Raw genomic sequence first — 167,998 nt, forward strand, 5'->3', positions numbered from 1 at the left:
CTGCGGGTGGCGCACCGCACCTACCCCGCCGCCGAGTGGGCGATGGCGCTGAACGCCACCTCCGACGAGGGGCCGGGCTGGCGCGACTACCTGGAGGACATGTATCGCCACGTCTGGGCCAAGGACTTCTGGACCAAGGAGGTCTATCTCGGCGTGCGGCTCGGCACGCGCGGGCGGCAGCTGGGCACCGGGGTCCTCGCGCAGCTCTTCGGTTTCTACCAGCGCAGTGAGAAGGCCCTGGGCATCGAGGACGACCACGTCCCCAAGGCGGAGATCGCCAAGTGGTCCGAGCAGGCGGAGCGGCTGGGCAGGGCGCTGTCCGCGAGCGCGCTGTACGCCAGGCACGCCACCTCCGTCGAGCTCGCCTGGCTGTTCCAGCACGCCACGACCGGTTCCCTCGGCGACCCCCCGGCCTCGGCGAGTCCCAAGCGCCGCTGGGGACAGGGGGAGATCGAGTCCCTCGTCGAGGGGCAGATCCACAACGGCAGGGCGCTGCTGCGGATCGAGCAGCCGCAGGGCGACTCCTACGTCGCGCACATGTCCTTCGCCCGCTTCCCCGACCTCATGCCCTTCCCCGACGGCGAGCCCTGGATGCACTTCGCCGACCAGCTGCCCTTCCCGGTGGAGATCAGTTCGAGGATGCGGCTGATCCCGCCGGTCAAGGCGAGCAAGGACGTCGCGCGCAAGCTCGCCCATGCCCGCGACATGGACATCCACATCCGTGAGGCGGGCGCCGAGGCGCCGCTCGCGCTCGCCGAGCAGATCGACGCGGCCAGGATGCTGGAGCACGGCATCACCAAGGAGCGTCTGCCGTTCGTGTACGGCTGGCACCGCCTGATCGTGTCGGCCCCGACCGAGGAGATCTGCGTGCAGCGGGTCGAGGCGGTCGTGGAGCACTACCGCGACATGGGCATCGACATCGTCAACTCCACCGGCGACCAGTTCTCGCTGTTCTGCGAGACGCTGCCGGGAGAGCGGGTCCGGGTGAACGCCTACGCGCAGCGGCAGCCGCTGCGCACCATCGCGGGCGGCATGGCCACCGCCACCGTCGACCTGGGCGACCGGACGGACGAGGGCGGCTCCGGCTGGATGGGCCCGTACGTCGGGGAGACCCTGGGCAGGGCGCGCAGCATCGTGCACTTCGACCCGCTGGTCGCGGCGACGCGCAACCGGCCGACGGCGATCGCCATCACCGGCGAGCCCGGTGGAGGCAAGACCACGCTCGCGCTGCTGATGATCTACCAGATGGCGTTGCGCGGGGTGACGGTCGCGGTGATCGACCCCAAGGGCGACGCCGAGTCGCTGGTGCAGCTGCTGCAGAAGCGGGGCAGGAAGGCGCGGATCATCCCGCTCGGCTCGGCGGCTCCCGGCCTGCTCGACCCGTTCTCGTTCGGTGACGACCTGGCGGCCAAGAAGACGATGGCCACCGAGACCCTGCGTCTGCTGCTGCCTCGCATGTCGGAGGAACGCGAGTCGGCGATGATCCAGGCGGTGGCCGCGGTCTCCAACGGCCAGGACCCGTCGCTGGGCAAGGTCGTCGACTTCCTTGAGCAGACCGAGGACGCCGCCTCCAAGAACCTGGGCGCGGTGCTCCGCTCCATGTCGGACATGCATCTGGCCAGGCTCTGCTTCGACCCCTCGGGCGGCGACCAGATCGACACCGAGGGCTGGACCACGGTCTTCACCCTGGGCGGCCTGACGCTGCCCGACGCCTCCACCGGCCGCGACGACTACTCCTACGAGCAGAGGCTGTCGGTGGCGCTGCTCTATCTCGTCGCGCAGTTCGCGCGGGGTCTGATGAACGGCCTGGACCGGCGGACGCCCAAGGCGATCTTCCTGGACGAGGCGTGGGCGATCACCTCCACGCCCGAGGGGGCCAAGCTGGTGCCCGAGGTCAGCCGGATGGGCCGCTCCCGCAACACGGCGCTGGTCCTGGTCTCGCAGAACGCCGGTGACCTGCTGAGCGAGCAGGTGACGAACTGCCTGTCGTCGGTCTTCGCCTTCCGCTCCACGGAACGGGTCGAGGTGGAGCACGTGATGGCGCTGCTCGGGGTCGAGCCCTCCGAGGAGCACAAGGCGGTGCTGCGCTCACTCGGTAACGGCGAATGCGTCTTCCGGGATCTGGACGGTCGCGCGGGCCGTATCGGGGTGGACCTGATCTCGGACGAGCTGCTGCGTTGGCTCGACACGAATCCGACCCACGACAAACCCGACGAGAAAGTGCATGATCTTCCTGGGGGCGACAGAGTCGGTAGGCCGGGGGCTGCGGCGCTGGAGGTGCGGTCATGAAAGGCTCCCTTAAGGGATTCGAGGGCTTTCGCGGGAGACGGCCACTCGGAGGGCCGAAGGGTCTCCGCGGGCTCCGTGAGTTCCGTGGCTTCCGCGGTCTTCGTGGGCTCCGCGGGATTCGCGGGCTCCGTGAGGTCCGAGGCACAGCGGGCTCTCGCCCGGGTTCCCGCAGGGGACGGCTGGGCAGGCGGATCGCGATCGGGCTGGTCGTGCTCGCCGCCTTCCTCGCGCTGCCGCTGGCGTTCCCCGGCGACACGTCCACGGCCGTCGCCGCGGCGCCCTGCGACATGTCTCCCGACCTGTCACCCGACATCGTCGCGGGAGGCGTGGACGGCCTGATCCAGCCGCCGCTTCCCGACCCGCCCGCGACGGGCGCCCCCGCGGCACAGGCCCCGGCGGCGGCCCAGGGCAACTACGCGACGTACGGCATGAGCGGCCAGTTCTGGCACACCCACCTGCTCGGCTGCGACGACATCGCGGCCGTGATGGGCAACGCGATGGCGAACACGGTCTTCCTGTGGGCGAAGGCGCTGGACCGGTTGACCATCACGACCTACCAGGCGGCGGCCACCGAGGGCCCGCTGGAATCGATCAAGAACGTCGTCGACGACATCGTGGTCCGTCTGGCCGACGCCATGTACTGGCCGTACCTGCGGCCGCTGGTGATCCTCGGCGCCATCTGGCTCGCCTGGTACGGGCTGATCCGCAAACGCGCCACCACCACCGCCGAGGGCGTCATATGGATGGTCCTCGCGGTCACGGTGGCCGTCTGGTTCTTCAGCCGCCCCGGCGACCTCACGGGTATGGGCAAGATCGTCACCGACAAGACCGGCGAGGTGGTCAACTCCGCCTTCGCCGGGCTGCCGGGCGCGGGCGGGACCTCCTGCCTGCCCGCACCGGGTGAGGCGAACCCGCAGGTTCAGGGCGGCGGATACGGGCAGAGCGGCGTGCCCGGCGTCGAGCAGAACGCCGACGCGCTCTGGTCCACGCTGGTCTGCAAGCCGTGGCTGATGGGCCAGTTCGGCACGGCCGACCCCGAGGCCCCCATCATCAAGATATTCGGCGCCAAGCTGCTGGAGATCCAGACGATCGACGCGGCCGAGCTGAAGGCCCAGCAGGTGCCTGAAGCGGGCTCCCACCAGGCGCGATACGAGACGGAGATCGCCGACAAGCTGCAGAACACACCGTACTTCCCCCTCTTCCAGGGCAAGGACTGGACGAACCGCCTGGGGGTCGCGATCGGCGCCTTCATGGCCGCGGTGGTCGCGGGACTGCTGATCTTCCTGGTGGCGGTCTCCCTGCTGGTGCTCAAGGTCGGGTTCCTGCTGTTGCTCATCCTCGCGCCGGTCTTCCTGCTGATCGGCGTCCATCCGGGATCCGGGCGGATCATCGCCATGCGCTGGGTGGAGATGCTGATCGGCACCCTGCTCAGACAGGCGGTGCTCGCCCTCGTCCTCGGCGTGCTCGTCTACGGTTACGCCCTGATCATCTCCACCGCGATGCCGTGGGGCATGCAGGTCATGTTCATGGCGATCCTGACGATCGCGGTGTTCTTCTACCGGAGGCCGTTCCAGCACCTGTTCTCGTCCATGGACGGGCACACGCTCACCACCCGGATGCTCGGCGACGCGGCGTCCGCGCCGACCCTGCAGCGGGCGGCGTCCGCGCTGCCGCCGGTCGCGGCGGTCAGGGCGGGCCGGTGGGGGATGCGCAAGGCCGAGCCGGTGCTGCAGGCGGCCGCGATGGTCGGCGGAGCCTCGGTCGGCGCGGCCGCGGCGGCAGCGGTCGCCCAGGGCAGGGTCCGTGGCGAGGAGGGCGGTGCCACGCCGAACACGCCGTCGGGCACCCGGGTGCCGACCGGTGCCCAACCGGCGCCGCTCGACACCGACGCCCAGGCCGCGGGCAGGCGCAAGGGCACCGGCAGGCCGGTCACCGCGGCCCGCGCCGGTGCGGCGCCGCCGCTCAACCTCTCCGGAGCCGGTACGGGAGGCAGCGCGCCTCCGACCAGGTCCGGAGGCTCCTCGGGCCGCGGCTCGGGAGGGACGGGCTCCTCGGGAGGGACGGGCTCCTCGGGAGGCTGGTTCGGCGGTCGTTCCGGCGGCTGGGCTCCGCAGGGAGGCTCGGCCGGCCGATCCTCTTCGGCGGGCAGGTCGTCGGGTTCCTCCGCCCCCGCGCTGCGGCCCTCGGCGCCCGCGCCCGGCAGGTCGTCCGGTTCCTCGGGCTCCTCAGGCGGCGGCGGTCGTTCCGGCGGGAGCATCTTCGGCGGCGGCGGTTCGTCCCGGGGGTCCTCGGGATCCGGCTCCTCGCGGGGCGGCTCGGGCTCGGGATCGCGTAACGGCGGAGGTTCCTCCCGCGGCTCCTCGGGGTCGGGAGGCTCGGGGTCGGGCGGGAGCATCTTCGGCGGCTCCCGGGGCTCCGGTGGCTCACGAAACCGCGACTCCGGAGGCAGGTCGTCCGAGGCGCCCCCGCTCTGGATCACCCGGCGGGTGGAGCGCGGCGGGGAGGCCGGTGAGCCGCCGCCGTTCTGGCTGCGTTCGTCCAACCGCGACAAGGACTGACCGTGGTCGAGGGAGGCAGTCGGCGGGGAGCCGTCTTCGCGGTGCTGGTCGTGATACTCGCCGTTGTCGGCGTCTACCTGACCATGTGGCCGGACACCAATGAGGGGCCGGGGCAGCCGGCCGGTGTCACCCGTACGGTGGCCGCTGGGCAGGAGACGGCGGAGGAGCCGGCCCGTCCGGCGGCGACGGCGAGTAACGCGCCCTTCGACGTCTACTCCTACCTGCCGATGACCAAGCAGGAGCTGGCCGCGGCGGCCGACTACGCGCAGCGTTTCACCGCCGAGTACGGCACGTTCAGCTACGACGAGGACCCGGCGGTCTACGGCGACCGCCTCAAGGGGTACGTCACGGCGGAGTTCTCGGGGACGCTGCTGCGGACCGTCACCTCACCGGGCACCGTCGAGGCGAACAAGGCCGACGAGATCGTGTCGATCGGTACGGCGCGGGTCAAGGGGATCCGGCAGATCGACAGTGCCTCGGTGACCTTCGTGGTCGTCGGCACCCAGAACGTCACGGCGAGAAGCGGGGCGAACGAGCGGACCGCGGAGTACGCCGTCACGCTTATCCAGGCCGGCGCGGAATGGCGGGTCCACGATCTCCAGCCCGCGGACTCCGGCCAGGAGGGGGACGACCAGCCCGTCGAGAGCGGCGCCACCGGCGAGGCCGGATGAGCGGCGGGGTCGCGTACGGACGGGAGCGAGCGGGCGGGGCTGTGTACCGGCGGGATGAGATGGGCGGCGGGGTCGCGTACCGGCGGGATGAGATGGGCGGCAGGGTGGCATGAGGAACAACAAGCCCGTCCGCCTCGCGCTGATCCTCGGAGTCGCCGCGCTCTGCCTGATCACGCTGATCATGGCGCCGATGATGATGATCAGCGGGTTCCCCTCCTTCCCGTCGATCACCGGCGGGGCGGCGCAGCAGCCCGAGTGCGGAGACACCGGCGGGGCGGCGGAGGACCAGTCGGAGACCGCGACGTCCGACATCCCCGAGGAGTATCTGAAGCTGTATCGCGAGCACGGCAAGAAGGTCGGCGTGCAGTGGAACGTGCTCGCCGGGGTCGGCAAGCGCGAGACCAACCACGGACGCTCCACGCTCCCCGGGGTGCGCAGCGGCACCAACTACGCGGGCGCGGCCGGGCCGATGCAGTTTCTCATCAGCACGTGGGGCGGCAAGGCCAAGATCAAGATCCCGTCCACGTTCAACGGCTACGCCTCCGACGGCGACGGAGACGGCTGGGCCGACGTGTACAACCCGGCGGACGCCATCCTAGGCGCGGCGAAGATGCTGAAGCGGAACGGCGCGCCGGAGGACGTGCGACGTTCGCTGTTCGTCTACAACCGCGCCTGGTGGTACGTCGACCAGGTGATGGAGATCGCCAAAAAGTACGCCAAGGACGGAGAGGTCACCGTACCGCCGGAAGCGGACGAAGACTGTGACGAGCCCATGCTGGAGGCGGCGCCGACGAGCACGGTGGCCGCGATCCTGGAGTACGCGCTCGCCCAGCGCGGCAAGCCCTACATCTGGGGCGGTACGGGGCCCGCGGGCTACGACTGCTCGGGAATCATCTACATGGCCTACCGGAGCGTCGGCCTGACCATCCCGCGCACCACGTTCGGCCAGTGGCCGTTCGGGGTGGAGGTTCCCGCGGGGGAGGAGCAGGCCGGAGACCTCGTCTTCTTCAACTCCGGTCCGGGAACGGGCCCGGACCGTCCCGGCCACGTGGGGCTGGTGGTCTCCCCGGGCAAGATGGTCGAGGCGAGGTGCCGGTTGTGCGGGCCGATCAAGGTCACCACCTACCGGGAGCGCACCGGGATCGTGGGCTTCACCCGGCCGCTGCGACACCCCCAGGTTCTCGCGCAACTCAAGACACGGGAGCAGGGCTGACAGAATCGAGAACCATGGAAAAGGTCGTTGTGGGCGCCGCCATCGTCGACGGCGACGGGAGACTGCTCGCCGCCCAGCGTGCCGATCCGCCGGAGTTGGCCGGAGGGTGGGAGCTGCCGGGGGGAAAGGTCGATCCGGGCGAGGACGAGCACACGGCACTGGTCAGGGAGTGCCAGGAGGAGCTCGGCGTGCTGATCGAGGTGGGCGAGCGCGTCGGGGGCGACTGGGCGCTCGCCGGCGGCTACGTCCTGCGGGTCTGGCTCGCGGTGGTCGCCGAGGGCAGGCCCGAGGCGAAGGAGCATCTGGACCTGCGCTGGCTGGCCGAGAGCGAGCTCTACGACGTGGCGTGGCTCCCCGCGGACCTGCCAATCGTCCGGGCGGTACAAGGTCGCCTCAACGATGGGCAAGGTCGGTTCAATAAGGATTGATCAACTCCGCAGCGTGACATAACTGCTACTGGACGTGGCGATGTCGCGTGTCCGTACCCGGGGAACGGAGATATGCGGTGACCTTAAGGTGGCGTGGTGCTGGGTTCGTGTCAGCGGTCGGAGCGGGAGTGCTCGTCCTCGGAGCCTCGGGGGTGTACGCCGTTCAGCTGGACGAGTCGGCCCCGTCGCCCCTCGACCTGACGACCGTGGCCGATTCGGGCGCATGGGCACGGGGGAGCGGCGCCGAGCGGGTGATCCGCTACCGGATCCGGCTGCGGGGGCCGGGCACCGACGCCCGGCTCGCGGTCCTGACGACCCCCGCCGAGGCGCTCAGGGGCATCGAGTGCCCGGAGGAGACCAGGTCGTCGGCACCCCTCCCGAAGGGAGCGGGGGTGTGCGTGGTCGGAGCCCTGCCCGCCGAGGGCGGCTCCGTCGACGTGCTGCTCGCCCTGCCGGAGCGCCCGCGTGATCTCACGGTGTCCGCCCTGGCCCGGATGAGCGGCCCCGACGGCAAGACGGTGAGCCAGCGGGCCCAGAACACGATCAAGAGCACGGACGCGGTGATGCGGCGAGGCGGGGGTGCCGCCGAGGTGCCGGAGACGCTGGAGCACGCCCGCGTCGCGCGGGAGGCGAGGCCCGCCGAGCCCCGCGGCGGTGTGGGAGCTCCAGGTGCCGCCAGCATGGTCCTCAAGGTGCCCCAGACGGCCGAGGAGTCGGGGGAGGCACCATTGGGCGCACCCGGTGTCTCGGAGGCGCAGAGGGCCGAACAGCGCATGTCGGCGTTCCTTCTCGATCTCGCCGGGAAGGCGTTCGTCGCGCCGCCCGCTTCGGGTCCTGACGCGGGGGCGAACGCCGCCGGGGTCCCCGCCGATCAGGGAACGTCGCGGGGAGCCGGGGTGCCCGTGAACCCGCGGACGCGCGCGCTTCCCGGCGCTCCGGGGGCGACGGGAGGTCCGGCGGCCTCCCACGAGACGCGGGACACGGTGCCGGGCGGGCGTGGGGAGGCCGGGTCTCCGATGGCCCCCGCCCGGGTTCCTGACGGGGCGGCTCCCGGTCGCCCCGCGGCCCCGCTTCCTCCCGGTCGTCCGCAGGAGGGAACACGGCTTCCGGACGGCGCCGCGGTTCCGGGCGCCGCGGCTCAGGGGTCCGCGGCTCAGGGTGCCGCGCCGGAGGCCGGTACGGCGGTGCCGGGGCAGGGAACGGCACCGGGACAAGGAGCGATCGCCATACCGCCGGCGGGAGCGCCCGAGCCCCCCGCCCTCCAAGGGCAGAACGGCAGGAACCACTCGGCCACGGGTGTCCGGACGGGCCGCAAGGCGGCCGGGCGGAAGGCGCGCGGGCAGCGGCACGCGGCCGGTCGGCCCGGTGCGCGCGAGCAGGGAGTGAACCCGCGGGCTCTCCTACGGCAGGCGGGTCCCGGCGGGCAGACGGCCGGGCTGCCCGGGGGGCCGCAGATGGGACCCGGTCAGCCGGTTCTCCCGCAGATGGGACCGGGCCTGGAGCAGATGGGCCCCCTCTATCCCGGTTACCCGGGAAACGGGAAGAAGGCCGCCGGCCCGGGAGCGGGCCGGCCGATGGTCGGGCCGATGCCTCCCGGCTACCCGGGCATCGGACAGCCCGCCGTGCCCGGACAGGGCATGGGGCAGCCGATGCCTCCCGGCTACCCGGGGATCGGGCAACCGGGGCCGGCGGGACAGCCCGGCGTGCCGCAACAGGGTCCCGGTGGGCCGGTGGGCGGCCCGATGGTTCCCGGCCAGCAGGGAGCGGGGCAGCCTGGCGGGCCGCAGGCGCCGGGCGTCCAGCCCGGCGTACCGGGGGCCATGACGCCGCCGATCTCGATGGGCATGGCGGGAGCGGGCCAGATGCCGGGGCTCGCGAACGGTCTCCAGCTGCCGCAGGCGGGTCCTTTCCCCGCCGCGCAGGTCCCCGTCTCACAGGATTCGCGTCCGCAGGGGGCGCCCCTGCCGCAGGATCTCGACGGTCCGAGCGGTCAGGTCCAGCCGGTCGCCGAGTCAAGCCCGATACTGACAGGGGCGACGGGTCTCCCGGCGGTAGGTGCGGGGGTGGGGACGTTGCTCGGCCTTCTGTGGCTGCAGCGGAGGATCCAGCGGCGTCGTCGGTCGCGACACGTTTTGTAAAACGCGGATTACTGTTATTTTTGCCCGACTAGTATTTCTTTGGCGTGTTCATGGTTGATTGCACGGAGGACACCGGTGACGCGAGCACGGCGCAGGGCAGCGTTCTCCGCCGTCGCGATGTCCGTCGGACTCAGCGGCGTCGTTCTGTTCGCCGTGGCGCCGTTCGCCGGATCCTCCGCGGCCGGCGCGACCGTCAGGACGATGGTCATCGAACCCTCGCAGGTCGAGGGGTGTGACGTCGATCCCGCGGGTCCCTGTGAGGAGCCGACGCCGGTCGTCACCGTCACGGTCACCGAGGATCCCGAGGTGCCGCAGGAGACGGTGACGACCACGATAACCGTCCCGGCGTCGCCGAAGCCCAAGCCCACGAAGACCACGCCAGCCCCTCCGCCTCCGCCGGAGACGGCGGTCGCACCGCCGCCGGTCCAGGAGCCGCCCCCGGTGGTTCCGACCGCCGGGGCCAACACGCCGGAGAACACGGAGAACACGGAGAACAGCGAACCCCAGTTCCCGCAGACCACCCCTGATCCCAACCAGCAGCTTCCCGCCGCCGATCCCACGCCGTCCGACACGGCCACGCTCGACCAGAGTTCCTCGGGCACCTCCGTGTACGAGATCCGCAACGCGGGTTCCGAGTTCGACGGGGCCACGCTGAGCCGTCAGCTCGGCATCCCGGCGCTCATCCTGGTGCTGCTGGTGCTGTTCGCCGTGCTGATCTTCGAGGGCAGGCTGCGCCGCATGGCCCACGCGGCGGCGATCCGCAGGGCCGGTCCGCGCGGCATGGACCCGATGGCCTACCCCGGCGGTCCCGGTTACGCCGCTGCCGGCCCCTACCAGGGCGGTACGGCCTACGCGCCGATCATCAGCTTCGTGCCCATGCAGATGTACGCCCCGGTCTACCCGGAGGGCTACACCCCCGAGCAGTATCCCCACGGATACGACCAGACGACGGCGTACATGCCCGCGCCCGGTCACGAGCAGCCCCCGGCCGTCGGCCACGGTGCCCCGTACGACCCGCGGACCGGCCAGGTGTATCCCGTGCCCCCCGGTCAGTCGCCTTACGGCCCGACGCTCCAGGAAGGCCCGACGCTCCAGGACGGTCCGGCGCCTCAGGGCGGCGCGGCGGCCTTCCAGGGCACCCCGCACCCCGGCCACGACTCCCGTGAGGGACGCCTCCCGCAGGGGGCGCCGGAGTTCCCCGGTGCGCCGTTCCCGCAGGAGCCCGCCAGGAGCAGGCCGGGCGACGACCCGCTGGACGACTTGCGGCCGGCCGTCACCGATGACGCTCCCGGCCAGGTTCTCTCGCAGGACCGGCCCCTCAAGGACGGCATCCCGCCGTCGGGGCGGGAGCCGCAGGGCGAGGTCATGACCTTCGGACCCCAGCCTCAGGACGGTCCCGGTCAGGGGCCGGGCGAGGGCGGTCCCGGTGAGGCACGTCCTGGCGGTGACCAGCCGACCGGGGGCGAGCGGCCTCCCGCGGGTCCCGGCTCGACGGCTGTCTATCCGATTCCCGGCAGGGAGACCGGCAAGTCCTCGGACAAGGACTCCGGCAAGGGCTCCGGCAAGAAGAAGCGCGGTCTCTTCCGCCGCTCCACCTGACCCGCCCCACCCTTCCGAGCGCGGCGACGACGGCCTGTGCCGTCCGCCGCTCGGTCGTGGACGCGGCGGGCAGTAGTGGGCAGCCGTGGGCAGGGCGGCGCGGCCGGGGCGCGGAGAGCGGCGCGTTGTCCGGGAAGGCCGCCCTCGGGACGATGCCGAAAGTGATTCGGTTTCCATGTGATAGGGGCGAGCCGGTTTGGGCAGGAGGAGCGGGCATCCTCCCGCGCGGGAGGGTCGGCCACTCTTTGTCGCACGAGAGAGACTCTCTGATTTGGAGTCTCTCTGATTTGGAGAGAACGGAAAGAGGGGGCGCCGTGTCAACGGAGCCGGAAGCCCGCAAAGAGATGATCATGGCCGTGTCCGATCAGGGACGTCTGACGGCGATGCGTTCGGTGCTGTTCCACGTCGGTGTGGCAGGCCGGGCCGGAATCAACGTGACCGACTTCAACTGCCTGGCCCTCCTCGACAAGGAGGGCCCTCTCACCCCCCACGACCTGGCCGTACGGCTGGGGCTGACACGCGGTGGCGCGATCACCGCGGTGGTGGACCGCCTGCAGAGAGCGGGGTACGTGCGTCGCGGCCGGGATGCCGTCGACCGGCGCCGCGTGCTCGTCGAGCTGGTGCGCGAGGGCCCCTACCGCGCGCTGCAGGAGATCCTGGGGGACCTCAACCGGGCCTACGCCGATCTCGCCGCGGACTACAGCGACGCGGAGCTGACGGTCATTCACGACTTCGCCGTTCGCGCCGACGACGTCATGCGGAAGCAGACTCGGCGACTGTGGCGGGACTGAGGCCTCCGGGAGCCCGTACGAAGCTCCCGGAGACGGCGGCAGGGAGGGTTCGTACGAAGGCTCTGAAGCTTAGGCCGGGAGAGCCCGTACGAAGGCCCGTGACAAAGCGCGAACGGCGCCGTCCCCGGGAGAGCCCGTGGACGACGCCGTGAGACGCGGGAAGGTCAGGTCTTCGAGCTGGAACGCTTGAAGATCTTGTTGCCGAGCCAGACCAGCGGGTCGTACTTCCGGTCGACGACGCGCTCCTTCATGGGGATCAGCGCGTTGTCAGTGATCTTGATGTGCTCGGGGCAGACCTCGGTGCAGCACTTGGTGATGTTGCAGTAGCCGAGGCCGTGCTCCTCCTGGGCGGAGTCCTTGCGGTCGGCCACGTCGTACGGGTGCATGTCCAGCTCGGCGATCCGCATCAGGAAGCGCGGACCGGCGAAGTTGGTCTTGTTCTCCTCGTGGTCGCGGATGACGTGACAGACGTTGTTGCACATGAAGCACTCGATGCACTTGCGGAACTCCTGGGACCGCTCGACGTCGATCTGCTGCATGCGGTACTCGCCCGGCTTCACGTCGGCCGGAGGGGTGAAGGACGGGATCTCCCTGGCCTTCTGGTAGTTGAACGACACGTCCGTGACGAGGTCCTTGATCACCGGGAACGTCCGCATGGGCGTCACGGTGATCGTCTCCTCCTCGGTGAAGGTTGACATCCGGGTCATGCAGCCCAGCTTCGGCTTGCCGTTGATCTCCATCGAGCACGAGCCGCACTTGCCGGCCTTGCAGTTCCAGCGGACGGCGAGGTCGGGAGCCTGGGTGGCCTGCAGCCTGTGGATGATGTCGAGGACGACCTCGCCCTCGTTCACCTCGACCGTGAAGTCCTCAAGCTTGCCCTCGCCGCCCTCGCCCCGCCACACGCGGAACTTCGCCTTGTAACTCATGGTTACTCCTCGGCCAGCGCGTCAAAGGCGGCCAGCTCTTCCTCGGTGATGTACTTCTTCAGCTCGTCCCGGTCGAACAGCGTGATGAGGTCGTCCCGCATCGGAGGCTGCACCTTCTCCTCCACCGTGATGCCGGAGGCGTCCGGGGTGAGGGAGCAGCGCAGGATCTTGGCCCGCCACTCGGGCGACATGCCGGGGAAGTCGTCGCGGGTGTGACCGCCGCGGCTCTCCTGGCGCAGCAGCGCCGCCTTCGCGACGCACTCCGAGACCAGGAGCATGTTGCGCAGGTCGAGGGCGAGGTGCCAGCCCGGGTTGTAGATGCGGTTACCGGCCGCGCCGACGCCCTGGGCCCGCTCCTTGAGCTTCTCCACCGCCTCCAGCGCCTCGGAGACCTCCTCGGCCTTGCGGATGATGCCGACCAGCTCGTTCATCGTCCGCTGCAGCTCGTGGTGGACCTCGTACGGGTTCTCGCCGGTGCGCTCCAGCGGGGCGAGCGCCTCCGCGCTCGCCTCGGCCACGGACTCCTCGGAGATCGTCGGCCGGGCCGCGAGACCGTCCACGTACGAGGCCGCTCCGGCGCCCGCGCGGCGGCCGAACACCAGCAGGTCCGACAGCGAGTTGCCGCCCAGCCGGTTGGAGCCGTGCATGCCGCCGGAGACCTCACCGGCCGCGAACAGGCCGGGCACGTCCGCCGCACCGGTGTCGGCGTCGACCTCGACGCCGCCCATGATGTAGTGGCACGTCGGGCCGACCTGCATGGCCTCCTTGGTGATGTCGACGTCCGCCAGCTCCTTGAACTGGTGGTGCATCGACGGCAGCCGCTTGACGATCTCGGCGGCCGGGAGACGGGTGGAGACGTCGAGATAGACGCCGCCCTGGGGTGACCCGCGGCCCGCCTTCACCTCGGAGTTGATGGCCCGCGCGACCTCGTCGCGGGGGAGCAGCTCCGGAGGGCGGCGGTTGTTCGCCTGGTCGGTGTACCAGCGGTCGCCCTCCTCCTCGGTGGTGGCGTACTTGTCCTTGAACACGTCCGGGATGTAGTCGAACATGAAGCGCTTGCCCTCGGAGTTTCTCAGCACCCCGCCGTCACCGCGGACGGACTCGGTGACGAGGATGCCCCGCACCGAGGGCGGCCAGACCATCCCGGTGGGATGGAACTGGATGAACTCCATGTTGATCAGCTTCGCGCCGGCGAGCAGGGCGAGCGCGTGGCCGTCGCCGGTGTACTCCCACGAGTTGGACGTGACCACGTACGACTTGCCGATGCCGCCGGTGGCGAGCACGATCGCGGGGGCGTCGAACAGGATGAGCTTGCCGTTCTCCCGCCAGTAGCCGAAGGCCCCGGAGATCGCGCCGCTCCCGCCGGGACCCGTCTCCTTGAGCAGGCGGGTGACCGTGCACTCCTGGAAGACCTTGATGTACGCCTCGGCGTCGCCGTGGGTCTTCTCGTCCTCCTGCTGCAGCGCGACCACCCGCTGCTGCAGGGTGCGGATCAGCTCCAGGCCCGTGCGGTCGCCGACGTGCGCGAGCCGCGGGTACTCGTGCCCGCCGAAGTTGCGCTGGCTGATCTTGCCGTCCTTGGTGCGGTCGAACAGCGCACCCCACGCCTCCAGCTCCCAGACCCGGTCGGGGGACTCCTTGGCGTGCAGCTCGGCCATCCTCCAGTTGTTGAGGAACTTGCCGCCGCGCATGGTGTCGCGGAAGTGCACCATCCAGCTGTCGTCGCTGTTGACGTTGCCCATCGCGGCGGCCGCGCCGCCCTCGGCCATGACCGTGTGCGCCTTGCCGAACAGGGACTTGCAGACGATCGCCGTCCGCTTGCCCTGCTGGCGGGCCTCGATGGCCGCCCGCAGCCCCGCACCGCCGGCGCCGATGACGACGACGTCGTATTCGTGACGCTCGATTTCCACAGGTGATCCTTATGCGAACGGGAAGGCGATGATGCCCTTGGCGACCAGGCGCACGTACAGGTCGGCGCCCATGACGGAGAACATGGAGATCAGCGCGAGCTGCGAGTGCTTGGCGTTGAGCTTGGAGACGAACCCCCAGGCCCGGTAACGGATCGGGTGCTTGGAGAAGTGGTTCAGGCGCCCGGCCGTGATGTGCCGGCAGGAGTGGCACGACAGGGTGTACAGGTTGATCAGCACCGCGTTGACGACCAGGATCCAGGTGCCCAGACCGCCGGGCCTCTCGATCAGCGACTTCACCGCGTCGTGCGCGAGGACGAGGCCGATGACGATGGCCGCGTAGAAGAAGTAGCGGTGGACGTTCTGCAGGATGAGCGGGAAGCGCGACTCACCGGTGTACTTGCTGTGCGGCTCGTTCACCCCGCAGGCCGGGGGCGAGAGCCAGAAGCCCCGGTAGTAGGCCTTGCGGTAGTAGTAGCAGGTGAAGCGGAAGCCCGCGGGAAGGCCGAGGATGAGCAGGCCGGGAGGCAGGGTGTACCAGTCGCCGAAGGGCGCGAGGCCGAACAGGCGTGCGCCCGGCGGACAGCTCGTCGCCAGACAGGGCGACGCGAACGGCGCGTGGTACGGCGACACGAAGTAGCTTGTATCGAAGATCGCCCACGTGGCGTAGACGAGAAATGCCGTGAAGATGATGAAAGTGACCAGCGGATAGCGCCACCACTGGTCCGTTCGCAGAGTGCGCTCCTTGATCTGCGCACGTTGCCTTCTGGCCGGGCTCTCGGCCGTTGTCTGGGTCATCGAGACCTCTCCACCTCCCGCGGACCCCGCTCGCCCAGGTGTCCGGGTTGTATCAGTCGTGCCGCGCGTCCGGGCCATCGTCGCGCCGGGCTCACACGTGCGCGCGCTTATTGGTGGGGGATACGTTACGACGGACCCCAGGGGTTGTGTGCAAGGGGTCTCTCACAATTTCACTACCCCGGTGTGATTCCTGTCACGTTCGTCTGCCAAGGGTACCTCGCCTGCGACGTCTCACGAGGTGGACGATCACAGGGAGGTCTCGGCGGGCCGGAGGCACAGGTGTGGCGAAAGGACAACCCCTGACTTCGTCCATCCCCGCGCCCTCGCGGGCCGTCGGACGAGTGCGCGGCACCGGCGACCGATGCGGTCCCCACGCCCGCGCCCTCACGGGCCGTCAGTAGTGCTGGTTGGAGCTGGGCAGTTTGACGACGGTCACGAAGAAGTCGTCGATCCGCCGGACAACGCTGATGAACTGGTCGAAGTCGACCGGCTTGGAGACGTAGGCGTTGGCGTGCAGGTTGTAGCTGCGCAGGATGTCCTCCTCGGACTCCGACGTGGTGAGCACGACCACCGGGATCCCGCGGAGCTTCTCGTCGGCCTTGATGTCCTGGAGCACCTCCCTGCCGTCCTTCCTGGGCAGGTTGAGGTCGAGGAGGATCAGGTCGGGCCTAGGGGCGTCGGCGTACTGGCCCTCCTTGCGCAGGAAGGCCATGGCCTGCTCGCCGTCGTTCACCACGTGCAGCTTGTTGCGGACCTTGTTGAGCTCGAACGCCTCCCGCGTCAGCAGGACGTCGCCCGGGTCGTCCTCGACCAGGAGCACGTCGATCCAGCGCAGGTCATTCATCCAAATCTCCTGTGGGAAGGGTCCAGCGGAAGGTCGTACCCCGTCTCGGGGCCTTCTCGACGTTCTCGCCGGGCTCGGTGACTTCGGTGGTTCCGGCGCTCTGGGTGCTTCCCCCGTTTTCCGAGTCGACCCAGATCCGGCCACCGTGATATTCGACGATCTTCTTGCAGAGTGCCAGCCCGATGCCCGTGCCCGCGTACACGTCCCGTCCGTGCAGGCGCTGGAAGATCAGGAAGATGCGGTCAGTGTACTTACTGTCGATGCCGATGCCGTTGTCGGTGCAGGAGAACTCCCACATGTCCCCGTCGCGCCGCACCCCGATGTGGATCACCGGTGGGTCCTGCGAATGGAACTTGATCGCGTTGCCGATGAGGTTCTGGAAGAGCTGGGTCAGCTGAGGGCGGTTGCCGAGCACCTCGGGCAGCTCGTCGTGGGTCACCGTCGCGTCGCTGTCCTCGATGGTCGCGCCGAGGTTGTTCAGCGCGGCCCTGAGCGGCACGGTGGCGTCGATCCTGGTGCGCTCGCCGCCCATCCTGCCGACCCTGGAGAAGTCGAGCAGGTCGTTGATGAGCATCTGCATACGCTTGGCGCCGTCGACGGCGAAGGCGATGTACTGCTTGGCGCGCTCGTCGAGTTGGTCGCTGTAGCGCTGGTCCAGCATCTGGGTGAAGCTGGCGACCTTGCGCAGCGGCTCCTGCAGGTCGTGGCTGGCCACGTAGGCGAACTGTTCGAGCTCGCCGTTGGAGCGCTTCAGCTCCGCGGTCTGGTCCTCCAGCTTGCGCTGCGTCTCCGAGGACAGGCGCCACTCGGCGAGGATGCGGCGGCGCATCGCGTCGACGTGGCCCGACAGCTCCGACAGCTCGGCGGGGCGCTCGACCTTGAGCCGGTGGTCGAAGTCTCCCTGGGCGACCGCGCGGACCTGCTGGTTCAGCTCCGCCAGCGGGCGGAGCACCGCGTACCGCACGATGAGCACCGCGGCGATCCCGGCCACGACGAGTGCCGCGGCCACCCCGACGAGCGCGACGTAGAGGGCCTGCCAGCCGGCGTCGAGCCGTACGACACCGGCGTCGTGCAGCCGGTTCAGGTGTCTCTGGAGCACCTCGAGGGACTGGCGGACCTCGTTGAAGCGGGTGGCGTTGACGGGGGCGTTCTGCCGGGCCGCGTCGGTCTTGAGGGTCGGCACGGCGGCGATGACCCTCTCGGCGTAGTCGCGCCGCCAGGCGTCTCCCGCGGCCTTCAGCCCGGCCACCTCGGCGCCGACCGCCTGCCCCTCCGGCATCCGGGGGAGCAGCGCGGTGAGGGTACCCAGCGCGCTCTCCTCCGCGATGATCGCCTTGCGGTATTCCTGGAGGGAGATCTCCTCGTTGGTCCTGCCGTAGGCCCGTACCGAGCTCTCCTGCGAGGTCAGTGTGTTGGAGATCTCCAGCAGGCGCAGCGCCGCCGGGTCGACGACGTCGACCAGCGCCTCCTTCGCCTCCCGTGTCTCCTCGATCGCGTTGACCGTGACGGCGGCCGAGATCATGAAGACCAGCGCGACGCCCACCCCGGCGAACGCGAACCAGCGTCCGACCGGCAGGTTCGCGAACCCGCGGCCGGGGGTGAACGCGGGCAGAGGACGCGGACTCGAACGGTCGGAGCGGTCGGCCATCACTTCCCGTTCCTGGAGATGAGCACGGTCGCCAGGTCGTCGCTGAGCGCGTCGCGGTTCAGCTCGACGACGCGCTCGATGAGGCGGTCGAGCTCGATCCCGCCCTGCTCCTGGACGAGGCTGAGCAGGCCCTCGGTGCCGAGCAGGTCGGGTCCGCCGCCCACGGTGGCCTCGATCAGGCCGTCGGTGTAGAGCAGCAGCGACCAGTCGTCGCCGAGTTCGACGTCGATCTCCGACCACTCGATGCCCTGGAAGATCCCCAGCGGAGGTCCCGAGGGGGTGCCCGGCACCACGCCGATCTCGCCGTCGCGGATGAGCAGCGGCGGCGGATGGCCGACCACGTGCATCCGCGCGGTGCTGAGCGTGGGATCGATCGTGGCGATGCACAGGGTGGTGAAGATCTCCGCGGACTTGCGTTCCAGGCGGAGCACCGACTCCAGGGTGGTGAGCAACTCGTTGCCGGTGTGCCCGGCCAGGACCAGGGTCCGCCAGGCGATCCTGAGCGCGACCCCCAGTGCGGCCTCGTCGGGGCCGTGCCCGCACACGTCGCCGACCACCACGTGGACGGCGCCGTCGGGGCTCTGCACGGTGTCCCAGAAGTCACCGGCGAGAAGGGCGCGCCTGCGTCCTGGCAGGTAGCGGGCGTGGTGGTCCAGGACCGTGGTGGTGAGCAGCGGGACCGGCAGCAGTCCGCGTTCGAGGCGGGAGTTCTCCTTGGTGAGCAGCTCGGCCTGCACCAGCTTGCGCTGGGCGAGGTCGGCGCGCTTGCGCTCTATCGAGTAGCGGATCGCCCGCGCCAGCAGGCGGGCCTCCACATCCTGCTTGACCAGGAAGTCCTGCGCGCCGGCGGCGACGGCCTCCACGCCGACGTGGGTGTCGTTCAGACCGGTCAGCACGAGCACGGCGGCGTGCGGCGCCATCGACAGCACCTGCTCCAGCGCCTCAAGGCCGGTCGCGTCGGGCAGGGAGAGGTCGACGAGTACGCATCGCACGTCCTCGGTGAGGCGCTCCCGGCTCTCGGCCAGGCTGCGCACCCAAATGATCTTGGGTGGGTTGTCCGCCTCGCTGAGCAGCTCCTCCACGAGGAAGGCGTCGCCCGCGTCGTCCTCGATGAGGAGGAGCGTGAGCGTTTCATTGGCGGGGGCGGTCACTGACGCCTCTTCGTTGATCGGGAGAACCTGTCGACGCTACGTAGAATAGTGCGACACCGGCACTTGGAGGGTGTTGATCAGTCACCTTGATCCACCGGCCGCCGTCGTGCCTGCTCCGCACAGGGGAACGCGGCAAAGCGCCTGCCTCCTCCTCCCGCACCGTCAGCTCTCGGTGATCAGGTCGACCCCCTGCGGAAGGCTGCCGTCGCGGGCGGCCTCGGTGAGGAAGCGGAGCAGGGTCGCGCGGAAGGCCTGGGCGGCCCGGGTGGGCTCGACGTCCTTGCGGTGCGCGATCGCTATGGTGCGGCGCAGTCCGGGGGGCGCCAGGGGGGTGCCCGCCAGTCCGGGACGGCCGTCCAGCACCATCGAGGGGACCAGGGCGACGCCCAGCCCGGCCTCGACGAAGCGCAGCACGGCGTCCATCTCGCCGCCCTCCACCGCGAACATGGGCTCGAACCCGGCCTGTCTGCAGGCGCTGAGCGTGGCCTCCCGCAGGTCGTACCCGCGCCTGAACATCACCATCGGCCGCCGCCGCAGCTCCTCGATGCGCGCGTACGGCTTGCGGGGGTGGTCGTTGGAGGGGGAGGCGACGACGAGGTTCTCCCGCAGGATCTCCTCGGTGACGAGGGCGGGATCGTCGTTGTGCAGCGGCATGATGATCAGCGCCAGGTCGAGCTGGCCCCGGGCGAGGGTGCGGACCAGGTCGCGGGAGCCGCCCTCCTCCACGAACAGCTCGATGCCGGGGTAGGCGTGGTGGAACCTGGCCAGCGCGTCGGCGAGCAGCCCGGCGCAGAGCGAGGGGGTCGCGCCCAGCCGGACCCGGCCGCGGCGCAGTCCCACCAGCTCGCCGACCTCGCTTCTCGCGGTCTCGGCGTCGGCCAGCATCCTGCGGGCCAGCGGGAGCAGGGCCTCGCCCGCAGGGGTGAGCGTGACGTTCCCCCGGGCGCGGCTGAACAGCGACGCGCCGAGTTCGGCCTCCAGGGCCTTGATCTGCTTGCTCAGCGAGGGCTGGGCGACGCGCATCCTCTCGGCCGCCTGGGTGAAGTGGCGGGCCTCGGCGACCGCCACGAAGTAGGCGAGTTGCTGGAGCTGCACGTTTCCCAAGCGTAGGGGGTCGCCGGGGGCGGATGCCTGCCGGGACATATCGGACGCGCGGGTATTTATAGCGCATGGATCCTCCGGCCTTGGATCCGGGGCCGACGGCGACACGGGAGAAAATGGGAGATTGCCCCATAAGGAAGTTGTGAGATTGCTCGCACAGCGGGGCGGTCGCGCCTCCGGAAGCGGCAGAAGCGCAGAGGTGATAGCCGCAGGCTATGGAAACCACATCCTCGATGACTTGGACGGTGGTAAACCCTCCTACCTAGCGTGATGAACGTGACTGCCACGATTGAGCGCGGATCCGCCACCGCGCCGGTGAAACCTTCGGCGGACGCCCCCGCGAAGTCGACGCGACCCAGGCGGCGGGGCGGTTTCCTGGGTTCCACCAACGGCAAGAAGGCCGTGATGGCCGTCACGGGTGCCGTGATGGTGCTCTTCCTCGTCGGGCACATGGCCGGAAACCTCAAGAGTTTCTTCGGCGCGGAGTCCTTCAACTCCTACGCGGCCTTCCTGCGGACCATGGGCGAGCCGATCCTCCCGCACCGCACCCTGCTGACCGTCGTCGAGATCGGACTGGTCGTCGCGGTCGGCCTGCACATGTGGGCGGCGATCTCGCTGGCCAGGCGGGCGCGCAAGGCCCGCCCGGTCAGGTACGCGGCGAGGCGCAAGTCCCGGGCGAACGGCTACGCGGTCCACACGATGCGCTACGGCGGCGTCGTCATCGTGCTGTTCGTGGTCTACCACCTGCTCGACCTGACGTTCGGCGCGGCGAACCCGGCCGGTGCCGGCTCCACCCCGTACGAGCGCCTCGTCGAGGGCTTCGCGCCGTCCCGCTGGTGGGTCACCCTGTTCTACGTGTTCGCGGTCGTCATGGTCGGCCTGCACCTACGCCACGGCCTGTGGAGCGCCTTCCAGACGCTCGGCCTGGCGAGCCGCCGAGGCTACCGCTCGCTGAGGGCCGCCGCCACGGGGCTGTCCGCCCTGCTGGTCGTCGGCTTCCTCGCGGTCCCGGTCGCGGTCGCGGTCGGAGTGATCAAGTGAGCGGAGCCGGGAGTGGCGGCGTACGGGGAGCCGATCTCCGGTGCGACGAACGAGAGGCGGGTCCTTCGCGAGGCGTGCGGGGAGCCGGCGTACGAGGAGCGGATCTTCCGCGTGGTGAGCGAGGAGCGGTGAGCGGGGCATGAGCACGGGACACGCGGGATATCCGGGATATACGGAGGGCGCGCCGATCCGCGACACCAAGGCTCCCGAAGGCCCGATCGAGGACCGCTGGGAGAAGCGCAAGTTCGGCGCCAAGCTGGTCAACCCGGCCAACAAGCGCAAGCTCAACGTCATCGTCGTGGGCACGGGGCTCGCGGGCGGTTCGGCCGCCGCGACCCTCGGCGAGCTGGGCTACAACGTCAAGTCCTTCTGCTACCAGGACACGCCCCGCCGCGCGCACTCCATCGCGGCCCAGGGCGGCATCAACGCGGCGAAGAACTACCGGGGCGACGGCGACTCGATCTACCGGCTGTTCTACGACACGGTCAAGGGCGGCGACTTCCGCGCCCGCGAGTCCAACGTCTACCGGCTCGCCCAGGTCAGTGTGAACATCATCGACCAGGCCGTGGCCCAGGGCGTGCCGTTCGCCCGCGAGTACGGCGGCCTGCTCGACACCCGCTCCTTCGGTGGCGCGCAGGTCTCCCGCACCTTCTACGCGCGCGGCCAGACGGGTCAGCAGCTCCTGCTCGGCGCGTACCAGGCGCTGGAGCGGCAGATCGCGGCGGGAACCGTCGAGATGCACACCCGCCACGAGATGCTCGACCTGATCGTCTCCGACGGCCGGGCGCGCGGCGTCATCGTCCGCGACATGGTCACCGGCGAGATCGAGCGGCACCTGGCCGACGCGGTCGTGCTGGCGAGCGGCGGGTACGGCAACGTGTTCTTCCTCTCGACCAACGCCAAGGGCTGCAACACCACGGCGATCTGGCGGGCGCACCGGCGCGGCGCGATGTTCGCCAACCCCTGCTACACCCAGATCCACCCGACCTGCATCCCGGTCAGCGGCGACTACCAGTCGAAGCTGACGCTGATGTCGGAGTCGCTGCGCAACGACGGTCGCGTGTGGGTGCCGCTGGAGCGGGGCGACAGCCGTCCGGCCTCGGAGATCCCCGAGGAGGAGCGCGACTACTACCTGGAGCGCATCTACCCGGCGTTCGGCAACCTGGTCCCGCGCGACATCGCCTCCCGCGCCGCCAAGAACGTCTGCGACGAGGGCCGCGGCGTCGGACCCGGCGGCCTGGGCGTCTACCTCGACTTCGCCGACGCGATCCGCCGCCTGGGCCGCGACGCGGTGGAGAAGAAGTACGGCAACCTCTTCGAGATGTACGAGCGCATCACCGGCGAGGACCCCTACGCCCAGCCGATGCGCATCTACCCGGCCGTCCACTACACGATGGGCGGCCTGTGGGTGGACTACGACCTGCAGTCCACGATCCCCGGCCTGTTCGTGATCGGCGAGGCCAACTTCTCCGACCACGGCGCCAACCGCCTCGGCGCGTCCGCGCTGATGCAGGGCCTGGCCGACGGCTACTTCGTGCTGCCGACCACGATCGGCGACTACCTCGCGAACGGTCCGTACGGCGAGGTCGACGAGGAGGCCGTGGCGGAGGCCGAGGTCGCGGTGCGCGAGAAGATCGCCAGGCTGCTGTCGAACGACGGCGACCGCACCGCCGACTCCTACCACCGCGAGCTGGGCAGGCTCATGTGGGACCACTGCGGCATGGAGCGCACCGAGGAGTCGCTGCGCAAGGCCCTGGAGCGGATCCCCGAGCTGCGCGAGGAGTTCTGGAAGAACGTGAAGGTCTCCGGCGAGGCCGGGGAGCTCAACCAGGTGCTTGAGCGGGCCGGGCGGGTGGCCGACTTCTTCGACCTGGCCGAGCTGATGTGCATCGACGCGCTGCACCGCACCGAGTCCTGCGGCGGCCACTTCCGCGCCGAGTCGCAGGACGCCGACGGCGAGGCCCTGCGCGACGACGAGCACTTCGCCTACGTCGCCGCCTGGGAGTACGGGGAGCAGGGCCCGATCCTGCACAAGGAAGATCTCGACTACGAGTACGTCAAGATGAGCCAGCGGAGTTACAAGTGAACCTCACTCTCAAGATCTGGCGGCAGAAGGGGCCCGAGGACAAGGGCCGTATGGTCAACTACCGGGTCGAGGACGTGTCACCGGACATGTCCTTCCTGGAGATGCTCGACGTCCTCAACGAGCGGCTCATTCTGGAGGGCGACGACCCGATCGCCTTCGACCACGACTGCCGCGAGGGCATCTGCGGCATGTGCGGCATGGTCATCAACGGGGTCGCGCACGGCGAGCAGGTGGCCACCACCACCTGCCAGCTGCACATGCGGCACTTCGAGGACAACGCGGTCATCACCATCGAGCCGTGGCGCGCGGCGCCCTTCCCGGTGGTGAAGGACCTGGTCGTGGACCGCTCGGCGTTCGACCGGATCATCCAGGCGGGCGGCTTCGTCTCGGTCCCCGCGGGATCGGCCCCCGACGCGCACAGCGTCCCGGTGAAGAAGGACGACGCCGACTCGGCGTTCGACGCGGCCACCTGCATCGGCTGCGGCGCCTGCGTCGCCGCCTGCCCGAACGGCTCGGCCTCCCTCTTCACGGCTGCCAAGATCACCCACCTCGCCCTGCTGCCGCAGGGCCAGCCCGAGCGCGACTCCCGCGCCAAGGCGATGGTCGAGCAGATGGACGCGGAGGGCTTCGGCGGCTGCACCAACACCGGGGAGTGCACGGCGGTCTGCCCCAAGGGCATCCCGCTGGACACCATCGCCCAGATGAACCGCGACTACCTGCGAGCCGCGAAGTAGATCTCCTGGAAGCGGGAGCCGCCCCACACCGGGCGCGGCTCCCGCTTTCCCGTTTTCCCTGACCGGTGTGGTTTCCGCCTTCACCGTTCCAGGCCGCCGGTGTCCGGGCGTGGCCGCCTTCACCGTCCCGAGCCGGTGACGTGCCGGGTGTGGTTTCCGCCCCCCGTCAGGGCCGGTGTCCTCCGGGTGGCCGGCCGAGTTCGCTCACGATCTCCCGTCGCAGGGTCGCGGCGTCGATGCCCGCGTCGGCCAGCACCTCGCCGCCCCGCCCTCCGCCGTCGCGCAGGATGCCCAGCAGGATGTGGCCGTCGCCGATGTAGTTGTGCTTGAGGTTCACGGCCTCGCGCAGGGACAGCTCCAGGGTCTTCTTCGCCCGGGGACTGAAGGGGACGTGGAAGCCGAACAGCCGGCCCCGCCGCTGGATGTCGGGTTTGCGGTCCAGCGCGCCGGGTCCGAAGGTCGCCTCGACCTTCTCCCGCACGGCGGACAGGTCGATGCCGATCGACTCCAGCGCCTCGGCGTCGAGCGCGTCGCCGGGCTTCTGGGGGGTGAGGCGGGTGACCGACCGGTAGGCGCGGGCGTGGTCGAGGCCGTGGCGGCCGAGCAGCCGCGCCGAGACGCTTTCCGGCTGGGCGAGGAGGCCGAGCAGGATGTGCTCGGTGCCGATGACGTCGTGCCGCAGTTTGCGGGCGTTCTCTTGGGCGAGGACCACCGCCTGGCGGGCATCGTGATGGAACCGTTCGAACATCGCTATCTCTCCCGTCTCAGTAAACCTCGGCCACCCGCGTACTTCTTGTGCACCGCCTGCCGGGTGACCTCCAGGCAGTGCGCGATCTCCTGCCAGGACCAGCCCTGCTCGCGTGCGTTCTCCACCTGGAGTGCCTCCAGCCGGTCGACCAGTGTCCGCAGCGCTCGCACGGCCCGCAGGCCGACGGCCGGATCGCGGCTGCCGGCGTCGGAGGCCAGTTGTGCCGTATCGCTCATGTCTGTCAATTTAGGTTGACGTGATGTGCTTGTCAACCCCAATTGACGGCGACACGCCGGGAAGGCCGAAAATGGTTTGCCGGGCCTGGTCGAAGTTTGTGACCCTTGCTGTGAGATGCGCTCCCTACCTGTCGCCGACCCCGGCGTTCCCGATGCCCGCAGCCCTTTCGGATACCTGTGGTGGGTGGCCCGCGCGCAGATGGGCCCGCTGCTCCTCGGCATCGCCTACGCCATCCTGTGGTGGCTCGCGATGGCCCTCGTGCCGTACGCCATGGGCAAGGGGATCGACGCCATCACGGCGAAGGACGTGCCTTCCCTGACCACCTGGGGCGGGGTGGTGCTCGCCCTGGGCATCACCCAGGCCGTCGCCGGCATCCTGCGCCACCGGATGGCCGTCTACAACTGGCTCGCCGCCGCCTACCGGACCGTCCAGGTCACCGCGAGGCAGGCGACCAGGCTGGGCGCGACCCTGCCCAAGCGCATGTCCACCGGCGAGGTCGTCAGCGTCGGCAACTCCGACATCGCCCACATCGGCAACACGATCGACATCCTCATCCGGGGAGGTGGCGCGGCCGTCGCCGTCGTCGTCGTGACCGTCATCCTGCTGAGCAGCTCGGCGCCGCTCGGCCTGATGGTGCTGGCGGGCCTGCCCGTGATGGCGGTCGCCGTCGCCCCCCTGCTCAGGCCGCTGCACCACCGCCAGAACGCCCACCGCGACCTGCAGGGCGACCTCTCCACCCGCGCCGCGGACATCGTCTCCGGCCTGCGGGTGCTGCGCGGCATCGGCGGCGAGCGGGTCTTCGCCGACCGCTACGGCGCCGAGTCCCAGCGAGTGCGGCGGGCGGGGGTGCGGGTGGCCTCGGTGGAGTCGATGCTGGAGGGCGCGCAGGTCCTGCTGCCCGGGCTGCTGGTCACCGCGGTGACCTGGCTCGGCGCGACCTTCGCGACGCGCGGCGAGATCAGCGCCGGCCAGCTCGTCGCCTTCTACGGCTACGCGGCCTTCCTCATCGCCCCCGTACGCACCCTCACCGAGGCCGCGGACAAGCTGACCAAGGGGCACGTCGCCGCCCGCAGGGTGGTGCGCATCCTCTCGCTGAGGCCGGAGGTGGAGGGCGGCACCGGCCGCTCGGAGGGCGGCCTGCTGCGCGACGTCGCCTCCGGGGTCGCCGTGCGTCCCGGCATGCTCACCGCCGTCGCGGCGGCCGTCCCCGAGGAGGCCGAGGCCATCGCCGACCGGCTCGGCCGCTACGGCGAGGGCGACGTCGACTTCGGCGACGTGTCGCTCGCGACCCTGCCGGTCTCCGAGGTGCGCCGCCGGATCCTCGTCGCCGACAACGACGCGAGACTGTTCGCCGGAGTGCTCAGGGACGAGCTCGACGTCACCGGCCGCGCCACGGACGAGGAGCTGGGCCGGGCGCTGCGGGTCGCGTGCGCCGAGGACATCGTCGAGGCGCTGCCCGGCGGCCTCGGCGGGCGCGTCGCCGAGGCGGGCAGGGAGTTCTCCGGCGGCCAGCAGCAGCGGCTCCGGCTCGCCAGGGCGCTCACCCTCGACCCGGAGGTGCTCATCCTCATCGAGCCCACCAGCGCGGTCGACGCCCACAGCGAGGCGCGCATCGCCGACCGGCTGGCCAAGGCACGCGCGGGCAGGACCACGCTGGTCTGCACGACGAGCCCGCTGGTGCTCGACCGCACCGACCACGTCGTCTACGTCGAAGGAGGCGTCGTGCGCGCCCAGGGCACGCACCGGGAGCTGCTCGCCGCCCACCCCGGTTACGCCGCCGTCGTCACCCGGGGAGAAGCGTGATGAGCAGGCAGATCCTGCCCGTCGCCGACCAGTCGCAGGTCCGCGCGTACGCCCGCAGGCTCACCCTGAAGTACCCCCGCGACCTGACCGTGGCGCTGCTCCTGCACGCCCTCGCCGCCGTCGCGGGCCTGACGGCGCCGTGGCTGCTCGGTGGCCTCGTCCAGGGCGTCCACGACGACTCGGGGATCGACGTCACCGGGGTGTCGCTCGCCATCGGCGGCTTCGTGGTCGCCCAGGCGGTGCTGGTCAGGTTCGCCGTCTACTTCTCCTCCAGGCTCGGGGAGAAGGTCCTCGCCGAGCTGCGCGAGGAGTTCGTCGGGCGGGTGCTCGGCCTGCCGCTGTCCACGGTCGAGCGCGCCGGATCCGGCGACCTGATCTCCAGGACCTCCCGCGACGTCGACTCGCTGTCGCGCACCGTGCGGCACGCCGTGCCGGAGACCCTGATCGCGCTCGTCACCTGCGTGATCACCGTCGGCGCGCTGCTGCTGGTCGGGCCGCTGCTCGCGCTGCCCTCGCTGCTCGCCGTCCCCGTCCTGTGGATCTCCACCCGCTGGTATCTCAAGCGGGCCAGAGACGGATACCTGCGAGAGAGCGCGGCGTACGCCGACATGACCGACGGCCTCGCCGAGACGGTGAACGGCGCCCGCGCCGTGGAGGCCCTGGGCCTGCAGGACCGGCGCCACCGCCGCACCGACGCCGACATCGCCGAGTCGTGGGCGGCCGAGAGATACACGATGGGGCTGCGCACGGTCTGGTTCCCCACGGTCGAGCTCGGCTACGTGATCCCGATCGTGGCGACGCTGGTCATCGGCGGCCTCTTCTACACCCGGGGCTGGGTATCGCTGGGGCAGGTCACCGCCGCCACACTGTACGTCCAGCAGCTCATCGACCCGCTCGACCGGCTGCTCATGTGGATCGACGAGCTCCAGGTCGGCGGTGCCTCCATGGCCCGCCTGCTGGGCGTCGCCGAGGTGCCCGACGACCGCGAGGCCACCTCCGCCGCTCCCGAGGGCAGCGAGCTGAGGGCCGACGACGTCCGCTACGCCTACCGTGAGGGCCACGACGTGCTGCACGGCATCGACCTCACGATCAGGCCGGGGGAGCGGCTCGCCATGGTCGGCCCCTCGGGGGCGGGCAAGTCCACGCTGGGACGCCTGCTCGCGGGCATCCACGGTCCCCGCACCGGCTCGGTCGCGGTCGGCGGCGTCCCGCTCGTCGAACTCCCCCTGGACGACCTGCGCGGCCACGTCGCCCTGGTGACCCAGGAACACCACGTCTTCCGCGGCACCGTACGCGAGAACGTGCTGATCGCCAGGCCCGACGCCGACGACGCACGGGTCCGCGAGGTGCTGGAGGCCGTCGACGCCTGGGAGTGGGTCGAGGCCCTGCCCGAAGGGCTCGACACGGTCGTCGGCTCCGGCGGCGAGGCCGTCCCCGCCGCCCAGGCGCAGCAGCTCGCCCTGGCCCGGTTGGTCCTCGCCGATCCGCACACCCTCGTCCTGGACGAGGCCACCTCGCTGATCGACCCCCGCGCCGCTCGCCACCTGGAGCGCTCGCTCGCCGCCGTCCTCGAAGGACGTACGGTCATCGCGATCGCCCACCGCCTCTACACGGCCCACGACGCCGACCGGGTCGCGGTGGTGGAGGACGGCCGCGTCAGCGAGCTCGGCTCCCACGACGAGCTGGTCGCGGCCGGAGGCTCGTACGCGGCGCTGTGGAGCAGCTGGCACGGCACCTCCCGATGAGAGCGGGGCTCCCGCCGGGAGGTCGCGGTACGGATCCTGAGCGGTGAAACGCGACCGTCGGACCGCGTCCGCCGCGCCGGTCCGCCCAGATGACCTCTACCGGCCGCGACGGTGCCCCCACCTCGAAGAAAGGCGGGGGCACCGTCCGTCACCGCGGGAAAAGCCCACGGCGAGACTCACGGAACACCGCCTCCGCGCCTCTCAGCGAGGAGCCGAGGGGGTGAGCCGGGCCAGGGCGCCGGTTTCGAGTGCCGCCCACAGGGTGCCGTCAGGCCCGGCCGCGATACCGTGCGGCTCCGATGCCGGGGTCGGCAACCCGTGCTCGTCGATCCGGCCGTCGGGGGTGATCCGCCCGATGCGGTTGGCCCCCCATTCGGTGAACCAGCAGTCGCCGTGCGGGTCGGCGACGATGGCGTGAGGGCGCGCCGAGCGATCGGGGAGCGGGAACTCGTCGATCCGCCCGCCCGGTTCGATCCGCCCGATCTGGCCGGCGCCGATCTCGACGAACCACATCGCGCCGTCCGAGCCGCGGGTGATGCCCACGGGGGCCGCGTCGGCGGTCGGCAGCGGATGAACCACGACGTCGCCGTCCACGCCGATCCGGCCGATCGCGTTCGCCTGGTTCATCGTGAACCACAGCCCGCCGTCGGGGCCGGCGGCGATCGCGGACGGGAACGCCCCGGTGACCGGGAGGGAGAACTCGGTGACCGCCCCTTCGACGGTGATCCGGCCGATCCGGTCGGCGCCGGACTCGGTGAACCACAGGGCGCCGTCGGCTCCCGCCGCGATTCCGAACGGCCCGGCCCCCGGCGTCGGCAGCGGGAACGAACCGATCTCCCCGGTCGTGGTGATCCGGCCGATCCGGTGGCTCCGGTATTCGGTGAACCACAGGGCGCCGTCGGGGCCGACGGTGATGATCGTCGGCCCGCACGACGCCGGGGCGAGCCGGTAGGAGCCGAGTTCACCGTCGGAGGTCATCCGGCCGATCCGGCCGTGATGGACCATCGTGAACCACAGGGCGTCGTCGGGGCCGACGGTGATCCCGTACGGCCCGGCGTCGGGACCGGACACGGGAAACTCCTCGATCGATACGGTCAGGTCGGGTGGCATGAGAGGAGGTCTCCTTTGTCAGACGAGATGGCCGTCGCGCATCTCGATCTCGGTGCCGGGTGAGAGGTCCACCTCTGCTGTGCCCCTTGGGTTCGGCTTAACGCTACTGAGTTGTATTAAGTTGGAGTATGCCTGATGTGTCGTAGCACTCGCAACCGGAGGTGATCGTGACGCGAAGCGGGACCGTACGGCCCGGTGGGCGCACCGCGCGGGTGCGCGAGGCCGTGCGTGAGGCCACCCTCGCCGAGCTGGCGGAGAAGGGATACGACCAGATGACCGTGGAGGGCGTCGCCCTGCGCGCCGGGGTGCACAAGACCACGGTCTACCGGCGCTGGGGCAGCGTGGAAGGGCTCGCCGCCGACGCGCTCGACCTGGCCGGGACCGAACCGTGGCCGGTTCCCGACACCGGCACGATCGAGGGGGATCTGCGCGAGCTCACCCGCCTGGTGCTGGACGGCTTCGCCGACCCCGAGACGGGACCGGTGTCGACCGCGTTCATCAGGGCCTCCGCACGCGATCCGGTCGTCGCGAGGGCGCTGCGCGCGTTCTTCGCCGCCCGCCACGAGCAGTCGGCGCTCCTCGTCACCCGGGCGGTCGAACGCGGTGAACTGCCCGAGGACGTCGACGCGGCCGACCTGATCCGCACCGCCGTCGCGCCGCTGTACTACCGGTTGTTCGTCAGCGGTGAGCCGGTGGACGAGCGGGTCGCCGACCGTGCCGCCGCGGCGGCCCTGGCGGCGGCCCGTGCCGGAGTGTTCCGTCCCCGGTGAACCACCGCCCCCACGGACCACGGGTTTTCTGAGACGAGAACCGGCCGGGTGGACGTCCCCGGCCGGGAGAGGGCTTCGAGGGTCGGCTATTCGTAAATGGTTTAGGACAGAGCTTTTTTCAGGAAGTCGACCTGGAGGAGCAGGAGGTTCTCCGCCACGGTCTCCTGCGGGGTCATGTGGGTCACCCCCGACAACGGCAGCACGTTGTGCGGGCGGCCCGCGGCCAGCAGGGCGGAGGACAGGCGCAGGGTGTGCGCGGCGACCACGTTGTCGTCGGCGAGGCCGTGGATCAGCAGCAGGGGGCGGTCCAGCTTCTCGGCGTCGGCGAACAGCGACGAGGAGTCGTAGTGGCCCTCGTCGGGGTGGCCGAGGTAGCGCTCGGTGTAGCAGGTGTCGTACAGGCGCCAGTCGGTCACCGGGGCCCCGGCGACGGCCGCGTGGAACACGTCGGGGCGGCGGAGCACGGCGAGGGCGGCCAGATAACCGCCGAACGACCACCCCCTGATGCCGACCCGCGACAGGTCCAGGTCGTCGGGGAACCGCGCGGCGGCGCCGTGCAGGGCGTCGATCTGGTCCTCCAGGATCGGGGTGGCCAGATCGTGCAGGACGGCCCGCTCGAACTCCGGGCCGCGCCCCGGGGTGCCACGGCCGTCGGCGACGACCACCGCGAAGCCCTGGTCGGCGAACCACTGGCTGGTCAGGTGCGCTCCGCTCGCGGCCAGCACGCGCTGGGCGTGCGGTCCGCCGTACGGGTCCATGAGGACCGGCAGCCTCGCCGAGCCCGGTACGTGCCCGGCGGGCAGGAGCACGGCGGTGGCGAGGTCGCGCTCGCCCGCCTTGATCAGGGAGACCCGCAGGTCCAGGGTGGGACGTTCGGCGTGGGAGGTGATGTGGCCGCGGGGCGTGCCGTTGTGCAGGACGCGGGTGACCGAACCCTCACTGCCGAGGGTCTGGCCGGTGATCACCAGGGTGCCGCCCGCGGTGTGGCCGCTGTAGACGCCGCCCTCGGTCGGGCTGACCAGGGTGATCTGGCCCCGCCGGTAGGCCCAGACGGCGATCTCGGTGGGCTCACCGCTCGCGCGGAAGAGCACGGTCTCGCCGTCGATGTCGAGGATCTGGCGGACCTGGAGGGTGGGCGGCGTGACGGGGGAGTCGCCGACGATCAGGCGGTGGCCGCCCTCGGCGGTGGCGGCCCAGACGAGGCTGCCGTCGGACAGGTGGCCCGGAACGCCGGTGACGACGTCGACCCAGGCGGGGTCGGTGTCCTCGCGGACGAGCGTGGAGGTGCCGGTGGCGGGGTCGACGTCGAACAGCCGCATGGTCCGCTGGTCGCGCGTCATGGTGACGATCGAGAGGCCGTGGGCGTCCCAGCCGGCGTTGACGAGGTATTCGTCGTCGAAGGGCACCGGGACGCGGGCCCCGTCGAGGGTGAGGACGAAGAGCTCGACCCCGGCGTTGGGCGTCCCCGCGGCGGGGTAGCGCTGCTCGGTGGCGGGGCGGGCCGGGTTGGCGGGGTCGGCGATGTGCCAGTGCTGCACCGGCGACTCGTCGGCCCGCTCGACCAGGATCGCCTCACCCGACGGCGACCACCAGTAACCCCGCATGCGGTCCATCTCCTCGGCGGCGATGAACTCGGCGAGGCCGTACGTCACCTCGGGAGACTCGGGACGGGCCAGCGCGTGGTCGACCTCGTCCTCCAGGTCCTGGATGTGGAACGCGCCGCCGGTCACATAGCCGACGTGGACGCCGGTGGGGGACATCCGGGGGTCGATCACCGGCCCGGAGGTCGTCAGCCGCCGTACGTGCCTGGTCTTCAGATCGACGACGTAGAGGCCGCCGGAGAGAGCGAACGCGGCGACGGTCACCGCCGAGTCGGTGCTGTATCCGACGATGCCCCCGGCCTGCTCCCTGCTCCGCTCGCGGCGCGCCCGCTCCTCGGGCGGCAGGTCCTCCTCGTCGGCCGCCAGCGCGCGAGGGTCGGCGATGAGCCGTTCCGTGCCGCTGAGGACGTCGTACTCCCACAGGCAGGTCACCGGGTCGAAGCCGCTCCTGGTCCGGAGGAAGACGACGCGGTCACCGCCCGGGGCGATCGTGAAGCCGCGCGGCACCCCGAGGGTGAATCGACGGGTTCTGGCGTGCAGGCGAGGGAAGCTCTCACTCATATGAGCCATCTTGCCAGTTCCGCATCGAGTGTCTTGTTTTCCAGGGGCCGCCGGGAAGGGAATTAGGAGGTTCTGGGCGATGCCCGGCATCGATACCCTCGGACGCATGACTGATCGGCGCCTCATGCTCGTACACGCCCACCCGGACGACGAGACGATCGGCAGCGGAGCCACCATGGCCAGGTACGCCGCCGAAGGCGCGCACGTCACGCTGGTGACCTGCACGCTGGGGGAGGAGGGCGAGGTCATCCCCCCGGAGCTGGCCCACCTGACCGCCGACCGCGACGACACCCTGGGCGAGCATCGTGTCGGGGAGCTCGCCGCGGCCTGCGCGGCGCTCGGCGTCACCGACCACCGCTTCCTGGGCGGCCCCGGCCGCTGGAGGGACTCGGGCATGATGGGCGCCGCCTCCAACCACAGGGAGAACGCCTTCTGGGGAGCCGACCTGGACGAGGCGGCGGGCGAGCTCGCGAGGATCATCCGCGAGGTGCGGCCCCAGGTGCTCGTCACCTACGACGAGAACGGCTTCTACGGCCACCCCGACCACATCCAGGCCCACCGCGTCGCCTGGCGGGCCGTCGAGCTGGCCGCCGACCCGGGTTTCACGCCGGTGCCGGGGGTGCTCTCGGGTTCCGTGACCCGCTCGGGAGTCGCTTCCGCATCCGGAGAAGCGCCCGGTGGAGGGGGCGGCGAGGTGCCTGGCGAGGGAGCCGGTGGGACGTCCGGAGAGGTACCCGGCGGGGACGGGCCGTGGCGGGTCGCGAAGTTCTACCACACCGCCGTCCCCAGATCCGTGCTGTACAGGAGCGAGGAGGCGATGCGCGAGAGCGGCACCCCCTTTCTCGTCGAGCCGGTCGACGACCTGCCGTTCGGCTGCGCGGACGGGGACGTCACCACCGAGATCGACGCCCGCGCCCACATCGGCAGGAAGACCGAGGCGTTGCGGGCGCACGCCACCCAGATCAGCGTGAGCCCGCCCTGGTTCGCCCTGTCCAACGACGTCGGCCAGGAACTCCTCGGGGTCGAGCACTTCATCCTCCGCGCCGGTGTACGGGGTCCCGCGGGCCCGGGAGCGCCGATCGAAATGGGCGGGCTCGGCGAGCCGTACGACCGTGAGGACGATCTCTTCGCCGGGATCCACTAGCCTCGATGCTTGTGATGGAGCAGGTCCCGGCTGTGCGCGCGCCCTCGGAGACGGTTGTCGCCGTGGCGACGAACGCCGTGCTCTTCGTGCTCGGGCTGCTGCTGGGCGTTCTGGGCGGGTTCCAGCACTCCTGGTACATCAGGCCCGTCCCGGTCTCCGCCGTCGTCTGCCTCGCCCTGCTGTTCGCGATCCCCTACGGGGCCGGCCGGATGACGCACGGCAAGTCCGCGGCCGTGGCGTTCGTGGCGGGCTGGGCGTTGATCACCATGATCTGGATCTCCGGACGGCCGGAGGGCGACCTGGTCATCGCCAACGACCTGTCCGGTTACCTTTACCTCTACGGAGGGCTCGCGGCGGTCACGGTGGGGATCATGCTCTCGCCGTCGGCCATCCTGGGCGGGACGTGGCCGCCCACCTCGGACGGCTACCGTTCGGGTCCCGAGTCCGCGCCGATACCGTCGGATTCCCCGCCTCCGTCCGGTTTCCCGCCCGGTTCTCCGCCCTCGCCCGCGACGTCCGACCCGGGGATTCCGCCGGGCTCGGCTCAGTCCGGCTCGGTCGCGTCCGGTTCGGCCCGGTCCGGTGCGGTGCCGCCCGACTCGGTCGTGCCCGGTTCCGTGCAGCCCGACCGGACCGGGCCGGATCGGACCCCGCCCGGTCAGGTCCCTCCCGGCTCCCAGACCCCACCCGCACCACCGGGCACGTCCGCTCCCTGACGCGGCCCCCGCTCGGCGTCCCGGGGCGTCTGTCGCTCGCCGCCCCGATGGCGGACAATCCGGGTATGCGGCGGTTACATCGAGTACGGCGAACCCTCAACTACATCAACCTGTCCACACCGCTGGGGCTGCTCCTGGCGCGCGTCGGCCGCGCCCGGGTGACGCCCGGGCCCGACGGGCTGCTCCTGGCGTACGGCTACCGCTTCGGGTTCCCGATCGCCTCGGCGTTCACCGTGGGGAACGTGGTGCTGACCAAGCACCCGGAGGGCTTCCTCACCGGTGCCCTGCTCAAGCATGAGGACCGGCACGCCTCCCAGTACATGTGCTGCGTGGGCCTGCCGATGCTCCCGCTCTACGTCGTCGCGGTGGTCGTCTCCATGATGATCTGCGGAAACCAGGCTTCGTGGAACCTTTTCGAGCGGCTGGCGAACCTGGAGGACGGCAACTACGTCCGAAGGTCGCCCTGGTGGCGTAACACCAGATCCCCACAAAAGGAATGAATCCCGCTGTGGGGGGATCTACAAGGGGTGAGCTGTCGATGACCGAAGGGGGCCGCCCATGTCACAGACGTCCCACCCAGCAACCGCCTCCCACCTGCCCGCGGAATTCGACGGCCTCGTCGCGGTGCCTCCATGGCGCCCTGGATGGTCGGCCCGCTTCACCGCGCGACCGGCGCGGGCCCTCAGGAAACTGGGCCGCACCGCCGGCCGGGCGGTGCGGGATCGCCCCTCAGGACCGCGTACGGCCATCGCCGAGGCGGCATCCCGTTCCTCCGTGCTCTCCGCTCCCTCGACGGCCCCCTCGTTGGCTCTCTCGCCGGCTTTCTCGACGGGAACCTCGACGAGGGCGGAGTTCCCCGTACGGTCCGGGACCTCCGTGCGGCCCGCGCCTCCCGTACCGCCCGCGCCGCCGAGGCGGCCGGAGCCCCTGCCGAGACGGTCGTGGCCGGATGGCTTCAGGGACCGGCTGACCTCACCGATCCCGACGTTCCAGGAGTTGCTGGCGGTCGCCTGGCACGGCACGCTCCGGCCCGATGTCGGGGACGCGGACCGCATCCCGGTCCACAGGAACGGGCTCCCACGGCCGACGGGGACCGAGGCGGTCGTCACCTGGGTGGGGCACGCGACGTACGTGGTGCAGATCGGCGGGCTCACCATCCTCACGGATCCGGTCTGGGCGAGGAAGATCGTCGGTGTCCACCGACCCCGCCTCACCCCGCCCGGCGTCGCGTGGGCGGACCTGCCCAGGATCGACGCCGTGGTGATCAGCCACAACCACTACGACCACCTGGACGCGTGGACGGTGCGGCGGTTGCCGCGCAGCACGCCCGTCCTCGTACCGGCCGGGCTCAGGTCCTGGTTCACCCGGCGCGGATTCCGTGACGTCACCGAGCTCGACTGGTGGGAGAGCACCCGGGTGGGTGACGTCCGCTTCGACTTCGTCCCCGCCCACCACTGGAGCCGCCGGTCGATCTGGGACACCTGCAAGACCCTCTGGGGCGGCTGGGTGATCGCCTCCGACGACCAGACGATCTACTTCGCCGGGGACAGCGCGTACGGTGAGCGCTTCGCGCAGATCGGCGCCCGCTACCCGGACGGTATCGACCTGGCCCTGATGCCGGTGGGGGCGTTCGAGCCCCGCTGGTTCATGCAGGCCGCGCACGTCGATCCCGAGCAGGCCGTGCGGGCGTGCCAGGACGTGGGGGCGCGCCGGATGGCGACCATGCACTGGGGCACGTTCGTCCTGTCGGGGGAGTCGCTTCTCGCGCCGGTGGAGGAGGCGAGGGTGGCCTGGGCACAGGCCGGACGGGACCGCGCCGACCTGTGGGACCTCGCCGTCGGTGAGTCCCGCGTCCTGACGCCCTGACAGCGCCTCGGGGAGGCGGGAGGAACGGGGATCCGGGCCGCGAGGGCTCGCCCCGCGCCCGGAAGCGGTCCGGAAGCGGTCCGGAAGCGGTCCGGAAGCGGCCGTCAGGGGTCCCGGAGGCGCAGCCCTCGCCTCTCGGGGGCCGCGCCTCGGGGACCGAGCGTCAGGGGATGAGCGTCAGGGTGTGGGTGGCCGCCTTCTTGACGGCCTCCTGGCCGGCGAGCATGGGGGTGGTCTCCCCGCGTGCCCACAGTGGCGCCTGGTCCCAGTAGTTGTCGTGGAACGCGTGGCCGGAGGCGCCGGTCAGGTTGATCCATCGGGACTTGTCCGGGTTCGCCAGGTCCACCACCATCCGCATGGACGGCAGCCAGTTCACCGCGTAACCGTCCCGTACGTCCCATCCTGCGGCGTTGACGGCGTCGTCGCTGCCCGCGACCGGGAACGGACCCCGGTTGAACAGCCACTCGATCGGGCCGATCCCCGAGGTGCCGAAGGTCTGGTGGACGAGCTCCAGGGAGTGCAGGTCGCCCCAGCGCCAGTCCTTGACGTCCGGGCCGAGCAGGCCGTTCAGCTCGTCGTAGGCCCTCGCCATCGCCCGTCGCAGCATGTCGTCGCGGGTCTCGGCGCGTGGGGTGGTCGTGTCGTCCCAGAACGCCTCGTCCGGCTTGTCGAGCATGACCCGTACGACCTCGAACCAGCGGTCGCCGCCCTGGGGCCACGCGCCCTCGGGGAGATCGTCGTTGAAGGTCTCGATGAGCAGGTGCCGCCAGACGGCGTTGAAGTACATCGCGGGAGCCGAGTCCGCGCCCTGCCCGTGGTCCCACTCGCGCAGCAGCTCGCGGGCGTCCTTGGCGGGCCCGGCCATCTCGACGTCGAGCAGCCTGGGCACCAGGGAGCGGGCGAAGCCGTTGTCGCTGTCCTGCTGCAGCGTGCTCATCGCCGCCACGTCCACCTTGCCGCCGTCCTTCAGCGCCTCGCGGAGGCGCTGAAGGATGCGCTGGGAGCGGTATCCGTACGCCCAGTCCTTGGTGAGGTTGTACGGGTAGCGGGCGGGGTCGATGACCGCGTTGTTGGCGGTCACGATGTAACCCTCCGGCGGGTTGTAGAGGCTGGGCAGCTCGTTGAAGGGGATCGTCGACTGCCAGGCGTACTCACCGGTCCAGCCGGGCACCGGCCAGGTGCCGTCGCCGCGGGTCCGCACCGGGATCCGTCCTGGGGCCTGGTAGCCGATGTTGCCCTCGGTGTCGGCGTAGATCAGGTTCTGCGCGGGCACCTCGAACCTGCTCGCCGCCGCCCTGAACTCCTGCCAGTCCTGCGCGACGTTCAGCGAGAAGATCGCGTCGGCGGTCCTGCCGGGCTCCAGGGCGGTCCACTTGAGCGCGACCGCGTCGCCTTTCTCCTCGAAGACCGCGTCCATGCCGGGCAGCGTGTTCTTCGCGCTCTCCAGGACGTCGGAGATGATCGGCCCGTGCATGGTGTCGCGCACCGTGAGCCGTACGTCGTCGCCCCCGGCCACCTTGATCGTCTCGGTCCTGGTGGTCATCGGCTTCCACTCGCCCATGAGCAGGTACGAATCGTCCTTGATCCGCTCCAGGTAGAGGTCGGCGACGTCGGGGCCGAGGTTGGTGAAGCCCCATGCGATCTTGTCGTTGCGGCCGATGACCACGCCGGGCACGCCGGAGAAGGTGAATCCGGTGACGTCGAACGGGCACTCGGGGCTCTTGACGCGGCAGTGCAGCCCGGCCTGGTACCAGACCGAGGGCATGCCCGGCCCCAGGTGGGGGTCGTTGGCGAGGATCGGTTTGCCCGACTCGGTGTGCTCGCCGCCGACCACCCAGGAGTTCGAGCCGATGCCCCTGCCGCCTGCCGGATCGCCCATCAGGCTCGGCACCGCGCGGATGGCCTCGGCGGCCCGGGTGAGCGCCCCGGTGGCGGGCGCCACCCCTGACGGCTCGGGCTCGGCCGTCTTCGGCTCCTCGTCCTGGCGGAACCCGCGCTCGCCGACCGAGCCCCGGGTGACGATCGGCTGGTTGGTCTCGTACGGGTAGTCGGGCCAGAGCTGCTCCACCCGGCCGCGCGGCAGCTTGCTCGCCGCGAGTGCCCGGCCGATCTCGTCGGTCATGTTGGAGCGCAGGTCCCAGGCCATCGCCTTGAGCCAGGCGAGCGAGTCGGCCGGGGTCCACGGCTCGGGCCGGTAGTCCGGGCTGGTCGCCCGCAACAGCACGTACTCCAGGCTCTTGTCGGCGAAGCCGTCGTTCCGCTTCATCCAGGCGTTCACCCCGCCCGCGTAGGCGTCCAGGTAGCGCCGGGTCCGCTCGTCGAGCAGGGGGAGTTCCTTCTCGGCCACCTTCCGCCAGCCCATGGTCCTGATGACCCTGTCCTCGGTGAGCGTCGCCGAGCCGAACATCTCCGAGAGCCGTCCCGCGGTGACGTGGCGGCGGAAGTCCATCTCGAAGAAGCGGTCCTGGGCGTGGACGTAGCCCTGGGAAAGAAAGAGATCTTCTGGGGAGTCTGCGTATATGTGCGGGATACCCGTCTTATCGCGATATACGGTGACTTTCCCCTTCAAGCCGTCCACCTTGAGCTCGCCTTCGAGCTGCGGGAAGGACGCTCGCACGCTCCATACGCCCGCTCCGGCGAGCAGCAGCCCGAGCACCAGAAGGACGGTGAGCACCCGCGCCAGCCACGTGAGTGGGCGGGGCATCCAGGCGTACGGGCGGAACCTCACAAAAACCTCCTAGGCGACATGCTTCCGCAAAGTGTGGCACCACCCCCATGGGGTCGGCACCGAGGTCAGGGCGAAGATGCGCGTATGAGACTTTTGCTACCGACCTGGTCAACGCCCACGGCACGGTGGCCGCGAGCCGTCTGACCCGGTTCCGCTCGTACGACCCGAGCCCTCAGAAGCGGGCCGGGACGCCGGTCAGATCGGGCCGATCCCCCAGTGGTGGACGGCGCGGTCGCCGGGGGCGAGCCTGATGACGTCCTCACCGCTGCGGAAGGCGTTCGGCGGGCAGGTCATCGGCTCCACCGCGAGCCCCAGACGGCGGTGACCCTCCGGCAGGGTGTCGCCGGTGTAGAGCTGGAGCCACTCGATCCCCTCGCCCGCCCACAGCTCGACCCCGGCCCCGTCGGGGGCCGCCAGCGTGACCCGCACCCGGCCGTCGGCGCCGCGCTCCAGACCGGTGAACGCGGTGTCGAGCTCCGTCCCGCCGATCGCGCGGGGGACCCTGAAGTCGTACTCGGTGCCCTCGACGTCGTGGCGGCCGGTGGGGATCTTCCGGTCGTTCACCGCGATCCATTGAGCCGCGGGAAGCTCCAGGAGGGCATCGTCAAGGGCGCAGAGGGTGCCGAGGGACAGGTAGGGATGGGCTCCGAAGCCGTACGGCGCGTCGGTGGCGCCGACGTTCTCCACGCTCACCTCGACCTCCAGGCCGGCCGAGCCCAGCGCGTACCGGACGGAGAAGTCAAGGACGTGCGGGTAGCCGAGCTGGGGGAACAGCCGCATCCCCAGTCGGATCGAGCTGTCGTCGTGGAAGAGGACCGTCCAGGGGAACGACCGGGAGAAGCCGTGGATCGCGTTGCCGGTCTTGGGCTCGCTCAGCGCGAGCTGCCGCTCCTCGCCGTCGAACGTGTAGCGGCCGTCCTCGACCCTGTTCGGCCAGGGAAGCAGCGGCAGCCCCGCCCCGCCGAGCGGAGGCTCGTCCTCGGGAAAATCGACGACGAGCGGGCGGTCGTCCAGGGTCAGACTCCGTAGTCCGGCTCCGAGTTCGGTGACGACGGCCCGGAAACCGCCGTCCGCGATGGTGTGTTGGGCCCCTGTGGGCGCGATGTTTTTCACCCGGTAATTCAACACCTCCTGCCCCCTACCCCCGCGCCACCTGAAGAAGGAGAACGACCAAAAACGGGGCCGGATCGGCACTCCACGATCGCTGCTCCATCCGCCTGCCGCGATAGCCCGCGCGCTCGGCTACGACCGGCCGCCACGACGAGAGGACAGCATGGGCATCCGTCTCAACGGGATCGTCATCGACGCTACAGATCTCGACCTACTCGCCCGGTTCTGGAGCGGGCTGCTCGAACTGGAGATCACCCGCCGCGAGAATGACTGGATCAGTCTTGGCCCCGATCTCGCTCTCCAACTGGTCCCAGAGCCCAAGACCGTGAAAAATCGGATTCACTTTGATTTGGTCGCCGACGACTTCGCCAAGGCCGTCGCTCGCGCCGCCGCACTCGGGGCCACTCCAATGAATGAGCTGCAGGAGAACCTCTGGCAGGTATGGCAGGACCCGGAAGGCAACGAGTTCTGCATCTGCGTGTCCTGACCACCGGCCAAACCTACACAGCAACAACACACCGACCGCTACCATCCTTTCTCCAACATGCTCTGAGGGCTACCCCTTCGTATCGTGGGGATCTAGCCTGAACAGGTATGTCGTGAGGAAGGTGGACGGATGAGTGTTACGCCATCGCCTTATGGTGCGCTCCATTCCTAGGTGCCAACCGGGGGCAGCGATGAAAGATGTGTTTGAGACGGCAATAATTCATGTCATCGGAGGCGTCAACCGGATCGTCTTCCGGCTTACCGGGGGGCGTGTTGTGCTGTACCGTTTCAGGGGAATTCCCGGCCTGTCTCTTATGGTGCCTGGACGTCAAACAGCGGATCCTTTCACCTCCCCAATTCCTTATCTGCTTGACGGTGAAGATCTGATAGTCCTTGCGGACAATGAGACTGAAAGTTATCCGGAACGGGCTGTCGATCCGTTCAATGCGGGGTTGACCGGAATTCTTACCGTTGAGGTTTGTGGTCAGCCTTTTGATGTTGCTGTGTCAAAGATCAGCGAGGAACATCGTGTTGAAACTCTCGGGCGGATTCTCGCGGAGGCTTCTCTTGCCCAGCGTCATGAGATGAGGCGTAGGCGTCGGTTTCCCGTGGCCCGTCTGGCGAAAATTCCCTCTTGAGGCAAATGGGGAATGATCGAAAACGGTGATCCCCGTACACGTATGTGGAATTAATGTCTGATCAAAGTGTATCGCGCCACTGTAGGGCGGACAGCCTGGAAGCTGCTGACGAACAGCGAGTACGCCAAGCCGTAGGAAGTGGACATGTAAGCGACTCGGGTAGTGCTGGTGTCGGATCTACGCGAGTAGGACATGAACGGTCCACTCTCGCCGGGGACACCGTCGCTGCTCTCGAGTCGGATAACACGTTATGCAAACGCAAGAATGTGGGATTTTCCTCCTCGTGTCGTGTAGAGTGCTTAATGATGGCAGAGGGGTGGAAAGAGATTATGGTCGAGCAGGCAAAGGCTCCATATATTGCCATCATGGTTTATGTGACTCGTGTCGAAGGAGGCTATGCACACCCTAGATATAGCGAAGATGTGGTTTTGATATACGGAAATTCCCTTGAGGAGGCTCGCGCCACAGCGGAGGCAAGGGGTCGCAATGATGAGATTACTTATCTTAATGAATACAATGAGTCGGTTAGTTGGTCATTTGTAGGTATAGCCGATGTTCGTAGTGCCCTGTATGATTCATTGAGTGAAGATATAACTCTGTACTCGCGAGGTATTCGTGATCTAGCTCAATACAAGGACGTCTTTTCGTTGCCTTCGCTTGAGGGTGGGCAGGGTTGATATCTCTGAGAATATTGGTGTTGATGAACTACTCGTAGACACGCTCAGGATTTTCTGTAATGCGCACGTGAACGCGGCGAACATCGGCGGTGGAGATGGGGTCGCAGTGCTACTGGCCGGTCTCGATGGCTCCTTTTTGTGCCTGGTCTACCGGGATGAAGGCTGGGCGTTATGGCAGGGCTCCGGGTTGATTCGCGTCGCAGAACCATACGAGGGTCACCATCGCCCTGCACGCCCGGACGGACCCGGAACAGGGCGCACAACAGGCATTGAGACTCGTGGAGGCGCTCCCGATCGCACGGCGGGACGCACGGGTCAAGGCGACGGCTCGCATCGTGCTGGCCGTTGCTCCTGAGAAGGCTCGTGAGCTGCCCGCAGCCCGGGAACTGCGTGTCCTGACGACGGGTGACCGGCCGGCCTGAGCCGGATTCACCTGATCGTCAGGACCAGGTCTGGCCCTCGGGGGTGTCGACGACCTTCACGCCGAGGGCGGCGAGCTCGTCGCGGAGGAGGTCGGAGGCGGCCCAGTCCTTGGCGTCGCGGGCTCGTGAGCGCCGATCGAGCAGTTCGGCGGCGCCTTCGGGCAGGGTCTTCGGCCTGATGGCTTTGCCGATGTCGAGGGAGAGGTCCAGGGCGAGGATCTGGTCGAGGTGCAGGAACGCCTCGAAGCGCGAACCGGGGGCGATCGAGTCGTCGCGCTCCAGTTCGCGCATGAGCCGCAGCGCGAGCGGGGTGTCGAGGTCGTCGTCGAAGGCGGCCTCGATCCGGGCGACCCGGTCGGCGGGCATCGGGCCGCTCGGCGACTCCGACCACTCGGCCACCTGGCCGCGCCAGCGGCGCAGGGTCTTGTCTGCGGCCCGCAGGGTGTCCCAGGTGAGGTTCATCTGCTGGCGGTGGCGGTGCTCAAGCAGCGCGAGCCGTACGGCCAGCGGGTCGAGACCGGCGTCCGCCACGTCCTTGAGCAGGACGACGTTGCCGGTGGACTTCGACATCTTGCGCCCGTCGAAGAGCAGGTGCTCGCCGTGCACCCAGTGCCGTACCACCTCGTGCCCGGCGGTGGCGTCGGACTGGGCGCGCTCGTCGTCGTGGTGCGGGAAACGCAGGTCGATGCCGCCGGTGTGCAGGTCGATGTTCTCGCCGAGGAAGCGCAGTGACATGGCCGAGCACTCGATGTGCCAGCCGGGGAAGCCGCGGCCCCACGGGGTCTCCCAGGTCAGCCCCTGCTCGGAGGGCTTCCACAGCGCCCAGTCGGCGTGGAAGCGCTTGCGCGGGTCGACGGCCTCGATCCGGTGGCCCGGCCTCAGCTGGTCGAGCCGGTTGCCGGAGATCTCCCCGTACGTCGGGAAGGAGGCGGCGTCGAAGAAGACCGATCCGTCGGGGGTCGCGTACGCGTGTCCCTTCTCGATCAGCTTGGCGATCATCTCGATCATCAGGTCGATCGACTCGCTCGCCCGGGGCGAGTGCTCGGGCGGGCGGATGTTCAGCGCGGTCGTGTCCGCCACGAAGGCGTCCTCGTAGAAGCGCGCGACCTCGAGGATGCCCCGCCCTTCGGCCCTGGCCTGGGCGAGCACCTTGTCCTCGCCGGAGGGGTCGATCTCGGTGTCGTCCACCAGGTGCCCGACGTCGGTGATGTTGCGGCAGGCCACCACCCGGACCCTCTGCCGCTCGCTGACCCGCCTGATCAGGTCCGCGAGCAGGTACGAGCGGAGGTTGCCCACGTGGGCCGACCTGTAGACGGTCGGGCCGCAGGTGTACATCCGCAGGGAACGGCTCCCCTCGGGGACGATCCGCTCGACCCGGCGATTCCGTGTGTCATACAGGCGCAGCATGTGTCGAGCCTACGCAATCGACCGCACCCCCACACGGAACGGGCTTCACACGCATGCGACAGGGACCCGGCTCGGCCGCAGCCGTACCTGGACTACGGGCTTCACCCACATGCCATGGGGACACGGCTCGGTCGCGGCCGTACCTGGACTGAGGAGAGAGGGGTCGTGAGGAACGAGCGACCCCGAACGACGAGGGAAGGCACGGCCTGAAGGCGGCCGAGCCCGCGCGAGCGGAGCGAGCGCAATGAACACAGCGAGCGCATTAAACACTGCCTTCGAGGAAGGCGAGGATCTCGCGGTCGCCCCGGTCGCGCAGGCGGGTGATCACCTCTTCGCGGGTGCAGCCCTCCGACAGGCCGATGCGGGCGCCGATCAGGCGGATGCCCTCCGCCTCTGAGGCCACCGGCGCCGTGTAGCCGATCAGGTGCAGTGCCCGGTTCAGGGCGGGCAGGGTCGGCGAGGCGGCGGGCAGGTAGCGGGTGAGCAGCTCGCCGCCGTCGGAGACCGTGAGGAAGACGTGGTCGCCCTCGGAGGCGTTGGCGGCGATCAGGACGGGACGGATGGAGCCCATCGTCGGCTGGTTGTGCCAGCTGATCACCACGTCGCCCGAGGGGGTGGCGGCGGTGAGCTGGCCGCCGGGGGCCATGCCCAGGTGCGCGGCGAAACCGGTCGGCAGCGGCGAGCCCGAGCCGCGCAGGTGCTCGGCGTTCACGTCCACCCGGTGCCACCAGCGCCCGTCGCGGCTGCGGAAGCAGCGCCGGGTCTCGGAGACGTCTCTGCGCGGCTGGTAGTCGGCCTGCTCGGCTCCGGCGACCCTGATCCACCCGCGCTGCGTACGCTCGAAGCCGGGCCCGCCCGCGTACGCGCGGACCGAGCTCTCGCTCACGTCGTAGCGTTCGGTGAGGTTGGTGACGATCGTGTTGACCGACGCCTCGCCGTTGGCCCGCTCGATCTCCCGGACGATCATCTCCCGGATGCCCAGATACTGCTCGCCGCCCCAGCGCGCGAGCCCGTACTTGTTCCGGTCGACCCGCAGGAAACGGTCGTCGGCGGTGAGCTGGTTGCGGATGCCGACGAGGCTGTAGTCCTCGCCGATGCGTTCCTGGATCTCCTCGGGGGTGAGCGGGCCGCCCGCCACCGCGAGCACGGCCTCGGCCTTGTCGTTGACGCTGCGCGGCCAGGGCACCACGTGGTTCTCCAGCACGCGCAGCTGGGGCACCGCGATGAGCCAGCGCTCCGCGACGTCCTCGCGGATGCCGAGCTGGCTGGCGAGCGTCACGGCCTCGTCCATCGGGCGGGGCCCGTCGGTGAACAGCTGCCGGGTCTTCTCCCTGAGCTCGTCGGCGCCTCCGGCGACCAGCCAGCCGTCCACCTGCTCGTAGCCGGTGAGCAGGGTCCGTACGAACCGCCAGGAGGGGATGCCCAGTGTGGCGAGTTCGGTGCGGTGCCAGGGGACGGCGGCGGCGAGGTCGTCGGCGGGTACGGCGGAGCCCAGTCGGCCCCGCAGCCACGACACGTGGGCGATGAGCGGCGCCGCGTCCTCCTTGGCGAGCCAGGCCTCGACGTGGTCGCGCAGGTCGCGTTCGATCTGCCGGATGCGCTCCCTGGTGACCGAGAACCGCTGGGCCAGGTCGTCGAGGGTGGCCCGCTGGGAGGCGTACAGCCGGTCCCTCGCGATGGCCCGCTGCCGCTCGTCCAGAGTGGCGAAGACCTCGTCGATCAGCTCGGGCAGCGGCCGGTCGGGCCGGGAGGGGCGCATCCTGGTGACGCTCTCCTCGGTGACCGGTTCGAGGAGCCGCTCCAGCACCCCGGTGAACAGCTTGTGCACCACCTCGCGGCCGAGTCCTTCCGGCGTGCGGGCGCTCGCGGCGGGGTCGGCGAACCTGAGCAGGGGGAGGACGTCACCGAGCATCAGGTGGCCCCAGCACGCCAGGGCGAGGTCGGCCAGGCGGCCGGCCACCTCGGACGTCCCGATGGTCGAGCAGGCGGTGTCGAGCGGGAGCGCCTGCCACCACGCCTCGGGGAGGCGGGGGTCGGTCGCGATCGGCGCCACCTGGCCGGGAGAGGTCCAGCGCAGAGGTGGCGCGATGTCGCTCAAACTGAGGTTCATTGAGGTCCAACCGGCAAAGGGGAATATATCCGCAGTTCAGACTATGTGGTCAGGTAGGAAGGAATGGACTTGCCCGTCCGTAATGAGAAACGTAAAGAAGTTCCCTGGCCCGGGTGCAGGCCACATACAGCAGGCCACGTTCCCGCTGGAGGTCGTGTGCCCTTGCGGCGGGGTCCTCGCCGATCGGGGTGAGGGAGTCGAGGTCGGGGACGATCCCCTCGGTCACGCCGATCACCGCGACCCGGCGGAACTCCAGTCCCTTCATGCCGTGCAGCGTCGTCACCCGTACCCCCAGATCACGCAGAGCGGCCCGCGCGTCACGCACGAGGCCGGCGGTCCTGGCGGCCACCGCTATCTCCTCGGGCGTCACACCCTCATTCACCCACTGTCCCACCTGTGCCACCAGACCCGTCAGTTCGTCCTGCGGTGAATCGTAGGCGCGGACCATCGGCCGGAGCCCGTGCCGGGTGCCCCTGAAGCCGTAAAGCTCCTGCACACCCTTGACGAGCCCGTCGGCGGGACCACCCCCGCGTAATCGGACTCCCCAGGACAGGATCTCCCGTGGGAGCCGGTACGACACCCGCAGCCGCTGCTGGATCGCGTCGATTCCCACGGCGCCGAGCGTCACCCGCGTGTCGAAGATGCGCTGGTGCGGGTCGCCCACGATGAACAGGTCGTCGCGGGCGTGCGGCACCGCCGCCCGCAGCAGCCGCCACTGCGCCGGGTGAAGATCCTGCGCCTCGTCCACGATGATGTGCCGGTACGGCTCCCGCGCGGGCTCCGCCTCCTCCAGCAGGTCCCCCGTCGTCTGGCCGAGCAGCACCGACGCCTCGGAGGCGAGCTGCAGCAGGGTCCGCTTGCCGCGTACCCGCAACTGCTCGGTGACGTGCTCGACGGCCCTCCACACGGAGGCGCGCTCCTCACCGGACAGCTCGACGCTGCGGCCGGGGCGGGGGGCCGCCAGATACTCGTCCAGAGTCCGCAGGTTCTGCGCCAGGACCACCTGCTCCCACTCGCGCAGCAGGAACGCCGGGCTGTGACCGGTCTCGGTCTCCTCCCAGAGCGCGGTCAGCTCGGCGGCGCCGATCAGCGAGGGCGGGCGCCCCTCGGCCTCGGCGACGACGCGGTGGGCGAGCCGGTCCACGTTGCCGACCTCGATCCGCTTGCGGACCACCTCGTCCTCGATCAGCAGGTCGAGCCTGGTCGCGAGCTCGGCGCTCAACCCCTGGGAGAAGGTGACGAGCAGGATCTGCCCGCTCGCGCGCCTGGCCAGGTAGGCGGCCCTGTGCAGGGCGACGAGCGTCTTGCCGGTGCCCGCGCCTCCGGTGACCAGCGTCGGCTGCTGGTAGGACTCCCAGTACGCGAGCCGGTGCTGCGGCGGGTGCAGGAACACGCACCAGCCGGGCGCGTCGAGCACGCGGTTCAGCTCGCGCGGATCTTCGACGAAGACGGCGCGGTCGGGGCTGCGCACGAGCGCGGCGCCGAAGTCCTCGGGATTGATCGGCTCGGGGCCCGCGGCGACGGCGCGGCAGTTCTCCAGCTCCCGCCACGCCCCGGCCATCGACTCGCCCCTGGCGAGCGCCGCCAGCGGCTCGTACTGCGTCGGGGGCAGCAGCGGCTCCAGCGCCTCCAGGGTGAGCTGGTCGGTGATCTGCCTGACCAGCGGCAGGAAACGGCCGTCGACTCCCAGTTCGGCCAGGTCGCTGTCGCAGATGTCGACGAACAGCCGCGTCGCGGACGCCTCGGCCGCCCGGCGCACCGCGGGCCGCACCCGGTCCAGGGCCTCGGCGTCCCACATCTCGACCACGCCCAGCGCCGTGTTCACGCCGAACCGGTAGCGCTGCGCGTACGCCCACGCCTCCGCGTCCGGCAGCACGGTGAGCAGCCAGTACACGTCCCGCTGCTTGACCACGACGCCCCGGTACCGCTCGGCCAGCCACAGGGTGGCCACCCGGGGGTCCCTCGCCCCCCTGACCCGCTCGGGGTGCGGGGCGCCCGCCACGTTCTGAAGGAACCTGCGCGTCGAGACCACGACGTCCCTGCGCACCGGCTGGGCCAGGGCGCCGAGTTCGACGGGGAAGTCGGGGGAGATGGCGAGGCGGGGCATGGGTCAGGCCAACAGGGACAGGAGATCGCGGTCCCCGCGTTCTCGAAGCCTGGTGAGGAGTTCCGGGAAGCCCACGGGGCCCGTCATGCCGACCCGGGTGGCGATGACCCGCCTCGCCTGCTCGGGAGTGCCGCCGGCCGCGGTGTAGCCGACCAGCCGCAGCGCCCGCGCCGTCGTCTCCACCTCCTCGCCCGCGAGCGGCAGGTGCCTGGCCCGCAGGACCCCCTCGTCGGACAGGGTGAGAAACAGGTGACTGCCCTCCTTGGCGCCCACGTCCTCCAGGAGCGTCCTGAGCGACTCCAGCACGGGCCTGTCGTGCCAGCTGAGTACCAGTTCGCCGACCGCGCTGCTGACCGTGCGGCCCTCGCCCGGCGACATCCCGAGGTAGGCGGCGAACCCGCTGGGCAGCGGGCACTCGGCGCCCCCGAGGTGTTCTTCGGTGACGTCGATCCTGAGCCACCAGCGGCCGTCCGGCTGCCGGAAACAGCGCCTGGTGAGCGAGACGTCCTTCAGCGGGCGGAACGGGGCCTTCCTCGGCTCCCCGCCGCCCGGCGGCTCGCCGGTCCCGTCACCGGGCTTCTCCACGGTGAGGGCCGGGGCGCCGCCGGAACGCTGGGGAGGCCGCTCGCCCGCGCCGAGGATGCGGAGCTGCGGGACGTTCTCCAGCCACTCCTTGGACACCTCGGGGTGGATGCCCAGCGAGGAGACCATGTCGAGGGCCTTGTTGATCGTGAGCGGCGGCTTGGCGCCGCTGATCATGTCGCGGGTACGGTGGCGCAGCTCGGTGATGTCGCCCTCCACCAGCCACTCGTCGACCAGGTGGTAGCCGGGGAGGGTGGCCAGCACGAACTGCCAGGCCGGTACGTCCAGGGAGTGCAGTTCCCCGGTGTGCCACTCGGCCGCGTTGATCAGACGCTCCCTCGGCGCGGCCTTGCCGAGGATCCTCTTCAGCCCCTCCAGGTGCTCCCGGTACGGGGCGGCCTCGTCGGAGGCGACCCACTCGGCGAGTTCCCGGCGCAGATCGGCCTCGATCTCGCTGATGACTTCGGGAGACACCGCGAAGAGCTTGGCCAGCGCCTCCACGGTCGCCGGGGCGTCGCTGAACAACCTGTTCTGCGCCACCGCCCAGCGCTTGTCCTCCACGTTGGCGAAGACGCCGTCCAGCAGCGCGTGCAGGTTCTTCCGCACCGGCCGGGCCTCGTCGCCGTCGCCGCGGCCCTCGTCGCCACCCTCGTCACGCCTGTCGGCCTCGTCGCTCTCCGCGACCGGCTCGGGGACGTCGGGGAGTGCGCGGGCGTCCTCGGAGTCGTCCTCGTGGGCGTCTTCCGCGCCGGTCTCAGCTGTCTCGGCGGCGGGCTCCACGTCCGGCTCGGAGGTTTCCGCAGCTCCGGCTTCCGTAGATCCGGCTTCTGCGGCTCCGGCTTCCACGGCCTCGACTTCCGAGGGTTCGGCCTCGGTTTCCACGGCTCCGACTCCGGTTTCCGCAGGTCCGTCCCCGGTTTCCGCGGCCTCGACTTCCGAGGGTTCAGCCTCCGTTTCCGCAGGTCTGTCCCCGGTCTCCACGGCTTCGACGTCCGCGGGTTCGGCCCCGGTTTCCACTGGACCGGCCCCCGCGGGTTCGGCCCCGGTTTCCAGGAACCCGGCTCCGGTTTTCGCAGGTCCGGCTCCGGAGGCGGGCTCCGCCTCCCCGGGAGCGGGCGCGAACCGGTCCTCCGGTACGAACGCGCTCGCCCCCTCCCACGGGAAGGCGTCCTCCCGCTGGAAGGTGCTCGCCGACGGGCTCTTCCTCGTCGAGGCGGGCTGGAAAAGCGATCCTGGGGCCTCGTCGGGGCGGCGGACGTCGGTTATCGGTGGCTCCCGGCGGGCCTTGCGCTTCGGCAACGCCATCGGCTGCACGGGGGCCTCGGGCTCCTGAGCGGGAACGTTCTCGGCGTCTTCCGGCACGGTCTGCGCGCGGAGGTCCGCCACGACGGGCGGGCCGTCCGGCGCCCGGAGCCCTCCGGCGACGGATCCACTCGCGACGGACCCGCTCTCGGCTCCCTCGCCCGCGAGGGCTCCACGCGTGGCGCCACCGTCCGCGACGGGCCCGTGAGCGGCCCCGGCCGCCCTGGAGGACGCGGCCCCGGAGGACGCGGCCGCGTGCGCCGGCGGGATCGCGTGGGCGGGGACCGCCAGGCGCGTGAAGACCGCCGTGAACAGGACGTGCAGCAGGGGGACCGGCTGGATGAACGGCTGGTCGCGCAGGTCGTGGCCGGTCAGCGCGAGAAGGCCTGACCAGGACCCGGCGCGGTCGAGGGCGATGGCCGTGGAGGGCTCGTCGGCCTCGTCCGGGTCCAGGACGTGCAGGGCGGGGAGCACGTCACCCAGGGCGGCGGCGGGCCAGTGGTTCAGGACGATCGAGGCGAGGATGTCGGCGAGCCTCTCCGGGCCCAGCACGGCGAGCACGCGGGCCATCGGCAGGCTCCGCCACCAAGCGTCCGGTAGGTCGGGCTGTTCGCGCAGAAGTGGGATCGTGGCCGCGTCGCTCCAGCGCAGCGGCGGCACGAGGTCACTCAGACAGAAGTTCATCCGTTCCCTTCACCAGCCCCTCAAGCCGCCCGAGTCACCCCATGTGGCCGGGGAACGAGACTCATGGAACAGACCATAGTCTGGCAAATTACCTCGGCGCATTGGGTGGGTTCAGCGGCGTACGGCCGCGAACCGCAGTCTCACGTAGTCGGCCATCCAGCCGCTCTCCCGCCGCAGGGCGGGGGCGGCCAGCTCGTTCACCCGCCGGAGCAGCGGGTCGACCATCTCCGCGGGCACCTCCTTGAGCAGCGAGCCGGCGAACATCCGCACCCAGTCGGCCGCCCCGCCGGGGCACTCGTCGAGCGGGGTCGGCCGGTCGAAGTATTCCAGCAGGCGGACGGTGAAGCCGCCCTTCTCCAGCCGCGTGGCGTATTCGGCGGGGGTGGGGAAGTACCAGGGCAGGCCGGGCTCGGGCAGCCCGTACTCCCGCCAGGCGGTGGACAGTGCCGCCGTCAGCGCGGCGCAGTTGCCCGCGCCGCCCATCTCGGCCACGAACCGCCCGCCGGGCGTGAGGGCCTCGCGGACCCTGCTGATCACCGCGTCCGGTTCCCGGCCCATCCAGTGCAGGGCGGCGTTGGAGAAGATCGCGTCGTAGGGCTTGGCCACCGTGAAGCTTCGGCCGTCGCCGACGACGAAGTCCAGCCCGGGATGCTGCGCCTGGGCCTTCTCGATCATCGCCTGCGATCCGTCGATCCCCAGGACGTAGGCGCCCCGGGAGGTGATCTCGGCCGCGAGCATTCCCGTGCCGCAGCCGAGATCCACGATGCGCTCCCCGGGCTGCGGGTCGAGGAGGTCGACCAGGGGGGCGCCGTGCGCCGAGACGTACCCGAAGCTGTTGTCGTAGGCGCGAGCGTTCCACCTCATCAAGCTCGGGGTGTCGTATCGCAAGACGATCAGCTCACATTCTGAGACGCGAAGCCTCTTATCGGTACTCTCCAGACACTTTAGAGCCTCTGGGAAGTCACGACATATCAGTCTCGCCAGCCTCAGCAGCCTCAGGGCTATCTCACCTTGTCGGCCCACTCGCGCTGGAGATAGGCCCTCGCCGTGTCGATCTCCGGGATGGTGAGGATCACCGGCCTCGCGTGGGTGGCGGGGAGTTTCGCGGCCAACTCCTGGTCGAGGGTGCCTCGCATCTGGAGGGCCTCCATCCTCGCGGGCCTGGCGTAACCCTTCAGGAACAGGTTCTGCCCCTTGTCGGAGAACAGGAACTCTTGCCAGAGCCTGGCCGCGGCCGGGTGCGGGGCCCGCTTGTTGATGGCCTGCACGTAGTACGCGCCGAGCACGGCGTCGCCGGGAATCATCACCTTCCACGTCTTGTCGGCGGCGGCCCGCTCGGTGTTGTTGTAGTCCCAGTCGACGAGGACCGAGGCCGCCTTGGGTGTGGCCGCGAGGTTGCCCGCCTTCTTGAGGCGGTGGAAGAACTCCACGCCCCGCTCCGCCCGCGCCTCGCCGCCCCGCAGGGAGGTCGCCATCACCCCGTTGAAGGCCGCGGAGACCTCTCGGGGGTCGCCGGGCAGCGCGACGCTGTGGCGCGGCTTGAGCAGGTCGGAGAAGGACGCGGGGGCCGTGACCCTGGTCGGGTCGTAGCCGATGGACATGTAGCCGCCGTACCCGGCGTACCAGAAGCCCCTGTGGTCCTTCAGGCGGTCGGGGATGTCCTGCCAGCCCTGGACCCGGTACGGGGCGAAACGGGCGGCGTTGGCCGCGGCGACGTCCATGCTCAGGTCGAACACGTCCGGTTTGAGGTCGTCCGCGGCCGCGATCTCCCGTGCGCTTCCGGCGTCGGGCTCCAACTGGTGCACCTTGATCCCGTACTCCTCGGAGAAGGTGTCGATGATCTCGCCGTAGTTCACCCAGTCGCGCGGCAGCGCGATCACCGTGAGCGCCCCCTCCTGCCTGGCGGCCTCCACGAGGCGCTCCATCGTCGAGAAGCCCTCCTTGAGGGAGGCGGCCTGCACGTTGAGAGGCGGGAATTGGACGTTCTGAGGAGCCGGGGCGCCACATCCGGCGATCGTGGCCGTGAGGATCACGGCGGCTGCGGCGCTGGTACGTACGGTCACGAGCGGAATGCTCTCCGCTGTCATTCCCCTGGTCGAGCAGGCGCGACGCTTCTTAGCGAACGGCTTACACGTGTCTTGGCGAGCGGCTTACCCACCGGGCGCCCATCCTGACCGGTCAAGGGTTCCGAGAGTCCCGGCGAGACTCCGGCGAGGTCTGTGGCTTACCCACGGGGCCCGTCCTGACGGTCAGAGGCTCCGAGCGTCCCGGCGAGGCTCCGATGGAATCCCCTGAGGTCCCCGGAAGTCCCCTGGAGTCCTTCGGAGTCTCTGTGCCGCCGTTCACGCGCCGGTGCGAGGCCCCCGGGGCCGTGGAGACTCGGGAACGACCTTCGCCGCGGCGAGCGTCTCCTCGGCGATCTCCACCAGGACGCCGTTCCGCCTGCGCACACCGAGCACGCCGTCCCGCCAGAACTCCAACTCGCCGACCGCGTCGCGAAATCCCTCGGCGACCCGTCTCCGAGTGGTGACTCTTTTGCCCACGTCGGAAGGGGTTATGGTGATGCTCAGGCGAGCGCTGCCATGAAAGGCCACCGGCTTTTGCCCCCTCCCGTTTCAGAGACGCGGCGGGCACGGCAATACTAGGGCTTAGCAACTCGCGGTCGAAGTCGTGCCTAGGTGCGTAAAGAAGAAGGAGCCCGAGGTGACCTACGTCATCGCGCAGCCTTGCGTGGACGTCCTGGACAAGGCGTGCATCGAGGAGTGCCCTGTCGATTGCATCTACGAGGGTGAGCGGATGCTCTACATCCACCCCGACGAATGCGTCGACTGCGGCGCGTGCGAACCGGTGTGTCCGGTGGAGGCCATCTTCTACGAGGACGACCTTCCCGAGCAGTGGAAGGACTTCTACAAGGCGAACGTGGACTTCTTCGAGGACCTGGGGTCGCCCGGCGGCGCCTCCAAGGTCGGCAAGATCGAGAAGGACCACCCGGTCGTCGCGGCCCTGCCCCCGCAGGCCGAGAGCCACTAGGGGCCGGTGTCCGAGGGGGCGGCCGCGACGGCCGTCCCCTCGCACCGCCGTTCCCGGACCCCGTTCCGGCGGATCACACCGCCATCGCCGGACGCCGTTCCGGCGAAATCCCTCGCCACGTCATCGGCAGGCCCAGTTCCAGTGAAAGACGACGGCTGATCACCATGAACGCCACTCCCGACCGGTCAGCGGCTTCGAGCGTCCCGGCGAGGCTCCGATGAACGGCCTGCCGGACTTCCCGTGGGACCGGCTCACGCCGCTGAAGGAGCTCGCGGCGTCGCACCCGGACGGGATCGTCGACCTGTCGGTGGGCACGCCCGTCGACCCGGTGCCCGCCATCGTGCGGCAGGCTCTCGCGGACGCCTCCGACAGTCCCGGATACCCGCTGACGTACGGCACCGAGCGCCTCCGCTCGGCCGCCGCCGGGTGGCTGCGACGCAGGCACGGCGTGATCCTCGACCAGGCGAACGTGCTGCCGCTGATCGGTTCCAAGGAGTTCGTGGCCTGGCTGCCGACGCTGCTCGGTGTCGGCCCGGGGCAGCGGGTGATCCTGCCCGAGCTCGCCTACCCCACCTACGACGTGGGAGCGCGGCTCGCGGGCGCCGAGCCGTACGCCACCGACGGGCTGCTCGCGCTCGGTCCCGAGCGGGTGCCGCTGGTCTGGGTGAACTCCCCGTCCAACCCGACCGGCAGGGTGCTGCCCGCCGAGCACCTGCGCAAGGTCGTCTCGTGGGCGCGTGAGCACGGCGCGGTCGTGGCCTCCGACGAGTGCTACATCGAGCTGGGCTGGGAGGAGCGGCCGGTCTCGATCCTGCACCCGGACGTCTGCGGCGGCTCGCACGAGGGCCTGCTCGCGGTGCACTCGCTGTCCAAGCGCTCCAACCTGGCCGGTTACCGGGCCGGGTTCGTCGCGGGAGACCCCGCGCTGGTCAAGCGGCTGCTGGAGATACGCAAGCACGCCGGCATGATCATGCCGGCGCCGGTCCAGGCGGCGATGGCCGTGGCCCTGGACGACGACGAGCACGCCGAGGAGCAACGGGCCCGCTACGCCGCCCGCCGCGCGGCGCTCCGCCCCGCGCTGGAGGCGGCCGGCTGGAAGATCGAGCACTCCACCGCGGGCCTGTACCTGTGGGCGTCCAACGGAGCCGGCTGCTGGGACCAGGTCCGCGCGCTGGCCGGGAAGGGAATCCTGGTCGCGCCCGGCGACTTCTACGGGACCGCGGGCGAGAGGCACATCAGGATCGCCGTGACGGCCGACGACGAACGCGTCGCTGCGGCGGTGCGGCGCCTCCAGTAGGATCGCGCGGCATGACCCCCGAGGTCGTCGTGATACTCGGACTGAGTGTGGCCACGCTCGTCCTGCTGTTCGTCGCGTTCCTCACGACGACGCGTCAGGACGGGGAGGCCGACGAGTCCGAGCGCTCCGGCGAGACGCCCCTGCCCTCGGTTGAGGCCGCGCAGACGTCGGCCCAACCGTCCGCGGGCCATGTCGGCATCGACTACCCCGACCCCCGCACGATCAGGGTCGGCGACACGATCGAGTGTCAGGGGATCCGCAGCAGGGTCCTCGGCGCCCTGTACCTGTCGTGGCAGGGCACCCAGTGGACCGAGTACCGCCTCGACGACGGCACCCGCCGTCCCCAGTGGCTCTCGATCCAGATGCGCCCCGGGCTGGCCGCCGATGATCCGCCGCACCTTGAGGTGCTGCTGTGGACGCAGGTGCCCACGGAGGGCATGATCCCCGCCAAGGCCACGCTGAGCGTCGAGGGAGTCGACTTCTTCCCCGTCGACCGGGGCACCGCGGCCTTTCGGGGCGAGGGGGTCACCTCGATGCCCGAGCGGGGCCTGCTCGACTTCGCCGACTACCGGGCCGCCGACGGCCGCCTGCTCAGCTTCGAACGCCTCCAGGGCAAGCGCTGGAGTGCCTCCCACGCCCAGCCCCTCGCCCCCGGCTCGATCAAGATCGAGAAGAAGAAGGGCAGCTAGGCCACACGCCCCCGATCACTCCGACGTCCTGTACGTCGACCCGAACCCGACCTGTCCGGTCGCGATGTGGACGCACTCGTCGCGTAGCGAGTCGCGGTGAGGCCCGCCGGGCTCCTCACTCACGGTGTACGAAGTGCGGGGTGTGCGGGGCCGCCGTCCCTGACCGGTCGCGGACGATCAGGACAGATCGACTTTCCTGGCGGAGGCTTTCGGGTCGGCCCGCCAGCCGTCGTGGCTTTTCGCGGCCGTCCATGCCTGGCCGTCGTAGCGGATCCCTCCCAGCCCGAACTCCTTGGCGTGGGCGATCGACCAGGCGGCCACCAGCCAGCCGCGCTTGCGCGAGGAGGGCTCGAAGGCGCTGCCCGCTCCGAGCGCCCTGGCGAGCTCGCGCGCGGCCCTCCGCTCGTCGGGGAGCGGGGTCTTGCCCGTCGGGGCGGGGAACCAGCAGTGCACCGCCTTGGGCACGCGCCCGGTGAACGCCGCCGCGAGAACCTTCCCGTCCTCCTCGTGCTGGGCGTACGCCGACCCGTCCGCCGAGCGCTGCACGGCCTGGGCCGCCTCGTGGAGCGGCAGCTTGCGGTAGTTTCGCACCTTCACCAGCGCGGAGAAGAACCTTCCCGAGGCGTAGACGGGGTCGACGAGCTGCTCGGGCCTGCCCCACCCCTGGGAGGGGCGCTGCTGGAACACGCCGACCGAGTCGCGGTCGCCGCCCGTCAAATTCTCCAGCTTGGACTCCTGGATGCCGGTGGCGTAGGCGATCACCACGGCCCGCTCGGGCAGCTTTCTGCGGGCCGCGACGGCCGCGATGACCGCGGCCACCTTGGCCTGTTCGAGGTCCAGCTCCAGAGAGCCCTCGGGCGTAGTGATCTTGCATCCCTCACCGAGGTCGACGAGCGGTGTCACCTTTCTGAGAAGGCTGAGAAGACCCACGGTGATGGCCACCGCGAGCACGGTCACGATCGCGATGATCGCGATGACCCCTTTTGAGAAGCGCCGTCGCACGGTCAAGAACCTACAGGTCCCCAGCGATTGCGCGGTCTGGTAGAACGCCGCGAACGTAGGCTCCGGCCATGACCCAGAGCGATGCCGGCCCGCTGCCCGCGGCCGTCGACGAGCTGTGGCGGCGCAGGGCCGAGTTGAGTCCCGCCGACACCGAGGCCCGCGCCGTCGTCGTGAGCGCGGTGGACATGCTCGACAGCGGCAAGGTCCGGGTCGCCGGGGTCTCCCGCGCCGGCGAGATGGTCGTGGACGAGCGCGCCCGGCGGGCCGTCATGCTCGCGTTCCTGGTGCTCGGCACGTCCAGGTCCCAGGTGGGCGACTTTCACCACCACGACCGCGTCCCGCTGAAGGCCTCCGTCGAGGGGGTGCGCGTCGTGCCGGGGGCGATCGCCCGCTGGGGCTCCTACCTGGCGCCGGGCGTCGTGCTGATGCCCTCGTTCGTCGACATCGGCGCCCACGTGGACGAGGGCAGCACGGTGGGCACGTGGGCCTCGATCGGCTCGTGCGCCCAGATCGGCAGGAACGTCCACCTGTCCGGGGGAGTCGGCGTCGGGGAGAGCGGCGACCTCGCCGACGGGGAGGCCTTCCTCGCCGCCGAGGAACGGACGGTGCCCGCGATCGTCGAGGACGGTGCGATGATCGGCGGCCGGGCGGTGATCGCCGATGGAGCCCGGGTGGGACGGGGTGCCGTGGTCGGCGCCGGGACGATCCTGTCGGGCTCGACCCCGGTGATCGACGTGCGGACGGGCGAGGAACTGGAGCCCGGGCGCGTCCCCGACTGGTGCGTGGCGACCGGAGGCACCCGTCGGCGCGAGTTTCCCGGCGGCGCCTTCGACCTGGGCTGTGTCCTGGTGCTCGAACGCCTGAAGGACGGCCACAGACCAGGCAGGGCCGAACTCGACCGCGTCCTGCGCGGATAGGGTCGTCGGCGCCCGGACCGGTGAGGGCGCGGGTGGGACGGAAGGACCGTTCGGATCCGGCACGGGCACGGCGGGTTTCCCACGGGGCGGGACCTCGTGCGGGCTCCCGGGGCGTGGGATCTCGTGCGGGCACCCGGGCGTGGGCGTGAGACTCGCGCGGGCACTAGGGTCGCGGGCATGAGTACGCGTCTGGACCTCACGCAGGATGTCGGGGAGCTCACCGCCAGGATCGTGGACGTCGAGTCGGTCAGCGGCGGCGAGAAGGCCCTGGCCGACGCCGTGGAGGAGTCCCTGAGGCCGCTACGGCACCTCACCGTCGAACGCGACGGCGAGTCGATCGTGGCCCGCACTCATCTGGGCCGCGGCGAGCGGGTGGTGATCGCCGGGCACCTCGACACCGTTCCCGTCGCGGGCAACCTGCCCAGCCGGGTCGAGGGAGACCGGCTGTACGGCTGCGGCACCTCGGACATGAAGGCCGGTGTCGCGGTCGCGCTGAAACTCGCGGCCGCCCTTCCCGAGCCCAGCAGGGACGTGACCTACGTCTTCTACGACTGCGAGGAGATCGAGGCCGAGCGTAACGGGCTGCTCCGCCTCAGCCGCACCCGTCCCGACTGGCTCGCGGGTGACTTCGCCGTGCTCATGGAGCCCACCGACGGCGTGATCGAGGGCGGCTGCCAGGGCACGCTCCGAGCCCAGATCGTCATCCGGGGCAAGCGCTCGCACAGCGCCAGGTCCTGGTTCGGGATCAACGCGATCCACGCCGCCCAGCCGGTGCTCGCGATCCTGAACGCCTACGAGGCGAGACTTCCCGTCGTGGACGGCCTGGAGTATCACGAGGGACTGAACGCGGTGGGCATCGGCGGCGGCATCGCGGGCAACGTGATCCCGGACGAGTGCGTGGTGACCGTGAACTACCGCTTCGCTCCCGACCTGTCGCTGGACGAGGCGCGCGCCCACGTACGCGAGGTCTTCGACGGGTACGAGGTCCGCTTCACCGACGGCGCCGCCGCCGCGCGGCCCGGCCTGACCCATCCGACGGCGTCGGCCTTCGTCGAGGCCGTGGGCGGCACGCCGCGGGCCAAGCTCGGCTGGACCGACGTCTCGCTCTTTTCCGGCCTGGGCGTGCCCGCGGTCAACTACGGTCCCGGGGATCCGAACCTGGCGCACCAGAAGGAGGAGTTCGTCTCGTTGGCGAAGATCGCCGACTGCGAGCGCGGAATGCTCGGCTGGCTGTCGTGAGGGCTTGTTCGCGGAGTGCGCGGGCCTCGACGTGCGAGAGCCTGGAGGGGCGTGCAAATGAAAGTGGCTTTCCTCGCCGGCCATTTGGCGGGGAAAGCCACTTTCAGTCCCGAGCAGCACCCTCGTTCGGTTAGACGTGCGCTGTTCAAAGTCCGGTTCCATGTTTTCATGGAGATTTTTCAAGATTTTTCTGAGACGACGCTACGGTGGCCCGCATGAAGAAAACACGTCCGGAGCGTCGCCAGGGGGCCGCCGTGGTCCGTGGTGACCTCGTCTCCGAGTCCACCCACGACCAGCGGCTTCTTGATCGGAGGGGTCCCGCCGACTGGCTGCACATGGATCCGTGGCGGGTGATGCGCATCCAGGCCGAGTTCGTGGAGGGCTTCGGTCACCTCGCCGAGCTGCCCCAGGCGGTCACCGTCTTCGGGTCCGCGCGCACCCCCGAGGGCACCCCCGAGTACGAGATGGGGGTTCAGCTGGGCAGGAAGCTGTCCGAGGCGGGCTACGCCGTGATCACCGGTGGCGGCCCCGGCTGCATGGAGGCCGCCAACCGGGGAGCCGTGGAGGCGGACGGCGTCTCGGTCGGCCTGGGCATCGAGTTGCCCTTCGAGCAGAGCATGAACGAGTACGTCGATCTCGGCATCGAGTTCCGCTACTTCTTCGTCCGCAAGACCATGTTCGTGAAGTACTCCTGCGGATTCGTCACGCTGCCCGGCGGTTTCGGCACCATGGACGAGCTCTTCGAGGCGCTCACCCTGGTCCAGACCCGGAAGGTCACCTCCTTCCCCGTGGTGCTGATGGGGACGGAGTTCTGGGGCGGCCTGATCGACTGGATCAAGAACACCCTCGTGGCGACGGGCAAGATCTCTCCGGTGGACGTGAATCTCATCCACGTCACCGACGACGTCGACGAGGCGGTCCGGATCATCGTGGACGCCGACAGCAAGAGGGGCCGCCTACTGGAGGACGAACGGAAGGCGGCCATCTCCACGGTCGGTGACGCCGAATAGTTGGCGCGTGTTCGGCCACGCCGAATAGGGTCGGCGCGTGTTCATTTGCATATTCCTCGCGTCGAGTCAGAAGATCGACAAGAAGTATCTGGAGCTGGCGGAGCAGGTCGGCACCGAGCTAGCCAGGCGCGGCCACTCCCTGGTGAGTGGCGGGGCCAGGGTGTCCTGCATGGGAGCCGTGGCCCGTGCGGCCCGTGCGGGCGGCGCCCGGACCATCGGAGTGATCCCTCAGTCGCTGGTCGACATCGAGCTCGCGGACGAGAGCGCCGACGAGCTGGTGGTCACCACCGACATGCGTGAGCGCAAGGGCGTGATGGACGCCCGCTCCGACGCCTTCCTGGTCCTGCCCGGCGGCATCGGGACCCTGGAGGAGCTGTTCGAGATCTGGACGTCCCGCACCCTGGGTCTGCACGACAAGCCGCTGGTGGTCCTCGATCCCTGGGGGATCTTCAAGCCGCTGCGGGAGCTGGTCGAGGGCATGGAGGAGGCGGGCTTCACCCGCCCGAACGTCTTCGACGCCATCTCCTGGGCCACCACGGTCGACGAGGCGTTCCGGCTGCTGGAGAAGTCGACCAGGCACCTGGAGCCGAGTGCGGAGGAGCTAGGCGAGGCCACGGCGGGTTAGCACGGGCGGTCGCCGCCCGGCGAGGGCGTCGGTCATCTCGACCGCGAGCCGCACCTGCTCGACGCGGTCCGTACGGAAGACGCGGGCACCGGCCCACGCGCAGATCGAGGCCGCGGTGAGCTCGGCGGCCTCGGCGTCCCGCTCCCTCGCGGCGTCTCCGGCGGTGTTTCCGACGGTGTCCGTCCAGGTCGCTGGGTTTCCGGTGGCGTTCGTCCCGGTCCTGGCGTTTTCTGCGCCCTTTTCCGAGGCTGCTGCGGCGTCCGGCCCGCCTCCGGTGTTGCCCGCGGCCGCTGTTGCGGCCCTCGTGTCCGCCCTTCCGGCGTTTCCGGCCGTGTCCGCCCCGCCCTCGGCCTCGTCGGACTCCCCGAGGTCGCCGGACGGTACGGGTGGTGCGGAGGTGACGCCGGCGAGCCTGGCCGGGGTGACGACCACGGTGCGCCCGGCACGGGCGAGCTCCTCGACCTCCCCGATCGAGGCGGCCTCGACCCAGCCGGGCTCGCCCGGGTCGCCGGGACGGAGCACGACGAAGGCTGCCAAGCCGGGGGCGGACGTCATGATCCGATCCTAGGCCAGCGCAGATGTGGCACGATTCGTATGTGCTGGTCGTATTAGCTCTCGCTGCCGTAGCCGTTATCGCCGGTGTCACGGTCGTCGCCATGGGCCGGGGAGGGGAGCTGAGTGAGTTCGCCCCCGACGTGCCCCCGCTGAACCTGCCCCAGGCAGGTCAGCTCGGCGCGGTCGACTTCATGGCCCTCCAACTCCCGGTGAGCCTCGTCGGATACAACACGCAGAGCGTGGACGAGACGCTGAGCCGGGTCGCCGGGGCACTGAGCGAGCGTGACACCAGGATCGCCGTGCTGGAGCAGCGGGTGTCGGAGTTGCTCGCCGGCCGGCTCCAGGCTCGTCACGAGCTCAACCCCGGCTCCCGGACCTCGCCGCGCGGCCCCGAGGCGCCGTACGAGCTTTCCGGCGGGGACGGTTTCGGGCCGTCCGAGGAGTTGTCCAGCGGTTCGCGGGCGGTTGCGGGTGCCGGGGATGAGACGTCCGGGCCCTTCGGCGGGGACGGCTTCGGGCCGTCCGAGGAGTTGTCCAGCGGTTCGCGCGTGGTTTCGGGTGCCGGGGATGAGACGTCCGGGTCCTCCGGCGGGGACGGTTTCGAGGCGTCCGAGAAGCTCTCTGACGGGGCGAAGGCCGAGGATGAGCCCGAGGAGGCTGCGCCTTCCAAGGATTCCGAGTCGGAGGAGCCTCTCGGGTCCGAGGAGGCCGAGCCCTCCAAGAGCTCCGAGCCGGAGAAGGCTCCCAGCTCTGAGGAGGCTGTGCCTTCCAAGGATTCCGAACCGGAGGAGACTGCCAGGCCCGACGAGGCGTCTGAGTCATCCGGGTCATCCGGGTCATCCGGTGTGTCACCTTTCGCCAGGCCGTCCGAGCCGCCCCAGGTGCCGGATTCGTCTTCCTCGTCCGAGACTTCGGATTCGAAGAAATCGTCTCCCGGATCCGCCGGCCTCCGTACGGGGGAGCGGGAGACGGAGGACACCCGGTGACCGAGACCTCGCGGGCAGTGGCTCCAGGCGCCCCGGTTCACGGTGAGCCTGTGATATCCGAGACTCTCGCGCAGCCCATGGAATCGGCGGATTCCCCAGGGCTCGTGCGCTGCGGCTGGGCGACCTCGGCCCCCGACTACATCGCCTACCACGACGAGGAGTGGGGGCGTCCCGTCACCGGTGACGACCAGGTGTTCGAGCGGATCTCGCTGGAGTCCTTCCAGTCCGGCCTGTCGTGGATCACCATCCTGCGCAAGCGGGAGAACTTCCGGGCGGCCTTCGCGGGATTCTCCATCCCGGCCGTGGCCGCGTTCGGCGAGGAGGACGTCGATCGTCTGCTCGGCGACGCGGGCATCGTCCGCAACCGGGCCAAGATCGAGGCGACGATCGCGAACGCGCGGGCCGCGCTCGACGTCGACCTGTCCGACCTCGTCTGGAAGCACGCGGACCCCGGCGCTCCCGTACCGAAGACCCCCGCGGACGTGCCCGCCCAGACCCCCGGTTCCAAGGCACTGGCCAAGGAGCTCAAGGCGCACGGCTTCCGTTTCTTCGGCCCGACCACCGCCTACGCGCTGATGCAGGCCATCGGCCTGGTCAACGATCACCTGGCCGACTGCTGGATACGCCGGGCCTGACGTTTTCCCTCAGGGCTTGTGGCGCGGGGTCACCTTCTCACGCGGGGGGACGACGGTGCCCGGCGGTTTTTTCCTCGAGCCCCGTGCAGCGGGCGGGCTCGGTGAACTCCGTGTGCGGTTTCAGACCTCGTTGAGCTGGCGGTCGACGAAGGCGGCGGCGGCGGGGAGCAGCCGCCCGGCCTCGTGCTCGAAGTAGATCCTCGCCTTCTCTCCCGGCCAGCCTCGCGGCAGGAGTTCCGCGGGGAGCCCGGGGTCGCGGAACAGGAAGTTGCGCCAGCCGTGCAGCAGCCTGCTCCGGGTGGCGAACACCTGGTCGCCGCTCGCGTTGTCGGGCAGCCCGCCGACCAGCTCCGTCGCCTGGGTCATCCACTCCTCGTAGGCGGCCCCGATGGCGTCCAGGTCCCATGTCCTGGCGACGAGCGCGGCGGGGTCACCGTCGAACACCGCCTCGAACCGGTCGGCGGCGAGATCCGCGCCTTCGAGGATCGCGTCGAGTTCCGGGGAGGGACGCGGTCCGATCCAGGTCGTCTCCGACAGGGAGGCGTATCCGATGAAGGAGAGATCCGAGCGCAGGCGCTCCCGTCTGGGACGCTCGCGCACGGGTTCCACCACGAGGATGTGCCATCGGCCGTTCCACGTGATCGTTCCGACTCGGTAAATTCTTAGCGCGGTTTCGTCGAGGCGGCGTACGCACTTGGGAGTGACCTCGTAGCCGGGTCCCCTGGGCAGCCGGGCCGGTGTGAGCCAGCCCTGCCGGACCATCCGTGAGACGGCGGTGCGGACGGCGGGAGCCGCGATGTCCAGCGGGGCGAGCAGACGAACGAGGGCGGCCACGGACGCGCGACCGCCTCGGGACCTGAGGTGGTCCCCGTACAGATCGAAGAGAGCGGCGCGGGCGTTCACGAGGACAAGTTTGGCCGTCTGAAGGGGGCTTGGACAACGGTCTTGATCGCCGGATGAGCCGACGCTGAGATTGATCGTTCCCATTCTCCCTGCGGAGGCGGGATAATAGGACATCACAGAAGACGTGAATGCGTCGGCCACCCTCGGGTCAGTCGGAGATCCGGAGCCCGAAGCAGGAAGGGATACACGCATGGCGGCTATGAAGCCGAGGACCGGTGATGGTCCGCTGGAGGTCGTCAAGGAAGGCAGGGGCATCGTCATGCGGGTTCCCCTGGAGGGTGGCGGCCGCCTTGTCGTCGAACTCTCGGCGGACGAGGCAAGTGCCCTCGGTGAGGAACTGAAGAAAATCGTCGGTTGATCCCGATCTAAACCAGAAGTGGTGGAGCCGGGCCCTATTTGAGCTTGCTCGGGGAGCATGACACCTGCGACGGCCCGCGAGACCGACGATGACACGGCCCTGGCCGTCGGACCGCCTCACGGCGGCTCGCGCCAGGGCCGTGGTGTTCTCCCCGGTGCCTCTCCCCACGCCGGGCCTGATGACTGGAGTTACCGCTATGCCCATCTCCCCCCATCTGCTCCTGCCGCGCGTTCCCTACGCGCAGGGGCTGTTCGTCGCGTCCTCGGAGGGCGCGGAGCCGGCCGCAGGGGAGGGGGCCGGGACCACGCTCCCCGGTGACGCCGAGTTGCTGGCCGTCCCCTTCGCCGAGGACCTCGCGCCCGATATCGAGCTGCCGGTTCCGGTGGCGGCGCTGCTCGCCCATCACAAGGTCAAGGGCGAGGCGGGCGAGATCGTCGAGGTTCCGGTCGCGAACGGCGACGCCGTCGGCCGGGTGCTTCTCTACGGGGTCGGCGACGGTTCGCCGGCCACCCTGCGCAAGGCGGGCGCGGCGGTGGCGCGGCGCGGCAAGGGCAGGGACGCCATCAGGATCGTGCTCCCGAGCGGGCCGGTGTCCGCGTTCGTGGAGGGCGCGCTCTTGGCCACGTACACCTTCAGGGTCGGTGAGGTGAAGTCCTCCCCGGTCACGCTCGAGTTCGTCGGCGACGGGGTCGAGACGGAGGTCGCCGCCGCCGAGGTGGTGGCCGAGGCCGTGGCGCTCGCCAGAGACCTGACCAACACCCCCTCCTCGGTGAAGTCACCCGCCTGGCTCGCCGAGCGCGCCGCCGAGCGGGGTGTCGCGGTGCGGGTGTGGGACGAGCGTGAGCTGCGCTCCGGCGGGTTCGGCGGCATCCTCGCCGTCGGCCAGGGATCGGTGAGCCCGCCCCGGCTGATCCAGCTCTCCTACGAGCCCGAGGACGCGACCGGTCACGTGGTCCTGGTCGGCAAGGGCATCACGTACGACACCGGCGGCATCTCGCTCAAGCCGACGAGCAACATGGTGTTCATGAAGACCGACATGGCCGGCGGAGCCGTCGTCATCGCGGTCCTGGGCGCGCTGGCCGCGCTCGGCGTGCGGGTTCGGGTCACCGGCCTCGTCGCCGCCGCCGAGAACTCCTTCTCCGGCACGGCCCAGCGCCCCTCCGACGTGATCACGCAGTACGGGGGCCGGACGGTCGAGGTGCTCAACACCGACGCCGAGGGCCGTCTGGTCCTGGCCGACGCGCTGGCGTACGCCGACGCGGAGCTGAAGCCGGACGTCATGATCGACATCGCCACGCTGACCGGGGCGATCGGCATCGCCCTGGGCAAGGATCTCGGCGCGGTCTTCGCCTCCGACGACGAGCTGGCCGACGCCCTGATCGGGGCGGGGGAGACGAGTGGGGAGCGGCTCTGGCGGATGCCCCTGATCGACGACTACGTTCCCGCGCTCGACTCGTCCGTGGCGGACCTGACCAACATCGAGGCGGGATCGACCTACGGCGCGGGTTCCGTCACCGCGGCGCTGTTCCTGCGCGAGTTCACCGGCGGACGGCCGTGGGCGCACCTGGACATCGCGAATGTCGGCCGCAGCGGCGCCGACGACGGCGTTCTCAGCAAGGGGGCCACCGGGTACGGCGTGCGTCTGCTGCTCGGATGGCTGTCGGAGCTCCAGGGAGCGCCGATCGGGGAGCGGTGACAGCCGCGCCGACCATGTCGACCATGTCGGCGATGCCGACCACGTGGCGCTGAGCGAGCAGCGGTGGCTAGCAGGCTGACCACGTGGCGCTGAGCGGCTGGCGGTGACCAGGCCGGGAGCCAGGCCCGTGGGCCTGGCTCCCGGTCGGCCTGCGGTCGCGGGACCGGATCCCCCGAAGGGTCCGGTGCGGGCCGCCGCTCCCGCCCGGCCACTCCTACCTGCTCGCCTCCGCGAGGCTGACGATGGCCTCGGCGGCCCGGAAGTGCTTGTTGCGGCCGAGGTCGCCGATGGTCCTGATACCGAACGCCTTGGCCAGGTCCTGGGCGTCGCTCTCGCTCACCCCGGAGAGCGCGCTGACCGGCGCGTTGGCGAGCGAGTGAAGATCGGACCCCTCGTACTCCTTGTCGAGCAGTTTGTCGAGCTTGGCGGCAACCGTCATGGCGCACCCCTGTGTATCGGTGATCGTAGGAAAGGCCCGCGTTGTGGCGACATGGCCTTATCGGCATCGTTTCCGGCCGATAGAGGATTGACGCGCGTCTCCCAGGATCTTGGTGATCGCTTGCCGGACCCGTGTGAACGGTATTGCCAGGTTTCGGGGTGTGTCGCGGGCGGTGACGGTCGAGACGCCGGCCGGTGGGCGGGGCGGACCCGCCCCGACGACACCGTGGACATCGTCAGGGCCGCCCGAGAACCGGCTCTCTCCATGACGAGGCGACCGCTCGGGCGCGCCGGGAGCCGGCTTGAGCGTCTCGGCGCACGGGACGCCCGTAGCCGGCTCAGTCGGCGAGCTTGACGGCCGCCAGGATGCCGTCTCCCAGGGGCATCATCAGCGGGCGGAGCCGCTCGTCGGAGCGGACCAGCTTGCCCAGCTCCCTGATGACGACCGTTTCCGGGTCCCGCTGCGAGGGGTCGGCCACCCTGTTGCCCCAGAGGGCGTTGTCGAAGACGACGATGCCGCCGACCCGCAACAGGCGGACGGACTCGGCCAGGTAGTCGGCGTACTCGTGCATGGCGCCGTCGCAGAAGACCAGGTCGTAGCCGCCGTCGGAGAGACGGGGGAGCACGTCGAGGGCGCGGCCGGTGATCAGGCGGATCCGGCCGCCGGAGAATCCGGCCTGGGCGAAGCTCTGCCTGGCCAGCCGCTGGTGCTCGGGTTCCACGTCCACGCTGGTGAGCGTGCCGTCCTGGCGCATGCCGCGGAGCAGCCACAGCCCCGACACGCCGCAACCGGTGCCGATCTCCACGACGGCACGGGCGTTGATGGCGGTGGCGAGGAAGCAGAGAGCGGCGCCGCCGCCGGGCAGGATCGGGGGTGCCCCCACCTCCGCGCCGCGCATGCGCGCGGCCCGCAGGATGTCGTCCTCCCTGTGGAACTCGTCGGCATAGGCCAGAGTGGCCTCCAACGGACTTGTCGGCGTCTCTGCCATCGGCCTCTCCTCCCGCTTTCTCCGTACACAGTCATATAGGCGCTGGGTCGCAGCCTAAGGGAGGCAGGCCCGATCGGGAACTCATGTCACCCCCGGTGCGTTGCACGGTTTAAGCGGCCTTTGCCGGTCCTGAAGGTAGTGAGTGCGCACGAAGGGACGAAACCAGGCACTATGGCGATAGCGGTGGCCCCTGAGAGAGGAGTGCCGGTGGAGGGTTCCGACCACCAGGCGGAAGCTCCCATGTCCGACTGGACGCCTCCCACCTGGGAGGAGGTGGTCCGGACGCACTCTGCGCGCGTCTACCGGCTGGCCTATCGGCTGACCGGGAACGTGCACGATGCGGAGGATCTCACCCAGGAGGTCTTCGTCCGGGTCTTCAGGTCGTTGTCCAACTACACGCCGGGCACTTTCGAGGGCTGGCTGCACCGCATCACCACCAACCTGTTCCTCGACATGGCGCGGCGCAAGCAGCGCATCAGGTTCGAGGGGCTCGCCGACGACGCCGCCGAGCGGTTGCGCGGACGCGAGCCTTCTCCCGCCCAGGTGTACGACGACACCCATCTGGAGCCCGACATCCAGGCGGCACTCGACGCGCTCGCGCCCGAGTTCCGCGCGGCCGTCGTCCTGTGTGACATCGAGGGGCTGTCCTACGAGGAGATCGCGGCGACGCTGGGCGTGAAGCTCGGCACCGTCCGCAGCAGGATCCACCGTGGGCGGTCGCAGTTGCGTGAGGCGCTGGACCACCGTGCGCCGCGGAACGATCAATTCCCCCCGAACGTTACTCACGGGGAGGAATTCGCATGAGAAACCACAGTCATGACGAATGTCACGACGAGCCACTTGGCAAGGAGTGCGCATGAGTCACCTCGGAGAACGCGTTTCCGCGCTGGTCGACGGTGAGCTGAATCACCACGAGCGCGACCGTGCCCTCTCGCACCTGACCTTCTGTGCCCCCTGCAGGGCCGAGGTCGACGCCGTGCGGGCCCTGAAGAGCCGGTTGCGCTCCCTTGACGGTCCGGCGATGCCGACCGACCTGACGATGTCCCTGCTGCGAATGGCCGAGCCCGGCGGCCCGTTGCCGCCGCGTGAGCGCCCCTTTCGGGCCGCACGCACCTTCGGTGGCGCGCCCATTCCGAGCATGCACGGCATCGCACCCCCCGACAACCGGCCCAGGGGCCGTGCCGGAGGACCCCGCCGCGCGCGCAGGGCGGGTTACGTCGCGGTGGGCGTCGCCTCGGCGGCCGTGGCCATCGGGACCCTGTTCGTGGTAGGCGGGGCCGATCCCAACCCGCGCATCGTGCCGCCGGTCGACATGTTCGCCAACCAGCACAGGAACACCGCGCCCTATGGCGGGTCGGCGACGCCGACTCTCTCCCCCTCTCCGTGATCCGGCTGCCCGCCACGGTCATCCTGGCCGCTCTCATGCTGCTGGGGCTGGTGACGGGCGGTACGGCACACGCCGTCCGGTCCCCGCACGTCGCGCCGCCGGACGACGTCGAGAGCGAGGACACCGGCCTGCACCTGCTCCGCGAGGCGGCGGCCGCGGGCCGCTCCCGCGGATACTCCGGCACCCAGTACGTCACCTCCTGGGGCACCTCGGGTGCCGTCTCCGAGGTGTTGGAGGTGCGCAACGTCCCGGGAAAGGGGTTGACGGTACGCACCGCGTCTTCGGGGTCCTCGGGGTCCTCGGGGGCCGTGGGAGATGCCGCCCCTTCGGGTTCGGTGCGGAACGCCGATCCCGGCACCCCGGCCGGGGGCATGTCCAGCCCGTCCGAGGTGATGCTCGAGGTCATGGCCCGCAACTACCGGGTCGTGGACGCGGGGGAGGGCTTCGCCTGCGGGCGCCCGGCCCGCCTGGTGAACGTCCTGCGGGCCGACGGCACGGTCGCCGCCCGCTACTGGCTCGACCGGGACGGAGGCCCGGTGCTGCGCCGTGAGCTCATGGACACGAAGGGGCGGGTCGTCAGGGCCGGAGCCTTCGTCGACCTGACCCTCGATCCGGTGGTGAGGAGCGCGGCGCCCGCGATGGCGGCCGGTGGCCTTGACCTGGCCGAGCTGCCGCGGCTGGAGGCCGAGGGGCTGCGTCTTCCCCGCACCCTGCCGGGACGGCTGGAGCTCTTCGCCGCTCGCACCGTCCCTTCCGGATACGTGTATCTCGGGTATTCAGATGGCTTGTCGGTTGTGTCGGTTTTTATCCAGTCTGGGATGCTTGACGAAGAACGCCTCCAGGGTTGGCATGCGGAACGGCGTAAGGGGCATACGATCTGGATTCGAGACCCTGCTGTGCAGGAGACGATCTGGGCGAGTGGGGGTCATGTCTACACTGTCTTTGCCGACGCGCCGGCCGACATGGTCGACGCCGCTGTCACGGCGCTGCCGCACGAGGCCGTTCCCGATCTCTGGACGCGGCTCGGCCGCGGTGCCAGCCGTCTGCTCTCCTGGGTCAATCCCTTCGGATAGCGCGTGCTTTACACATCGCGTATGCCACTCGGGGGAAGATTGCCGGGTTGACCCGGTGAGCGGCCGTCCGCGAGTCAAGGAGTAGTGAGTATTCGATGACCGACGACGCCCGTACTGCCCGCGAGGCGAACGATGCTGAGGGCCGTACGCCGTCGGAATTCGCCGACGGCGGACACGAGACCCAGGAGTCCCGCCGCCCCGACTTATCCGGCCCCGAGTTCTCCCGTCCCGAGTTCCTGCCCGCCGGAGAGGGGGCTCCCTTCCAGGCCGAGCAGCCCCGCGACGACGACTGGAGCCGGCCGGGCGCCCAGTCCGACCACGCCCGGTGGGGCAGGCCGCAGGACCAGCCCGAGTCGCTCCACCACGACAGGCACCTGCCGCCCGATGAGGGCGACCAGGGCCCCGGTCCCGTGGGTCACAGCTGGGGCGACCCCTCGGGCAGGCCGCCCAGGCAGGACACGATGGTCTTCGCCTCCCAGTCCGCTCAGCCCCCTCCGCCCGCCCAGGCGTTCGGCATGGGACCCGGGTGGGCGCCGCCGCCCGGGGCCCCCGTGGGCCCCGGAGGTTTCGGCGGCTTCGGCGGTTCGCCGCCCAGGCCCGTCAGGAGTGGGCCTCGCACCACCACGCTGGTGATCCTCGGTCTGGTGATCGCGCTGCTCGCCTCCACGCTCGGCAGCGTCGGCACCTATCTCCTCACCAAGCCCGCGGGCTCGGGGCGCGACCCCTCCTTCAGCCTGGGCGGGGCGCCGACGGGCTCCAACGTCCGGCCTCCGGAGTCGGTCGCGGGCGTGGCCTCGAAGGTCCTGCCCAGCGTGGTGTCACTCGCCGTCGAGGGCGGGGCGAGTTCCAGCACCGGTTCGGGCTTCCTGATCAAGGGCGGCTACGTGGTGACCAACAACCACGTGGTGGCCAACGCCGACTCGCGCGCCCAGATCCAGATCCAGTTCAACAACCGCAAGTCCACCTCGGCCGTCGTCGTGGGCCGTGACCCCGAGTCCGACCTGGCCGTGGTCAAGCCCGCGGAGACCTTCGGCGCCCCCGAGATCGTTCTCGGCAACTCGGACAACGTGGTCGTGGGAGACCCGGTCATCGCGATCGGATCCCCGCTGGGCCTGACCGGCACCGTGACCTCCGGCATCGTCAGCTCGCTCAACCGGCCCGTCCAGGCGGGTGAGGAGAACAGCTCCGACACCACCTGGCTCAGCGCCGTGCAGACCGACGCGGCCATCAACCCCGGGAACTCGGGGGGACCGCTGGTCAACGTGAACGGTGAGGTGATCGGCGTCAACTCGGCGATCGCCACGCTCGGCAGGTCGGTCGGCGGCCAGAGCGGCAGCATCGGTCTCGGCTTCGCCATCCCGGTGAACCACGCCAGGCGGGTCGCCGAGGAGCTGATCACCACGGGCAAGGCGAAGAAGTCGCGCATCGGCGTCGCGATCGACCCGACCTACCAGGGCGTCGGGGTGCGCATCGCCACCGAGTCCAGGCAGGGCACCCAGCCGGTCGAGCCGAACGGCCCCGCGGCACAGGCGGGCCTCAAGCCCGGAGACGTCATCCTGGAGATCGACGGTGTCGTGCTCCAGGACGGCAACGAGCTGATCGCCATGATCCGTAACAGGGCTCCCGGTGAGAAGCTCGCGGTCAAGTACCAGCGGGGCGGTGAGGAGAAGACCGCGACCGTCACCGTCGGTACCGCCCCCGAGCAGCCCTCACCCCAACCCTCCTGAGCGGCCCTTTTGAGAGGCGGGGTGAGGCGCGTGCTCACCGGTGGGGGCGTTAGTGTGGAACCTCTCCGGCGTGTGGCCGGAGAGGTGCCTCTGGCACCTTCCTCCCGGTAGGAGATCACCGTGTTCGGACTCGGCTGGCCTGAGATCGTGGCGCTGGTGGTGATCGCCCTTCTCGTCTTCGGCCCGGAGAAACTGCCCCAGGCCGCCTCGCAGGCGGGTAAGACGCTACGCAACCTGCGCCGGATGGCCAACAACGCGAGAGACGACCTGCGGTCGGGGCTCGGTCCCGAGTTCGCCGACTTCGACCCGGCCGACCTCAACCCGAAGAACTTCGTCAGAAAGCACCTCATCGCCGATCTTGAGGACGATCTGAACGGCACTTCGAAGGCCACCGCCACCGCGGAACCGGCGGCCGACCACCACGCGATGAGCGGCGGCGGGGAGCTGGGGTACGGCGAGATCCCCCCGTACGACTCCGACGCGACCTAGCGGCCCGTCTCCGAACGTTGGCCGGGCATCCCGACCGGGTGACCGATTCCTTTCAGGTCTGGTTTCCCCGGCAAGGTCGCGTGTCGGCACACCAGTCATTTGAACTTTGCGTAGTTTTTCCGTTTCGCGCGGCTGAGGTATGCCTCACACGGCCGACGGCGACGCCCCCGGTTCGGGGGACGCCGCCGTCGTCGCGTCGCGCCAGAGGCCGCTTCAGGTCCCGCGGGACCGGCCCGTCGGCCTCTGGCTCAGCCGACCCGGTCGCCTCAGCCGCGCCGGGTGGGCGAGATGCCGAGCTGGAGCCCCTTGAGGCTGGTCGACTTCTTGCTGAGGGACGCGGCGATGCGGCTCAACTCGGCCGCGGCCGGGGCGTCCGGGTCGGTCAGCACGAGCGGCTTGCCCTCGTCGCCGCCCTCGCGCAGCCGCGTGTCGATGGGCACCTGGCCCAGCAGCGGCACGCGGGAGCCCAGGGTGCGGGTGAGCGCGTCGGCCACGGTCTGGCCGCCGCCCTCGCCGAAGACCGAGATCCGCTCGTCGCAGTGCGGGCAGGGCAGCCACGACATGTTCTCGATGACACCGGCGATCTGCTGGTGGGTCTGGACGGCGATCGACCCCGCGCGCTCGGCGACCTCGGCGGCGGCCTGTTGCGGGGTGGTCACCACCAGGAGTTCGGCGGACGGCATCCGCTGCGCCACGGAGATCGCGATGTCACCGGTGCCCGGGGGCAGGTCCATCAGCAACACGTCCAGGTCGCCCCAGTAGACGTCGGCGAGGAACTGGTGCAGGGCACGGTCGAGCATCGGGCCACGCCACACGACCGGGGTGTTGCCCTCCGGCTTGAACATGCCGACCGAGATGACCTTGATGTCATGCGCCACCGGCGGCATGATCATGTCCTCGACCTTGGTGGGGCGCTCGGAGACGCCGAGCATGCGCGGCACACTGTGGCCGTAGATGTCGGCGTCGACGACGCCGACCTTCAGGCCGCTCGCGGCCATCGCGGCGGCCAGGTTGACGGTGACGGACGACTTGCCGACGCCGCCCTTGCCCGAGGCGACCGCGAAGACACGGGTCAGCGAGCCGGGCTGGGCGAAGGGGATCTCCTTCTCCGGCCCCTTCGCGCCCCGCAACTTGGTCTGCAGCGTCTTGCGCTGCTCGGTGCTCATCACGTCCATCTCGACGGAGACACCGGTCACCCCGTCGACCTTGGAGACGGCGCCGGTGACGTCTCGGGTGATGGTGTCCTTCATGGGACAACCCGAGACCGTCAGGTAGATCGCGACACGTACGGCTCCCTCGGGGGAGATGTCGACGCTCTTGACCATGTCGAGTTCGGTGATCGGCCGACGGATCTCAGGGTCGTTGACGGTCGCGAGGGCGGCCATCACCAGTTCCGTGGTAGGTGCCATCGAAGTGTCGGCAATCACGTCACCCCGGGGGCGACGAGGATGCCGTCCCTCCTTGTCTGTTATCGATGAGGCGTCTCACAGGCGGGCCCTGCCCGTCGTGGCGCCCGTATGGCTTGGCAGGAGGCCGATCCCGTCAGGGAGCGGTCGGCGTCGTAAGTCCATGGTATGAACCCGAGAACACCGGAAGGAATTCCGAAACCGGTGATGGTCGCTGGATTCGGACAATCCGCTGTGTAGGTGCACGTGCAACGTTCTAAGGTTACTCCGTGACCCTCACAGCGGGCGAGTCAAGAGGGAGCACCGGCTCGGAGGAGCTGGTGGTCTGGCGCATGCTCCAGCGGGCCCAGGTCCGCATCACCCGGGTGCTGGAGGCCGACCTGCTGGTCGAGCACGACCTGGCCCTGGCCTCGTACGAGGTCCTGTCGCAGCTGTCGGAGGCGCCCGAGCGGCGGCTGAGGATGAACGACCTGGCGGACAGGGTGCTGTTGTCGCGCAGCGGCCTGACCCGGCTCATCGACCGTCTCCAGCGCGACGGCCTGGTCGAGCGCGAGGCGTGCCCCAGCGACGCGCGCGGCCTGTTCGCCGTCCTCACCGACGAGGGGGCCGCGCGGCTGGCCGAGGCCGGCCCCACCTACCTGCGCGGGATCCGCGGCCAGTTCCTGGACATGCTCGACCCCGACGAGCTGCGGCAGTGCGCGGCCATGCTGAACAAGCTCTTCCCCGGCTCCGGCACCGACCCTTACTGAGCCCTCGCCTCCCAGGCCCGGCCGGAGGTCGCGCGGGCTCACGGCTCCCCGGACCTCTGGGGTTCGGAGAGGTCCTCCTGCAGGCGTTGCAGCTCCGAACGGATGTAGTCGCGGGTGGCCACCTCGCCGAGCGCCATGCGCAGGGCGGCGATCTCCCGGGTGAGGTAGTCCAGGTCGGCCTGGTTGCGCTCCGCCGCCCTGCGGTCGTTCTCGTTCTGGACCCGGTCGCGGTCGTCCTGCCGGTTCTGGGCGAGCAGGATCAGCGGCGCCGCGTACGAGGCCTGGAGCGACAGCATCAGCGTCAGGAAGATGAACGGGTAGGGGTCGAACGTCAGTGACCGGGGGGCGACGACGTTCCACAGCACCCAGACGGCGACGAAAACCGTCATGTAAACCAGGAACCTGGCGGTGCCGAGGAAGCGGGCGATCCGCTCCGACAGCCGCCCGAACGCCTCGGGGTCGTAGTGGGGGCGCAACCGAAGGCCGGGCTGCCTGGGCTGGTCGAGACGGTCAGCCATTCCCGCCCTCTCTCGGTCGGTCGTCCCGCTCGCGCCAGTCGTCCGGCAGCAGGTGGTCGAGCACGTCGTCGACGGTGACCGCGCCGACCAGGCGTCCCGCCTCGTTCACCACGGGAGCCGCCACGAGATTGTAGTTGGCCAGGTAGGAGGTGACCTGGTGCAGGGTGAACTCGGGTCTGATCGGGTCGAGGGAGGTGTCCAGGATGCCGCCGAGCAGGGTCGAGGGCGGTTCGCGCAGCAGCCGCTGGAAGTGGGCCAGGCCGAGGAAGCGGCCGGTGGGCGTCTCGACGGGCGGCCGGGTCACGTAGACCTGCGCGGCCACGGCCGGGGTGAGTTCGCGCTGGCGGACGTTGGCGAGTGCGTCGGCGACCGTCGCGCTCGGGGGCAGGATCACCGGCTCGCTCGTCATCATGCCGCCCGCGGTGTTCTCCGGGTAGATCAGCAGCCGCCTGATCGGCGCGGCCTCCTCGGGCTCCATCAGCGCCATCAGCGCCTCGGCCTGCTCGGCGGGGAGGTCCTGGAGCAGGTCGGCCGCGTCGTCGGGGTTCATCTCCTCCAGCACGTCCGCGGCCCGCTCGGGGGCGAGCCTGCTCAGGATGCCGATCTGGTCCCGCTCGGGAAGTTCCTCGAGCACGTCCGCGAGCCGTACGTCGTCGAGGGCGGCGGCCACCTCGACCCGCCGCTTGGCGGGCAGCTCGTGCAGGGCGCCGGCCAGGTCGGCGGCGCGCATCGACTCGAAGGCGACCAGCAGGTTGGCCGCGCCCTGGTCCTTCTGGACGGCGCCGAAGCCGTGGACCTCGCGCCAGTCGACGATCCTGGTCGCGCCGCGCCGGCGCAGCCCCAGTCCGGGAGGGCTCTCGATCACCGCCACCTTGGTGATCAGCCACTCCGAGCGCCTGGTCTCCTCCATGGCCAGGTCCAGGACCGTCATCCGCTCGCCGTCGACCTCCACGCCGAGGTCGAGCAGCTCGGTGATGGCGAGGGTCTCGGTCGCCCGCTGCTCGAACCTGCGCATGTTGAGCTGGCCGCTGAAGACGACGGCGCCGGCCTTGGCGGAGCGTATCCGGGTGATCGGCAGGAAGACCCTCCGCCGGGGCTGCACCTCGACGACCAGCCCGTGCACGTGCGGCGGATCGCTTCCGGCGATGGCCACCACCACGTCGCGGACCCGGCCGATCTGGTCCCCCGCGGGGTCGAAGACCGGGGTTCCGGCGAGACGTGCGATGAAGATCCTCACATCTGAAGCGTAGGCCGCATCCCGGACCGATCGGCCCCCGCCATGCTCCCCTGCTCACATCGCGGAACTCACTTGCTGCCCGACGCCCCACCATGACAGCATCAAAGCTGCTTAACGGTAATTACAGAAATGGTGGGTCATGAGACGTGCAGGACTCCTGATCGCGCTCGCGTCGTCCCTGGCCTTCGCCTTCTCGGGTCCCATGGCCAGATATCTGGGCGCGGCGGGACTCGCCCCGCTGGAGGCGGTCTGGATCCGGATGGCGGGCGCCGGGCTGCTGCTCGTCGGCATCCTCGCGGTCGCCCGGCCCGCGGCCCTGCGCATCCCCCGCTCGCGGCTGCCGTTCCTCCTGGTGTACGCGGTGGTCGCGGTCGCCGGTGTGCAGGCGCTGTTCTTCGCGGCGATCACCCGGCTGCCGGTCGGCGTCACCCTGCTCATCGAGTACACCTCGCCGGTGCTGGTGGTGCTCTGGGTACGGTTCGTCCGGCGGGTACGGCTGCCGCGGGCGGCCTTCGTCGGTGCCGTCGTCGCCGTGGTCGGTCTCGGCATCGTGGTGGAGGTCTGGTCCGGTCTCGCCCTCGACCCGGTGGGCCTGCTGCTGGCCTTCGTCGCGATGACGTGCTGCGCCGGATACTTCCTGCTCAGTGACAGTTTCGGCGACGACATCGACCCGCTCGGCCTGATCGCCTGGGGCCTGCTCGGCGCCGCCGTGGTGCTCCTGCCGTTCTCCCAGCCGTGGAACATCCCCTGGGAGGCGATCAGCGGGACGGCCACCCCCGAGGGCGGCCACACGCTGCCGGTCGTCGGGGCGCTGATCTGGCTGATCGTGGTCGCCACGGCCGCCGCCTACATCCTCGGCGTCCTCGCGATCCGCCGCCTGTCGGCCGCGATCGGCTCCACCGTCGCCTCTCTGGAGGTCATCGCCGGGGCGGTGGTCGCCTGGATCCTGCTGGGCGAGGCGCTCGGCCCCTTCCAGATCGCGGGTGGCCTGATCGTCCTGGTCGGCGCCTACCTGGCGCAGCGGGCCACGGCCGCGCTGCCCTCGCCCGTCGAAGAGGTCAGGGAACCGGCTCGCGTGGGGTGAGCCGTATCACCTTGGAAACCGCGGCCCAGCGCTCCAGAAGCCTCGCCCCGTCGGGGGCGTTGAGCCGCTCCTTGGCGAGCGCGGCCACCGCGTCCGGGGCCTTCGCCTGATCCACCACCTCCACGGAGGCGTCGAAGGCGACCAGGCGCCCGCCGTTGTCCTTGCTGCGCAGCGTCACCCGCACCTCCCCGGCCTCCGCCAGCCCCGGCAGCGGCTGCTCGCCCCCGCCGGTGACCAGGTAGATCGCGCCGTCGTGCCAGGTGTGCCAGGCCAGCCGGGGCCGGTCCAGCGACAGCCACAGGACGCTCGACTTCTTCGCGCCCTCCTCGATCACACCCATGAGACGAATGTACGGCCTGTGCCTCCCCGAATGGCGGTGCAGGCCGTACACGTCGCCGGGTCAGCGCCGGGAGAGCTTCCAGGCGGCCGGGAGCAGTCCCGCCGCGATGACGATCTTGACGGCGTCGCCGAGCAGGAAGGGCACCACGCCCAGGGCGAGGCCGGTGGCGAGATCCAGCTGGGCGACGGAGATGAGGACCGGCAGGCCGAAGGCGTAGATGACCAGGTTGCCGAGGATCATCGTGCCGATCGTGCGCGGCACGGTGCGGTCGCCTCCGCGTTCGGCGAGCTTGCCGACGATGGCCGCCGCGGGGATGAAGCCGATGATGTATCCGAAGGACGCCCCGCCGAAGCCGGAGGCGCCGGCGGCGAACCACGGCACGCCCGCGACACCGACCAGCATGTAGAGCGCCATGCTCAGCGTCGCGCGGTTCATGCCGAGGGCGGCGCCGACCAGCAGGACCGCGAAGGGCTGGCCGCTGACCGGAACCGGTGAGCCGGGCAGCGGGAAGCTCAGCTGCGCGGCCAGGCCCGTCAGGACGGCGCCGCCGACCACGAGCGCGACGTCGCGGACGCGCGACGCGGGGATGAGGTCGGACAGTACGGCGGGCCTTGCCACCGAAGAAGCGTTTGCCATCGTGCGTGTCTCCCTTGGCAGATTCCTGATGTCCATTCTTCTGACATCTCAGGCAAGGGTCCTACGAGATCATCACCAAGAACAGGGCGGGGTCTTTGTGTGGAGGCCACAGGGGTGTCCTCGCCCTCACCCGGCGTGTTCCGGCCGAGGTCACGGCGTCGCCCGGCTCGTCCCGGCGCGAAGGCCGTGGCGCCGCCCGGTCTGCCGTCCGCCTCCCCGAGGGCGTTAGCGTGTTCCCCATGCGTTCTCGACGTTCGTGTCTCGCGGTGCCCGGCAGCAACCCCAGATTCCTGGAGAAGGCCCAGGGGCTCCCCGCCGACGAGGTCTTCCTCGACCTGGAGGACTCCGTCGCGCCGCTCGCCAAGGAGGGCGCGCGCAAGAACGTCGTGGCCGCCCTGCGCGAGGGTGACTGGTCGGGCAGGACGAGGGTCGTCAGGGTCAACGACCTCGGCACCCAGTGGACCTACCGGGACGTCATCGAGGTCGTGGAGGGCGCGGGGGAGTTCCTCGACTGCCTGATGCTGCCCAAGGTGGAGGACGCGGCCCAGGTGATGTGGCTCGACACGCTGCTCACCCAGATCGAGAGGGCGAACGGCCTGCCGGTCGGCGGGATCGGCATCGAGGCCCAGATCGAGAACGCGAGGGGCCTGGTCAACGTGGACGCCATCGGCGGCGCGTCCCCACGCCTGGAGACGCTCGTGTTCGGCCCGGCCGACTTCATGGCCTCGATCAACATGCGGACCCTGGTGGTCGGTGAGCAGCCGCCCGGCTACACCGAGGGCGACGCCTACCACTACATCCTGATGCGCATCCTGATGGCCGCGAGGACACACGACCTGCAGGCCATCGACGGCCCGTACCTCGCGATCAGGGATCTCGACGGGTTCCGCCGGGTGGCGGGACGGGCCGCGGCGCTCGGGTTCGACGGGAAGTGGGTGCTCCACCCCTCCCAGATCGAGGCCGCGAACGAGGTGTTCTCGCCGCCGCAGGAGGACTACGACCACGCCGAGCTGATCCTCGACGCGTACGAGTACTACACGACGGTCGAGAGGCGCGGCGCGGTCATGCTCGGCGACGAGATGATCGACGAGGCGTCCAGGAAGATGGCGCTGGTGGTCGCGGCGAAGGGCAGGGCCGCCGGTCTGCGGCGCACCACGGCCTTCACCCCGCCTACAACCTGACCCCGATCGTGGTGAAGAACCAGAACGACGAGGTGAGCCAGAGGCCGGTGAGGGCGACGAAGGTGAGCCCGCCGAGGACAGGGAGGGTCCAGCCGGGCAGACCCCGCCTGGGCAACGACAGCATCTTCGCGGTGAAGACGCCGTAGAAGAAGCAGCCGAGCAGTGAGTGGATCATCACGCGCGGCACGTCGAACTGGGCGCCCAGCGCGTACAGGCAGTGCAGTGCCACCGGGATCGTGAGCAGGAACGCCGCCCGCCCCGACCAGCGGTGCAGGGCACCGATCCACGGCACGTCCAGCTTGATCCGGCCCCACATGACCAGGGCGGAGAAGAGCTGGACGAACGCCAGCAGGAACGCGCCGGTGGTGAGCCAGGACTTCATCGCCAACGCCCCGGAGAATCCGGCCGGCCCGATCGCGTACCCGGTGGGCGTGTGGACCCGCCCGTAGACGCCGAGCCCGACCGCCACCAGCCCGCCGACGACGAGCGGGACGAGGAGCGGGGCGACGTTGTCGGCCCGCCGCTGCGGGACCGGTGTGATCTGCGTGTCACTCATCAGAACTCCTCGATGAACTCGTCGACGTCCCGGGGATCGACCTCCACGCCGTCCACGACGGCGTTCTCGCCGGGCTCGGGGATCGGCACGTCGGCGACCTCGTCGCCCACGAGGGTGAGGCCGACCCTGGTGCCGTCGTCGAGATAGATCCATCCGGCGCGGACGTCGGCACCGCGGACGAGCGCGGTCGCCCGGTAGAGGCCGGAGGGCTTCTTCACGGTCGGAGCCTTGAAGCTCCACTTCCTGCCGCCGAAACCGAGGGTTCCCGCGGCGACGCCGCCGCTGAGACGGGCGGTGAGCGAGGCGTCGCCGCGGCCGGACAGGGTGACCTTGCCGTCGGCGGCCCTGCCCTTCATCCAGGCCTCGACCCTGCCGTCGCAGAAGTAGCCGACCGCCTTGCCGTTCCTGACGGAGACGGCGATCAGGCCGCCGTTGCCGGTGACCCGCCCGGCGTAGTCGGCCTTGGCGGGGGTGGGCCTGGCCGTCTTGGCGACCTCCGGCGTGGGCGACGCCTCCGTGACGGCCCGGGCGGGCGTGGCGGGTGCGTCGTCCTGGGCGTTGACGGTCCGGGTGGCGGGTGAGGTGGTGGCGCTGGCCACGCCGAGGGCGACGGCCATCACCGCTCCTGCCGCCAGTGTGTATACGGGCCCCAGCCGTGTCATATCCGCTCCCTGGGGTGGTGGATGGTGACATCAGGTGTACCGGCCGTGGTTCCGGGCGTCTGTGAACTAATCCGCACTCGGAAGGACGACCTTGGATCCTCACCGAACTACGAGAAAGCCGGATAATTCAGGTACTGGATTGAAAAATCTGACTAGAGAGGTCTCGTCATCGCGGCCCGGACGTGTTGCTCTTGACTGTGTACGGCCGGGGACCGGGTATCCGGTCGCGGGAGGTGATCGTTTCCGGAGAACGGGGTACTAGTAGGAACGCTGCGATTTGCCGCATCCATAGGGGTTGCGGCCTGCTGTTACGGAGACGACTGGAACGGTCCGGGGCGAGTTGTCCCGGTCTGAATGGGCTTCCTGCAAGGAGGTGCTGAGCGTGGCCTCGGGCCCCCACGACCCGCGCTCGCAAGAGTGGCCGGCGGACGACGACGGCGTGCACGACGACGCTATACACGAAGGCAGGTCCCAGGAGCCCCAGACGTCACCGCCGACGATCCAGCACTCCCCGCCAGGCCCCTCGGACGACGGCACGCGAGGGCGTCCGATGGCCTCCCCGTGGATGCTCCCGCCGTTCGCCGCGCCGACCCCGGACGACGGCGAGCCGCAGCAGGCCCGCCCCGAAGGACTCGGGAGCGAGCGCCGCCGACCGTACGCCCGCCCCTACGGCCCCTCCTCCCAGTCCTCGGGCCCCTCGCCCGCGCCGGAGACCTCCGCCGACCCCTCGGGCGAGGAGGGGCGGTCAGCGGGGCAGGGACGCCACGCCACGCCCGATCAGGGGCGGCCGCGGCTGGCGGACCGTCCCGACCTCCTCGTCGCCTCAGGACCGGCTCCAGAGCGCGGGAGGAGGAGAAGGGCGGATCGCCCCGACCTCCTCGTCGCCTCGGGGCCGCCCCGCGAACCGGGAGGGAGCGGGAGAAAGGAGTCCTCGCAGCCCTCCGCCGAGGAGCGGATCAGGGTCGAGCCGAGCATCGCGGCGACACCGGAACCGGCGCCGGAGCCCGGACCCGAGCGTGGAGCGCCGTCCGGGCCGGCGTCCGAACCCGAACCCGAGCCCGAGTGGCCCTCCGCGACGGCCGAGGACGACTTCGAGCCCGTACGAAGAGTGGGGCGCCCACCGGGCGGCAGGCCCGCCAGGCCCGACATGCTCGTCGCGCAGGGCCCGCCGGGCAGGCGGGGGACGAACGGCGGGCGGCACCACCGCCCGGCCACCGCCCCCTCCGCCGTGCGCCGCTCCAGCCCGACCAGGCGCAGGCGTGGCCGTGGTCTGGTGATCCCGTTCCTGATGGTTCTGGTCCTCACCGTCGCGGTCGGCGGCGGCCTGGTCCTGTGGGGCTGGGTGAGCAGCCCGTTCGCCACCGGACTCCGGCTGGTCGGTGACGAGGTGACGTCGGGCGACGACAACTTCGTGCCGCAGGCCGGTGTCGGCGGCAACGGATCCAACCAGGTGCTCAACGCGGTGGCCTCGGTGGGTTCCGTCATGGTCGCGGTCGGCAGCGACACCACCAGCCCGGTCCCCAGGCCGCTGTTCCTCGTCTCCCCCGACGGTGGCACGACCTGGCAGCTGGGCAAGGTGACCGGTCCGGAGGGGTACGAGACGGGGCCGACCACGGTGGGCCGGGTGGCGGGCGGCGACGGCCTCTGGCTGGCGGCCGGAAACGACCCCCTCGGCGGCGGGCACGGCCTGTGGACCAGCTCCGACGGCTACGCCTGGACCGCGGCCGACCCCGGCGGGCTGGACGCCTTCGCCCGCGGGGACAAGATCATGGATCTGGCGAGGACCGATTCCGGGTTCGTCGCGGTCGGCGCCGCCGTACTGGACGACGGCACCACCGGGGCCGTCGCCTGGGTCTCCTCGGACGGGCGCGCCTGGGACCGGGTGGAGACCCGGGAGATCGGCATGCCGGACAAGGTGCGCGGCATGAAGGCGGTGGTCGCCAGGGGCGGCGCCGTCGTCGCGCTGGCGGACCCGGCCCAGGGGCAGTCCACCTCGGTCATCCTGCGCTCGTCCGACGGCGGCAGGAACTGGCAGCGCACCGGCGCCGCGCTCAACGACGTCATCCCCGAGCCGGGCGCGCTGGCCGTGGCCGGCGACGGGTTCGTCCTCGTACCGACCCAGCAGCGCAGCGACAGGGGAGAGGTCCGCGTCTACTGCTCCGGTGACGGCGCCGACTGGAAGGCGTGCGGAGCCATCACCGGCCTGGGGCAGGAGGGCACGGGTGTCAAGCGCCTCGCCTCCTCCTCGGCGGGGGTGGCCGCGGTCGTCGAGTCCGGCTTCGAGCGCTACACCGTCCACACCAGCGAGGACGGCCGCGACTGGAGCAAGACCACCGATCTCGGCGAGGTGCCCGGCTCGCTGCGCGCGCTCGCGCTGTCCGACACCGGCACGCTCGTCGTCGGCGGCGACGAACGCGCCGCCGACGTGGACAACCGGGTGGTCCTCATCACCGCGCCCAAGGGGGGCGAGGCGAGGCCGGTACCGCTGAGCGGCATCCAGGGCCTCGCCAGAGCCGCCCGCGAGACGGCCAGGGTGGCCTCGGGGGACGGCAGGTTCGTGGCGGTGGGCACCGTCTCCGGCGACGCCGGGATCTGGAGCAGCGCCGCCGGAGACGCCTGGAAGGCGGGCGGCCCGGCGCGGCTCTTCGGCGGTCCGAGGCGACAGGCGCTCGCCGACGTCGCGCACGGCAGGCGGGGCTGGCTGGCGGCGGGCAGCACGATGACCGACGCCTCCTCCACCGAGCCCCTGCTGTTCACCTCCGCGGACGGCGAGAGCTGGCGCAGGGTGCCGGTGCTCGGCCCTCTCGCGCCGGCGGGCGACCACGACTTCCTCGCCCCGCACGCGGTGGCGGCGGGGCCGTCCGGCTACGTCATGGCGGGCGAGGACCGCGGCCCCGCCGCCACCGTGCCCGTCCTGTGGTTCTCCGCCGACCTCAAGCGCTTCTCCAGGGCGTCCAAGCTTCCCGCGGGCGGTACGGGGGTGCGGCTGTACGACGTCTCGGCGACCTCGTCCGGGTACGTCGCCGTCGGCGGCACCGGTACGGCCGAGCGCGAGACCGGCGTGGTGTGGGTGTCGGCCGACGGGGTCAACTGGACCGCGCGCAAGCCGGTCCTGCCGCCGGGGGCGACGTCCGCGGGCCTGCGGCACGTGGTCCTGTACGGCGGGTACGTCGTCGCGGCGGGCACGGCACAGACCGAGGAGGGCAGGAAGGCGTTCGGCGCGGTCTCCGACGACAACGGGGCGAGCTGGGAGTTCTCCTGGTTCCCCACGGACCGGGCGTCCGCCGTCCAGGATCTCGCCGCGACACCCGAGGGCGTGGTGGCCGTCGGCTGGCACGGGGTGGCGGGGGCCGGCGACAGCGCGGCCTGGACCTCGGAGGACGGCCTCAACTGGCAGCGCCACACCCCCAGCCAGGGCAGCCTGGACGGCGAGGGCGCCCAGTGGCTCGGCGCGGTGGCGGTCTCCGGCACCCAGGTCGTCGCCCTGGGCCGCTCCACCACCTACAGTGCGGACCACCTCACCCTGTGGCGTTCCACGCTCACCTCGTCACGATGACAGGAGGCTCCACCACGCACAGTGCGGAACGCCTCACCCTTTGGCGCTCCGCGCTCACCTCGTCACGAGGACGGGAAACCGCGGCGCCACGCGCTCACCCGCGTCGCCCGGCGCTCCCGGGCCGCGTGGCGCTCGCGGCGATCCCGTGGCGCTTCACCCTGGCGCGATGACCGCCCACTCGGTCAGCGCGTCCAGCAGGCCGGGGGTGAGGGGGAGGCGCGCGAGCTCCTCGCGGGTGAACCAGCGGGCGTCCGCGGCGTCGTCCCCCGCGGCGAGCGTGCCGCCGGAGACCTCGGCGAGGTAGTCGCGGATCTCGTAGACGGTGTCACCGGGACCGGGGCGGTCGACGGTCCCGGCCAGACGTCCGGGAACGACCGTGAGCCCGGTCTCCTCAAGGACCTCCCGCACGACCGCCTCGGAGTCGGACTCCCCGGATTCGACCCGCCCTCCGGGGACGGACCACAGGCCTTCGCCCGGCGGGTGGCCACGACGCACCAGAAGCATCCGCCCCGACCCGTCGAGGACGATCGCTCCAACACAATTTACGCGCACGTGAACAAGATTACGTTGTGATAACGCCCCAACCTCTTGACGGATGACCCGTACAAGAAGCAGCGTGGGTAGGCGTGAAAGCCGCCCCTGTCTGTCCACGGTGTTTCGGCCCGCTTCGTCCGCCGAGTGCTTGGTCAAGCTCCTGGAGATGCGGTCCGCACGGCGATGTCCTGCCGTTCCAGCCACCCAGACCTCCGTCGTCCGCCGCGGTGGAGGCCGTCACCCGAGACTCCCGCGTCCCCGCCTGGGTTCCCTGGCCGCTGCCCACGGGGTGGCTGGTCACGGGATTCGCCGAGGCGGGCGACGAGCGCAGCGGTACGCGGGCCACCGTGGTCGCGGTCTCCGGTCCCTCGCTGACCTACGGTCCCGCCGACCTGCTGATCATCGCGGAGGAGCCCGGGGTGGGACTCGGCGCGGCGTTCGCGGGGCTGGAGGGCACCGACCCCGGCACCGGGTTCGACCAGGGCCCGCCGCACGCCAAGATCGACGTCAGGGGCCATCCGTGCTCCCTGTGGTGCGTCACCGCCGCCCCCGACCGGGCCGTCTACGCCGGTGAGGCCATGGGAAACTGGCTCTGGGTGGTCGTGTGGCCCCCGGAGGCCGGTTACCTCATCACCCTCGCCGAGCTCTCCCTGCGCGATCTGCGCGACCAGGACCAGGCCCTTGACCTGCCCTTCGGGGCGTTCTCCCCGCGTCTGGACGTCCCGGCGTCCTGACACTCGCCCGCTCGCGTCCCCTTTGTTCGGAGCCTTGACCGTTCCGTCCGAACCGGAGGGCGGGTGTAGGCAGTAAAGTTCGGAAGCGTGACAGCGCGTATCGAGCGAGTGGTGACCGAGGGCGTCGTCGATGTCGACGGCGTCGAGCACAAGGTCGAGAACAACACGTGGATCCTGGGTGACGACGAGGATGTCATCGTCATCGACGCCGCGCGCGACGCGGAGAAGATCCTGGAGAAGGTCGGCGAGCGGGAGGTGCTGGCGATCATCTGCACCCACGGCCTGCCCGACCACGTGGGCGCGGCCATCGAGGTCGCGGCCAGAGACGAGGCGGTGGTCGCCCTTCACCCGAAGGACCGGCCGCTGTGGCGGCTGACCTGGCCCGACACCTGGCCCGACATCGACATGGAGGACGAGGGCCTGTTCGAGGTCGGCGGCGTCCAGTTGGAGGTCATGTCCACCCCCGGCATCTCCCAGGGTGGTGTCTCGCTGTACTGCGAGGCCCTGGACGCGGTCTTCACCGGCAAGACCCTCCAGGCCGACGGCCCCGGCAGGATCGGCGGTGAGTATCCCGCCCTGGCCGACCAGCTGACGGCGATCGGCGGGCGGCTGTTCACCCTGCCGCACAGCACCCGGGTGCTGCCCGCGCACGGGGAGGAGACGACCATCGGCGACCTGGAGCCCCAGTTCGACGCCTGGCTCTCCGGATCGCTGACCCGCGGCGCCGAGGCGCCGGAAGAGGAGGGCCCGCTCACCGACGGCACGCGCGCGGCGGGAATCCGGCTGAACCTCCGGGACGAACAGCTCTAAATGGATCAGCTTCCCCTGGAGGGCATGCCGCGGCGGCTCTACGCCTGTACGCCGTCGCGGCTGAACAACTGGCTCGACTGCCCCCGCCGCTACCGGTTCACCTACCTGGACCGGCCCGCGCCGCGGAAGGGCCCGGCGTGGGCGCACAACAGCGTGGGCGCCAGCGTCCACAACGCCCTCGCCGCCTGGTGGCGTGAGCCGCCCGAGCGGCGTACGCCCGAGGTCGCGGGAAGCCTGCTCATCAGGGGATGGATCAACGAGGGGTTCCGCGACGCGGAGCAGTCGCGGACCTGGCGGGATCGGGCCAGGGAGATGGTCAGCGGATACGTGGCGAGCCTCGACCCCTCCGCCGAGCCGGTCGGCGTCGAGCGTACGGTCGCCACACGCACCTCCGTCGTCGCGCTCTCCGGCCGGGTGGACCGGCTCGACCGGCGCGGCGAGGAGCTGGTCGTGGTCGACTACAAGACCGGCAGACGCCCGCTCACCACCGACGACGCCCGCTCCTCGCTCGCGCTGGCGGTCTACGCCATCGCCTCCTCCCGGATGATGCGCCGCCCCTGCCACCGGGTCGAGCTCCACCACCTGCCGACCGCCTCGATCGTGGAGTGGGAGCACACCGACGAGTCGCTCGCCCGCCACCTGGGCCACGCCGAGGAGATCGCCGTCGAGGCGTCCGGCGCCGACGAGCGCTACAAGGAGTGGTCGGCCACGGCCCGGCCCAAGGGAGCCGCCCCGACGAAGGCACGCGGCGGCGACCAGGCCCCGCCCGTCGTGCCCCCCGAGATCGACGCGGCCTTCCCACCCCGTACGGGACCCCTGTGCTCCTGGTGCGACTTCCGCCGCCACTGCCCCGAGGGGCAGGCCGCGGGCACCGAGCGCGAGCCCTGGGCGGCCCTCTCCGACTGATGGCGAGGACTTGGCGACGGCATCCCCCGCGCTGAAGCCGAGGGATCGCCCGCGCTGAAGCCGAGGACCGTCTCACCGGCCCCGCGCCCGAACAACAGGGCTCGACGTCGCGCGCCTTCGTCGGGGCGGCACCCGCTCACCCGGGACGCCGTTCGAAGGCGGTCACGCGACGACCCGATGCCACCCGCCGGGACCTGGCGGGGTCAGCTCCTGAGACGGCTCTCGGCGGCGTTCCAGAAGCGGATGAGGGCGGCGGCCGTGGTCTCCGGTGCCTCCACCGCGGGAGAGTGGGCCGCGCCGGGGACGACCACGCACTCGGCGTCCAGGCGGCGGGCCATCTCCGCCTGCATGCGCGGCGGCCAGCCGTCGTCGTGCTCGCCGTACAGGACCAGGGTGTCGACCTCGACCTGGGTGAGCTCGTCGCACCGGTCGGGCGCGGTGAGCACCTCGTTGGTCATCGTGAGCATGCCGACGGTCGAGTTGGCGAACAGCCGCTTGCGCAGGAAGGCGATGATCTCGTCGGACACCCCGGAGGCGAGGGCATCGGGCTCCAGCCGGGTGTGCCACAGGTGTTCGAGACCGACTTCGGGCAGCTCCGAGATCATGAAGCGGCCCGCGCGCTCGCGGGGCCCGACGATCGCGGCCGGCCCGGAGCTCATGAGCGTGTAGGACACGAACCGGGTGCGGCCGTCGATGACCGCCTCCCGGGTGACCAGGCCGCCGAACGAGTGGCCCACCAGGTGGATCGGACCCCCGTGGCCGATCACCTGGGCCAGGACGTCGACGTCGTTGCCGAGCGCGGCGCGGGTGTAGGCGCTCCTGTCGTCAGGGCCGTTCGTCTCGAACTGGCCGCGCATGTCGATCGCGACGACCTGGCGACCCGACTGCGCGAGAGTCTGCAGGACCGCGATGAAGTCTTCCTTGCTGCCGGTCAGGCCGGGCACCAGCAGGGCGGGCCATCGCTCCGGGATGCCGCTGACGGGCAGGGCCTCCAGTACGGCGAAGGAGCCCACCGCCGTCTCGATCTGGCGAGAGCGGACGCCAGGAGGCAGGGTCAGAAAACGCGGCGTACTCACGTGGCCCCACGATACCTCTCTTGGTGACTGCGCTCCGTGCGTCCGCGAGGGGCCGGGAGCGTGAAAAGGGGCGCTACCGATATGGTCGCGCCCCTTTTCATGGTGGTACTTGCTAGTTGGGGCGACGCGATCCTCGCTGTTGACCGTTGCGTACCGGCGGTCGGCGGCGGCTCTGCACGCGTTCCGAGGCCGCCGAGGGGGCGATCTCGTCATCGTCCGACGCCAGGTCCGGGGACTTGAAGATCACCGAGAACGGGCTCGGAGGAATGATCTTCTCGGGCTGAGGCCGGGGCGCGGGAGCCTCGACCACGGGCTCGTCGTCCCAGCGTTCCGCCACGATGTCGTCCTCTCTGGGCTCCGCGAACGCCGCGACCCGCTCGTCGGCCCGCGGCGGGGCCGAAGGGGTCTGCGGAGCCGCGGGGACGTCCGCCACCTGCTCGCGGCGGGCGCGGCGCTGCCGGCGAACCGGCTCCTCCGCGACGGGCTCGGGGTGAACCGGAGCCTCGGACGTGCCGGTGAGGCTCACCTCGGGGTTCAGCCCCGCCTTGCGGGCCCTGCCCCTGCGGGGCGCGGCCTCGGGCTGCTCGTCACGGATGTCCCTGCGGGCTGCCACATCCGCCTCCACCTCGGCGATCTCGACGACAGGGGACTGGAGTCCTTCGTCCGCGACCGGCGCGGAAACCTCCCCGCCGCTACGGCCGCCACGGGTGCGACGGCGTTCGCGGGACGTGCGCGCGGGACGCTCGCGACGCTCCTCGCGATCGTCCTCGCGTCCCTTGCGGGATGGACGGGAGCGGATGCGCCCCGTCTCGCCGAGGTCCTCGACCTCCTCGGCGGCCAGACCCGCCCGGGAGCGGTTGGCGCGCGGCAGCACGCCCTTGGTGCCCTCGGGGATGCCCAGGTCGCTGAAGACGTGCGGGGAGGTCGAGTAGGTCTCGACCGGCTCGGGGAAGGGGAGCGAGAGCGCGTTGTTGATGACCTTCCAGCGAGTGAGGTCCTCCCACTCGACGAAGGTCACCGCGACGCCCGTCTTGCCGGCCCGGCCGGTGCGGCCGATCCGGTGGACGTACGCCTTCTCGTCCTGCGGGCAGTCGTAGTTGACGACGTGGGTGACGTCGTCGACGTCGATGCCGCGCGCCGCGACGTCGGTCGCGACCAGCACGTCGATCTTGCCGTTGCGGAAGGCCCGCAGGGCCTGCTCACGCTGGCCCTGGCCGAGGTCGCCGTGGACGGCCGCGGCGGCGAAGCCACGCTCCTTGAGCTGCTCGACGACCATGTCGCAGGCGCGCTTGGTCTCGCAGAAGATCATGGTGAGACCGCGGCCCTCGCACTGCAGCAGGCGGCCGACAATCTCGATCTTGTCCATCCGGTGCGTCCGCCAGACGAACTGGGTCGTCTGCGGGGTCGCCTCGGCCTCGGCGTCGTTGTTCTCCGCCCGCACGTGGGTGGGGCGGGTGAGGTAACGCCTGGACAGGGCGACGATCTCGCCCGGCAGGGTCGCGGAGAACAGCATCGTCTGCCGCTCCGCCGGGATGAGCTTGATGATGCGCTCGATGTCGGGCAGGAAGCCCAGGTCGAGCATCCGGTCGGCCTCGTCCAGGACGAGGGTCCCGATCTGGCTGAGGTCGAGGTGCTTCTGCTTGACCAGGTCGAGCAGGCGGCCCGGGGTGCCGACGATGACGTCGACACCCTGCTTGAGCGCCTCGATCTGGGGTTCGTAGGCGCGCCCGCCGTACACGGTGAGGATCCGCGAGCCGAGCTTGCCGGCCGCCGTCACGAGGTCCTCGGTGACCTGGACGGCGAGCTCGCGGGTCGGTACGACGACCAGCCCGCGGGGCTTCTTGCGGTTCTTCCTCGGCTTGCCGACCCGCTGCAGCATCGCCACGCCGAAGGCGTAGGTCTTGCCGGTGCCGGTGCGCGCCTGGCCGATGATGTCCTGGCCGTTGAGGGCCAGGGGGAGTGCCATTTCCTGGATCGGGAACGGCGCGATGATGCCCTCGGTCTCAAGGGCATCGGCGATCTCTGGGGTGACTCCGAGGTCTCGGAACGTCGTCAGCTTGGCCTGCCTAAATCTCCGTTGAAGGCAGGCCTGCCGGGACCACGGGCAGAAAACGTGTCCCCGTGCCGGGTCCTCGCGGAAGGTCCAGCCCTCTCATGTCATCAGCGACCGCTGCGGCGTCACGCCGACGTATGGGGGCGTCCGGGCGTGGATATCCCGGATTAACACGGTGCGGTCGCACTTTCACAGAGCAGTGTACTCGATACCACAACGGAGAACCGATTTCTTCGTATTCCCGGTGAATCGTGAGGCCGCCGAACTCGTAGGCTGCCTCCATGAGCGATTCCCCCCCCGGCGTCTCCGACCTGCTCGGCGTCCTCGCCTACGCCGAGCTGACCGCGTTCCTCAGGCTCGCCGAGGACGCCACCAGGTACGCCCCCTCGCTGACCGATCAGGCCGCCCTCGGCGGCCTCGCGGCGGCGGAGTACGCGCACTTCGAGTTGCTCCGCGACCGGCTCACCTCCCTGGGCGTGGACCCCGAGGAGGCGATGGCGCCGTTCACCGGGCCGCTGGACGACTGGCACGCCCGGACCTTCCCGGGAGACTGGCTGGAGGCTCTGGTCAAGGCGTACGTCGGCACCGGGATCGCGCTCGACTTCTACCGCGAGGCGGCCGTCGGTGTGGACGACGAGACGCGGGAACTCGTCGACGAGGTCCTCACGGACGAGGGACGGTCGCAGTTCGCCGTCGAGCGGGTCCGCGCGGCGCTCTCCGAGGATCCCAAGCAGGCGGGACGGCTCGCGCTGTGGGCGAGGCGGATGGTGGGAGAGGCACTGAGCCAGGGGCAGCACGTGGCCGCGGCCAGACCGGAGCTCGCGGCCCTGCTGGTGGAGGCGGTGGGAGAGGACATCAGCCGGATGTTCTCCCGGCTGAGCGAGAAGCACGGCCGGCGGATGGCCGCCCTGGGGCTCACCCCGGGTCCCTGACGGGCTTCCCGCACGTGCCGGGCCCGGGGCCTTCGATCGCCTTCGAGCCTGTTCGCCGGTGGCGGAGAGGGGAAGCCGGTCGGCGGATCACGACACGTGAGGCGGCGAACAGCTGTAGCGTGCGAGACATGAGGGCCTCGCGCCGCTATGGCAGTTCCTTGACGAGATGTGGGCCGAACCGCTGGACTTCGCGTCCCGTGCTGCGCAGGGGAGGTGCGGGCTGCCCGGCGGTGAGCCGGGGGCGGGAGCATCTGCGCCGCGTCAGACGTCCGCGCTGCTGCGGGTTCGGCGAGCGGGACGAGTGCTCAGGCACCTGAGGCTTCGGCGGCTGTGGTTTCGGCATCCGGGAGCGGGATGTTCTCAGGGCGACCGTCCTGCCACCGGATGTGCCTGAGCCGGGCGCCCCTCCCTGCGGCTCCGGCGGCGCGCTCGCACCGGATCCGCGGACCGCGCCATGCCGACGAGGGACGACGACCTGGCGCGAGCCCGGAATCCGTCAGAGCGTGCCGCCGAAGCCGACGGGACGCGCCTGCTCCTCGCCGATCTCGATGAAGCCGAGTGAGGCGACCGGGACGATGATCTTTCGGCCGTTGACGTCGGTGATGGTGAGGACACCGCTGCTGGACGAGAGGGCGGCGCTGACCTCGCCCTCAAGCTGCTCGGCCGTGAGGTCGGTCTCCACTACGAGTTCACGGTGCACGGAACGTACGCCGATCTTGATTTCCATCGTGCTCCCTTTTCGATGAGGGTTGCTCGCCCCATGGTCTCCCCAACGAAGGCCCGACGCGCGGGTTGATCGCGCGAAGCGAACAGCTGATCGCGGCGAGCGAACAACCGGATCGCAGGCGGGAGCGCGATCGGCCCCGGGACCTCAGTGGTCGGCGACGGTGCGCGGGAAACCGGAGATGCCGCGCCACGACAGGCGGGCGATGAGCTGGGTGGCCGCGTCCTTGGGAATGGAGCCGTTGCTGCTGATCCAGTAACGGGCGCTGACCTCGGCCATGCCGACGAGCCCGACGCCGAGCAGGCGCGCCTCGTCGCTGGAGCAGCCGGTGTCCTCCTGGATGACCTGACTGATCATCTCGGCGCTCTCACGGAGGTTGCGTTCCATGCGCTGGCGGACCGGGGCGACGTTGCGCAGGTCCGACTCGAAGACCAGCCGGAACGCCTCCCCCTGGGTGGAGACGAAGTCGAAGAAGGCGCCGATCGCGGCCTGGACGCGCTGTTTGTTGTCCGTGGTGGAGGCGAGGGCGTCGCGACAGCGGGCGATCATGTCGTCCACGTGCAGGTCGAGCAGCGCCAGATAGAGCTCCTGCTTGCCGGGGAAGTGCTGGTAGAGAACCGGCTTGCTCACCCCTGCCCGCTCGGCGATCTCGTCCATCGCGGCCGCGTGGTAGCCGTTCTCCACGAACACCTCCTGTGCCGCGCTGAGCAGCTGGCGGCGGCGAGCTGTTCGGGGCAGCCGGGTGCCCCGGGGCTTGGCGTCCGGGGTAGCGGTCACGTGGTCTCCTCGTGTCAAGCTCCTGGCGTCTGGGGCCATCCTACGCGTGGGTAACCCGGGTCAGCGATAGTCGTCCTCGTCGAGCTCGACGGTGCGTCGCTGCTCGAAGGCGTCCGCCGGATCGGCCTCCAGGGGGACGGAGTCGGGCCACCGCGGCTCTTCCTCGCGCGTCGCGCGGCTCTGCTCGGCGGCGTCGGCGGGATCCACCTCCAGCGGGAGGTCGGTGGGAGTCTCCGAGCCGTTCTCGCGCACCGGCCTGTGCTGCTCGGCGGCGTCGGCCGCGGGCGTCTCGACGGAGAGCTCCTCGGGAAGGTCGTCGGCCGTTTCCCCGTGTGATCTGTCGTCCCACGCGTTCATTTTCAGACATCCCCTGTCGTCATCCGGGCTTCGGCAAGCTCCCTCTCCTCGCCCGGTTCCGGTAAACGTCGGACATCGCCCAGCGTACGACCTCGGGTGCCGCGCGCAGAGAAAGACGCGGCATCGGGCCGCTCATGGCGTCATCCATGGCGTCGACGGGGCTTGGCGAACGTGTGCGCGACATCCGGGCCGGGGTGAGGTGTCGGCGGAGAGGGCCGCGCTCGGTCGTTCGAGAGAGTGCCGTGCCGGCTGAGACGTGAGGGAGGGCCGTGGCCTTCGGGGATACAGGGGGCAGGGGATGTGAGGGGACGAGGAGTAAGGGGCGCGGAGGCGGTGCGGAGGGCCATGTGGTGGGCTTCGGATAACACGTCGGACAACGCAGGACGGGGGCCCCGCGGCCGGAAAACCGCGGAGCCCCCGCCTGTGTTTCGTGAGAAATGAGAATTCGCACTGTGTTGAGAGTCGAAATCCCGAGGATGTCATCCCCGGCTTTCTATGCTCACCGTCCGGACCGGCGTTCCCGAGTGGGCGAACGCGACCCTGGTGAACATGGGATTCCTACTTCTCGGTAACGGTTTCCGAGCCGCTGTGAAACGCGGTTCCAGCCGTTGTCGGCCTCGTGTTCCGCCCCCGTGTCAAGCGGGGATCAGGACGCGGCGACCGGAGGCGCCGTGGGCTCCGGGTAAGGCCTGTGCTCGTGCTCGTGCTCGTGCTCCTTGAGAGGCACGAGGCGGTCGGAGCGGGTCTTGTTGTGCAGCCGGTTCCGGTTGCAGCTGTCGTTGTTGAGCGTCAGACGGAAGCGGTGGTGAGTGCGACGGAACTCACGGTCACGACGGCAGCAGCCGCCGCCGCCCCAGGTCGTGAAGGTGCCGGCGGTGACCGCGGTGGTCATCGCGTTGGCGCTGGTGACGGTGGTCGCCGCACCCATGGCGACGACTCCGCCGGCCAGTGCCGTGCTGATCGCGAGCCCTGCGAGAACACTCTTGAACTCGGGCATTGCGTTTCCCCCTTGAAAGGATCGATTTACCAATTTTTGGCATTTACCGTGCGAGTCGGGAATTGCCAGAGATGGTTAGAGATAGCCGGTGATGAGCCATCCCTGCTTGTCATGGTTTCCTCACATGTCTGATGACAAACGAAGATCGAAGGCTTTTACCCTACTCTTAGCTATTTATCGTCGATGTTGGATGCTTATTGGTCGCTTTAAAGCGAAATGTATTTAATGTCGGATTTGTTCTTCGGGGAGGAAAGAGGGCCGGATGTCGCCGAGAGGGGGACGGTGCGGTTCGCGCCCGCCGAGAGTGTCGTGCGGCCTCGGCTTCCGGCGTCTCGATCGCGCGTTTCCCGGAGGGGACGGTTCTTCCCGTGGCGATCCGCCGATGGTCCGAACGGACGCCGGTGCCGCGGGGGGCGGCCGGGTGGAGGGGAGAGGCGGTATGCCGTGAATAGGCATGAACGACGAAGGCCCCGCGGTGTGGAAACCGCGGGGCCTCGCTGTCACTTCGTGAGATGAGAATTCGCACTGTGGTGAGGATCAGGCACCCGCGGATCTCTCCTCGGGGTCCCACTGTCGTCGTTCGGCCGGTTCCCCTGGGTGAGGAGCACGGTCGCGGCGAGCGCGGGGTCCTGTCTCTCCGTTGTCACGGCCTGGAAACCGCGGGAAATCGTGGATCCCGCCGTGAGTGATTTTGTTCTCCGAACGTGCCGCGCCCCGGTCGGGGGATGCGGCCTCGCTCCGAGGACTAACCGACGGCGCCCGTGCCGATCAGCGGCACGATGCGGTCGTTGCGGTTGTCGTTGAACAGCTCGTTGTCGTTGTTGTTGTGGTTGTTGATGATCAGCCTGAAGCGCTTGCGGCTGTGGTGACGGCGCCAGTGGCCGCCACCGCAGCAGCAGCGACGCTCGCAGCCGCCGCCGCAGGTCGGGAAGGCGGCGGCGGTGACCGTGGTGGTCATCGCGTTGGCGCTCATGACAGTGGTCGCCGCGCCCATGGTGACGATCCCGCCGGCCAGCGCGGTGCTGATCGCGAGCCCTGCCATGACACTCTTGAACTTGGGCATTGCGTTTCCCCCTTGTAAGGACTAAGTATCCCCGTTTTTGACTTTTCCCGTATAAGCCGGAAATTGTCAGGGATGGCCGGTGATGAGCCATCCCTGGTTGTCATAGTTTCCTCGCATGTCTGCTGACAAACGGAGATCGAAGGCTTTTGCGATCCTCTTAGCTATTTATCGTCGATGTTGGATGCTTATTGGTCGCTTTGAAATGAAATGCATTTAATGTCCGATTTGTTCTTTGGGGGGCGAGGTGAGGGGGCGGGACGCCGTCGAGGGGCGGGCCTTTGCCGCTTCATGCGCGGGCGCCGAGATGGCGGGAGGAGTTCACGGTTCGGGGGAGATGCCGGGCGCCGGCGGGAAAGGCGGAGGGCGGGAGGTCGCGGAGGACGCGCGAAGGCCCCGCGGTCCGGAAACCGCGGGGCCTCGCCGTTACTTCGTGAGATGAGAACTCGCACTGTGGTGAGAGTCAGGTGCCTGTAGATCTCTCCTCAGGTTTCCGCTGTCGTCGTTTGACCCGTTCCCCTGGATGAGGAGCACGGTCGCGGCGAGCGCGGGATCCTGTCTCTCCGTCACGGTCGCGAGGCCGCGGAAAATCGCGGACCGGGCCGTGAGTGATCCTGTCCTCCGATGGTGCCGCGCCCCTGTGTGGTACGCGATCCCGGGCCGGTGACTTACTCGTCGTCGTCGTCACCGAAGGCCAGAGGCCGGAGGAGACCGTTGCGGTTCTCGTTGCGCAGCTCGTTGTGGTTGTTGTTGTGGTTGTTGATGATCACCTTGATGCGGTGGTGGCTGCGACGGTGGTGGCGCCAGCCGCCACCACAGCAGCGGCCGCAGCCGCGACGCCAGCCGCAGCCGCCGCCACAGGTCGGGAAGGCGGCGGCGGTGATCGTGGTGGTCATCGCACCGGCGCTCGTGGCGGTGGTCGCCGCCCCCAAACCGACGACTCCGCCGGTCAGCGCCGTGCTGATCGCGACTCCTGCGAGGACACTCTTGTACTTGGGCATGCGTTTCCCCCTTGAAAGGATCGATTACCCCGATTTCTGACATTTTCCACATAAATCGGAATTGTCAAAGGTGGCTGACTGTGAGCCATCCCTGCTTGTCGTGATTTCCGCCCATGTGGGGCTAGAAACAGGAATCGAAGGGCTTTGCGCTGCTCTTATCTATTTATGACATGTGTTGGACTCTTATTAGTAGTTTTGAAATGAAATGTCTCTAATGTCGCCTTTGTTCTTTGATGGTGAGGCGTGGAGAGGGGGTCGGGTCGTCGACGTGCCCCTCGACGGTCGCGGTGCGGATGGAACGCCGTCGAATTAATGATGATAAATCGTGCAATAAAAGACATCTGGTGAAAAATGCGTTATGCGTCTTTCGTGGTAACCGGAGGCTGTCTCCCGGCATCTCGGGGGCCGAACTATCGTGGAAGGGCAGTGGGACGACAGGAGGCGAGTGGTGAACAACCCGATCCCCATCTGGCCGGGTGAGATGATCGATCTCGGCGAACAGCGGGTCCACGTGCGGTCGACACCCCGTGGGCCCTCCGAGACCGCCGTCTACGTGCACGGTCTCGCAGGCTCGGCGACCAACTGGACCGACCTGATGGACGAGCTGTCCGAGACGGTGACAGGCCACGCCCTCGACCTGCCCGGCGCCGGATACTCGCCCGCGCCGCCGGGCGCCGACTACTCCGTCGACGCCCACGCCCGGACCGTCGCGGCCCTGATCGAGCGGCTCTCCAACGCTCCCGTACACCTGTTCGGAAACTCCCTGGGTGGTGCCGTCTCGGTGCGGGTCGCGGCCACCCGCCCCGACCTGGTCCGGTCGCTCACCCTGATCTCGCCGGCCCTGCCCGACCTTCTGCCCAGGTACGCTCCGGCTCGGGTCGCGCTGTCCACCGTGCCCCGCATCGGCGAGTGGGCCGCGAGCAGGCTCACCCTCTTGCCCGCCGAGCGCAGGCTCGGCGCGACGCTCGCCCTGTGTTACGCCGACACCGGGCGGATCCACCCTGATCGGCTCAGGGAGGCGGCCGAGGAGCTGCGCCGCAGGGACGGCCTCCCGTACGCGGTGGAGGCGATGATCAACTCGGCCCGGGGCATCGTCGCCGAGTACTTCAGGCGCGGGGAGACGAACCTGTGGCGGCAGGCGGCCCAGGTGAGCGCGCCCACGCTGGTCGTCCACGGCCGCCACGACCGCCTCGTCAACCCCCGCATGGCCGCCCGTGCGGTCCGGACGTTCCCGCGCGTGCGGCTGGTGCTGCTGCCCGACGCCGGGCACGTGGCCCAGATGGAGTTCCCCGAGCGGGTGGCCCGGGAGGCGAGGCTCCTCATCGCCGAGACGCGTCTCACACCGGTTGGGGAATGACGGGGGCACCGGGTTAGGTTGTGAGTGGAGCGTGCTGCGCCAGCCGCATCAAGGACCCCTGAAACGGGAGCAGAACTGTGTCGTTGCCACCGCTGGTAGAGCCGGCAGCCGAGCTGACCGTCGACGAGGTGCGCCGTTACTCGCGCCACCTGATCATCCCGGACGTGGGCATGGCCGGGCAGAAGCGTCTGAAGAACGCCAAGGTGCTCTGCGTGGGCGCCGGAGGCCTGGGTTCTCCGGCGCTGCTCTATCTCGCGGCGGCGGGAGTGGGCACGCTCGGCGTCATCGACTTCGACGTGGTCGATGAGTCCAACCTGCAGCGGCAGGTCATCCACGGCCAGGCCGACGTCGGCCGCCCCAAGGCGGAGAGCGCCGCCGACAGCGTCAGGGAGATCAACCCGCTGGTCAACGTGGTCGTCCACAACGAGGTGCTCACCACGGACAACGTGATGGAGATCTTCGCCGCCTACGACCTCATCGTGGACGGCACCGACAACTTCGCCACCCGTTACATGGTCAACGACGCGGCCGTTCTCCTCGGCAAGCCGTACGTCTGGGGTTCGATCTACCGCTTCGACGGCCAGGCCAGCGTCTTCTGGGCCGAGCACGGCCCCTGCTACCGCTGCCTCTACCCCGAGCCCCCGCCGCCCGGCATGGTCCCCTCGTGCGCCGAGGGCGGCGTGCTCGGCGTGCTGTGCGCGTCGATCGGCTCCATCCAGGTCAACGAGGCGATCAAGCTCCTCGCGGGCATCGGGGAGCCGCTGGTCGGCCGTCTGATGATCTACGACGCCCTGGAGATGAACTACCGCTCGGTCAAGGTCCGCAAGGACCCCGAGTGCGTGCTCTGCGGCAAGAACCCGACGGTCACCCAGCTCCTCGACGACTACGAGGCGTTCTGCGGCGCGGTCTCCGAGGAGGCGCAGGAGGCCGCCTCCGGCTCCACGATCACCGCCGCCGAGCTCAAGTCCTGGCAGGACCAGGGCGAGAGCATCTACGTGATCGACGTCCGCGAGCCGAACGAGTACGAGATCGTGTCCATCCCCGGCGCCGTGCTCATCCCCAAGGGAGAGTTCCTCAACGGCTCCGCGCTGGAGCGGCTCCCGCAGGACAAGAAGATCGTCCTGCACTGCAAGTCCGGTGCCCGCTCCGCCGAGGTCCTCGCGGTCGTCAAGAGCGCCGGCTTCTCCGACGCCGTCCACGTGGGCGGCGGCGTGCTCAGCTGGATCAAGACGGTCGACCCGAGCCTGCCCACCTACTGAGGCCCCGTGTCCGGTATGTCCGGCGTCCCGTGGAGCACGCGCTCCGCGGGGCGCTCGCCGTTCAGGCGGTCCGCAGTGGTTCCAGTGGTTCCGTCGGGGTCACCAAGTGCTCTCCACACTGACGGATCTGGACGGAACGGCGGATGACACCCGCCTCGCCGCATTAAGGTCGGGGGCGTGCATGAAGTCCCACGTCAGCGGCGGCGTTCATGGCCGACGCTGGTCGTGGCCTCGGCCCTCACGATGTTCTGCGCGATCGTGGCCGGGGTGGCGAGCAGTGCCGCGGCGACGGAGCTCACCCGGGGGCCGACCCAGGCGGAGCTCGACCGGGCCGCCCTCGACGAGGTGGCCAGGCGCTGGCAGGCATGGCCGGCCGGGCGCGTCTTTCCCGAGACCGTCACCTACGCCCCCGAGCAGGGCGGCGAGGAGAAGGCCCGCCGGGTGGGCATCTCGCCGGAGACCCGCTGTGACAGGGCGGTCGACGCCCCGCTGCGCAAGGTGCTGCGACGGACCGGTTGCCTGGGCATCCTGCGGGCCACCTACATCGACGCGCTCCAGGGGATCGTCGTCACCGTCGGCGTCGCGGCCTTCGCGGACGAGATCGGCGCCACCACGGCGAGGACGGCACTGCCCAAGAGTGGCAGGCCCTCGCCGGGGTTGAGGGCGCTCGCCTTCCCCGGCACCGTCACCGACAGGTTCGTCTCCGCGGGGCGCCAGGCGGGCCTCGCCCGGCAGGCGGGCCCGTACCTGGTGATGGCCACCGTCGGGCAGACCGACGGCCGACCGGCGAGGGCGGTCGGCGAGCAGCGGCCGACCCTGTTCGCGTTCACCGGGGACATCGCCGACCGCATTCTCGCCAAGCTGTCCATGCCCGCCCACCCCGACTGCGCCTCCACGGAATGGCGATGCTGACCACGCCGAGGCGTCCGCCCGCCGCCGGGCCGTCCGTGGGGGTGCCTCCGGTGCTCACCGTGCTGGTGGCGCTGAGACTTCTGGTGTCACCGAGGGCACCGAGGGCGCTGAGAGCGCTGAGAAGCGCGGTGACGCGGGCGACGCCGGTGGTGCTGGCGGCCCTGGCGGTGCCGGTGGTCCTGGTTCCGGCACCGGTCGCGCGGGCCGACGACGTCAGGGACAGCCAGCGGGAGGTGCTGCGAACCCTTGACCTGCCCGCGGCCTGGCAGATCTCCGAGGGCAGGGGGGTGATCGTGGCCGTCCTCGACTCGGGGGTGGACCGCGACCACCGGGATCTCGCCGGCTCGGTGATCGAGGGCAAGGACTTCACGACCGGGGCCAACCCTCCGGGGGTGGAACCCCTGAGGCTGCACGGCACGTACATGGCGTCGCTGATCGCCGGACACGGGCACGGTCCCGGCGGCGGCGACGGGGTGATCGGCGTCGCGCCACGCGCGAAGGTGCTCTCCGTACGGGTCATCCTGGAGGACGAGGAGCCCGGTTTCCGGGAGTTCAACACCGCCGAGCGCTACGAGAACGTGGTGGCGAGGGGCATCAGGCACGCGGTGGACCGCGGCGCCGACGTGATCAACATGTCGATCTCCAAGGAGCTGGCGACCAGGGAGGAGCGGTCGGCGATCCGGTACGCGATCTCCAAGGGGGTCGTGCTCGTCGCGGCGGCGGGCAACGAGGGCGCGGAGAAGCCGGACGCGAGAGGTCACGCCCCCTACTCCTACCCGGCGGCCTTCCCCGGGGTGGTCTCGGTCGCCGCGACGGACCGCGGGCTGCGCCGGGCCTCGTTCTCCAACCGGAACCCCTCGGTCCTGGTGGCCGCGCCGGGGGTGGACATCCTCGGCGCCGGGCCGGGGGACGAGTACTGGGTCGGCCGGGGCACCTCGCAGGCGACCGCCCTGGTGTCGGGCGTCGCCGCCCTCATCAAGGCCAAATATCCAGATATGTCGCCCGCGCTGGTCGTGCAGGCGATCACCGCGGGAGCCACCCGGCGGCCCACCGGCGGCTACGACACCGATACGGGCTTCGGCGTCGTCAACGCCACCCGGGCACTCGCCGCCGCCGCCAGGATCTCCCGGCACACCCTCACCGCCGAGGGGGCCGGGGGCGCCGGCGGGCACGACCCCGCCCGCCCGCTGGGCAGGGCGGTCGAGCCCGTGCGGATCGTCCACCGCGACCGGGACCGGATCACCCTGTACGGCGGGGTGGCCGTGGCCGCCGGGCTCGGTGCGGTCGTCTCCCTGATCGTGCTCGCCGTGTGCATCGGCCGTACGCGCTCGTCGGAGATCGTCGAGGAACCCGTGCGGGACCCGTTCACGGCCCCCTGGCCGTGAGCCTCCGGCCTGACCGTGGACGTCCGGGCGGGAGAGCGCCGCGAAAATACACTCCACCGATAGGGCGGAGAGGTCCTTCGACGTAGCATCGGAAGTATGTCGCAGCAAGGGCGGTCCCGGGAGCCGGAGCGGCCCCTGGGGACTCCCGCCCCCCGCGCGCGCGGCGGCTGGCCGCCGTCCGGTTCACGGGTGGGTGGCACCGGCGGCGCCGGAGGCGGCCGGGGTCGGCGAGCGCCCGCGCCCGGTGCGTCCGCCCGGCGGGCCCGGGTGCGGTCCTGGCCCGCGGCGGGCCGCGACCGCGAGGCGGTCAGGCGGGCCGAGCTGGCGACCCTGGAGCAGGGCATCCACTTCCGTACGATCTTCCTGATCCTGGTGGGCACGATCCTCGCCATCGCCGCCACCAACGTGCTGACCGGCACGGTCGGGCTGGTGCGCGAGACGAGCTCACGCCCGCTGACCGCCGCCGAGCAGGCCCGCTACATCCAGGACGACATCGCCAGGCGCTGGTACACCTGGACCGCCGACCTGGTCTTCCCCGTCGAGTTGCAGTACATCGGCCTCGGCAGGGTCCAGCAGTACGCTCGCAGGGTCGGTCTCGCCCCCGAGGTGGCCTGCGCGGCGGGAACGGACGCGCCGGTGGGATCGGTGCTCTCCGAATACGGCTGCCGCACCCTGCTGCGGGCCACCTACGTCGACCAGACGTCCTCGTTCGTCTTCACCGTGGGCATCGCCGTGCTCGACAACGAGGAGCGGAGGCTCGCCGCGGCCGCGCAGCTGGGCGTGGACGACCGGGTGGGGGTGCGTCCCGTGGCCTTCCCCGGCACGGCGACCGAGCTCTTCGGGGCCGCGCAACGCCAGCGCAACGCCTGGGTGGGCGTCGGCCCCTACATCGTCTTCTCCACCGCCGGTTACACCGACGGGCGCACCCGGGCTGCGGTCGCCCCCGAGGAGATCCTGCACAGCGAGCTGTGGCCCGCGGCCCAGGCGGTCGCCGGGCGCATCGCCCGTGCCCTTGGCGACGAGCCGAGCGCCGTGCCCCAGTGCACCCAGGGGAACGTGTGCTGAGGCGGCGCCGGTTCTGGGCGGCGGGAGTGCTGGCCGCGCTCTGCGTGGCGGGTCCGGCGCTCGCCGGGCCGGTGTCGGCCGCCTCGCCGGTGTCGGCACCGTCTGTTTCCGTACAGCCCGGGGGGGCTGCGGACGTCCGAGAGGACCAGCGCTGGGTGCTGGAGATGCTCAACGCCGGGGAGGCGTGGAAGGTCACCAGGGGCGCGGGCGTCATCGTGGCCCTGGTCGACAGCGGGGTGGACGACCAGGTCGCCGAGCTGCGGGGGCGGGTGATCTCCGGGCCGGACATGGGGCCGGTCCAATTCGACAGGGACGCACCGGACGCCGGGCGGCACGGCACCGCGATGGCCTCGCTCATCGCCGGGGCGGGGAAGGGGGAGGAGGGCCTGCTCGGCGTCGCGCCCGAGGCGAGCATCCTCTCGCTGCCGCTGATCGTCGAGGAGCGGCCGGAGGACGGCTCCTCCGCGCCGCCCGAGGACCTGCGCTCGCGCGCAGACAGCCCTCTCGCCCGCGCGATCCGCTACGCCGCCGACCACGGGGCCAAGGTCGTGAGCATGTCGCTGGGCGCCTACGGGCCGCACAGGAGCGAGCGGGAGGCGGTCTCCTACGCGCTGTCCAGGGGGGTGGTGCTCGTCGCGGCCGTGGGCAACGACGGGGATTCCCAGTACGCCATGGACAAGGCCACCTCCTTCTGGAACTTCCCCGCCGGATACTCCGGGGTGATCGGGGTGGGCGCGGTGGACGATCTGGGCAGGCCGGCGACGTTCAGCAGTGACAACCTCTCGGTCCTGGTCTCGGCGCCGGGCGTCAACGTTCCGGTGGTCGTTCCCGGTGGGGAGTACGGGTCTTCTGAGGGGACCAGTTCGGCGACCGCGCTGGTGGCAGGCGTCGCCGCCCTAATAAAAGCAAAATATCCGGATATATCGCCGCAAATGGTGTCGCAGGCCCTCACCTCCACGGCCACGTCCCGACCCCGTAACGGCTACGACGACCACGTCGGGTTCGGCGTCGTCGACGCCGCGGCCGCCCTGGAGGCGGCGGGCCGCCTCGTGGCCGGCGCGAAGGAGGTTCCGGTTCCCGAGGGCAAGCACTTCGGTGACGGCACCCTGCCCACCGAGCCCAGCAGGCCGGGTCCGGAGCCCGTGCGCCTCTGGCTGTACGGCACGGGCCTCGTGGCCGGCCTGCTCGCGTTCGCGGGGGCCGTGGTGATGCTCAACCGGCACTCCGGCAGGGAAGGGCAGGCGATGGCGGCCCCCGAGCCGATCCGGCGCGGGAGATCGCGGAGGTAACCGTGTTCGACGCCGATTCGACTGCGATTCGAACGCGTTTTGGACACCGTTCGGATGCGGCAGCCCAGATGTCGGGATTCATACCCGGAATACCTGGAAGGTTCGATAGTCTCGCGCCTTATGGGGTACGAGTTGCGCGTGGAGCGCCCTGCGCCTCTCGCCTTCGCGGAACTCGCGACTGTGCTGGGGCAGGCGGGGTTCGAATTCAGAGGTTCACAGGAGTCGGGAGAGATCCTGGCCCGTCACAATGGCGCGATCCATGCCATAGCGGTATGGGACGGTCGGCTTTCTGGTACGCCCGGATCCGACTGGCAGGTGGCCCAGCTGGCGCGGGTGTCCGCCCTCCTGGGGGCGCGGCTCGTCGGTGAGGACGGCGAGTCCTACGCGATCCGCGGTGGTCTGGTGGAGCAGTTGAACGGCTCCGCGGCCTACGAGTTCGGCAAGCTCGACGAGATCCTCTCCGCCGGACCGACCGTATGGAGCCAGTAGGCCACCCCACCCCGTACGCCGAGCGGGTGCTCGACCTGGTCGAGCGCATCCCGCCGGGGATGGTGATGTCCTACGGCGACATCGCCGAGTATCTCGGCGAGGGAGGTCCGCGCCAGGTCGGCAGGGTGATGTCCACGTGGGGCGGGGGCGTGCCCTGGTGGCGCGTCGTGCACGCCGACGGCACCCCGCCGCCCGGTCACGAGCAGCGGTGCCTGGTGAGCTGGCGCGAGGAGCGGACCCCGCTGAGGGGTACGCGCGCCGACATGCGGGCGGCCAGATGGGACGGGAAACCGTAGACGGTACGAAGGGACCGAGCGGGAAACCGGCTAGATTACAAATGCCTGTAAATCCTTCAAGCCCGTAAATTACGGCGTAACCGGCCCTGCTGTGGCGCACTAACATGGCCTAGGACAGCGCTCTGTCCGAAAGGCGGTGCCTTCTCCATGGCGACCGGTGCCACTCCCGCACGAGCCGGCGGCGACCCCGTCGCCGATCGCCTGCGGGCTGTCCAGGATCTCTGCGACCGGGGAGAACCACTCGACTCGATCATGGAAGCGGTGCTGGCAGACGGACTGAAACCGGTCGAGCGACGCCGTTTCGACGCCGACGCGCTGGCCGGCCCCCTGGGGTCCAGGCTGGAGATCGCGGCCAAACGAGGAGCCGCCAAGCGCCGCGAGTTCGTCACGCTCCTGAAGCCGTACGTCACCGGCGTCGACCCGAAGGTCAAGCGGGACCTTCCGGTCGCCCGCAGGATCGCCTTCCACCTGATCGAGCACCGGGAGATCGACGAGCTCGCCGACGGCGACGCGCTGCAAAAGCTCGTCACCGCCGCGGCCGAACCGTCCAGGCGCGTCCGCAAGAGCCTCAGGTGGTACGCCGACCTGCCGCTCCAGGACGAGCTGCCCGAGGCCCTGTACCGCCTGCGGGCGGCCGACCTCATCCCGGTCACCCAGATCGAGGACATCTCCTGGTCGGGTGGCCGTCTGCATGTCAGCGGGCACGCCTACCTGGCCGGACTGTCCGTGCGCAGCCGCCGCTTCAACCGGGCCACCGTGGTGCTGCGCGGCCCGCGCTGGCTGCCGCCGGTGCGGCTTCGCACCCGCAGGGTCTTCCACCCCGAGGCGACCCACGGGGCGGAGGAGGCGGGCTGCAACTACGACTGGTCCGGTTTCACCGCCGAGATGAGCCCGTGGCCGCTGCGCTGGCGTTCGGCCGTGCGGGCCGTGGTGCGCGGCGGCAAGCGCCTGCTGCGCCGCCGCGAGACCGTCCAGGACACCACCACCTGGCGCGCCGAGATCGTGATCTGGAGCCGTGGCGCCCGCGCGGGCGGTCTGCTGCGTGGCCCCTCCACCGGCCGCACCGAGCGTCCCGCGGGCCTGGACCTCGGCAAGGGCTGGTGGATCCGTCCCGTCTGGACCTCCGACCGTGCCCTCCAGATCGTGCTGCAGCCCACCCGGGCCGAGTTGGTCGGCGTGCGGCTGGTCGGTGAGCGCCTGGAGGTCGAGGTCTTCCTGCCGGGCAAGGAGGTCAACAGGGGACAGGCCCGCCTGGACGGCCACCGGATCGCCGCCGACTTCACCCCCGGCGAGGGCGGCACCACCGTCGTCGTGCCGCTCGCGACGGCCTCCCTGCTGCAGGAACGCGACGGCGGCAGGCTCTGGATCGAGCCCAAGGGCGACCCCGCGGCCTCCGTCATGATCGGCAAGGCGCAGGAGAGCCGTACGGTCGTCGGTGACCGGGAGATCACCGTGCTGCGCGACCGGCGCGACCGCGTGAGCGTCTCCGCGCACCGGATCCGCCCGGTCGTCACCGCCGCGACCTGGGACGAGGGGGGTGTGCTCACCCTGGAGGGCTCCTACCCGGGTTCCGGTGAGGCCGCGCTCACCCTCAAGCACCGCAGCGGGCTGATCCACGCGATCCCCCTGGAGCGAGAGGACTCCCGCTTCACGGTGAGGCTCGCGCCCGCCGCGATGCCCCGTTTCGGCGACACGGCCCCGCTGAACAGCGGCACCTGGAGCATGGCGGTGCGCGACGCGGCCGGGCAGATCGTCCCGTTCCGCGTCGACCACGCCATCCTCGACGGGCTGGACGAGGAGACGAAGATCCGTGACGGTCGCGAATACCGCCTGATCTCCACCCGCTTCGACATCCCCGTGCTCTCCGTCGCCGAGCACCTTCCCGACGACGAGAAGGGCGCGGGCGGCCTGTACGCCCTGCGCCGGCACTTCTACCCCGCCGAGCGGGCCCGCGAGCTGAACGACGCGACCGTCTACGTCGCCTACGACGGGCGGCAGTACGAGGGCAGCGTCCGCGCGGTGTACGAGGAGCGCGTGCGGCGCGGCGACACCGGCGAGCACATCTGGGTGGTCAAGGACGGCGCGTTCGTGCCGCCGGGCCCCGACAGGCTCGGTTTCGGCACGGGCGGGGGGCCGACCGTGGTGCGCGCGGGCAGCCGCGAGCACTACGCGGCGCTCGCCCGCTCGCGCTACGTGGTGACCAACGGTTTCCTGCCGCCGTGGTTCCGGTCCCGCGAGGACCAGGTGGTGGTGCAGACCTGGCACGGCACCCCGGTCAAGCGCCTGGGCAACGACCTGCCGCACATGTCCCGCGACCCCAAGCCGCCGGCCTGGCACCGGCAGGCCGTCGAGGTGCGCGGCTGGGACCTGCTGGTCTCCCAGAGTCCCTGGGCGACCCGCGTCATGCGCAAGGCGTTCGGCTACCAGGGCGAGGTCCTGGAGAGCGGCTACCCGCGCAACGACGTGCTCGTGGCCCCCGACCGCGACGAGCTGGCCGCGGCGGTGCGCGCGCGGCTCGGCATCGCCGAGGGCGCCAAGGTGGTGCTCTACGCGCCGACCTACCGCGACTACGACCGCAAGAACGCCTCGATCCGCCTGGACCTGGCCGAGGCGCACCGGGTGCTCGGTCCCGGCCACGAGTTCCTGATCCGGGGTCACTCGATGCAGGCGGCACCGAACGTGCGCGCCGGCCTCGGCCGCGACGTCACGACATATCCGGATATCACGGATCTGTTGTTGATCGCGGATGTGCTGATCACGGACTACTCGTCGGTCATGTTCGATTTCGCCGCGACCGGCAGGCCGATGCTCTTCTTCACCTACGACCTGCAGCGCTACTCGTCCAAGCGGGGCATCTACCTCGACCTCGCCGCCGAGGCCCCCGGCCCGCTGCTGTCCACCGGGGCCGAGGTCATCAAGGCCCTGAAGTCGATCGACGAGGTGGCCGCCGCCCACGCCGAGAAGTACGACCTCTTCCAGCGCACCTACGTCCCCCGCGACGACGGCAAGGCGACGGCGAGACTCGTCGACCGCGTCTTCTCCGCCTGACCCACCCGCCTGACCCGCCCGGACCGGATGGTTCGCCGGTTCTTCAGGACCGTTCTCCGGATACGGCCCTGAAGAACCGTCTTTGGGAGCGTCTCCCGCGGGGAGAGGCCCCCGGGCCCGCAACCGCCTGCGAGTTCGTCGCACGGAGGGCGCCTCTCCGTTCCGGGCGCTCTCGCGGATTCCCGGCCGGTTCCCGGTGATTCCGCGAGTGTCCCGCACGATGCCGGCCCCGTCCCCCGCACCCCCTTCGGAGCCTTCGGAAGACTCCCGCCCAGGTCCGCGCGGTGCTCCGCCCGCCGGATTCCCGGAAAACCGCCCGTGGCCCGCCCCATCCGGTGAAGAATCCGCCATGCCGTACCCACCGACTCGGCACGATCATCGTCCGGGATCTGGTGGAATGGCGAGTTGTGAGTGGTCAGGACTGGCGGCTGATACGTCGTGAGGGCGCGGGGAGGGCTGTTGCCCCTGTGCTCGACGAGCACCAGCGGGCGGTGGTGGCCCATGAGAGCGGCCCGCTCCTCGTGCTCGCGGGGCCAGGCACCGGCAAGACCACCACGATCGTCGAGACCGTCGTCGACAGGATCGAGCGCCGGGGCGTCGACCCTGAGCGGGTGCTCGTCCTCACCTTCAGCCGAAAGGCCGCCGAAGAGCTGCGCGAGCGCATCACCTCCCGGATGCGCCGCACCACCCGCACCCCCCTCGCCCTCACCTTCCACAGCTACGCCTACGCGCTGCTGCGCCGCGAGGCCGTGCTCGCCGGAGGGCTGCCACCGCGCCTGCTCACCGGCCCCGAGCAGCTCCTGGAGATCCGCCGCCTGCTCCACGGCGAGCTGGAGGACGGCGCCACGCACTGGCCCCACGACATGCACGAGGCGCTCAAGACGCGCGGCTTCGCCCAAGAGCTCCGCGACTTCCTCGCCCGCGCCGCCGAGCGCGGTCTCGACGGACCCGAGCTGAGAGAGCTGGGCCGCCGCCACGGCCGCGCCGACTGGGTGGCCGCGGGAGGGTTCGCCGACCGCTACCAGGCCAGGTTCGACCTCGACCTGGAACCGGTGCTCGACTACGCGGAGCTGATCCGCGCGGCGGGCGCGCTGCTCTCCGACCCCGAGGTGCGCGCTCGCGAACGGTCGGCGTACGACGCCGTCTTCGTCGACGAGTACCAGGACACCGACCCCGCACAGGAGTTCCTGCTGCGGCAGCTGGCGGGGGAGGGCCGCGACCTGATCGCGGTCGGCGACCCCGACCAGTCGATCTACGGCTTCCGTGGCGCCGACGTCCGCGGGATCATGAACTTCCCCGACAGGTTCCGCGACGCGAACGGCGCGAAGGCCCCCGTCATCGCGCTGCGCGTCTGCCGCCGCAGCGGTCGCGAACTCCTGAGGGCGACCCGCCGCGTCACCGCCCGCCTGCCCGCTCCCCCCGGCGCCGCCGCCCACCGCGACCTGCGGGCCCTGCCGGACGCCGAACCCGGCGACGTACGGGTGCTGGTGGCCGACGGGGGACCTCAGGAGGCGGCGATCGTGGCCGACACCCTCCGCAGGGCGCACCTGCTCGACGGTGTCCCCTGGTCACGGATGGCCGTGCTGGTGCGCTCGGCGACCCGTCAGGTGCCGCTGCTGCGCCGGGCGCTGGTCAGCGCCGGGGTGCCCGTGGTGGTCGGCGGCGGCGAGGTGCCGCTGTTCCAGGAGCCGGGCGTACGGCCGCTGATCAGGCTCATCCAGGTGGCACTGCACCCGGAGACCCTGGACGAGGGGGTGGCCGAGGAGCTGCTGACCGGGGCACTCGGCGGCACCGACATGATCGGGGTGCGCCGCCTGCGCCGCGCGCTGCGGATCGCCGAGAACGAGGCGCTCACCGGCATCGGCGAGCACACCGTGGACGAGACGCGGGCCGATCCCGGCGAGCACACCGTGGACGAGAGGTCGGCCGGTTCCGGAGAGCGCGACGTGGACGAGAGGTCGGCCGGCCCTGGCGGGCACGACGAGGGTGAGACGCCGGTCGGTCCCGAAGAGCGCGACGTAGGTGAGACGCCGGCCGGTTCCGGCGAGCACGATGCGGACAAGGCGCCGGCCCGCCTCGGCGACCATGGCGCGGACGAGGCGCCGACCCGCGTCGGTGACGTCACGGACGAGCCGGAGACCGGCCTCGGCGAACACGGTGTGGACGAGGCGCCGGCCCGCGTCGGCGCGTACGACGCGGACGAGGTGGCGGCCCGCGAGACCCACGGTCCGCGTTCGTCCGGCGAGCTGATGGTCGCGGCGCTGAAGGACGCGCGGGAGCTGGTGAGGGTGGAGCCGCACATCGCGCAGCCCGCCGAACGGCTCGCCGGTCTCATCTCCGCCGCCACCGAGGCGGTGAGGAAGGGCGGCACCGCCGAGGACGTGCTGTGGGCCGTCTGGCAGGCCACCGGACTGGCCAGGAAGTGGACCGACGTCAGCCTCAGGGGCGGCGTGCGGGGCCTCATGGCCGACCGCGACCTCGACGCCGTCGTGGCGCTGTTCGACCACACGGCCAGGTTCGTCGACCGGCTCCCGCACGCCGGGGTGGACGTGTTCGTCGAGGACCTGGTCGCCCAGGAGATCCCCGGTGACTCGCTCGCCGAGCGCGCCCCCGACGGCGACACGGTCCGCATCCTCACCGCGCACCGCTCCAAGGGCCTGGAGTGGGACGTGGTGGTCGTCGCGGGGGTCCAGGAGGGCGCCTGGCCCGACCTGCGGCTGCGCGGGTCCATCCTGAGCACCGACGACATGGTCGCCAGAGCCGAGGGCTCCGAGCACGAGAACCCCGCGGCCGTCTCCGCCGCCCTCGCCTCCCAGCTGCTGGCCGAGGAGCGCCGCCTGTTCTACGTGGCCGCGACCAGGGCGAGGAAGAGGCTCATCGTCACCGCCGTGGGCGGCGACGACACCGAGGAGCGGCCCTCCCGCTTCCTCACCGAACTCGTCCCCGGTTCGACCGAGGACGCGGGCGTCGACGAGCGTTCCCGCTGGCTCAGCATGCCCGCGCTCGTGGCCGACCTGCGTTCGGCGGTCGCCGACTCCACCAGGCCCGAGCCGCTGCGCAGGTCCGCGGCCGAGCACCTGGCGAGGCTCGCCGCCTCGGGGGTGCCCGGCGCCCACCCCAACGAGTGGTACGCCCTCACCCCCATCTCCGACGACCGCCCGCTCAGCTGGCCCGACGACATCGTGCGCGTCTCGCCCTCGGCGGTGGAGAGCTTCAGCAAGTGCGGCCTGCGCTGGCTGCTGGAGACCTCCGTGGGTGCGGGCGGCACCGACGTGGCCCGCGGCCTGGGTACGGTCGTGCACGCGCTCGCCGTCCTCGCCGCGACGGGCATGCCCACCGAGGAGACGCTCGGCAAGCGCCTGGACGACGTCTGGCACGAGCTCGACTTCGGCGGCGTCTGGTACAACCGCAAGCAACGCGCGGTCGCCGAGGAGATGATCTCCAAGTTCGTCCGCTGGCACGAGGAGAACCCCAGGGAACTGGTCGGCCTGGAGGAGGCGTTCACGGCGATGGTCTCCGAGGGCGTGCAGATCAAGGGCCGGGTCGACCGGGTCGAGCGCGACGGCGAGGGCCGGGCCGTGATCATCGACATCAAGACCGGTAAGACCGGCGCCAAGGACGGCGAGCTCGAACGCCACCCCCAGCTCGGCGTCTACCAGCTCGCCGCGCTGCTCGGCGCCTTCCAGCGGCACGGCCTGACCGAGCCGGGCGGCGCGGCACTGGTCCAGGTGGGCGACGCGGCGGGCAAGAAGGCCGCCAAGGAGCAGTCGCAGCCTCCCCTCGGGGACGACCCCGACCCGAACTGGGCCAAGGACATGGTCGGCACCGTCGCCGTCGGCATGTCGGGGCCGTTCTTCCAGGCCAAGGTGAACGACGGCTGCCGCACCTGCGCCGTACGGTCGAGCTGCCCGGTCAGCAAGAACGGAGACCAGGTGTGCTGAGCCCGGTCCAGCTCGCCGCCAAGCTGGGCATCCTGCCGCCGACCCCCGAACAGGCCGCCGTGATCGAGGCCGGCCTCGAACCGATGGTCGTGATGGCCGGGGCCGGATCCGGCAAGAGCGAGACCATGGCCGGGCGCGTCGTCTGGCTGGTCGCCAACGGGCTGCTCCGCCCCGAGCAGGTGCTCGGCCTCACCTTCACCAGGAAGGCCGCCGCCGAGCTGGCCGCGCGGGTGCGCGAGCGGCTCAACGGTCTCGTCGAGGTCGGGCAGGTGCCGGCGGAACTGCTGGAGGGCGAGCCGACCATCTCGACGTACCACGCCTACGCGGCCCGCCTGGTCACCGAGCACGCCCTGCGCGAGGCGCTGGAGCCGACGATGCGCCTGGTCTCCCCAGCCGTCTCCTGGCAGCTCGCCAGCCGGGTGGTGAGCTCGTACGACGGACCGATGGAGCAGGTCGAGTGGAGCCCGGCGACCGTCACCCGGGCGGTGCTCGAACTCGCCGGTGAGCTCGCCGAACACCTGCGCACCCCGCAGGACGTACGCGACATCGGCACCAAGCTCGCCCAGCGGCTCGCCGCGCTGCCCGGCACCCCGACCAAGGACCAGCGCAGACCGCTGCTCACCCAGCGGGCCAGGGAGCAGCTGCTGCCGCTCGTCGAGGCGTACAACCGCCTCAAGCGCGGCCGGGAGGTGGTCGACCACGGCGACCAGATGGCGCTGGCCGCCAGGATCGCCGACCGGCACGCCGACGTCGGCGTGATCGAGCGCGGGCGGTTCGCCGTGGTCCTGCTCGACGAGTACCAGGACACCAGTCACGCCCAGCTCGTCCTGCTGCGTGCCCTGTTCGGCGGCGGCCACCCGGTGACGGCGGTGGGCGACCCCTGCCAGTCCATCTACGGCTGGCGCGGCGCCTCGGCGGGCAACCTCACCCGGTTCCCGCGCGACTTCAGGACCGCCTCGGGGGAACTCGCGCCCGTCAACCGCCTCTCGGTCAGCTTCCGCAACGGCGACGCCGTGCTCGACGTCGCCGCCCGGATCCAGTTGCCGCTCCGGATGGAGGCGAGGGAGGTGCCGGTCCTGGTGCCCGGTAAGAACCGGGTCGAGCGCGGCCGGGTGATGTGCGCCTTCCACGAGACCGCGGACGACGAGGCGCGCTGGGTCGCCCTGGAGGTCGCGAAGGTGCTGGGCGTCGAGAGCGCGCCCGACGGCATGCCGTGGGGCGAAGGCGAGCGTAAGAAGGCGAAGCAGAGCATGTGGGGCGGGCCGCAGGCGCTCCAGCCGCACGACGTGGCGATCCTGGCGCGCAAACGCTCGCAGTTCCCCGCGCTCCGCAAGGCCCTGGAGGAGCGCGGCATCCCGGTCGAGGTCGTCGGCCTGGGCGGGCTGCTGCTCGTGCCGGAGATCGCCGACATCGTCTCCACCCTGCGCGTGATCTACGACCCGAGCGCGGGGGACGCCCTGGTGCGGCTGCTGTCCGGCCCTCGCTGGCGGATCGGACCCGCCGACCTCAAGGAGCTCGGCGAGCGGGCCCGCGAGCTGAACCGGGAGACCCGCGAGGGCTCCTCACCGGTGGCCGACCCGCTGGACCAGGTCGTGGCCGACATGGCCGAGGAGCGCGGCAGCCTGGTCGACGCCCTCGACGAGCTGCCCGACCGCCCCGAGTGGCAGGAACTGTTCTCTCCCCTGGCCGCGGTGAGACTGGTCGCGATGGCCCAGGAGTTGCGCGTCCTGCGCGCCCACACCGGCCAGCCGCTGCCCGACCTGATCCTGGAGATCGAGCGCACCCTCGGCCTGGACATCGAGGTGGCGGCGAGGGGGACGGCCGTCGGTCCCTTCGCCGCCCGCGCCGACCTCGACGCCTTCCTGGACGCCGCCGCCCGGTTCGCCGGAGACTCCGAGGACCCCACGCTGGGCGCGTTCCTGGCGTTCCTGAAGGCGGCCGACGAGGAGGAGAACGGCCTGGACGCCGGGCGGGTGGGCGAGAGCAACAGCGTGAAGCTGATGACGGTCCACGCCTCCAAGGGCCTGGAATGGCCGGTCGTGGTGGTGCCCGGTCTCTCCCAGGCGCTGTCGAAGACCGGGACGCTCACCGTCGGCACCGTGTTCCCCGCCCGCTCCACGACCAGCACGAGGTGGACGGAGAACCCGCGCAAGCTGCCCTATCAGCTGCGCGGGGACGCCTCCGACCTGCCGGGACTCGCCGGGCTCGCGAAGGAGGAGCTGGCCGACTTCGACGAGCGCTGCCGCGAACGCGACCTGCTCGAGGAGCGCCGCCTGGCGTACGTCGCCGTCACCCGCGCCCACTACCTGCTGATCGCCTCCGGCTACCGCTGGGGCACCGCGGCCAGGCCGCTGGACCCTTCGGACTTCCTGCTGGAGATCCGCGAGACCTGCGGCAGAGTGGTCTCCTGGGCGCCGGAGATGGAGGAGGGCGCCACCAACCCGCTCCTCGACGAGCCCGCCGAGGCCCGGTGGCCGATCGAGCCGGACGACGCCCGCTACGCCGCCGTTCTCGACGGCGCCACCATGGTGGAGGCCGCCCTCGCGGCCCTCGCGGGCGGGGCCGCCTCCGCTCCCGCGACCGCGGGTGTTTCCGCGCCCGCGTACGAGGACGTTCCCTTTCCCGAGGCCCCGCTGTCCGAGGCCTCACAAGGAGGGGTCTTCCCGGACGAGACGGACGTGCCCTTCCCCGAGGACCCGTGGGACGAGTCCTTCCCCGAGGACCCTGAGGCGCCGTTCCCTGCCGATGCCGACCTTGGAGCATCCCCCGCCCAGCGGGACGAATCGACCGGCTCGGGAGCCGTACCCGAGTCGGGGGCGGCGTCCGGGGCGGAAGCGGTGTCCGAGCCGGTCTCCGGGGCGAGTGCGGTGTCCGAGCCGGGGACGGCGACTGCGGAACCCGCAGCCGACTCCGGACCCTGGGCCGGGTTCGAGGCCGAGCCCGGTGAGCCGTCCGAGCGGCGTCCGGCTCCCGCGGCAGAGCTGCGAGGGTGGGACAGGGAACGGGCGAAGGCGTGGGAACGCGACATCGAGCTCCTGCTCAGGGAACAGGAGCTGAAGCGGCGGCGCGGCAGGGGCCGGGTGGAGCTGCCGACCCACCTCACCGTCTCCTCCCTCGTCACCCTCGCCTCCGACCCCAAGGCGCTCGCCAGGCAGATCCGCCGCCCGGTGCCGAAGAAACCGGCGCCGCTGGCTCGACGGGGCACCTCCTTCCACCGCTGGCTTGAGGGGCGCTGGGGGCAGCAGCGGCTGATGGACGAGTTCGAGTTGCCCGGCGCGTCCGACGACTTCGAGGAGACCGACGCCCACCTCGACCAGCTGCGCGAACGCTTCGAGGAGAGCGAGTGGGCGGGCAGGGAGCCGCTCGACGTCGAGGTCCCCTTCGAGACCGTGATCGCCGACCGGGTGGTCAGGGGCCGGATGGACGCGGTCTTCCAGGTCTCGGAAGGCCGCTACGAGGTCGTCGACTGGAAGACCGGCCGCCGCCCGAACGGGAGGAAGGCCGAGGCCGCCGCCTCCGTGCAGCTCGCCGCCTACCGGCTGGCCTGGTCCCACCTGGCCGCCGTCCCGCTGGACCAGGTGGGGGCGGCCTTTCACTACGTCCTGCTCAACGAGACGGTCCGCCCCGTCGACCTCCTCGACGAACGCGGCCTTGTCACCCTCGTCGAGTCGGTCCCCGTACTCCCGTGAAACTCCTCACGGTGAACATGACGCTCTTGGCGTGATCCCGCGTCTTGGGCGCCGGAGTGTGACCCGGTGATCCTGGCCGGAGCGCGCGGAGGCCGGCGCATCATCACTTCAGCGCCATATCTGTACTACGACATCCCTGATATCCGGCTGGAAATCCTCCCCTGAGTGTCTTCCCGTGAGATTTTCGAAGACCGACCTTCGAGCACCGGAAGGTAAGCGCGTCGGTCCGATCCACCGCACCTGGTTCCACGCGTACGAGAGAACGCACGAGCCCGGCTGATCCCGGACCCGTCCTGAGCGGAAAGGCACGCCATGACCACCATCGCCGACACATGGGGCCTGCACGAGGGGCACTTCTGGCTACGCGGAAAGCGGCCCGACCAGCCGGTGAGCTTCGACGCCGACACCGGGATGTGGAACGTCTACGGCTACCCCGAGGCGCTGCGGATTCTCGGCGACCCGAAGACGTTCTCCTCCGACACCAGCCGCATGGTGCCCGAGATCGCCAGGCCCGCCGAGCGCAGCCTGACGCAGCTGGACCCGCCCATGCACGGCAAGCTTCGCAAGCTCGTCAGCCACGCCTTCACCCCCAAGATCGTCGCCGACCTCGAACCGCGCATCGCCGCGCTCACCAATGAGCTGCTCGACGCGGTGGCCGAGCAGGACCGGCTGGAGCTGGTGGCCGACCTCGCCTACCCGCTGCCGGTCATCGTCATCGCGGAACTGCTCGGGGTGCCCAGCTCCGACCGCTACGTGTTCAAGCAGTGGGTCGACAGAATCTTCGAGAACTCCCAGCGGTTCTCCCTGGTCAACCGCAGCGAGGAGCAGGAGCGCAACCTCGCGGTCGCGATGGAGCAGATGAAGCACCTCACCGACTACCTCGGCGAACACGCCACCGAGCGCAGGCGCCACCCGCGCGCCGACCTGCTCACCCAGCTCGTCGAGGCCGAGGTGGACGGTGAGCGGCTCAGCCAGGCCGAGGTGGTGAACTTCGCCAACATCCTGCTGTTAGCCGGGCACATCACCACCACCATGCTGCTGGGCAACACGGTGCTCTGCCTGGACGAACAGCCCGAGCGGTTCGCCCGTGCCCGTGCGGACCGCTCGACGATCCCCGCCGTGATCGAGGAGTCCCTGCGCTTCTTCAGCCCGTTCGCGGCCCTCGGCCGCGTCACCAACGTCGACGTCGAGATCGGCGGACAGCGGGTGCCCGCCGACCAGCTGCTCATGGTGTGGATCGCGGCGGCGAACCGCGACCCCAGACAGTTCGCCGACCCCGACGTCTTCGACCCGACCCGCGATCCCAACCCCCATCTCGGTTTCGGCAGGGGCATCCACTTCTGTCTCGGCGCCCCGCTGGCCCGCCTGGAGGGCCGCGTCGCGCTCGACATCCTGCTCGACCGCTTCCCGCACCTGCGCACCGACCCGGACGAGCCGCCGCAGTTCATCCCCAGCCCTAACATGACCGGCGTACGCAGACTGCCGCTGCTCACCTCCGCCGGCTGAGCGGGCCCGCTGAGCCGGGAGAGACGTGGACGGCGACGTCCCGGTTCATCCTCTCAGCGGGCGCAGGGCGGAGCCCCAGGCGAGGACCTGGTCGAGGACGACGTTCAGCCGGTCCTCGTGGACGGAGGCGGGATTGAAGCCGTCCACGAAGTCGGTGTGGATCGACAGCCCGACCTGGTTCGACACGGTGGCCACACTGAGCAGGCCCAGCACGTGCCGTAGGTGCGCGATCGCCCGGGGCGCGCCGTCCACGCCGTAGCCGACGAAACCGGCCGCCTTGTTGCTCCATTCGGCGTACAGGAAGTCGAGGGCGTTCTTGAGCCCGCCGGGAAACGAGTTGTTGTACTCGGGAGTCACGATCACGAAAGCGTCCAGGGACGAGATCTTGGCCGACCAGCGCTTGGTGTGCTCGTGCTGGTAGTTGCCCGTGGCGGGGTGCTCGGGCTCGTCCAGATTTCCCAGTTCGTAGTCCTTCAGGTCGACGAGTTCGTACTCGGCGTCGCCCCGCTTGGCCGCCAGATCGCGGACCCAGTGCGCCACCGCCTCGCCGTTTCTGCCAGGGCGGGTACTGCCCAGGATGATGCCCACCTTCAGCATGTCAATGCTCCCTCGCTCGGTTGTGAAAACCACCGTAGGGAGACCGGCTGAGATAATGAATGCGCAGCTGTCCAATATTTATAAGCCATCGTCTCAGGACGTAGACTGACCGCGTGGATCTGCTGAGCGACGTCGCGGCCTTCATCCGGTGTGGACGCCCCACCTCCGCCCGCGTCTCCTGGCGTGCGCCCTGGGGGGTGTCGTTCCGCGCGTCGCCCGGTTCCGCGGGGTTCCAGGTGGTGCTGCGCGGATCCTGCTGGCTGCTCCCCGAGGAGGGCGAGCCCGTTCCGCTGAGCGTGGGCGACCTGGTGTTCCTGCCGCACGGCGACTCGTTCGGGTTGGCCGACGATCCCGCGAGGCCGCTGGTCGAGTCCGACTGTGGCGTGCACTCCGAGCTGTTCGCCTCGGCAGGGTTCGGCGGGGCGGGTGCCGAGACGGTCATTCTGTCCTGCGGTTACCTGCTCGACCTCGACAGGACCCACCCGATCCTGGGTTCGCTGCCCGGCGTGATCCATCTGCCCTCGACGCTCGGCAGCAATCCGGAGCTGCGGGCCGCCGTCGAGTTGCTGGCCGGCGAGATCGACAACCCCCGCCCGGGCACGGACACCGTCGTGTCGTCCCTGCTCGACATGTTGCAGTTGTACGTCCTGCGGGCCTACTTCGAGACGCAGGACGAGCCCTGCACCCTGTCCGGCTGGGCCGCCGCGCTGGCGGACCCGGCCGTCGGCCGCGCGCTCGACGCCATCCACCGCGACCCCGCCCGCCGCTGGACGGTCGAGTCCCTCGGCGCTCACGCGGGCCTGTCGCGCGCCGGCTTCGCCCGCCGCTTCACGGGACTGGTCGGGCAGCCGCCGCTGGCGTACCTGACCTGGTGGCGGCTGATGAGCGCGGCCCGCATGCTACGTGACTCCGACGCGTCGGTGGCGGAGGTGGCCGAGCGGGTGGGGTACGGGTCGGAGTTCGCCTTCGGCAACGCCTTCAAGCGGGAGTTCGGCGTGGCGCCCGGCCGGTATCGCCGCCAGAGCGCGGTGGCCTAGCGGGAACGGCGGCGGGTCGTCCGGGGACGGAGGACGGCTGGAACGCGCGTCTGTCGCCGTTGTGAGTCTCCGGTGGCCGGACGGGGGGTCCGGTAGGAATGGAACGGTGAGCCTGGGTTGGTGTCACATTTGTTGACACCTTGGGCTGGGGCAGGTCAGCCTTGCGGCGTGAACTCTGATGGTGTGGCCTTCCTGCGAGCTGATGTTGAGAGGTTCTGCGCTGAGATCGAGGATCTGGCTCCGGCGCTGCGGTTGCGGCTGTTGGCTGAGCTGGGCGTGATGCTCGATGAGGTGACGTCGGTGGCGATGGCCTCGGCGATGGCGGCCGCTCAGGCGGAGGGGTGGGGGCTGCGGCGGATCGGCAGGGCGGTCGGGGTGTCGCATGAGCAGGTACGGCGCATCCTGGCGACTGTGGGTTCGGCCGAGGAGTAAGCCGTTGGGCGGGTCTCAGCTGGGGCGGACGGCTCGCAGTGGCCGCAGGCGGCCATCGCGGACGGTCTCGGGCAGGGAGAAGTTGTAGCGACCCAGGAAGTTCAGGTGGTCGAAGCCGAGCGGGCTGAGGCGGGCGATGTCGGCCGCGGCGATCTGCCGGCCCTCGGCGCGGATCTCTTCCAGGGCGCGGGCGGTGTAGACGGTGTTCCACAGGATGCAGACGTTGGTCATGAAGCCGAGCGCGCCGAGCTGGTCTTCCTGGCCTTCTTTGTAGCGCTGGCGCAGTTCGCCTTTTTGGCCGTGGAAGATCTTACGGGCGAGCTGGTGCCGGGACAGGGAGCGTCGCAAGGTGCTCCCATGCCGCGTCGGACGGGGCAGCGGCGGTGGCTGCGTGAGGTACTGCGCGGCGTTGCGCCCAGCCGCGGGCGCCGAGCCCGAGGAAGACCACACGATCGCCGACGTGTGGTCCTGCGCCGTCGTCGGCGGCGGCCTCGAGCACGAGGCCCGCTCCGTCCCAGCCAGGTATCGACCCTACGGGAGCCCCGGGGAGGGCTGCAAGATCACCGGAATTCGAAGCGAACGTCTCGACACGCACCAGCAGTTCGTGCGGAAGCGGGGAGGGCTCTGCCACCTCTCTCAGGGTCACTCCGCTGGGTGTGCCCGGAGTCGTCGTCCATGCCGGCAATCCCGAACCTTCCTCACCCCGGCCGTCGTCGCCACCCTGCAACCTGCAGCAGTCGGTCTCTATTCCACGCGGGTGTCTCCCGCACGTTTCCGCGACACGACCCGCGCCGCCTCGACGATCTGTCCTTCACCTGGGGTGAGGGCGGGCCCGGAGTTCCGGGTCTGCCACCAGACCGATGCGGTGATTGCGATGTGCAATACACAGGGAAGGAGCATGATGGCTGATCCGACGCCATCGGACCGGTCGTTCGCCGCGGTGAAGTCCGCGTGCAGGACGAGCAGGACGAGGAAGCCGATCGTGTTGTTCACCGCGTGGATGACGATGCCGATCTCGAGTCCACCGCTTCTCCAGGTGATGATCGCGAGAGTGGATGCGAAGACGAGGTAGTAGAGGTTCACCCAGGGGTCGGTCGAGAAGTGCACCACGGCAAAGAGGACGCTGGATACGGCGACGCCGAGCAGCAGCGCTACGCGCGGGCTCTTGGCCCAGCTCGCGGCGACCCGGAACACGAGGCCGCGGAATCCGTACTCCTCTCCGGCAGCCTGCAGAGGCGTCAAGAGGAGGGTGACGAGGAAGACGGAGGCCAGTCCGACAGTCGACCAGGTGGTCGTCGTGTTGCCCATCACCAAGTTGGAGACGACCAGGTTGATCGCCCACAGCGGGAGGACGACCAGCATCGCCTTACCGAAGACAGCGGTGCGGAAGACACTCCGTACCGAGGTCAACGAGGCGGCCCGGACTCCGTACAACCATCTTTGGATCAGCATGCTCCACGGAATCAGGAGGGCGATAGGGAGCATCGCTGCGACATGGATGCTCGCGGTATACCCGCTCAGCCCCAGCGCGGCGTCGATACGGAACGCGACCTGGACCGCTCCGAACGTGAGACCGAACATTCCGCCGACGAGCAGGATGATCGCCAGGACGCCCCGGCCGATGCGACGTCTGTCGCCCGCGAGGACGCGCTGATACTCCACTCCGGGCGGAACCGGACGAGGCGCGAACGGGGACGTCCTCGCCGGAGAGTCCGTGGAGGGCGGTGCACTGGATTGGCTATGCATGCCATCCATCCCATACGGGCGTGCAGTCGGACGGTACTGCCGTCATGTCATCGGAACAGGTGACACAGTGTCACTGCCGACGGTGTCGAACACCGGAGAGGCTCGAGGCATGAAACTGCTCAGAGGTATTCTCATCGCGATCGTCGTCGTCGGCATTCCCAGTGCGTTCATTCTGCTCCTCAGCCGGAGCAACCCCGACATCATCGGGTTCCTGCCGGACGACTGGGAGTCGTTCATCATCCAGAACGACTGGATCGGGTTCCTCGTCCTCGGCATCGAGGTGCTGGCTGCGCTCGGCGCCACCGGGCTCGGATCGCTCATCAAGAAGCGCGAGAACGCCGCCTAAAATGGGGGGATCGAACCATTCGCGAAGGCGGGCCGTCCGCTGACGGGCTCCGGTACCCGTCGGCGGATCCGGCACGCGACGATTCTCACGATCACGGTCGCGGTCGTCCCCATCGGGATGCTGGCCGTGGCCGTGACCTCCACCTCGTGGTGGGACGGAATCCTCGCCATAGGTCTTCTCGCGCCGCTGCTTCTGCTCCGGCAGTGGGCTCCCGACGGTTTCCCGAACGGCAGCATCCTGGTCGTGGTTCTCTCCGCCGCGAGCTGGGCGTTCAGCGCGGCGCTCGGCGGCAGCCCGCTGGGCGTGTTCGCGCTCTCCCTGGCCGGCGCGATGATCCTGACCCGGTTGCCTCGTCATCGCTTCATCGCCATACTCGGCTTCTGCGCGGCCTCGGCGGCGCTCGGCGCCATGGTCTTCATCACGCGGCCGTTCACTCTTCTCACCGCGGCGAACTACCTCCTCATACCGGCCGGCACGACGCTGTTCATCTGCATCGTCATGGCCCTGGTCGAACGCTACTCCGACATCCTCCTCGCCCTGGAACGCGCGAAACAGACCGAGGCCGAGCTCGCCGTCGCGCGGGAGCGCATCCGCTTCGCGAGCGACCTGCACGACATCCAAGGGCACACACTCCACGTGATCAAACTCAAGACCGCCCTGGCCAAGCAGATCACCGACTCCGACCCGGTCGCAGCGAAGCGCGAACTCGACGAGGTGCAGCGTCTCATCGCCGACACCATCGCCCGCACACAGGACCTCGTCCACGCGCAGCGCCGCCTCAACGTCGCCTCGGAGGCGGAGAACGCCAAGAACCTCCTCGAGGCCGCCGGAATCGCCGTGACGATCGCCACGATCAACCCGGTGGGAGGTGCCGAGAGTGCCCTGCTCGCGCAGGCGCTGCGCGAGACCACGACGAACATCCTGCGCCACTCGAACAGCACGCGCACAACGATCACGATCGACACTCACCGCATCGAGATCGTCAACGACGGCGCCGGTACAGGCCCGCTGCCCCCGCTGGGCGGCCTGGGCACCCTCCGCCGTCGGCTGGAGGAGAGCGGGGGAACGCTCGACCTCGCCCGCGAATCCGGAAGCTTCCGCACCACGGCAACGGTCCCCGTACCGGCGCCGGTCGCATCCACGAGCGAGTACGACCGATGAGCCCCCAGCCCGTGACCGTCCTCCTCGCCGACGACGAACAGCTCATCCGGTCTGCCCTCGCCGCTCTTCTGCCGCTCAACGGAAACATCGCGGTCATCGCGGAAGCCGCCGACGGCGCCGAAGCGGTCAGACTGACACGGGAGCACCGGCCCGACGTCGTCGTCATGGACTTCGACATGCCCACCATGGACGGGCTCCGCGCCGTCGCAGAGATCCGCGACAACGACCCGGACCAGATCATCGTCCTCCTCACCCGTCATGCCCGGCCCGGCGTCCTACGAAGAGCGCTGAAGGCCGGAGTCCTCGGCTTCCTCAGCAAAGCAGCCGACCCCGAGTTCATCGCCGAGATCATCCACACCGTCGCCAGACGACAACGATGGATCGACCCCCGTATCGCCGCCCTCGCCATGACCGACGACTGCCCACTCACCGAACGCGAACTCGATGTGCTCCGTGAAACAAGCGAAGGCTACGCCGTCATCGACATCGCACGCCGACTACACCTCGCGCACGGCACCGTCCGCAACTACCTCTCCAACGCTATGCAGAAAACCCAAACCGCGACCCGCCACGACGCCGCCCGCTACGCCCGCGAACACGACTGGCTCTGACCTGGCCACTTCATCGTCCCGAAAGGTGTTAGACGACGACATGATCGCCTACGCTCGCACGCTACGGAAACGCGGTGTCGCGGTACCCGACATCGCGGCCAAGCTTGTCATCCCCACCGGCAAGAACAAGGGCAGCAACCCCTCCGTGGCCAGTGTCTACCGCATCCTGGCCGACACCGACGTCACCTCCGCATAACAACGGCGCTCGACCCCGGCCCAAGGCTGGGCCGAGTCCGTGCCCGCAGCTCTGCCCCCTCAAGGTCCCCTGCCCGATTACTGAGAGTTACTTTGGGGCTCATCGCATGGACCCGAGCGGTGGGCCATCAATGCAGATTGACCATGAAGATCATTTATTGGCGTACGTTTTCGTTCCACTGCTCCTCATGGGTCAGCAGCCGTAGCGCCGGAGCCAGATCACCGATCCCGGCGCAGAATCGCTCAACATCAGCTCGCGGGAAGGCCACACCGTCAGAGTTCACGCCGCAAGGCTGACCTGCCCCAACCCAAGGTGTCAACAAATGTGACAGCAACTCAGGTTCACCGTTCCATTCCTACTGAACCCCCAACGGGCGCGACGGTCATCCCGTCACCCGGCACATCGCACGGGGCGGGAGTATTTTCGACCCACTCCGAGAGGGTTTGAAGCTGGGATCGAAGTTTGTGAGCAAGTGCGAACGGCATCCTGATTTGAGCGGAAGTTCCGGTCCGGTTCATCGTTCGTTCCGCTTCCCTGCACAGGATCGAGGTCGCGACACCCCCCTTTCCCAGGAGAAGTCAATGCGTCCCTTGAGCACACTGACGTCCACAGCGTTGACGGTCTGCCTGCTCGGCACCGTGGCCCTACCGGCGACGGCGAAGGACCTGCCCACCGTCGAACCCCGGGTCGAGACCCCGGCCCTCTTCGACGACGAGGCCGGAGGCAACGCCAACGGTGACGACCCGGCGATCTGGGTCCACCCCACCTCCCCGGCGGCGAGCGTGATCGCCGCCACCGCGAAGGAGGGCGGGCTCTACGTCTACGACCTGGACGGCAGGCAGCTCCAGCACCTGCCCGCGCCGGCCGCGCCCGGCCGCGACGACGAACCGGGCCGGTTGAACAACGTGGACGTCGTCTACGGTCACGCCTCCGCGGCGGGACGGTCGGACATCTTCGTCGCCTCCGACCGCGGCGCGGACAAACTGCGCGTCTACCGGATCGACCCCGCGAAGTCCGGCCGGGACCGGCGGGTGCTCACCGACGTCACCGACCCCGCCGCGCCGTTCGTCTTCAACACGACCCAGGCGGAGGTGAACGAGGCCGAGACCGTGTACGGCCTCGCGACCTGGAAGCGGGACTCGGGCACCTACGTCCTGGTCAGCCGTCGGCACACGACGCGGCTCGCGCTGCTGAAGCTCACCGACGCCCCGGGCGGCAAGGTCGGCTACACGAAGATCAGAACCATCGACCTGCCCTCGCGCTTCACCCTCCCGAACGGTCGGAGCTGGACTCCCTGCGACGAGCCGGGCGTGGGTCCGCAGATCGAGGGCATGGTCGTCGACGCCGGGACCGGAACGCTCTACGCGGCACAGGAGGACGTCGGCATCTGGCGCATGAACGGTGATCTCACCGGCTCACCGGTGCTGGTCGACCGCGTCCGGGAGTACGGCGTACCCGCCACCTACGACGCCGACGCCGACGAGTGCGTACCCGGGGCCGACCCGGGGTACGGCGGTCGCAACCTGACCGCGGACGCCGAGGGCCTGACCGTCTACCACGGCAAGGGCGGCGAGGGTTACCTGATCGCCTCCAGCCAGGGAGACAACACCTTCGCCGTCTACGACCGCGGCGGAAGGAACGCCTACCTCGGCTCCTTCCAGGTCGGCGAGCGCGGTCGTATCGACGGCGTGCAGGGCAGCGACGGGGCGATGGTGATCAACGTGCCTCTCGGCCGCGGGTTCCCCAAGGGCCTGTTCGTCACGCACGACGGCACCAACACCCCCGAAGCGTCGGACTCGGAGGGCGAGGTGCGGGAGAACACCAACTTCAAGTACGTGAAGTGGGACGACATCGCCCGCCGCCTCGGCCTGGACATCGACACCAAGAGCTGGGACCCGCGCCGCTGACCTGCCTTCACCCGCTCGGAGCCGTACGAGCGGCTCGTACGGCTCCGGGCGGGAACGTCGGGGCGACCCGCCGCTCCCTCCCGGCGCCGAGGCGCGTCAGGGCTTGCGACCCACCCCGACGTAGCCGATCGAGGTGTTCCGAGCACCGAACAGGGGCTCGTCGACCGGGCGCCACTCCCTGGGGAACGTCAGGCCGGGTTCGAGCAACTCGTAGCCGTCGAAGAAGCGGGAGATCTCCGCGTGCGTGCGCAGGCTCAGCGCCGCGGTGGCCCGGTTGTAGACCTCCAGGGCCTCCGGCGTGGTGTCGGGCTTGGCATCGGTGCCGTGACTGACGACGAGATGGCTGCCCGGCGCGCTCACCTCGTGCAACCGCTCGACGATCTGGTAGGCACCCGCGCCGTCGGGGCTCTCGTCCGGGATGAAGTGCAGGATGGCGAGCAGCAGGAACGCCACGGGCTGGTCGAAGTCGACGTGCCGGCGCAGCTCGGCCAGCAGCGTCTCCGGGTCACGCACGTCGGCCTGCACGACGGTGACGTTGTCGCTGTTCTCCAGGATCGCCCGGCTGTGCGCGCACACGACGCTGTCGTAGTCCACGTAGACCACGCGGGTGTCGGGTGCGATCTCGTGCGCGATCTCGTGCGTGTTGCCCCGGGTGGGAAGCCCGGAGCCCAGGTCCACGATCTGCCGGACGCCCGCCTCGACCAGGAGGCGTACGGCACGGGCGAGGAACGCCCGGTTCTCCTTCGCGGAGTCGCGTGTCTCGGGGAAGATCTTCAGAATCTGCTCGGCCGCGGCCCGGTCGGAGGCGAAGTTGTCCTTGCCGTCCAGGTAGTAGTCGTACATCCGGGCGACATTGGGCACGTTCGGGTCAATTCCGGCCGCCCCAGCCTGCTCATCCACGGTTTCTCCAGACTCTTCCGCATTTGTCTGGCTTTGATCTTAGAGAGACTTTCACGTTTTGGCAGCGAGATGAGGTCATCGCCGTGAGCCTTTGGCGGCGGACGTCGCCGGGGCCGGTGAACAGCCCGAACGGCCGGCCTTTCCGGTCGGGTGTCATCCCTCTGATGGTGTGCCGCTCATCCTCGCGAGTGACGTCACAGTCCTGCCTCCGTTGTCATGATCTGGTCTGTGGCTACAGAGGCGGCTTTACGGGCGGGCTGGTGGCGGGTCGTCGGGCGGGGGGTGCTGTTCCTCGCAGCGACGGTCGCCTCCTGGTGTCTCATCGGCATCGTCTTCGCCCTCGGCTCAGTATGGTCGTATCTGGGCGGGATGCTCGGCCTCGCCTTGGTCGGCTGTGCCCTGGTGGCACTGGTCGGGATCTCCGAGGATGTCCCCTGGGCGGTCTGGGGGACGTTTCCGTTCCTCGCCGTACTGCTGTTGAGCGGCATGTTCCTGCCGGGCGACTACTACCTGAGCACCTACGGTGAACCGGTGACCACGACCGTGGCGGAGCGGACGTGGGTCGAGGGCCGGAGGTCGCACAGGGACCATTACCGGTATGTCCTGCGGGGACCGGACGGTCGACTCCTCAAGAAGGTGATCAAGAATTACAGGGACGATCCGCCACTGGAGATCGGGGCGCCGGTCGAGATGCTGATGGATCCCCTGGGCGTGTTCGAGGCCAGGGAGCCGCGGGAGCTGAGGTCGCTCACCGCCCTCTGGGTCTCGGCGGCCGGGGTCGTGCTGATGACGATCGTGCTCAGCGTGATGGGTGAGCTGAGGCGCCGGACCATGCTTCCCAAGGGGGCGGGCGCTTCGAAGGCCGATGACTCCGAAAGACCCCCGGCAAAGCACGGTTCCGGGAACTCCACGGAGCCCGGCAGTCCCAAACGAGCGAACGGCTCCAGAAGATCCAACAAGCGAAGACGCTAGAACTCCCATCGCGGCGGCACGGTCCTCGCTTCACGGCGCCACGCCCACTGGCTGGGAAAACTCGTACACCACTTCCATGGACGCAACCCAAGCAACGAACTTGCGGGAACTTACGCGGACTTGCGCAACAGCCTCCTCGCCGAGCGTGTCGATCGCATCCATGGCACTTGGCGGGTTCCAGGCCTGGCCGCCTACCTCTGGTCGAACTCGCCGTTCTTCACGCCGCCGATGAACGCGCGCCACTCATCAAAGGTGAAGTTCAGCATCGGTCCGTTGGGGTTTTTGCTGTCTCGTACGGCTCGGTTGCCGCCGGGGAGGTTGGCGACCTCGACGCAGTTGTCGTTGTTGGTTCCGCTGAGGGTGCTCTTGCGCCAGGTGAGATTCGAGGGGCTCTTGTCCATTTTCGCACCTATCCCTTGAGTTGCTCCACGATCTTCGTCATGTGCCGAACTGACTCGTCCGGAGATAGAGCTAATCCCATCACATAGTCCAAAATAATGGTGTATCGCTGATATTCCAATGGCTGTTCAAGCCAGAGGCTTTCCGTCGCGGTCACGGTGTAGATGAGGCTCGGGTCGCTGGGGAAGTCGAGAATGACGAACGAACCCTCCAAGGCTGGATGCGCGCCGGCGGAGTCGGGAACGATCCGGACGGTGATGTTTGGTCTGGCGGCCATCTCGATGAGGTGGCTGATCTGCTCACGCATCACCTCGGCGCCACCGATCGACTTGCGTAGCGCGGCCTCGTCGATGAGTGCCAGCAGGGTTGGCGGGTTATCCCGGAAAAGGATCTCCTGACGCATGAGCCTCGCCTGGACGTGTCGCTCGACGAGCGTCTCATCGAGAGTTCGAGCGGCTCGCCACAGTGCTCTTACGTACCCCTCCGTCTGGAGAAGACCTGGGATCAGCACAATTTCCCAGGTGCGGATGGAACTGGCACCTGCCTCAAAGTCAGGCAGGCTGCCACGGAAGACGTCCTGGTACTTCTCCCACCAACCGCGCTGACGAGACTCCCGAGCGAGAGTGATCAATGCCTCGCGCTGGTCCTCGTCGGTGACGCCGTACAGGTCGAGAAGTAGACGAATGTCGTGGACGCTTGGGAGTCGCCACTCGTTGCGCTCCATTCTGGACACCTTTGACGCGTCCCACTCCAGCCGTCTGCCCGCCTCGGTCACCGAGAACCCGGCTTCCTTGCGGAGCTGTCGGAGCGTTTGGGAGAGTTTCCGACGTTTGACCGTGGGGCTGTTGCTCGTCATTTTGAGCCTCCTCCGTGAACTGCGGCGATGGTCCTCTGGAATAAACCAGACAATTCATCTTGATTTTATCTACGCATTGTGATCCTCGTATCGCTGTGTCAGCATGCTAATGGGTTCGAGGCTGGACAGCGAGCCCAATGTGGCAATGAGGGTTATTGTCCTAAATTTCTGCACGCGCATGTCCAGATTGCACTCTGTTTGGTAATTTGCGCTACCTGCTGTCGGCCGCAGCTCCTCCGTCTGCTCCAGGCAGCCGTCAAAACGCGATTCCCTTTTCCCTGGAAGACCCGAAAAACGAGTCGAGGCCGTCACGGTGCAGCAACACCGTGACGGCCTCTTGAACCGGACGTAGGAGGTCCGATCCCATGGTCGACTTTACAAGAGCGATCAAGGTCATCCGGATGCGTTTCAGCGGTGACCGGCCGCCCGCGCCGCTGGGGTGTCGGTGGTGTGGGCATTCGCCGTACGCGCACGACGACCGGTGCCTGCCGCACCGGCAGGCGCACACCTACGAGCGGCCGACTCCCGCGCAGTTCCGGGCGCGGCTGGCGGAGTGGTGGCGGCTGGGGTTCGCGGGGCGCCTGTCCGCCTCGGCGGAGGTACGCCCGGCGAGGGAGAGGCAGCCGTTTCCCGGTCAGGGACGTCACGCCCGGCCCGTGGAGCTGGTGGGCGCGGGATCGTTCGCGCCGTACGGGCGAGGTCGACCACCGGACGAGGTCGCCGGGAGCGGGCGGAGGCCGTACCCGGGCATGCTGCGGCAGGGAAAAGCGGCGTGAGCGGGCGGCATCGGCGGGGCGAGTCCGTCGACCGGCGAGGCCCACGGCGGTGGGACCGCGAGCAGCGGGAGGTCGCGGACCGGCTTGATCGAGCCGAGACGGGCTGGCTGGTCATGTACGGGGTGGGCGGGCGCCGGTTCTACGCGATCGCGGTGGGAGGCGAGCCGCTGGTCGTGCAGGCGGGCACGGCGGAGGAGTTGTGCGCGCTGATGCGCGAGGCGGAAGAGAGCGAAGCGGAAACCCACCGGTACGGGCAAGGAGATCTGATGGTCGCAGCCACCCCGGACGGACTCCGGACCGTCTGCTGGGACATTCCCCGTGACCCGGCGACCGTCGCCGAGGCCCGCCGGATGACGCGTGACGTCTTCACCCGTTGGGACCTGGCACCGGAGTTCGTCGACGACGCGGTCCTGGTGGTCGGCGAACTGGTGGCGAACGCCACGGTGTACGGGGAGGAGCCGATCCGGCTGTCGCTGTGGAGCACGGCCCAGGGAGTCTGCGTACGGGTCACCGATCACGGCTCCGAGCGGCCCCGCAAGCTCAGCCTGGGCGAGGACGCCTCGCACGGCCGAGGGCTCGCGATCGTCGAGGCACTGGCCGATCGATGGGGTGTGGTTCCGGCGCGAGGTGGGGGCGGCAAGACGGTGTGGGCCGCCTGGGGGACTTCCCGCTTGGAGTCCGAGGCGTCCCACACCGTCGACTGCGCGGACTCGGCGCCTGCCGGGGGGCGCGCGGTGGTGTCCCGCAGGAGTGACCGGCTGCCCTAGAACAGCAGGACCGACACACGGAGGTCGCGGAGGCGGGGCGGTCCTCCCGATGCCTGAAGCCACCGGATCACGGTGAGAGGTCAGCCCGTGACCAGCTTGCCGAGTTCGGGGAGTACCGCGTCGGTGACGGTGATCCTCTTCTCGATCAGTCCGTTGGCGTGGAAGAGGTCGGCGACGTGTTGCTGCTCGGCGACGAATTCCTCGCTGATCGGGTGCAGGCCCCACGGGCGGGTGCGCAGTGCGTGCTCCCAGGCGTCCAGGTCACCGCCGTCGTCCTTGGCGAACAGCTCCGCCGCCGCGCGGGGGTTTCGCCGGGTCCACTCGTCGGACTCCTGGAGCGCGGAGACGATCCTGGCCAGTTCCTCGGGCTGTTCGAGGGCGAAGTCGCGGCGGGTGAACCAGAGCGAGCGGTGGCTGAACAGGCCGTCGGTGGCGACCAGTTCCCGGACGGCCGCCCGCTGCTCGACCCCGGTGAGGTAGGGGTAGGAGCCGACCCACGCGTCGACCTCGCCGGACAGGAACAGCTCGGCGGCGTTGCCATAGGCGTCGACCGGGACGATGTCGCTCCAGCCGAGGCCGACCCGCTCCAGGGCGAGCAGCAGCAGCGTGGTCTGCCACGAGCCGTGCCCGAGGGCGACGCGCTTGCCCTTCAGGTCTTCCAGGTTCCGGATCGGCGAGTCGTCGAGGACGACCAGGCGGCCGTTCTCGATCCGGGGTTCGGAGATCGCGACGTAGACGACGTCGTGCCCCTTGGCCTGGGCGGTCACCGGGGGCGTGGCGCCGGTGCCGATGAAATCGTAGCCGCCGTCGAACAGATGGTCGCTGTGCACCGACGGCAGCGCCCTGGTGGGATCGACCCGCGCGCCGGTCGGCAGGGAGCGCAGGTTCACCCACTCCACGTCGGGGAGTCCCCGGTGACGTAGCACCCAGAGCGAGTTGTTCTGGGGGAAATATCCGACTCGGGTGGTCATCAGGACCGTCCTTTCAACAGGGGGAGTACGTGTGTGCCCACCCGGTGTGCCTCTTCCAGGTGCGGGACTCCGGCGAGGATGAGGGCGTCCACGCCGAGCCCGATCAGTTCGTCGAGCCGTTCGGCGACCTGGTGGTAGTCGCCGACCAGGCCGAAGGCGGGGCCGTCGCGCAACTCGCCGAACCCGCCCCAGACGCCTGGCGAGACCTCCAGGTCACGGAGGTCCTCACCGGCCGAGGCGAGGAAGGACCGGCTCCGCCGCACGCCGACCGAGTCGCCGGAGCCGGCCGCCCCGCCGGAGTCGCGGGGCACCCTGGCCGCCCAGCCACGGCGGAGCTCGTCCCACGCCTCCTCCTCGGTCTCGCGGGCGAGCACGTCCACCCGGACCGCGAACTTCGGCGGGGTGTCGCTGTGCGTACGGACCAGGTCGAACTTCTCCGCCAGCGCGGGGTACGGCTCCAGCCAGGACAGGTAGTAGTCGGCGTGCCGCCCGGCGGCGGCGATCGCGGCGGGGGAGGAGCCGGAGAAGAAGATCTCCGGGAACGGCTGCCCGGCCAGTTCCTCGGGCAGGCCCGCGTTCTCCACCCGGTAGAAGCGGCCGTGGTGGGTGTGGGAGCCGTGCCACACGCCCTTGAGCACGTCGAGGAACTCCGAGGTGCGCGCGTAGCGGTCGTCGTGGTCGATCCGGTCGCCCCACCAGAGCTGTGCGGGTCCACCGCCGCCGGAGATGACGTTGTAGACCACCCGCCCGCCGGTGGCCCGCTGCAGAGTGGCGGTCATCCGGGCCGCCTGCATCGGATGCAGGAACCCCGGCTGGAAGGCGATCATGAACCGGTAGGAGCGGGTCTCCCTGGCAAGGGTGGCCGCCGCGGCCCACGGGTCGTCGGTGTGCGGGAAGGACGGCAACAGCCCACCGACGAAGCCGGAGTCCTCGGCCGTCCTGACCACCTCGGCCATGTAGTCGGCATGACTGTAGCCGTCGGGGGCACCGTCCCTGACTCCCGGCGCGAGGGCACCTGGCAGGTCGGCGAAGCCGCCGCGGCTGCCGCCCCTGCGGCGCAGCGAGGGCTGGTCGCCCTCCATGTGGATGCGCCAGTAGATGTCAACCGACACGAGTGTTCTCCTTCAGCAGCGGAAGCAGGTGCTCGCCCAGCCGGTAGGTCTCCTCAGGCTGCCGTCCGGCCTCAAGGAAGAACTCCGAGACGCCCCGGTCGGCGTACTCTCCGATCGCGGCGGCGACGGTGGCGTAGCCGCCGGTCAGCCCGGTGAAGCCGGTACGGCGAGCGGCGGCCAGCGCCTCGTCGTCGTCCTCGCGGGCCAGCACCGGCAGCCGCAGGCCGTACGCCACGCCGGGCAGCCGCGCGGTCAGCGCCTCCAGGTCGTCCTGGGGTGAGAAGACGTGTACGTCGGCGTGGCGGGCGGAGAGGTCAAGCGCCTCCTGCGAGGTGCCGCCGAGATAGACGGTGGGGAAGGCCCGCCCGGAGAGCGGGGGCGCGAAGCCGCCCCCGGCCACCTGATAGAAGCGGCCCCGGTACTCGAAGTCTCCTCGATAGACGCCTTTGGCGACGGTGAGGAACTCCTCGGCCCGCGCGTACCGGTCGGCTCCGGTGAGAAAGTCCCCCTGGGCCCTGGCGACCGCGGGATCGAGGTCCACCGCGAGCCACCAGCCGAGCCGGTCGGCGGAGAAGCGCCGCAGCGAGGCCGATAGCTTGGCCAGGTAGACCGGGGTGGCGATCCCCGGGTGGAACTCCGCGATCACCCGCAGGTGGCGTGAGTCGCGCAGCACCCCGGCGGCCAGTACCAGCGACTCCCGCCCCTCGGGATCGAAGGGCACCAGCGCGCCGGAGAATCCCGCCAGCTCGGCGGCCCTGCCCGCCGGTCCCGCCGGATCCGAGCGGGCGGGCCGTACGTCGGTGATGAAGCCGGGCAGCACGGTACGGGCGGCGCTCCGGGTGGGCAGCGTGACGTTGAACCTGGCCATCACGCCACCGTGCCGAGCGGAACGTCGTGCGGCTGTGACGCCGTGTCCGGGGAGACGTCGTGTGCCCATGCCATTGTGCCGGGGCGTCGTGCCGCGTGGGAATGCTCTCGCGGGCCGGCCGAAATCGGTGGGACAGCCATGTCAGATCTTTCCTAGAGATTCGGAGGCCGAGCGCCGCTCGCGGAGCGACGGTTCGGCGTACGACCAGATGGTGTCGGACAGGCCGGTCAGCGCGGACTCGTTCGCACCGATCCAGCTCAGCGTGGTCGCCACTGTGCTCACCGTGCCACCCTCACGTGTCCGGGTTCCTTGGTGGCGACCCCGAGGTCGGCGAGCAGGCGGCGGCGGAGCGCCACGAAGTCGCCGTCCGCCCGGTCGCGGGGGCGGTCCAGTCCGACGGTCAGGTCGGTGACGAACGCGCCTTCGCGGAGCACGGCGATCCGGTCGGCGAGCAGGATGGCCTCCTCGACGTCATGGGTGACCAGGACCACGGCGGGGCGATGCCTGGCGCACAGTTCGGCGATCAGGTCCTGCATGTGCAGCCTGGTCAGCGCGTCGAGCGCGGCGAACGGCTCGTCGAGCAGCAGCAGTTCGGGCTCGCGGACCAGGGCACGGGCCAGCGCGACCCGCTGCGCCTCACCGCCGGACAGGGTCGCGGGCCAGGCGTCGGCGTGGCTGCTCAGGCCCACCTCGGCGAGCGCCTCCAGGCCCTTGGCGCGGGCGCCGCGGCCCTGCCCGAGGATCACGTTCGCCAGCGCGCGCTTGGAGGGGATGAGCCGGGGCTCCTGGAAGACGACGGTCCGCACCGGCGGGACCAGCACGGTCCCGCTCGTGGCGGCGTCCAGCCCGGCGAGGATCCGCAGCAGCGTCGTCTTGCCGGTACCGCTGGCACCGAGCAGCGCGAGGAACTCACCGCGCCGCACCCGCAGGTCGATCCCGTCCAGCACGGCGCGGTCGCCGAAGACCTTGCGCAGGCCCGTGGTCTGTACGGCCAGGCTCATCGGGCCGCCACCGCCTTCCGCCACGGCATGGTGAATCGCTCGGCCAGTCGGAGGACGACGTCGGCGGTCAGTCCGATCAGCGCGTAGAGGATGACGCACAGGGCGAGGATGTCGGTGCGCAGGTAGTCGGTGGCCCTGGCCATCAGGTATCCCAGACCGGCGGTGACGTTGATCTCCTCGGCGGCGATCAGCGCGATCACGCTGAGCGTGGTCGACAGCCGTAGTCCGGCGAAGATCGAGGGCAGCGCGCCCGGCAGTACCACCTCCCTGACGAGAGCGAGGCGGCCGAGCCCGAACGAGCGGGCGGCCTCCACCACCTTGCGGTCGACGTTGCGCACCCCGCTGGAGACGTTGATGTACATCGGGAAGGTGCAGGCCACGCTGATCAGCAGGATCTTGGAGGTCTCCTCGATCCCGAACCAGACCATGAACAGCGAGGTCAGCGCCAGGAACGGGATGGCACGCAGTGCCTGCATGGAGGAGTCGAGAAGCTCCTCGCCGAGCCTGCTCAGCCCGGACAGCACCCCGATGACCAGTCCGGCGGAGGCGCCGAGCAGCAGGCCGAGACCCGCGCGGGTGAGCGAGACGCCCAGCGCCTCCTGCATCTGCCCGTCGGCCCACAGCTCGCCGAAGGTGGCGACCACCTCCTGCGGACCGGCCAGCACGTCAGGGGTGATCATCCCCGACGCGGTTCCCGCGTACCAGAGTCCGACGAGCAGGACCGGGCCGAGGACGCGCAGGGTCAGGCTCGCCGCCGGATGGCGGCGGGCGTTCCTGGGCGGATCCGGTGGGACGAGCCCCGCCGTCTCCCGCCCGACGGACGTGGCCGATGTCGTCATGAGGCCGCGTCCGGCAGCGCGGTGATGTCGACGACGTACTGGGAGACGTCCAGCGGCGCGGTGAGGACCTTCTGGTCGAAGAAGAACTTGGCGACCTCCTGGTACTTGGCGATCTCGGCGGCGGTCACCGGCTGGGCGGGCTTGCCCTGCTTCTGGATCTGGACCACCAGGTCCTTCTGGACACCGGCCACGGCCTGCGGTCCGGTGGAGGTGAAGACGTTGAGGTAGGCCGCCGGGTCGGCGTTCTCCTTGACGGTGCCCTCCTCGATGAACGCGTACAGCGCCTTCAGCACCTCGGGGTGCTTGTCGATCAGGGTGTTGGAGGCGACGTAGATGACGTAGTTGTCCGACCCGATCTCCTCCCCGTCGGCCAGGATGCGGGCGTCCAGGCTGGTCACGGCCGGGATGAGGAAGGTGGAGAAGGTCGACCAGGCGTCCACCTTGCCGGAGCCGAAGACCGGCGCCGTCTGCGGCGGGGCCAGGTAGACCCGCTTGACCTTCTCGACCGGCACGTTGAACGTCTGCAGTGCCTTGAGGAGCAGGTACTCGCTGGTGCCGCCGTGGCCGACCGCCACGCTGTGCCCGGCGAGGTCGGCCACGGACTTGATCGGGGAGTCCTTCTTGACCACGATCCCCTCGCCCGCGAGGTCCGGCGGGACGGTGGCGAAGATCTTGAAGCTGGGCTTGACGGCCAGCGCCGTGACACCCGCGGTGATCGAGCCGACGGCGATGTCGAGCGACCCGGCGTTGATGGCCTGCGCAGCCGGAGCGAAGACGGAGAAGTCGCCGGCCCACTGGACCTTCGCGTTCACCTTGGCCAGGGCGGCGTCGAGGCTTCCGTCCTTCTTCGCGACCGCCAGGAAACCGCTGTTGCCCGGATCGGAGATCCGCACCACCACCGGCTCGGCCTTGGCGTCCGGCGTGGCGGCCGAGGTGTCCGCCGAGGGAGTGGAGCCGCACGCGACCAGCAGGGCGAGGGGGAGTACGGCGGCCAGGGGGAGTCTACGCATGGGATTCTCCATGGGTTCGGGCAATGGCGAGGGGGGTGTGGTCGGCCCAGGAGGCGACGTCCACCGCCGACTCCAGGAAGCCGTGGCCGCGCAGGAACCGCTCCTGCTCGGCGAGCAACTCCAGGCGTTCCGCGGACAGGTCGAGGTGCAGGGAGGCTCCCGAGTGGTAGGCGCCGGCCACTCCCGCCGAGCCCGCGCCGGTCTCGACGCCCAGGATCCTGGCGACGTCGGCAGGGTGGTCCGCCGCCCAGTCGGCCGCCCGCAGCAGCACCGCGAGGAACCGGGTGACCAGGTCGGGGCGCTCGTCGAGTAGCCGCTGGTGGACGGTGATGGGGCGCGGCGTCCCGTTGTTGATCCGTGCTCGCCGGTCGGGAACGGCGTCGAGGTCGACCGCCACCTCGGCGCTGTGACGCAGGGCCGCCTCGACGGCGAGCGCGCCCTTGACATAGACCGCGTCGACCTCGCCGCGGGCCAGGGCCGCCAGTTCGGCCTCCCACTGCCCGTGACCCGGGGTGGCCTCGACGTCCACCAGGTCCGCGTCGCTCAGGCCGAGTCCGGCAAGGGAGAGCGCACCCCGGAAACCCTGCAGCGCCATGGCCCGCCAGAAGTCGATGGCGAGGCGGTGCCGGGGGACGGCCAGACGTAGCCCCTTGAGCTGCTCCGGGCTCTCCAGGCCACTGCCGTCACGGGCCAGGATGACCTGGCGCTCCTCGATCCAGGTCAGGCCGACGAGCCGGGTGGCCTCGCCGCGTGAGCGGGCCCAGAGCGCGGGGACGTTCCCGCCCTCGCGGAACAGGCCGGTCAGCTCGTGGGTGAAGTGGTGGTCGGCGGAGACGTCGGCTTCGGCGTCCTGCAGGGACCGGACGCCGATCCCGTCGGGTGCGAACTCCTCGGTGAGCCAGCCCCGGTCGGCGGCGACACCGGTCGCGGTGGGCACCGGACACCGGGTGAACCAGATCGTGTCTGGCACGGCTGTGGTCATGCGAAAGAGTTTGCTAGTAAGTTGGTAGGAAATGCAAAGTATGTCCCGCGATACGGGAAACCTCGACCCCATCAACCGCTTCTACCTGCTCATGTCCCTCCCTACCTGAGAGAAGGAGATTCCCGCATGACGGCATCGAGCCGCGTGGACGGCGTCCAGTCGGTCCTGCGGGCGGTCGGGATACTCAACTGTTTCCGCGAGGGCGAGCCCGCCCTGACCGTCTCGGAGCTCGCCCGGCGGACGGGCCTGTCCACCTCCACCGCGCACCGGCTGGCTCGTAGCCTGCTCGACACCGGATTCCTGGAACAGGACGTCGAGACCGCCTGCTACCGGCTGGGTCCTTCGATCACCGAGCTGGGCCAGCTCTCCTTCCACCGGCGCGGCCTGCACGAGGTCGCCCCCGAGCTGGGGCAGCTCGCCCGCGTCACCTCGGCCACCGTGGACCTGGCCGTCCGCAACGGCCCGCACGCGGTCATCCTGGTCGGAGGGTCCCTCAACCCCGATCGGGGAATCGGCCTGCACCGCCCGCTCCACTCGACGGCGCTCGGCAAGGTCCTGCTCGCCTGGGCCCTCCCGGGGAACGGCGACCTCGCCGCGCTCGGCCCGCTCCAGGCCCAGACCCAGCGGACGATCATTGACCACGCCGCCCTCCGCGCCGAGCTGGACCAGGTGCGCCAGAGCGGCTACGCGCTCAACGACGGCGAGTCCTCGGAGGGCGTCCGCACCGTAGCGGTCCCCGTGCTGGACCGCGCCGACCACGCCCGCTATGCCCTCGCGGTACGGGCCACCCCCCGGCTCATCGGTGACGCGCGGATCCCCTGGTTCGTCAAGCAGGCCCGCGCCTGCGCCCGTGTCCTGGAGGTCCTCCTGTTGCCTCCCGCCGAACGTCGCTGGCACTCGTGATCCGGCGATGACGGTGCCTCCGGCTTCGACCGATCGCGTTGACGGCCGGTCATGAACCGGAGATGACGATTATCACAGCGGCCATTGATTCGGTGTTGGCCGGAACGTATGTTCCTCTCAACATCCGAGTACGCCTCATGTTTAGGGGATCCTCCTATGCATGCACGCCTCCGGCGGATGACCACGGCGGCCTCCGGGCTCCTTCTGGTCCTCACGCTGGCATCCCCCGTCGTGCCCGCGGCCGCCGCCTCCACGACCTCATCCACGACCGGCACCGCGGCCGTCCTCCCTCCCGACGACTACTGCCTCGGAGAGTGCGCCGACATCCTGCCTCCGGGGCAGAACGGCAACGCCACCCTCGCCGGGATCCTCGCCCACCAGGCACTGGGCACCAAGCCGAGGCACAGCGACGACCAGCTCGGCAAGTACGCGAACCTCCTGTCCGGCTACACCGGCCTCACCAACGACCAGATCGCCGACTTCTTCAACGACGCCTCGTTCGGCGTCCCCGCCGGACAGGTGGAGAGCACCACGAGCCCTCGTTCGGACGTGACGATCGTCCGAGACAAGGCGACCGGGACCCCGCACATCACCGGGACGACCCGCGAGGGCACGATGTTCGGCGCCGGGTACGCGGGCGCGCAGGACCGCCTGTGGGTGATGGACCTGATGCGGCACGTGGGCCGCGGTGAGCTGACGCCGTTCGCCGGTGGCGCGCCGGGCAACCGGGCGCTGGAGCAGAGCGCCTGGCGCAACGCCCCCTACACCGAGGCGGACCTCCAGGCGCAGATCACCAGGCTGAGGGACTCCGGCCCCCGAGGCGCGCAGCTCTACACCGACGTGCAGCACTACATCGCCGGAGTCAACGCCTACATCGACCGCTGCATGGCGGACCGGAACTGTCCCGGAGAGTACGTACTGACCGGGCACCTCGACGCGATCACCAACGCGGGCGGTCCGGTGAAGTTCACCATGACCGACCTGGTGGCGATCTCCGGCGTGATCGGCGGGCTGTTCGGCGGTGGCGGCGGTGCGGAGATGCAGTCCGCACTCGTACGGGTCGCCGCCCGCGCCAAGTACGGTACGGCGGCCGGCGACCAGGTCTGGGCGGCGTTCCGCGCGCAGAACGACCCGGAGGCGACGCTCACCCTGCACAACGGCCAGAGCTTCCCGTCCGGTGCCGCGCCCGCGGGCGCCACCGGGGTCGTCCTGCCCGACCCGTCGACGGCGCCCGTGGACATCACCGCGAACGAGACCGGCTCCGCCACCTCCGCGGCCTCGGCGGCGGCGACGGCGCAGAAGGGCGTGCTCGACGGTCTGCTCGTCGACAACTCCAAGCCCGGAATGTCCAACGCCGTGGTGGTCTCGGCGGCGAAGTCGGCGACCGGGAACCCGATCGCGGTGTTCGGCCCGCAGACGGGCTACTTCGCCCCCCAACTGCTCATGCTGCAGGAGCTCTCCGGGCCGGGCATCCGCTCGCGCGGCGCCGCCTTCGCCGGGCTCAACCTCTACGTGCTGCTCGGCAGGGGCACCGACTACGCCTGGAGCGCGACCTCCAGCGGCCAGGACATCACCGACACGTACGCCCTCCAGCTCTGCGAGCCCGGCGGCGGCGCGCCCACCACCGCGTCCAACCACTACCTCTACCGGGGCGTCTGCACGGAGATGGAGACGCTGAGGAAGACCAACTCGTGGAAGCCCACCGTCGCCGACTCCACCGCCAAGGGCTCGTACGACCTCGTCATCCAGCGCACGAAGTACGGGCTGGTGAGCTGGCGCGGCACCGTCGGCGGGCAGCCCACCGCCTTCACCGCGCTGCGGTCGACGTACCAGCACGAGGTCGACTCGGCGATCGGCTTCCAGATGTTCAACGACCCGGCCCAGATGGGTGACGCGGCGGCGTTCGCGAACTCGGCCTCGACGATCGGCTTCGCGTTCAACTGGTTCTACGTCAACTCCAAGGACGCGGCGTACTTCATGTCGGGCAACACCCCGGTCAGGTCCGCGGTGTCCGACCCGAACCTGCCGATGACGGCCGACGCGGCCCACGAGTGGGCGGGCTTCGACCCGGCCACCAACAGCGCGACCTACACCGCTCCCGCCACCCACCCCCAAGCGGTGAACCAGGACTACTTCGTCAGCTGGAACAACAAGCAGGCCAAGGACTACGGTGCCGCGGACGGAAACTTCAGCTTCGGGCCGATTCACCGGGCCGACCTGCTGGACGCCCCGATCAAGGCCGCCCTGTCGGGAAGCGGCAAGCTCGACCGGGCGGGCACCACGAAGATCATGGCTGAGGCCGGCGTGACCGACCTGCGCGGGAAGAGGGTCCTGCCCGACCTGCTACGGGTGATCAACAGCGCGGCCGTGACCGACCCGGCCCTCGCCTCGGCCGTCTCCAAGCTGTCGGCCTGGACGTCGGCGGGATCTCGAAGGCTGGAGACCTCGCAGGGCGGCAAGACCTACGCCCACGCCGACGCGATCCGCGCGTTCGACGCGTGGTGGCCCAAGCTCGTCCGCGCGCAGTTCAGGCCGGGTCTCGGCGACGGCCTCTACCAGTCGATGGTGAACGCGATCCAGATCAACGAGTCACCCTCCGGACACCAGCAGGGCGACCTGTCCACCCTGCCCACCTCGGCGAACGAGGCCCAGGCGCACAAGGGCTCGGCGTTCCAGTACGGCTGGTGGGGTTACGTGAGCAAGGACGTCAGGAGTGTGCTCGGCGACCCGGTCTCCGGACCGCTGCCCGCCAAGTACTGCGGGGACGGCACGGTGGCGGGCTGCCGTACCGTCCTGCTGGAGAGCCTGGCGGCGGCGCTCGCCGAACCCGCGGCGACGACCTACCCCGGAGACGACGTGTGCGCGGCGGGCGACCAGTGGTGCGCCGACGCCGTCGAGCAGTCTCCGCTCGGCGGGATCACGCACTCGCTGATCTCCTGGCAGAACCGGCCGACCTACCAGCAGGTCGTGTCGTTCCCCGCCCACCGGGGCGACGCGATCAACAACCTGGCGGAGGGGAGGAGCGCCTCGGCGTCGAGCACCCAGCTCTTCTACCCGGCGAGCAGGGCCGTCGACGGCGACCCGACCACCCGGTGGTCGAGCTCGTCCAGCGACAACCAGTATCTCCAGGTCGATCTCGGGTCGGCCACGACCGTGGCGAGGGCGTTGCTGCGCTGGGAGACGGCCTACGGGTCCTCCTACTCGATCCAGACCTCGACCAACGGCTCCACCTGGACCACCGTCTACTCCACCACCACGGGAAACGGGGGCGTGGACAACGTGAGATTCACCCCGACCACCGCCAGGTACGTCCGCATGCAGGGTGTCACGCGGGGGACGTCGTACGGCTACTCCCTCTACGAGCTGGAGGTCTATCCCCGGTGACGAACACCTGACGTGAAGAGGTGACGGTCGCCGCCGGCAAGACGGCGGCGACCGTCTCAGGTCGTGGCCAGCGGGTTGGCGACCGTCACGTATCCCGCGGAACGGTCCGCCGAGCGCGTCCACCGGACCGACAGGTTGGCCTTGGCCGGTAGCGGCGCTCCCGACAGCAGCTCCGACAGCGGCCGGGGCCACCCGCGTGAGGCCGCGTACTTCGCCAGGACGTCTCCCGCCACCGCCCACAACTCCCGGGTGGACCCGGTTCCCGCGAGGGAGGCGGCGATCTCGGCGAGGTGGTTGACCATCAGGCAGTAGACCACCCGGTTCCAGCCGGAGGCCGGGTCGTAGGTGAGCGCCTCGGCGACCCGGTCGGGCACCCCGGACAGGTCGTGCCGCCCCGCGACGAGCTTCGTGCCCTCCAGGTCGCGGAAGACGGCCTCCACGGGCAGTCCGTCCGCGTCCACACCGATCAGGACGTTCTGCAGGTGAGGTTCCAGCACCACGCCGTGACTCACGTAGGCGTCGAGCACCGGCGGCGCCACGCACTCCACGTACGCCCGCCACCAGCGCACCGGATCGGCCGTCGGCACCCCGGCCATGCCCACTGACACCCCGGCGATGCCCGTCGGCACGCCGCCCGGCGCCGTTCCGGTCATCGGCGGCCCGGCCACGCCCGGCACCGCTCCCGCCGCCCGCCACCGGGCGACGTCCGGCACGCCGCTTCGCACCGCTCCGATCACCGGTGACCGCACCGTGTCCGGCATGTCGCCCGCCACCTGCCACCCGGCGGCCAGCGCGCCGCTCAGCAGCGGGGTCACCCCCGGCCTGCACACCGACCACGGGCCGACCCGGACGATCACGCCGAGCCCTTCCAGCAGCCGGGTGCCCAGCTTCGCGGAACGGTAGCCGGGCTCGGGCAGCCAGCGGGTGCCGGGGAAGGCGGCGGCCAGGTCGAGGAAGACCGGTTCGAGGCGACGGCTCAGCTCGACCGCGCCCGCCAGCTCGTACCAGGAGTTCTTCCGCACGCAGTTGGTGATCCGCACATCCAGGCTGAACTTCAGGCACCGGTCGATCAGCGGCTCGTAGACCGTGCGGACCGACGACGTGGGAACCGCCATCCGGGCGCTTTCCCCCAGGTCGATCAGGCGGCCGTCGGCGAGTGGCGCGGCCAGGTCCGCCGCGAGCAGTTCCAGCTGCCACGGGTGCGCGGGCAGCGGCGAATAGCCGGGCGGCGCCTGGCCGAGTTCGTCGAGCACGCCGGTGTCACCCTCCCCGGCCAGCACGTCGTTCCTGACCCCGAGCAGCCGCAACGGGAAGCTCGCGTGCGCCTCCGGCGCGTATCGCAGCCAGTCCGCGCCGCCGCGCGCCTTCGGGCTGGGATGGAACGGATGCCCGCCGACCAGTGCCTGCTCCGAGGCGAGCCACGGGTCGGTGGGCGGCGGCACCTCCTGCCGGGCCACGACCAGCGCCGCGATGGCGTCCCTGCTCGCGGCGACCTGGGCGGCGAACTCGTCGTTGCCCTCGCCGAGCCCGGTGCCGAGCTCGGTCTCCACCAGCCGGACGAGCATGTCCACGGAGAGTGGCCGCCAGGAGCCGTCCTCCAACCACTCGGGCCGCCCCTCGAAGCGCAGCGCGAGCCCGCCGTGCGCGCGGACCCGCAGGCGAGTGCCGGCGACGCGCAGCAGCACGTACGGCCCCTCGTGCCCGACCTGTCCTCGGGGGCCCGCGATCTCCCTCACGCAGCAGCGCAGCAGCGCCGCCAGCGAGACGTCCTCGGCGACGGCGGTGGCGACGGCGGCGGGTGCGCCGAGGGCGAGGCTGGTCATGTCGTCCTTCGCGGGAGCTGGGGGGTTCGCGGGAGCTGGGGAGGGTGGCGGAGATAGTTCGGCCCGCTCGTGCCGTAGAACTTGTTCACGTCCCGCGCGCCGGTGCGGACCTTGTCCACCAGGGTCCCGGCGGTGATCATCGATTTGCCGACGAGCCGGTCGGCGTCGAGGGTCCTGGCCCGCAGCAGCCGGGCCATCGGATCCTCCCCATACTCGTCGAGCGCTTCGGTGAGCGTGTCGCGGACCAGTTCGAAGGCCCTCGGTGAGGGCAGCGCTCCGAACGTCACGGCCGCCGCGGCCAGGTGCAGGGTGATGGTCACGAACACGTCGGCGAGCGCGTGCGGGTCGTCGGTGAACATCCGCGCGTCGGTGAGGTCCGGCACCGCGAGCCCGGCGGACCGCAGCCTGTCCGGCGAGGTCAGCAGGCCGTCGTTGTCCTTGACGAGCAGCCGCAGGACACCGTCGGCCGCTGTTCCGTCACCCGCCCCCCTGACACCTGCGCCCCCGTCACCCGCGATGCCGTTCCCCGGGGCGTTCCCGCTCGCGGTCTCGGCGCCGAACACCAGCGAGAGGTTCTGCTGGTGGGCCTCCAGCGCCGTGCCGTACCTGACGAAGAGCCGCACGTGGAAGCGGAACAGCACCCGCAGGTATCGGCCGAGCAGTCGGGTGACGTCCCCGCCGAACCACCGCCCGGCGAGCTCTTCGACGACCAGCCCGCCTCCGGGCAGCGGCGCGGGCAGCGCCGCGACCGGGATGACCTCCCCGGCGGGATGACGGCGCAGCAGCCAGCCCAGGTATTCGTGCCCGGCGTGCCCGTACGTCTGCTCGTCGGCGAGAAGCACCTCGGGATCGGGCATGGCCCGCAGAAGCAACTCGGCCCGCGCCCCGTCGGCCAGCGTGTCCGGCTTGAGCGACCTGCGGTTGCGCAGCCCGAGGGTGCTGGTGGTGAGCGGCAGCTTCAGGTGCGTGCCGGGGACGATCTCGACCGTCCGCATCGAGAGCGTGGGCCTGACCTCCAGGTACGCCGACGGAGCCATGATCGCCCACGGGATCTCCTCGACCGCGGGGACCGTGAGCGGGTGTACGGGGAACAGCACGTGAGTCCGCGCGAGATCCCCGGCCAGGCCGACGGCGGCGAACCCGGGCGCCACCGGGGGCTCCGTCCCGACGAGCCGCTCTCGCGGCACCGCCGCCCAGCGCAGCTCGAAGGCGGGCGCGAACTCCGGCGCGTACGCGGTCAGGTCCTCGTCGGACAGGCCGCTCTTGGACCGGGCCGTCGGATAGACGGGGTGATCGAGGAACGCGGCCAGCGTCTCGTACCACACACCGTCGCGCCCGTTCCCGCTCGCCGTCGTGTGCGTGAGGCCGGGACGCGTGGCGACGGCGGTGGCCGCCAGCCGGGCGAGTACGTCCTCACGGTGGGCGTCGTGAAGGTCGAGGGCGCGCAGCGCCTCGCGGCACTCGGTGACGAACGACTCCACCCCGGCGGTGTCGGCGAGAGAGGAGATCTCTCGCAAGGTGCGCAGGACCTCCTCCAGGTGAAGTGTCTCCTCCGGGGCCACCACGAAGTCCTGGAACAGCGAGCCGGGGGTCAACCGCACCCGCCTGCCCCCCGGCAGGAGCAGCGCGACACCGGTCTTGTCGCGGGTCACCCGCGCGGCCAGACCGCCGTAGTCCTCGCGCAGGAGCGCGTTCAGCACCCGGGTCGCGAGGTATCGTTCCCGTTCGCTCCCGGAACCTCCGCCGACCGTGCGGGCCGTCGCGACGCCCCGGTTCACCCGGTCGCCCGTGGATCGCCGGCCCGCCGGCACCTCCGCGGGACCTCCGCGGACCACGCGATCGGTCGCGCGTTCCCGGTCCGCGCGGTCGCCCGTGCTTCCGGAGTGCACCCGGTCGTTCGCGGGGTCTCGGTCCGCGTGGTCGCCCGTGGTTCCAGGGCGCACTCGGCCGCCCACGGGGCTCCGGCTCACCCGATCGTCCACGCTGTTCCGGCTCACGCGATCACCCACGGGTTCTCCGAGGTGAAGGCCGCGACGGCCGCGTCAACGCGGGCCCGGTCGGGGCCGATCGCGCGGACGATGCCCACGTAGTCGCGGTTGGTGTTGCTCAGGTCGATCCGGTCGCCCGTCGCGCGCAGCGGCCGGTGCCAGACGCGGACCGGGTCGCCGGGCGCGGGAACGACCGTGCCCGGAGCGCTCACCACGGTTCCAGGCCGGTCGGCGACGAGGCTCAGCGCGGTCGCGTGCCCCTCCCCGGAAGACCGCGGCCGCGCATCGAGACGCGCCCCGAGATGCACGCCGAGAACGAGCTCGAACAGGGGCGCGTCCAGCATGCTCGCCAGCAGGAAGTCGCAGTGGTCGCCGATCACCCGGTAGTTGACCTCGACGATCCTCGGCCCGGCCGGAGTCATCACATACTCGGTGTGGCAGGCCCCGAACCCGACCCGCAGTGCCCCGAGGGCCCGCAGCACATGGTCACGGCCGGGGGGTGGCTCCCAGTCGAGCCGTTCCTCCACGAAGTACGGCAACGGCCCGAGGGTGGTGCGGAAACCGCCGAGCACCCTGATCCGCTCGCCGTCGCCGAGCGTCTCCATCGTGTGCAGAGGGCCGTCGAGATACTCCTCCACGACCAGCGTCTCTCCGGGGCGCCTGTCCCGGATGGCCGCGACGGCCTCCGCGAGCTCGCCCGTGTCGCGGACCAGTACGACGTCCTCGCTCGCCACGCCCTCGCGGGGCTTCACGACCGCGGGGAACGGCAGGTCCGCGGGCGGCGGATCGTCCGGTGCCAGCCGTGCGGAACGGACGGTCTCGACTCCGGCGGCGGCGAGCCGCCGCCGGGTGAGCGCCTTGTTCTTGGTGTCGACGCAGGCCCGCCAGTCCTTGCCCGGCAGGCCGAAGTACGCGGCGGCGAGCGCGGTCTCCGCCTGGATGTGGTCGGAGTTCGAGAAGATCGCGTCCGGGGCGTGGTGGTGCGCGACGGTATCGATCACCGCCCGCGCGTCGCGCACGTCGCAGCGGAGCACCTCGGCCCCGGAGTCGCGGTACCGCTCGGGCCGGTCGGTGAGGATGGTGACCTCGCAGCCGAGCGCGCGGGCCGCGGGGAGAAAGCCGTCGGTGACCGAGTCGGTCGGTTTCAGCGCGGTGAGGTACAGCCGCAATGCAGGGACCCCCGATATCAGGCAAGGCTAACCTAACTCGGAGATCCTAGCCTGCGGCCGATCGGCGCGCGGAGGCGATCAGCTTATTGACAGTAGATGTCCGTGTCGCCCAATGATGAGAGCCCGCGGAGCCCGCTGTACAGGGCGGGAGAACCGGACGAGGGGGGAGGAAGGAGGAAAACCGATGATGCACCGAGGCGTGTGTCACTTCTCCCGCGCGTACGCAGAGAAAGGGGGAGGGTTCGTGCGCCGAGACGTGTGCCACGTTCCTCGCGCGCATGCCGGGAAGGAGGGAGGACCTGTGCGCGCAGAGGGGCGGATGGGGGCTTCGTCCTGCGGCGTAGTATGTGCACTCGGTGGGGGAGGCTGAACGGCGTGGAAATCGCGGCACAAGAAGAACTGTTGGGACCGCTGCTGCTCGCGCGCAGTGCCGTCGACCGGTCGGCGGCGCTTCGCGGCGACGCCGAGTGGCTCGAAAAGGCCTGGGCGGACACCGCGACCAGGGTCGTGGTCATCGACGACGGACAGGCGCTGGTCCGGCGCAGCGGCGGAGAGGCCAAGCTGGTCCTGCTGCCCACGGCGGAGGCGCCGGACGGGGAGCGCTACCTGCTCGGCGTCGACGCCGAGGGCATCGCCTACTTCGCCGTGGCGGCACCGTTGGCGGACAGCGTCCACACCGGTTCCTTCAACCGGATCGTCGCCCCGCTCGCCTCCTCGGAGCTGGAGGAGGGCCAGACCCTCACCGCCGGACTCCGCCAGGTGGGGGCGATGCTGGAGGATCTGGACGCGGGGCTGCTGGTGTACGCGGTCGCCCTGGAGGCATGGCACTCCACCCACGAGTTCTGTCCCCGGTGCGGGAGCGCCACCGAGGTGCGCGCGGGTGGGCACGTACGTGTCTGTCCCAAGGACAACAGCCAGCACTTCCCCCGGGTCGATCCCGCGGTGATCATGCTGGTTCGCGACGAGGACGACAGGTGCCTGCTGGCCAGAGGGCCGCAGTGGCCCGAGGGGCGGCTCTCGGTGCTGGCCGGGTTCGTCGAGCCCGGCGAGTCGCTGGAGCACGCCGTGGCGCGCGAGGTGGCCGAGGAGGTCGGTGTGCGCGTCGTCGAGCCGCGCTACATGGGCAGCCAGCCCTGGCCCTTCCCGCGCAGCCTGATGCTCGGCTTCTTCGCGCGGGCCACGTCGACGGAGTTCGTCCTCGATGCCGAGGAGATCGCCGAGGCCCACTGGTTCAGCCGTGCCGAGCTGCTGGCCGCGGTGGAGAGCGGCGAGGTGCGCCTGCCGCCCGAGGTGTCGATCGCCCGCAGGCTCATCGAGGCATGGTACGGCGAGCCGCTCACCGGCGACTGGTGACCCTCTCCGCGGGAAGGCCACGACCCGTCCCCGCCGGGGAGAAACGCTGGGAAAAGACCTCGCCGCCCTCGGGATCTCCCACCTTGCGGGGAAAACCTCCGACAGGCGGCGGATCGCCGGGTCACGAGGTCGAGGACGTCCCGGCATACGAGAGCCCCGGTGTCCATGGAAGCGAGACCGGGGCCCGGCAGTGGACCTGACAGTGGAGAGGGCGGTTACACGCCCGCGCCCGCCAGGATGCGCTTGAGCTCGATCACCGAGGGGTTGGTCCTGACGACCTGGCCGGTGGGGGAGTCGACCACGACGGTGGGGACGACCTGGTTACCGTTGTTCACGCTCATGACGAACGTGGCCGCGTCCGGGTCGCTCTCGATGTCGACCTCCTTGTAGGAGATCCCCTCGCGGCTGAGTTGGCTCTTCAGCCGCTTGCAGGGACCGCACCAGGTCGTGGTGTACACAGTGAGCGCCATGTCGTGAAAAATCCCCTCATGTGATGTCCGGCGCCATTGGCAACACAGCGAGGGCCGTTCATCTTCCCGATGGGAGCAGTTTCTCCGCGACCCACTGCTGAACCCGGTCCGCCACACCGGGCAGCCGGTAAAGAGGTGAGCTGTGCGCGATGCCGGGCTCGGTGACGATCGTCACCGGCACGCCGACCTTGCGCAGGTGCTCCTTGAGCTGCTCGCTGTGCTCCGGCGACACGAACTCGTCCTCGGAGTGCACGACCAGCATGGGCGCGTCACCGCGGCTCGCGTGCCACGGCACCTCCATGCTCGCCCAGACCCTGGCGCACTTGCCGGTGGGCTCACAGCCCCCGGCGAGCCTGATGGCCGACTCGCGAAGCTTGCGCCTCTCCAGGTCGAAGGTGTCGATGCCCTCGGTGTACGCCGTGAGCGGGGACATCACCGGGGAGATGCCGACGACGCCGCGCATGCCGGGCCAGCCGTTCTTGTAGGTGCCCACGGCCCCGGCGAGGTGGCCTCCGGCGGAGAAGCCGACGACCACGTAGTTGTTCGGGTCGAAGGACCACAGTGCCGCGTTCCGCCGTGCGGTGGCGATCGCGCTCAGCGTGTCGGTGCGCTGTGCCGGCCAGGAGGCGTCGGTGGAGAGGCGGTAGTTGATGTTGAAGACGACGTAGCCCTGCTCGGCGTAGCTGCGGCTTATCTCGGTCATGTACTTCTTGTCGCCCGACGACCACCAGCCGCCGTGGATCAGGAAGACACCGGGCCGCTTCAGCTCGTCGGTCTGGTACCAGACGTCCATGCGCTGGCGGACGTGCCGACCGTACGCGACGGTGTTGACGACCGTGCCCTGCACCAGGGGGTCGGGCTGGCCCACCGGAGGGGGCGTCGGGTTGCCCGCGCGGGTCTTCTGGGTGGAGGTCTTCTTGGGGTCGCCCGTGCCCGTACCGCCCGTGCCCGTACCGCTCGTGCCCGTACCGCTCGTGCCGGCCTTGCTCACGCCGGTCCCCGTGCCGGTCCTTCCCGCGGTGGCCGTACCGATCTCGGCCACCCCGGTGGTCGCCTTCGCCGTGCCGTACGTGCTGCGATCCGTATCGTCCGCGCCGGCCTTCGCGGTACCGGTGGTGGCTCTGCCTGTGGGTGCCTCCGCCGAGCCGGGTGCGCCGCCGGTCTGGGCCGGAGCCGAGACCGTGTGGGCGTGCGCGGTCGTGTACGCCACCGCGGGTACAACCATCGCCGTCGCCAGGGCGAGTGCACCTACGGTTACCCCAGTTCGCACGAGCCTCTTCCTTCCCCCGGATCGGTCGCCCCCATTGTGGAGCAAAAAGCCCGCTTTGTGCATCTCGGCGAACCGCATAGGTTGACGGCGGCATGTTGCCAGAATGACTGATGCTTGGCCAGTGACTGGGAGGATGTTGCCGCCCGGTCCGTTCGACTGCGTGTAAGGAGGCTCCGTGGAGCCCGACAACGTTCTGGCGGCACTGGACCCCGAGCAGCGTGAGGTGGCGGAAGCCGTCAGAGGACCGGTCTGCGTCCTCGCGGGGGCGGGAACGGGCAAGACCCGCGCCATCACCCACCGCATCGCGCACGCGGTCCGCAGCGGAGTGGTCGACGCCCAGGGCGTGCTGGCGGTGACGTTCACCACTCGCGCGGCCGGTGAGCTCAGGCAGCGGCTGCGGCACCTCGGCACGCCGGGCGTGCAGGCACGCACCTTCCACGCCGCCGCGCTGCGCCAGCTCACCTACTTCTGGCCGCGCGTCATCGGTGGCGACCCGCCCAGGGTGATCGAGTCGAAGCTGCCGCTGCTGATCGACGCCTGTCGGGTCCTGCGCAAGAACCAGGACCGTTCCGAACTGCGTGACATCGCCTCCGAGATCGAATGGGCGAAGGTCACCCAGATCGCCCCCGAGGACTACGCGGAGGCCGCGAAAAAGGCGGGCCGCGTCTCGCCGGTCCCCGCCGAGGAGGTCTTCCGGCTCTACGAGGCCTACGAGAACCTCCGCCGCGACCGGCACCTGGTCGACTTCGAGACCATCCTGGAGCTCACCGCGGCCGTGATGACCGAGCACCGCGAGGTGGCCTCCCAGATCCGCCAGCAGTATCGCTACTTCGTGGTCGACGAGTACCAGGACGTCAACCCCCTGCAGAAGCTGCTGCTCGACACCTGGCTCGGCGGGCGCGACGACCTGTGCGTGGTCGGCGACCCCAACCAGACGATCTACTCCTTCACCGGGGCGACCCCCCGCTACCTGACCGGTTTCTCGGTCGAGCACCCCAACGCCACCGTGATCAAGCTGGTCCGCGACTACCGTTCCACGCCCCAGGTCGTCTCCCTGGCCAACCGGGTGCTCGACAGGGCACGCACCCCGCACAAGCTCGCCCTGATCGCCCAGCGCCCCGACGGCCCCGAACCGGTCTTCACCGAGTACGACGACGAGACCGCCGAGGCGGAGGGGGTGGCCCGGGCGGTGAAGAAGCTCGTCGGCACCGGGGTGCCCACCCGCGAGATCGCCGTGCTGTTCCGGGTCAACGCCCAGTCCGAGGCGTACGAGCAGGCCTTCGCCAAGGCCGGCCTGCCGTACGTGCTGCGCGGCGCCGACCGCTTCTTCGAGCGTCCCGAGGTCCGCCAGGCGGTCGTGCTGCTGCGTGGCGCCGCCCGCTCGGCCGAGCCCGGCGACACGCTCGCCTCGACCGTGCACGACATCCTGGCCGGCATCGGGCTCACTCCCGAGGCTCCCGGCGGGGGCAAGGCCCGCGAGAAGTGGGAGTCACTGAAGGCACTGGCCGATCTCGCCGAGGACCTCGCCGCCACCGGCGCCGATCTGCCCGCCTTCGTGGCCGAGTTGGAGCGCCGGGCCGGAGAGCAGCACGCGCCGCCGGTCGAAGGGGTCACCCTGGCCTCGCTGCACGCCGCCAAGGGCCTGGAGTGGGACGCCGTCTTCCTCGTCGGCGTCGCCGACGGCATGCTGCCGATCATCTACGCGGAGACGCCCGAGCAGATCGAGGAGGAGCGCCGCCTCCTGTACGTCGGCGTCACCCGCGCCCGCGCCCACCTCGCGCTGTCGTGGGCGCTGGCGCGTTCACCCGGCGGGCGGCGTTCCCGCAAACCGTCCCGCTTCCTGGACGGGCTCACCGGCCGCTCCGCGCGGAAAAGCCGCGCCGACGCCCCGGCCGCGGCGGCCGACCGCCGCCAGGTCGCCGCGCCGATCAGCTGCCGGGTCTGCGGCAAGACCCTCACCGCCGCCACCGAGCAGAAGCTCGGCAGGTGCGCGGGCTGCCCCGCCGACTACGACGAGGCGCTGCTCGGTGCGCTCAAGTCGTGGCGTACGGGAGTGGCCAAGCACGAGAAGATCCCCCAGTGGGCGATCTTCACCGACGTCACACTCCAGGCCATCGCCGAACGGGCACCGCTTTCGGAGCAGGATCTCCTCGCCATCACCGGAATCGGACGGGTCAAGCTTGATCGTTATGGTGAGGCGGTACTTGAACTATGCCGTATCGCCGCAAACCAGACGGAGGGCGCGTGAACGAGGCGTTGAAGGAGCTTCTGGATCTGCTCGACCTGGAGCAGATCGAGCTCGACATCTTCAGGGGGCGCAGCCCGAAGGAGCGCATCCAACGTGTCTTCGGCGGCCAGGTGGCCGCCCAGGCACTGTTCGCCGCAGGACGGACGGTGCCCGACGACCGCCACGTCCACTCGCTGCACGCCTACTTCATCCGTCCCGGAGACCCGGCCATCCCGATCGTCTACAACGTCGAGCGGGTCCGCGACGGCCGGTCCTTCACCACCCGCCGGGTGGTGGCCATCCAGCACGGTAAGGCGATATTCACCATGTCGGCCTCCTTCCACGTGACGGAGACCGGTGTCGAACACCAGGCGGCCACGATGCCGCAGGTGGTCGACCCCGAGGGCCTGCCGCTCTTCAAGGACCGGATTCTCCAGGCGGTGGGGCCGGACTCGCCGCTGCGAGAGTGGGTCTCCAGGCCGAGACCGGTGGACGCCCGCTACGTCACCCCCCTCACCTGGGAGGCCTACCGCGACCCGGAGCTTCGCGGTTCAAACACCAACGTGTGGTTCCGCTACGACGCGGAACTGCCCGACGATCCGCTGCTGCACGTGGTGCTCGCCGCCTACGCCTCCGATTTCACCCTGGTCGACACCGTCCTTCTCACCCACGGCCTCGCATGGGGCGCGTCCAACCTCTTCGGCGCGTCGCTGGATCACGCGATGTGGTTCCACCGTCCCTTCCGGGTGGACGAGTGGATGCTCTACGCCCAGGAGTCACCGTGGTCCGGGGCGGCGCGAGGGCTCGCCAAGGGAGAGATGTTCACCCGGTCCGGGAAACTGGCCGTGTCGGTAGTTCAGGAGGCGATGATCCGCGTGAGATAGTCGCAAAACCGCAGGTGGAAAATAGGTTGCCCACTCCCCGGGCCGGGGTTTAAGGTCATGGACATGCAAGTCGGACGCTACTGTCCGACGATCAACGAATGGAGGTGAGTCCGCTGTGAAGAGCATCCTGATGCAGTCCCAGATGGGGCTCACTTCTGCGCGCCGTAACACCGTTCTGCCTTGCGACAGTCAGGTCATCCTCGCCGGTGGCGTGGCTGCTCTGGCTCTGCAGGTGGACTCTGCCCGCTTCCACGCCGAAGCCGGCCGTCGTTGGTTCGCTCCGGCTGATTTCCCGGCGACGGACGTCCCGGCTGTTCGGAGTGGGCTGGGCGGCAACTACGCAACAACGACCAAGCACATCGGAAACGGTGGACTGCGCGGTCCGCAACCCTGGGGGCAACCTCCGGTCATAACCTGACCGAGGAAAAAGCCTTCAGGCCGCGGATCCGCACACAGGATCCGCGGCCTTCTTGTTTGTCCGCGTCATTCCTGACCCCCACCCCAAGAGGTAACCGAAGATCAACACCTAGCTGAGAGGTGAACAGATGGGGGCCCAGACGGTCATGGACCTGATCGACGAAGCCACAATCCCCTGTCGTACCGACCCCGACCTGTGGTTCGCCGAGTCTCCGGAGGACGTGGAGTTCGCCAAGGCGCTCTGCGGGGGCTGCCCGATCCGTGAGGCCTGCCTGGCCCGCGCGCTGGAGCGCGAGGAGCCGTGGGGCGTCTGGGGCGGCGAGCTTGTTCTGCGGGGGGCGATCGTTCCCCGGAAGCGTCCGCGTGGGCGTCCCCGCAAGAACCCGGTCGCTGCCTGAACAACCCGGTAACCGCCCGAACCACCCAGAACTCGAACCGCCGAGAACCCGGATCACCAAGAACTCGGCCGACCACGAACCACACGTTTCCGAAGGGACCATTCCGATGAGCCACTCCAACACCAGAGGCCTCCCCCTGCCGTCTATGCAAGAAGAACTGGTCCGTGACCGAATACGGACCCTCCACCGGGAGGCGGAGGAGCATCGCAGGGCCGCAGGTCTTCAGCGCCTCCGGCGCGCCCAGCGTGAGGCGGAGCGCGCCTCGGCGCGCCTGCGGAGCGCGATCCTGCGCCTCGTCTGATCCGTCATCATCTGTCATGATCTGCCCGCCTTGATCTGTTCGACCTGACCGGTAGGGACCGGCGGCGACGCGTAGAGCACGCACGAGAAACACGCGAAGCCGCACGGAAGAGGACGTTAAGAGCGAGACGGGCCGGACGGAGGCGACGGACTCGAAGAGTGAGACGAACGAGGGGTGACCCGCTCAGGCGGGTCACCCCTCAAGCGTCTCGCCGGTCTCGCCGGAGCCACCACGCCGCGGCGTGTCGCAGGACATTGCGGCACATCGAGAGGCATCGAGAGGCATCGCACCGCGTCGTGGTAGGTCCCGGGAGGGGAGTATCGCGGCACGTCGTGGCACATCGAGGGGTATCACAGCACGTCGCCGCGTCACGACAAGGGGACAGCCTTCGGGCGCCCATAAGCCATCGGCGCCCTGTCCGTGCGGAAGTCGTAGAAGCGGGCGCTGTCCGGGTAGAAGCCGTAGAACCGGCGCCCTGTTCGTGCGGAAGTCGTAGAAGCGGGCGCTGTCCGTGCGGAAGTCGTAGAAGCGGAAGAAGTCGTGGGAGCGGAAAGTCGCGGCAGGGAGAGGTCCCTCAGGCGCTGGTGAGGGTGGGCTCTCCCGAGTCCTCGTCGGTGAACCCGGGGACCCAGCGGATGACCTCCTCGCGGAAGCGGGCGGTGGCGCCGAGCTGGCAGAGAACACCGACCCCCGCCGCGTGCACCCGGTGGATGAGAACGTACGAGGCCGGCAGGTTGAGCTGGCGCACCACATTGCCGGGACGCAGGTCGGTGGCCGTGGCGGCCTGCTGCTGGAGCCACTCCCTGCTGAAGGAGAACTCCTCCACGGCGGTCGGTTCGACGTAGGGGGCGAGGAACGCCCGCAGGGCTTCGGGGTCGATCTCGATGTGCGGCTGAATGAAGCCCTCGTCGCGCAGGCCCTGCACGACGGTCGCCATGTCGCCGTTGTTGAAGATGCGGGTCAGCTTCCCGAAGACCGGTGGGTATCCGTCGGGCATCCGGTTGACCGCGCCGAAGTCGAGCACGCACATCCGGCCGTCCTCGACGATCCGGAAGTTGCCCGGGTGGGGGTCGGCGTGCAGCATGCCCAGCCGCGCGGGCGAGGAGAACAGGAACCGGACGAGCTGGAGACCGGCCCGGTCACGCTGCTCCTGGGTGCCGTCGGCGATGATCCGCGACAGAGGGGTGCCGTCGACCCATTCGGAGACGAGCACCTGCTCGTTGGCGGCGATCACGTCCGGGATCAGGAAGTCGGGATCGTCCTTGTACTCCAGGGCGAAGGCGTGCTGGGCCTCGGCCTCGTGGAGATAGTCGAGCTCCTCGACCACCCGCTCGCGCAACTCGCTCAGCACGGCCTTGATGTCGAGGCCGGGCAGCAGCACCCCGAAGAGCTTGCCGAGCCTGGACAGCTGGGTGAAGTCGGAGAGCAGCGCCTTCCCCGCCCCCGGATACTGGATCTTCACCGCGACCGTCCGGCCGTCGTGCCAGACCGCCTTGTGCACCTGCCCGATCGACGCGGCGGCGGTGGGCCTGTCGTCGAACGACAGGAAGTTCTCCCGCCAGTCGTCACCCAACTGCTCGACGAGGACCTTGTGTACGGTCGCCGCGGGAAGCGGCGGAGCCGCGTCCTGGAGTTTGGTCAGGGTCGCGCGGTAGGGGCCGGCGACCTCGGCGGGCAGTGCCGCCTCGAAGATGGACAGCGCCTGGCCGAGCTTCATCGCCCCGCCCTTGAGCTCCCCGAGAACCTTGAAGATCTGCTCGGCGGTGCGTTCCTGGATTTCCTGGGCGACGATCTCGGCGGACTTGCCCCCGATTCGTTTTCCGAGACCGAGAGCGGTGCGTCCGGCGAACCCGATCGGCAGGGCGGCCAGCTTGGCAGAGCGCGCAACGGCGCGGCGCGGAAGGTCACTCACCTTGGTTAGCGGCGCATCCGCTGCTACAGCGAGACGCCGCTCCCTCCCTTCGCTGTGTATCCGTCGGCGGCGGGTAGCCGACCGCTGTGTCCGTCAGCTGTGTCTGTCAGCTGTGTGTTTGTGAGCCGTGCGTCCGTCAGCGACAGGCAGCCGACGCGACCATTGTCAGCGACCCCAACTCGTTTCGGAAGCAACGACATTGAGGATGAACACTCCAGGATCGCCTCTTCCAGCTCCAATCTGGCAATACTTCCACTGTGCTGTTGGTCACAGCGGGCTCACGGCCGTCGATCACGGCGAGTGCGTGACCTGCGGCAGTCGCCGCCACCAGCGTCGACAGCACCGTCCCACACGCGATTTCTCCCGCGGGGAAACCACCCAGACCGGCGCTGACGACAGGCCAGCCAGGGTCACGATCTCGTCGGGTCAAATCTAGGCAGTGCAGGCATGTGCTCCGTCCAGGCAGCACCAGAGGGCCGACCGACCCGGAGCCCTCGAAGGCGGTGACCAGCAGGTGCGGGATCTCCCACTCGACGAGCTCCTTGACCAGGAGACCGTCCAGGGGCCCCACCGGAGCGAGCACCGCCAGGTCGAAAGGTCTGGCCCCATCGGCCAGCTGGGCGGCCCCGTCGCCGGTCCACGCCGTGAGGCCGGGCGCGAGCCTCTTGGCCACCGCGACCGCGCCGTCCTGCCTGCTCATTCCGACCTCCGTCCAGCCGAGCCCGCCGGGGACGACGTCCCTTCGCCGGGCCGTACCGGGATCGACGACGCAGATCCGGCCGACCCCCGAGGCGGCGAGCAGGGCGACGACCTGCGCGCCGACCCGCCCCGCGCCGTAGACCCGTACCTGGGCCTCTCGCCTGCGCTCCAGCACGGCGAGACCGCCGTCGATCGTGCCCGGTGTGAGGGAGAGCGCGTCGAGATCCGGCTGGAGCCTGTCACACTCGGCCATCGCGAGTGTGCGCAGCGGACCGGGGGCCGCGCCCGCGTCGTCCACCACGCCACGGCTGACCAGCAGATCGAGCAGAGCCCGGCCGTCCTCCTCGCCGAGGCCCACCTCGGCGGCACCGGCCAGCACGCCCGCGAGGTCACGAACGCCGTCGAGACTCTCGACCCAGCGGCGGACTCCCGGCTCCAGATCGGTCAGCACCACCGCGTGACGAGGATGCAGACCGAACTGCAGGGTGCGTCCGTCGCGGGCGACGCGGCGCAGGGCGGGCTTCAGACGTGGTCTCATCGCAGAACCTTTCTCAGGAGGAACCCGCAGGTGAGCCGGGAAAAACGGGTGGGCCGGCCGGGTGGGCCCAGCGTGGCACGGCCCCTCAAGATCCCAGACACCTTTCCCGTCGCCTGTGGATAACTCTCAACCTGTGGATAACTCACCCCCGTGCCGGCCCCCGTCCTGTCGACCGCTCAAAAGATCTCCCTGGCGAGTAAGGGGCGCGGATCTCGACGCCGCGCCGCGCCGGAAACCCCTCGCCCGGCCCGTCATGATGATCTACGACGGCATGCTTGAAGGCTCGGCAGGCCGGAGAGAACAGCGGGTCCCGCGTTTCGGCGACGCATGAGACGGCTGATATCCAGGTTAATTAGATAAGTCACGGTCATAGTTGATCATCCACGCTGAACAATCGGCGAACGGGGATTGACCAGCGGGAACGTGTTCTACCCTCTGGTGTGAATTCGCCATTCTCGGCTACCGTTCATATGTGCCCCCCGAGACAGTCGAGGTCCGTCGTAGTTCTCGCCGCCGGCGGACGGTTTCTGCGTACCGCGACGGCGAGAAAACGATCGTGCTCCTCCCCGCCGGTTTGAGTAGCACCGATGAGGAACAATGGGTGCGCCGTATGCTCGATCGCCTCGCGGCCAAGGAGCAGCGCAGACGTCCCTCCGACGACGATCTCCTCGATCGGGCCGTCGATCTGTCGGCCCGATATCTGGGCGGGGAGGCGAGACCGTCGAGCGTGCGCTGGGTGGAGAACCAACAGCACCGCTGGGGCTCGTGCACCCCCGATCACGGGACCATCAGGATCTCCACGAGGCTCCGGGGCATGCCGTCGTGGGTGGTCGACTATGTGATCATGCATGAGCTCGTCCACCTGCTGGTGCCGAGCCACGGCTCGCGCTTCTGGGCGCTCGTGGAACGATATCCCAAGGCCGAGCGGGCGCGAGGCTTCCTGGAGGGATTCTCCACGGCGGCCCACGGTTCCGCGGAGGGGTTTTGACGGAAGAACGAGTGGTGGCCGTCCTGGTCACGCCCTCCGTGGCGGACGCGGCCCCCGCGGGGATCGACGCCGCCCTCTTCCGCACGGCCCTCGCCGAAGACGCCTACGAGCTCGTCGCCGGGCTCGACTTCGTCTCTCCGGTCGTGGTGACGAGCGTCCCCGGCATGGAGGAGATCGTCTGGCCGGGCACCCCGGTCGTCGAGATCCCCGATCTTTCCGGGAGCGCCCTGGTCGAGGCGGCCTTCGCGGCCCTGCCGTACGGACGACAGGCGGTCCTGCTGAGCGCGGACGCACCCGACCTGCCCCCGTTGCTCATCGGCAAGCTCTTCCGCGAGCTGGGCCGGGCCAGGATCGCCGTCTGCCCGGACACCGGGGGCGGCACGGTGGCGCTCGCCGCCCACCTGCCCTATCCCGACTGGGCCGCGGTGGGTTTCGACGACCTCGACCCGGTCAAGGCGCTCCGCGCCGCCGCGCCCGGCAGCCGCATGGTCGCGAGGGGTCCCGGCTGGCACCGCCTGCGCACCCCCGACGACATCCGCCTCCTCGACCCCGGCCTGGAGGGCTGGGACAACACCCGGGCGCTCCTGTCGCCCTGACGTTTCGGAAAGCCGTCAGGACGGCGAAGGTAGTCGCAGGTCGGCGAAGACCGCCCGGTGGTCGGTGCCGGGCACCGTGTGCACGCTGACCGCGTCGACTCCCACCCGCCGGTCCACCACGATGTGGTCGATCGTGATCAGTGCGGGGACGCGTCTGTTGACCGGCCAGGTGGGGGTGAGGCCCTCCCCGGCGACGGCGGCCGCGTCCTGGTAACCGCGGCTCAGGAAACGCCGCATCGCCGCGTGGTCGAGGCTGGCGTTGAAGTCGCCCGCGAGGATGCGGATCGTGTCGGGCGCGGCGGAGGGCAGGGCCTCCAGCGCGGCCGTCCAGTCGTACACCTGCCTGCCCAGCGGCGGGAAGGGATGCACGTCGACGATCTCGACGGGTTTGGTGCCGGGGACCGTCATCAGCGCGGCGGGCATGTTGTGCCCGATCGCCTCGAACAGGTCCTTCCTCGGAGTCAGCGGATACCTCGCGTACAGACCGCTTCCACCGGCGCTCCACTCCGGCTCCAGCACCTGGTACGGCAGGATCTCCTCCAGCCCGGCGGCCCGCAGATCCTTTACCATTCCCGGGGTCAGCTCCTGGGTGCTGAACACATCGGGATCCAGCCGCCGGACCAGATCCATCACGGCGTCGGGCTCGGCACGTCCGAAAAGCGTGTTGAGCGTCAGCACCCGCAGCGGCGTTCCCGCCGCCGCCACCGCGGGATCCCCGGAACGGAAGGCCCTGGGGAGCACGCTGAGGCCGAGCGCCGCGGTGGTGACCAGCGCCACCGCCGTCACCGCCCGGTTGCGTGTCAGCGCCGACAGCAGCAGCGGTACGAGCGAGGCCGCGGCCACGTACGGGGTGCCGGTCATGAGCTGGGTGGTCAGCGAGTCGCGTTCGAGCCCGGCCACCCGGGCCACCGCCCAGGCGGCGAACGGGGTCACCGTGGCCCAGGCGAAGGTTTTGGGAACCTTCCAACGCCGTCGGCGCGCCGACGGCGCGGCGGCGCTCCCGACGCTCCCGACACGTCCGGTGCCCCTGTCAGCCGCTGTCCTCACGCTCACAGTGCCCCGATCCGTTCCGTACAGCCCGATGAGAACGAAGATATCCGGGCAAAGATGAGACAAGCGTAAAACGGTCCAACACTCTCGGGGCATGCCCGGAACAGGCCGGAGTACGGCATCGAGCTTCCGATCACCTGGAACGCAGGGCCTCACGGGCACGGCGGGCCAGCCGGCGGGTCGCCTCGTCGGAGAGCTCGGGGATCTCCTCCACCGGGAACCAGCGCAGGTCGAGCGACTCGGCGCTGATCACGGCCTCGACGTCGGCGGGAGCGACGGCGCCGTACTCGACGTCGAGATGGCTGCTGTGCGGGGGGTGGCACCAGACCCGGTGCCGGTCGAGCGCGAGCGGGCCCGGCAGCAGCCGCAGGCCCGCGATGCCGGACTCCTCGGTGGCCTCACGCAGCGCCACCGCCTCCAGGGAGGCGTCGCCGCGCTCGCAGTGACCTCCCATGGGCAGCCACATCCCGGCCTTGCGGTGCAGCGTCAGCAGCACCCGCTCACCGTCGTGGGAGAGCACCGCGGTCGTGGCCGTCAGGTGGCCGGTGACGCATTCGCGCCACATCGCGTCGTCGTTGGCGTGGACGTGCTCAAGGAACTCCTTGCGGAGGATCTCCTCCTCCGCCGTCGGGGCGACCCACCCCATGAGCACGTCCTTCGCGTCGGCGCGCAGGCTCACGCGCTCCCGTCCTCACCGTCGTCCTCGCGCTTCTTCTCGGCGTCGCCGCCGTCACGGGGAGGCTCCCGCAGGGTCCCCTCCAGGGACGACAGGTCGAGCTCGGGCTCGCCCCGCACGAACCTCTCGGGATTGTCGAGATCGTCGGCGGTGGGCATCAGGTCGGGGTGGTTCCAGACCGCGTCGCGGCCGTCGACGCCCCGGTCGGCCTCCAGGGCCTGCCACAGGGTGGCGGCCTCGCGCAGGCGGCGGGGCCTGAGTTCGAGGCCGACGAGCGTGGCGAAGGTCTGTTCGGCGGGACCACCGGTCGCCCTGCGGCGCCGTACGGTCTCCGACAGCGCGGTCGCCGAGGGGAGCTTGCCGTCCGCGGCGCCGTCCACGACGGTGCCGACCCAGCCCTCGACCAGGGCGAGCATGGTCTCCAGCCGGGACAGGGCGGCCTTCTGCCGCTCGGTCTCCTCGGGCTTGAGCAGGTTGCCGCCGCTCAGGGCCTGCTGGAGCTGCTCGGGATTGTTGATGTCGAGCCCGCGGAGCTGCTCCTCCAGCGCGGACGCGTCCACCGTGATGCCCCTGGCGTACTCCTCCACCGCTCCGAGCAGGTGCGCGCGCAACCACGGCACATGCTGGAAAAGCCGGTGGTGAGCCGCCTCGCGCAGGGCGAGGTAGAGGCGGATCTCCTCGGCGGGGATCTCCAGGCCCTGGCTGAACGCCGCGACGCCGCCGGGCAGCAGGGCGGCGTTGTCCGACAGCGGCAGGCCGATGTCGGTGGAGCCGATCACCTCCAGGGCGAGCGAGCCGACGGCCTGGCCGATCTGCTGGCCGACCATCATGCCGCCCATCTGTTTCATCATCCCCATCAGCGGCCCGGCCATGGCCTGGGCCTCCGCGGGCAGACCGGCGGCACCGAGCGTCCCGCTCATGGTCTCGACCATGCGGGCGGCGATCGGGTCACAGAGCTTCTGCCAGACCGGAATGGTCTTCTCGATCCACTCCGAACGGCTCCAGGCCTGAGGGTTGCTCACCCCGCTCGGCAGGGAGGTGGCCTCGTTGAGCCACAGGTCGGCCAGATTCAGGGCGTCGACGATCTGGCGCCGCTCGCCTTCCATGACACTTGGATCGCCCTCGGCGACCACCACGTGCCGTGCGATGTTCTTCGCCATGTCCCAGTTGACGGGACCTGAGGTCGGCGGAGCGGAGAGCATGTCGGCGAACTGGCGCATTGCCGCTGCGATCTGCTCCGGGTTGCCGAACATGGCGAACGGGTTCTCGTTGGGGTCGTTTTCCCGACCTGGCAAGTCAGTCACCGCTCTACCTCGTGCAGGATGGAGGAGTCCACATCCGCCACGTTATCCGTCGCATGGCGGGTCAGTGCAAAGTGAGGACCTGGTGCCTACCTCGAAACGCTCCCGGCCCCCCGTCGTCGCCGTCACCGGCGCCGCCTCGGGCCTAGGCCGTGCCTTCCTCGCGAAGGTCGCCTCGTCTGCGGATTTCCGCAGGGTCGTGGCCATCGACGAGCAGCGTGGTGACGTTCCCGACGTCACCTGGCGGGTCCTCGATGTCCGAGATCCGCTCTTGGCGAACCGCATATCTGACATCGACGTGCTCGTACATCTGGCCGCCGACTACGCGCTCGACGTCAACCCGACGGAGCGGCGCGCCTACAATCTGCGAGCGGCCCAGACGGTGCTCACCGCCAGCGCGGCCGCGCGGGTGCGACGGGTCGTGCTGCTCACCAGCGCCATGGTGTACGGAGCCGTCCCCGACAACCCGGTCCCGCTGCCCGAGGGGGCGCCGGTCGCCGCCGAGCCCGACACGGGCATGGTCGGCGACCATCTGGAGATCGAGGCGCTGGCCCGCCGCTCCCTGCGCAGCCACCCCGGTCTCGGCGTGACGGTGGTCCGGCCCGCCGCCGTGGTGGGTCCCGGCATCGACAGCGTGGTGACCAGGCACTTCGAGGCGCCCCGGCTGCTGACCGTGAAGGGATGCGCCCCCCGCTGGCAGTTCTGCCACGTGGACGACCTCGTCTCGGCCCTTGAGATGGCGGCGCTCGGCACGGTCTCGGGGGTGGTGGCCGTCGGCGGCGACGGGTGGCTGGAGCAGGAGCAGGTGGAGGAGATCTCCGGGCTGCGCCGGCTGGAACTGCCCGCCGGGCTGACCTTCGGCACCGCCCAGCGCCTGCACCGCCTCGGCATCACCCCGGCCCCGGCCACCGACCTGCACTACGTCGTCTACCCGTGGGTGGTCGACTGCACCGCGCTGCGCGAGGCCGGTTGGAAGCCGATGTGGAGCAACGAGGCCGCGTTCGAGCAACTCCTCAAGTTGCGCGAGGGCAGGCACGCCGTGGTGGGCCGTCGCCTGTCGGGCAAGGAGGCCACACTCACCGCGGCCGGCGCCACCGTCGCCGTCCTCGGCACCGCGGCGATCGTCCGGGCCGCCCGCAAGAAGCGCCGCACCACCTGATGTCCGCTCAGGGCGTACAGGCTCGTACGGGTCCTGGCGCGGATCCCGTCAGCGGAAGTGCGCTGCGGGGGCCGTTTTTCCCTGCCGGTACGCTTTGCGGCGTGGATGTCATCCGGTTGCTCGATATTCGCGACAGCGCGCTCTCCGTCGACGAGGTGCTCGCCGCCGTCGGTGACCACGCCGCGGGCGGCACGACGGTCTTCGTCGGCACGGTCCGTGAGCAGGACCACGGCAAGCCGGTCACGGGCCTGTCCTACTCGGCGCACCCGAGCGCCGTGGACGAGCTTCGCCGGGTGGCGGAGAAGATCGCCACGGACTTCCCGGTGACCGCGCTCGCCGCCGTTCATCGAGTCGGTGACCTGCGGCTCGGCGATATCGCGGTCGTCGTGGCGGTCGCCGCGCCACACCGAGGCGAGGCGTTCGAGGCCTCCCGCAGGCTGATCGACGACCTCAAGAGCCAGGTCCCCATCTGGAAGAACCAGTTTTTCGCCGACGGCTCCTCCGAGTGGGTGGGGGCCTGCGAGTGAGATCGACCGGCCGGTACGCGACCGTCGGCGCGGCGGCGTCCGGGTACGGTTTCATGACCTGTCGTACGGCATAGGCTTTGTCCATGTCCCGACGTGCGCTGACCCTCATGGTGGCGGGCTTCCTCACGCTCATGTTCGCGCTGGTCGGCGCCCTGCTGCCGGTGCCGTACGTCGTGCTGAGCCCAGGGCCGACCGAGAACACCATCGGGGACGTCGACGGCAAGCCGGTGATCAGCGTCGAGGGGCGCCAGACGTATCCGACGGAAGGCAAGCTCAGCCTCGTCACCGTGGCCTACCAGGGTGGACCCGGCACCAGGATCGATCTTTTCAGCGCGCTCAGGGGATGGATCGATCCCACCATCGCGGTCGTGCCCGAGGAGACGATCTTCCCTCCCGCGACCACCGCGAAGGAGGTCGAGGAGCAGAACACCCAGGAGATGACGAACTCCCAGGACGACGCGACCGCGGCGGCGCTGACGGAGTTGAAGATCCCCTACAGCTCGGTCGTGACCGTGGCCTCCACGGAGAAGGGCCTGCCCGCCGACGGCAAGTTCAAGATCGGCGACGAGATCGTCTCGGTGGACGGCACCCCCGTGTCCGACCGCGAGAGCGTCTCCGCCGCCGTCCGCAGGCACAAGCCGGGCGAGCAGGTCGGTTTCGTCGTCAACCGGGGCGCCGAGAGCATGACCATCACCGTCCCGACCGTCGCGGGCCAGGACGGCGCACCCCTCGTGGGCATCACCATGCGGGTCGGCTACAAGTTCCCCTTCCAGGTCAAGATCAACGTCGGTGACGTCGGCGGGCCGAGCGCGGGGATGATGTTCTCCCTGGGCATCGTCGACAAGCTCACCCCCGGGCCGATGACCGGCGGCAAGTCCATCGCGGGGACCGGGACGATCACCGCTGAGGGCGACGTCGGCCCGATCGGCGGCATCCAGCAGAAGATGGTCGGCGCGAGGAAGGCGGGGGCGACGATCTTCCTGACCCCCACCGAAAACTGCGCGGAGGCGGTCAAGGCGATCCCGGACGGTCTCAGGCTGGTCAAGGTCGCGACCCTGCGCGAGGCCGTCCAGGCGATCGACGCGATCCGCACCGGCTCGGGTGCCGTGCCGAGCTGCCCGGCGGGCTGACTTCCGAAGCCGGACGGGAGCTCCTGGGGCGAGGGAATGAGACCTCGGGAGTGAGCGGCAGGAGAAGCCCGGAAAGCGGGACGCGCCGCCCAATTAGGTAAAAGATCCGGTTTTCCGGGTCTTGGGCCTCGTGACGGGGCACTCATCAGGGTCCTCGTACGTTGGACCTAAGGACCCGAGACCAGTTGGTGTTGTGGCCGGACCGTGCCCGAAAGGCTGAACGCGGCCCATTGCCCGCCGGTGTAGGTTGCCAGACACGGACCGTGCTCTTACGACAAGGGGTTGGCCTTGAGCTTCCGGACCCCCGGAGCCGGCAGGGCAATGCGCTTGCCCCGCCGGCCACGACTGCTAGTTCCCGTCGCGATCGCGCTGGGCGCGATAGTTATCCTTTTCTTTCTCTTTGCCGGTATTTTTACTGATTACCTTTGGTACGACTCGGTCGACTACACGGCCGTCTTCTCCGGTGTGATCGTCACGCAGATCCTGTTGTTCGCCGTCGGCGCACTGCTGATGGTCGGGATCGTCGGCGGCAACATGCTGCTGGCGTACCGCATGCGACCGATGTTCGGTCCGGGAATGTTCGGTGGCGCCAGCGGTGCCGACCGGTATCGGATGGCCCTTGACCCGCACCGCAAACTGATCTTCCTGATCGGTGTGGCGGTGCTCGGCCTGTTCTCGGGTTCGTCCTTCTCAGGTCAGTGGAAGACCTGGCTGGAGTTCATCAACGCGACGCCGTTCGGTACGACCGACCCGCAGTTCAAGATGGACATCTCCTTCTTCATGTTCACCTATCCCTTCATCCGGATGGTGCTGAACTTCCTGTTCGTCGCGGTGGTGCTCTCCGCCCTGCTGTCGGCGATCGTGCACTACCTGTACGGCGGGTTCCGGCTCCAGTCACCCGGCGTGCACGCCTCGCGCGGCGCTCGGGCGCACCTGTCGGTGCTGCTGGGCATCTTCGTGCTGCTGAAGGCGGTCGCCTACTGGGTCGACCGGTACGGGCTGGTCTTCTCCGACCGGGGCTTCAGACACGGTGCCTCGTACACCGACATCAACGCGGTGCTTCCCGCCAAGACCATCCTGGCGATCATCGCCCTGATCTGCGCGGTCCTGTTCTTCGCCGGGGTCGTGCGCGCCGGGGGCATGCTGCCCGGCGTCGGTTTCGGTCTCCTGGTGCTCTCGGCCATCCTGATCGGCGGGGTCTACCCGGCCCTGGTCGAGCAGTTCCAGGTCAAGCCGAACCAGCAGGGCAAGGAGCAGGAGTACATCAAACGCAACATCGACGCGACCCGAACAGCCTACGACGTCAACGACGCCGAGGTGATCGACTACACGGCTCAGGGAGACCCGAGCAAGGTCAACGTCAGCGCCGACAGCTCCATCTCCGGCGTGCGCCTGCTCGACCCCAGCCTGGTCGCGAAGACGTACCAGCAGAAGCAGCGGATTCGCGGTTACTACGACTTCCACGATCCGCTCGACGTCGACCGCTACCCCGACGAGAACGGCACGATGCGCGACACCGTCGTGGCCGTGCGAGAGCTCACGGGGCCGCCGGCCGAGCAGAACAACTGGATCAACCGGCATCTCGTCTACACCCACGGCAACGGTTTCGTGGCGGCGCCCGGCAACGAGGTCGACTCCGAAGGGCTGCCCAACTTCGACGCCAAGGACATGCCGGTCACCGGCTCCCTGGTGGAGCGGACGAAGCTCAAGGAGTCGCGGATCTACTTCGGCGAGGCACGCGGCGCGGCCGAGTACGTCGTCGTCGGCGGCAACGGCCAGAGGAATCAGGAGCTCGACTACCCCGAGAGCGGTGGCACCGGCCAGAAGAACACCACCTACGAAGGCAAGGGTGGTGTCCCGGTCGGATCCTTCATCAACCGGATGCTCTACGCCGCCAAGTACGGCGAGATCAACCTGCTGCTGTCGGGTGACGTCAACCCGGACTCCAAGATCCTCTACGAGCGCAACCCGCAGCAGCGTATCGCCAAGGTGGCGCCGTTCCTGAGCCTGGACGACAACCCCTACCCGGCGATCGTCGACGGCAGGGTGGTCTGGATCGCCGACGCGTACACCACCTCCAACGCCTACCCGTACTCCCAGAGCAAGAGCCTGGAGGCGATGACGCGCGACACCATCACCGACCCGCGCGTAGTGGTCCCGCAGCCGCGCGACCAGATCAACTACATGCGCAACTCGGTGAAGGCCACGGTCGACGCCTACGACGGCACCGTCAACCTGTACGCCTGGGACGAGAAGGACCCCATCCTGCAGACCTGGCGCAAGGCCTTCCCCGGCGTCATCAAGCCGCAGACGGAGATGACGCCCGAGCTCAGGCAGCATCTTCGCTACCCGGAGGCGCTGTTCAAGGTCCAGCGTGACGTGCTTTCCCAGTACCACATCGCCGACCCGAACGCCTTCTACAGCGGCCAGGACTTCTGGAACGTCCCGAACGACCCGTCCTCGGGCGAGCGCGACATCAAGCAGCCGCCGTATTACCTGTCGGTCAAGATGCCGAGCACCGACAAGCCCACGTTCTCGCTGACCACCACGTTCGTGCCGCGCCAGGGACCCAACCTGGCCGCGTTCATGGCCGTGGACGCCACCCCCGGAGAGGACTACGGAAAGCTGCGCATCCTGCGCATGCCCTCCAACACCACGATCCCCGGTCCCGGCCAGGTGCAGAACAACTTCCAGAACAAGTTCTCCGGCGAGCTGAACCTGCTCGGGCTCGGCCAGGCGAAGGTCCGCTACGGCAACCTGTTGACCCTGCCGTTCGCCGACGGCCTGGTCTACGTCGAACCGGTCTACGTGGAGATCGCGGCCGCCTCCGGCCAGGAGCCGTACCCGATCCTCCGCCGCGTCCTGGTGGCCTACGGCAGCAAGGTCGGCTCGGCCGACACGCTCAAGGGCGCGCTGGAACAGGTCTTCGGCGACAGCACCCAGGCCGCTCCACAGGAGCAGCAAGGGGAGGGTAAGCCGGCCGAGGAGGCGAACGCCAACCAGCCCACCACCGCGCTGGCCCAGGCGATCGACGAGGCGCAGAAGGCGTACGACAAGGCACAGGCCGCTCTCCAGGCCGACCCGCCGAACTGGAACGACTACGGCGAGGCCCAGAAGGAGCTCCAGGAGGCGCTGTCGAAGCTGAAGGGCACCGAGGCGAGCCCCGCGCCCACCCCGTCTCCCTCGGCGTCGGGATCCCCGGCACCGTCGGCGACACCCACACCGGTCCCATCCGCCACACCGACACCCACACCGAATCCCTAGAAAGACACCGGGGCCCAGCGATCTGATTCGCGTCCGCCACCAAAGCCGGGTATGGTTGAGACATACACCGACGCGGGGTGGAGCAGTTCGGTAGCTCGCTGGGCTCATAACCCAGAGGTCGCAGGTTCAAATCCTGTCCCCGCTACCAATCGAAAGGCCCCGGTCGCCGGAAACGGCGACCGGGGCCTTTCTTGTTTTTCCTCCTCGGGATCTAACGCGTCCAGAGGCTTCTGCGGTGGGGACATCGCCTCGTGCCCGTCCGTGAAACCCCGGAGGCTCCGCGGGCGGGGGCGACGTGAGGCCGGTGACCTCGCGTTTCCGTGCCGATTTGCAGCCCGAGGGGAATCCCGGATAGTGTTCAAACACACACCGACGCGGGGTGGAGCAGTTCGGTAGCTCGCTGGGCTCATAACCCAGAGGTCGCAGGTTCAAATCCTGTCCCCGCTACCAATCGGAAGGCCCTGATCTCCCAGAGATCAGGGCCTTCCGCGTTTTGGGCAGTCGAGACCTCTTGGGCGGTCGAGACCTCGCCTTCGTGCGCCTGGCCGGGGCATCCACCGCTGTGCGTCAAGGCATGTCGGGCCTGGCGTGCGGGAGGCATTTCGAGAGATGCCGGAGTTCGAGAGGTAGCGTGCCGTTGTGAGCGAAACGTCCGGACCTATCCTGCGCTGGCGCGTGCGCCGCGATCTCCTCATCATGAAGATCGTCGGAGCGTTCGCCCTCGCGGTGCTCACGGTCCTCACCCTCGACGACCCACGAGGGGCGATCCTGGCGGGTGCCGCGACCGCGATCCTGACAGCGCTGGTGGTGCGCGATCTCCTCGCTCCGGTACGGCTCACAGCCGATGGCGAAGGTCTCGTCGTGGTGAGGGGCTTCGCCGGATCCGAACGGGTGCCGTGGAGCGCCGTCGAGCGTATCCGGGTGGACACACGGACCCGCTTCACCTCGCGTACGGAACTCCTGGAGATCGACACGGGGGAGGGCATCCACCTGCTCAGCCGGTTCGACCTGGGAGTGCCGTGCCGGCAGGTGGCCGACGAACTCCGCTCGTTCCGGACGGGGGCATAGTCCGCCGGATCCCCGGGTGCCGGGACGCGAGACCGTCCCGGTGGTGCCTTCCGACTCCGAACCGGGACCCGGCGCCGATGATCGGCCTCCTGGTCCCGGCCCGCGAGGGCATCCCTCAGGCTCTGGCCCTCACCCGGCGATGTCTCGGGACGAAACCGGGCCTGGTGCGGCGCACCAGCAGACTCGCCTTGTAGCAAGCCCAGCAGGTGAGGAAGGCCCCAAAGGAGACTTGTCCTATCCACGTCCACGTCGAGGTCTCGACGGCCGTGAACATCACTACACCGGTCCAGACAAAGCCGAAGACGCCCACGAGGGTCGCCGCAGCCCAATTCAGCCCTCGCTGCAACATGCCTGGAGTCTTACAGATCTTGGTTCAAGCCCAGGTCAATGACGCGGAACGCCTCATCGTGGGAGGCTACGGCTTGTGCCGGCGCACCTCCGCGCGCGAGAGCCTCCGGTGTTCATCGGGGTCGTCCCCAGAGGATTCTCCTCAAGGCAGGCCAGTAGCGCCGCCGCGGTGTGGGCGTCGCCGAGGATCCGGTTCACCTCGTCCTCGGATGTCGGGAGCTGGCCGCGCTTGGCGAGCTCGTCGGTGAGGAAGGTCAACGGCTCCGGGTAGCCGGCCGCCTCCGCGGCGACCGTCGCCCGAGCCGCGGTGAGGAGACGCAGATAGTAGGCGCGGAGGGTCGCCTCTCTCATACGTGCGTCTTCAAGGTCGTTCAGCAGAGACCTGGCAACCCTCAGCAGGTCGCCTGGGTGGTCGGCCTCCGCATCGATGTGCGCGCGGATGTCGTCGAACTCCGAGCGGGTCATGTGCTCACCTCCACGGCGGAGTCAGGATTCTGACCCTCGCGCCTCTTCGTATCCAGAGTCGATTGCGGATGGCTTGACGTCTGGTTGCGCGCTTGCCTGTTTGGGACGCGCGAGTCTCCGGGATGGTTGGCAAGTTGTCTCTGTGACGTGAGAGTCCTGGTAGTGTTCTTTCCGCAGGGCAGCGAGCATCCAGGTTTAAACCTCCAGGAGCGAACTAACTGCCCGGCAAAACCCTCTCTCCACCCCGGCAAACCGGATGTGTCCGAGTGATTGGACAACGATCGGATGTTGGAGTAAGTTAGAGGGGTTGCCCTGGAAACGGGGTGGTCGCAATCCTAGCGGGTTCGGCGGGTTCGAGTCGAGGGTCGGAAAATCCGACAGTTTGACACGAAAACGACACTCCCGATAAGATAGTGATACGAAATGGAACGCCCCGGAGTTCTGCCGGACCGGTTGGTCGGGTGTGGGTGATGGTGTACGCGTCCGTTTCTTGAGAACTCAACAGTGTGTTAAAAGCCAGTGCATGAAGCACAACCCCGTCCTACCCGCTTCGGTGGGGG

General features: G+C 70.0%; 148 protein-coding genes, 2 tRNA genes and 1 pseudogene (1 of these 151 only partly in view). 84 read left to right on the plus strand and 67 right to left on the minus strand.

Annotated elements, in window-relative coordinates; translation table 11 throughout:
- The 8 genes from ACFY3D_RS21490 to ACFY3D_RS21525 form a co-directional block, all read left to right on the plus strand.
- On the plus strand, nucleotides 1-2,289 hold the 3' portion of the coding sequence (locus ACFY3D_RS21490; protein ID WP_362898974.1) for an ATP-binding protein. Its footprint begins 204 nt before the window's first position; 2,289 of the gene's 2,493 nt are visible here — the last part of the coding sequence; its start codon lies off the left edge, out of view; the stop codon is at nucleotides 2,287-2,289.
- A 209-nt stretch (nucleotides 2,290-2,498) separates the two neighbouring features.
- On the plus strand, nucleotides 2,499-4,847 hold the full coding sequence (locus ACFY3D_RS21495; protein ID WP_389981666.1) for a type IV secretion system protein: 2,349 nt from the start codon (nucleotides 2,499-2,501) through the stop codon (nucleotides 4,845-4,847).
- 2 nt (nucleotides 4,848-4,849) lie between these two features.
- Nucleotides 4,850-5,518 carry a hypothetical protein gene (locus tag ACFY3D_RS21500; protein WP_389981668.1) on the plus strand — a complete coding sequence of 223 codons (669 nt, stop codon included), beginning with the start codon at nucleotides 4,850-4,852 and terminating at the stop codon, nucleotides 5,516-5,518.
- A gap of 109 nt (nucleotides 5,519-5,627) precedes the next feature.
- The gene (locus ACFY3D_RS21505; protein ID WP_362898980.1) at nucleotides 5,628-6,731 is read left to right on the plus strand and encodes a bifunctional lytic transglycosylase/C40 family peptidase; all 1,104 of its coding nucleotides are present in this window, start codon (nucleotides 5,628-5,630) and stop codon (nucleotides 6,729-6,731) included.
- Nucleotides 6,732-6,745: 14 nt separating this feature from the next.
- A complete protein-coding gene (locus ACFY3D_RS21510) occupies nucleotides 6,746-7,159 on the plus strand; it encodes a (deoxy)nucleoside triphosphate pyrophosphohydrolase (protein WP_350947948.1) in 414 nt (137 codons plus the stop codon).
- Nucleotides 7,160-7,266: 107 nt separating this feature from the next.
- Nucleotides 7,267-9,297 (plus strand): hypothetical protein, encoded by a 2,031-nt coding sequence (locus ACFY3D_RS21515; RefSeq protein ID WP_389981670.1) that lies wholly within the window; start codon nucleotides 7,267-7,269, stop codon nucleotides 9,295-9,297.
- 75 nt (nucleotides 9,298-9,372) lie between these two features.
- Nucleotides 9,373-10,896 carry a hypothetical protein gene (locus tag ACFY3D_RS21520; RefSeq protein WP_389981672.1) on the plus strand — a complete coding sequence of 508 codons (1,524 nt, stop codon included), beginning with the start codon at nucleotides 9,373-9,375 and terminating at the stop codon, nucleotides 10,894-10,896.
- A 350-nt stretch (nucleotides 10,897-11,246) separates the two neighbouring features.
- Nucleotides 11,247-11,687 (plus strand): MarR family transcriptional regulator, encoded by a 441-nt coding sequence (locus ACFY3D_RS21525; protein ID WP_389981674.1) that lies wholly within the window; start codon nucleotides 11,247-11,249, stop codon nucleotides 11,685-11,687.
- Between the two features lie 164 nt (nucleotides 11,688-11,851).
- On the opposite strand, the gene ACFY3D_RS21530 is transcribed toward ACFY3D_RS21525, so the two are convergent.
- The 7 genes from ACFY3D_RS21530 to ACFY3D_RS21560 all read right to left on the minus strand — a co-directional run bounded on the left by ACFY3D_RS21530 (nucleotide 11,852) and on the right by ACFY3D_RS21560 (nucleotide 20,056).
- A complete protein-coding gene (locus ACFY3D_RS21530) occupies nucleotides 11,852-12,613 on the minus strand; it encodes a succinate dehydrogenase/fumarate reductase iron-sulfur subunit (RefSeq protein WP_350947944.1) in 762 nt (253 codons plus the stop codon).
- Between the two features lie 2 nt (nucleotides 12,614-12,615).
- Complete coding sequence (locus ACFY3D_RS21535; protein WP_350947943.1) at nucleotides 12,616-14,523, minus strand: fumarate reductase/succinate dehydrogenase flavoprotein subunit; 1,908 nt, start codon at nucleotides 14,521-14,523, stop codon at nucleotides 12,616-12,618.
- A 9-nt stretch (nucleotides 14,524-14,532) separates the two neighbouring features.
- The gene (locus tag ACFY3D_RS21540) at nucleotides 14,533-15,318 is read right to left on the minus strand and encodes a hypothetical protein (RefSeq protein WP_389981676.1); all 786 of its coding nucleotides are present in this window, start codon (nucleotides 15,316-15,318) and stop codon (nucleotides 14,533-14,535) included.
- 394 nt (nucleotides 15,319-15,712) lie between these two features.
- Nucleotides 15,713-16,162 (minus strand): response regulator, encoded by a 450-nt coding sequence (locus tag ACFY3D_RS21545; protein WP_389981678.1) that lies wholly within the window; start codon nucleotides 16,160-16,162, stop codon nucleotides 15,713-15,715.
- Entirely contained in the window at nucleotides 16,155-17,810 is a 1,656-nt protein-coding gene (locus ACFY3D_RS21550; protein ID WP_389981680.1) for an ATP-binding protein, read from the minus strand. The genes ACFY3D_RS21545 and ACFY3D_RS21550 overlap by 8 nt, the downstream gene beginning before the upstream one ends.
- A complete protein-coding gene (locus ACFY3D_RS21555) occupies nucleotides 17,810-18,961 on the minus strand; it encodes a SpoIIE family protein phosphatase (protein ID WP_362898993.1) in 1,152 nt (383 codons plus the stop codon). Before ACFY3D_RS21555 ends, ACFY3D_RS21550 begins: the two co-directional genes overlap by 1 nt.
- A 162-nt stretch (nucleotides 18,962-19,123) precedes the next feature.
- Nucleotides 19,124-20,056 (minus strand): LysR family transcriptional regulator, encoded by a 933-nt coding sequence (locus ACFY3D_RS21560; protein ID WP_362898995.1) that lies wholly within the window; start codon nucleotides 20,054-20,056, stop codon nucleotides 19,124-19,126.
- A 276-nt stretch (nucleotides 20,057-20,332) separates the two neighbouring features.
- Here ACFY3D_RS21560 and ACFY3D_RS21565 point away from each other — a divergent pair, with 276 nt between their 5' ends.
- The 3 genes from ACFY3D_RS21565 to ACFY3D_RS21575 all read left to right on the plus strand — a co-directional run bounded on the left by ACFY3D_RS21565 (nucleotide 20,333) and on the right by ACFY3D_RS21575 (nucleotide 23,923).
- Nucleotides 20,333-21,103 (plus strand): succinate dehydrogenase cytochrome b subunit, encoded by a 771-nt coding sequence (locus ACFY3D_RS21565; RefSeq protein ID WP_389981882.1) that lies wholly within the window; start codon nucleotides 20,333-20,335, stop codon nucleotides 21,101-21,103.
- Nucleotides 21,104-21,242: 139 nt separating this feature from the next.
- Nucleotides 21,243-23,189 (plus strand): fumarate reductase/succinate dehydrogenase flavoprotein subunit, encoded by a 1,947-nt coding sequence (locus ACFY3D_RS21570; protein ID WP_389981682.1) that lies wholly within the window; start codon nucleotides 21,243-21,245, stop codon nucleotides 23,187-23,189.
- Nucleotides 23,186-23,923 carry a succinate dehydrogenase/fumarate reductase iron-sulfur subunit gene (locus tag ACFY3D_RS21575; RefSeq protein ID WP_350947935.1) on the plus strand — a complete coding sequence of 246 codons (738 nt, stop codon included), beginning with the start codon at nucleotides 23,186-23,188 and terminating at the stop codon, nucleotides 23,921-23,923. The genes ACFY3D_RS21570 and ACFY3D_RS21575 overlap by 4 nt, the downstream gene beginning before the upstream one ends.
- 166 nt (nucleotides 23,924-24,089) lie before the next feature.
- Here the strand turns inward: ACFY3D_RS21575 and ACFY3D_RS21580 are convergent, their stop codons facing one another.
- On the minus strand, nucleotides 24,090-24,671 hold the full coding sequence (locus ACFY3D_RS21580; RefSeq protein WP_389981684.1) for a Clp protease N-terminal domain-containing protein: 582 nt from the start codon (nucleotides 24,669-24,671) through the stop codon (nucleotides 24,090-24,092).
- Between the two features lie 2 nt (nucleotides 24,672-24,673).
- The gene (locus tag ACFY3D_RS21585) at nucleotides 24,674-24,907 is read right to left on the minus strand and encodes an RNA polymerase subunit sigma-70 (RefSeq protein WP_329085846.1); all 234 of its coding nucleotides are present in this window, start codon (nucleotides 24,905-24,907) and stop codon (nucleotides 24,674-24,676) included.
- 115 nt (nucleotides 24,908-25,022) lie between these two features.
- Between ACFY3D_RS21585 and ACFY3D_RS21590 the strand changes: the two genes are divergently transcribed.
- Together ACFY3D_RS21590 and ACFY3D_RS21595 are read left to right on the plus strand one after the other, a co-directional pair.
- Nucleotides 25,023-26,711 carry an ABC transporter ATP-binding protein gene (locus ACFY3D_RS21590; protein WP_389981686.1) on the plus strand — a complete coding sequence of 563 codons (1,689 nt, stop codon included), beginning with the start codon at nucleotides 25,023-25,025 and terminating at the stop codon, nucleotides 26,709-26,711.
- Nucleotides 26,711-28,456 carry an ABC transporter ATP-binding protein gene (locus tag ACFY3D_RS21595; protein WP_362899001.1) on the plus strand — a complete coding sequence of 582 codons (1,746 nt, stop codon included), beginning with the start codon at nucleotides 26,711-26,713 and terminating at the stop codon, nucleotides 28,454-28,456. The genes ACFY3D_RS21590 and ACFY3D_RS21595 overlap by 1 nt, the downstream gene beginning before the upstream one ends.
- A 201-nt stretch (nucleotides 28,457-28,657) precedes the next feature.
- Here ACFY3D_RS21595 and ACFY3D_RS21600 read toward each other — a convergent pair whose 3' ends face one another.
- The gene (locus tag ACFY3D_RS21600) at nucleotides 28,658-29,566 is read right to left on the minus strand and encodes a virginiamycin B lyase (protein ID WP_389981688.1); all 909 of its coding nucleotides are present in this window, start codon (nucleotides 29,564-29,566) and stop codon (nucleotides 28,658-28,660) included.
- A gap of 167 nt (nucleotides 29,567-29,733) precedes the next feature.
- Between ACFY3D_RS21600 and ACFY3D_RS21605 the strand changes: the two genes are divergently transcribed.
- Nucleotides 29,734-30,336, plus strand: a complete 603-nt coding sequence (locus tag ACFY3D_RS21605) for a TetR/AcrR family transcriptional regulator (protein WP_389981690.1) — start codon at nucleotides 29,734-29,736, stop codon at nucleotides 30,334-30,336.
- Between the two features lie 101 nt (nucleotides 30,337-30,437).
- Here ACFY3D_RS21605 and ACFY3D_RS21610 read toward each other — a convergent pair whose 3' ends face one another.
- On the minus strand, nucleotides 30,438-32,498 hold the full coding sequence (locus ACFY3D_RS21610) for a prolyl oligopeptidase family serine peptidase (protein ID WP_389981692.1): 2,061 nt from the start codon (nucleotides 32,496-32,498) through the stop codon (nucleotides 30,438-30,440).
- Nucleotides 32,499-32,604: 106 nt separating this feature from the next.
- Between ACFY3D_RS21610 and mshB the strand changes: the two genes are divergently transcribed.
- The 4 genes from mshB to ACFY3D_RS21630 all read left to right on the plus strand — a co-directional run bounded on the left by mshB (nucleotide 32,605) and on the right by ACFY3D_RS21630 (nucleotide 36,224).
- Entirely contained in the window at nucleotides 32,605-33,642 is a 1,038-nt protein-coding gene (gene mshB, locus ACFY3D_RS21615) for an N-acetyl-1-D-myo-inositol-2-amino-2-deoxy-alpha-D-glucopyranoside deacetylase (RefSeq protein ID WP_389981694.1), read from the plus strand.
- Between the two features lie 5 nt (nucleotides 33,643-33,647).
- On the plus strand, nucleotides 33,648-34,358 hold the full coding sequence (locus ACFY3D_RS21620; protein ID WP_389981695.1) for a DUF6113 family protein: 711 nt from the start codon (nucleotides 33,648-33,650) through the stop codon (nucleotides 34,356-34,358).
- A gap of 65 nt (nucleotides 34,359-34,423) precedes the next feature.
- A complete protein-coding gene (locus ACFY3D_RS21625; protein WP_389981697.1) occupies nucleotides 34,424-34,858 on the plus strand; it encodes a hypothetical protein in 435 nt (144 codons plus the stop codon).
- Nucleotides 34,859-34,916: 58 nt separating this feature from the next.
- Nucleotides 34,917-36,224 (plus strand): MBL fold metallo-hydrolase, encoded by a 1,308-nt coding sequence (locus ACFY3D_RS21630; RefSeq protein WP_389981699.1) that lies wholly within the window; start codon nucleotides 34,917-34,919, stop codon nucleotides 36,222-36,224.
- A gap of 163 nt (nucleotides 36,225-36,387) precedes the next feature.
- Here ACFY3D_RS21630 and ACFY3D_RS21635 read toward each other — a convergent pair whose 3' ends face one another.
- Nucleotides 36,388-38,928: a penicillin acylase family protein gene (locus ACFY3D_RS21635; RefSeq protein WP_389981884.1), complete on the minus strand. Its 2,541-nt coding sequence runs from the start codon at nucleotides 38,926-38,928 to the stop codon at nucleotides 36,388-36,390.
- A gap of 219 nt (nucleotides 38,929-39,147) precedes the next feature.
- Entirely contained in the window at nucleotides 39,148-40,065 is a 918-nt protein-coding gene (locus ACFY3D_RS21640; RefSeq protein ID WP_389981701.1) for an aldose 1-epimerase family protein, read from the minus strand.
- Nucleotides 40,066-40,225: 160 nt separating this feature from the next.
- Between ACFY3D_RS21640 and ACFY3D_RS21645 the strand changes: the two genes are divergently transcribed.
- The 3 genes from ACFY3D_RS21645 to ACFY3D_RS21655 all read left to right on the plus strand — a co-directional run bounded on the left by ACFY3D_RS21645 (nucleotide 40,226) and on the right by ACFY3D_RS21655 (nucleotide 41,863).
- Complete coding sequence (locus ACFY3D_RS21645) at nucleotides 40,226-40,549, plus strand: VOC family protein (protein WP_389981703.1); 324 nt, start codon at nucleotides 40,226-40,228, stop codon at nucleotides 40,547-40,549.
- Nucleotides 40,550-40,739: 190 nt separating this feature from the next.
- Nucleotides 40,740-41,186 (plus strand): hypothetical protein, encoded by a 447-nt coding sequence (locus tag ACFY3D_RS21650; RefSeq protein ID WP_389981705.1) that lies wholly within the window; start codon nucleotides 40,740-40,742, stop codon nucleotides 41,184-41,186.
- Nucleotides 41,187-41,491: 305 nt separating this feature from the next.
- Nucleotides 41,492-41,863: a DUF4288 domain-containing protein gene (locus ACFY3D_RS21655; RefSeq protein WP_389981706.1), complete on the plus strand. Its 372-nt coding sequence runs from the start codon at nucleotides 41,492-41,494 to the stop codon at nucleotides 41,861-41,863.
- 440 nt (nucleotides 41,864-42,303) lie between these two features.
- On the opposite strand, the gene cysS is transcribed toward ACFY3D_RS21655, so the two are convergent.
- The 7 genes from cysS to ACFY3D_RS21690 all read right to left on the minus strand — a co-directional run bounded on the left by cysS (nucleotide 42,304) and on the right by ACFY3D_RS21690 (nucleotide 53,020).
- Nucleotides 42,304-43,692 (minus strand): cysteine--tRNA ligase, encoded by a 1,389-nt coding sequence (cysS, locus tag ACFY3D_RS21660; protein WP_389981708.1) that lies wholly within the window; start codon nucleotides 43,690-43,692, stop codon nucleotides 42,304-42,306.
- A 262-nt stretch (nucleotides 43,693-43,954) separates the two neighbouring features.
- Nucleotides 43,955-45,790 carry a sigma factor-like helix-turn-helix DNA-binding protein gene (locus ACFY3D_RS21665; RefSeq protein ID WP_389981710.1) on the minus strand — a complete coding sequence of 612 codons (1,836 nt, stop codon included), beginning with the start codon at nucleotides 45,788-45,790 and terminating at the stop codon, nucleotides 43,955-43,957.
- Nucleotides 45,791-45,851: 61 nt separating this feature from the next.
- Nucleotides 45,852-47,909: a UvrD-helicase domain-containing protein gene (locus tag ACFY3D_RS21670; RefSeq protein WP_389776492.1), complete on the minus strand. Its 2,058-nt coding sequence runs from the start codon at nucleotides 47,907-47,909 to the stop codon at nucleotides 45,852-45,854.
- Between the two features lie 3 nt (nucleotides 47,910-47,912).
- On the minus strand, nucleotides 47,913-50,477 hold the full coding sequence (locus tag ACFY3D_RS21675) for a hypothetical protein (RefSeq protein ID WP_389981712.1): 2,565 nt from the start codon (nucleotides 50,475-50,477) through the stop codon (nucleotides 47,913-47,915).
- A gap of 111 nt (nucleotides 50,478-50,588) precedes the next feature.
- Nucleotides 50,589-51,341: a class I SAM-dependent methyltransferase gene (locus ACFY3D_RS21680; protein WP_389981714.1), complete on the minus strand. Its 753-nt coding sequence runs from the start codon at nucleotides 51,339-51,341 to the stop codon at nucleotides 50,589-50,591.
- Nucleotides 51,342-51,478: 137 nt separating this feature from the next.
- Nucleotides 51,479-52,540 carry an ABC transporter substrate-binding protein gene (locus ACFY3D_RS21685; protein ID WP_389981716.1) on the minus strand — a complete coding sequence of 354 codons (1,062 nt, stop codon included), beginning with the start codon at nucleotides 52,538-52,540 and terminating at the stop codon, nucleotides 51,479-51,481.
- Nucleotides 52,541-52,819: 279 nt separating this feature from the next.
- Nucleotides 52,820-53,020 (minus strand): hypothetical protein, encoded by a 201-nt coding sequence (locus ACFY3D_RS21690; RefSeq protein WP_389981718.1) that lies wholly within the window; start codon nucleotides 53,018-53,020, stop codon nucleotides 52,820-52,822.
- Nucleotides 53,021-53,180: 160 nt separating this feature from the next.
- Between ACFY3D_RS21690 and fdxA the strand changes: the two genes are divergently transcribed.
- The 3 genes from fdxA (at nucleotide 53,181) to ACFY3D_RS21705 (ending at nucleotide 55,493) form a co-directional block, all read left to right on the plus strand.
- Nucleotides 53,181-53,507: a ferredoxin gene (gene fdxA / locus ACFY3D_RS21695; protein ID WP_344902423.1), complete on the plus strand. Its 327-nt coding sequence runs from the start codon at nucleotides 53,181-53,183 to the stop codon at nucleotides 53,505-53,507.
- A 217-nt stretch (nucleotides 53,508-53,724) separates the two neighbouring features.
- Nucleotides 53,725-54,804: a succinyldiaminopimelate transaminase gene (gene dapC / locus ACFY3D_RS21700; protein WP_362899037.1), complete on the plus strand. Its 1,080-nt coding sequence runs from the start codon at nucleotides 53,725-53,727 to the stop codon at nucleotides 54,802-54,804.
- An 11-nt stretch (nucleotides 54,805-54,815) separates the two neighbouring features.
- On the plus strand, nucleotides 54,816-55,493 hold the full coding sequence (locus ACFY3D_RS21705) for a DUF4178 domain-containing protein (protein ID WP_389981720.1): 678 nt from the start codon (nucleotides 54,816-54,818) through the stop codon (nucleotides 55,491-55,493).
- A 177-nt stretch (nucleotides 55,494-55,670) separates the two neighbouring features.
- Here the strand turns inward: ACFY3D_RS21705 and ACFY3D_RS21710 are convergent, their stop codons facing one another.
- Nucleotides 55,671-56,495, minus strand: a complete 825-nt coding sequence (locus ACFY3D_RS21710) for a hypothetical protein (RefSeq protein WP_389981722.1) — start codon at nucleotides 56,493-56,495, stop codon at nucleotides 55,671-55,673.
- A gap of 68 nt (nucleotides 56,496-56,563) precedes the next feature.
- On the opposite strand from ACFY3D_RS21710, the gene ACFY3D_RS21715 reads away from it, so the two are divergent.
- The 4 genes from ACFY3D_RS21715 to ACFY3D_RS21730 all read left to right on the plus strand — a co-directional run bounded on the left by ACFY3D_RS21715 (nucleotide 56,564) and on the right by ACFY3D_RS21730 (nucleotide 60,286).
- Nucleotides 56,564-57,412 (plus strand): 2,3,4,5-tetrahydropyridine-2,6-dicarboxylate N-succinyltransferase, encoded by an 849-nt coding sequence (locus tag ACFY3D_RS21715; RefSeq protein WP_389981724.1) that lies wholly within the window; start codon nucleotides 56,564-56,566, stop codon nucleotides 57,410-57,412.
- Between the two features lie 177 nt (nucleotides 57,413-57,589).
- Nucleotides 57,590-58,651, plus strand: a complete 1,062-nt coding sequence (gene dapE, locus ACFY3D_RS21720; RefSeq protein ID WP_389981726.1) for a succinyl-diaminopimelate desuccinylase — start codon at nucleotides 57,590-57,592, stop codon at nucleotides 58,649-58,651.
- 215 nt (nucleotides 58,652-58,866) lie between these two features.
- Nucleotides 58,867-59,661: a TIGR00730 family Rossman fold protein gene (locus tag ACFY3D_RS21725; RefSeq protein WP_389981728.1), complete on the plus strand. Its 795-nt coding sequence runs from the start codon at nucleotides 58,867-58,869 to the stop codon at nucleotides 59,659-59,661.
- 37 nt (nucleotides 59,662-59,698) lie between these two features.
- On the plus strand, nucleotides 59,699-60,286 hold the full coding sequence (locus tag ACFY3D_RS21730) for a TIGR00730 family Rossman fold protein (protein WP_362899049.1): 588 nt from the start codon (nucleotides 59,699-59,701) through the stop codon (nucleotides 60,284-60,286).
- Here the strand turns inward: ACFY3D_RS21730 and ACFY3D_RS21735 are convergent.
- The gene (locus ACFY3D_RS21735) at nucleotides 60,263-60,841 is read right to left on the minus strand and encodes a hypothetical protein (protein WP_389981730.1); all 579 of its coding nucleotides are present in this window, start codon (nucleotides 60,839-60,841) and stop codon (nucleotides 60,263-60,265) included. The two genes, ACFY3D_RS21730 and ACFY3D_RS21735, sit on opposite strands and share 24 nt — an antisense overlap.
- A gap of 23 nt (nucleotides 60,842-60,864) precedes the next feature.
- On the opposite strand from ACFY3D_RS21735, the gene ACFY3D_RS21740 reads away from it, so the two are divergent.
- Entirely contained in the window at nucleotides 60,865-61,827 is a 963-nt protein-coding gene (locus ACFY3D_RS21740) for a hypothetical protein (protein ID WP_389981732.1), read from the plus strand.
- Between the two features lie 77 nt (nucleotides 61,828-61,904).
- A complete protein-coding gene (locus ACFY3D_RS21745; protein ID WP_389981734.1) occupies nucleotides 61,905-62,462 on the plus strand; it encodes a DNA-3-methyladenine glycosylase I in 558 nt (185 codons plus the stop codon).
- 120 nt (nucleotides 62,463-62,582) lie between these two features.
- Here the strand turns inward: ACFY3D_RS21745 and ACFY3D_RS21750 are convergent, their stop codons facing one another.
- A complete protein-coding gene (locus tag ACFY3D_RS21750) occupies nucleotides 62,583-63,365 on the minus strand; it encodes a PaaX family transcriptional regulator C-terminal domain-containing protein (RefSeq protein WP_389981736.1) in 783 nt (260 codons plus the stop codon).
- Between the two features lie 190 nt (nucleotides 63,366-63,555).
- On the opposite strand from ACFY3D_RS21750, the gene ACFY3D_RS21755 reads away from it, so the two are divergent.
- Both ACFY3D_RS21755 and ACFY3D_RS21760 read left to right on the plus strand, forming a co-directional pair.
- Entirely contained in the window at nucleotides 63,556-63,723 is a 168-nt protein-coding gene (locus ACFY3D_RS21755; protein WP_084195322.1) for a DUF3117 domain-containing protein, read from the plus strand.
- A gap of 196 nt (nucleotides 63,724-63,919) precedes the next feature.
- Nucleotides 63,920-65,419, plus strand: coding sequence for a leucyl aminopeptidase family protein (locus tag ACFY3D_RS21760; protein WP_389981738.1), 1,500 nt, complete (start codon nucleotides 63,920-63,922; stop codon nucleotides 65,417-65,419).
- A 214-nt stretch (nucleotides 65,420-65,633) separates the two neighbouring features.
- Here ACFY3D_RS21760 and ACFY3D_RS21765 read toward each other — a convergent pair whose 3' ends face one another.
- The gene (locus tag ACFY3D_RS21765) at nucleotides 65,634-65,858 is read right to left on the minus strand and encodes a hypothetical protein (protein ID WP_350947904.1); all 225 of its coding nucleotides are present in this window, start codon (nucleotides 65,856-65,858) and stop codon (nucleotides 65,634-65,636) included.
- Nucleotides 65,859-66,195: 337 nt separating this feature from the next.
- Nucleotides 66,196-66,846 carry an O-methyltransferase gene (locus ACFY3D_RS21770; protein ID WP_350947903.1) on the minus strand — a complete coding sequence of 217 codons (651 nt, stop codon included), beginning with the start codon at nucleotides 66,844-66,846 and terminating at the stop codon, nucleotides 66,196-66,198.
- 171 nt (nucleotides 66,847-67,017) lie between these two features.
- On the opposite strand from ACFY3D_RS21770, the gene sigE reads away from it, so the two are divergent.
- The 5 genes from sigE to ACFY3D_RS21795 all read left to right on the plus strand — a co-directional run bounded on the left by sigE (nucleotide 67,018) and on the right by ACFY3D_RS21795 (nucleotide 71,522).
- Nucleotides 67,018-67,650, plus strand: coding sequence for an RNA polymerase sigma factor SigE (sigE, locus tag ACFY3D_RS21775; protein WP_350947901.1), 633 nt, complete (start codon nucleotides 67,018-67,020; stop codon nucleotides 67,648-67,650).
- 52 nt (nucleotides 67,651-67,702) lie between these two features.
- Nucleotides 67,703-68,233, plus strand: coding sequence for a zf-HC2 domain-containing protein (locus ACFY3D_RS21780; RefSeq protein WP_350947900.1), 531 nt, complete (start codon nucleotides 67,703-67,705; stop codon nucleotides 68,231-68,233).
- A complete protein-coding gene (locus ACFY3D_RS21785) occupies nucleotides 68,230-69,306 on the plus strand; it encodes a sigma-E factor regulatory protein RseB domain-containing protein (protein ID WP_389981740.1) in 1,077 nt (358 codons plus the stop codon). Before ACFY3D_RS21780 ends, ACFY3D_RS21785 begins: the two co-directional genes overlap by 4 nt.
- A gap of 95 nt (nucleotides 69,307-69,401) precedes the next feature.
- Nucleotides 69,402-71,033: a S1C family serine protease gene (locus ACFY3D_RS21790; protein WP_389981742.1), complete on the plus strand. Its 1,632-nt coding sequence runs from the start codon at nucleotides 69,402-69,404 to the stop codon at nucleotides 71,031-71,033.
- A gap of 120 nt (nucleotides 71,034-71,153) precedes the next feature.
- A complete protein-coding gene (locus tag ACFY3D_RS21795) occupies nucleotides 71,154-71,522 on the plus strand; it encodes a sec-independent translocase (protein WP_389981744.1) in 369 nt (122 codons plus the stop codon).
- A gap of 266 nt (nucleotides 71,523-71,788) precedes the next feature.
- On the opposite strand, the gene ACFY3D_RS21800 is transcribed toward ACFY3D_RS21795, so the two are convergent.
- Nucleotides 71,789-72,931 (minus strand): Mrp/NBP35 family ATP-binding protein, encoded by a 1,143-nt coding sequence (locus ACFY3D_RS21800; RefSeq protein ID WP_350947896.1) that lies wholly within the window; start codon nucleotides 72,929-72,931, stop codon nucleotides 71,789-71,791.
- 266 nt (nucleotides 72,932-73,197) lie between these two features.
- Between ACFY3D_RS21800 and ACFY3D_RS21805 the strand changes: the two genes are divergently transcribed.
- A complete protein-coding gene (locus ACFY3D_RS21805; RefSeq protein ID WP_389981746.1) occupies nucleotides 73,198-73,677 on the plus strand; it encodes a MarR family winged helix-turn-helix transcriptional regulator in 480 nt (159 codons plus the stop codon).
- A 38-nt stretch (nucleotides 73,678-73,715) separates the two neighbouring features.
- Here the strand turns inward: ACFY3D_RS21805 and ACFY3D_RS21810 are convergent, their stop codons facing one another.
- Together ACFY3D_RS21810 and ACFY3D_RS21815 are read right to left on the minus strand one after the other, a co-directional pair.
- Nucleotides 73,716-74,195: a DUF1003 domain-containing protein gene (locus ACFY3D_RS21810; protein WP_389981748.1), complete on the minus strand. Its 480-nt coding sequence runs from the start codon at nucleotides 74,193-74,195 to the stop codon at nucleotides 73,716-73,718.
- Nucleotides 74,188-75,432, minus strand: a complete 1,245-nt coding sequence (locus ACFY3D_RS21815; protein ID WP_389981750.1) for a magnesium transporter MgtE N-terminal domain-containing protein — start codon at nucleotides 75,430-75,432, stop codon at nucleotides 74,188-74,190. The genes ACFY3D_RS21810 and ACFY3D_RS21815 overlap by 8 nt, the downstream gene beginning before the upstream one ends.
- Before the next feature lie 139 nt (nucleotides 75,433-75,571).
- Between ACFY3D_RS21815 and ACFY3D_RS21820 the strand changes: the two genes are divergently transcribed.
- Complete coding sequence (locus tag ACFY3D_RS21820) at nucleotides 75,572-76,516, plus strand: DMT family transporter (RefSeq protein ID WP_350947892.1); 945 nt, start codon at nucleotides 75,572-75,574, stop codon at nucleotides 76,514-76,516.
- On the opposite strand, the gene ACFY3D_RS21825 is transcribed toward ACFY3D_RS21820, so the two are convergent.
- The gene (locus ACFY3D_RS21825) at nucleotides 76,491-76,856 is read right to left on the minus strand and encodes a hypothetical protein (protein WP_386205539.1); all 366 of its coding nucleotides are present in this window, start codon (nucleotides 76,854-76,856) and stop codon (nucleotides 76,491-76,493) included. The two genes, ACFY3D_RS21820 and ACFY3D_RS21825, sit on opposite strands and share 26 nt — an antisense overlap.
- 60 nt (nucleotides 76,857-76,916) lie before the next feature.
- Entirely contained in the window at nucleotides 76,917-77,492 is a 576-nt protein-coding gene (locus tag ACFY3D_RS21830) for a biotin transporter BioY (protein ID WP_389981752.1), read from the minus strand.
- Between the two features lie 239 nt (nucleotides 77,493-77,731).
- Between ACFY3D_RS21830 and ACFY3D_RS21835 the strand changes: the two genes are divergently transcribed.
- Entirely contained in the window at nucleotides 77,732-78,673 is a 942-nt protein-coding gene (locus ACFY3D_RS21835) for a CoA ester lyase (RefSeq protein WP_350947889.1), read from the plus strand.
- Here ACFY3D_RS21835 and ACFY3D_RS21840 read toward each other — a convergent pair.
- The gene (locus ACFY3D_RS21840; RefSeq protein ID WP_389981754.1) at nucleotides 78,663-79,229 is read right to left on the minus strand and encodes a DUF6529 family protein; all 567 of its coding nucleotides are present in this window, start codon (nucleotides 79,227-79,229) and stop codon (nucleotides 78,663-78,665) included. The two genes, ACFY3D_RS21835 and ACFY3D_RS21840, sit on opposite strands and share 11 nt — an antisense overlap.
- Nucleotides 79,229-79,891 (minus strand): hypothetical protein, encoded by a 663-nt coding sequence (locus tag ACFY3D_RS21845; RefSeq protein ID WP_389981756.1) that lies wholly within the window; start codon nucleotides 79,889-79,891, stop codon nucleotides 79,229-79,231. Before ACFY3D_RS21845 ends, ACFY3D_RS21840 begins: the two co-directional genes overlap by 1 nt.
- Before the next feature lie 550 nt (nucleotides 79,892-80,441).
- Here ACFY3D_RS21845 and ACFY3D_RS21850 point away from each other — a divergent pair.
- Nucleotides 80,442-83,447, plus strand: a complete 3,006-nt coding sequence (locus ACFY3D_RS21850; RefSeq protein ID WP_389981758.1) for a hypothetical protein — start codon at nucleotides 80,442-80,444, stop codon at nucleotides 83,445-83,447.
- 153 nt (nucleotides 83,448-83,600) lie between these two features.
- Here the strand turns inward: ACFY3D_RS21850 and ACFY3D_RS21855 are convergent, their stop codons facing one another.
- Nucleotides 83,601-83,999 carry an NUDIX domain-containing protein gene (locus tag ACFY3D_RS21855; RefSeq protein ID WP_350947885.1) on the minus strand — a complete coding sequence of 133 codons (399 nt, stop codon included), beginning with the start codon at nucleotides 83,997-83,999 and terminating at the stop codon, nucleotides 83,601-83,603.
- A gap of 74 nt (nucleotides 84,000-84,073) precedes the next feature.
- Here ACFY3D_RS21855 and ACFY3D_RS21860 point away from each other — a divergent pair, with 74 nt between their 5' ends.
- The 3 genes from ACFY3D_RS21860 (at nucleotide 84,074) to ACFY3D_RS21870 (ending at nucleotide 86,431) form a co-directional block, all read left to right on the plus strand.
- Entirely contained in the window at nucleotides 84,074-84,715 is a 642-nt protein-coding gene (locus ACFY3D_RS21860; protein ID WP_389981760.1) for a DUF6758 family protein, read from the plus strand.
- An 87-nt stretch (nucleotides 84,716-84,802) separates the two neighbouring features.
- Nucleotides 84,803-85,525, plus strand: coding sequence for an MBL fold metallo-hydrolase (locus tag ACFY3D_RS21865; RefSeq protein WP_389981762.1), 723 nt, complete (start codon nucleotides 84,803-84,805; stop codon nucleotides 85,523-85,525).
- Entirely contained in the window at nucleotides 85,526-86,431 is a 906-nt protein-coding gene (locus tag ACFY3D_RS21870; RefSeq protein ID WP_389981764.1) for a RecB family exonuclease, read from the plus strand.
- Between the two features lie 203 nt (nucleotides 86,432-86,634).
- On the opposite strand, the gene ACFY3D_RS21875 is transcribed toward ACFY3D_RS21870, so the two are convergent.
- Together ACFY3D_RS21875 and ACFY3D_RS21880 are read right to left on the minus strand one after the other, a co-directional pair.
- The gene (locus tag ACFY3D_RS21875; RefSeq protein ID WP_350947881.1) at nucleotides 86,635-87,507 is read right to left on the minus strand and encodes an alpha/beta hydrolase; all 873 of its coding nucleotides are present in this window, start codon (nucleotides 87,505-87,507) and stop codon (nucleotides 86,635-86,637) included.
- 112 nt (nucleotides 87,508-87,619) lie between these two features.
- Nucleotides 87,620-89,473, minus strand: coding sequence for a DEAD/DEAH box helicase (locus ACFY3D_RS21880; protein ID WP_389981766.1), 1,854 nt, complete (start codon nucleotides 89,471-89,473; stop codon nucleotides 87,620-87,622).
- Nucleotides 89,474-89,841: 368 nt separating this feature from the next.
- Between ACFY3D_RS21880 and ACFY3D_RS21885 the strand changes: the two genes are divergently transcribed.
- The gene (locus ACFY3D_RS21885) at nucleotides 89,842-90,492 is read left to right on the plus strand and encodes a ferritin-like fold-containing protein (protein WP_389981768.1); all 651 of its coding nucleotides are present in this window, start codon (nucleotides 89,842-89,844) and stop codon (nucleotides 90,490-90,492) included.
- Nucleotides 90,493-90,988: 496 nt separating this feature from the next.
- Here the strand turns inward: ACFY3D_RS21885 and ACFY3D_RS21890 are convergent, their stop codons facing one another.
- The 6 genes from ACFY3D_RS21890 to ACFY3D_RS21915 all read right to left on the minus strand — a co-directional run bounded on the left by ACFY3D_RS21890 (nucleotide 90,989) and on the right by ACFY3D_RS21915 (nucleotide 95,408).
- Nucleotides 90,989-91,219 carry a DUF3107 domain-containing protein gene (locus tag ACFY3D_RS21890; protein ID WP_362899091.1) on the minus strand — a complete coding sequence of 77 codons (231 nt, stop codon included), beginning with the start codon at nucleotides 91,217-91,219 and terminating at the stop codon, nucleotides 90,989-90,991.
- Nucleotides 91,220-91,363: 144 nt separating this feature from the next.
- Nucleotides 91,364-91,993 (minus strand): TetR/AcrR family transcriptional regulator, encoded by a 630-nt coding sequence (locus tag ACFY3D_RS21895; protein ID WP_350947877.1) that lies wholly within the window; start codon nucleotides 91,991-91,993, stop codon nucleotides 91,364-91,366.
- Nucleotides 91,994-92,053: 60 nt separating this feature from the next.
- Nucleotides 92,054-92,350, minus strand: coding sequence for a hypothetical protein (locus ACFY3D_RS21900; protein WP_389981770.1), 297 nt, complete (start codon nucleotides 92,348-92,350; stop codon nucleotides 92,054-92,056).
- Between the two features lie 646 nt (nucleotides 92,351-92,996).
- On the minus strand, nucleotides 92,997-93,347 hold the full coding sequence (locus ACFY3D_RS21905) for a hypothetical protein (RefSeq protein ID WP_389981772.1): 351 nt from the start codon (nucleotides 93,345-93,347) through the stop codon (nucleotides 92,997-92,999).
- 745 nt (nucleotides 93,348-94,092) lie between these two features.
- The gene (locus tag ACFY3D_RS21910) at nucleotides 94,093-94,410 is read right to left on the minus strand and encodes a hypothetical protein (RefSeq protein WP_389981774.1); all 318 of its coding nucleotides are present in this window, start codon (nucleotides 94,408-94,410) and stop codon (nucleotides 94,093-94,095) included.
- A 665-nt stretch (nucleotides 94,411-95,075) separates the two neighbouring features.
- Nucleotides 95,076-95,408, minus strand: coding sequence for a hypothetical protein (locus ACFY3D_RS21915; RefSeq protein ID WP_389981776.1), 333 nt, complete (start codon nucleotides 95,406-95,408; stop codon nucleotides 95,076-95,078).
- Nucleotides 95,409-95,856: 448 nt separating this feature from the next.
- On the opposite strand from ACFY3D_RS21915, the gene ACFY3D_RS21920 reads away from it, so the two are divergent.
- The 12 genes from ACFY3D_RS21920 (at nucleotide 95,857) to ACFY3D_RS21975 (ending at nucleotide 115,644) form a co-directional block, all read left to right on the plus strand.
- Entirely contained in the window at nucleotides 95,857-96,765 is a 909-nt protein-coding gene (locus ACFY3D_RS21920) for an alpha/beta fold hydrolase (protein ID WP_389981778.1), read from the plus strand.
- Nucleotides 96,766-96,842: 77 nt separating this feature from the next.
- The gene (gene moeZ / locus ACFY3D_RS21925; RefSeq protein WP_389981780.1) at nucleotides 96,843-98,024 is read left to right on the plus strand and encodes an adenylyltransferase/sulfurtransferase MoeZ; all 1,182 of its coding nucleotides are present in this window, start codon (nucleotides 96,843-96,845) and stop codon (nucleotides 98,022-98,024) included.
- Between the two features lie 177 nt (nucleotides 98,025-98,201).
- Entirely contained in the window at nucleotides 98,202-98,936 is a 735-nt protein-coding gene (locus tag ACFY3D_RS21930) for a hypothetical protein (protein WP_389981782.1), read from the plus strand.
- Complete coding sequence (locus ACFY3D_RS21935; protein WP_389981784.1) at nucleotides 98,930-100,321, plus strand: S8 family serine peptidase; 1,392 nt, start codon at nucleotides 98,930-98,932, stop codon at nucleotides 100,319-100,321. Before ACFY3D_RS21930 ends, ACFY3D_RS21935 begins: the two co-directional genes overlap by 7 nt.
- A gap of 96 nt (nucleotides 100,322-100,417) precedes the next feature.
- On the plus strand, nucleotides 100,418-101,386 hold the full coding sequence (locus ACFY3D_RS21940) for a hypothetical protein (protein WP_389981786.1): 969 nt from the start codon (nucleotides 100,418-100,420) through the stop codon (nucleotides 101,384-101,386).
- Entirely contained in the window at nucleotides 101,380-102,675 is a 1,296-nt protein-coding gene (locus ACFY3D_RS21945; RefSeq protein WP_389981788.1) for a S8 family serine peptidase, read from the plus strand. The genes ACFY3D_RS21940 and ACFY3D_RS21945 overlap by 7 nt, the downstream gene beginning before the upstream one ends.
- A gap of 138 nt (nucleotides 102,676-102,813) precedes the next feature.
- The gene (locus tag ACFY3D_RS21950; protein WP_389981790.1) at nucleotides 102,814-103,164 is read left to right on the plus strand and encodes a hypothetical protein; all 351 of its coding nucleotides are present in this window, start codon (nucleotides 102,814-102,816) and stop codon (nucleotides 103,162-103,164) included.
- Nucleotides 103,152-103,460 carry an MGMT family protein gene (locus ACFY3D_RS21955; RefSeq protein WP_350947865.1) on the plus strand — a complete coding sequence of 103 codons (309 nt, stop codon included), beginning with the start codon at nucleotides 103,152-103,154 and terminating at the stop codon, nucleotides 103,458-103,460. Before ACFY3D_RS21950 ends, ACFY3D_RS21955 begins: the two co-directional genes overlap by 13 nt.
- Nucleotides 103,461-103,607: 147 nt before the next feature.
- Nucleotides 103,608-106,508: a CDP-glycerol glycerophosphotransferase family protein gene (locus ACFY3D_RS21960; RefSeq protein ID WP_389981792.1), complete on the plus strand. Its 2,901-nt coding sequence runs from the start codon at nucleotides 103,608-103,610 to the stop codon at nucleotides 106,506-106,508.
- A gap of 467 nt (nucleotides 106,509-106,975) precedes the next feature.
- Nucleotides 106,976-110,449 carry a UvrD-helicase domain-containing protein gene (locus ACFY3D_RS21965; RefSeq protein ID WP_389981794.1) on the plus strand — a complete coding sequence of 1,158 codons (3,474 nt, stop codon included), beginning with the start codon at nucleotides 106,976-106,978 and terminating at the stop codon, nucleotides 110,447-110,449.
- Nucleotides 110,443-114,138 carry a UvrD-helicase domain-containing protein gene (locus tag ACFY3D_RS21970; RefSeq protein WP_389981796.1) on the plus strand — a complete coding sequence of 1,232 codons (3,696 nt, stop codon included), beginning with the start codon at nucleotides 110,443-110,445 and terminating at the stop codon, nucleotides 114,136-114,138. Before ACFY3D_RS21965 ends, ACFY3D_RS21970 begins: the two co-directional genes overlap by 7 nt.
- A gap of 312 nt (nucleotides 114,139-114,450) precedes the next feature.
- On the plus strand, nucleotides 114,451-115,644 hold the full coding sequence (locus ACFY3D_RS21975) for a cytochrome P450 (RefSeq protein WP_389981798.1): 1,194 nt from the start codon (nucleotides 114,451-114,453) through the stop codon (nucleotides 115,642-115,644).
- Nucleotides 115,645-115,689: 45 nt separating this feature from the next.
- On the opposite strand, the gene ACFY3D_RS21980 is transcribed toward ACFY3D_RS21975, so the two are convergent.
- Nucleotides 115,690-116,241, minus strand: a complete 552-nt coding sequence (locus ACFY3D_RS21980) for an NADPH-dependent FMN reductase (protein ID WP_389981800.1) — start codon at nucleotides 116,239-116,241, stop codon at nucleotides 115,690-115,692.
- Nucleotides 116,242-116,354: 113 nt separating this feature from the next.
- On the opposite strand from ACFY3D_RS21980, the gene ACFY3D_RS21985 reads away from it, so the two are divergent.
- Nucleotides 116,355-117,278, plus strand: a complete 924-nt coding sequence (locus ACFY3D_RS21985) for an AraC family transcriptional regulator (RefSeq protein ID WP_389981802.1) — start codon at nucleotides 116,355-116,357, stop codon at nucleotides 117,276-117,278.
- 168 nt (nucleotides 117,279-117,446) lie between these two features.
- Complete coding sequence (locus ACFY3D_RS21990) at nucleotides 117,447-117,710, plus strand: hypothetical protein (protein ID WP_389981804.1); 264 nt, start codon at nucleotides 117,447-117,449, stop codon at nucleotides 117,708-117,710.
- A gap of 15 nt (nucleotides 117,711-117,725) precedes the next feature.
- On the opposite strand, the pseudogene ACFY3D_RS21995 reads toward ACFY3D_RS21990, so the two are convergent.
- The 3 genes and pseudogenes from ACFY3D_RS21995 to ACFY3D_RS22005 form a co-directional block, all read right to left on the minus strand.
- Nucleotides 117,726-118,040: pseudogene (locus tag ACFY3D_RS21995) on the minus strand (Tn3 family transposase); the annotation flags it as partial.
- On the minus strand, nucleotides 118,021-118,356 hold the full coding sequence (locus ACFY3D_RS22000; RefSeq protein ID WP_389981806.1) for an alcohol dehydrogenase catalytic domain-containing protein: 336 nt from the start codon (nucleotides 118,354-118,356) through the stop codon (nucleotides 118,021-118,023). The pseudogene ACFY3D_RS21995 and the gene ACFY3D_RS22000, both read right to left, overlap by 20 nt.
- A gap of 98 nt (nucleotides 118,357-118,454) precedes the next feature.
- Nucleotides 118,455-119,291 (minus strand): CPBP family intramembrane glutamic endopeptidase, encoded by an 837-nt coding sequence (locus ACFY3D_RS22005; RefSeq protein WP_389981807.1) that lies wholly within the window; start codon nucleotides 119,289-119,291, stop codon nucleotides 118,455-118,457.
- Between the two features lie 274 nt (nucleotides 119,292-119,565).
- Between ACFY3D_RS22005 and ACFY3D_RS22010 the strand changes: the two genes are divergently transcribed.
- The 5 genes from ACFY3D_RS22010 to ACFY3D_RS22030 all read left to right on the plus strand — a co-directional run bounded on the left by ACFY3D_RS22010 (nucleotide 119,566) and on the right by ACFY3D_RS22030 (nucleotide 123,677).
- The gene (locus tag ACFY3D_RS22010) at nucleotides 119,566-119,802 is read left to right on the plus strand and encodes a hypothetical protein (RefSeq protein ID WP_355613517.1); all 237 of its coding nucleotides are present in this window, start codon (nucleotides 119,566-119,568) and stop codon (nucleotides 119,800-119,802) included.
- 132 nt (nucleotides 119,803-119,934) lie between these two features.
- On the plus strand, nucleotides 119,935-120,963 hold the full coding sequence (locus tag ACFY3D_RS22015; RefSeq protein WP_389981810.1) for a sensor histidine kinase: 1,029 nt from the start codon (nucleotides 119,935-119,937) through the stop codon (nucleotides 120,961-120,963).
- Nucleotides 120,960-121,574, plus strand: a complete 615-nt coding sequence (locus ACFY3D_RS22020) for a response regulator (RefSeq protein ID WP_389981812.1) — start codon at nucleotides 120,960-120,962, stop codon at nucleotides 121,572-121,574. Before ACFY3D_RS22015 ends, ACFY3D_RS22020 begins: the two co-directional genes overlap by 4 nt.
- A gap of 40 nt (nucleotides 121,575-121,614) precedes the next feature.
- The gene (locus tag ACFY3D_RS22025) at nucleotides 121,615-121,770 is read left to right on the plus strand and encodes a hypothetical protein (RefSeq protein WP_358070061.1); all 156 of its coding nucleotides are present in this window, start codon (nucleotides 121,615-121,617) and stop codon (nucleotides 121,768-121,770) included.
- A gap of 581 nt (nucleotides 121,771-122,351) precedes the next feature.
- Complete coding sequence (locus ACFY3D_RS22030; protein WP_389981815.1) at nucleotides 122,352-123,677, plus strand: phytase; 1,326 nt, start codon at nucleotides 122,352-122,354, stop codon at nucleotides 123,675-123,677.
- Between the two features lie 96 nt (nucleotides 123,678-123,773).
- On the opposite strand, the gene ACFY3D_RS22035 is transcribed toward ACFY3D_RS22030, so the two are convergent.
- Nucleotides 123,774-124,577 (minus strand): SAM-dependent methyltransferase, encoded by an 804-nt coding sequence (locus ACFY3D_RS22035; RefSeq protein ID WP_389981817.1) that lies wholly within the window; start codon nucleotides 124,575-124,577, stop codon nucleotides 123,774-123,776.
- A gap of 228 nt (nucleotides 124,578-124,805) precedes the next feature.
- On the opposite strand from ACFY3D_RS22035, the gene ACFY3D_RS22040 reads away from it, so the two are divergent.
- Entirely contained in the window at nucleotides 124,806-125,549 is a 744-nt protein-coding gene (locus ACFY3D_RS22040; protein ID WP_389981819.1) for a hypothetical protein, read from the plus strand.
- A 191-nt stretch (nucleotides 125,550-125,740) separates the two neighbouring features.
- On the opposite strand, the gene ACFY3D_RS22045 is transcribed toward ACFY3D_RS22040, so the two are convergent.
- Nucleotides 125,741-125,950, minus strand: coding sequence for a DUF397 domain-containing protein (locus tag ACFY3D_RS22045; protein ID WP_389981821.1), 210 nt, complete (start codon nucleotides 125,948-125,950; stop codon nucleotides 125,741-125,743).
- 8 nt (nucleotides 125,951-125,958) lie between these two features.
- Nucleotides 125,959-126,804, minus strand: coding sequence for a helix-turn-helix domain-containing protein (locus ACFY3D_RS22050; protein ID WP_389981823.1), 846 nt, complete (start codon nucleotides 126,802-126,804; stop codon nucleotides 125,959-125,961).
- A gap of 365 nt (nucleotides 126,805-127,169) precedes the next feature.
- On the opposite strand from ACFY3D_RS22050, the gene ACFY3D_RS22055 reads away from it, so the two are divergent.
- Nucleotides 127,170-127,580 carry a hypothetical protein gene (locus ACFY3D_RS22055; RefSeq protein ID WP_389981825.1) on the plus strand — a complete coding sequence of 137 codons (411 nt, stop codon included), beginning with the start codon at nucleotides 127,170-127,172 and terminating at the stop codon, nucleotides 127,578-127,580.
- Entirely contained in the window at nucleotides 127,577-128,347 is a 771-nt protein-coding gene (locus tag ACFY3D_RS22060) for an ATP-binding protein (RefSeq protein ID WP_389981827.1), read from the plus strand. The genes ACFY3D_RS22055 and ACFY3D_RS22060 overlap by 4 nt, the downstream gene beginning before the upstream one ends.
- Nucleotides 128,348-128,427: 80 nt before the next feature.
- Here ACFY3D_RS22060 and ACFY3D_RS22065 read toward each other — a convergent pair whose 3' ends face one another.
- The 8 genes from ACFY3D_RS22065 to ACFY3D_RS22100 all read right to left on the minus strand — a co-directional run bounded on the left by ACFY3D_RS22065 (nucleotide 128,428) and on the right by ACFY3D_RS22100 (nucleotide 135,130).
- A complete protein-coding gene (locus ACFY3D_RS22065; RefSeq protein ID WP_389981829.1) occupies nucleotides 128,428-129,318 on the minus strand; it encodes an ABC transporter substrate-binding protein in 891 nt (296 codons plus the stop codon).
- Nucleotides 129,318-130,430 (minus strand): LLM class flavin-dependent oxidoreductase, encoded by a 1,113-nt coding sequence (locus ACFY3D_RS22070; protein WP_389981831.1) that lies wholly within the window; start codon nucleotides 130,428-130,430, stop codon nucleotides 129,318-129,320. The genes ACFY3D_RS22065 and ACFY3D_RS22070 overlap by 1 nt, the downstream gene beginning before the upstream one ends.
- Nucleotides 130,420-131,298 carry an LLM class flavin-dependent oxidoreductase gene (locus tag ACFY3D_RS22075; RefSeq protein ID WP_389981833.1) on the minus strand — a complete coding sequence of 293 codons (879 nt, stop codon included), beginning with the start codon at nucleotides 131,296-131,298 and terminating at the stop codon, nucleotides 130,420-130,422. The genes ACFY3D_RS22070 and ACFY3D_RS22075 overlap by 11 nt, the downstream gene beginning before the upstream one ends.
- 141 nt (nucleotides 131,299-131,439) lie before the next feature.
- Nucleotides 131,440-131,580, minus strand: coding sequence for a hypothetical protein (locus ACFY3D_RS22080; RefSeq protein WP_389981834.1), 141 nt, complete (start codon nucleotides 131,578-131,580; stop codon nucleotides 131,440-131,442).
- Nucleotides 131,577-132,299 carry an ABC transporter ATP-binding protein gene (locus tag ACFY3D_RS22085; RefSeq protein ID WP_389981836.1) on the minus strand — a complete coding sequence of 241 codons (723 nt, stop codon included), beginning with the start codon at nucleotides 132,297-132,299 and terminating at the stop codon, nucleotides 131,577-131,579. Before ACFY3D_RS22085 ends, ACFY3D_RS22080 begins: the two co-directional genes overlap by 4 nt.
- Entirely contained in the window at nucleotides 132,296-133,138 is an 843-nt protein-coding gene (locus ACFY3D_RS22090; protein ID WP_389981838.1) for an ABC transporter permease, read from the minus strand. The genes ACFY3D_RS22085 and ACFY3D_RS22090 overlap by 4 nt, the downstream gene beginning before the upstream one ends.
- Nucleotides 133,135-134,148: an ABC transporter substrate-binding protein gene (locus ACFY3D_RS22095; RefSeq protein ID WP_389981840.1), complete on the minus strand. Its 1,014-nt coding sequence runs from the start codon at nucleotides 134,146-134,148 to the stop codon at nucleotides 133,135-133,137. The genes ACFY3D_RS22090 and ACFY3D_RS22095 overlap by 4 nt, the downstream gene beginning before the upstream one ends.
- Nucleotides 134,141-135,130 carry an ABC transporter substrate-binding protein gene (locus tag ACFY3D_RS22100; RefSeq protein ID WP_389981842.1) on the minus strand — a complete coding sequence of 330 codons (990 nt, stop codon included), beginning with the start codon at nucleotides 135,128-135,130 and terminating at the stop codon, nucleotides 134,141-134,143. Before ACFY3D_RS22100 ends, ACFY3D_RS22095 begins: the two co-directional genes overlap by 8 nt.
- 126 nt (nucleotides 135,131-135,256) lie before the next feature.
- Here ACFY3D_RS22100 and ACFY3D_RS22105 point away from each other — a divergent pair, with 126 nt between their 5' ends.
- Together ACFY3D_RS22105 and ACFY3D_RS22110 are read left to right on the plus strand one after the other, a co-directional pair.
- Nucleotides 135,257-136,033 carry an IclR family transcriptional regulator gene (locus tag ACFY3D_RS22105; RefSeq protein WP_389981845.1) on the plus strand — a complete coding sequence of 259 codons (777 nt, stop codon included), beginning with the start codon at nucleotides 135,257-135,259 and terminating at the stop codon, nucleotides 136,031-136,033.
- A 156-nt stretch (nucleotides 136,034-136,189) separates the two neighbouring features.
- Nucleotides 136,190-139,417, plus strand: a complete 3,228-nt coding sequence (locus ACFY3D_RS22110) for a penicillin acylase family protein (RefSeq protein WP_389981847.1) — start codon at nucleotides 136,190-136,192, stop codon at nucleotides 139,415-139,417.
- 56 nt (nucleotides 139,418-139,473) lie between these two features.
- Here ACFY3D_RS22110 and ACFY3D_RS22115 read toward each other — a convergent pair whose 3' ends face one another.
- The 3 genes from ACFY3D_RS22115 to ACFY3D_RS22125 are packed head-to-tail and all read right to left on the minus strand — an operon-like array spanning nucleotide 139,474 to nucleotide 144,397.
- Nucleotides 139,474-141,240 carry an IucA/IucC family protein gene (locus ACFY3D_RS22115; RefSeq protein ID WP_389981849.1) on the minus strand — a complete coding sequence of 589 codons (1,767 nt, stop codon included), beginning with the start codon at nucleotides 141,238-141,240 and terminating at the stop codon, nucleotides 139,474-139,476.
- Complete coding sequence (locus ACFY3D_RS22120; protein WP_389981851.1) at nucleotides 141,237-143,237, minus strand: IucA/IucC family protein; 2,001 nt, start codon at nucleotides 143,235-143,237, stop codon at nucleotides 141,237-141,239. Before ACFY3D_RS22120 ends, ACFY3D_RS22115 begins: the two co-directional genes overlap by 4 nt.
- Nucleotides 143,234-144,397 (minus strand): acetyl-CoA carboxylase biotin carboxylase subunit family protein, encoded by a 1,164-nt coding sequence (locus ACFY3D_RS22125; protein ID WP_389981853.1) that lies wholly within the window; start codon nucleotides 144,395-144,397, stop codon nucleotides 143,234-143,236. Before ACFY3D_RS22125 ends, ACFY3D_RS22120 begins: the two co-directional genes overlap by 4 nt.
- Nucleotides 144,398-144,772: 375 nt before the next feature.
- Between ACFY3D_RS22125 and nudC the strand changes: the two genes are divergently transcribed.
- Nucleotides 144,773-145,750, plus strand: coding sequence for an NAD(+) diphosphatase (gene nudC, locus ACFY3D_RS22130; protein ID WP_389981855.1), 978 nt, complete (start codon nucleotides 144,773-144,775; stop codon nucleotides 145,748-145,750).
- 215 nt (nucleotides 145,751-145,965) lie between these two features.
- On the opposite strand, the gene ACFY3D_RS22135 is transcribed toward nudC, so the two are convergent.
- Nucleotides 145,966-146,220 carry a glutaredoxin domain-containing protein gene (locus ACFY3D_RS22135; RefSeq protein ID WP_350947839.1) on the minus strand — a complete coding sequence of 85 codons (255 nt, stop codon included), beginning with the start codon at nucleotides 146,218-146,220 and terminating at the stop codon, nucleotides 145,966-145,968.
- Nucleotides 146,221-146,278: 58 nt separating this feature from the next.
- Nucleotides 146,279-147,490 (minus strand): alpha/beta hydrolase, encoded by a 1,212-nt coding sequence (locus ACFY3D_RS22140; protein WP_389981857.1) that lies wholly within the window; start codon nucleotides 147,488-147,490, stop codon nucleotides 146,279-146,281.
- 175 nt (nucleotides 147,491-147,665) lie between these two features.
- On the opposite strand from ACFY3D_RS22140, the gene ACFY3D_RS22145 reads away from it, so the two are divergent.
- The 5 genes from ACFY3D_RS22145 (at nucleotide 147,666) to ACFY3D_RS22165 (ending at nucleotide 151,717) form a co-directional block, all read left to right on the plus strand.
- Nucleotides 147,666-149,738, plus strand: a complete 2,073-nt coding sequence (locus ACFY3D_RS22145) for an ATP-dependent DNA helicase UvrD2 (protein WP_362924454.1) — start codon at nucleotides 147,666-147,668, stop codon at nucleotides 149,736-149,738.
- A complete protein-coding gene (tesB, locus tag ACFY3D_RS22150; RefSeq protein WP_362899172.1) occupies nucleotides 149,735-150,601 on the plus strand; it encodes an acyl-CoA thioesterase II in 867 nt (288 codons plus the stop codon). Before ACFY3D_RS22145 ends, tesB begins: the two co-directional genes overlap by 4 nt.
- A gap of 115 nt (nucleotides 150,602-150,716) precedes the next feature.
- Nucleotides 150,717-151,019 (plus strand): hypothetical protein, encoded by a 303-nt coding sequence (locus tag ACFY3D_RS22155; RefSeq protein ID WP_350947835.1) that lies wholly within the window; start codon nucleotides 150,717-150,719, stop codon nucleotides 151,017-151,019.
- 127 nt (nucleotides 151,020-151,146) lie between these two features.
- On the plus strand, nucleotides 151,147-151,416 hold the full coding sequence (locus ACFY3D_RS22160) for a WhiB family transcriptional regulator (protein WP_329085648.1): 270 nt from the start codon (nucleotides 151,147-151,149) through the stop codon (nucleotides 151,414-151,416).
- Nucleotides 151,417-151,561: 145 nt separating this feature from the next.
- Nucleotides 151,562-151,717 carry a hypothetical protein gene (locus ACFY3D_RS22165; protein ID WP_350947834.1) on the plus strand — a complete coding sequence of 52 codons (156 nt, stop codon included), beginning with the start codon at nucleotides 151,562-151,564 and terminating at the stop codon, nucleotides 151,715-151,717.
- A 574-nt stretch (nucleotides 151,718-152,291) separates the two neighbouring features.
- On the opposite strand, the gene ACFY3D_RS22170 is transcribed toward ACFY3D_RS22165, so the two are convergent.
- Both ACFY3D_RS22170 and ACFY3D_RS22175 read right to left on the minus strand, forming a co-directional pair.
- Complete coding sequence (locus ACFY3D_RS22170; RefSeq protein WP_362899176.1) at nucleotides 152,292-153,629, minus strand: AarF/UbiB family protein; 1,338 nt, start codon at nucleotides 153,627-153,629, stop codon at nucleotides 152,292-152,294.
- 136 nt (nucleotides 153,630-153,765) lie between these two features.
- The gene (locus ACFY3D_RS22175; RefSeq protein WP_362899178.1) at nucleotides 153,766-154,866 is read right to left on the minus strand and encodes a ThiF family adenylyltransferase; all 1,101 of its coding nucleotides are present in this window, start codon (nucleotides 154,864-154,866) and stop codon (nucleotides 153,766-153,768) included.
- Between the two features lie 472 nt (nucleotides 154,867-155,338).
- Here ACFY3D_RS22175 and ACFY3D_RS22180 point away from each other — a divergent pair, with 472 nt between their 5' ends.
- Entirely contained in the window at nucleotides 155,339-155,854 is a 516-nt protein-coding gene (locus ACFY3D_RS22180) for a M48 family metallopeptidase (RefSeq protein WP_350947831.1), read from the plus strand.
- A complete protein-coding gene (locus ACFY3D_RS22185) occupies nucleotides 155,851-156,450 on the plus strand; it encodes a hypothetical protein (RefSeq protein WP_389981860.1) in 600 nt (199 codons plus the stop codon). Before ACFY3D_RS22180 ends, ACFY3D_RS22185 begins: the two co-directional genes overlap by 4 nt.
- Nucleotides 156,451-156,465: 15 nt before the next feature.
- Here ACFY3D_RS22185 and ACFY3D_RS22190 read toward each other — a convergent pair whose 3' ends face one another.
- The 3 genes from ACFY3D_RS22190 to ACFY3D_RS22200 form a co-directional block, all read right to left on the minus strand.
- On the minus strand, nucleotides 156,466-157,497 hold the full coding sequence (locus ACFY3D_RS22190) for an endonuclease/exonuclease/phosphatase family protein (RefSeq protein ID WP_389981862.1): 1,032 nt from the start codon (nucleotides 157,495-157,497) through the stop codon (nucleotides 156,466-156,468).
- Between the two features lie 136 nt (nucleotides 157,498-157,633).
- On the minus strand, nucleotides 157,634-158,179 hold the full coding sequence (locus tag ACFY3D_RS22195; RefSeq protein ID WP_389981864.1) for an NUDIX hydrolase: 546 nt from the start codon (nucleotides 158,177-158,179) through the stop codon (nucleotides 157,634-157,636).
- On the minus strand, nucleotides 158,176-159,480 hold the full coding sequence (locus ACFY3D_RS22200) for a zinc-dependent metalloprotease (RefSeq protein ID WP_350947827.1): 1,305 nt from the start codon (nucleotides 159,478-159,480) through the stop codon (nucleotides 158,176-158,178). The genes ACFY3D_RS22195 and ACFY3D_RS22200 overlap by 4 nt, the downstream gene beginning before the upstream one ends.
- A 79-nt stretch (nucleotides 159,481-159,559) precedes the next feature.
- Between ACFY3D_RS22200 and ACFY3D_RS22205 the strand changes: the two genes are divergently transcribed.
- The 7 genes from ACFY3D_RS22205 (at nucleotide 159,560) to ACFY3D_RS22235 (ending at nucleotide 166,625) form a co-directional block, all read left to right on the plus strand.
- Nucleotides 159,560-160,636 (plus strand): NAD-dependent epimerase/dehydratase family protein, encoded by a 1,077-nt coding sequence (locus tag ACFY3D_RS22205; RefSeq protein WP_389981886.1) that lies wholly within the window; start codon nucleotides 159,560-159,562, stop codon nucleotides 160,634-160,636.
- Between the two features lie 101 nt (nucleotides 160,637-160,737).
- Entirely contained in the window at nucleotides 160,738-161,163 is a 426-nt protein-coding gene (locus tag ACFY3D_RS22210; RefSeq protein ID WP_350947826.1) for a molybdenum cofactor biosynthesis protein MoaE, read from the plus strand.
- Nucleotides 161,164-161,246: 83 nt separating this feature from the next.
- Nucleotides 161,247-162,293, plus strand: a complete 1,047-nt coding sequence (locus ACFY3D_RS22215) for a PDZ domain-containing protein (protein WP_389981866.1) — start codon at nucleotides 161,247-161,249, stop codon at nucleotides 162,291-162,293.
- Nucleotides 162,294-162,614: 321 nt separating this feature from the next.
- Complete coding sequence (locus ACFY3D_RS22220) at nucleotides 162,615-165,557, plus strand: UPF0182 family protein (protein ID WP_389981868.1); 2,943 nt, start codon at nucleotides 162,615-162,617, stop codon at nucleotides 165,555-165,557.
- Between the two features lie 71 nt (nucleotides 165,558-165,628).
- Nucleotides 165,629-165,705: transfer RNA gene (locus ACFY3D_RS22225), tRNA-Met, on the plus strand.
- Between the two features lie 225 nt (nucleotides 165,706-165,930).
- Nucleotides 165,931-166,007, plus strand: a tRNA-Met gene (locus ACFY3D_RS22230).
- 189 nt (nucleotides 166,008-166,196) lie between these two features.
- Nucleotides 166,197-166,625 carry a PH domain-containing protein gene (locus ACFY3D_RS22235; protein ID WP_389981870.1) on the plus strand — a complete coding sequence of 143 codons (429 nt, stop codon included), beginning with the start codon at nucleotides 166,197-166,199 and terminating at the stop codon, nucleotides 166,623-166,625.
- A 402-nt stretch (nucleotides 166,626-167,027) separates the two neighbouring features.
- On the opposite strand, the gene ACFY3D_RS22240 is transcribed toward ACFY3D_RS22235, so the two are convergent.
- Nucleotides 167,028-167,438 carry a hypothetical protein gene (locus ACFY3D_RS22240; protein ID WP_350947823.1) on the minus strand — a complete coding sequence of 137 codons (411 nt, stop codon included), beginning with the start codon at nucleotides 167,436-167,438 and terminating at the stop codon, nucleotides 167,028-167,030.
- Nucleotides 167,439-167,998 lie beyond the last annotated feature (560 nt).

Source organism: Streptosporangium sp. NPDC000509 (assembly GCF_042898365.1).
Classification (GTDB): Bacteria; Actinomycetota; Actinomycetes; order Streptosporangiales; family Streptosporangiaceae; genus Streptosporangium.

What these genes read in the sequence shown, in the direction of transcription:
- ACFY3D_RS21505 (WP_362898980.1), top strand. Translation starts at nt 5,628, where the DNA reads ATGAGGAACAACAAGCCCGTCCGCCTCGCGCTGATCCTCGGAGTCGCC.
- ACFY3D_RS21510 (WP_350947948.1), top strand. Translation starts at nt 6,746, where the DNA reads ATGGAAAAGGTCGTTGTGGGCGCCGCCATCGTCGACGGCGACGGGAGA.
- ACFY3D_RS21525 (WP_389981674.1), top strand. Translation starts at nt 11,247, where the DNA reads ATGGCCGTGTCCGATCAGGGACGTCTGACGGCGATGCGTTCGGTGCTG.
- ACFY3D_RS21530 (WP_350947944.1), bottom strand. Translation starts at nt 12,613, where the DNA reads ATGAGTTACAAGGCGAAGTTCCGCGTGTGGCGGGGCGAGGGCGGCGAG.
- ACFY3D_RS21540 (WP_389981676.1), bottom strand. Translation starts at nt 15,318, where the DNA reads ATGACCCAGACAACGGCCGAGAGCCCGGCCAGAAGGCAACGTGCGCAG.
- ACFY3D_RS21545 (WP_389981678.1), bottom strand. Translation starts at nt 16,162, where the DNA reads ATGAATGACCTGCGCTGGATCGACGTGCTCCTGGTCGAGGACGACCCG.
- ACFY3D_RS21550 (WP_389981680.1), bottom strand. Translation starts at nt 17,810, where the DNA reads ATGGCCGACCGCTCCGACCGTTCGAGTCCGCGTCCTCTGCCCGCGTTC.
- ACFY3D_RS21565 (WP_389981882.1), top strand. Translation starts at nt 20,333, where the DNA reads ATGAACGTGACTGCCACGATTGAGCGCGGATCCGCCACCGCGCCGGTG.
- ACFY3D_RS21570 (WP_389981682.1), top strand. Translation starts at nt 21,243, where the DNA reads ATGAGCACGGGACACGCGGGATATCCGGGATATACGGAGGGCGCGCCG.
- ACFY3D_RS21580 (WP_389981684.1), bottom strand. Translation starts at nt 24,671, where the DNA reads ATGTTCGAACGGTTCCATCACGATGCCCGCCAGGCGGTGGTCCTCGCC.
- ACFY3D_RS21585 (WP_329085846.1), bottom strand. Translation starts at nt 24,907, where the DNA reads ATGAGCGATACGGCACAACTGGCCTCCGACGCCGGCAGCCGCGATCCG.
- ACFY3D_RS21590 (WP_389981686.1), top strand. Translation starts at nt 25,023, where the DNA reads ATGCGCTCCCTACCTGTCGCCGACCCCGGCGTTCCCGATGCCCGCAGC.
- ACFY3D_RS21595 (WP_362899001.1), top strand. Translation starts at nt 26,711, where the DNA reads ATGAGCAGGCAGATCCTGCCCGTCGCCGACCAGTCGCAGGTCCGCGCG.
- ACFY3D_RS21600 (WP_389981688.1), bottom strand. Translation starts at nt 29,566, where the DNA reads ATGCCACCCGACCTGACCGTATCGATCGAGGAGTTTCCCGTGTCCGGT.
- ACFY3D_RS21610 (WP_389981692.1), bottom strand. Translation starts at nt 32,498, where the DNA reads ATGAGTGAGAGCTTCCCTCGCCTGCACGCCAGAACCCGTCGATTCACC.
- mshB (WP_389981694.1), top strand. Translation starts at nt 32,605, where the DNA reads ATGACTGATCGGCGCCTCATGCTCGTACACGCCCACCCGGACGACGAG.
- ACFY3D_RS21620 (WP_389981695.1), top strand. Translation starts at nt 33,648, where the DNA reads ATGCTTGTGATGGAGCAGGTCCCGGCTGTGCGCGCGCCCTCGGAGACG.
- ACFY3D_RS21625 (WP_389981697.1), top strand. Translation starts at nt 34,424, where the DNA reads ATGCGGCGGTTACATCGAGTACGGCGAACCCTCAACTACATCAACCTG.
- ACFY3D_RS21630 (WP_389981699.1), top strand. Translation starts at nt 34,917, where the DNA reads ATGTCACAGACGTCCCACCCAGCAACCGCCTCCCACCTGCCCGCGGAA.
- ACFY3D_RS21635 (WP_389981884.1), bottom strand. Translation starts at nt 38,928, where the DNA reads ATGCCCCGCCCACTCACGTGGCTGGCGCGGGTGCTCACCGTCCTTCTG.
- ACFY3D_RS21645 (WP_389981703.1), top strand. Translation starts at nt 40,226, where the DNA reads ATGGGCATCCGTCTCAACGGGATCGTCATCGACGCTACAGATCTCGAC.
- ACFY3D_RS21650 (WP_389981705.1), top strand. Translation starts at nt 40,740, where the DNA reads ATGAAAGATGTGTTTGAGACGGCAATAATTCATGTCATCGGAGGCGTC.
- ACFY3D_RS21655 (WP_389981706.1), top strand. Translation starts at nt 41,492, where the DNA reads ATGGCAGAGGGGTGGAAAGAGATTATGGTCGAGCAGGCAAAGGCTCCA.
- cysS (WP_389981708.1), bottom strand. Translation starts at nt 43,692, where the DNA reads ATGCTGCGCCTGTATGACACACGGAATCGCCGGGTCGAGCGGATCGTC.
- ACFY3D_RS21670 (WP_389776492.1), bottom strand. Translation starts at nt 47,909, where the DNA reads ATGCCCCGCCTCGCCATCTCCCCCGACTTCCCCGTCGAACTCGGCGCC.
- ACFY3D_RS21675 (WP_389981712.1), bottom strand. Translation starts at nt 50,477, where the DNA reads ATGAACTTCTGTCTGAGTGACCTCGTGCCGCCGCTGCGCTGGAGCGAC.
- ACFY3D_RS21680 (WP_389981714.1), bottom strand. Translation starts at nt 51,341, where the DNA reads ATGAGGTGGAACGCTCGCGCCTACGACAACAGCTTCGGGTACGTCTCG.
- dapC (WP_362899037.1), top strand. Translation starts at nt 53,725, where the DNA reads ATGAACGGCCTGCCGGACTTCCCGTGGGACCGGCTCACGCCGCTGAAG.
- ACFY3D_RS21705 (WP_389981720.1), top strand. Translation starts at nt 54,816, where the DNA reads ATGACCCCCGAGGTCGTCGTGATACTCGGACTGAGTGTGGCCACGCTC.
- ACFY3D_RS21715 (WP_389981724.1), top strand. Translation starts at nt 56,564, where the DNA reads ATGACCCAGAGCGATGCCGGCCCGCTGCCCGCGGCCGTCGACGAGCTG.
- dapE (WP_389981726.1), top strand. Translation starts at nt 57,590, where the DNA reads ATGAGTACGCGTCTGGACCTCACGCAGGATGTCGGGGAGCTCACCGCC.
- ACFY3D_RS21725 (WP_389981728.1), top strand. Translation starts at nt 58,867, where the DNA reads ATGAAGAAAACACGTCCGGAGCGTCGCCAGGGGGCCGCCGTGGTCCGT.
- ACFY3D_RS21735 (WP_389981730.1), bottom strand. Translation starts at nt 60,841, where the DNA reads ATGACGTCCGCCCCCGGCTTGGCAGCCTTCGTCGTGCTCCGTCCCGGC.
- ACFY3D_RS21740 (WP_389981732.1), top strand. Translation starts at nt 60,865, where the DNA reads ATGTGGCACGATTCGTATGTGCTGGTCGTATTAGCTCTCGCTGCCGTA.
- ACFY3D_RS21745 (WP_389981734.1), top strand. Translation starts at nt 61,905, where the DNA reads ATGGAATCGGCGGATTCCCCAGGGCTCGTGCGCTGCGGCTGGGCGACC.
- ACFY3D_RS21755 (WP_084195322.1), top strand. Translation starts at nt 63,556, where the DNA reads ATGGCGGCTATGAAGCCGAGGACCGGTGATGGTCCGCTGGAGGTCGTC.
- ACFY3D_RS21760 (WP_389981738.1), top strand. Translation starts at nt 63,920, where the DNA reads ATGCCCATCTCCCCCCATCTGCTCCTGCCGCGCGTTCCCTACGCGCAG.
- ACFY3D_RS21765 (WP_350947904.1), bottom strand. Translation starts at nt 65,858, where the DNA reads ATGACGGTTGCCGCCAAGCTCGACAAACTGCTCGACAAGGAGTACGAG.
- ACFY3D_RS21770 (WP_350947903.1), bottom strand. Translation starts at nt 66,846, where the DNA reads ATGGCAGAGACGCCGACAAGTCCGTTGGAGGCCACTCTGGCCTATGCC.
- sigE (WP_350947901.1), top strand. Translation starts at nt 67,018, where the DNA reads ATGGCGATAGCGGTGGCCCCTGAGAGAGGAGTGCCGGTGGAGGGTTCC.
- ACFY3D_RS21780 (WP_350947900.1), top strand. Translation starts at nt 67,703, where the DNA reads ATGAGTCACCTCGGAGAACGCGTTTCCGCGCTGGTCGACGGTGAGCTG.
- ACFY3D_RS21790 (WP_389981742.1), top strand. Translation starts at nt 69,402, where the DNA reads ATGACCGACGACGCCCGTACTGCCCGCGAGGCGAACGATGCTGAGGGC.
- ACFY3D_RS21800 (WP_350947896.1), bottom strand. Translation starts at nt 72,931, where the DNA reads ATGGCACCTACCACGGAACTGGTGATGGCCGCCCTCGCGACCGTCAAC.
- ACFY3D_RS21810 (WP_389981748.1), bottom strand. Translation starts at nt 74,195, where the DNA reads ATGGCTGACCGTCTCGACCAGCCCAGGCAGCCCGGCCTTCGGTTGCGC.
- ACFY3D_RS21820 (WP_350947892.1), top strand. Translation starts at nt 75,572, where the DNA reads ATGAGACGTGCAGGACTCCTGATCGCGCTCGCGTCGTCCCTGGCCTTC.
- ACFY3D_RS21825 (WP_386205539.1), bottom strand. Translation starts at nt 76,856, where the DNA reads ATGGGTGTGATCGAGGAGGGCGCGAAGAAGTCGAGCGTCCTGTGGCTG.
- ACFY3D_RS21830 (WP_389981752.1), bottom strand. Translation starts at nt 77,492, where the DNA reads ATGGCAAACGCTTCTTCGGTGGCAAGGCCCGCCGTACTGTCCGACCTC.
- ACFY3D_RS21835 (WP_350947889.1), top strand. Translation starts at nt 77,732, where the DNA reads ATGCGTTCTCGACGTTCGTGTCTCGCGGTGCCCGGCAGCAACCCCAGA.
- ACFY3D_RS21840 (WP_389981754.1), bottom strand. Translation starts at nt 79,229, where the DNA reads ATGAGTGACACGCAGATCACACCGGTCCCGCAGCGGCGGGCCGACAAC.
- ACFY3D_RS21845 (WP_389981756.1), bottom strand. Translation starts at nt 79,891, where the DNA reads ATGACACGGCTGGGGCCCGTATACACACTGGCGGCAGGAGCGGTGATG.
- ACFY3D_RS21850 (WP_389981758.1), top strand. Translation starts at nt 80,442, where the DNA reads ATGGCCTCCCCGTGGATGCTCCCGCCGTTCGCCGCGCCGACCCCGGAC.
- ACFY3D_RS21870 (WP_389981764.1), top strand. Translation starts at nt 85,526, where the DNA reads ATGGATCAGCTTCCCCTGGAGGGCATGCCGCGGCGGCTCTACGCCTGT.
- ACFY3D_RS21880 (WP_389981766.1), bottom strand. Translation starts at nt 89,473, where the DNA reads ATGGCACTCCCCCTGGCCCTCAACGGCCAGGACATCATCGGCCAGGCG.
- ACFY3D_RS21885 (WP_389981768.1), top strand. Translation starts at nt 89,842, where the DNA reads ATGAGCGATTCCCCCCCCGGCGTCTCCGACCTGCTCGGCGTCCTCGCC.
- ACFY3D_RS21890 (WP_362899091.1), bottom strand. Translation starts at nt 91,219, where the DNA reads ATGGAAATCAAGATCGGCGTACGTTCCGTGCACCGTGAACTCGTAGTG.
- ACFY3D_RS21900 (WP_389981770.1), bottom strand. Translation starts at nt 92,350, where the DNA reads ATGAACGCGTGGGACGACAGATCACACGGGGAAACGGCCGACGACCTT.
- ACFY3D_RS21905 (WP_389981772.1), bottom strand. Translation starts at nt 93,347, where the DNA reads ATGCCCGAGTTCAAGAGTGTTCTCGCAGGGCTCGCGATCAGCACGGCA.
- ACFY3D_RS21910 (WP_389981774.1), bottom strand. Translation starts at nt 94,410, where the DNA reads ATGCCCAAGTTCAAGAGTGTCATGGCAGGGCTCGCGATCAGCACCGCG.
- ACFY3D_RS21915 (WP_389981776.1), bottom strand. Translation starts at nt 95,408, where the DNA reads ATGCCCAAGTACAAGAGTGTCCTCGCAGGAGTCGCGATCAGCACGGCG.
- ACFY3D_RS21935 (WP_389981784.1), top strand. Translation starts at nt 98,930, where the DNA reads ATGCTGACCACGCCGAGGCGTCCGCCCGCCGCCGGGCCGTCCGTGGGG.
- ACFY3D_RS21940 (WP_389981786.1), top strand. Translation starts at nt 100,418, where the DNA reads ATGTCGCAGCAAGGGCGGTCCCGGGAGCCGGAGCGGCCCCTGGGGACT.
- ACFY3D_RS21955 (WP_350947865.1), top strand. Translation starts at nt 103,152, where the DNA reads ATGGAGCCAGTAGGCCACCCCACCCCGTACGCCGAGCGGGTGCTCGAC.
- ACFY3D_RS21960 (WP_389981792.1), top strand. Translation starts at nt 103,608, where the DNA reads ATGGCGACCGGTGCCACTCCCGCACGAGCCGGCGGCGACCCCGTCGCC.
- ACFY3D_RS21975 (WP_389981798.1), top strand. Translation starts at nt 114,451, where the DNA reads ATGACCACCATCGCCGACACATGGGGCCTGCACGAGGGGCACTTCTGG.
- ACFY3D_RS21980 (WP_389981800.1), bottom strand. Translation starts at nt 116,241, where the DNA reads ATGCTGAAGGTGGGCATCATCCTGGGCAGTACCCGCCCTGGCAGAAAC.
- ACFY3D_RS22005 (WP_389981807.1), bottom strand. Translation starts at nt 119,291, where the DNA reads ATGTTCGGTCTCACGTTCGGAGCGGTCCAGGTCGCGTTCCGTATCGAC.
- ACFY3D_RS22010 (WP_355613517.1), top strand. Translation starts at nt 119,566, where the DNA reads ATGAAACTGCTCAGAGGTATTCTCATCGCGATCGTCGTCGTCGGCATT.
- ACFY3D_RS22020 (WP_389981812.1), top strand. Translation starts at nt 120,960, where the DNA reads ATGAGCCCCCAGCCCGTGACCGTCCTCCTCGCCGACGACGAACAGCTC.
- ACFY3D_RS22025 (WP_358070061.1), top strand. Translation starts at nt 121,615, where the DNA reads ATGATCGCCTACGCTCGCACGCTACGGAAACGCGGTGTCGCGGTACCC.
- ACFY3D_RS22030 (WP_389981815.1), top strand. Translation starts at nt 122,352, where the DNA reads ATGCGTCCCTTGAGCACACTGACGTCCACAGCGTTGACGGTCTGCCTG.
- ACFY3D_RS22045 (WP_389981821.1), bottom strand. Translation starts at nt 125,950, where the DNA reads ATGGACAAGAGCCCCTCGAATCTCACCTGGCGCAAGAGCACCCTCAGC.
- ACFY3D_RS22050 (WP_389981823.1), bottom strand. Translation starts at nt 126,804, where the DNA reads ATGACGAGCAACAGCCCCACGGTCAAACGTCGGAAACTCTCCCAAACG.
- ACFY3D_RS22055 (WP_389981825.1), top strand. Translation starts at nt 127,170, where the DNA reads ATGGTCGACTTTACAAGAGCGATCAAGGTCATCCGGATGCGTTTCAGC.
- ACFY3D_RS22065 (WP_389981829.1), bottom strand. Translation starts at nt 129,318, where the DNA reads ATGACCACCCGAGTCGGATATTTCCCCCAGAACAACTCGCTCTGGGTG.
- ACFY3D_RS22075 (WP_389981833.1), bottom strand. Translation starts at nt 131,298, where the DNA reads ATGGCCAGGTTCAACGTCACGCTGCCCACCCGGAGCGCCGCCCGTACC.
- ACFY3D_RS22085 (WP_389981836.1), bottom strand. Translation starts at nt 132,299, where the DNA reads ATGAGCCTGGCCGTACAGACCACGGGCCTGCGCAAGGTCTTCGGCGAC.
- ACFY3D_RS22090 (WP_389981838.1), bottom strand. Translation starts at nt 133,138, where the DNA reads ATGACGACATCGGCCACGTCCGTCGGGCGGGAGACGGCGGGGCTCGTC.
- ACFY3D_RS22095 (WP_389981840.1), bottom strand. Translation starts at nt 134,148, where the DNA reads ATGCGTAGACTCCCCCTGGCCGCCGTACTCCCCCTCGCCCTGCTGGTC.
- ACFY3D_RS22100 (WP_389981842.1), bottom strand. Translation starts at nt 135,130, where the DNA reads ATGACCACAGCCGTGCCAGACACGATCTGGTTCACCCGGTGTCCGGTG.
- ACFY3D_RS22105 (WP_389981845.1), top strand. Translation starts at nt 135,257, where the DNA reads ATGACGGCATCGAGCCGCGTGGACGGCGTCCAGTCGGTCCTGCGGGCG.
- ACFY3D_RS22110 (WP_389981847.1), top strand. Translation starts at nt 136,190, where the DNA reads ATGCATGCACGCCTCCGGCGGATGACCACGGCGGCCTCCGGGCTCCTT.
- ACFY3D_RS22115 (WP_389981849.1), bottom strand. Translation starts at nt 141,240, where the DNA reads ATGACCAGCCTCGCCCTCGGCGCACCCGCCGCCGTCGCCACCGCCGTC.
- ACFY3D_RS22135 (WP_350947839.1), bottom strand. Translation starts at nt 146,220, where the DNA reads ATGGCGCTCACTGTGTACACCACGACCTGGTGCGGTCCCTGCAAGCGG.
- ACFY3D_RS22160 (WP_329085648.1), top strand. Translation starts at nt 151,147, where the DNA reads ATGGGGGCCCAGACGGTCATGGACCTGATCGACGAAGCCACAATCCCC.
- ACFY3D_RS22165 (WP_350947834.1), top strand. Translation starts at nt 151,562, where the DNA reads ATGCAAGAAGAACTGGTCCGTGACCGAATACGGACCCTCCACCGGGAG.
- ACFY3D_RS22175 (WP_362899178.1), bottom strand. Translation starts at nt 154,866, where the DNA reads ATGAGACCACGTCTGAAGCCCGCCCTGCGCCGCGTCGCCCGCGACGGA.
- ACFY3D_RS22215 (WP_389981866.1), top strand. Translation starts at nt 161,247, where the DNA reads ATGTCCCGACGTGCGCTGACCCTCATGGTGGCGGGCTTCCTCACGCTC.
- ACFY3D_RS22220 (WP_389981868.1), top strand. Translation starts at nt 162,615, where the DNA reads ATGCGCTTGCCCCGCCGGCCACGACTGCTAGTTCCCGTCGCGATCGCG.
- ACFY3D_RS22240 (WP_350947823.1), bottom strand. Translation starts at nt 167,438, where the DNA reads ATGACCCGCTCGGAGTTCGACGACATCCGCGCGCACATCGATGCGGAG.